Raw genomic sequence first — 162734 nt, forward strand, 5'->3', positions numbered from 1 at the left:
CCATCCGATACTGGTCTGGCTTTTCAGTTTATCAGCCACGGACTGACCCATGTTCATCTCGTTGCCGTCTGCGTCTGTGTAGCCCCTGTCCAGGTTGACGACGGCGATATTGATATTGCCGGTATTGGCATATGGATCCCAGTTTGCAAATATGTTGAACCATGCATACAGCGCAGGCAGTATGCACAGTCCAACGGCGAGAACTATTGTGAGTATACTTTTTTTGATACCGATCAGGTCGTTTTTGAATATTTTCAGTATTGTTTTCATTTTTATGTAATTCCTATTTATATAGTAAATGCATCAGCGAGGACTGATGTACATGAGAAAGTCCCCGCTGATGATCGTTCATTATTCTACAGGTCTTTGAAATGGAACTGCTTCTTTCCGGTTGCGTAGTCATCAACTATCTGTCCATGTCCGTAAAGCTTGTATTTGTAAGTTACAAGTCCCTCAAGTCCTACAGGGCCTCTTGCATGGATCTTGCTTGTGCTGATTCCGACCTCTGCGCCGAAACCGTATCTGAAGCCATCGGCAAATCTTGTGGAGCAGTTCTGGTATACTCCCGCCGAGTCGACAAGCTGCATGAAGAGGTCGGCAGTATCGGCATTTTCAGTCACGATACAGTCAGTATGGTGTGAACCGAAGTGGTTGATGTGTGAGATAGCCTCCTGGACATTGTTCACGATCTTGACTGAGAGTACTAGGTCAAGATACTCTGTATTGAAATCGTCGTCTCCCATGATCTCAAAAACGTTCTGGCTGTCAGTTGCGGCATTCGTATGTGAACCATTGGCCTGACCGTCAGCTGTGTATGCCCGTTTGATGATCTCCGCTGCCTCTGCGGTTCCGCGTAGCTTTACACCATTCTCCCTGAGAGCTTTAGCCATGACTGGAAGCATTTCATTTGCCACATCCCTGTGGATGAGAAGTGTCTCCGTTGCGTTGCAGGCAGCGGTGTACTGTGTTTTTGCATCTATGATGATAGGGATAGCCTTCTCTATATCTGCATCCTTGTCTATGTATGTGTGGCAGATTCCGTCTGCGTGTCCCATGACAGGAATCTTGGTGTTGTTCATTATATACTGCACAAATGCATTTGAGCCTCTAGGTATGAGCAGGTCAACGGACTTGTTGCATGACAGAAGCTCATCGATCTCGTTGTGCTGGCTTGCCTGGAGCATGCAGCCCTCTGGTGCTCCGTTTGCAACGGCTGTGCTGTAGATCACATCGAAGAGAGCCTTGTTGGTGTTGGCAGTTTCCTTGCCACCCTTGAGTACTGCGCAGTTGCCGCTCTTGATGCACAATGATGATATCTGGACCAGCGCATCCGGTCTTGCCTCGAATATGATTCCGATGACACCTATAGGGCAGGAGACTCTCTGAAGGACCAGCCCCTCGTCAAGCTCTCTCTTGAGCTGGATCTGTCCAACCGGGTCAGGGAGCTTTATGAGCTCATCGATTCCATTTGTCACGTCAGCGAGCTTGTGCTCGTCGAACTTCAGTCTCTTCTTGACTGATGCAGCGATCCCGTTCTCCTCGGCAGCAGCCATGTCCTTTGCATTTGCCGCAAATATCTCATCCTTATGTGCGATGAGTGCGTCCTTTACATGTACTAGTATATTGTTTCTTGTATCTTCTGAAAGTGCAGCCATTTTGTAGCTGTCAGCCTTCATGATGCTTGTAGCTTCCTGCATGTTCATAATATTGTTCTCCTTTATAATCCGGTATGTCATGTGCACTTATTCTGTCGTGGCACATGAGCATATAATCCATTAAATATTACCACAAGTTTGGGGAGATGACCACAGGGAAGAAGATAAAAAGAGGCCATCGCATAATATGAGCAACCCACATGGAAAATGGAATCTCCGTTGTGTATGATTGTCATATTATGTAATGACCTTTTTATATGGTTATTGAGTTGTTATATATTGCTCCAAATTAGCAGCTTATCACAACAAAGCTCTGTGCCGGAAGAGTGATAACTCCGTCAGCGATGCCTGGCTGTGTGCCGTTTATTGCTATAGAATAGATAACCTTTGCGTCACCAGTCAGCTCAGCAAGCTTCCTTGACTGGGTGTCTGTATTCTTAGGGTTCACTGCAAGGAGTAGATTCCCTCTCTTATATACAAGTGGCTTTCTGCTGATGATCTCAAGGTTACTCTTGTCTAGCAGATCCGCCTGTGAACGTCTGAGAGAAGTGAGGGCCTTCACTGTATTGAGCAGGGAGTTCTGATCTGCCTCGGAAGCCTCAACATTTGCGGCATTTTCTGCAGGATCAACCGGCAGATAGAGCTTGTCGGCAGGCGCTGATGAGAAGCCCATGTTGTCACCGCTTGTCCACTGCATAGGAGTTCTTGAGCCGGTTCTTGTAAATCCGCCCTCCTTGCTTGCCATGCTTCTGAATTTCATAGCAATCTCATCGCCATAGTAGATGAATGGATTGCCGGGCATTGTCAGGAAGAATGCGTAGGCAAGCTTTAACTCATCCTCCGAGAGTCCGTAGCTGATACGTGTAGTGTCGTGATTTCCTGTGATGAGGGCTATAGCACCCTTGTCCTTTATCTGCTCGTATCTTCCCATGTATTCATCAATGAAGTGGTCGCAGGTTCCCTTGCTGTCAGCCTTGAAGAAGCTGTTGTTCTCCGTGCTGTCGTCAAGTGACTCTGGAAGAGATGCAAATGCATTAAGGTGAGCTTCGTAATCTCTTACCAGAGAGTTATATCCGTTGCCCATCCAGTCGAGATAGAAATCCATATCGAAGCCGGCCTTGATTGACTGTTCAGCCTTTCCCCACTCAGATACAAATGCTGACTCAGGGTACTCAGCGTGTATATCGCCGAGAATGTCCTGCCATACGGCAACAGTTCCGCTCTTGTTCGCATCATCATGTTTTACAAGTGAATCTGCCATATCTACACGGAATCCGTCACAGCCCTTGTCGAGCCAGAAGCGGCATACGTCCTTCATAGCCTCTCTGGTTGCGATACATGCAGGATCGTACATGCTCTTGTGCCACTTTTCTGTTGGATTAAGCACTCCATAGTTGAGAGCCGGCTGGCACTTGAAGAAGTTGACGATGTAGGCACCGTTTCTTGGTGATTCTCCTGCGATATAGTTGAGACCTGCACCGCCACAGAGCCATCCGTCAGTCCACATATATCTATCTGAGTATTCATTTTGCTCAGCTTTTTTGCTCTCGGTAAACCATGTATGCTCCTCAGATGTGTGGCCTGGAACCAGGTCGAGGAGAATGTGCATGTCCCTCTTGTGAGCCTCAGCGAAGAGGTTCTCTATGTCCTCCATTGTTCCGTATCTCTCGGCAACCTTCTTGTAATCCCTTACATCGTAGCCTGCATCGGAAAATGGTGAATCAAAGCAAGGATTCATCCAGATAGCGTTGCATCCAAGAGACTTGATATAGTCAAGCTTTGCAGTGATTCCGTTGAAATCACCGATACCGTCGCCGTTGGTATCGTAGAAACTCTGTGGGTATATTTCATAAAAAATTGCGTCTTTAAGCCATGTAGCCATAATAAATGTCCTCCTTATAAAAATGCAGCATGCGCATATAAATGCTCTTCGCGCGGCGCATGCGTTACTATTCGTTCTTCCATAATATGAGCAGCGCACTTGCAGCTATGCGCTGGTGGTTTAAGGTATAAGGTATAAGGTACTGCAAACCCACACAGAAATCTGCCTCAAAATACGGAGAACGATCTTATTAGTATTAAGAACATTCTACTCATTATAATAAAATATAATATGGAAAAATGTAATCCTTTATATGTAAATTAATAGATTTATTTTGCAGGAAAATATACTTGTTGAAAACGCACAGCAAACATAAAAATATCTGTATTTTATCTGGTTCAAATATGTGATAAAATTTGCTTTAAACTGTAAAAGTTTAAACACACAAATGCAATGATATATGTTACAATCACAAGGTATGTGTCAGCATAAATGAAAAAATAATACAGAATGTAACAGCTTGAAGTAAACATCTGACGCAAATAATACTGATATCTGTGAAAGGAAAAGTGTATGAGTAAAGAAAATAACAACGGCGACAGAGAAAAGTTCGCCTCCAGACTTGGGTTCATCCTCGTGTCGGCGGGATGTGCTATTGGCCTTGGAAATGTATGGAAGTTCCCGTATATATGCGGGCAGAATGGCGGAGCGATATTTATCGTGATATATCTGCTGTGTCTGTTGCTTCTGGGATATCCTATCCTTACCTGTGAGTTTGCGATAGGCAGAGGGAGTGGCAAGAGCGTTGGTTCAGCGCTTAAGGAGCTTGCGCCGAAGGGCGGCAACTGGCATAAATTCAGCTGGTATGCCTATGCCGGCAACTATCTGCTGATGATGTTTTATACTATGGTAGCGGGCTGGATGGTATACTATGTGTACGTCATGGGATCAGGACAGCTTCATGGTGGGTCAGTAGAAGCAATAGAAGACAAATTTACAGGGATGCTTGCATCACCGGGACTTATGGTCGCGATCACACTTGCGGTCATCGTGTGTTGTATAGGTATATGTTCACTGGGACTTCAGAACGGAGTGGAGAGGGTGACAAAGATCATGATGTTTGCACTTATAGTTCTGATGATAGTCATGGCAGTGAATTCGCTCATGCTCTCGGGCAACGAAGAAGGACTTAAGTTCTATCTTGTTCCAAGTATCGAGCGTGCAAATGCCAGAGGCTGGGGCAATGTATTATTTGACGCCATGACCCAGGCATTTTTTACACTCAGTGTAGGTATGGGATCCATGGAGATATTTGGAAGTTATATAGGCAAGGAGAGAAAATTGTCTGGCGAGGCGAAGAGTGTTATGTACCTTGATACATTTGTGGCACTCATGGCCGGAGTCATCATATTGCCAGCATGCTTTGCGTACGGGATCAGCCCGGACAAGGGACCATCACTTCTGTTTATGACCCTGCCGAATGTGTTCAACCACATGCCGGGAGGAAGAGTGTGGGGAATTCTGTTCTTCATATTCATGTCATTTGCGGCGCTTTCCACGGTTATCGCGGTGTTTGAGAATATCATATCGATAAGTATAGATATGTTTGGATGGAAGAGAAAGAAGTCACTTATTATAAATCTGATCGGGATATCAGTGCTCTCCCTGCCGGCTGTGCTTGGATTCAATGTGCTCTCAGGAATCACTCCGATGGGAGCGGGTACAAATATCATGGATCTGGAAGATTTTCTCGTATCGGGAAATATCCTCCCACTCGGATCATTACTTTTTGTCCTGTTCTGTACAAGAAAGAATGGATGGGGATTTGAAAACTTTGTCGCTGAGGCAGACACCGGTATCGGTAAGCCGTTTCCGCAGTACCTAAGAAAATACATGTCATACGTGCTGCCGCTTATAATTGTGGTAATCTATTTCAAGGGATACTACGATACATTTGCCCCGAAGGGACCAAAACTGCTGTGTATCTGGATGGGAGTTGCAGCATTGTTTGTTCTTTTCATAGGCTATCTGGCGTTTGGACATGGACGGGAGAGCAGGACAGATAAAAAAGAGTGAAAATTTCAGTGAATTTAACACGGACTTATTGTCTTTTGAAGCAAAACATGATATTATATAAGTACCAACAGTAAGTCCTTCGATAGTGCGTTTATCTATGTAAGTGTTCTGTGTGAGCATCGCTCGGAGGCAATTGGTATTTTAAATATTTCAAAAAAGGGATTGAAACCGCGATATGGGTCGCAAGGTTCAATCCCTTTTTGATTATGTCAGCTCGTAAACACCCTTAAGTATTCCAAGTTCTCTCATAAGCTCAAGTTCCTCAGTGTAATGTCCAGTCTGCAGATGTGAATAGAACAGATTAGAAAATACATCCGCTATCTGCACAAATTTGTTACAGGCTGAATCGAAGTAGCTCACTGAGAAATTCCCCGCTACCTGACCTGACAGTGAAAGCTCGGTGTTCAGGTAATTTTCAAGGAATGATTTGTTCTCCACCCGCTCATTCCTCTCGTCAAGCTGCAGAAAGCAGTCCTCGTCAGGAAGATATCCATTCTGTATGAAGTAGAGCAGGGCAGATTTGATGGAGAAGTTGAATGTCCTGGAGATGTTGTCGAAAAAGCGGTTCGGCAGATTTTCATTCTTCATCATGATATAGTACACGTCAAAGTGATGCTTCCTGGAGAAGTAATCCACAAATATGTGCTTCATGTCTCTGTCAAACTGTGCACCTTTTAGTTCACGGAATTTGCCGTCCCGGAACATTCTCCCGCCGTGCTTGGTGATCTTGCCGGTCATGTCATCGACCTTGTCACTGTCCAGATCAAGAAGCATCTCATAGTTGGAAGAAATAAATCTCTTGTAAGCACGCTCAAGGGCGACGGGATCGAGGACATGGATCATAGACACCACGAAATACTGATCGTTTGTGGCATATTTATTGATAGAACCTGATTCGTCTATGTAAATGTTCACGATTCCTGCCCCCTTATATAATCGAATTCTTCGCCATGTCTAAGTGTTAATCCACTGATACAAGCTCTATCTTGAAGTTGAGCTCTTTGCCGGCCATCTCATGGTTTGCATCAAATGTGATGGATTCGTCATCTTTTTCAATGACCTTTACAAGGAACTGCTGTCCCATGGAATTGGCAAGGTATACCTGATTGCCGACCTCAAGATTCTCAGCGCCAGGCATATCTGCAAGAGGAGCCTTGATGATGGCCTCCGGGTCAGGCATTCCGTATGCGTCCTCAGGACGAAGATGTACATCGATGATATCGCCAACGTTCATGCCCTCAACTGCCTGATCAAATCCCGGAATCATCTGTCCTGCACCGCAAACGAACTCGATAGGCTCGCCTCTGTCATATGAAGAATCGAACTTTGTTCCGTCGTTGAATGTTCCTGTGTAGTGAACCTTACAGGTTCTTCCTGTGTTACTCATAAAAATTTGTCCTCCAATTGGGTAATATGTCATTAATTGTAACATGAAATAGAGGGAATGGATATAGGAAAAATTATGGCGTTCCGACCTCGATAAGATTGCCGTCAGGATCATAGAATCTGATGACTTTTTGTCCCCATGAATGAGTCATGAGACGATTGACATATTCAATGTTGTATGGCGACTCATCAAGTTTTTGTGCAAACTCCTCGATATTATTTTCTTCAAAATATAACTCCGAAGCATTGTTATGTGGAATTACAAGATTTTCAATGAATTCAGCCCAAATAGTTGCATCCTGAAGGACCAGCCCTCCCGTCAGGATCACATTTCCCTCGTTGTCCAAGATAACCTCAAGCCCGAAGATATCTTTGTAAAATTTTTTTGATCGTTCAATGTCATTTACGACGATTAGTACATTTTTTAATTGCATAGCGGTTTTCCCCCAAGTGTATAATATAAGTTGGTTTCTAGTGTTTAGTTTACCAAATGATTTGCAAACAGTCTACATAATATATGGTAAAATTAGAAAAAACTATTTATTGATTGCAGCGGCAGCGTATTGTGCAGTCGGCGAGGATAGAGTAAACTGAAAACAGTTTAGAATGAATGGAGATAAATTATGTTGAAATTAGGATGTCATGTAGGAATGTCTGGCAAGGATATGATGCTCGGCTCAGTGAAGGATGCTGTGGCATTTGGCGCAAATACATTTATGCTTTACACAGGCGCACCGCAGAATACGAGACGCAAGGATATATCGGAGCTTAAGATACAGGAGGCACATGAACTTATGGCACAGCACGGCATAGATGAGTTCGTGGTCCATGCGCCGTATATAATCAATCTTGCAAATACAGTAAATCCTGCGACTTATGAAATCGCAGTGGAATTCCTCGCAAAGGAGATTGACAGGGCGACAGCGATGGGATCACAGACCATAGTCCTTCATCCGGGCTCACATGTAGGAGAGGGCGTGGACAAGGGAATTGCAAGCATAGTAAAGGGTCTGAATGAAGTCCTGACCGCAGACACTACATGCCATATAGCGCTTGAGACCATGGCGGGAAAGGGCAGTGAGATTGGAAGAAACTTTGAGGAGCTTGCGCGAATTTATGATGGAGTGAGTCATAATGACAAGCTTCGTGTGTGCTTTGACACTTGTCACACCAGCGATGCGGGCTACGACATCATACATGATTTCGATGGAGTCGTGGAGAAGTTCGACAGACTCATCGGCAAAGATCAGATAGCGGTATTCCACATGAACGACAGCAAGAACGAGCCGGGAGCTGCAAAGGACAGACATGAGAACTTTGGATTTGGCAAGATCGGCTTTGAGCCACTCATGTACATCATGAACCATCCGGACTTCATGGAAGTCCCAAAGATCCTGGAATCCCCATACATCAAAGACCCGGAAAACAGCAAGAAAAGCTACGAGCCGTTCAAACGGGAGATAGCAATGATCCGAAATGGGAAATTCGATCCGAAGATGAGGGAGAAAGTGGTGGAAGATAACAGATAAAAAAGGAGTTCTACTTAGTAGAACTCCCTGAATGTTTTCTTTCGGCATCTCTGCCTATCCGGGTTTTGGTAAACAAACAACCCTTATAAAGCTCAGCCATGCACTGTTTCCCGGAACATCACACGCATCATCACTCTACAGCCTGCTACGACTATTAAGTTTACGTCAGTCTGATAGGCAACTCCTGTCACCTGCATAACAGCGCTTTCGCCCTGTTTCTACTATATAAGCTGAGCCGCAAGAAAGGCAATAAACCTGTGGTTTACCCCTTGCATATCTAATGATAAGTCAAAACACAGGTAATCAGCCATTCATCTGCTTCAAAAACTATAATAAAAGAGATGTATGTTGTGTATGGGCTATCGGTAGTGAAGACTGCCGAGCTTCAGGATTTTCCTGCCGAGCTGAAGACCGCAGCGCCCTTATCGCGGTCGTAAGCGAGTGCAAATGGAAAATTCTGAAGTGACAGCAGTCGAACGTGATAGCACATACACAACATACATCTCTTTTTTCATGAACTGAATACAGATGAAGGACTGATTACCGTCCGTCCCTTACTTCTCCGGATGCTCTGTCAGCCAGTGCTCGATGACCTGCGCATCAGAGTGGCACTGCACAAAAGTTCCGTTGATTCTCTGGGTACTCTCAATACCCTTTCCAGTCGTGATGACAAGCTCGCCAGGCTGAGCCTCATCGAGGGCTCTTGTGAGAGCCTGCTCCCTGTCAACGATTATATAGCAAGGCTTTGTGATGTACTGCTTGATCTCCTTACAGATCTCCTCACAGGACTCAAAGCCCGGATCCTCCATGGTGAGAACAACCTTGTCGGCATACTGCTCAGCAAGTCTTCCCATATCCTCACGGCGCTTCTTGTAACGCTCACCGCCACAGCCGAATACAACGGTTATAGACTTTGGCTTCATGGTCTTTTTAACCATCTCATACAGTCTGTACATGCTTATATAGTTGTGTGCGTAGTCGATCATAAATGTGCGATCCTTCCAGTGATATACCTGTAGTCTTCCCGGAACATATACATCTCTGATGCTGCTTCTGATCTGATCATTTGGAATGCCGATGAGAAGAGAGGAGATGATGGCGGCAACAATATTTTCAACATTGTAATCACCGATCAGGTTGGTGTTGTATGCTCTGTTCTCTCCTCCGTATATAAGCTCAAAGTAGCTGTTATGGTCTGTGAGATCTTCATTGTGGATGCTGGCGAATTCAGTATCCTTTTCAAAGAAATCGTCATCCCTTGACATGAGCTTTTCAATTGATTCCTTGCTTCCGTATACAACAACGTGCTTGTCCCTTACTTCATTATATATAGTTTCAAAATATCTTGTGTCACTGTACAGCACAACGTTGTCGCACTGCTTCAGGAAGGATACCTTGCATCCGAGATAGTCCTCCATGGAGGCGTGCTCTGTCGGGCTGATGTGATCGTAGTCGATATTGGTAAATACTCCGACCTTGTAGTGCTCTCCGTAGATGCGGTTCATCTTCATGGCCTGGGAAGAAACTTCCATTATACAGTGTGTACAGCCTTCATCTACAGCCATGTCGAAGTATGTCTGGAGTTCAATAGGCTCAGGTGTGGTGAGAGTGGTCTCAAAAACCTTTGTTCCAACATCAATCTCATGGGTTGAGAATGCTGAGCATCTGTTGTCGGTGTATTTGTCCAGTATATCCTTCATGACAAATGTAACTGTGGTCTTTCCCTTTGTTCCGGTGATTCCGACCTTGGTCATGTTATCGCCTGGATTGCCGAAGAACCATCTGGCAGCAAGAGCCATGGCCTTTCTTATATCATTTACAATAATATAAGGGATGTCCACGTCGTCGTACTTTTGCTGTGACAAATATACGATGGCGCCCTGTGCGATGGCTGATTTCAGGTAATCCTCCTTAAATGAGGCACCCTTGCACACGAAGAATGTACCTGGGACCACATCCTTGGAATTGATGGTTATATGGGAAGGAGTGATGTCTTTGCAATCCTCCGAATATTCAGTTATAAGATCCTGCCCGCTTAAAATATCCAATAAAGCTGTAAATTGTAAATTCTCTTTCATACTTTTCCCCTTGGAATGTGTCTTTTATTGTATTTGTACGGACTTATGATCCGTACGACTAAATGTATCACTTATTATGCTTTCTATAAATAATTATGTCAAATAAAAAATACTCAGATCATTAGTTCTGTTCTCTTCATATTTATCTCCATTTGCATACAAATATATCCAAGCTGGTATAACCATGCCTATTATAGCATAACATCAGGTATTATAGCACTTAAATTGTCGAAATGCGAAGCATTTTGACCCGGTATTGATAACTTCTATCATATGCAAAAACTTGTGTTGACAAAGTGCATCTGTTCAATTAAATTGTAGTCGCAATTTAAAAAAGAAAGATGAACTAGTGAAGAGGTTATATGAATATAGTATAGACAGAATACATATTATAAAGAGGTGATGAAATGTCAGAGTTCATAACATTATTTATACCATTTGCCGGAACAACACTGGGATCGGCCATGGTTTTCCTTATGAAAGATAAGATCTCTCCGCTTGTGGAGAAGGCTCTGCTCGGGTTTGCGGCGGGGGTCATGATCGCGGCGTCCATATGGTCACTGCTCATTCCGTCAATAGACATGGCGGAGGCACAGGGCAAGATAGCGTGGCTGCCGGCACTTATCGGATTTGCTCTTGGAATCATATTCCTGCTTGTTCTTGACACGGTGATACCGCACCTTCATCTGGAAAGTGACAAACCGGAGGGCGTCAGGTCAAAGCTTCAGAAGACGACCATGATGATATTTGCAGTCACGCTCCACAATATCCCCGAGGGCATGGCAGTGGGCGTTGTGTACGCCGGCGCAGCCATGGGCAATATGGGCGTGTCCATCACAGGTGCATTTGCACTTTCCATAGGAATCGCTATACAGAACTTCCCGGAGGGCGCAATTGTGTCCATGCCGCTTGTTGGCGAGGGCATGAGCAAGAAGAAGGCATTTCTGTATGGAACGCTGTCCGGAGCTGTGGAGCCGGTCGGAGGTTTCCTCACGGCACTGCTGGCTGTCCAGGTCACACCACTTCTTCCGTATTTCCTTGCATTTGCGGCGGGAGCCATGCTCTATGTGGTCATAGAAGAGCTGATACCTGAGTCTCAGGCGGGCGAGCATACCAATATAGGAACCATCGGTGCGGCGGTGGGCTTCGCTCTTATGATGGTGCTGGATGTGGCACTTGGATAATGACGAAAAATGCTAAATGATAAAATATGAGCAACTACTTATGTTGATTTTAAACATAAGTTAGCTTAAACTAACATCGTAGATCATGTGAGCTCCTGTACCCTCTGTAAACTGCTGAATCGGAGGGACAGCAGGGGTTATACTCGCGCGATACAAGAAAGAGGAGGTGCCATGTGCCCTGTGGGCACATATCGGAATGCACCGACGAACTGCCGCCGACCGTAAGGGAGGGGGCGATACAAGAAAGAGGAGGTGCCATGTGCCCTGTGGGCACATATCGGAATGCACCGACGAACTGCCGCCGACCGTAAGGGAGGGGGCGATACAAGAAAGGAGAAATATAAAAATGATGAATTATCTTGAGATCGAAAAGGTAATAGGAAGAGAGATACTTGATTCAAGAGGGAATCCAACAGTTGAGGCGGAGGTGTATCTGGCAGATGGAACAGTAGGCCGTGGTGCGGCGCCAAGTGGAGCTTCCACAGGTGAGTTTGAGGCACTTGAGCTTCGTGATGGAGACAAGTCAAGATACCTCGGCAAGGGTGTTCAGAAAGCAGTAGAGAATATAAATACTACTATAAATGACGTACTTACAGGAATGGATGCGTCTGATATATATGCAGTTGATGCAGCAATGATCAAGGCTGATGGAACAAAGGACAAGTCAAACCTTGGAGCAAATGCTGTCCTTGCAGTTTCAATCGCAGCAGCAAGAGCAGCTTCAATCTCACTTGACATTCCTCTTTATAGATTCCTCGGTGGAATCTCAGGAAACAAGCTTCCAGTTCCAATGATGAACATCGTAAACGGTGGATGTCATGCTCTGTCATCAGGACTTGACGTTCAGGAGTTCATGATCATGCCAGTTGGCGCTCCATCATTCAAGGAGTGTCTGAGATGGTGTGCAGAGGTATTCCACGCACTTGCAGGAATCCTCAAGGAGAGAGGCCTTGCTACATCAGTAGGTGATGAGGGTGGATTTGCCCCGGCACTTAAGTCTGACGAGGAGGCTATCGAGACAATTCTCGAGGCTGTAAAGAAGGCTGGGTATGAGCCAGGTAAGGACTTCAAGATCGCTATGGATGCTGCTTCATCAGAGTGGAAGAGCGAGAAGGGAAAGGGCTGGTACAAGCTTCCAAAGGCTGGAACAGAGTATACAGCAGAGCAGCTCATCGAGCACTGGGCAAAGCTTGTTGAGAAGTATCCTATCATCTCAATTGAGGATGGTCTCGACGAGGAGGATTGGGAAGGATGGCAGAAGCTCACAACAAGACTTGGCGACAAGGTACAGCTTGTCGGTGATGATCTGTTTGTTACAAATACAGAGAGACTTGCAAAGGGTATCGAGATGGGATGCGCAAACTGTATCCTTATCAAGCTCAACCAGATCGGCTCAGTATCAGAGACACTTGAGGCTATCAAGATGGCTCATAAGGCTGGATACACAGCAATATCATCACACAGATCAGGTGAGACAGCGGATACAACTATCGCAGATCTCGCAGTAGCACTCAACACATGCCAGATCAAGACAGGTGCTCCTTCAAGATCAGAGAGAGTTGCAAAGTACAACCAGCTCCTCAGAATCGAAGAGCAGCTTGGCGACTCAGCTGTATATCCTGGAATCAAAGCTTTCAACGTAAAGCAGTAGGATAATAGCATTAGCCATACGAATGCATCTCCACTGGTGGAATCATCGGTGGAGGTGCTTTTTTTATACTTTAATTAAATAAAAAAATGACTAAAAATTGCCAGATAATATGTGTGTATTTTAACATTAAAAATATGGAATCACTTGACAGATAGTGTTAAACTATACATAGGCTTATCGGGAGGTAGGAATCATGGCTTCAAAAAGAGATTATTATGAAGTTCTCGGCGTATCAAAGACAGCCACAGACGCTGAGATAAAAAGAGCATATAGAACCCTGGCGAAGAAATACCACCCGGACACGAATCCTGGCGATGCGACGGCTGCAGAGAAGTTTAAGGAGGCCTCTGAGGCCTACGCGGTACTGTCTGATGCCGAGAAGAGGAAGATGTATGATCAGTTTGGAATGGCTGCATTCGATGGCTCCGGTGGAGCCGCCGGTGGTGATCCATTCGGAGGCGGAGGCTTCCACTTTGAGGGTGGAGACTTCGGTGATATGTTTGGCGATATATTTGGCTCGTTCTTTGGCGGCGGTGGCCGCTCACAGAGAGGTGGATTTGGCGGATTCGGTCAGGGAAGCTTCAATGTGCGGGGCAGAGATATGGAGGCAAGTGTCACGGTAGATTTTGATGATGCAGTATATGGTTGCGACAAGACTCTGTCGTTCAATGATGGACGGGGAGGAAGTTCCCAGTTCACTGTACACATTCCGGCGGGTATAGACAACGGCGGTGTGATAAGACTGGCTGGCAAGGGATATCCCGGAACCGGCAAGGGTCAGCCTGGAGATATGCTGCTGAAGGTCAATGTAAGAGACAAGGCAGGTTATGAGAGAAAGGGTCTGGATATATACACCACGGCTCTTGTGCCATTTGACACGGCAGTTCTCGGTGGAGAGATATTGGTCCACACCATGTTCGGTGATGTGAAGTGCAAGATAGCACCGGGTACTCAGTCGGGAAGCAAGATAAGGCTTCGTGGCAAGGGTGTCCAGGCGAGGGGCGGCAATACCCATGGAGATCATTATGTTACCGTGAGAATTGCAGTTCCAAGGAACATTTCACCAGAGGCGAAGGATGCGCTTAAGAAGTTCACAGAGCTTGTGAACAAGGGCTGATAATATTATGTTCACATAGAAACCAGGGCGGAAAGCTCACTTTATGAGCGGTCTGCCCTGGTTTTCTCAGCTAAAGCGGGAGATTCTTGACTTTGCAGACAAAAATACATATAAAGATTACTTAAAACAATTGATTTCAGGAGGGAAAATGTTATTAGATAAAGATATACGAGAACCCCTGTTTGATTTCCTTGAGGAGCGATATGGCAAGGTGCGTATCCTTGAGGAGAAGACCGTCGGGAACTCCCGTGCGGATGTGGTAATGGTCATTCCAGACAAGATAGTGGGAATCGAGATAAAAAGTGATGCGGATACATACACGCGGCTGGAGAGTCAGGTAGCAGACTATGATCTATATTTTGACCAGAATATCGTGGTGGTGGGAAGTACACATGCAGGTCATGTGGCAGAGCATGTACCAGACTACTGGGGGATCATATCTGTTGAAGAATATGATACAGGCATCAAGTCAGATACAGGTGGTAAGCCAGATGCAGAAGGCCTGGAGGCTGGAGTGTCAGACAAGCTGACTCACAAGATCGATTTCTACGTGGTCAGGGAGATGCAGCCTAATCCACGGGCTGATCTGCTTCGTACCATACGTATATTGTGGAGACCGGAGCTTGCACATATCCAGGAGACCTACAGCCTTCCGATGTATAAGGGAAAGAGCAAGGATTTCGTCAGGACACTTATAGTTGACAGACTTCCGGCGGAGATCGTGCACCATGAGATAAGTGAGATCCTGTTCGAGAGGGATTATGCCGCCATGATCGAGCAGATACAGGAATTCAGAAAGGCACAGGCGGCAAAGCGCGGCAAGACGGTCAGGAGAAAGAAAAAGAGATACAGAAGAAAAAAGAGAGATGCATAGAGGTGACAGCATGATAAAGAAGTATACATACGGAAAGCCATTTCAGACAGAATCAGTAGTGGTAGATATCGCAGCAGAAAAAGGACAGCCAGATCACGGCAATATAGACTTAACAGCCGGATTTTCGTACACATTTGGTCTTGAGGACAGTGATATAGTGTATGGCCTTGGCGAGGCGAACAGAGGAATCAACAAGAGAGGCTACAAGTACATAAGCAACAATGCAGACAATCCGCATCATCACGAGGATGTATACTCACTGTATGCATCACACAACTTTATTATAGTTTCAGGAGCGCAGACATTTGGCCTGTATTTTGACTATCCATCCACGATCACATTTGACGTGGGATATACGAAGTGCGATGAGCTGCATATTTTCTGTGACAGCGCAGATCTGGATATCTATGTGATAACAGGTGACAGCCCATATGATATCACAAAGCAGTTCAGGAAGATGATCGGAAGGAGTTATATCCCGCCAAAGTTTGCATTTGGATTTGGACAGAGCCGCTGGGGATACAAGACACCGGAGGACTTTGAGACGGTGGCGAGAAAATACAGAGAGAACCACATCCCGATCGATATGGTCTACATGGATATAGATTACATGGACAGCTATAAGGATTTCACCATAAATGACGACTTTGGCGATTTTTCGGAGTATGTGGAGAATCTGAAAAAGGATAATATCCGTCTGATCCCGATCATAGATGCCGGTGTAAAGATCGAGGAAGGTTACGATGTGTATGAGGAGGGCGTGGCAAATAACTACTTCTGCAAGAGAGCAGATGGAAGTGATTTCGTTGCGGCAGTATGGCCGGGATATACGCATTTCCCTGATGTGCTGAACCCTGAGGCGAGACGCTGGTTCGGTGCAAAATATAAGATTCTGACAGATGCAGGTATAGAGGGCTTTTGGAATGACATGAATGAGCCGGCGATATTCTTCACACCGGAGGGCGTGAGCGAGCTGAAGGAAGCGATGAAGAAATTCATTGATAAGGACGAGACCGTGGATGATGTATGGGGAATCTCGGGAATGGCGGCAGGTGTTGCCAACAATCCGAAGGATTACGCATCTATGTATCACAATGTGGATGGGGAGATGGTGCGTCACGACAAGGTTCATAACCTCTTTGGATATAACATGACAAGGGCGGCAGGCGAGGCGCTTCGCGAGATCTCACCGGATGAGAGACGACTTTTGTTCTCCAGATCGTCTTATATAGGGATGCATCGTTATGGCGGCGTCTGGATGGGCGATAACAAATCGTGGTGGTCACACATCCTGCTCAACATCAAGATGCTTCCGTCCATGAATATGTGCGGTTTCCTGTATACGGGCGCGGACCTCGGTGGATTTGGATGCGACACATCCAGAGACCTTCTTCTCAGATGGCTTGCACTCGGTGTGTTCACTCCGCTCATGCGTGACCATTCTTGTGAGGGTACAAGAAATCAGGAGTGCTATCAGTTTGAGCATATAGAAGATTTCAGGAATGTGATCGGTGTCCGTTACCGATTGCTTCCATATATATACAGTGAGTACATGAAGGCGGCCTTGACGGACGACATGATGTTCAAGCCACTGGCATTTGAATATCCGAATGATAGGATCGCGGCTCATGTTGAGGATCAGCTCATGCTTGGAAATGAGATCATGATCGCACCGGTTTACACGCAGAATGCCATCGGAAGATATGTGTATCTGCCGGAGGATATGATGCTTGTAAGATTTACGGCAGACGGCAGCGCCACGCAGACGGAGATGCCTGCGGGACATCACTTTGTTGAGGTACCTTTGAATGAAGTTATCCTTTTTGTAAGAAGTGGCAAATGTATACCTGTCGTGGATGTGGCGGAGTGCGTTGCTGATATTGACAAGACTACAATGCAGCTGATCGGTTATAAGAACAGCAGTTATATGCTGTACGATGATGACGGTTATACAAGAGAGTATGACCTGGAGAAGAATTGTGCGCTCTTATTTAAATAAGATGCATGGCAAGGGATAAGCTGGCAGAGGCATGGTTAATATATAATATTACCTAATAGACATCAGAGAATATAACATTAGAGAATATACAAGGAAGAGAAGACATGAAGAACGTAAAATTAATAGCATCCGACATGGATCATACACTGCTTATGGAGAATGGAAAACTCCCGGATGGTTTCTTTGATTACATTGACAGGCTGGATGAGAAGGGGATTCGTTTTGTTGTAGCCAGCGGAAGACCCATGTACACCCTGAGGGACATGTTCGGAGACAAGATGGATAAGATGGTGGTCATCGGTGATAACGGTGCGGCTATTTCCAATTGCGGCAAGATCATATACAAGAGCCTGATGGATGTGGAAGAGTACCAGAGTATGATACGCTTTGTGGAGGACGAGACGGATGGTGTTGCTGTACTGTGTGCCCTATCCGGAGCATATGTCCTGAAAAAATACGAGAAGTATGCGAAGTTTTTCAAAGCATTTCTCAGTAATCTTGTGTTTGTTGATGATATGAGAAGCCTTGACGTCGAGTCCAATAAGTTTACGATATTTGCTCCGGATAAGGATGCCGCTGTGAAGTACAAAGAGATCTATACGCCACGTTTTGGAGATAACTTCTCAGTCACTGTGGGCGGAAGAGAATGGATCGACATCATGAATAAAGGTATCAATAAGGGAATGGCCATGAGAAAGATCGGAGAACTTCTTGGTATCGATACCAGTGAGATGATGGCATTCGGAGACAACTTCAACGATGCGGAGATGCTGAAGACGGTATACTACAGCTATATCGTGGCAAATGCGCAGCCTGGCATGGAGAAGTTTGCAAGGTTCCGCGCCCCATCCAATGAGGAGCGTGGAGTGCTCCAGGTTATGGAGCAGGTGCTGGCAGCCAACTTGTAGGCGAAGTATAGAAACAGACATAAATAACGGATAGAAATCAAAGGCTCAGTCTCTTATTAACAGTGGCTGGGCCTTTTATTGATAATGTAAGCAGTGACCACTAAATCTTAATATTAAACGTAATAAGATTGTAAGATGTGGATGTTAGAATAAAATCATCAGATAGAACAGACAAGAAAATGAAAAGGAAGAGGTATCATGAATATATTATCAACCCACAATCTTACAAAGACATACGGAACAGGAGACAATGTCGTGCATGCGCTTACAGATGTGTCACTTGATATTGAAGAGGGAAAATTTGTATCTATCATAGGCAGTTCGGGAAGTGGAAAGTCAACACTTCTAAATCTCTTAGGGGGTCTCGACAGGCCAACATCAGGAGATGTTATACTGGACGGCAAAGCTATTTTTGAAATGGACGATGAGGCACTTACGATATTCAGAAGACGAAAGATAGGATTTGTTTTCCAGAATTACAATCTGGTGCCAATATTAAATGTGTATGAGAATATAGTGCTTCCGATCGAGCTGGATGGAACGAAGATAGACACTGCGTATGTAGATAAAATTATGGATGTGCTCGGCTTGTCGGAAAAGAAACTTTCCATGCCGAACCAGCTGTCAGGAGGCCAGCAGCAGAGGGTTGCGATAGCCAGAGCGCTGGCAGCAAAACCTTCTATCATATTGGCTGATGAGCCGACAGGCAATCTGGACAGCAAGACCAGTATGGATGTCATTGCATTGTTAAAGCTGACTGGTAAAGAATTTGCACAGACGATAGTGATGATCACTCATAATGAAGAGATAGCAACCATGGCAGACCAGATGATACGGATCGAAGATGGCAGGATCTTCTCAGCAGGAGTACCAGATGGGGGTGAGAAGGATGCTTAGAAACAATAATCAGGCGGCGGTGAGCAGGATATATCACCGCATGTTAAAGCAGAACAAAGTGCGAAATGTAATTGTTATTCTGGCGATCGTTCTCACAACATTTATGTTCACGGCCGTATTTACATTGGGATTTTCAATAGCTAAAAATCTTAACCAGATGCAGCTCAGACTTCAGGGAACAAGATCTTCTATATATATGGAGCGTCCATCTGAAGGTCAGATAAATGATATAAAGGCCTGTCCGTCACTTCTTGCAGCGGGAATACAGATCGATGCACAGACAGTAAGCACGGGATCAGGCAAGTACAGTTATCTGCTTCAGTATGATGATGATACAGAATTTAATGAGAATCTGAAACCTGCCATAACCGATATAAATGGCAGTTATCCGAAGGATGAGAATGAGATAATGCTCACAAAGCAGATACTTGACAATATGGGTATCACGTCGCCAAAGGTAGGTCAGAATGTTACGTTTGTGATGGATGGTGAGAGAAAAAATTTTGTGCTCTCAGGCTGGTACACAGGATTTGCCAAGAGCAGCGTATGCCTGGTGTCAAAGAAATATGTGGATTCCCAGGGGATAGATATGCAGAAGGATGGACGTGTCAGTATCTCCGCAAAGGAGGGCAAGGGTGATAAACTCCAAGATGAACTTGAGAAGAATGTTACTTTGAGGCAGGACCAGAAGTTTGACGTGAAATATGATGTTCAGTCTGAAAATGGGTCAAACCGTGTGGCTATAGCTATAAGTATAGGCATTATTGCTCTTATGATACTCCTTAGTGGATATCTTCTTATATATAATGTAATGTATATATCTGTTACAAAGGATATAAGATTCTATGGAATGCTCAAAACCATCGGGGCTACGATGTCCCAGATACAGAAGATAGTGAAAAAACAGGCACTGTATCTGGCCTGTATAGGAATTCCGATAGGGGTACTCCTTGGAACGGCGGTGTCATTTGGCGTTGTTCCTCTTGCTATGAACATGCTGTCGATAGACAGGGAAGCTGCACTTTCATCGGCGGTCAGTTTCAATCCGGGAATATATGTATTCTCCGTGGTATTTGCATTTGCGACTGTATTTATAAGTGCAAGGAAACCGGCAAAATATGCCGGGAAGATATCTGCAATCGATGCTATGAAATATGCTGGAAATATATCTGGAACAAGATATAAGTCCACTGGTGGAGGAAGACCCCGGAAGATGGCATGGAGGAATGTGTTTCGTGAAAAGAAGAGAAGTATACTTGTGTTCGCATCGATATTCATGGGTTCAGTTACATTTCTGTGTGTGAATACATTTATATCCTGCATGGATGCGGACAGTTATATAGAGCACTATCTTCACAATGATTATGTGCTGTATGGCGGCGGAGAATCAGATAACTCTAAGCCTCAGGCGACCATGGCGGACATCGTGGATCAGATGCGGAGCATTCCGGGTATGGATACTGTAGAGGCGAACAGAAGTGCAGATGTAAGACTGCCATTTGACGCTGAACTTTATGCACCGTTTATTGAGAGCGAGGATGACCCTGAATCTCTTGCGACATTTTATGAGACAACGACCAACAGTGAGGCACAGTATGGGGCACCGCTGATATCGGTCAATTCAGATATGATAAAGCTCTACAACAAAACTGCCAGACAGAAGATTGATATAGATGCATTCGAAAAAGGAGAGGTATGTCTGATAGGTTATGTAGATTCCATATCAGCGTCGGAGCGGATGACGGATAAGACTCTGACACTTGTAAATGACCAGACGGGCAGGAAGAGACAGATCACAGTTGGCGCAGCCATGATGAGAGCAGAGCAGTCAGCAATCACCGCTGGGTATTATTGGACACTTGGTGGAGCTCCGGAGGCGATATTTGTGAGTGATGCGGTGATGGATGATCTGTTTCCGGATGCGGCGATCTCATGCATCATTGCGGATGCGGAGAAAGGAAAAGAATCAGAAGTGACACCATATGTACAGCGCATCGTAAAGGAAAATCCAGTCATAGCCGGGAGTGATATCAGGTCGGTGGAGGGCTCGGAATTTAAGAAGTCTATGCTGTCGCTTGAGGTGATAGGCGGTGGAATATCGATCATATTGATACTTATCGGAGTGGTGAATTATATCAATGTCATGATCACTGGTGTATATACGAGAAAACTGGAACTGGCAGTGCTTGAGAGTGTTGGAATGACAAAGAGGCAGATACGTAATATGCTTATGTACGAGGGCATGTTTTATGGTATTATAACAACAGTACTTATTGTGACGCTTGGAAGCCTTATGATGTATGGAACTGGTCGGCTATGTGTGAATATAGCTGATTATGCAGTATTTCATTATCCGTATGCACTTGTTGCCGGAGTCGTTGTTGTGCTGTTTGCTATATGCATTGTGGTTCCGGCGATGGTGTTCAGACTTGTGACAAAAGATACGGTGACAAGCCGGCTGAGAGAAGCATCATAGATATTTGGCAGACCGGGAGTCGTGAAAATGATATGGAATCAGCATGTAATTTGGCAGACCGGGAATCATGAAAATGATATGGAATCAACATGTAATTGATAGGAGAAAGTATGAAACGTATTTTGGTCGTGGAGGATGATGTGATCATATGTGGAGGTGTGAAGCTGTTCCTTGAAAAGAGGGGATACGAAGTTGAAACTGCGTACTCATGCAAGGAGGCGGATGGCTGTCTGGAACATGGATTCGATCTGATATTGCTTGACAGAAACCTTCCCGATGGAAGGGGTCTTGACTATTGCAGAGAACTGAGAAAAAGTACAAAGGTCCCGATCATCTTCCTCACGGCAAGAGATACGGAGGCTGATATGATAGAGGGTTTCCGGGCCGGCTGTGATGACTATATAGCAAAGCCGTTTTCCGTGGAACTTCTGTATCAGCGGATAGAGGCAGTCCTTCGAAGAAGTGAAAATGTACCGGATGGGGTAAAGCACGAACGTTTTCATTATGGGGATATGAGTGTTGACTTTGAGCGGATGCAGGTGTACATATCGGATGAACCGATAAAGCTGTCCGTTACGGAATACAGGATACTGGAACTGCTGATAAAAAATAAGGGGCGCGTTCTCACAAGAGATATGATCATACAGAAGATTTGGGATGACAATGAAAATTATGTGGATGAGAACACGCTGAATGTGCATATCAGAAGACTGCGTCAGAAGATAGAAAAGGATGCCGGCAATCCGGAGTACGTGATCACGGTGTTTGGAATTGGATATACATTTGGCGAGACATAGGCAGGGGTATATAACAGAGATAATATGGATAAATATATTGACAACTATGGTAAATATACGAAGAGAGTGAGGATGCTGTATGTATGCTCACTTCTTTTGTTTGTGTTTTTAGCAGTATTTGAGTATGTATGTTCAGGAAAAATACTTGCGGCCATAGGCGCACTGGCGTGTGGTGTAGTTATGTTTGTTGTCATAAGGTTGCTGCAGAAGGCGGATGATGACTTTATTTCGGAGGTCGTGGCAGCCATGTCGGATCTTCTGGACAATCTCTCTGAGCTGAAACGGCAGCAGGTATTTCCGGAAAATGAGGACTCGCTGGTATCAAGGCTGCAGAGCAAGGTTGACAAGATAATCGATGCGCTGAAGCTTCAGAATTCCAGAGAGAGGTTAGAGCGTGAGAATATTAAGGGACTGGTATCGGATCTTTCCCATCAACTGAAGACGCCAATATCGAACCTGAGGATGTACACGGATTTTCTAAAAAATCCGGATATAAGTGATGACGAGCGTGCCAAATACCTGCAAGTCCTTGAACTGGCGGTGGATCGCCTGACATTTCTCTCGGAGAGTATGATAAAGGTATCTAGACTGGAAAGCGGACTTATCAATCTCGATGTGAAAAGCCAGAGTATAAATGACACTGTGCTGCAGGCAGTGAAAGATGTATATGTGAGTGCAAAAAATGCCGGTATAACTATCAGGTATGATGAACAGGTGAAATGTGATATACAGCACGACAGAAGATGGACCGCGGAAGCGTGTTTCAATCTTTTGGATAATGCGATAAAATACGGAAAAGCCGGAAGTGAGATAGTCCTGTCGGTCAGAAAACTAGGGCTCACGGTTGAAATCAGTGTGACAGATGAGAATGAACCAATAGGAGAGGATGAGCGTACACATATATTTGAGAGGTTTTACCGTGGCAGAAATTCCGGTGACAAGGATGGTGTTGGAATAGGCCTTTATCTGTCAAGGGAGATCATAGAAAAACAGGGCGGAATGTTAAGTGTTATTCCCCAAAAGGGCGGTAACAAGTTCGTGATCGTGCTGCAGAGCCGATGAATGGAATAATGGCATGATTATATATAAAGGAGTACATATGATTTACACATACCCGGATTATTATAAGAAATTTAATTGTATAGCGGACAAATGCCCGGACACATGCTGCGGCAAATGGCAGATAGTGATAGATGACGATTCGTTGGAAAAATATGAGGATTATAATGGTGAGTACAGGGATGAGCTGCGCCGCAAGGTAAATTGGAAAGAAGGCGTTTTCAGACACGGCAGAAGTGGAAAGTGTGCATTTCTGCGGGATGACATGCTGTGTGATCTGTATATACACATGGGTAAGGAAAGCCTTTGTACCACCTGCAGGGAGTATCCGAGACATACGGAGGAATTCGAGAATGTGCGGGAGATATCACTTTCTCTTTCATGTCCGGAGGTGGCACGGATACTGATGAATATTACGGACAAGGTGACATTTGTGACCGAGGAGGATGACGAGGATGAGGTGTTCGACGATTTTGATTATTTCCTGTACTCCAATCTGGAGGATATCCGGGAGGCGATACTGAATGTCATTCAGGACAGAAGTGTGGACATCCGGATCAGAATCGAGCGGGTGCTTCAGATTGGCGCGTCGGCACAGAGACACTATGATGAGGGCGACCTTGTCATGTGGGATGAGTGTGAGGAGCAGGATAAGCCGGAGATTTGCAGAAAAATAGAATTTTGCCCAGAGCATTCTAATACAGAGATCAATAATGAAGTCTTTTTAGATGATGAATATGTCTTGTTACAGAGACAGTTTGGTTTTCTGCTTGACGAGCTGGAGCTTTTGTACGACGACTGGGAGGATGTGCTCATAGAGTCGCAGGAGCTTTTGTTTGGTGGGGGCGAGGAAACATTTACGGAGAATCGGAGAAGGTTTGAGGCATGGTGGCGCAGGCATTCTGCGTGTCAGGATATGGCAGATGAGCGGGCTGCGGACAGCAATGCTTCAGAAGAGAATGTAAATGCTGATGATCAAGGCATGCGCGATCTGAACTCTGATTTCTGCGATGCATCTGTCGGTGAAATACTGCCTTCTATGGAGATTGTGCTAGAGCAGATCGTAGTATACTTCATCTCGATATATCTTCTGGGAGCCGTGTACGACGACAACATCATCGGCAAAGTGGAGGCCTGCGTAGGACATGCTGTTGAGCTTTATATGCTGCTCATGGCCAGATGGCTGAAAAATGGAGAGCAGATTTCCATGGATGACCTCATAGAACTGGCATACAGATATTCAAGGGAGATAGAGCATTCTGACGAAAACCTGGAGAAGGTGGAAGTGCTGGATTGGTTTGGAAAGATAGATTAGTCTATTGGTTTGTGAGGAGATGATGAAAATTCTGGACAACACGATAGAAATGTATAAGTCTGAAATGGAAAAAGCTTTGGCGATGACTTCAACGACAGGGAGATGCTTGATACAGTGTATTACAGCTATATAGTTGCAAATACGCAGGCTGGCAGAAAGTAAAAACGATTTGCAAAATTAAGCCTTACACCGCTTGTAGAAATAAGTAACTTACAGCTTAAATGTTATAGTAAATATACTTCCGTGCGGAATATTGTCACTGACTGTTATGTCAGCACCGTGGAGCTCTGCTATGCTCCTGGCGATGCTGAGACCGAGTCCAAAGTGATTTTTATGGTCGTTGCGTCTGGAATAGAAGGTTTCGAAAATGTGCGGCTTATCTTCATCGCTTATTCCAGAACCTGTATCTGATACTGTATAGTATAGATTTGAAACATCCGCGGATACAGATATTGCTATCTGTCCATCGGCGGTGCATGATATGGCATTGTCCACCAGAATAGATAGGCATTGAAGCATTCTATCCCTGTCCATGTAGACAGGTGAAAGGGGATTGTCAGGTATGGATACTGCCAGGTCAAGACTTTTTTGCATGGCAATTGATTCAAAGCGATCGTATAATTCTATTATTATATCTTCCGGGTGAATGTCATCGAAGTTATCCCTGCCTGACTTCTTTATATCAGCAAATGTCAGGAGATTGTTCACCATATCGGTCATTCTGTCACATTCCCTCTGGGCTGTCAAAATATAATCATTGTCAGTCTTGTCAGGATTACTGCCAGACAGTCCGTTGAGACATGATTTTATGACGGTTACAGGAGTCTTCAGTTCATGGGATGCTACAGCTATGAACATATCCTGTTTCTTATAAGCCACATTTACAGGGATAAGTATCCTGCCTGTAAAAATGCATGAGAATATGGACAGAAGTATTATTGCTATGGTAGTAATGATCAGAAATAAAATCATCATTTTTGCTTTGTATGCAGACAGCGTAGCGTTGTTGAATATGGTGTGTATGGTATAGAAATTTCCACCTATATTTATGATGCTGTAGCTGTTCCAGTAGTCGGTATGATCATATCTGACAATATAAAATCTCCTGTTGTTTTCGCCCTGATTTATCGCATTGTAATAATCTTTCCAGTACATCGGCTGATTGTAAGGAGATGCAGCTTCAAAAATTGACGCGCTCTCTGCAAAGCTGTTCGTGGAGACGATTGTGTTGTTGTTTCGCAGCACGTCTATATTAAGATTTTTCTCACTATATTCATTGAGGATAGGCATGTCTATGATGCTCACCTGTTCAAGATATGAGAATAAAAGGTTTACATCCCTTGTGTACGATATGTACGTGCTGTTTGTGTACTCCTTTATCACAGTGTGGAGCAGAAGAATGGACATGGCAGTCAGAATAATTGCTATGACGGAGGAGAGAAATATGGAAAGTTTTCTTTTGAGCTGTTCTATCATATAGATGTGTCCTCCTTTCTGCAGACTAGCATGTAGCCACTGCCGTATACGACCTTTATCACAAGACTGCTATGGATGGTTTTTAATCTGTTTCTCAGAAAATAAATGTAATTCAGTATATTCCCATTTCCCACATTTGAGGTCAGTCCCCATATGGCTTCGATGATCTCGTCTTGACTTACCAGCTTACCAGCAGATCTCAGCAATAATTCAAATAGCTGGGATTCTCTGTTGGTGAGCCGCACCGACTGGGTACCACATTGAAGTGTCCGGCTGTCGAGCATATAAGTGACATCACCATATGAATAGTCAAATGTACCAATCTGTTGGGTTCTTCGGTAAAGTGCGTTTATACGAGCCAACAGCTCATCAAATTCAAAAGGCTTGACAATATAATCGTCGGCACCGTGGGAAAATGCTGCAGTTTTGTTCTCGAGTGTCCCAAGGGCTGTGAGCATAATCACGGGTATCGATATCCTGTCAAAGTATAACTGATTGAGAATGTCCAGACCGGACATGTCAGGGAGCATCCAGTCAAGCACCAGGATGTCGATATCCACCCCGGAATATATGAGCTCTGTGCTCTGCTTTCCAGTTGTACACAGCGTCACAGATATTCCGTGATCTTCCATTTGTCTTTTCAGTATTTTCCCAAGATTGAGGTCGTCCTCCACAAGCAGCAGGTTCATACATATCCCCTTTTCGTTATTGTAATCTGGAATGTAGTTCATTTCATTCTTACTTTATAGTAATTCATTTGGGGAGCGTTTGAAAGCGGTATACGCAATTTAGATGGTTTTTAGATAATCTGAGAGTCTGTAGATGCTACAATTTGTACATGAAAATATGTGAATAGAGGAAGTGCTAACTGGGGAAAAGGAGGTAATCATGGGGCGTATAAATATATTTTTACTGCTTGCCGCTGTCATGATAATATGCTGTGGCTGCGCTGGAACATCAGGAGATGAAGAGGTGGTGAAGGAACTGTCTGAATATCAGATGACACAATTGAATGTGGCGGAGGTGTATGGAATAGGAAAGACACAGGACGGTTATGTGTGTATAGGAGAAAATTCTGACGGCGAGGCTGTAAAGCTGACATTCACGTCACCTAATGGTGAGGTACAGGAGGAAAAGCTTGACTCAGCTTTCGTGATGTCAGTGGACGAGAAGATATCAGCGGCATATGTTGATGGGGATGGAAGTATATATATAGCTTTGAGCAGTGTCTTGGGAGATGGAGACATGGAGAGCAGGATAGCCGTCATAACAGGGAATGGAGAGGTCAGACAGCTATCTGATGAATTTGAGGGAAATGTGACAGCTATCAGAGTGCTTGCTGACGGATCCGGCTATATCTCGGGCTGCCCGGGCGGTGATATAAGGTGTTTTTCAATGGATGGTGAAGAGAGATTTGTCATCAAAAATATGAATTACACAGATATATGTGTGGCGAGCGACAGGATTATGGTTTTGACAGAGAGGAGCCTTCTGTCATATGACATATCCGATGGAAGTGAGACTGAAAACATCACAGCATTTGATAAGAGTATGGCGGACGACCTGGACGAGACCTTCAACGAAAAGGGGATGGATGCGGTGAGCTGCAGAAATATCATGAAATATGACGAAGATTCGGACTCACTGTATCTTATGCTGAGCACAGGTTTATATGAGTATAAGCTGAAGGATAGGCTGGGAATTAGACTTGCTACGTTCAGGGATTCAGATATTGAGTACGACTATGTGGTTGAAGGCGGTGATACATTTGTTGCGATAGCTGGTGGCAAGAGTGGAAGAAAGTATGTGGTGGTGTATTCATATGATTCAGGTTATGCTTCAGCAGAAGACAAAGAAGAGATGGGTGATAATGAAGTTACACTATATTCGTTATATTATGCAGAGAGCTATGAAACTCTCATCTCATGGTACGAGGAATACCATTCTGACATGACGGTGAAGTATACATGGGGAATAGATGATGATAATGGAATATCTGAGAGCGATGCAATAAGAGCGCTCAATACACAGCTTCTCGCTGGTGAGGGACCTGATGTTATCATAATGGACGGATTGAATGTGGGAAGCTATGAGGATACCGGAGTGCTCTTGGAATTGTCACAGGTGTATGACGATATACTGGAGGAAAATTCAGACTGTCTGGAAAATGTTCTCAACACATACAGGAAAGAGGATGGTTCGATATACGCAATTCCATCCATGGAGACGTTTACTGCAATTATCGGGCCGGAAAAAGAGGTAAAGAACATGATGGATGTACAGTCGCTTGCAGCATATATAAGCAGTCAAGACAGACCAAAATATGGAAATGACCTGTCATTCTATAATTGGGAGTGTTATTTTGATATATTGTATTCAGGATACGCATCGGAGATTGTGGATAGCAATGGAAATTATGACGAAGAGATGCTCAGAAAATTTCTAGAGGACTTAAAGCTTTTGTATGACACGGAGATGGAAAGGACGACTCAGGATCAGATTGATGAGTGGAGTGCAACGTGGGGCACCTACAGTGATCAGATAAAAAAAGCTATAAACAGTGAGTATATGAGCCCGCTGTTCAACAGCGCCTGGTCTGGAAGAAAAACAGCATTTGTGAACATGAAGACGATGGGAGAATCCTGGCGTTTTTACAGTATAAAAGAGGACTATGAGGTCGGAACAGGTGAGAGCGGCGAAAATACGGATTACGCATATGAAATATGGGGAAATGGTGGAGGAAAGGTGTTTGTGCCAAACACGGTTGTTGCGATAAATTCCAGATCAAAGAGTTTAGATCAGGCTATAAGTTTTATGAAGGATCTGTTCAGTACGGATGTACAGAAAATATATTACGGCGTTGAATGTGGAAATCCGGTCAATATGGAGGGCGTGCGGGAATGGAACAGAGAGGCACAGTCCATGGGAACTCCGGGAGGAAAGATCACCCTGGGGGGAAATGATTACATGGATTGGTCGTATTGGCGTAAGGATGAGTATCTTGAGGACTATATAGATAAATTGAGAGAGCTTGATACTCCGTCGAATACTGATGCGAGGGTGCGCAGTGTGATAAGGGATAACGTTGGAGACTATCTTGAAAATGGGGATAGTCTGGACAGCACAGTTAATTCCATAGATAAACTTTTAGGGGTGTATTTGAGTGAATAAATTAGTTAGCAGAAGGACAAAAGGAACAGTCGGATTTGTGATTCCGGGTTTTTTGGGGGTTATGATCTTTGTTGTTATTCCGCTGATGGATGTATTTATATCGTCATTTCAGAGTGTGGGGCATGGTGGCTTTTCAGGACTGCAAAATTACAAAGCGGTATGGGAAAATACGGCATTCAGACTAGCAGCAGGCAACTCCCTGCAGTTTGAGCTGGTGAGTGTTCCACTTCTCATGGTAATCTCGTTGATAGCTGCGGTAGAGGTATATGGAATGAAAAGCAGCGCAGTCAGGTTTGCATTTCTCGTGCCGCTTGTTATACCATCAAATTCACTTGCGGTGGTCTGGAGGCTATTGTTTGCTGATCTTCTTTCGGGAAAGGCGGTCTTCTGGCTGTTTGTGGGCACATTTATATTTAAGAACACAGGGTACAATATGCTTATATGGATGTCTGGGTTGTCGGCGATACCGGAGACTGTGTACGATGCTGCCAGAGTTGATGGAGCGGGAAGATATACCCAGCTATTCAGGATCACGCTTCCAAATATGAAAAGGTCATTTTTCATAGTTGCCATGTTGTCTGTGGTGAATTCCCTTAAGATATTTAGGGAGCAATATTTGATGGCAGGCAGCTATCCGGACATGAGCATATATCAGATACAGCATGTGTTTAACAACTGGTTTGAGAAGCTGGAAATCAGCAGGCTTACGGCGGGGGCAGTTATGACAGCCGTGGTATTTTTCGGAATCATACTTATAATTCGTTTAGTATGTCTCACTGATTGGCATGAGATATCAGTTAAATATAAAAGAAAGATTTTACTGAGAGGACGTGGAATCAAATGAGGTATGTAGCAGAGGGGATACATTTGTTATTGAAGATACTGGTCATAATGGGAGCGGCGCTGGCGGTAATCCCTTTATTGATTCTGTTAAGTGGAACATTTATGGGTGAGATGGAGCTGGATCAGTTGTTGTTTCAGGGGGCAGATAGTGGTGCGAGACATGTTGTGTGGCATATGATCCCGCTATATCCGACATTTAAAAATATTGTAGAACTGTTATTTGACACTCCGGAATACTATGTACTTTTCTGGAATTCCGTGAAGATAGTCGGGGTGGTGATAGCCGGACAGCTTGTGTTCGCTGTGCCAGCAGCGTGGGGGTTGTCGCGGAGCGGCAGCAGATGGGCAAATCTGATATTTGGTCTGTATATGTTCTGCATGATACTTCCATTTCAGGTGACAATGCTGTCGCAGTACATTGTGTTAAATAGGCTAAACATGATAAATACGCATTGGGCGATTATTCTGCCGTTGATGTTCTCAACCTTTCCGATATTTATTATGTATAGCGCATTTGAGCAGATCCCGGATTCAGTGGTAGAAGCGGCACGGCTGGATGGTGCGGGCAGTTTCACTATATTTTTACACATGGCCATACCCATAGCAAAGAGAGGAATCATAGCTGCAGTGATATTGGGATTTCTCGAATACTGGAATGTTGTGGAGCAGCCGGTCGTGTTTCTCAAGGACAAGTACCTGTGGCCATTGTCTGTTTATCTGCCAAATGTGACGGAGGGAAGTGCGGGAAGAGCGTTTGCATTTGCACTGTTCAGTTGTATTCCGTCACTGATCGTGTTCTATGTCGGTAGGGGAATTCTGGCTGATGGAATATCAATAGGTTCTGCCGAAGATTGATAAAGGCAGATTGTAGGAGAAAACAGGAGAAGTATTATGAGACGATTTGCAGGAAAGCGATGGACAGACTGCGGTATAAAGGCCGTTATGATCTTTATGGCGGTGGTTATTGTCGGCACATTTGTGTCGAGGTTTGCGAGCAGTGCTCTTACCCCGAGGGTTGAAACGGAGTATGCAGTGTCGGGGACGGTGTCTATGAAGGTTTTACAGGATGTGGTTATAGATGGGGATAAGAAGACGCCGGTGTATATCTATCCCGGACTCCCGACGCAGGAGATATTTGTCAGTGCAGGGGAAAAGATTAACCGGGGAGATCCGCTTATGAGGGTGGATGTGAACATGGCCAGATCTGTGTATCTTGAGAAGAAGCTTGAGCAGAAAAGCCTGAAGGAGCAATACTGGTATACATGGGGAGAAGAGATGGATGTTATGGATGACAAAATTGCAGTGGTAGATGAACAGCTCCAATCTCTGGAAAAACTTATGGATGATGATGGAATTGTTTATTCGGAGCTTGACGGAATCATATCGGAGTCCAGAGTCGATGTAGGAAATAAAACTGAGGAGAGTGCGGCTTTTGTGGTCACGGAGAAAGCAGATAAATACACTATTAAAATATCTGTGACAGAGGAACAGAAAAGGTATATAGAAAAAGGGGACAAGGTTATGGTTCAGCAGGACGGCAGCGGTGTGAATACGGAAATATCTGCGATATACAGTGATGCTGATAGTGGACAGGGATATATAGTGGAGGCAGTTATTCCAGGAGATATATTTGAAGTGGGTGACAGCGTGCTGGCAGAGATTTCACATCAGTCTGAGAGTTACAGCTCTGTGGTTCCTGTGGCCGCAATACGTGCTGATGTGTCTGGGTCATATGTGCTTGTCGAGAGACCGAAGGAAAACCTTCTTGGGACGGAATATGTTGCTGCGAAGGTATATGTGACAGTCGGGTATACAAATAATTATGACGTAGGTTTGAAGAAGAGCCCTTTGACCAGTGATGATAAGATTATTGTAAGCTCAGATAAGAGAGTGGAAGCCGGTGATACTGTACGTGAAAAATAGAAGGTTTTATAAGAGCGCTGTGATCGGCATAGTTTTCGGTATTGTATTGGTGTGGTTGTTTATATGGAATGTCATGAATGTAATAAATATAAGTATTAGGTATGATGGCGACAGAAACTATGCATTTGTCACCACAGGGCAGACTGTGTACACCAGAATGAAGGACGAGGACTATGTAAAGGGAACATATAGAATTTTCCCAGAGGAGACAGTTGCCGGGGACAGTGTATATAAAAAAGTCCAATCTGATATAGTTGTTGTTGATTTTACTGTAGAGGATATTTTAGGGGTAACCGGGGCTCTGCAAAGAGATGATACAGATGGATGCATAATAAGCGGGGAGCTTTCATATACGCTGTTTGGAAGCAGTCGCACCGTTGGCTCTATTATAAAAGTGTTTGAAAAAACTTATGTTGTCCGTTCTATCGTTGACTCTGAGGAAAGTTATATAATCGTTCAGGCAGGGCAGGAACGTGGAGGTGACTGGGAGTTTGTTGACAGTAAAACTATAAATGGCATAGTGCTCGACGTATCGGATGAGAATTATAGGAGTGAATATGCAGATGATGTAGCCTGTCATCATGGTTATGGCAACAGATTTTACTATGTTATAGATTATCTGGATATTTTACCGGACATAAATCTGCCGTCAAAGTGGTCAGATTTTGATTTCTGGAGGGATACCTGCGATGAGCTTAAGTCCATAAATGAGAGAAAGTTGTATTCTGACAAGGATGTTCTGGAGAAATCCTATTACAGGTGCAGCCAGAAGCTGAAGAGGTATAGATTGCGAAGTGGTATTTTTGTTTTCATATTATTTGTGTGGATGATTATGATATGCAGATTCATTAGGGAAAATATAAAAAAGTAAAACAAAAAAATGGTTTACAATGGCAATTTTGTGCATATAATTAGTGATAAAAGGTGGTGAAAAATATGATTATAAGATATATGTTTGACAATTTCTGCTCCTTTAATGCAGAGAGTGAGTTTTCCATGGAAGCCCCTGGGGGAAAAGTAAAGAAACGTTTTCCTGATAATTATACAACAACTCTGATTGGATATGATCTTTTAAAGACTGCTGTAATTGTCGGTGAAAATGCAGGTGGAAAATCTAATTTTATAAACAGCTTAAAGTATTTGAAATCGTTGTTTGATACTAACTTGAAAGTGCAGTCTGTAAATGCCTATATAAATACTGATACATTGGTAAATGAGAAAATACCAAAACAGAGATTTAATATCGTGTTTGTAGCTAGAAATCATTTTGTTTATGAATATGAAGTAGTAGTGGACAGTTTGGGAATATATAGTGAAAAACTCATAAGGAGTCAGCTCAGAAAAAGAGCTGCAAGTGAGGTATTTGAAATTAAGCGGGATTCAGACTCGAAATATATACAGAAAAGAGGAAAAGCAAAGGAAATCGCAACTGTACTGGAGAACAGCAACAATAGTTATGGCTTATTTGTAAGCAAGCTTGCGTTGTTGGGGAATGCAGATGCGGCTGAGACTGTTGACTGGATGGCAGATGTATTATATCCGGGAACTTTGCCTTCTGAACAGGTAGAAAACATAATAAGACAGGAGTCGGATATTGAAATTCTCAAAGATCCAAGATATGTGGAAATTTTCAGAATGGTGGATTATAGCATATGTGGGATAGAGGTAGATGAAGAGAAACCGTATTCAAAAACGATGATAATTCGTTCAAATGCAAATGGACAGACATTTAAACGAGAGCTTTCTCAGGATTCTACTGGTGTTCGTGAATTTTTTGCATGGGCAGTGCAGATCTTTCGGGTTGTATATGCAGATAAGGTTGTATTTGCAGATGAGATGGATAGGGTGCTTAATCCAATCTTATCAGAACGTGTAATTGCATATATAAATGGAATGGAGCATAAAGGACAATTTATCTTTTCAACGCATAATGTACTTCATTTGAACTTGAAGACATATATGAAAGAACAGATATATTTTATTACAAAGAACAGGGAGAATCTTGTTTCAGAGCTTTATTCTCTTGCGGATTTTCCTGAAGTTAGATACGAAAACACAAAAATATATGAGTTTTACATGAAGGGGATTTTGGGAGGTACAGCGTTTGAGTAGAAAAAAGCGAATCCTACAGAAAAGATTTGCAATATTTTGTGAAGGAGATACAGAATACAATTATATAGATAAGATGAGAAGAAATCAGGGCGTTGAACTGGTTTTGAAACCAATTAATATGCATGGTGGGGGCTATGCAAATTTCTTGCAGAAAATAAGAACAGAGTCGCAAAGTAACTATCTGGCAAAGTTTATTATTGTGGATGCGGATAGGCTTACTACTATACAGGGCGAGCTGGATGGGTTCAATAAGCTGCTTGAATATTGCATGATTCAAAATAAAAAAGGCAACACTCCACATTTCATTATAATGGACAATCCTAATTTTGAATATGTGGCTTGCCTGCACAGTCCTGCGTATAAAGGACAGGATGTTCATAAGTTTATTCAGTCATCATTTGGTACAAAAAGTATTGCCGCTTTCAAGGGAAATAAAGATATTTACAATTATCTCAATAGTGGGGAGTTATCATATGTAAATATGCTGTCTTCACTTACCGGAAAAGATAAGCTGCTATATAACAGATATGAGATAAAGAAGAAGAACTTTGAAATAGTGGTAAAAGATACTGTGGTGGATATGGATAATATCAATATAAAGAGCAGTAATATAGAAGAGTTTTTTGATGTGATCGACTGGTGATGTGCCATGAGTTGATGATGGAGATGCAGGAATATCAACAATGAAAATTTTGCATGGTTGGTGTTCAATAAGTATTATGAGGAGATTGAAGAAAAATAAAGATATATGGAGAAGACAATAAAAATAGTGGCAATTACACTTGGTGTATTGGCGCTGATTGTGTTTATTCCGTTTGTCTGTTTAAGATACACAACCAGATATAAAGAGAAACTCGTTGATAAAACAAGTTCTCCTGATAAACAATACATATTGTCGATGTATTCGGTTGGAGAGCCGTACTGGCCATTTGGCGGTGCGCCGGGAAGGCTGATACTGGAAATGGCAAATAGCAAGGTGGCAAGAGCAGAATTTGAAATAGCCAATGACGGAGCCAGATTTGATGAGTACAGTTGGGATGTGACATGGTGTTCCGACAGAGTGGAAGTTGTATTATCCGGAAACGAACAATACGATGAACTTGTTACCATGTATTTTGATGGCGGTGTAGAAAGAAAAAGGCTTACAACGATTCGAAAACAGGCAGCTGCCACAACCACTGAAACAGCGAGAACGGATACAGAAACAACAGGTGGCGAAATACCAGGGAATAACTCTGAAGAAATGCCTGATGACGTCAGCATAACAGCTGGATATAAGGCGGTATACGATTTGTATAACGATGACAATCGCACAGAATTCGACGTCACATATGGTGCCTCGGAGCGTTCGTCCAGATGTGTGCTGAATGAAAATACAGGTATGATTGATTACATTGTCTATAATGGAAAATCACCCAATGGCAAATGCTGCATATATGTACGGTATAAGGTGGATGCGTCTGCAGATGAAACTGTTTCATACGATGAAGGGCATATGGTTGACATATATGCATATGTACTTGAAACTAAAAAAGTGGTCAGCAGCGGCAAAAAGCAGTGGGAGGATACAGGCTCTGATGAGTTTATAGATGTTACGGAAAAATAAAAATATTACTAAAGGTGAGTCCTACCTTATAAGTGGAGGTTATAAAAGCGTAAGAGTCGCCTTTGGTGATTCTTCAAGGCGGCTGAAAAATGGAGAGCAGATTTTCGTAGACGATCTTATAGAACTTGCATACAGATATTTAAGAGAGATAGAGCATTCTGACGAAAACCTGGAGAAGGTGGAAGTGCTGGATTGGCTTGATTGTGCTGCTATCAAAATAGAATTACAAACATCTGAATATATGGGTAAAGCAGTCGAAAGGCTGTGACGTAAAGCTACAGGGTTTGTAAAAATAGTAGCCAGTTGCAGATACGAAACAGTTGGATCTATGCGTATGTCGCATAGATCATTTTTGGTGCATGGTAGGAGTAGTTGTTTTTGCCTTGACGGACAAGCTTCTCATCTGGTTAAAAAGAGTGTTTTTAATTGACAATATATAGAAAAACGAGTATATTGTGGTTGGGGATGAGTAAAATCTCCAATTAAATTGATAGTCTAGAAATAGAGGATAATATAGAATTATCCATTAAATGTACCAGAACGTAGAGAGAAATAGTTGGTAAGATTTTCAGCATTCAAATATTAAAATTATTTCTTGGATGCTTAGTTGCCAAGATACTTCGTTGCTTTGCCAATGTAACGTGAGTGTATATTTCGGTAATATTGATAGAACTGTGTCCAAGCATTTCCTGAATATAGCGGATATCTACATCAGCGTCCAGCAGGCTGGTGGCAAAAGTATGTCTGAACATATGTGGGGTGATGTGTAGATCAATAGCGGCAAGTGAAGTATATTTATTTATCATTCTGCGTACAGCCTGATCGGTCAGAGGTCGACCAGATTGATTTGCAAAAAAGTGATTGCAATTTACTATTTCCGAATGAAAATCAACTTTGTATTTATTCAGTATATTTATAACAGAAGGACTTCCTATCTGAATTCGTCGCTCCTTATCGCCCTTGCCATATATAAGGATACTTCCATCATATAGGTTGATATCATTGATTTTTAATGCACAAAGCTCAGAAATTCTCATGCCAGTTGCAAATAAAAGCTCGATAACAGCGGCGTCCCTCAGAGAATTTCTTCTTTGGTAGGTGGTTTTGGCACAATTAAGTTGTTCATAAATAGTAGACAAAAATATTTCAATGGTGCGAATTGGAATTGTTTTGGGCAATATTATGGGTTCGCGAAATTTAAGCTGCAATTTATTAAATGGATTGTTATTCAGAATTTCTTTGTATTCAAGATAATGAAAAAAAGCCTTAGTAGATGCGATTTTCCTTTTTACAGTCTTGGGTTTATATGTGTTATTAAGTATTCCGATGTATTCCTCCAATATATTTGTGGAAATGTCAGTGATGTCAGATGAGCAAATATAGCTTACGAATTGATTTAAATCAATCTTATATGCTTTCAAGGTCTTTTCATCTAGGCATTTCTGTTTGTCACAGTATTCCAAGTAGTTTTTTATAGATGTTTTCATGGTGTCCATAGTTAATCTCCTTTGTATGTATTTATCAGAAATATATGGTACAGGAAAAATGAAAGAAAGTAATTAAGACTGTTTAATTTGATGTGAATAACAAAAAAATATAGGGGCAGATGACTGTTTTTATGCCCATTTGCTGAGACATCGGGTGTATAATTATCATACGTTTACCCACAATTTACATCTGCGCGGTATCGACTTTTACATGAAGGTAATACCATAAGTCTGTTGTGAGTAAAGGTTTGTTTGTATAAAAGGAGACTGGAAATGAGTAGTTACGTTATATCGGACATCCACGGATGCTACGATGAGCTGCAGAAGATGCTCGAAAAGATACAATTCGGCGATGGGGATACGTTGATAAGTGCGGGAGATTATATAGATAAAGGATCGAAGAATGCTGATATGCTGGAGTGGATCATGCGTGCGCCGGCAAATGTCATTCTGATTCGGGGAAACCATGACGAGGATTTTGTTCAGAACATAGAGGCGATGAGAATTATCAGCTATAAAATGGATCTTGTTGCTGACAGCCGGAAGGATACGAAAATGCTGTATAATGCAATGAGCAGACTTGCATGCCGTGATGACAGTGTGAGATTTGACCGCTGCGGCACGGTATGCGAACTGATAGAATCCGGATATACATTTTCACAGCTTACTTCATGGACGGAGCGGATAAAGCGCATGCCATATTACTATGATATGGAGGTGAATGACAGGAAATGTATAGTTGTCCATGCCGGATATATAAGAAAGCTTGACACACCGGAGCTTAAAGCAAAGTACAGTTCAAGGGAAGAATTCTATATGAATGCTAGGGATGATGGGTATACCATCGGCGGTATATGCCATAGTACGATAATCGCCGGGCATACGCCAACGGTTAAGGAAGGGGAATTCGCCTGGAATGATGGACAGGTGTTTTGCATGTACGATAGGGATCGTGATATATTGTTCTACGATATAGACTGTGGATGCTGGATGAGAAGTACAAGAAAGAATGCCAGACTTGCGTGTATCAGGCTGGAGGATGAAGAAGTGTTCTATGTGTAAGTTCACAAATTCTTCACAAAAATTATTAGCACTCACTATTGCAGAGTGCTAATAAAAGTGGTATAACATAATCAGTCAAAGGAAAGAGCTTCTAAATAGAAATTAACGATAAGCCTTGAAGCGATCCTTTGAGAGACATCGAATTTATTAACATATATAAACCGGGTGTTAAGAGATATCCGGTATAGATATTGGAAGGAGAGATGACTTATGTTAATGCCTAGTATTATTGGAGATAGCTTTTTAGATGATTTCTTTGGATATCCGGAGAGGACTTACGCAGCACCAAAGCAGACACAGATGAATGGATTTATGCAGGCTGATGTAACTGAGAGTGAGAATGATTATACAGTAGAGATGAATCTTCCAGGAGTAAAGAAAGAGAATGTGAAGATCGAGCTCAAGGATGGTTACCTGATCGTGAACGCTACAACAAAGAGCGAGACAAAGGAAGAGGACAAGAAGAGCAGATACATCAGAAGAGAGCGTTACAGCGGCTCGGGCAGCAGAACCTTCTATGTAGGCAAGGATCTGACACAGGAGGATATCAAGGCTAAGTTTGAGGATGGTGTTCTTAAGCTCACAGTTCCAAAGGTCGAGAAGAAGCCGGAGGAGCCAAAGTCAAAGTATATAACAATTGAATAATCTTTCGTAAGGATACATTTTGTAGTGTTGATGACCGGCGCAGGAACCTCCCTCCTGCGCCGGTTTTTTTGCCACGGGGACGAAGGTGCCTGACCCCTCCGTCCCCACGTGGGGATTGTTGATTGACAACCTTAACTCACAGATTATAATGGGAATAAGCATAAATACAAATGTGACAAGGAGATGTACGACATGAAATACAAGGCAGCGATATTTGACATGGACGGAACAATACTTAACACTCTGGAGGATCTGACGGACAGTACCAATTATGCGCTTTCCTACCATGGATATCCGGAGAGGACTATAGATGAGGTCAGACGTTTTGTTGGAAATGGCATACGGAAGCTCATTGAGAGAGCTGTGCCGGCGGGAACTGATGTGGCAACGATAGATAAGGTGTTTGATACATTTGCTTCTTATTATAAGGAGCACAGTGCCATCAAGACCAGACCATATGACGGAATACATGATGCAATTGCAAAGCTCAGGGCAGCAGGAGTAAAGACCGCGGTTGTGTCCAACAAGGCAGATTTCGCAGTTCAGGATCTGTGCGTTGACTATTTCCCAGGAATGTTTGATTTCGCACTTGGTGAGAAGTCTGGCATAGCAAAGAAACCGGCACCTGACATGGTGGAGGAGTGCCTCAGAATGCTTGGTCTTGAGAAGAAGGATGTCGTGTATATAGGTGACTCTGACGTGGATCTTGCCACAGCAAGAAATTCTGGAACGGATGTCATCATGGTTGGCTGGGGATTCAGAGACGAGGAGTTCATCATGAGCCTTGGCGCACCGTTTGTCATACATGACACACAGAAGATCGTTGATATAGTATTGGGAGAGTAGTAGATGCTTACATATTCATTTGACGACAGAGGGATGGATTTCCTCTATGAGCATTTGTACAAAGAGATAAAAAATGACATATTGATAGGAAATCTTAAAGCCCATGAGAAGCTGCCGTCAAAGAGGGCGCTTGCAGCTCATCTGAATGTGAGCGTCGTCACAGTGGAAAACGCATACAGTCAGCTCTTGGCTGAGGGATATATTTATTCCAAGCCGAAGAGCGGGTTCTATGTGTGTGACGTGAAGGCTGAGGATGCGGATGTTGTGGGAGTGCGCAATGCCTACTATGCCAGTGAATATAAGGGCGGTACAGAAGGTTCCGTAATGAAAGATAATGCAAGGCAGAACATGACCTCAGATGAATCGGACGTTGCATACATGCGCGGAATACGACCGGAAGACCATGTGACAGAGCATTCTCATGTGATCAGGGAACACGCAGAATCTTCTGGCCAGAACAGGTTCTTTGCCGACTTTGTGAACAATTCCACCCTCAGTGAGAACTTCCCATTTTCGACATGGACGAAGCTCATGAGGGAGACGATGATGGATGACCGGGAAAAGCTTATGAAGAGATCACCGTCTGGTGGTATATTTGAACTCAGAAAGGCCATTGCGGATTATCTCTATCAGTTCAGGGGGATGTCTGTAAGCCCGAACCAGATCATAGTCGGCGCGGGAACGGAATATCTGTATGGTCTTATCATACAGCTCCTCGGCAGGGACAGCGTATACGGTGTGGAGAATCCGGGATATCAGAAGATACAGCACATATACGATGCATATCAAGTGAAATGCTGTTATATAGACATGGATGAGAGCGGTGTCAACATAGATTCGCTAGAGCGGTCCGGGGCTGATGTGGTGCATATATCACCGTCACACCATTTCCCTACGGGAACTGTCACTCCGGCGAGCAGGAGATATGAACTGCTGGGCTGGGCGGCAAAGCAGGAGGGCAGATATATCATAGAGGATGAATATGACAGTGAATTCCGTCTGGTTGGCAATCCAATCCCGGCGCTTCAGAGTATAGACGCATCTGATAAGGTCATATACATGAATACATTTTCAAAAAGTTTGTCATCAACCATACGAATAAGCTACATGGTATTGCCAATACCGCTCATGGTAAGGTATAATCATGTACTAAGCTTTTATGCGTGTACGGTGTCGAATTTTGATCAGTATACACTCACAAGGTTTATCCAGGAGGGGTATCTGGAAAAGCACATCAACAGGATGAGAAAGTTTTACAGGAACAGCAGGGACAGGATACTTGGTTGTATCAGGAGCCACAGGCTGTATCCGCAGGTAACGATAAAGGAAGAGAATGCAGGTCTTCATTTCCTTATGGAGATCGACACGTCATACACGGACAAAGAGATGGTGGACAGGGCTGCCGCGGCAGGTATCAACATATCCAGCCTCAGCCAGTACTGCCACGGAAAAGAGCAGGAGGACAGCCACACACTGGTTATCAATTATTCGGGCATAGAAGAGGATATAATAGAGGAAGCCTGTGACAGACTTCTGGAGAGTGTGGTAAGCTTGACGACATAGCATGCAGACGCTGCGCGGAGCGCATTTCACGCGTTTGCAGGAATTTTTCGTAAGGAGGACAACAGATGAAGATATCATTTGATTCACTTGAGGAGCAGAATATTCAGAACTTTAAGGGTGGCGAAGGCGTATTCAAGCCTCGTATGCACGTAGGCAATTACAACAAGATCATGAGGGCAGCACTTCCGGCCGGGAGTTCTATAGGTCTTCACACACATGATACTAACAGCGAGATCATATTTATCATCTCAGGAGTTGGAACCATGGAGTATGACGATACCATGGAGATACTCAATCCGGGCGACTGCCATTATTGCCCGCCGGGACACAGCCATAGTCTGAAGAACAACGGCGATGAGGATCTGGTGTTCTATGCTGTAGTGCCAGAGCACAACTAGTTGGAACAACAATATATTTAAAGAAACAAAGGGCGTTGATATGGAACTATCATCGTCCTTTTTCCATACCACTTTACTCTGGAGATGACAGTCCTTGGAACATCAGCTTTTTATGAATGACATGGATGGACTGCGCAAAAACAGCAAAGGCATTTGCTTTCTGCGGTCAGATATGTTAGAATCTGTAAAAATCAAAGATAAAAATAACGTGCAGATTACGGACCGAAAAGGATAACGACTGTGCATGCTTTGGCATGCCGGCTGTTATCCTTTTTGTGTTTTATAGTGATTGCGGATAAGGAGAAGTGCATGTATCTGATGATAGACAATTTTGATTCGTTTGTATATAACCTGAAGGCGTATTTCGAGGAAATGGGAAGATGTGTGACCGTAAAAAGGTGCGATCGGATATCTCTGCATGATGTGGAAGATCTGGAGCCGGAGGGTATAATACTTTCACCGGGACCTGGGCGGCCATGGGAGGCAAAAATGTGTGTGGATGTTGTGAACATGTATAAGGGGAAGATTCCGATACTTGGAGTCTGCCTTGGGCATCAGATACTTGGGTATTGTGCGGGCGCCATTGTTGAAAAAGGAAAGATGCCAATGCATGGAAAGGTGACAGAGATACATACCTGTGGAACAGGTCTGTTCGCGCGGCTGCCGGAAAGCTTTCATGTCACAAGGTACCACTCATTGGTAATAAATGGAAGTAGTCTGCCGGATGATTACCGGGTGGATGCTATATCCGAGGATGGTGCAGTTATGGGAATATCACACAGAAGGCTGCCGTTGTACGGGGTGCAGTTTCACCCGGAAGCGGTACTTACGGAGTATGGTCATGATATATTGTATAATTTTTGTATAGCGGCGGAGAAGTTTAATTGCAGATAAGGAGTCATATATGAGAAATATGAGACGAGTGGTAAAAAAACTTGACAGATACGTGTGTGCAGCTGATGTTTTTGAAATATATGAGGATGAGACAGGAATAGCATTTCTTGACTCATCCCTTGTGAATAATCTGGGACACTATTCGATCATTGGGAGATGCCCATATCTCAGGCTTGTTAAGAATGGGGATACATTTGAGGTTAATGGAGATTCTGAAAAGAATATAACATTTGAAGAATATATGAGACAGTATCTTGTACAGCATATGGATACGAGCCCGGAGGATTTGCCGATTGTATCAGGCGCGATAGGGTATGTATCCTACGATTATGGAATGGACAGGATAGGGATTGGCTCCATCAATGAAGACCTTGTGTCTGTTCCAGAGGCAGTCATGATCTTCTATGACTGTTTCGTTGTTGAAGATTGTCTAAAAAAAGAGACATGTCTTGTGGCAAATGGGATGACAGGTGATGCACAGTCAAATATTGATGTAATGGAGAATGATATAGAGAAGTATTGCGGCAGGGATGATCGGGAAAATGGCAATATAATTGACAGGACGAGTGAAGATGTACAAAAGAGGAAGAAGTATAACTTGAATGTGTACGAAGAATGCAGCAGGGAAGAGTATGAGCACTCTATAAGAAGACTGAAGGATTATATAACCGAGGGGGATGTATATGTTGCAAATATGACAAGGCATATAATTGTCGACAGCGATAAAAAGCCTCTGGACGTGTTCCATGACCTGAGAGTTAGCAATCCGTCGCCATTTGGTGGATATCTTGATCTGGGAGATTATCAGATAGTGAGCGCATCTCCTGAACGGTTCATGCAGATAAAGGATCGCCATGTGTATACCCGGCCGATAAAGGGGACGAGGAGACGGGGAGAGACTGACAGGGAGGATGAGGCACTCAGGAGGGAGCTTGAGAAATCACAGAAGGAAAAGAGTGAACTCCTGATGATTGTAGATCTTGAGAGGAATGACCTGAACCATGTGTGCAGACCGGGAAGCGTAAAAGTGACTGAACTGTTTTCGATAGAAGAGTATGCGACTGTTTTCCATCAGGTGGCAAATGTTGAAGGCATGCTGCAGGATGGTGAAGATGTGATGTCTCTTCTTACTGCGGCATTTCCGGGTGGTTCTGTTACGGGGGCGCCGAAACGCAGGGCTATGGAGATTACAGATGAACTTGAATGTGGGAAGAGAAATATTTACACCGGCTCCATTGGTTATATTACATTGGATGGAAAATGTGATTTTAATATAGTGATAAGAACTGTATTGTACAGAAATGGCAGGTATTATCTTGGCGTTGGAGGCGGTATTACTGCCGATTCAGATCCTGGTGCAGAGTATGAAGAGACATGGGATAAGGCAAAAGCAATACTCAGTGCATTGCAGTAGCATTTGAAAATGATGAAAATGGGAGAAATGTAAAATGAATGTAAAAATGGATGATTGCTTTCAATTTGGTCTTGGAGCATTTGAAACTATAAGTGTGGTTGACGGCAGGCCGATATTTCTTGACAGGCATCTGAGACGCCTGGAAGATGCTGCAAGATTCCTGGATCTTGGCATGCCAGCAGAACGGGGCATAGACAGGATGACTGTGCTGGAATATCTGAGAAAGTGGATGAGTGAGCATGATTACAGAGATCGATCAGGTCATATGAGGCGATGTGCGTTAAAGATCATGCTGACTCAGGAAAATGTGGTTTTTTCAATGAGAGATAATCCTTACACCCCGGATATATACGAAAGAGGGTTTGCAATGGACATAAGTAATGTTAGAAGAAATGAGACATCGCCGTTCGTATATCATAAAACCATGAATTACGGAGACTGCATTCTTGAAAAAAGGCGGTCTAGGAAAGCTGGAATGGATGAACGGATCTTCCTGAATACAAAGGGACAGATATGCGAGGGTACGGTGAGCAATATATTTTTTGTGAGAGATGGCAGGATATACACACCCGCGATAGACTCAGGTATTCTGCCTGGAACAGTAAGGGAGTATATCTGTGAATCAGAGGCGGTCACACAGACGGTGATATTCCCTGATGAACTGTCATCGTATCAGGAATGCTTTGTGACCAATTCTCTGATGGGGGTCATGCCGGTGAAACTGTTGGGAAATATCAGCTTTGATGAGAGGAACGTCACAGCCATGATAATGAGAAAATATCATAATTTTTCAGCTTTATGCCGGTAAAATGCCTTTTTGTATCATTGTGGTCCGGGCTCAGCCACTTCGCATATGGTAAGAGTGTCACCAGATATGGTAAACCTTATATCGTATCCGCCGTACAGCATTCCATAGCGTCTATTCGGTTCATCCTGATAGCCTGGTCTTGGATCCTGCGCAAGTATCTCTTTCAGGGCCTCGATCTGTGTACTTGAAAATATCGTTTCAAGTTTGGCAGAGATATCGTCAGAGAAACGTACTGACAGCTCCGGAATATCAAGGGAGTCTGTCCAGCCCCCGGTCGCATCCGGATGGCTGTCGGTGTATGGTAGATAAGGCTTGATGTCGTACACCGGTGTTCCGTCCAGTATATCGGCTCCTGACACCACAAGTCCGTGTACACAGCCGTTTTCTTCATTATATATAATGTCCAAAAGTCTCACCGATGACAGACCGATGTTGTTCGGCCTGAATGGTGATCTGGTGGCAAAAACCCCCATCCGCTGGTTACCACCCAGCTTTGGGGGTTTTACTGTTGCGGTAAAACCATTCTTGTGAGCCCTGGAGAAGTCCCACAGCAGCCATATGTGGGAGAATCCGTCAAGTCCTCTGAAAGCCTCTGCCTGATTGTACGGTGGAAGCACCTCTATAAAAGCGGCGGCGCAGTCTGTCAGACCGCTCTGCCTTGGAATCCCGAACTTCTCTTTGTAGTCACATCTCACATATCCTATTACTTCTAAACTGGTATTTATCATGTGTTTTTATCCCACTTTCTGGTTGTAATTTATAAGTCATGACAGATTATTTGCTGTACATTCAGCATGCATTGATTAACGCCGACTTTACATTCAATTTACATTGCGTTGGTTATGTATTTTACTTGTGCCATTTATCATAGTGCAAAGAAAAGAACGAAAGGCGCGCGAGTTCTTTTCCGGGAAATAAGCAAAGAATGATATGTCCCAATAATACAATATTTGCAAAGACCGGTTCAAGAGATAACCGGCACATGTAACAATTTTCGTAGAAAATTGTTATGCAGCATCAGCCATCGCCGATAGGCGATTTTGCATGGCTGATGTTCCAAGAAAGAATATGGACAAAGTAAGGAGAAAAAGAAAATGGTTAAATTAAAGAAAGTATTGGCAGTAACACTTGGAGCAGCACTTATGGTAGGAAGTCTTGCAGGCTGTGGAAATAATTCATCAAAGAGCGCAGATGGCGGATTCGATGCAGCACAGGATATATCAGTAGTATCAAGAGAGGAAGGCTCAGGAACAAGAGGAGCATTCGTAGAGCTCACAGGAGTTGAGGAGAAGGATGCAGATGGCAATAAGGTCGACAACACAACAACAAATGCCATCACATGCAACAGCACAGAGGTCGTACTCACAACAGTAGCAGGAGATGATTATGCAATCGGTTACATATCTCTCGGAGCACTCAACGATACAGTAAAGGCACTCAAGATCGGTGGAGTTGAGGCAAGTGAGGACAACATCAACAACGGTTCATACACCCTCTCAAGACCTTTCAATATCGTTACTAAGGATGGTATCAGTGATGTTGCACAGGATTTCATCAACTACATCATGAGCGAGGATGGACAGAAGATCATCTCAGCAAATAAGTACATCGAGGTTGCGAACAGCGGAGCATTTACTTCAACAAATCCAAAGGGCAAGATTGTTGTTGCAGGTTCATCGTCAGTAACACCTGTTATGGAAAAGCTTATCGAGGCATACAAGGCGATCAATACAAATGCTGACATCGAGCTTCAGGAGAGCGATTCAACAACAGGTATCACATCAACATCAGATGGAACATGCGATATAGGTATGGCATCACGTGAGCTTAAGGACACAGAGACAGCACTTGGTCTCAAGGCAACAGTAATAGCAATGGACGGAATCGCAGTTATAGTAAATAACAACAACCCTGCTGAGGACTACACAGTAGATCAGGTCAAGGACATATTCACAGGTTCAGCAGCAAAGTGGGAGGACGTAAAGTAATCAGCTTATGCATAAACTTAAAGAAACAATTATGCATGTAGTATTCCTGATAGCGGCACTGGTATCTATCGCGGCGGTAGCGCTCATATGTGTGTTCCTGTTTGTGAATGGAATACCGGCCATTAAAGAGATAGGCTTCGGGGATTTCACCCTTGGTGAGATCTGGAAGCCTACAAATGGATACTACGGCATTCTTCCTTTTATATTAGGAAGCATATATGTGACAGCCGGAGCGCTGATAATAGGAGTTCCGATAGGACTTCTCACGGCGATATATCTGGCAAAGTTTTGTCCCGACAGATTATATAAAGTTATAAAGCCATTTATCAATCTGATGGCTGGAATACCTTCGGTAGTATATGGATTCTTTGGAATGTGTGTGCTTGTACCGATGGTGAGAAGCATATTCGGAGTAAATGGTAATACGATGCTCACGGCATCAGTACTTCTTGGAATGATGATACTTCCAACTATCATCAGTGTATCAGAGACCTCAATAAGAGCGGTACCTGACAAGTATTATCAGGGAGCTTTGGCACTTGGAGCAACACATGAGCGAAGCGTGTTCAAGACTGTTGTTCCTGCGGCAAAGTCAGGAGTTATGGCAGCGATTATCCTTGGTGTTGGCCGTGCAGTTGGAGAGACTATGGCGGTCATCATGGTCGCTGGAAATCAGGTCCATATGCCTGACGGAATACTGAGAGGTGTCAGAACACTCACCACAAATATAGTAATGGAGATGGGATATGCGACGGACCTGCACAGGCAGGCCCTGATAGCGACGGGCGTTGTACTGTTCGTATTCATACTCATTATCAACCTCCTGTTCTCCATCATAAAGAGAAAGACGGTGGCATAGATGACAGAGAGAGTAGAAGGAATAAAGACAGTTGTCGCATGTGGCGATGACAGAACAAAAAATACAATAATCAGCACGAAAAAGACGGCACCTGAGGACGATCCTTCATCCATAGTTGATGTGGACAGCATAGAGGCTATAAACAAGAGCACATGGTCTGAGAAATGGGCTGAGTACAGAAAGAGACCGGGATCATTCATAATGTTTATCTTTGTACATCTGGCGACACTCATAACTGTGCTCTCCATAGGATTTCTGTTGGTGTATGTACTGGTAAAGGGAATCCCAAATCTAAATGCGGACATATTCAGCTGGGAATATACATCGGACAACTGTTCGCTGGTACCGGCACTTATAAATACGGTTTACATGACGCTGCTGTCCCTCCTGATAGCAGGTCCGATAGGAATATTTGCAGCAATATATCTTGTCGAATATGCAAAGACTGGCAATAAGCTGGTGGGGGTAGTGAGGATCACAGCGGAGACACTTACAGGAATACCTTCGATCGTATACGGACTATTTGGAATGCTGTTTTTCACAAATGCGTGTGGACTTAGATTGTCACTCGTATCCGGTGCACTAACTTTGGCGATAATGGTTCTTCCAGTCATAATGAGGACCACAGAGGAGGCACTTATGGCAGTGCCTAAGTCTTATAGAGAAGGAAGTTTTGGACTGGGAGCCGGAAAGCTCAGAACAGTATTCAAAGTAGTGCTTCCAAGTGCCGTTCCTGGAATACTGTCAGGAATCATACTTGCGACAGGACGTATCGTGGGCGAAACGGCAGCACTCATATACACAGCAGGATCGGTTGCAAAGATGGCGACAAAGCTTACCGATTCAACAAGAACTCTGGCGGTTCATATGTATCTCCTGTCAAAAGAAGGACTTCACACGGATCAGGGTTATGCAACAGCGGTAGTGCTTCTTGTACTTGTAGTGCTTATCAACTTTGCGTCCGACAAGATTGCAGGCAGGGTTGCAGCAGATAAAGCAAATTAAGTGATGTGTCAAGTTTTATATGAAAACTTGGCATGTAGCGCCAGCCATTTGCCGAAGGCAAATTTTGCATGGCTGGTGTTCAAAAAGAATGGAGAAAAATAGATGAATAATAACGTTAAGTTCAGCGTTAAAAATCTGAACCTCTATTATGGAAAGTTCCATGCCCTTAAGGGTATTGATATGGATATTCCGGCAAATGAGGTTACAGCGTTTATCGGACCATCAGGTTGTGGTAAGTCAACATTCCTTAAGTCGCTCAACAGAATGAATGATTTGGTAGAGGGATGCAAGATAACAGGTGATGTGAGGCTTGATGGAGAGGACATATACAGCGGAATGGATATTAACCTTTTGAGAAAAAGAGTTGGAATGGTATTCCAGCAGCCAAATCCATTTCCGATGAGCGTGTATGACAATATAGCATATGGCCCAAGAACCCATGGAATAAGAAACCGTGCAAAGCTTGATGAGATAGTTGAGAGATCTCTCAGACAGGCAGCCATATGGGATGAGCTCAAGGACAGACTGAAGAAATCAGCCCTGGGTCTTTCGGGTGGTCAGCAGCAGAGGCTCTGTATAGCCAGAGCACTGGCAGTGGAGCCTGAGGTACTTCTCATGGATGAGCCTACATCGGCCCTTGATCCTATATCGACATCCAAGATAGAGGACCTGGTACTTGAACTGAAGGACAATTACACCATTATCATGGTTACGCATAACATGCAGCAGGCAACCAGAGTTGCGGACAACACAGCGTTCTTCCTTCTCGGAGAGGTCGTTGAGTACGCAGAGACAGAAAAGATGTTCAGCAAGCCGGCTGATAAGCGTACAGAGGATTACATCACCGGTAGATTTGGTTAGGAGGGACACGATGAGAGACAAATATGAGATGCAGCTTAGAAAGCTTCACGCAGAGATGATAGAGATGGGAACTATGATCGAGCAGGCGATCGAGACAGCGATCAAGGCTCTCGTGGCCCAGGACACAGAGCTCGCAAAGAAGGCGATCGAGGCGGATGATGCCATTGACCATCAGGAGAGAGAGATTGAGAATCTGTGCCTCAAGCTGTTCCTTACCCAGCAGCCGGTTGCCGGGGATATGAGAAATATATCCGCAGCACTCAAGATGATAACGGATATGGAGAGGATCGGAGATCACGCATCAGACATATCTGAGCTCACACTCTGCATGGCAGGAACCCCATATATCAAGAAACTTGAGCATGTCCAGCAGATGGCAAAGGAGACAATCGTTATGCTGGTGGCAAGCATAGAGGCGTATGTGAATGCTGATGAGAAGAAGGCAAAAAGTGTAATTGCTCACGACGATATAGTTGATGGCCTTTTCGATACGATCAAGAATGAACTGATCGCTATGATACACGATAATCCTGACGATGGAGAGCAGGCTTGTGACCTTCTTATGGTTGCCAAGTATCTTGAGAGGATTGGCGATCACGCAACGAATATATCAGAGTGGGTCCTCTTCTCAATAACAGGAGAACATATAGACTGATGATTGAGTCATGGACGAAAAGAGGTGATTTGTATGAAGTGTGTATGTACGAAGATAAATAAACTGTCACACAGAACAGGTATAGGCAATATGAAACTTTTCATAACAGTCAGCATGGTGGTGTGCGGACTTGCGGGATGTGCTGCAGCATTGCTGCTCCACATGATCCCTGTGCTTGGAGATGCCTCATTAGCAAAGCTGATGTTCATATGTGGCGGCTACGGCATGTTCCTGGTAGGAATGCTTGGAAGTGCGGTGTATCTGCTCATAAATGAGCCACTGGGAAGCAAATAAACAGATGAAAACAGAAAAAAGGTCTATGTGATACCACAAAACTGTGCCAAATATTTTGCAGGATTTTACATAGATTTTAAATTTACACAGATTTTACATACACATATCTCACATTTTACATATCCCTTTTACAATAGACTCTGATAAAACAGACGCTGTAAAAGGGATATTGTATATACAAGTCCTTATACAGAAGTAATTGGAAATGTAATAAGGAGACAAAAGATATGGATATTTTCAATGTGTTATCCCTTCTGGGCGGACTTGCAATGTTCCTGTATGGAATGAACGTGATGGGAGATGGCCTTGCCAAGACGGCTGGCGGTAAGCTGGAGAAGATACTGGAAAAGCTCACATCCACACCTATAAAGGGTGTTCTGCTGGGCGCCGCGGTGACAGGAGTGATCCAGTCATCATCGGCGACCACAGTTATGGTGGTTGGACTTGTAAACTCAGGCATCATGAAGCTGAGACAGGCAGTGGGTATCATTATGGGTGCAAATATAGGAACAACAGTAACATCATGGATACTCAGCCTTACAGGAATACAGAGTGACAATATATTTATTAATATGTTGAAACCCTCATCCTTTTCACCTATACTCGCAGTAATAGGAATAATATTCCTCATGTTCACCAAGTCTGAGAAGAAGCACGATATAGGTGGAATCCTTCTTGGATTTACAGTGCTCATGTTTGGTATGGAGATGATGAGCGGTGCGGTTGCTCCGCTTAAGGATGTACCGGAATTTACGAATATACTCACCATGTTCTCCAATCCATTCCTTGGAATGCTTGTGGGAATGTTGATAACAGCTATTATACAGAGTTCTTCGGCATCTGTAGGTATACTCCAGGCGCTGTGTGCAACCGGGGCTGTGTCATTTGGGACGGCGATCCCAATCATCATGGGTCAGAACATAGGAACCTGTGTAACGGCACTGATATCATGTATAGGAACCAAGAAGAATGCCAAGAGAGCTGCGTTTGTGCATCTGTACTTCAACATCATAGGAACAGTCGTGTTCATGGTGGTGTTCTACACGGTCAATTCATTTGTACACTTCCAGTTCCTGAATGATTCAGCGAATGCAGCTGGTATAGCTGTTGTACACAGTGTGTTCAACGTTGCAGCGACACTTCTTCTGCTTCCGTTCTCAGGCGGACTTGAGAAGCTTGCAACGCTCACTGTCAGAGATAAGGATGAGGTGGAGAAAAATACTCCTGCAGAGCTGGAGATGCTCAAGCGTCTGGATGCCAGATTCCTTGAGAAACCAGCATTTGCTGTTGGACACTGTATAGAGGTCGTAAAATACATGGCTCAGCTTTCAAAGAACAGTGTTGATATGGCACTGTCACTGGTTGATAATTATGATGAAGCGGTCAGGGATAAGGTTGAGGATCTTGAGGGCATCATAGATACCTATGAGGATGAGGTCGGTTCTTATATGGTAAAGCTCAGCAGCAAGGAGCTCTCCCATGAGGATAGCCAGAAGGTATCGATCGGACTTCATGTCATAGGTGACCTTGAGAGAATGTCGGATCACGCCATAACCATAGCGGATATATGCAGGAAGATGAATGAGGCGGGCGCGTCCTTCTCAGAAAAGGCAAAGTCAGAGCTGGGTGTATACAAGGATGCAGTTCAGAACATAGTCAGCATGACTGTGGAGGCTTACGACAAAGAAGATCTTCAGGAGGCATCCCATGTGGAGCCGCTTGAGGAAGCCATCAATGAGCTCAACTGCGCGGTTAAGAAGCAGCATATCAAGAGACTTCAGAAGGGAAAATGTACCATTGAGCTCGGAATATCACTGGAGAATCTTATCAACAATTATGAGAGAGTTGCAGATCACTGTTCCAACGTGGCGGTGGCAATGCTTCAGTTAAAATCAGATAACTTTGATACACATGAATATCTGGATAACATGAAGAAGGATTCCAACATAGATTTCCAGAGCATGTACACATATTACAGAGAGATGTACAAGCTGAAGTGATATCTGGCATGTATAAATAAAAAAATAATGATAAAAATAAAATTGCAATACGCATGTAAATGAAAGTGGTATTACACAGGGAAAGGAGACAAAATGGCAGTACATATTTATATTGTAGAAGACGATAAGAATATAAGAGAGATAGAGATGTTTGCTTTGAAAAACAGCGGATATGCGGTGGAGGAGTTTGAGAATGCGAAATCCTTCTTCTCAAGGTCTGTGGAGAAGGTCCCTGATCTGGTACTCCTGGATATCATGCTCCCAGACATGGATGGTCTTGAGATTGTGAAGAAGCTCAGGAGCAGACCTGATACTGTCAGAGTTCCGATTATCCTTGTGACAGCCAAGACTACAGAGCTTGACAAGGTCAAGGGCTTGGATATAGGAGCGGATGATTACCTCACCAAGCCATTTGGCGTGATGGAGCTCATATCCAGAGTCAAGGCACTGCTCAGAAGAAGCAGGGCGCTGCAGGATGACAAGCAGATGGTACTCGGGGATATAACCCTTGATTCAGAGAGACGCGAGGTGCATGTGGGCGGTGAGTTGTGTGAGCTTACCTTCAAGGAGTTTGAACTCTTAAAGCTTCTCATGGTTAATGCAGGAATAGTCCTTCACAGAGACACGATCATGTCGGATGTGTGGGGAACGGATTACGAGGGCGAATCCAGAACCCTTGATATGCATATCAAGACTTTGAGACAGAAGCTTGGCGAAGCAGGTAATATGATAAAGACGGTTAGAAATGTAGGGTATAAGATGGAGTAGCATATGGGTAAGAGAGACGATAAAAGACTGAAAAAGGTTATCAATCTGGAGTTTATCATCTTTTCACTGGTGGCCATAGCGGTGACCATGGTCCTGTCGACGTTTATATTCTATGAGGTGTACAAGGCGGAGATCATAAGGGATCTGAAGGGGTATGCTGAGGTGTTTAAGAATACCGGAGATTTCGACGCGGATGACACCGGTGTGTATGCAAGCGTGGATACCAATGACCTCAGACTGACGCTTATAGCGCCTGACGGCAGTGTTCTGTATGACAATCAGGCCGATGAGACTTCCATGCAGAACCACCTTGACAGACCAGAGATAGCAGAGGCATTTGAAAATGGTGATGGACATGTTATAAGAAAGTCGGCAACCCTCAATAAGAGCACATATTACTATGCGATACTGCTCAAGTCTGGAAGGGTGCTGAGAATAGCGAGGGAGACCAACAATGTAATCAGTATGTTCCTTGCGGCTGTGCCGGTCATGCTGGTGGTGATGGCGATCCTTGTCTGTGTCACCATCATAGTGACACACTATCTGACCAGAAACATATTGAAACCAATAGAGCAGATGGCGAACAGTCTGGATGACGATACCCACATAGTTGCGTACAAGGAGATGCGCCCATTCATAGATATGATACAGAAGCAGCATGCGGATATAGTGAAGAGCTCACAGATGAGACAGGAGTTCACGGCAAATGTATCACATGAGCTCAAGACGCCACTCACATCTATATCGGGGTATTCGGAGCTCATCGAGACCGGTATGGCTACCGAGGCGGATGTGCATCATTTTGCAACTGAGATCCACAAGAACTCCAACAGACTTCTCACCCTCATCAATGATATAATCAGACTGTCAGAGCTGGATGTATCCGAGGATGCGCCACTGATGGAGAAGATCGATCTGGCGGTCATAGCCAGAACAGCCACGGATATGCTGGCGATAAACGCAGAGAAGAACAGTGTGACACTCAGCTATGATGGCAGTCACGGATATATATATGCGAACAAGATGATGATGGAGGAGCTTGTGTACAACCTCACAGACAATGCCATCAGATACAACAACAAGAACGGAAGCGTTGATGTAACCGTAAAGACTGTGGATGATAAGGTGATTCTTCGTGTGAAAGATACGGGAATAGGAATCCCGAAGGAGCATCAGGAGAGGATATTTGAAAGATTCTACAGAGTGGACAAGAGCAGATCGAAGTCCACAGGTGGCACAGGACTTGGCCTGGCCATAGTAAAGCATATAGTTGCCCGCAACAATGCACAGCTTGATATGGACAGTGAACCAGGTAAGGGAACTGACATAAAGGTTACATTTGACGCATACAGGGAAGATGAACAATGATGCAGTCGAAATCAATGAATTTTGATGGGGAATGCTGTAAAAGAACAGAATAGATGCTACAATAAAAAGGAGCCTGGTGGAAGTGTTTTAGCCAGACTCCTTAAGTATATTGATATTCACACACACCGACATTAAGTTCGAAAATATGTGAAATCTTCTGAATTTAATAATATAATACAGCATGTTACGGAAAAAATCAAGTGGTAATTATGCATAACATACAATGCGATTTATACATAATTCACAAAACATGCAGTTGAAAGGCAGATAATTTTGGCGGATCGGAAGGAAACAAATTCTTGATTATTGAATTTTATAGTATTACTATATGGTCTTGAATAAGGAGAGTGATAGTATGTCAGCAAACGAATATTTAAGGGCTCAGAAGCTTGGTGAGAAGAGATATCAGGCAGCCGTAGCAAAAAATGAATATCCATATCTTCCGGTTTTGGATGAGATAATATCACCATCTGACACTGTAGGTGAAGTGAATCTTGGTCTCCAGACTATATCGCTTGACCGCGTGGTTGGAACTGCTACCGCTGCAAGGACGACGGCGTTTGCTAGTAATTTTATGCCTATATTGGATTATCATACTGAATTTGGAATGAAATGGGCCGCATTGTGTGAGTCCCACATAGAGGAAGGTATACATGACCCGATAAAGGTATATGAGTATATGAACAAATTCTATGTAGTAGAAGGAAATAAGAGAGTGAGTGTGCTCAAATACTTTGGTGCGGACTCAGTTCCTGCCATGGTTACAAGAAAGATACCTAGAAGGACAGACTCACTTGAGAATAAGATATATTTTGAATTTATAGATTTCCACAAGCAGACGGGGATCAACTATGTATATTTCTCACAGCTCGGTGGATATGATAAGCTCAGGGAGTTCATAGGGATCACTAAGGATGCGGTTTTCACAGAGGATGAGAGACTGGATTTCAACTCGGCACATCTCGCATTTGAGAAGGCTTATCTTGCTAAGAAGGGCAATGAGGAGCTCACTATAACAGTGGACGATGCCATGCTTGTATTCCTCAATGTGTATGGCTATGAAGCTCTTAAGAACATGACTACATCCCAGGTGAAGGACAGTGTTGACAAGGTATGGAATGAGATAGTCCTCACAAATGAGAAGAAGGATAAGACGGTTCTTCCAAAGCTCGATCCTGTGGAGCCTAAGAAGTCCATACTCGACAGGGTTATAAAGCCATCAGGCCCTTCGAACCTGAAGGTGGCATTTGTGTATGATAAGTCGCCAGCCAACTCGGTCTGGACATACAGCCATGAACTGGGTAGAATGGACATGGAGAATAAACTCGGAGATTCTATCGACAGCAGAACCTTCTGTAATGTGGATACACCTGCCAAGCTGACAGAGTGCCTTGGAAGACTTGTGGATGAGAAGTATGATGTGATATTTACGACAGGGCCTGAGATGCTTCCTGAGGCTCTTAAGACTGCAGTGCTCCACCCGGAGATAAAGATACTTAACTGTTCCCTCAGCCTTGCGAACAGCCATGTGCGTACCTATTATGCAAGAATGTACGAAGTGAAGTTCCTCACCGGTATGATAGCGGGAAGCCTGTGTGCTGACGGACAGATAGGATATGTAGCTGATTATCCGATATTCGGAACAACAGCGAACATCAATGCATTTGCCATCGGAGCAAGGATGGTCAACCCTAGGGCAAAGATATATCTGCAGTGGACGAAGGTTAAGAATGCTGATCCACAGAAGTTCTTCGAGAGAAATGGAATAACATATATATCCGATAGAGACATGATCATGCCGGATGATGCGTCACGAAACTTCGGACTTTATCACTATGATCAGAATGGAGAGGTCGTCAACCTTGCCATGCCTTTCTACAACTGGGGTGCATTCTATGAGAGGATCCTTAGATCCATACTGGAGGGCAACTGGAAGCAGGAGGAGAAGAACGAGACCAGCAATGCGATAAGCTACTGGTGGGGTATGTCAGCGGGAATAGTTGACGTCATATGCTCAAAGCACCTTCCGGCCGGAACACAGAAGCTCATATCGGTTATGACAAACCTCATAAGAGAGGGCGCTATCACACCGTTCAGCGGAAAGCTTACATCCCAGAACGGAATAGTGAGAAATGAAGATGACGGAGCGATGCTCCATGAAGATATACTCAAGATGGATTGGCTTGCTGAGAATGTAGTGGGCATGCTCCCTACAGAGGACGATCTTGTCGATGAGGCAAAGACGGTAGTTGCACTTCAGGGTATAGACACACCGGAGAGTCTGGAGCTCAAGTCGGTTCCGGAAGTGAAATAAGATAAATCTCCTACGGAGAAGGTATACTGTAGTACAGGGGAATAGATACGTGAAGATTTTGTTGTTGGCGGATGAAGAATCCAAGTATTTGTGGGATTATTTTGATAAGAGTAAGGTCGAGGGAATAGACCTGATAATATCCTGTGGCGATTTATCGCCACAGTATTTGTCGTTCCTTGCGACATTCAGTCATGCGCCCGTTCTCTATGTCCATGGCAATCACGACGTGTGCTACAAGGATACACCGCCGGGGGGCTGCGAGTGCATAGACGACAAGCTTTATGTGTATAAGGGTGTCAGAATTCTGGGACTTGGCGGTTCGATGGAATACAAGTTTGGTGGTGCGGATCATCAGTATTCCGAGCGTGCGATGGCCAGAAGAGTACGGAAACTCAGGTTTAAGATCATGAGGAACAAGGGCTTTGACATACTTGTTGCCCATTCGCCTGCATACAGGATAAATGATTCCGAGGATCTCCCACATACAGGTTTTAAGTGTTTCAGAACGCTTATGGAGGAGTACAGACCTAAGTATTTTGTCCATGGCCATGTGCATATAAATTATGGAAGAGATTTTGTCCGCGAATCAAAATACGAGGACACGACGATCATAAATGCCTATGAGAGATATATTATTGAAATTTAGACAGAAATATTTTGAAATTAAATAATTTCGGCGAAAAGACAGGAATAAATCAAATTTATTGCTGTCTTTCTTGCGAAAATGGAGTTTTTTTGATAAACTGTGGTGAGTTGATATAGTTTATTGATAAGATCCGGAGAAGCTCCGGGATGATGAACAGGGATTGGATAAAGGAAGGAGACATGAGGTTTGGAAAGAAACAGCGAGGAATATAACAGAATACTGGATGAGCTTACAGGTTATTGTACAGAATCTGGCAAGATAGACCAGAACCTCTATGTCAATTATGATGTCAAGAGAGGCCTCAGAGATTCCACAGGAAAAGGTGTACTCACGGGACTCACAGAGATATCTGATGTCATAGGATATGATGTAATAGATGGAGAGAGAGTGCCGACTGATGGTCGTCTGTATTATCAGGGGTACAATGTTGAGGATCTTGAGAGAGGTTTTCACGGAAGTAAATTCGGATTTGAGGAGACTATGTATCTTCTGTTGTTTGGAAAGCTTCCAAATGAGCAGCAGTTTAAGAGATTTGTTGAGATGATGGAGTGCTACAGGGAGCTTCCTAGAAAGTTTACAAGAGATGTTATCCTCAAAGCGCCAAGCAAGAATATGATGAACGTTCTGCAGAGATGTGTTCTCACACTCTATTCATATGATGATAATCCGGATGATATAAGCATAGAGAATGTTCTCAGACAGTGTATGGAATTGATAGCACAGTTCCCTGTGATCGCCGCATATGGTTATCAGGGCTACAAGCACTATTTCCACGACATGAGTCTTGTAATACACAATCCGAAGCCGGGGCTTTCCACTGCGGAGAATTTCCTGAGGCTTATCAGATCAGATAAGAAATATACAGAGCTTGAGGCGCAGGTGCTTGACATATGTCTGGTTATACACGCTGAGCATGGTGGTGGTAATAACTCCACATTTACAACTCATGTAGTATCGTCGACAGGAACAGACACATATTCTGCAGTTGCAAGTTCACTTGGATCACTGAAGGGACCTAAGCATGGTGGTGCGAACCTCAAGGTTCAGCAGATGTTTGATGACCTCAAGAGCCATGTCAAGAACTGGGGTGATGAGGCTGCGCTGGAGAAATATCTCACAGGACTTCTTGACAAGAAGGGCTTTGACCATTCAGGCCTTATATATGGAATGGGTCATGCGGTATACACCAACTCAGATCCTAGAGCTAGGATACTCAAGGGATATGCAGAGAGACTTGCCCAGGAGAAGGGCAGGACAAAGGAATTTGAGCTGTACAAGAAGGTTGAGGAGATATCAGGAAGACTGCTTGCGGCCAGAAGACGCAGCGGCAAGCCTATATCGGCAAATGTAGATTTCTACAGTGGATTTGTATATACGATGCTCGGTATCCCTATCGAGCTGTTTACTCCTATATTTGCCATCGCACGTATTGCGGGATGGTCAGCGCATAGAATAGAGGAGCTTGTCAATGCCGGCAAGATCATCAGACCTGCATACAAGTATGTGGGAACACACAGAGAGTATCTGCCGATGGAAGACAGATAAAGAATAAATGGCACATATACAATAAAAGAAAAAGATAGAATAAAGCAGGAAGACGTACAGCGCCTCAATCGTCGGTTGACAGGTTGGAGCGCTGTGTGTATTTAAGGAGATGACTATTTACTCATGAAGGATAAGAATAAGAACTCAAAGACGGAAGAAAAGACGAATGTCATGCGCATACTTGACAGCAAGAAGATAAAGTATAACCACTATTGTTATGTTGAGACAGGGGAGACGAATGGCGAGAAGGTTGCTGCTATACTTGGACAGGATCCTGCGTATGTGTATAAGACCCTGGTGACCGTTGCGAAGTCTGGCGCAAATTACGTGTTTGTAATTCCTGTCAAGGAGGAACTTGATCTCAAGAAAGCTGCGAAGGCTGTGGGAGAGAAGTCGATAGATATGCTCAAGGCAAAGGAACTCCTCCCTCTTACCGGATATATACATGGCGGCTGCTCACCTATCGGTATGAAGAAGTTTTTCAGGACCACGATAGATGCAAGTGCTGAAGATCTTGATAAGATGTATGTGAGTGCGGGTAAGGTTGGGTATCAGATAGAGATAGCCCCTGCGGATCTGGAGAAGGTTATCCGTCTGGAGTATGCGGATGTGACGGTATAAAGGACTAAATTACGTGACAAAAAAAGCTGAAATTAAGAAGCTGAAAAATTAAAAAAAGCAGGAATATGAGCCCCTATAACGAAGTTTGCTGGGTTTCATATTCCTGCTTTTAGTTTATCTGCAAAATGTATCTGCCTCGACCGATCCGTTGTTATCTCTGCCATCTTCCGGCGGCACCGCAAGGAAGAACAAGACCTGTCTCTGTGACAGGAAGTCCGATCTCATCTGCCACAACATGTCCGCCAAATCTGCTCTTTACTTCTGTGGATATCATATATGTGAGCACCGCAGGCGCGAGACCTGTTGTATATGAATTTACAAGGAAGAAAAGCGGCTTGTCACAGAGAAGCTGGCTGCAGAGCTTGGTGAAAGGATGGATCTTCTCTTCGATCTTCCATATCTCACCCTTTGGTCCTCTGCCGTATGAAGGAGGATCCATGATGATCGCGTCATATTTGTTGCCTCGTCTGATCTCTCTTTCGACAAATTTCACACAGTCGTCAACTATCCATCTGATCGGTGCGTCGGCGAGCCCTGATGATGCTGCGTTTTCCTTTGCCCAGGTAACCATTCCCTTGGATGCATCAACATGGGTGACTGTAGCTCCGGCTTTGGCGGCTGCACATGTTGCGCCCCCTGTGTATGCGAACAGGTTCAACACCTTAATATCCTTTTTAGGTGAGTCCTTTATCAGTTCGCTGAACCAGTCCCAGTTGGCAGCCTGCTCAGGAAATAGACCAGTGTGCTTGAAGCTGAATGGCTTCAGATTGAAAGTCAGATCCCTGTAATTTATCGTCCACTGCTTAGGCAGGCTGAAAAACTCCCATTCTCCGCCGCCTTTGTTGCTTCTATGATAATGTCCGTTCAGTTTATTCCATGCAGGATTTTTCTTTGGAGTGCTCCATAGAACCTGGGGATCCGGTCTGAGCAGAGTGTATTTGCCCCAACGCTCAAGCTTTTCTCCGTCAGAGCAGTCAATAACTTCATAATCCTTCCATCCATCTGCTATCCACATATATGTAATCCTTCCTTATAAAAATAACTTCAAAAAATATATCCTATAGATTATACTTGTATCAAAGCACTGCGTCAAGGCTGCTGTGTGCATAGATTGATGACAGAGATTAATTACGATACAGATTGTTGGTAATGGAGAAGTTGGAATAATGGCAGATATAAGTATAAAAGAATTAATAGAAGAGATGGTACAGAGTGATCCCCACAAGATTATCCTCAGTGGCGGACGCGGTGAATACAGAAAAGTGGTATTTGAGAGAAAAATCATAGGCGGTAAAAGGTGCTTTCAGATAGAAAGGTATACGGAGAAGCAGGTGTTCCACCAGAATATAGATGAGGACGAGCTTGAAGAAGCACTGGCCGGAGATCTGCAGGATGGATTCAGACAGATAAACATGTTCTCGGCCCGGGAGGAGTGGGATGTGAAGATCTCAAAGAAGGGCAAAGTAGCTGTGAATAAGAGGCACACGGAGAATAAACTCATAACTGTTCAGGGGAACAACCGAAGAAAGAAATACATACTTGAAGAGGGAATGGATATCCCTGTATTTACCCATCTGGGCATATTTACAAAGGATGGCAAGGTTGTGCACTCCATGTATGACAAGTTTAAGCAGATCAACAGATTTGCGGAGATCGTGGACAATGTCATGAAGAGCTACAACAAACCTTCTATTAATATAGTAGATTTTGGATGCGGCAAATCGTATCTGACATTTATAGTTTATTATTATCTGCATGAGGTTAAGGGGCTTGATGTCCATATAACCGGCCTGGATCTCAAGGAGCAGGTGATAAAAGACTGCAATGCGCTGGCGGAACAGTTTGGATATACCGGACTAAAATTCGAACTTGGGGATATAAATGGGTATAAGACGGATGTGGATGTGGATATGGTCATGACGCTGCATGCGTGTGATGTTGCCACGGACTATGCGCTGTACAATGCCATTTGCTGGAACGCACAGTATATATTGTCCGTGCCTTGCTGCCAGCATGAGCTGAATAAACAGATGCATTCTGATGAACTGGCTGCGCTGACAAGATACGGTATCATCAAGGAGAGGATAGCTGCGCTGGCAACAGATTCCATCCGCGGACATATGCTTGAGGCGTGTGGATATAAGACTGATATAATGGAATTTATAGACATTGCACATTCGCCTAAAAATCTGCTCATAAGAGCTGTGAAGAAAAATGTATCTCCGGACAGGAGAAAGAAGGCTCTTAAGGATGCGGAAGCACTTTGTGAGGAGTTTGGATTCAGACAGACTCTGATGGAGATGATTAAGGCGGATGGCAGGATATAATTGGATTAAACCTGTGGTTTGTTGTGTGTGTGATGGTTGTGGAATATTATTAAGGAGGATATCATGAGGGCTGCGCTGTATATAGATTGTGATAGCATAGAGGCAAAGGCTGTGCCTGTTATATATGAGGATATAATCAGAACGGACAAACTTGTGATCTGCAAGATGTTTAATTCCGACAAAGACGATGACAGTTTTATGGAGAGTGCAGGGAGGTTCAGAATACAGGACTGCATGCACGGAGAGTATAAGGTGTCATCGGCGATGGTTGCGCTGGCCGTGGAGGTTATGGCGGATGCTGCGCTTTCAAAGCCAGAGCGCATATATATAGCAACGGGGGACAGTCTGACAGTACCGCTTCTCGACAAGCTGAGGCTCACGGATATAGAGGTTGTGGTTGCCGGTCCATGTGACGCAGACAAAATCCTTGTGAACAGCGCCCAGAGATATATGTATATAGATGTTCTTGCCGGAGGGAAATGCACTGCTGATATACCGGATATAGGTGATATAGCAAAGGAGATATATTCGGTTTCTTCCTATTATAAAGGACAGGGAAGAGATGCTGTCATGGAACAGGTGTATGAAGGCGTTGTGAGAAGATACCCGGATTTTGATGTCAGAAATTATGGCTATACTCATCTTGATACATTTGTGGAGAATAATGTGAGTGGAGTGAAGGTTTATACCGATGAGAATGGCGTGACAAAGCTGACGTTGGTCGATGACAGGGAGGAGATAGACACATTTGCATATGAGTATATGACGGGCAGGGGATATAAGATAGATGATATGGCAGAGCTGCTCGATGCGATTCGAAGCAGATTCCCTGGGTTTGCGATGGAGAATTATGGTTACCATACAGATTACGGGTTCATCTTAAGCTTTTCGAAGTTTGAGATATGGGAGAACAAGGGGATCAAAATGAAGAGGACATTCAAGCTGAGTGAATCTGGCGAGTGATACCCTGTAAATACCCGTTAAAAAATAATTCAAAAAAACATAAAAAAATTAAAAAAACCTCTTGATTTAAAGAAATCCCTAGTATATAATCAAACGTGCTGTGGCATGATAGCTGAGAAGCGGAGGTTGCTGCGTACATATATGACGCAGGTTTTTCGTGGAGCGAATGTCAATTTACAAAACTGGCGACAAGTCACTGTACAATATAACCGTCTGTCAAGAGGACAGAAACGACGTGATGGTTCTGGGTTTTAACTTAGGACACACACGGGAGAGTGTACAGTCACCGCTTGTTGTACTAAGATTAAGTGCGAAAAGGAGGCGGCTTTTTTTATGGCAAATCAGATTATGAGAATTACACTTAAGGCTTATGACCACAAACTTATCGACAAGGCAGCAGCACAGATTGTTGATACAGTTAAGAAGACTGGCGCAAAGGTAAGCGGACCAGTTCCAATGCCTACTAAGATTGAGAAGATCACAATCTTAAGAGCAGTTCATAAGTACAAGGACTCAAGAGAGCAGTTTGAGCAGAGAACTCATAAGAGACTTATCGATGTTGTAGCACCAACTCAGAAGACAATTGATGCATTACAGAAGATCGATCTGTCCGCTGGCGTGTTCATCGATGTTAAGATGAAATAATCAAAGTCAGACAGCAATTCAAAAGAAACCCAATTAGATGCGGACTAATTTAAAACAAACCGCAGAAACAATTAAATAACAGTACCTAATGCATTTTCGGATGTAATTTAGTATGATTGCAGATGCAATCCGCTGTGAATTAAATTAGGAGGAAACAGAAATGAAGAAGGCTATATTAGCTACAAAAGTCGGAATGACACAGATTTTCGACGAGAACGGTGTATTAACACCAGTTACAGTATTGCAGGCTGGTCCATGTGTTGTAACCCAGATCAAAACAGTTGAGAATGACGGTTACGATGCAATTCAGGTAGGATTCGGCGAGAAGAAGGAAAGAGTAACAACAAAGGACGTATCAGGAAAGAAAGTTATCAGAAATCCACATGGTGCTGGTAAGGCAGAGGTTGGTCATGCTAAGAAGGCAGGAACAACTCCAAAGGCTTTCTATAGAGAGTTCAGACTTGAGAACACTGCTGAGTACGAGCTTGGCGCAGAGATCAAGGCAGACGTATTTGCTGCTGGCGACAAGATTGATGTTACTGCTAAGTCAAAGGGTAAGGGATACGCAGGCGGTCTTAAGAGACACGGCCTTAAGTCAGGTCCTTCAGGACATGGTTCAAAGTATCACAGACATGCAGGTTCAAACGGTTCTGCAACTACTCCAGGTAGAGTATTCAAGGGCAAGAAGATGCCTGGACATATGGGTAGCGTAAGAGTTACAATCCAGAACCTTGAGGTAGTTAAAATAGATGTTGAGAACAATGTAATCTTGGTTAAGGGCGCTGTTCCAGGACCAAAGAAGTCATTGGTTATGATTAAAGATACAGTAAAGTCTGGTAAGTAGGGCTTTGGAAAGGAGAGACAACAATGGCATCAGTTAAGGTTTATGACATTGAAGGCAAAGAAGTTGAGACATTAGAGCTCAATGATGCAGTTTTCGGTGTAGAAATAAATGAGCATATAATGCATAAGGCTGTAGTTGGTCAGTTAGCCAACAACCGTCAGGGAACACAGAGCGCTAAGACACGTTCAGAAGTTTCTGGTGGTGGAAGAAAGCCTTGGAGACAGAAGGGAACTGGTCATGCTAGACAGGGTTCAACAAGATCTCCACAGTGGACAGGCGGCGGAGTTGTATTCGCACCAAAGCCAAGAGATTATTCAGTTAAGATGAATAAGAAAGAGAAGCAGCTTGCTATGAAGTCAGCACTTTCATCAAAGGTTGCTGAGAACAAGCTGGTAGTAGTTGACAAGCTTGATCTTCAGGAGGCTAAGACAAGCGTATTTGCAAAGATCCTTGCAAAGCTTTCAGCTCCTAAGGCTCTTGTAGTAACAAAGGATAAGAACAATAACGTTGTTCTTTCAGCAAACAACATTCCAACAGTTAAGACAACAGTAGCTAATTCACTTAGCGTATACGATATTCTCAAGTATGAGAAGCTTGTTCTTACTAAGGAAGCAGTTGCAACAATTGAGGAGGTGTACGCATAATGGCAGATATCAAATATTATGACGTTATACTTAAGCCAGTGATCACAGAGAAGAGCATGAACGCTATGGCTGAGAAGAAATATACATTCCTTGTTCATCCAGAAGCAAACAAGTCACAGGTTAAGGAAGCTGTAGAGAAGATGTTCGAGGGAACAAAGGTTGCAAAGGTCAACACAATGAACAATGACGGTAAGGTCAAGAGACGTGGTATGACACTTGGTAACACAGCAAAGTACAAGAAGGCTATCGTTCAGCTTACAGCTGACAGCAAGGACATCGAGATATTCGAGGGACTTTAAGATATAGCCGTGGGTGGCTGCACAGTATAGCCGCTCATCACATTAGTTGTATACGCAATCAAAGCGTGAGAATAAATTGAACCGAAAGGAGAACAACAATGGGAATTAAGACATATAACCCATATACACCTTCCAGAAGAAATATGACTGGCCTTGATTTCTCAGAGATCACAAAGACAACTCCAGAGAAGTCACTCGTTGTTTCAACAAGCAAGACAGCTGGTCGTAACAATCAGGGTAAAATAACAGTAAGACATCACGGTGGTGGTGCTAAGAGAAAGTATAGAATAATAGATTTCAAGAGAAATGACAAAGATGGTATTCCAGCAACAGTAGCTGCAATCGAGTATGATCCAAACAGATCAGCAAATATTGCACTTCTGTTCTATGCAGATGGAGAAAAGAGATACATCCTTGCTCCTTTCAAGCTTGCAGTTGGCGATGTGCTGATGAATGGCGCAGAGGCAGAGATCAAGGTTGGTAACTGTCTTCCACTTCAGAATATTCCAGTTGGTACTCAGGTACACAACATCGAGCTTTATCCAGGTAAGGGCGGACAGTTAGTTCGTTCAGCAGGAAACGCTGCACAGCTCATGGCTAAGGAAGGAAAGTATGCAACACTTAGACTTCCATCAGGCGAGATGAGAATGGTTCCGATTATCTGTAGAGCAACAGTTGGACAGGTAGGAAACATCGAGCATGGCCTTGTTAACATTGGTAAAGCCGGTCGTAAGCGTCATATGGGCGTTAGACCAACAGTTCGTGGTTCTGTCATGAACCCTAATGACCATCCACATGGTGGTGGAGAAGGTAGAGCACCTATCGGTCGTCCAGGTCCTTCTACTCCATGGGGCAAGCCAGCAATGGGTCTCAAGACAAGAAAGAAGAACAAGCAGTCTAATAAGTTGATCGTAAGACGTAGAGACGGTAAGAATGTTAAATAGTTAAGGAGGAAGAAATATGGCTCGTTCATTAAAAAAAGGACCATTCGCAGATGCACATCTGCTTAAGAAGGTAGATGCTTTAAACGCTGCTAATAAGACAGAAGTTATAAAGACCTGGTCAAGACGTTCAACAATCTTCCCATCATTCGTTGGCCACACATTTGCCGTTCATGATGGAAGAAAGCACGTACCAGTATATGTAACAGAAGATATGGTAGGACATAAGCTCGGTGAGTTCGTAGTTACCAGAACATACAGAGGTCATGGTAAGGACGAAAAGAAGGGTAGAAGATAATATTAGGAATATTTGAAAGGAGGACTTTTCAAAATGGCTAAAGGACATAGATCCCATGACAAGAGACTCAGAAATGAGAACAAAGATACAAGACCATCAGCTAAGGTTTCATACGCAAGAGTATCAGTAACCAAGGCATGTTTTGTGCTTGATGCTATCAGAGGTAAGGATGTTCAGACAGCACTTGCTATCGTAGAATACAACCCAAGATATGGCTCAAGCGTTATAGAGAAGCTTTTGAAGTCTGCTATTGCTAACGCTGAGAACAACAATGGCATGAAGAAGGAGGACCTTTACGTAGCAGAGTGTTACGCTAACAAGGGACCTACAATGAAGAGAGTTCATCCAAGAGCACAGGGTAGAGCATATAGAATCGAGAAGAGAACAAGCCACATCACAATCGTGCTTGACGAGAAATAGGAGGTAAAATATGGGACAGAAAGTTAATCCTCATGGTTTAAGAGTCGGCATTATCAAAGATTGGGATTCAAACTGGTATGCTGACAAGAGAAATGACGAGTTTGCTAAGAACTTAGCAGAAGATCAGATCCTTAGAAAATACTTAAAGACAACTCTTTACAAGTCAAACATCTCAAAGATCGAGATCGAGAGATCAGCAAAGAATGTAAAGATCGTATTATACACAGCTAAGCCTGGAGTAGTAATCGGAAAGGGTGGAGCCGGAATCGAGAAGATCAAGGCTGACGCTCAGAAGTTAACAGATAAGAAGCTCTTTATCGACGTTAAGGAGATCAAGAAGCCGGATGCTGACGCTCAGCTCGTTGCAGAGAACATCGCAGCACAGCTTGAGAATCGTATCGCATTCAGAAAGGCTATGAAGTCTTGCATGGGTAGAACAATGAAGTCAGGCGCACAGGGTATCAAGTGTGCATGTTCAGGTCGTCTTGGCGGTGCTGATATGGCTAGAACAGAGTTCTACAGCGAGGGAACAATTCCTCTTCAGACACTCCGTGCTGATATCGATTACGGATTTGCTGAAGCAGATACAACATATGGTAAGGTTGGCGTAAAGACATGGATCTACCATGGTGAAGTACTTCCAACAAAGACAGTAAAGGAAGGGGGAAATAAATAATGTTAATGCCAAAGAGAGTAAAGCGTCGTAAGCAGTTCAGAGGAACAATGGCTGGTAAGGCACTTAGAGGCAATAAGATTACAAACGGTGAGTATGGTCTCGTAGCATTAGAGCCAGCTTGGATCAAGTCAAACCAGATCGAGGCAGCCAGAATTGCAATGACAAGATATATGAAGCGTAGTGGTAAGGTATTTATCAAGATTTTCCCTGACAAGCCAGTTACAGCAAAGCCGGCTGAGACTCGAATGGGTTCAGGAAAGGGAGCACTTGAGTATTGGGTAGCAGTAGTTAAGCCAGGCAGAGTTATGTTTGAGGTTCAGGGCGTACCTGAGGAGGTAGCTAAAGAGGCTCTCAGACTCGCTATGCACAAGCTTCCACTTAAGTGTAAGATCGCATCAAAGGAAGAGTTAGAGGAGGTAGCAGGCAGTGAAAACTAAGGATTTTATGAACGAATTAAATAGCAAGTCCGTTGACGATCTCCAGAAAGATTTAGTAGCTGCAAAGAAGGAATTATTCAACCTGAGATTCCAGAATGCTACAAATCAGCTTGACAACACAAGCAGAATCAAGGACGTTAGAAAGAATATAGCAAGAATACAGACAGTTATAGCCCAGAAGGCTAATGCTTAATTATCTTGGAAGGAGGAATTATTGTGGAAAGAAATCTGAGAAAAACACGTGTTGGTATAGTTACAAGTGACAAGATGGATAAGACAATCGTTGTTTCTATCGTAGATAATGTTAAGCATCCTCTTTATGGTAAGATTGTAAAGAGAACAGTAAAGCTGAAGGCTCATGACGAGAATAACGAGTGCAAGATTGGCGATAGAGTAAAGGTTATGGAGACAAGACCATTATCAAAGGATAAGAGATGGAGACTTGTTGAGATCATCGAGAAGGCAAAGTAAGGAGGCAAATTAAATGGTTCAGCAGGAAACAAGACTTAAAGTTGCTGATAACACAGGTGCAAAAGAGTTACTTTGTATCAGAGTGTTAGGCGGATCAGTTAGAAGATATGCGAATATCGGCGATATCATCGTTGCCTCTGTTAAGGATGCAACACCAGGCGGAGTTGTAAAGAAGGGCGATGTAGTTAAGGCCGTTGTAGTTAGAACAAAGCATGGCGCTCGTCGTAAGGATGGTTCATACATCAAGTTTGACGAGAACGCTGCTGTAATTATAAAAGACGATATGAATCCAAGAGGTACACGTATCTTTGGACCAGTTGCAAGAGAGCTCCGTGATAAGAAATTCATGAAGATCGTATCACTTGCACCTGAAGTATTATAAGGAGGTGTGACTATGGCAACAATGAAGATTAAGAAAGATGATATGGTACAGGTTATCGCTGGTAAGGACAAGGGCAAGAGCGGAAAGGTCGTTTCAGTAGATAAGAAGAATGGTACCGTAGTAGTTGAAGGAATCAACAAAGTATTTAAGCATAGCAAGCCAAGCATGGCTAACCAGCAGGGCGGAATCATCGAGATGGAAGCCCCACTTGACATCTCTAATGTAATGTATCTTTACAAGGGCAAGCCAGTTAGAGTTGGTTTTGAAGGAACTGGTAAGGATAAGGTTCGTGTAGCCAAAGTTGATGGCAAGACAGAGAAGATAGATTAATTGGAAGGAGGTCGTCTTAGGTGAGTAGACTTAAAGAAAAGTATGACGCTGAAATTAAGAGCGCCATGGTTGAGAAATTTGGATATAAGAATGTAATGCAGATACCAAAGCTCGATAAGATCGTTATCAATATGGGCGTTGGTGAAGCTAGAGAGAACGCTAAGGTTCTCGACGCTGCTATCAAGGATCTTGAGACAATCACAGGTCAGAAGGCAGTTGTAACAAGAGCAAAGAAGTCAGTAGCTAACTTCAAGCTGAGAGAGGGAATGCCTATCGGATGTAAGGTAACTCTTCGTGGCGAGAAGATGTATGAGTTCCTTGATCGTCTTGTAAATCTTGCACTCCCACGTGTACGTGACTTCAGAGGTATCAATCCAAACGGATTTGATGGAAGAGGTAACTACGCATTCGGTATTAAGGAGCAGCTTATCTTCCCTGAGATCGAGTACGATAAGGTAGATAAGGTTAGAGGTATGGATATAATTTGCGTAACAACAGCACAGACTGACGAGGAAGCTCGTGAGTTACTTACACTGTTCGGCATGCCTTATAGCAAATAATAAAGGAGGAGATTCGAGAAATGGCTAAGACATCAATGAAAGTTAAGCAGCAGCGCAAGCAGAAGTTCTCAACAAGAGAGTACACACGTTGCAGCATTTGTGGACGTCCACACTCAGTTTTAAAGAAGTACGGAATTTGTAGAATCTGCTTCCGTGAGTTAGCATATAAGGGACAGATTCCTGGCGTTAAGAAATCAAGCTGGTAAGAGTAAGAAGGAGGAAATTTATTATGTCAATGAGCGATCCAATTGCAGATATGCTTACAAGAATTCGTAATGCTAATACAGCAAAGCATGATACAGTAGAAATCCCTGCTTCAAAGATGAAGAAAGCTATTGCCGACATACTTTTATCAGAAGGATATGTTAAGGCTGTAGATATCGTTGAGGACGGTAAGTTCGAGACAATCAAGATCACATTGAAGTATGGTGCAGATAAGAACGAGAAGATCATCACAGGTCTTAAGAGAATTTCAAAGCCTGGTCTTCGAGTATACGCAAGCAAGGATGAGCTTCCAAGAGTACTTGGTGGACTTGGAACTGCTATTATCTCCACAAACAAGGGTGTATTAACAGATAAGGAAGCTAGAAAACAGAACGTAGGTGGAGAAGTACTTGCGTTTATTTGGTAAAAGGAGGACGGCAAAATGTCACGTATCGGAAGAATGCCTATCGCTGTACCTGCAGGCGTAACTGTAGATATAGCAGAAAATAATAAAGTGACTGTTAAAGGACCAAAGGGAACTCTTGAGAGAGTTCTCCCTGCGGAAATGGATATAAAGTTAGACGGCGATACAATCACAGTATCAAGACCTAACGACTTAAAGAAGATGAAATCACTTCACGGACTCACAAGAACACTTATCCACAACATGGTAGTAGGTGTTACAGAGGGTTACAAGAAGGAGCTTGAGGTTAACGGTGTAGGTTACAGAGCTCAGAAGCAGGGTAATAAGCTTGTTCTTGCTCTTGGTTATTCACACCCAGTTGAGATGGTTGATCCAGATGGTATCGAAACATCAGTTGATGGAAACAAGATCATAGTAAGCGGAATCAGCAAGGAAAAGGTTGGTCAGTACGCTGCTGAGATTAGAGAGAAGAGAGCACCAGAGCCATACAAGGGCAAGGGTATCAAGTATGTGGATGAGACTATCAGACGTAAAGTTGGTAAGACTGGTAAGAAATAATAAAGGAGTGAGATAAGATGATTAATAAAGAATCAAGAAGCGCAATTCGTGTAAAGAAGCATATGCGTGTTCGTAATCGTTTAGCTGGAACAACAGAGAGACCACGTTTAGCTGTATTCAGAAGTAATAATCATATGTACGCTCAGATTATTGATGATTCAGTTGGTAAGACATTAGTAGCAGCATCTACAACAGAGAAGGCTATTAAGGATGAGCTTGAGAAGACAAATGATGTTGATGCAGCAGCTTACGTTGGTAAGGTTATTGCTGAGAGAGCACTTGAGAAGGGTATCAAGACTGTTATCTATGACAGAGGCGGTTTCGTATACCACGGTAAGGTTCAGGCATTAGCAGATGCAGCGAGAGAAGCTGGTCTGGAATTCTAGTAAGGAGGAAGAACAACGTATGAAGCGTGAAATAATTGATGCAAGTAAGTTAGAGTTAGAAGATAAAGTTGTTGCCATCAAGCGTGTAACAAAGGTTGTTAAGGGTGGACGTAATTCTAGAGTTGCAGCTCTCGTAGTTGTTGGTGATAGAAATGGCCACGTTGGCGTTGGTGTTGGCAAGGCAGTTGAGACTCCAGAAGCTATCCGTAAGGGTAAGGAGGATGCTGCAAAGCATTTAGTTACAGTTCCTGTAAATGAAGTTGGTAGTATCCCTTACGACTGGAATGGACAGTTCGGCAGTGCTTCAGTTCTTCTGAAGACAGCTCCAGAAGGTACTGGTATCATCGCTGGTGGTCCTGCTCGTAGCGTACTTGAGCTTGCAGGATATAAGAACATCCGTACAAAGTCCTTAGGATCAAACAACAAGCAGAACGTAGTTCTTGCAACAATCAAGGGCCTTACAGAGATCAAGAACCCAGAGGATATCGCAAGACTTCGTGGAAAATCTGTTGATGAGATACTTAACTAAGGAGGTATTAGAAGATGGCAGATAAGTTAAAGGTAACTTTGGTAAAGTCCCCTATCGGCGCTGTACCAAAGCATAGAAAGACAGTAGAGGCTCTTGGACTTAAGAAGGTTAATAAGTCAGTAGAGCTCCCAAATAACGCTGCAACACTTGGAATGGTTAAGCAGGTAAGTTATATGGTAAAGGTTGAGGAAGTATAAGAGAAGGAGGATACGCAGATCATGGATTTATCTACATTAAAGCCGGCTGAAGGCTCAAAGCACAGTGCTAATTTCCGTGTAGGCCGTGGACATGGTTCAGGAAATGGCAAGACTGCAGGTAAGGGACATAAGGGTCAGAAGGCACGTTCTGGATCACCTAGACCAGGTTTCGAAGGTGGACAGATGCCATTATATAGACGTCTTCCTAAGAGAGGCTTTAATTGCATCAATCACAAAGAGATCGTTGCAATCAATGTATCAGCTCTTGAGAGATTCGAGGATGGCTCAGACGTAACTGTTGAGACATTAGTAGAGGCAGGTATCATTAAGAATCCTCGTGATGGAGTTAAGATTCTTGGAAATGGAGAGTTAACTAAAAAGCTCAATGTTAAGGCTAATGCTTTTTCAAAGTCAGCAGCTGAGAAAATTGAAGCTCTTGGCGGAAAAGCAGAGGTGATGTAATATGTTCAAAACCTTAATCAATGCATTTAAGGTACAGGATATACGAAGAAGACTTTTATATACGTTCTTCATTCTCGTGGTAGTCAGACTTGGTAGTCTGATTACCGTTCCGGGAATAAGTGCGGATGCAATAAGAGAGTACATGCAGAATGCCCTCGGTGATTCACTGAACATCTTCAGTTCATTCACCGGAGGATCGTTCGAGCAGATGTCGATCTTTGCATTGTCGGTAACACCTTACATTACAGCTTCCATCATCATACAGCTTCTCACCATTGCTATACCGGCTTTGGAAGAACTGCAGAAAGACGGAGAAGATGGTAGAAAGAAGATCACCGCTATCACAAGATATATGACAGTAGGTCTTGCAATCCTTGAGAGTGCTGGTCTTGTAGTAGGATTTGGAAACAAGGGAGTCATTGAGAATTATAACTTCTGGACGGTTCTTTGCATCGTAGTCATTCTTACGGCAGGAAGTGCTATAGTAATGTGGCTTGGCGAGAGAGCAACAGAGAAGGGTGTTGGCAATGGTATATCAGTAATCCTTTTGATCAACATTGTTTCAACAATGCCAAATGACTTCAAGAATTTATACACACAGTTCATGAAGGGCAGAGACTTTGTAAGATTTACACTTGTAGGACTCATTATCCTTGCAGTTGTAGTTCTTACAGTAGTATTTGTATGTGCACTTCAGGGCGCAGAGAGAAAAATTCCTGTACAGTATGCCAAGACAGTAAGAGGAAGAAAGACGATGGGCGGACAGTCCTCTCATATTCCACTTAAGGTCAATACTGCAGGTGTTATTCCGGTCATCTTTGCATCATCCATACTGTCTGTTCCACAGATCGTAGTGAATCTGTTCAACATCAAGACATCTGGTGTAGGAGCAAAGATAATCCAGGGTATGAGTCAGGGCTACTGGTTTAACAGATCTTATCCTTGGGCATCGATCGGTTTGATCGTATATATTTTACTTGTGTTCTTCTTCGCATATTTCTACACAGCGATCACATTCAATCCAATGGAGATTGCCAACAATATGAAGAAGAGTGGCGGTTTTGTCCCTGGTATAAGACCTGGACAGTCAACACAGGATTACCTTAATAAGATTTTAAACTACATCATATTTATAGGTGCTGTAGGACTTATCATAGTAGCATGTATACCAATGTTCTTCAGTGGTTTCTTTGGAGCAAATGTTTCATTTGGAGGAACATCACTTATCATCGTTGTAGGTGTTGTTATAGAGACAATTAAGAATATTGAGTCACGTATGCTGGTAAGGAACTATCAGGGATTCCTTTTAGACTAAAATATGACGTGGCAATAAACACGAATGGGAGTGTGCCGTATAGTACACTTCCTATTCGTGTATTATAGAGAGAATAGTATTTGATAAGAATGGGAAACGTTCAAAAAAATGGAGGTTGAATATATGAAGATAATCATGTTAGGCGCACCGGGCGCAGGCAAGGGAACACAGGCAAAGATGATCGCTGCAAAGTACGGCGTACCACATATCTCAACAGGAGATATATTCAGAGCGAACATAAAGAACGGCACAGAGCTTGGTGCAAAGGCAAAGGAGTACATGGATAAGGGACTTCTTGTACCAGATGAGCTCGTTGTCGACTTGGTAATAGATAGATTCAAGGCTGATGACTGTGCAAAGGGATATATCCTTGACGGATTCCCAAGAACTATCCCACAGGCAGAGGCACTTGACAAGGCACTCTCAGCAATCGGCGATTCGGTTGATTACGCTATCAATGTTGAGGTACCTGATGAGAATATCATCGAGAGAATGTCAGGCAGACGTGCATGTGTAGGTTGTGGAGCAACATACCATATCGTATACAACCCAACAAAAGTTGAGGGCAAGTGTGATGCATGTGGAGCTGATCTCATCCTTAGAGACGATGATAAGCCAGAGACAGTAGAGAAGAGACTTAATGTATATCATGAGCAGACACAGCCTCTCATCGATTACTACAAGGCAAAGGGCATCCTGAAAGAGGTTGACGGAACTGTTGATATGAAGGATGTATTCGCTGCTATCACTGATATATTAGGTGAGTAAATATGAAGGGTATTTCCATAAAATCCCAGGAAGAGATTGAACTTATGAGAGAGGCTGGAAGAATTCTGGCGATAACTCATGAGGAGATGAGAAAAGCATTGAAGCCGGGAATGACCACATATGATATAGATAAGCTCGGTGAAGAGGTTATCAGAAGTTATCACTGTGAACCATCATTTCTGAACTATCAGGGATATCCGGCGTCGGTGTGTGTATCTGTAAATGATGAGGTGGTACACGGAATCCCATCAAAGAACAGAGTGCTTCAGGATGGAGATATAGTAAGTCTTGATGCCGGTGTTATCTATAAGGGTTACCATTCAGACTCAGCCAGAACATATGGAGTTGGCGAGATATCTGATATGGCAAAGTATCTCATAGAGGCAACGAAGCAAAGCTTCTTTGAAGGACTGTCAGCGGCCCGTGCGGGAAATCATGTGCGGGATATAGGAATAGCGGTCGAGTCCTATGCCGATGAGTGTGGACTTGGAGTTGTTGTCGATCTGGTGGGACATGGAGTCGGAAAAAATCTTCATGAAGAGCCGGAGGTCCCAAACTTCGCAACAAGAAGAAGAGGACCGAAGCTGAAAGCAGGAATGACGATAGCGATAGAACCGATGATCACACTTGGCGATTACGAAGTGAAGTGGATGCCGGATGGATGGACGGTCGTCACCGCAGACAAATCACTGGCGGCACATTATGAGAATACAATACTTATAACAGATGGAGAGCCTGAGATACTTTCAAGGGCCGATGGAATTGAGCTGTAGATGTGATATCATATGTCGTCGTTCGTAAGCACGATTACATATTCATTATATCATGGAGAACTCATAAGTTGATTTATATATATAGGAGGATTTTTGAAAATGTCAAAAGCAGATGTAATTGAAGTAGAAGGAACAGTAGTTGAGAAACTTCCAAATGCCATGTTTCAGGTAGAACTTGAGAATGGACACAAGGTTCTTGCTCATATAAGTGGAAAGCTGAGAATGAATTATATAAAGATTCTTCCTGGCGACAAAGTTACAATAGAGTTATCACCATACGATCTTACCAAGGGAAGAATCGTTTGGAGAGATAAATAATAAAAAAATGAATTTCCCTATTGCATTTTATCAATGAAAATGATAGAATGCTAATTCGTAGCGGACTTTTTTTGAAAGGAGAGTTTCTAATGAAGGTTAGAGCATCAGTAAAACCTATCTGCGATAAGTGCAAAGTTATCAAGAGAAAGGGAATCGTTAGAGTTATCTGCGAGAATCCAAAGCACAAGCAGCGTCAGGGTTAATCAAAAAAGGAAAAGAAGTATATGGATGATAGCCCATCCGGAAGTATACTTATTTTCGTGCGTCAGTACATATATCTAATGTACTGTATTATTTAAAAGCGGCTGTGGCATACGTAGATATGCCAATACAATTATAGAAATATACAACTTAGTTGAAGTTTGCGGTGTATGCATTTCACCCCATAGCGTGTGCTATGGGATACATTTGTGGATTCAGCTTAAAAGAAGATTTTACGGAGGTTATTATAATGGCTCGTATTTCAGGTGTTGATTTACCAAGAGAGAAACGTGTTGAAATTGGTCTTACTTATATCTATGGTATCGGACTTCCTTCATCACAGCGTATTCTTAAGGAAGCAAACGTTAATCCTGATACACGTTGCGCAGATCTGACTGACGATGAGGTTAGAAGACTCAGCGAGGTTATCAAGGCAACTCAGGTAGTAGAGGGAGATTTACGTAGAGAGATAGGCTTCAATATTAAGCGTTTACAGGAGATTGCTTGCTATCGTGGTAAGCGTCATAGACAGGGACTTCCTGTTCGTGGACAGAAGACTAAGACTAACGCTAGAACTCGTAAGGGTCCTAAGAAGACTGTTGCTAATAAGAAGAAGTAATATTTATAGAATATATTTGTAAAAAACCATAGGAGGTTTAGGCTAATGGCTAAGCAGGCAACTAAAAAAGTGGCTAAGAAGCGTGTCAGAAAGAGCGTACAGCACGGACAGGCTCATATTCAGTCATCTTTCAATAATACAATTGTTACATTAACAGACGCTGAAGGCAATGCGCTTTCATGGGCAAGCGCTGGTGGATTAGGATTTAAGGGTTCTAAGAAGTCAACTCCATATGCTGCTCAGATGGCTGCAGAGACAGCCGCAAAGGCTGCTGCACCTTACGGACTCAAGACAATCGACGTATTTGTCAAGGGACCAGGTTCAGGAAGAGAGGCTGCAATTCGTGCACTCTCAGCATGTGGTATAGATGTAGTTAGTATCAAGGATGTTACTCCGGTTCCACATAACGGATGTCGTCCACCAAAGAGAAGAAGAGTTTAATTAGAGGAGGTACAAACAAGATGGCAGTAGATAGAACCCCAGTTCTTAAGAGATGCAGATCTTTAGGCATGGAGCCAATGTATCTCGGAATAGACAAGAAGTCAAACAGAAGACCAAACAGATCAAATAGAAAGCAGAGCGAGTATGGACTTCAGCTCCGCGAGAAGCAGAAGGCTAAGTTCATTTATGGTGTACTTGAGAAGCCTTTCCGTAACCTTTATGCAAAGGCTGAGCAGCAGAAGGGATTAACAGGTCCTAACCTCATGACATTACTTGAGCTTAGACTTGACAACATCATCTTCAGATTAGGCTTTGCAAGAACAAGAAGAGAGGCTAGACAGATCGTAGATCACAAGCACGTACTTGTAAATGGCAAGTGTGTAAACATCCCTTCATACTCAGTTAAGCCAGGCGATAAGATCGAGATCAGAGAGAAGAGCAAGTCTCTTCAGAGATACAAGGATATCATGGCTGCAACAGAGGGTGTTCTCGTACCAGGTTGGTTAACAGCAGACAGAGATAACCTCGCAGGTGAAGTTGTAGAGAAGCCAAGCAGAGAGCAGATCGATGTTCCTGTAAATGAGACTCTCATCGTCGAGTTATATTCTAAGTAAGATTTGTTCTTTATTTATACATTTTGTAACTTGGAGTGTAGCATTTTAAAACCCGTAAAGGAGGGGCTTAGATGTTTGAGTTTGAAAAACCAAAAATCGAGATCGTTGAGACTTCAGATGACAACAAATATGGCAAGTTTGTAATCGAGCCTTTAGAGAGAGGTTACGGTATAACACTTGGTAACTCACTTAGAAGAATAATGCTTTCTTCATTACCAGGTACCGCTGTAAGCCACGTTAAGATAAAGGGTGTTTTACACGAGTTCAGCTCAATACCAGGTGTAAAAGAGGATGTTACTGAGATAATAATGAACATCAAGAATGTCGTTATCAAGAATAACTCAGATACATTTGAGCCAAAGCAGGCATACATCGATGTTGTTGGTGAGCGCGTTGTTAAGGCAGGAGATATCAAGGTTGACGGAGATATAGAGATCGTAAATCCTGATCTTGTAATCGCAAACCTTAGTGGTCCGGACGCAAAGCTTGAGATGGAGCTTACAATTGTCAACGGACGTGGATATGTAAGCCTTGACAAGAACAAGGAAGCAGATGCACCAATTGATGTCATCGCTATTGACTCAATCTTCACCCCTGTTGAAAGAGTAAACCTTACAGTTCAGAATACACGTGTTGGTCAGGTTACTGACTATGATAAGTTAACTCTTGATGTATATACAAACGGAGCTCTTGCTCCAGATGAGGCAGTAAGTCTTGCTGCAAATCTTCTGGTAGAGCACTTGAAGCTGTTCGTAGATTTATCAGAGAACGCACGTCTTGTAGATGTTATGGTTGAGAGCACAACAGACGAGAAGGAAAAGGTTCTTGAGATGAATATCGATGAGCTCGAGTTATCAGTTCGTTCATACAACTGTTTGAAGAGAGCTGGCATCAACACAGTTCAGGAACTTATAAACAAGACACCAGAGGATATGATGAAGGTTCGTAACCTTGGTCGTAAGTCACTGGATGAAGTATTAGCTAAGCTTAAGGAGTTAGGCTTATCACTTAATCAGAACGAGGACTAATAGCAGTTCCCGTATACCACTCAAGCTGAATAATAGTAAGCACAGTGAAGACCCGCAAAGGGTATAGGAGGATAATTAAAATGGCAAAGTATAGAAAGCTTGGAAAAGCAAGCGCACAGAGAAACGCATTACTTCGTAACCAGGTAACTCAGTTACTGTATCATGGAAAGATCAAGACAACAGAGGCAAGAGCTAAGGAAGTTGTTAAGATCGCAGAGAAGCTCATCACTTTAGCAGTTGCTGAGAAGGACAACTACGATGAGGTTACAGTTCAGGCTAAGGTTGCTAAGAAGGATAAAGATGGCAAGAGAATTAAGGAAGTTGTAGACGGTAAGAAGGTTACAGTATACGACACAGTTGAGAAGACAGTTAAGAAGGATCAGCCTTCAAGACTTCATGCCAGAAGAGAGATGCTCAAGGTTTTATATCCAGTTGTTGAAGTTCCTACAGATGCTGCTGGTAAGAAGGCCGGTACTAAGAAGATCGACTTAACACAGAAGTTATTCGATGAGTATGGTACAAAGTACGCAGGACGTAAGGGTGGTTACACAAGAATCATCAAGATCGGTCAGCGTAAGGGCGATCAGGCTCTTGAGGTTATTCTCGAGTTAGTATAATGGATTGATAGATTGATATTATACAGATAAATAAACAGGGCTGCAGTACATAGACGTATTAGTTTACGTTCGTGTACGGCGGCCCTGTTTTTTAATAAAATTTAGTGAAATATAGAGATTTCATTGATATAGATTGGAAAGATTATGAGCTTCATAAATGTAAAAGGACTATCTCATAAATTTAATATAAAGGATAAAGACGGCAATAAGATAGGGGAGAACTGGGCAATAAAGGATGTAGATTTTCTTGCCGACAAGGGGGAGATAATCGCGATCCTTGGCAGAAACGGTTCAGGGAAGTCTACGTTTGCAAGACATTTGAATGGACTGCTTGCACCGCATGAGGGTTCGATAGTCATAGGTGGAAAAGACATGGCGGAGATGGGAGAGCTTACATCAGTCAGACGACAGGTAGGAATGGTGTTTCAAAATCCCGATAACCAGATAGTCGGCAACACCCTCGCTGAGGATATAGGATTTGGGCTGGAGAATCTTGGCGTCTGCAGCGAAGATATATGGAAGAAGATAGATGAGATGCTGGAGCTCACAGGGCTCACAGCATATAAGTATGCCAATACGTCAAGAATAAGCGGTGGACAGAAACAGCGGCTTGCAATCGCATCGTCCATGGCGATGACTCCGGATTGTATAGTGCTAGACGAGGCGACATCCATGCTTGACCCGCAGGGAGCAAAGGATATGCTGGAGCTTGTGCAGAGATTGAACAAAGAAAAGAGAATAACCGTAATAATGGTGACTCACAGGATAGCTGAGGCACTTATGGCGGATAAAGTATACATATTGGATAATAGCAGGATCGTGGCAGAGGGTACACCTGGAGATGTATTCACAGATGTTGACCGGCTTAAGAGCTATGGACTGGAGATACCGGTTGATATGAAGCGTAGGGCCGGAATACCGATCGATATCTGCTATAAATATAAGAACAGGCATATGGATATAAGCAGCGATATGAACAATGCGCAGAGTAATCATGCTGAGGATGAGAAGACTGCAGATAATTCAGAAAAATGTATAGTTGAGCTTCAGAATGTATCATATTCGTATGTGAATGGAAATGAGTCATTTCAGGCGCTTTCTGATATAAACATCAAAATATATGAAGGACAGGTTGTCGCTGTAATAGGGCAGACCGGATCGGGAAAGAGTACACTGCTTCAAATGATAAATAAGCTGATAGTTCCACAGAGTGGCAAGGTATATCTGTATGATACGGATGTGCAGAGTGTAAGAAATATCAAGGATATCCGCAGGAGGATAGGGTATGTATTTCAGTCCCCTGAGTCCCAGTTGTTTGAGAATACGGTGCTCAAGGATGTAATGTATGGTCCGATAAACTTTGGAATGCCAAAGAAAGAGGCTGAGGATGCCGCCAGAAAGGCGCTTGAGTTGGTGGGAGTACCGGAGAAATATGCGGAGTATTCTCCATTTGAATTGTCCGGTGGTTTGAAAAAGAGGGCGGCAATAGCGGGAATACTGGCATATGAGCCAGACGTATTGATCCTTGATGAGCCTGCATGCGGACTTGACGGAGAGAGCCGGGAGCAGTTATGGAATCTCGTCAGAAAGCTCAACAGAGAGAAAAATGTGACGATCATACTGGTATCCCACGACATGGAGGATGTGTATGAGATGTCAGAGAGGATTCTTCTTATGGAGCATGGAAGGATAGTGTATGATGGAGGGACAGGTGAGTTTTTTGAGGACAGGAGCTTACTTGAGCAGTACGGTATAGATGTTCCCGGGTGCCCGGAATAGGAGATTTACTATGATACGAGATATTACAATAGGACAATATTACAGTGGCAGTTCTGTGATACATAGAATGGATCCGAGAACAAAGCTTGCAATAACATTTCTATATGCCATATCGCTGTTTCTTTGCAAGGACTGGATCATGATACTTGCCGCAACGGCATTCCTCTGTATATATGTGGCGGTGAGTAGGGTGCCGATAACATACATTTGCAGGGGACTGAAGGTCATATGGATGTTTATTCTGTTTACAGCAATATTCAGCGTGTTCAACGGGGACGGACGGGTACTTTGGAGCTGGCACAGACTTCGCATAACAGATAACAGTGTGATGACTACGGTGCTTGTGGTTATACGCCTTGTATACCTCATAATAGGCTCATCTGTCATGACGTACACTACAAGACCGATGAATCTGGCAAATGGACTGGAGAGCAGTCTGGGATTCTTGAAGAAAATAAAGGTTCCGGTGTCTGATATGGCCATGATGCTTATGATTGCATTGCGATTTATCCCGATATTTATGGAGGAGCTGGATAAGATCATGAAGGCACAGCTTTCCAGAGGTGCGGACTTCGAGAGTGGCAATATATTCAAGAGGATAAAGAGTTATGTACCTGTATTTGTACCATTATTTGTATCGGCGATAAGGAGGGCCACAGATCTTGCCCAGGCCATGGATGCCAGATGTTTTGACGGCAGCGAAGGCAGGAGCCGCATGAATCCGTTAAAATACAGTGGAACAGACTATGTAAGTTATGCTATAGTGTTGGTGTATCTGGGATGCATGATAGTATACAGATGTGTGATGTAGGAAATCCTGCAATCTTATTTCGGGATACATGCGCACTTCGGGATCAAAAGTCGTTTGTATATAGATTTGTTTTAAACATTACAGAGTCAATGACGATCGGGCTTGATTAAGAATTGCGCTGTATGTATATTTGCCTGAGAATGTATTAGAGGCAGGAGAGTAATTCAGATACATTGATAATTATAGAAAAGGATATGGATAATTCAGATACATCGATAATATAGAAAAGGATACGGATGTGTCAGATACATCCCTAGTATGAATATGAAGAGAGTAAAATTGATCGTAGCCTACGATGGAACAAATTATTGTGGATGGCAGGTTCAGATAAATGGAATAACGGTTGAGGAAGTCCTGAATAAGACACTCAGCGAGCTTTGTCATGAGGATATAAAGGTTATAGGAGCCAGCAGAACGGATTCCGGTGTACATGCACTGGGAAATGTGGCGGTGTTCGACACTGAATCAGGAATACCTGGAGAGAAGTTTTCATTTGCGCTTAATCAACGGCTCCCGGAAGACATAAGGATACAGGAGTCATGCCAGGTGGCTGACGATTTTCATCCGAGATACTGTGACACGATCAAGACATATGAATACAAGATATTAAACAGAAGATTTGATATGCCGACAGAGCGTCTTTACTCGACATTCGTCTATTATCCACTTGATATAGATAAGATGAAGCGGGCTGCGGCAGTGCTGGTTGGGGAGCATGATTTCAAGAGCTTCTGTTCATCAAGGTCTCAGGTGGAGAATACATTCCGTACAATAACAGATATAACCATAGATAAAGTTGGTGATATGATACATATAAGGATAAGCGGAAATGGTTTCCTGTACAATATGGTCCGTATCATAGTGGGAACTTTGATGAAGATAGGTCTTGGAATCTGGCCAGAGGACTGTATGGAGTCAATACTTGAGGCTAAGGATAGGACGAAAGCTGGTCCGAAAGCCGAGGCCAAGGGGCTTACTCTTGTGGAGATAAAATATCTGTAGACGTAAACGGCTGTAGACGTATAATATTTGTCGGGATAAGATAAAATTGCTAATAATATGTTGGCAGTTTATAAAATAGCGTGGTTATATTTTGTATATAATAACTTGGAAAAGTGGACTTGAAATAATCTAGAAATAAGAATGAAAAGTGGAAAACATCTAGCAAAACAGTGAAAAATAGATTAAAAACATTGTGTGAAATGCACAAAAAATAATGAAAACAAGAGCCAATCATGTTATAATTACATTGAAATGCTGCTACATGACGGATATGTCAGGAATTGTTTCGAAGTGTTCGGAATATTTCAAGGTGTTTCAGTGAAGATAACATGATTGGTTTTTTTTATTTTGATTTTAGGAGGGCAAACAATGGCAAGATTTACGTTACCAAGAGATCTGTATCACGGAAAAGGTGCTTTGGAGGCACTCAAGACATTCAAGGGTAAGAGAGCTATGGTCTGTGTCGGAGGCGGATCCATGAAGAGATTTGGATTCCTGGACAGGGCAGTACAGTACCTTGAGGAAGCTGGAATGGAAGTTAAGTTGTTTGAGGGAATTGAGCCAGATCCTTCGGTTGAGACAGTTATGAAGGGTGCAGCAGCCATGCTTGAATTTGAGCCTGACTGGATAGTGGCCATCGGCGGTGGTTCACCTATAGACGCAGCAAAGGCTATGTGGATAAAGTATGAGTATCCTGATGCGACATTTGAGGATATGTGTAAGGTATTTGGAATCCCTGAACTTAGAAAGAAAGCTCATTTCTGCGCTATTTCTTCAACATCAGGAACTGCAACAGAGGTTACCGCATTCTCAATCATCACAGATTACGAGAAGGGAATCAAGTATCCGATAGCTGATTTTGAGATTACACCTGATGTTGCGATCGTAGATCCTGAGCTGGCAGAGACCATGCCTCAGAAGCTGGTTGCTCACACAGGTATGGATGCCATGACACATGCAATCGAGGCTTATGTATCGACAGCAAACTGCGATTTTACTGATCCACTGGCACTTCATGCCATCAAGATGATCCAGAATGATCTGGTTGGATCATATAACGGAGACATGGAGAAGCGTGACGCAATGCACAATGCGCAGTGCCTGGCAGGTATGGCATTTTCAAATGCACTGCTTGGAATCGTACATTCAATGGCACACAAGACCGGAGCAGCATTTGCCGATTACGGTGCACATATCATCCACGGAGCAGCAAATGCGATGTATCTTCCAAAGGTTATCGCTTTCAATGCAAAGGATGAGACAGCAAAGATTCGTTACGGCGAGATAGCAGACTTCATGGGCCTTGGCGGAGAGACCCTCGACGAGAAGATAGCTCTTCTCATCGCATATCTGCGCAAGATGAATGATGAGCTGAACATACCTCACTGTATCAAGAATTATGGACCAGACAGCTATCCATGTGAGCAGGGCTTTGTTCCGGATGACGTATTCCTTGAGAGACTTCCTGAGATCGCTGCAAATGCGATACTTGATGCATGTACAGGCTCCAACCCAAGACAGCCAAGCCAGGAGGAGATGGAGAAGCTGCTGAAGTGCTGCTACTATGACACAGAGGTGGATTTCTAAATAAAAGATAGTATTTACAGACAGAAGAATGAATGATAATATGGTATCCGGCGGTGCACATGTATCGCCGGATATTTTTGTTGGAAAAAATAGTTGACAACAAAATGTAATTATAATATACTTGCAAAGTATGCGAAGTTTATAAGTGCGTTTCGAACCAATGCCCCGGTAAGGAATGTGCTGAATATACATTAGTAAAGAAGATTATAAAAGAATAATTTAGGAGGTACCACGATGAAGAGCTTTATGGCAAGCCCATCAACAATAGAGAGAAAGTGGTATGTAGTTGACGCTACAGGACATACTTTAGGTCGTCTTGCATCAGAGATCGCAAGCATTTTAAGAGGAAAGAACAAGCCAACATTTACACCACACATTGATACAGGTGATTATGTAATAGTAGTAAACGCTGACAAGATCCAGGTAACTGGTAAGAAGTTAGATCAGAAGGTATACTACAACCACTCAGATTATGTAGGTGGTATGAAAGAGACAACTCTTCGTGAGAAGATGGCTAAGAAGCCAGAGGATGTTATCTACCTTGCAGTTAAGGGAATGCTTCCAAAGGGACCACTTGGCAGAGAGATGATCACAAAGCTTCACGTATACGCTGGTGCAGATCACAAGCATCAGGCACAGAAGCCAGAAGTATTAGAGATTAAGTACTAAGAAGGAGGAGATTAACAGATGGCTAAGACAACAAAGTTCTATGGAACAGGAAGAAGAAAAAGCAGTATCGCCAGAGTTTACATCACTCCAGGTACTGGTAAGATCGTTATAAACAAGAAGGATATGGATGAGTACTTTGGCCTTGATACACTCAAGGTTATCGTAAAGCAGCCACTCGTTGCTACAGGCACAGAGGGCAAGTACGATGTACTCGTTAACGTATGTGGTGGTGGTTTCACAGGTCAGGCTGGAGCTATCAGACATGGTATTTCAAGAGCACTCCTTGAGGTTGATGCTGAGTACAGACCAATCCTTAAGAAGGCTGGATACCTTACAAGAGATCCAAGAATGAAGGAGAGAAAGAAGTACGGTCTCAAGGCCGCTCGTCGTGCTCCACAGTTCTCAAAGAGATAATTATATATCATTTCAGATATATCAAGAACCCGCAGAAGTCCAACGCTTTTGTGGGTTCTTTTTTTCAGAAGTTTTGGGATTCAGATTAGGAGGAACAAAAGATATGGTGACATTATTGTCGAAGCTGTGGATCAAATCAGATAATTATAAGGATAGCAAGGTGAGGGAGAAATATGGTGTTCTTTGCGGAGCTGTTGGTATATTTTTGAATGTATTATTGTTCCTGGGAAAATTCTTTGCTGGATTACTTTCGGGGGCTATCTCGATCACGGCGGATGCGTTCAACAATTTATCAGATGCAGGAAGCTCGTTTATATCTATGATAGGCTTTAAGTTATCTGGTAGAAAACCGGACCCGGATCATCCGTTTGGACATGGAAGAATAGAGTATATATCAGGCTTATTTGTAGCAGTCATGATTATATTGATGGCCTACGAGCTTATTAAAGATTCAATCGGAAAGATCCTACATCCGGATCTTCCAAAATTCAGCATTCTAGTTGCCGTTATACTCGTTGTTTCAATTGGAGTAAAGATATATATGTATTTCTACAACAGGAGTATAGGCAGAAAGATAGAGAGTGCGACCATGATAGCGACGGCGAAAGACAGTTTATCTGATACATTTTCCACAATGGTTGTTCTTGCATCTGCACTTGTTGCTCATTTCTGGAAAATACCTATAGATGGATATTGTGGGTTATTGGTGGGCGTAATGATACTCATAGCTGGCATTACTGCAATGAAGGATACGGTCAGCCCTTTGCTTGGCCAGGCACCGGAACCAGAGCTTGTGGACGAAATCAAGAAGATCGTGAGGTGTGATAAAAGGATCCTTGGTATTCATGATCTTGTGGTCCATGATTATGGACCTGGCAGACTTATGGTCAGTCTGCACGCAGAAGTTCCTTATAAGGAAGATATTCTTGAACTGCATGATCTGATCGATCAGATAGAATTCTCTCTCAGAAAAAAATTAAATTGTGAGCCTGTCATTCACATGGATCCGATAGTAGATGACGATGAGGAGACAAATGCTGCGAAAGCGCGGATCACTGAAATTATAGAATCACTTAATAAGGATAGCAGAAAAAATGAAAATGTTCAGTTTCACGACTTTAGAATGGTAAAGGGTTCAACACATTCCAATCTGATTTTTGATGTGGTTTTGCCACATGGATATCAAATGTCAGAAGAACAGATAATATCCTATATCAAGGAAAAAGTTAGTGAGTACAATAAAAATTACTATTGTGTGATACATATTGACAGAGCGTATGTAAAATAATTCCAGATGGTGAGCATCCTGACCACAGAAGAGTAAGATCTTCTGTGGTTTTTATTATTATTACATAATACATTTACAGGCATTTCCTCAATCTTAGGTTTGACTTTACTATGATAAACTGTTACTATGTTACCGTGTTGTGCCCTAATAGGGCTTATATATCGTGCAGATGCCCGGCGTAGTGTGTTTCATGCATCTGCCAAGTATATTTCAGGAGGAAAAAAGTATGAAAAAGTTATTATCACTGCTCTTAGTGGCAGCAATGGGGCTTTCACTGGTTGGATGCGGCGGATCTGATAACGGATCTAAGAGTGAGTCAAAGAGTGATCTGGAGTATGTAAAGGATAAGGGAACTCTCGTTGTCGGCGTTACAGACTTCGCACCGATGGATTACAAGGATGAGTCAGGCAACTGGATCGGATTTGACGCGGATATGGCATCAGCATTTGCAGAGAGTCTTGGCGTAAAGGCAGAGTTCGTAGAGATAGACTGGGACAACAAGATCATGGAGCTTGACGGCAAGACCATCGATTGTGTATGGAATGGTATGACACTTACAGATGAGGTTACAAGCTCAATGGCATGTTCAGATGCATACTGCAACAATGCTCAGGTAGTTATCGTGCCAAAAGATAAGGCAGACAAGTATCAGACTGTTGACAGCATCAAGGAGCTTACATTTGCAGTAGAGGCAGGAAGTGCAGGAGAGGATCAGGCCAAGGCGCTTGGTCTCAACTATACAGCGGTAAAGGCACAGGCAGATGCACTCATGGAGGTTGCAGCTGGAACATCGGATGCAGCGATCATTGATTCACTCATGGCAGCAGCTATGGTTGGCGAGGGAACAGGTTATGACAAGCTCACATATACCGTAGGTCTTAACAGTGAGGAGTATGGAGTTGGCTTCAGAAAGGACTCAGATCTTGTGGCTGAGCTCAACAAGTTCTTTGCAGACAGTAAGGCTGACGGTTCAATGGAGAAGTGTGCTGAGACATATAAGGTACAGGCTGCACTTGCAAAGTAATAGATAAGATATAATTAGTATTTTTACCATCACTTAGAGAGAAAAATTATTATGGATTTGTTTTTTGAACAGCTCCCGGTCGTACTTGGAGCTCTTAATACAGGATTTATACAGACATTAAAATTGTTCTTCGTGACATTGCTCGGTGCATTTCCGCTTGGACTTCTTATAGCACTTGGTTCCATGTCAAAGTTTAAACCACTCAGCTATCTTATGAAGTTCATCGTATGGATAGTGAGAGGTACACCACTTATGATACAGCTGCTCATCATATATTATTTCCCGGGACTTGTATTCCACAACCCGGTATGGGGCGGCGGCGAAGGCGGAAGATTTGTTGCGGCATCGGTGTCATTCATAGTGAACTATGCCTGCTATTTCTCAGAGATTTACCGTGGAGGTATCCAGGGGATTCCTGTAGGACAGGAGGAAGCCGGACTCGTGCTCGGCATGACTCCAAAGCAGATATTCTTCAAGGTCAAGCTTTTGCAGATGATAAAGAAGATAGTTCCGGCGATGTCCAACGAGATCATAACTCTGGTCAAGGATACGTCCCTTGCCCGTATCATCGCACTTCAGGAGATAATCTGGGCAGGCCAGGCATTCATGAAGGGTTCACAGGGCATCTCTGGTGCGATATGGCCACTCTTCTTCTGCGCATTCTACTATCTGATATGGAATGGTGTACTCACAGTTTTACTTGGCAAATTAGAGAAGAAACTTGATTTTTTTAGATAGGAGGAGCCGCTATGAACGCAGTTCATACTCGGAATCGGCTCCGACGACCTGCCCCGCTGCGGAGCAGAGGGGCGATACATATTAAATAGGAGGAGCCGCTATGGCTATATTAGAGGTTGAACATATAAAAAAGAAGTTTGGCAAGACAGATGTGCTCAAGGATATAAGCTTTTCTCTGGAGCAGGGAGAGGTCCTTTCTATCATAGGATCATCAGGAAGTGGAAAGACAACACTTCTTCGCTGTTTGAACTTTCTGGAGATGCCGGACAATGGAGTTATCCGTGTAAATGATGAGATCCTGCTTGACACTGACAAGCCGGAGACACTCAAGGAGTCGGAGGTGCGCAAGAAGAGACTGCATTTTGGACTTGTGTTCCAGTCATTTAATCTCTTTCCACAGTACACTGCGCTTCAGAACGTAATGCTTGCAAGAGAGCTTCTTGCAAAGGAGAGACCGGATTTCAAAGTAAATAAGAAGAATATACTCGACGAGATAAGAGTCCAGGCAGAGGAACTTCTACGCCAGATGGGACTTGAGGACAGAATGAACAACTATCCTCACCAGCTTTCAGGCGGACAGTGCCAGCGAGTTGCCATAGCAAGGGCGCTTGCGTTGCAGCCGGACATCCTGTGTTTCGATGAACCTACATCGGCTCTTGATCCGGAGCTCACAGGAGAGGTACTTAAGGTTCTCAGAAACCTTGCAGACAAAAAGACAACCATGATAATTGTTACCCATGAGATGGCATTTGCAAAGGATGTTGCAAGCCAGGTCATATTCATGGATGATGGATATATACTTGAGCAGGGAAGACCTGATCAGGTATTTGACAATCCGAAGATGGAGAGGACAAAACAGTTCCTTTCATCATATTCATAAAAGATGTATATGATCCCGGAGTATCGACAGGAGTCGATATTTCGGGATTTTTTTATGGAGTTGATGACATGGGGAAAAGTATAAAGTATAGTAGTAGATAAGTCAGTTCTGATGGACTGATGTTCAATAGACAGGAGGAGATGCTTATGAGCAAGATACTCGTCATAGAGGACGATAAAGAGATAAACCGGCTTATCTGCGAATATTTGACAGAAAGTGGCTATGAGCTGATATCAGCCACAAATGGCATAGCTGGGCTGTCTATTCTCGAAAGCACGCCGGATATCGATCTCTGTCTGCTGGATCTCATGCTGCCGATGAAGAGCGGCGACAGGATTATGCAGAGTCTCAGGGGATTTTCGGATGTTCCGGTCATTGTGCTTTCGGCGAAGGACACGGTCCAGACGAAGATAGATCTGTTCAGGCTTGGCGTTGATGACTATATCACAAAGCCGTTTGATCTGGATGAGCTGCTTGTCAGGGTGGAGGCGGTGTTAAACCGCTGTATATACAGAGAATCATCCGGACATCCATGCGGCATCAAAGGGATAGCTGGATATTCATATACTTACAAGCACCTCATCATGGACGACGAGGCAAAGAATGTCACGGTAAATGGCAATAAGCTGGACATCACTGCAAAGGAGTATGGGATATTGAGGCTGTTACTGACAAATCCTAACAAGCTCTTTTCAAAGGCAAATCTATTTGAGAGTGTGTGGAATGAGACATATTATCCGGAGGACAATGTCCTCAAAGTTCATATGAGCAATCTCAGAAATAAGATAAAAAAGTATGATGACCAGGAGTACATAGAGACCGTCTGGGGCATGGGATACAAGCTTGCGGAGTGATTCTTAACCTTTTCTTTATATTTGAATTTACCATTTCTTTATGCATAGAAGGTAATATATAAAATGTGAAGAGACAGCGTAGGTGATCGCGGGATCAAAAGAGCTGGATATGATTTTACATGCGCGATCATCAGATGTGTAAATCGGGGAAGGGAGCAGCATATGGCGAGCGTGATAAGCCTTAAGGGGATGACTAAAGTGTATGGCGATAAGCGTGTTGTGGACAACTTTTCGCTGGACGTTGAAAAGGGACACATATATGGTCTGATAGGACCAAATGGAGCGGGCAAGACCACCATAATGAAGATGATAGCGGGACTTACAGATCCTGCTGAGGGAGAGATAGAGCTGTTTGGCTCAGGCAAGGATCTGGATGCGAACAGGGAGAGAACGAGTTTTATGATCGAGGCACCGTATCTGGATAAGAGCTTTACCGCCAGGGAGAATATGGAGTACATAAGCCGGCTCAGGGGAGTGGCGGATTCATCAAAGATAGATGAGATACTTGAACTTGTGGGGCTGGCAAATACCGGGAAGAAGCGGGTGAAACATTTTTCACTTGGAATGAAGCAGAGACTTGGAATAGGCATGGCACTGCTGCCTGATCCGGAGGTCATGATACTCGATGAGCCTGTGAACGGACTTGACCCGGAGGGAATCGTGGAAGTCAGGAATCTTCTTAAGAGGCTGAAGGATGAGAGGGAGATAACGATACTTATCTCCAGCCATTTGCTTGCCGAACTTTCGGAGCTCTGTACGGATTTTGCCATAATCGATAGGGGTGTGCTGGTGGAATGCATTTCCAAGGAAGAACTGGATGAGAACTGCAGGAGCTACATAGAAGTGGCGACGGATGACACGGAAAGACTTGTGACAGTCATCGAGCAGGAGCTCGGAATATCAGGTTACAAAGTGATGGAAAACGGAGACATCCGTATCTATGATATGCTGTCAGAACTTAAGACCGTGTCAAGAGCGATAACGGCATCAGGACTTACTATACTCAAGTTTCATGTACAGGGGGAGAATCTGGAGGAGTATTTTCTGTCCAGAGTATCATCATCCGGTGATGATAGTAATGCTCCGAAGAGCTTTGTTGGCAAGATACTCAGAAAGGCAGGTAGATAGTATGAACAGACTTATGAGAGCGGAGTGGTACCGCGTGAGGAAAACCTATCATCTGTCAGTGTGGGCGGTTGCGCTGTGTGTATTTATGATTTATCTGGGGTACATGGATGTCGGTTTTGACAGTGCAAGCTCAGGAGTAGAGGCATTTGGAATGTTTCTTGAGAAGGACCTTCTGCTTATGACATATCTTCCGCTGATCATCGCGGGAATGTACGTGACATCATATGAGAACAAGGTGCTCTGTTACGAGGTAATGGCGGGCAACAGAACGTCAAGGCTGCTGCTTTCCAAGCTGTTTACAGTTGTGCCGCTCATGTCGATAATCAGTATAGCGTTGATGATCTCTCCTATACTGTATTTCGGAGCGAAGAACGGTTATGGAGATACGAAGTATCTTGCGCTCAGGATATTGATCGTTGCTGTGATATGTATCAGAGTGCTCAGCTGTTCAGTGCTCATCATGACAACTTTCAAATCAGCTGTAGGAATGTTTGTGGTGTTCCTCAGATTCCTGATACTAGAGGCATTTGGCAGCCTGATGATAGACACGGTAACTGAGGGCGGCGGCAGCGTCTCAAATGTAACTTACTGTCTTGTGGGAGGTGGTCTGACCTGTTCAGGTCTCCAGGATATAGCATCTCAGGACGTGATAATCTGTGTGGTGGCAGGAGTTGTTGAAATACTAATCTGGTATGTGTTATCCTACAATAGCTATGAAAAAAAGTGGTTCAACTAATGACATACAGCATATGACTATGGGAATGTGCGGGTGTCTGACAGATAAGGGCAGATAGGGTATGGATATCTATTATAAGATTGTGATCGGACTGTTGCTTATTATAGTGGCAGTCCTTTTTATACGGGTGATGCAGTACAAGAGGCAGATGCGGATATTTGCGGATAAGCTTAAGGCGCGCCTTGACGGCGGTGTGGATCAGGATATACATGTGGAGTATTTCGACAGGGATATCCTGAGGCTTGCAAATGCGTTAAATGACTATTCGGATCAGATAAAAGAGAAAAATCTGGCAGTGGAGAAGGACAGGGCAAGGCTGAAAAATGTCATAGCCGGTATATCCCACGACTTCAGAACACCGCTCACGGCGGCAAAGGGGTATATGCAGCTTATGAAAAAGGGCGGACATGTCACAGGTAAAGATCAGGAATATCTGGATATTGCCCTTGCAAAGACAGATTATCTCCGGGTGCTTTCAGATGCGTTCTTTGAGGTGTCGTCAGCGGAGGCGAAGGATGATGAGATAGAGACTGCAGATGTGGATGTGGCGGCACTTCTGACATCCCAGGCATTTGAGCAGTATGACTGGGTGAAGGAGTCTGGGGTAAATGTCACATTTGACATACCGGAGCAGTCGGTCACTGTGCGGAGCAACGAGACCATGCTCAGCCGGATATTTGCCAACTTCTTCTCGAATGCGCGGAAGTATGCCAAGAGCCGGATATCTGTGAGGCTGGTATGTGAGGACGGCCGGGTGGAAGTCATATTTGAAAATGACATAGATTCGGACGATGAGATAGATGTGGATATGATATTCGATGCGTTCTGCCGTGGAAAGTCCAGACAGAAGGAGGGCGCAGGGCTGGGACTTTACATAGTAAGGTGCCTTGCAGACAAGCTGGGACATGAGGTGAGCGCGGAGGTTGCCGGCGAGGTATTTACTATAAATATATCTATGTCGACTGACCGAGATTAAAAATAATTTGGTCATGGCAATGTATTATGGCATGTGTATGAAAAATTAATACAGAAATAGCAAAGACACTAAATGTCGCTTGCCCAATGTCAGACGGGCAGGCAGCATTTGGTGTCTTTTTTATTTGATTCTATAGTGGCATCTACTTCATGTCGCAGGAAAAGATACTAGCAATCCATTCCCATAGCCATGGCTTTGGTGGCCTGTGTATCTCCCCTGGGATGATGTGGTGGGGCATAGATGGATGAGAGTTTCAGTGGATTATTGCCAATGTTGATGATGTTGTGCCATGTGCCGGCTGGTATACAGACGCATTCTCCTGCACAAAGATTCTGACGGAAGCACAGTTCGTTTGGGCAGCAGCCCATCCTGACTGAACACTGTCCCTGTTCAATCCGGATGATCTGATCGGTATTATCATGGATTTCCAAACCTACGTCTGAGCAGGCAGGTATACACATGACTGTCATCTGCATGAAACAGCCGGTCCACACGGTTTCGCGGTAATTGTGGTTCTGTAACGCTTTATCCCGGAGGTCTATAGTGCAGATGTTGTCACGACAGTCAGGTCTGTTCGGAGAACAATGGTTGTTGCATTTCATAGGATAGTCCTTTCAGATTTAATAGTTCTATTTATAGTATTCAGAAAGGATAGAATATGACAAAAATTATACATTTTTATGTAGCCTGGATGGTGAGCTATGTGAAAAAATGCAAAAAGTGATAAAAAAATTGAAAATAGTATTGACATTTTGTACATAAACAACTAATATAAGATATATCAAATGGAAACGGTTCCAAAAACGTTTCCGTTAAAACTTAAGTAACCATTAAGCATCTCGTATAAGAGATGTCTGAAGGAAAAATTTTTATTATTATATGGGAGGAACCAATATGAACAAGAAAGGTATTGCGGCACTTGGACTGTCACTTATGATGGCAGGTACCATGTTGACAGGATGTGGCTCAGGAGATTCAGATGGAGCAGGAAAGAAGGCAGATGCAAAGGGCTCTGTATATTATCTGAACTTCAAGCCGGAGCAGGATGCACAGTGGCAGGAGCTTGCTAAGGTGTACACAGAAGAGACTGGCGTTGATGTGACGGTAGTTACAGCAGCTTCTGGTCAGTATGAGACTACTCTTAAGAGTGAGATGGGTAAGTCAGAATCACCTACCCTGTTCCAGGTAAATGGACCGGTTGGTCTTGCTTCCTGGAAGGACTATTGTTATGATCTTGGATCATCACAGGTATATAAAGAACTCACATCTGAGGACTTTGCACTTAAGGATGGCGACAAGGTCGCAGGAATCGGATATGTTATAGAGTCATACGGAATCATTTACAACAAAGAGCTTTTAAGCAAGGCTGGATACTCAGAGGATGACATCAATTCATTTGCTGACCTCAAGAAGGTGGCAGAGGATATAACAGCCAATTCAGACAAATTAGGATTCTCAGCATTCACATCAGCCGGAATGGATGGCTCATCAGACTGGAGATTCAAGACACATCTTGCAAATCTTCCAATCTACTATGAATACAAGGCTGATGGAATCGATACTACAGATGCGATCAAGGGTACATATCTTGATAATTACAAAAATGTATGGGATCTGTACATCAACAACTCAACAACCGATCCAAAGCAGCTCAGCACAAAGACTGGTGATGATGCGGTTGCAGAGTTTGTTTCAGGACAGGCAGTATTTTATCAGAATGGTACATGGGCATACGCAGATGTATCATCACTTGGCGATGACAACCTCGGAATGCTCCCTATCTATATAGGAGTAGATGGTGAGGAGAATCAGGGACTCTGTACAGGAAGTGAGAATTACTGGTGTGTAAATGCTAAGGCTTCAGAGGAAGATATCCAGGCAACTCTTGACTTCATGGAGTGGTGTGCTACAAATGACACCGCACTTAAGGCAATCTGTGGTTCAAAGGGCGCTATGCCATCAGGAGCCGATGGAATGGGATTTGTAACACCATTCAAGAAGAACCTTGAGTCAACAAACCTTCTTGTAAACATCGCAAATGAGTATGTAGCAGAGGGCAAGACACCTGTAAGCTGGAACTTCACAACAATGCCATCAGAGCAGTGGAAGAACGACCTCGGATCAGCACTTACAACATATGCGGCAGATCAGACAGATGCCAACTGGGATCTTGTAAAGAGCGCATTTGTAGATGGATGGGCTAAGGAGGCTGCTGCAGCAAAGTCAAAATAAAATATATAAACAAATAAACAATAGTACACAACCCAAAAATAAAAAAACATCACAAAATAAAACCAACTTAAAATATGAATAAAGTTCTGCAAGCTGCAGGACACCAGGAAGGCTAACAGCTTTGCAAAGACAGCTCATACCCAGAGGTGTCAGACTAGAGATGGATATGTATTCATATGCAAATATGTCTACATATCCATTTTTAGACTCAGAAGATATTGGAAAGAAAATTGATATGCAACAGAGTGGAGGTTATCAAAAAAATTATGGAGAAAACGATAAAAAGATATTGGCCGGTGTTTCTGATACCGACAATGGCTGCGTTTCTAATAGGATTTATCGTGCCATTTGCCGAGGGAATATATCTGTCCTTCTGTAAGTTCACGACCATAAGGGACGCTGAATTTGTAGGATTTCAGAATTATATAGACGCATTCAAGGACTCAACATTCCCGGATGCATTTAAGTTTACAACATTATTTGCGATTGTCACACTTGTGCTTATAAATGTTCTTGCATTTCTTGTGGCACTGGCACTTACACAGAAGATCAAAGGAACTAATATATTCAGAACGGTATTCTTTATGCCGAATCTTATAGGTGGTATCGTACTTGGATATGTATGGCAGCTTATATTCGATGCCATATTCTCAAAGTTTGATACAGCCCTGAAGCTCAATGAAGTCCTCGGTTTCTGGGGATTGGTTATACTGGTGTGCTGGCAGCAGATAGGATATATGATGATCGTTTATATTGCAGGACTTCAGGCAATACCTGAAGACATTCAGGAAGCGGCCATGATTGATGGTGCAAATAAAATACAGAGACTTTTCAGAGTTACGATCCCGAACATGATGCCATCCATAACTATATGTACATTCCTCACAATAACCAACTCGTTCAAACTGTTTGACCAGAACCTGGCACTCACAGGAGGCGAGCCTCTTCATAAGACAGAGATGCTTGCGCTCAATATATATGAGACATTTTATGGAAGAGTAGGATATGAGGGAGTAGGACAGGCTAAGGCAGTCATATTCTTTATACTGGTAGTAGCGATAGGACTCATACAGCTTAAGCTTACAAGATCAAAGGAGGTGCAGCAGTAATGGCGAAGATACAGAAAACAGCAAATACAGCGGATAAAAAGCCTGTATACAGAGTAAAACAAAAACCAACGTTGAAGGGAATTCTGGCTACTTTATTCTTTACCATTATTTCCATAATATTTGTTTCACCGATAATAATCGTAATTATAAACTCGCTGAAAGCCAAGACATTTATCAGTCTGGAGACATTTGAACTGCCAAATGAGCACAGCTACATAGGCCTGGACAATTATAAAACGGCTATAACACAGTATGATTTCATTAAGGCAGTGGGTTGGACAGTTGTGATAACGGTTCTCTCAGTAGCAGCAATTCTGCTGTTCTGCTCTATGACAGCCTGGTATATAACCAGAGTCAAGAATATAGCGACAAAGATCATATATCTGCTCTGCGTGTTCTCTATGGTAATACCTTTCCAGATGGTTATGTTTACTTTGGCTGGAACTGCGGATGCACTTCACCTTACTACTCCATGGGGAATCGTGATCGTGTATCTTGGATTTGGAACAGGTCTTGCAGTATTCATGTTCTGCGGATTTATCAAGTCCATTCCTTTGGAGGTCGAGGAGGCTGCGATGATAGATGGATGTACGCCGCTCAAGACATTTTTCAGGGTTGTTATCCCTATCATGAAACCTACTTACATATCTGTAGGAATACTTGAGGCTATGTGGATATGGAATGATTTCCTTCTGCCGTATCTGGTACTCGACATCAAGAAATACAAGACGATATCTATAGTTGTCCAGTATATGAAGGGCAGCTACGGAAGAGTAGATATGGGAGCGATCATGGCGTGCCTTGTTATGGCAATCATTCCGGTTGTTGTATTCTACCTCTGTGCACAGAAGTACATCATCAAGGGTGTTGCAGCTGGTGCTGTAAAGGGATAGTAATATAATATTATTATAAAAAACAGGCGGTTGTGAGATTCGCAGCCGCCTGAAAATGGTTAAAAGGAGAGATTTCAGATGGAAAGATCAGCAGGAATACTGCTTGCTATATCAAGCCTCCCGTCAAAGTATGGAATTGGCAGCTTCTCAAAAGAGGCATATCGTTTCGTTGACTGGCTTAGGTCTGCACACCAGAGTTACTGGCAGATACTTCCCATGGGGCCCACCGGGTATGGGGATTCGCCGTATCAGTCATTTTCGACATTTGCTGGAAATCCATATTTTATAGATCTTGATACACTTGTGGATCAGGGACTGCTCACAGACCGCGAGTGCAGAGAGATAGACTGGGGCGACGATGGCAGATATGTGGATTATAGAACAATATATGAAGGAAGATATCCAATCCTGAGAAAATCATATGAGAGATGGAAAATGACTGACAGCATGGAGTTTTCCATGTTCATGGATGAGAACAAAGAGTGGATATATGATTATTCACTATTTATGGCTGTAAAGGATTCGCTTGGTGGAATTTCGTGGACAGAGTGGCCGCAGGATATAAGAAACAGGCAGCCTGATGCGGTGCAGCAGATGCAGATTAAGCTTGCGGATGAGATACATTTTCAGCAGTACATGCAGTATTTGTTTTATACTCAGTGGAATGCGCTAAAGAGCTATGCCAACAAGAACCATATAAGGATCATAGGAGATATCCCAATCTATGTAGCTATGGACAGCGCAGATGTATGGGCACACCCGGAGCTTTTCAGGCTTGATGAGGACAGGCGACCATACGAGGTTGCCGGATGTCCGCCTGATGGGTTTTCGGAGACCGGACAGCTGTGGGGAAATCCAATATATGACTGGGAGCTGAACAGGCAGACCGGTTACAGCTGGTGGATAGCCAGAATGAGACATAGCTATAAGCTTTATGATGTAGTCCGGATTGATCATTTCAGAGGCTTTGATGAATATTATGCCATTCCATATGGTGAGGAAACAGCTGTGAATGGCAAGTGGAAAAAGGGCCCTGGGATGGATCTGTTCAGGAATATAGAAAAAGCTCTGGGTAAGAGAGATGTCATTGCCGAGGATCTTGGTTTTGTGACTGATTCGGTCAGAAAGCTTGTGCATGATTCCGGATTTCCGGGAATGAAGGTTGTGGAGTTTGCCTTTGATGTGAGAGACACCGGGGCGGCATCTGACTATCTTCCACATAATTATATACGAAATTGTGTTGTATATACGGGAACCCATGACAATGAGACCCTTATTGGCTGGTGGAGCAGTATAGATCAGAGATCCAGAGACATGGCAAGGGATTATATGGCAGCTCATTATACACCGGACCGTCTGATCAATGTCCCATTTATCACGCTTGCTATGAGAAGTATTGCAGATCTTTGTATTATACCGATGCAGGATTATTTGGGGCAAGACAATAAATCGAGGATGAATAAGCCATCCACAGTTGGCGATAACTGGAGGTGGCGAACTATATCTGATGATACGGATGATGATCTTGCAGAGGAAATAGGCAGCCTTACACTGATGACCGGGAGAAGCAAGATGTGAAAAAGTACTCTCTAAAAATATTTACCGGGAAATGATAAGTAGAGTATTTTCTTGACCTTCACATATTGGGATAATATAATTATTGGGAATAAAAGAGAAAAGTGGGATACAGCTTATGACAATAAAGGATATTGCACGTATATCAGGTTATGGTATCGGAACCGTGTCCAGGGTGATCAACAATCAGACCGGAGTCAGCGATGCAGCCAGAGAGAAGATACTCAGGGTTATAGAGGAAAACGGCTTTGAGCCGAACGTCAACGCAAAGCTCCTCAAAATGTCAGCGAAATCGGCGGTGGTTGTCATCATAAAAGGAAACCAGAATATGTTGTTTGCGGATATAGTAGAGCGGATACAGAACCTGCTTGCTGGATATGATGAGGATGTCATAGTGGAGTACATAGACGAGGATGGTGACGAGATCGAGTATGCCATCAAACTCACTCATAGCGTGAATCCGAAGGGAATCATGTTTTTGGGTGCCAATCTTGCACTTTTTGATGAGCGTGTGAAAGAGTTTGAGATCCCGGGAGTCATAATCACGACCGGCGGAGAGATTCTTGCAAATGACAACATATCCTCCATAACGATAGATGACACGGCAGCGACATACGATATGACAAGGTATCTTCTTGAAAAAGGCCACAGGCGCATCGGAGTCATAGGAGGGCAAGTGTCCGAGAAACAGATAAGTTTCAATAGATATGAAGGCTGCAAGAGGGCTATAGATGAGTGGCAGCATGATGACCGGGCGGAGTTTACATATATTCCGTGCAGGTATTCTATGAAGGCAGGTTATGAGGCCACGAAGCGTCTCTTGGAGGAACAGCCGGAGGTTACAGCAATCATGGCTCTCAGTGATACGATAGCGATCGGCGTCATGAGAGCGGCTGCTGATCTGGGCAAACATATTCCGGAGGAGCTGTCAGTTACTGGATTTGATGGAATAGAGCTGGCAGGATACTGTGTACCAAGACTTACAACAATAAAACAGAATACAGAGATCATGGCATCGAGAAGTGTTGACATCATGCTCAAGCATATAAATTATGCAGCAGCTGGTGAACATGAGATAGTGCCATATTCCCTGATAGAGGGAGAAAGCGTTAAGAGCATCGGCTAGGATTCAGGGAAAATCTTTTTAATTAAGTTTGAATTCGTCTTATACTGGTATATTATATATCAGTATAGGGCGAATTTTTTAATGAGATAAAAGTTTGGTAAGGCTCTGAGATTCGTATTCGGTAATAATTCAGAGATGAACTTTCTGGTATTCTAAATGTTATCGATGTCTTTGGGATGAATACAGATCTTTTTCATTAGCTGGTTAAATGATAGAATGTTTATATACAGTGAGAATGTGTTAAATGTAGGAAATAAGCGGGAAAATGAGGGAATCTATGGATTACATAATAGACAATGTAGAATTTATAATGGAGCTTGTGAAGTCTGGCTTTATCGGTATAGTGGGAATATTCTTTATCGGACTTGCAATATGGATAAAGATGAAGGAGGACCGTTGGAATTTTAAGAATATCGGAATAGGACTTCTGGCTGGTGGCATGGCACTTTTGCTAATCAGTGTATCTATGGTGGTAGATAGTCTGCAGGATGGAGGGGTAATAGCTATAGATAGGAATAATCCTGTATGGGTTATCCTGGATGTGATCAAGGTGTTGGCGTGTGTACTGATATTTGTGATAGCTGGGTATATTATGCGGTCAAAACGCATAAAAGAGAATGATATGTATGACATGGAGATAACCGGAAAGATCATAGGATACGATACCCTGACCGGCAGGACAAAATTGCCGGGATATGCACAACCCACAGTGGAATACATCGATCCATACAGCGGTGAGCCGGATTCTTATGTGGTGAATCAGGATATAAACAGAAAGAAACATCCGATCGGCAGTGAGTATAGACTGCTTTACTCCAGGGAAGAGCGAAAGGCATTTGAGAAAAAGTCAAACAAGGTGTACAGGGAGATGGAGGTATTCTTTTTCGGACTGGCGGGGCTGATTTTTGTCGCGGGGGTAGTGAAATTGATAATGAATGTGTTATAAAATTTATGTTAATATGGATGTTGTAACCAGAATTTATATATGTTATAATATCGGCAGATATAAAAGGTAATAAGAGTATATCATTGTGCTTTACACAATACAGGCGCAAGCGAAAACCCCAGAGGTGGCACCCTCTGGGGTTTTCTCCGTCTATCGTGTAGGACGACGTATTTCCTAGGCTGGTTGCCGATTACTTATCTTTGTCCAGCCATTTGCAAATATAGTAGGCAACAATACTTGCTATGACAGAGATAATAAAGGTAATAAGAAGTGTTATCATATGTACTTACCCCCTTTCTGAGCCAGTATAGGGGCGGCAACAGAAATAGCATATCATAATATTATGAAAGCTAAAATCACAAAATAGATGTGTAACAATGTCATGAAATAATATTGTAATCACCGCTAGTCCTATGCTAATATAGATATGTTTGCGAAAATGACAAATTTTTATCACTTCAGGAGGAAAACAATGGGTGGATTTTTTGGAGTAGCGGCAAAAGATGACTGTGTGTTTGATCTGTTCTTTGGAATAGACTATCATTCACATCTTGGAACAAGGCGCGGAGGCATGACAGTGTATGGAGATAAGGGATTTGACAGATCCATACACAATATCGAGAATGCTCCATTTAGAACAAAGTTCGACAAAGATATGCAGAACATGAAGGGCTATTTTGGAATAGGATGTATATCCGATTATGAGCCACAGCCACTCATAGTGCGTTCACATCACGGAACATATGCTCTGACAACTGTCAGCAAGATCAACAATGTTGACGAGATATCCAAGGAGATATTTGATCAGGGACATTCACATTTCCTTGAGATGAGCGGAGGGGATATCAACAGCACAGAGCTTGTGGCAGCCCTCATCAACCAGAAGGATAATCTGATAGATGGAATAAGATATGCGCTGGAGAAGATAGACGGTTCTCTGTCACTCCTGCTCATGAACCAGAATGGAATATATGCAGCCAGGGATATGCATGGAAGAACTCCTGTGGTTATAGGCAAGAAGGATGGTGCATTCTGTGCGTCATTTGAGAACTTTGCTTACAAGAACCTTGGATACCATGACTATAAAGAACTCGGTCCTGGTGAGGTTGTCGTACTCACGCCGTCCAACTGCGTGACGCTTGTGCAGCCGGGCAAGGACATGAAGATTTGTACCTTCCTATGGGTATACTATGGTTACCCTGCAAGTTCATACGAGGGTATGAGTGTAGAGCAGATGAGATACAACTGCGGAGCCAGCATGGCAAAGAGAGATAACGTTAAGCCTGATATCGTAGCCGGAGTTCCGGATTCAGGAACAGCGCATGCAGTCGGTTATGCCAATGAATCAGGAATACCTTTCTCAAGACCGTTCATCAAGTACACACCGACATGGCCGCGTTCATTTATGCCGACTATACAGAGTCAGCGAAACCTCATAGCCAAGATGAAGCTTCTGGCAGTTGAGGATCTTATCAAGGATAAGAGCCTTCTGCTCATAGATGATTCTATCGTGCGTGGAACACAGCTCAGAGAGACAACTGAGTACCTTTTTGACAGCGGTGCAAAGGAGGTACACATCAGACCTGCGTGTCCTCCACTTGTATACGGATGTAAATACCTTAACTTCTCAAGATCATCATCAGAGATGGATCTGATAACAAGAAGGGTTATCGAGAGACTTGAGAATGGCAATGTGACAGATGAGGTACTTCAGGAGTACACAGATCCTGATTCAGAAAAGTACGAAAAGATGGTTGACGAGATCTGCAAGGAGCTGCATTTCACATCACTCAGATTCAACAGACTTGATGATATGCTTGAGGCGTGCGGAGTTGAGAAGTGCAAGCTCTGTACATACTGCTGGGATGGTAAAGAGTAGAGCAGGAAAACAGCCGCATAACCTGGCATATATGGTTAGGACAGAACATTTTATGACAAATATTAAACGGTGGTAGAGATAAGGCATAGATAATATGGGTAATAGTGCAGAGAATATATCAGAGATCACAATAGAAGAGATACAGGAACTGGATAAGGATTCATATCTGATAGTTGACATCAGGGATGAAGTTGAGATATCCCACGGAGCCATCCCGGGAGCGATGGCAGTTCCTGCGGACAGTCTGATGCCGGAGCGTTTGGCAGAGACCGCAGGTGAACTGTTCCCGGCAGAGAAATATATATCCGGGGGTGGTTTAAATGGAAAGAAGCTCATCATCTGCTGCACCCACGGTACCAACAGCATCCCGCTGGCGGAGAGATTTGCAGAGCTCGGATATGATGCTGTGAGTCTCAAAGGCGGTTATATATCATGGCTGCTCTACACCATGGGAAAGCAGGAGCAGACTGACATATGTGCCGATGTGGAGAAGAGTCTCCGCAAGAAGTTCCACAAGAAGATATGGTGCAACTTCACAAAGGCTATTAACAGATACGAGCTGGTTAAGGAAGGCGACAGGATAGCCGTATGTATATCGGGTGGTAAAGATTCTTTCCTCATGGCGAAGTGCTTTCAGGAGCTGAAGAGGCATAATAAGTTTCCGTTTGAACTTAAGTTTATAGTCATGGATCCGGGGTACAGTCCGGCAAACCGCAAGGTCATAGAGGATAATGCCAGGATGCTGAACATCCCTATTCAGATATTCGAGTCAGATATATTTGATTCAGTATATAATGTTGAGAAGTCGCCGTGTTATCTCTGTGCAAGAATGAGACGAGGCCATCTGTACAGCTATGCGAAGGAGCTTGGCTGTAACAAGATAGCTCTCGGACACCACTACGATGATGTCATAGAGACCATACTCATGGGTATGCTCTACGGGGCGCAGATGCAGACCATGATGCCGAAGCTTCACAGCACCAACTTTGAGGGCATGGAGCTTATCAGACCTCTTTATATGGTAAGGGAGGACGACATCAAAGCGTGGAGGGATTATAATGAACTTCATTTTATACAGTGTGCATGTAAGTTCACGGATACATGTACCACCTGCAATAATGAGGAGACAAAGTCCAAGCGTCAGGAGATCAAGCAGCTCATAGCAACACTCAAGAAGACAAATCCGTTTGTGGAGGGCAACATATTCAAGAGTGTGGAGAATGTCAATATCGATACCCTTATAGAGTACAAGCAGGGAGGCGTGAGACACAGCTTTCTTGATACCTACGATGAGAAGAGCGGTAAGACAGAATAGATAAAAACAGCATTTGAGAGCCGTTATTTACATTTTGCAGATGTAAGTGACGGCTTTTAATGTTATTTTCATAAAAGCATGGCAATATATATCTGTTCAGCGATCGTGCAGCGATATACTGTAGTGGCCAACAGGTGAAAATGACAGGGAGGATGGAAGTATGCGTATACTTGTAGTTGAGGATGAGAAGGATCTGAACAGCATAATATGCAGTAAGCTGGTCAAAGAGGGCTATAATGTGGATGCCTGTTATGACGGACAGGCGGCACTTGATTATATGGAAGCGGAGAATTACGATGGGGCGATCATGGATATAATGATCCCGAACAAGGACGGAATAACAGTCCTGCGTGAGATGAGAAATGCGGGGATACAGGTTCCCGTGCTTTTCCTCACGGCCAAGACGGAGACACAGGATATAGTCAGGGGGCTGGATGCCGGAGCCAGCGATTATATGACAAAGCCATTTGAGTTCCCGGAGCTTATGGCAAGACTCAGGGTCATGCTGAGGACCCAGAATCAGGTAAATGAGAATGTGATAACCTGTGGTTCACTGGTGGTCGACATGAACAACAGACAGGCGATCAGGGATGGAAAGGTCATCGATCTCACGGTCAGGGAGTATGCTATCCTTGAGTACCTTGCCAGAAACAGAAATATGGTAGTCACCAGGGAACAGATACGGGTGAACATCTGGAACATAGATGACGATGTCAATTCAAATGTGATAGATGTGTACATCCGTTATCTGAGAAGAAAGATAGACGATAATTATGAGGAGAAGCTGATCCATACAATAAGAGGTGTCGGCTACAAACTGGAATGTTAAAGCAAAAAATATCATTTGTAACATATACTGTTATAATCACAGCACTTATTCTGGTGGTGGGAATATCTTGCCTGCTGGTCATCCAGAACAATCTTATGAATGATGATATGAACCTGATGGCTTATAAGAAGCTGACGCAGGAGGTAATGCAGATTAGACGATACATAGCGTATGATTCACAGAAGAAGCCACATATAGATGATGGATTTTACGACCGTGAGGACGAGCCGGATAGCAATGAACAGATATATGTGTTCCTTCAGGGAAATGACGGCGAGATCCTTGACGGCGAGGTGCCTGAGGGATATGCGGATAATCCGGATATAAGCAAAAGTCTTATGCATATAGATGCAGGGAAGGTCAAGTATTTTGCAGTCGTCAGGCGGGGAAGAACAGACAAAGAGCCGCTGAAGAAGACTTCTAAATACAAGATCTGTGTCATGGTATCCGTCAGGGATATAGAGAGCAATTACAGTGAGCTTTTATATAAATCATACTGTGTTATTGGAATCGTGCTGATAGCATTTGTGATATATGCATTTGCTTTGAGGAAACTGATAGCAGTTCCAATGGAAAGCCTGAACCGTTCGATAGATAAGAGTGTGGACAATCTTGATTTTACAGAGAATCTGGAGTATGACGGCCCGTTCAAGGAGCTTGATATGCTAACCGATGCGAATAACAACCTGTACAAAAAAGTCCATCAGGAGCTTGAGAGACAGACCGAGTTCAATGCAAATGTATCCCATGAGCTGAGAACACCTGTAGCAGTCATGCATGCCCAGTGTCAGCTTTCCAGGGAGATAGCTGAGAAGAATGGCGATGAAGAGATGCTTGAGAGCATAGAGGTATTCGAGAGGCAGACCTCACGTATGAAGGGGCTCATAGAGCAGCTTCTTCAGATGTCGGTCATGGACAACGAAAACGCAGTCATAGCGGTTGAGGATGTAGATCTGCTGGATGTGGTGGAGTCTGTGTGTGATGACGTGGAGTATATCTGTAAGAAGAATCTTAAGTTTACCTACGACCTGAAGCCGACGATGGTCAAAGCGAATATGAACCATATAGTTATCGTCGTGAACAATCTGATGTCAAATGCGGTGAAATACAGCAATGATGGAGGTAGTATCCATGTGTCATGCGGTGTGAAAAATGACAGCTATTTTATCTCGGTCAGGGATGAGGGCCGGGGAATGGATAATAGCACAAAGGAAAAGATATTTGAGAGTTTTTACAGAGGTGAGCCGGACAGAAGTGCGGAGGGTTTTGGCCTGGGTCTGTCACAGGTAATGCAGATCGCCAGATATTACGGAGGAACCGTGGATGTTGACAGTGGGCCCGGAAAAGGAAGCCTGTTTACATTTAAAATCCCGGTAAATGCAGAATAATGTCTGTGAATTTTAATATATATTAATTTTTTTAATGAAAGATTAATCTTAAATATTTATAATTTAAAATTAGTGTTTTATTGAAAATAGGAGATATATTTATGAAAGACCGAAAGAGAATAGTACATTTACTCATCGGCCCATTGTTATTCGGGCTGTTTACGGCACTTTTGCCACACGGAGTATTCACGACATTTGAGTCAAGAGCAGCGATAGGAACCATCATGTGGATGGCGTACTGGTGGGTAACAGGCCCTGTGGACTATGCGGTAACCGCATTCCTCCCGATAGCCTTAAATGCGATATTTCAGATGACTGACATGTCGGCGGTCATTTCCAACTATGCAGACGAGACGATACTGCTTCTTCTGGGAGCTTCCATCATAAGCGTGATGTGGGAGAATACCGGGCTTGACAAGAGGATAGCCATTACATTCCTGAGACTTATCGGCAGCAGTTTGAGGATACAGCTTGTGTTCTGGTTTGTGTTGTCAGCAGTTCTGTCAGCGGTGCTTCCAAATGCAGTGGTATGTGCGACGATCACACCTATAGCGATCGCCATGCTCAAGTACATAGGAATGGACGATATCAAGACAAACAAGACTGCATCAAAGATACTTCTCACGATAGCATATGCAACCGGACTCGGTGGTCTGGCATCGCCGCTTGGAGGTGCGATGAATCTTGTGACGGTCGAATATATACAGCAGATAACAGGCGAGGAGTACATGTACTCTTCATGGGTCGTAAGATTCCTGCCTATCATGCTCATACTTGTGCTTGTAAATATCCTGTTCATGATCCGTGATGTGAAGAAGACAGAGATGCTTGGCGGTTCAAGGGAATACTTTGTAGCAAAATACAAGGAGCTTCCTCCTATGAGCTACGAGGAGAAGACCGCGCTTGTGTTATTTGTTCTTGCCACGGTGCTTGCATTTACCAGACAGCTCTACCAGAGCATACTTCCGGGACTCAAGCCGGCATATGTATTTATCATATGCGCCATAGTATCATTCATTCTCACCAACAAGAACGGAGAGCGTATCATGGTGTGGAAGAATGTTCAGGGTAAGATCATCTGGGGACTTATGTATATATTTGCCGGTGGACTTGCTGCCGGAACACTCATCAACAAATCCGGTGCTGCAGAGGCGCTGGGCGAGTGTATATCAAAGCTTGATATGAAGGGCGGATTTATCACAGTGTTCGTGATACTTGCCGTTACACTTCTCATGTCAGATGTGACATCCAACACAGCCACTGCTGCGGTAGCCATGCCGCTGGTAATATCCATCACACAGGGCTGCGGACTCAATCCGATACCATACATATATGTGGCATCTGTGGGAGTAAACCTCTCGTACATGCTTCCGACATCCATCAGGGCGATCCCGGTTGGATACGGCCTGTCACCAAAGTATATGTTCAAAGAGGGCTGGAAGATAACGTTGCTGATTCTGGCGGTCATGTCAGTGGTATGTGCGCTGCTGCTAAAATACTGGCCGGCGTTTAGCAGTGTATAAATAATTTTTACTTGTAGAAGAGGGAGAGAACATGTCAGTAGTAACTTATACATTTATAGTTTTTTTATTGTGTACAGTATTGCTATACTACATAGTTCCAAAGAAGATACAGTGGGTGATACTGCTCCTTGCGAGTCTTGTGTTCTACGGATATGCCGGGATAGAGTATCTGCTTCTGGTCATTGCCACGGCTGTTGTCGTGTATCTGTTCTCACTGAGACTGCAGAAGAGTCTGGACGAGCAGGAAGAGCTGGCAAAGGATGCGGACAGAAGAACCGCACGAAAGATCAAGGCTGCTGAGAAGGCGAAGAGAAGGAAGTTCCTCGTGTGGGCACTTGTCATAGTTATCGGTGCCCTAGCAGCGTTCAAGGCGTTTGGCTTTGTGCTCGACAATATAAAGAGATTCATACCATACGACGGATTGCAGAGCATTCCTGACTGGAATCTCATAGCACCTTTGGGAATATCATTTTACTCATTCATGATGATCTCATATCTCGTGGATTTGTATAACGGACGAATATCAGCGCAGAAGAATTTCTTCAGATACCTGTCATATGTGCTTTATTTCCCACATGTTACCCAGGGACCTATAGCCAGATATGAGGAAGTAGGATATCAGCTCTGGGAGGAGCACCGCTTCAATATGGACACTATCATGAGAGGTGTCTGGCTCATGCTTTGGGGATTTGTGAAGAAGATCGTTATAGCTGACAGGATAGGAGCTTTTACAACAGAGATATTTGGGCATACATTTGATTATCATGGCGGAATATTCCTGGCAGTGGGGATCGCATATTCCATCCAGATATACTGCGACTTCTCAGGATGTATGGACATAGTAAGGGGCGCTTCAGAGTGCTTCGGCATCGTTCTGGGAGAGAACTTCAGAAGACCATACTTTTCACAGACACTTCCTGAGTTCTGGAGAAGATGGCATTTGTCACTGGGTGCATTCTTCAGAGAATATGTATTCTACCCGGTGTCAACATCAAAGCTGTTCCTTAAGCTCAATGTCAAGATAAGAGATCACCTCGGAAATGTGATAGGAAAGGTATTTGCAGCGAGCATACCTATCCTGTGCGTGTGGGTGCTGACCGGTCTCTGGCACGGCGCAAAGTGGAATTATATAGCATGGGGCTTGTATCACGGAGTGCTGATATGCATGTCGACACTTTTTGAGGAGCCGCTGGCAAAGCTTACAAAGGCGCTCAGGATAAAGACTGACTGCATAAGCTGGGAGATATTCAGAATGCTCAGGACATTCATCCTCTGTGTCATCGGACGTCTTATATTTATGGGACAGGGAATCCGAAGCTCGATCTGGATGATCCGTTCCATGGTTTTTGATCACTCAAGGGTGTATAATATTGTGGATGAATTTTCACTTTCAGGAAGAGAGTGGAGAGTTTTGATATTTGGATGCCTTCTCCTTCTTGCTGTGTCTATCGCGCAGGAGATCATGGAGAGAAGAGGCAGCACAGGCGATGTCAGAGAATGGCTTGCAAAGCAGAACATAGTATTCAAATGGCTGGTCATGGCAGCAGGTCTGGCATTCATTGCCATTTGCGGAGTATACGGCTCCGGTGCGGGCGCATCATTTATATATGAACAGTTCTAATGAGAAGGGAGAAAGATATGCCAGCGTGGATAAAATATACAATATCAGTATTTTCGATATGTACAGTGCTTTTCCTTGGCTTGAACAAGGCGGGAGAACTGGCGAGACCACAGGATTTTGACTCTGATGTGTGGACAAACTACTATGCGGAGGAGGATAACACCATCAATACGGTGCTCATCGGCTCCAGCTCGATGTACAGATACTGGATACCGACCCAGGCGTATGAGGAGCAGGGGTACACATCAATGCTCATAGGTACTGCGGCTCAGGATATAAGACTTGCGCCGTATCTCATGGAGGAGGCTGCCAAGACCCAGGATCTGGATCTGTTTGTGGTTGAGGTCAGAAGTATTATCATACGAGGCGATGTCACAAAGATAAAGGATGAGCATTACAATTATCGTATGGAAGTCATGACATCGGGCATGAGACCATCATCGACGAAGTTTGAGATGATACAGAAGTATTACAGAGCGGACGAGAAGTCCAAGTTCGAGCTCATGTTCCCTATTCTGAAGTATCACGATAATCTGCTGACATTTGACAGACAGGTGCTTATAGACAGACTCAATCAGGGAACGGACGAGTTCAAGACAGGCAGGCAGAGGGCGAAGATCACGAAGATCAAGGAGCCTGTGTTTGAGTCTGACGGACAGCTTCATCTGTCGGATGAGACACTCGGATATATAGATGACATAGAGGCAAAGGCAGAGGAGCTCGGAGTTAAGGTTCTGCTGGTTGCGACACCTTACTACCCATCAAAGGGTCAGGCGTCCAAGCAGCTTCAGCTTGACGAGTACATAGCCTCAAAGGGATATGATTATCTGAACATGAACAATGTTCTTGATGAACTGAATCTGGATTATTCAACAGATTTCTACAACAGCAAGCATGTAAATATTGCGGGTGCCAAGAAGGTTACCACATATCTTGCACAATATATAGAGGACAATTACGGCCTGCAGAGTAAGCTTACAGATGAGCAGAAGCAGAGCTGGACTGATGCCTGTGATGCCTGGGCAGATGAGGAAAGCAGTCTCATGGCAGAATGGGAGAAGTACAAGAAGGAGAACGAATAATGTATAAGCAGACGGTATTACATTATATTCAGGAGTATGCCCAGACGCAGCCGGACACTCTGGCGGTGTGTGAGCTAAGAAAGACAGTCACATACGCAGAGTATTGGAGCAATATAAGAAAGACTGCACACGCTTTGCAGGATATGGGCATATGCATGGGCGATCATGTAATGATCAGATGCACACAGAACATAGATTATCTGACAGTGTTCACTGCACTGCAGTACATGCAGGTGCTTGTCGTGCCGATAGAGAAATCCACATCCGCAGAGAGGGCAGTTGAGATAGGCCAGAGAGTTGATGCGGCATGTCTCATATCAGACAAGCCTGTGGATGGAATAAAGTGTATAAGCCAGAAGGAAATAATAACCAGGATGAAGGATGAGAGCGAGGCAGAGCTTGAGCTTCCGGGTGAGGAGGACAGATCGATGCTGCTCTTCACAACGGGAACTACTGGATCTTCAAAGGGCGTTGTCATGCACCACAGAGGTGATGTGGGAATAGCCGGCAATGTCATCGAGGGAACAGCCATGAAGAAGGGCAATGTGGAGATAATACCAATGCCTCTCAACCATTCATTTGGAATAAGAAGATACCAGTCAGACATGGTAAATGGCGGCACAGTATGTCTGATGGACGGAATGGTATTTATCGGAACGCTGTGGAAGCTCATAGAGAAATACGGAGTGACATCCATGGCGATATCACCGGCATCACTCGGAATGATATTCCATTTGTCGGATGACAGGATCGCGGATTATGCAGATCAGCTTGATTATATACAGATAGGCTCAGCACCTCTTGCCGAGTCAGACAAGGAGAAGCTGCTCAAATTGCTTCCACATACAAGACTGTATAATTTCTATGGTTCATCTGAAGCCGGATGCGCATGCATACTGGAGTTCAGTGGCAATGGCAACAAGACAGGATGTATAGGAAGACCTACCGTGAACTCGGTCGTAAGATTCTCTGACGACGAGGGTAACGTGGTTACAAATGGCAGCCCGGAGTCACCGGCACTTCTGTCCTGGGGCGGTTCTATAGTCATGGAAGGCTATTACAATGACCCCGAACTCACTGCTGAGACCATTGTGGATGGATATGTTAGGACAAAGGATCTGGCATATCTGGATGAGGATGGCGACTGCATACTTGTAGGCAGGGCCGATGATGTGATAAACTATGGTGGAAGCAAGATATCTCCTGCAGAGATAGAAGACCTTGCACTTGGATATGAGCATATAGATGATGTGGCTTACACTTCAATCAAAGACCCGATCACCGGAGAGCTTCCGGTCATACTGGTCGTGCAGAAGGATGGCTATGAGGAAGCTGATTTTGAAAGCTTTCTTGCTGACAGACTTGAGAGCTACAAGCTTCCAAGAAAGTATATCTATGTTGAAAGTATACCAAAGACGTTCAAGGGTTCAGTTCTGCGAAAGGAAGTAAGAAAGCTTGCAGAGCAGAACGTATAGATGGTTTGCAGAGAAGATCATACAAAGGAGAATTGAACAATGAAAGAATTTATTGAGATGCTCAAGAAGATCAAGCCAAATGTTGATTTTGAAAATGAGGAGGCACTCGTTGACGACGGAATCCTGGAGTCACTCGATATCATCTCTATCATTTCAGAGATAGCAGATAAGTACGGAGTTGTCATCCCAAGTGATGAGATCATACCTGATAACTTCAACTCAGCGATCGCTCTCTATGAGCTTGTGGAGGATCTGAAGTAGGAGCTGAAACATGATCTGAAATTGGAATCAGATATATCTGGAACAAAAACCTGTGTATATGTTATATACACAGGTTTTTTTAAAATGCACAGATGTTCATATAAATAAATTTTAAAAAGAATAGCATTTTACTGTTGACATATAATTAAATACATGTTTAAATGTTCATAGATTCAATGAGAACAATGAAAAGGAGATAACTATTATGAAGAAGTATAAGATTGAAGTTGATTGTGCAAACTGTGCAGCAAAGATGGAGGAGGCTACAAAGAAGGTAGCAGGTGTTAAGGATGCAACTGTAGCATTCATGGCACAGAAGATGAGCGTTGAGTTCGACGACGGAGCTGACGAGGCTGAGGTTATGAAGAACGTACTTAAGGCTTGTAAGAAGGTTGAGCCTGACTGCGAGATCTTTATGTAACCAAAGGCGGTTATGCATGTGCATGCTGACTGCCGGATTATGGTATAGCAGGTTGTTTAGTCACGGCTAACTGTGAAAGATCTGTGCTCTATCAGATAGGAGGATGTTATGACAAAGAAACAGAAAAAAGTGCTCAGAAGAATTATAATATCGGCGGTTCTTCTGGTTGCCATGGCTGTCACATTTACGGTGCTTGACAAGACCGGGATGGTGGATCTTGAGAATCCGTCAGTTATGTGGCGATGTATAGAGATCGTGGCGTACCTGATTCCATATCTCATCATCGGTTACGATATACTTAAGAAGGCGTTTCTCGGAATCATACACGGAGAAGTATTTGACGAGAATTTCCTCATGGCGATTGCCACTGTAGGTGCCATGGTGCTCGGTGAGTACAAGGAGGCATCAGCGGTTATGCTGTTCTACCAGGTAGGTGAGCTGTTCCAGAGCTACGCGGTGGGCAAGAGCAGAAAGAACATTACCGCACTTATGGATATCCGTCCGGATTATGCCAACATAGAGAAGGATGGCAAGCTGGAACAGGTTGATCCGGATGACGTTCAGATCGGAACAGTCATAGTTGTACAGCCTGGAGAGAAAGTACCTATCGATGGAAAGGTTGTTGAGGGAGTTTCATCACTCAACACCAGTGCCCTCACAGGTGAGAGCGTACCTAGAGAGGTTCATGTGGGTGATGAGATCATCAGTGGATGCGTCAACCTCAACGGACTTATAAAGATCGAGACAACCAAGGAGTTTGGAGAGTCGACCGTATCTAAGATCCTTGATCTCGTTGAGAACTCAAGCATGAAGAAGTCCAGATCAGAGAACTTCATCACAAGATTTGCAAAGTATTACACGCCGGCTGTATGTATAGCAGCACTTGCACTTGCAGTGCTTCCGCCATTGGTAAACATTATCATGGGTAATCCTGCAGCATGGTCCAAGTGGATCATCAGAGCACTGACAACACTTGTTATAAGCTGTCCATGTGCACTGGTAATATCCATTCCACTGAGCTTCTTTGGAGGAATCGGCGGAGCTTCGGCAAAGGGTATTCTGGTCAAGGGTTCCAACTATCTTGAGGCTCTCTCATACACAAAGTATGTCGTGTGCGATAAGACAGGAACACTCACAAAGGGTGTGTTCCAGGTTACAGAGATACATCCTGAGGGAGGAATGAGCGAAGCTGATCTTCTTGAAAAGGCAGCGCTGGTCGAGAGCTATTCCAACCATCCTATCAGCAAGAGCCTGAAGGAGGCATATGGCAAGGAAATCGACAACAACAGGGTCACAGACGCAAAGGAGATCAGCGGACACGGTGTGTCAGCGGTTGTTGATGGTCATGAGGTTGCCGCAGGAAATGTCAAGCTCATGAAGCAGATGAACATACAGGCAGCGGTTCCTACATCGGTTGGAACAGAGATACATGTTGCCGTGGATGGAAAGTATGCAGGATATATTCTCATATCAGATGTTGTCAAGCCAAATGCAAAGGAGGCTATAAGTGGTCTCAAGGCAGCAGGCGTGGAGAAGGTAGTCATGCTCACAGGTGATGCGAAGAAGGTTGCAGATGCAGTCGGAAGCGAGCTTGGCGTGGATGAGGTGAGAAGTGAACTTCTCCCTGGAGACAAGGTGGATGAGGTCGAGAAGCTCATCGCAGCCAAGGGAGAGAAGGAGAAGCTTGCATTTGTCGGAGATGGAATCAATGACGCCCCTGTACTTTCGAGAGCAGATATAGGAATCGCCATGGGAGCCCTTGGTTCCGATGCAGCTATCGAAGCTGCGGATATCGTCCTCATGGATGATGATCCTGCAAAGATAGCGACAGCCATGAAGATATCCAAGAAGACACTCAGGATCGTACACCAGAACATAGTATTTGCACTTGTGATCAAGTTTGCATGCCTTGCACTGGGCGCAGTTGGATTTGTCAACATGTGGTGGGCAATATTCGCAGATGTAGGAGTTATGATCCTTGCGGTATTAAATGCGACAAGAGCACTGAGCTTCAAAGAATAGGAGGAGACCGCATGGGAGAGATACATTTGCCGCATTGTCACTGCGACAATGAGAACAAGATCATAAAATGCATGCCGTCTGTGGAAGATTGCAGCAGCATGGCAGATATATTCAAACAGCTCAGCGATGGCACAAGGCTCAGGATACTCTGGATGCTGTGCCACCTCGAGGAATGTGTCAGCAACATAGCGGCGGCCATGGAGATGAGTGATCCGGCCGTATCGCACCACCTGAAGCAGCTCAAGGGCAGCGGCCTGATCGTGAGCCGCAGAGAGGGCAAGGAGGTATATTACAAGCTGGCAGACACAGAGACAGCCAGACTTGTACACAAGGTGTGTGAGGAGATGTTCCAGATAACATGCCCGCTTGAACAATAGAATAATATGACAGATAAATCCCCGCCGGTACCGAACAGATCAGTGCCGGCGGGGGTTTTTTGCGTGGACAAGGAGATGAAGATATTATTATTTTAGGGTTTAGAGTAAAAAGTTGTTGACACATATCCGTACATAGCGTATATATAACATATAAACAGTTGAGAACAGTTTAAGGAGGTGTACATATGAGACTTTCTCAGAACTCAGGAGTGCCTATATATCAGCAGATAGCAGACAGCTTCAAGTCGGACATTCTGGCGGGCAAATATGCCCAGGGCGAATATCTGCCGTCTATCAGAGGACTGGCGCGGGATCTGAAGATAAGTGTTATCACAACCATGAAAGCATATGAGCTGTTAGAACAGGAAGGGCTGGTCACGGCTGAACAGGGCAAGGGCTTTTATGTGAATGCACAGGACAGTGAGATGCTGATAGAGCAGCATCTTCGAAAGGTCGAGGCATCTTTGACGGAGGCCATAGCTGCGGCACGTATTGCGGGTTTGTCGGACGATGAACTAAAGAATATGCTTGATGCCTTGCTTATGGTACAGGATTGACAATCTGACAGGCAGGGAACAAAACAGACAGAGAACAAAGCAGGCAGAGAACAAAGCGTACAGAAAACAAAGCGGACAGTAAATAGGGTAAAAGAAAGACATGAAGAGAGTTTAAGGTTTAATGGAGGATTGGATGATGAATTATGACTGCGCTGTAAAAGGGGAGAATATTTCCAAAAAGTTTAAGACATTTACACTGGATATACCTGATTTGAGGGTGCCGAAGGGATTTGCGACAGCACTCATCGGTGAAAATGGAGCGGGAAAGACGACACTTCTCAATATGCTTTCAGGAATAAGGCTTGATTACAAAGGTGAGCTGACTTTCTTTGACAAGTATTCATCGGAGGAAAAGGAGAGAAGGGCGGATGTAAAGAACAGGATAGGCTATACGGGAACAGGCAGATATTACCTTCCACAGTGGACTGTATCTGATGTGGAGGAGATAAGCAGTCTGCTCTTTGACAATTTTGACAGGGACGAGTTCGAAAGATATTGCCGAGAACTTGCGATATTTCCTGATTCCCCGGACGGTGTTGCTCTGAAGAAAAAGTGTTCAGCACTCTCTGATGGAACCAGAACTAAGCTGATGCTTGCCGGGGTTATGGCGAGGGATACAGACCTGCTGCTGCTCGATGAGCCGGCATCGCCTCTTGATCCTCTTATGCGAGACAAGCTGTGTCAGATGATCGGCGATTATATAAGCGACGGAGCGGGGGAGAAGAGTGTATTGTTCTCAACACACAATATATCCGATATGGAGAGTATCACTGATTATGCGATCATCATGGAACATGGAAATGTGGTCGAGTGCGGATTTGTGGAGGACCTGAAGGAGAAATACATACTGATAAAGGGAGATGCCCAGGATGCGGAGGTGGCATCAAACATCCTTTATACCATGACTAAGAATCCATATGGTTTTGAGGGAATCTGTCTTGCAGAGAATCTGGACAAGCTTGCCGGAATGAATGTGAGCAAGGAGATACCATCGCTGTTTCAGATAAGTGTTGCGGTCATGAAGAATAATACAAAAATGGTATTAAAGTAAAAACAGCTTAGAGTGTTTCACGTATTTATAGGAGCGTAATTATGATGATGATAAAGGATTACAGAGCCATCACGAATGGAAAATACCGGCTAGTGTGTAATGTGTTGATACCGATCATACTGGGGGTGATACTGGCATTGATCGATATAGGAGTGAGAAAATATTATGTAACAGCGGTCATGCTCGGTGTGGGAGCGGCGCTCATGACTGCGATCGAGGTTATGGCTGATTATTGGGGATTCGGTGCAATATGTGTGAAGGGCTGCCTTGGAATGGATTATCTGAAGACGTCAACAAAGGGGAAAGCCATGTTACGGAATGCGCTTACGGCGGATCTGCTTGCCCGACCGGCGAGGATCGCGATATGCATGGTGATAGTGGCCGTACCATATGAAATTATGGTGGGTAACCCGGTAAGACTGCTTTGCCTGTCGATACTGCTCACAGCAGATATTTCCGTGTGGGCGCTGAACATTACGAGATATGTCCAGAATGTTCAGGTCATGAGTCTGCTGTCCATGCTGTCATCAGGAGCATCGGGAGCTGCGGTTATATATATAACGATATCTTCGGAATTGCAGAAGTTTACATGGCTCATAGTTACAGCACTGGCGGTATTGCTGCCGGTTGGAATATATGTGACGCGCAGACATATGTACTGCAAGGTTGAGGCGTCTTATCTGGATATGGATTAACAGATTGTTGTTCAAGGCCGGAAACGGCTTAGACTATCCGCCCCGCCTGCCGGCGGGAGAAATGATATATATTAGACAAGGAGGATTAAGGGATGAAAGATTTGATACTTGGTTTTAAACTTCTTAGATATGGATATAAGTTAAAGACAAATGTGATGATGTTGGGGTTATTCACTGCAATAGGTTTATTGATTGAAATATCATCACACGGAACGAATATTCTGGGCGGTTTCTATTTTATGCTGACTGGAATGTTTGCCTATCAGATGATAATATACATGAATGCATCGGACTATGTGCAGTCAAGCGTGATGAAGAGAAAACTGGAGGTGGGAATGCCAGTGATCGTCAGCACAGTTGTGTATCTTGTACTTTTCACAATACTTGTTGTGGAGAAATATATACTTATCAGAATGTATCCGGAGAATACAGAAAACTATCAGGATACATTGTTTATGATCATATTTATATTGTTCGGAGCTATGATATTCTGCGGTGTATGTTACAAATATTTTGTGGCAAGCTTTATTGTGTTTATGCTGGTGATAATGACCTGCATGTCAACAATCAGTCATATATCAGATGTTATAAGTCTTGGGCTTGTAAAGTTTGCTGTTCTTGGATATGCGGCCATCCTTTTGGGTGGTGTTATAGAGTATTTAATCAGTTCACTTCTCTACAGAAAACAGTTGTCAGAGATCGCAATGAGCGGACTCAGCAAGAGCATGAAGTAAATTGAAATACAAATAAACTTAATAAAATAGACGGAACAGAGCCGGTTGCGGATCGTGCGGGATTGCCGAAGAGAGGGCGGTCACAGCAGAAGATTTGTAACCGGCTCTATTGCTATTATCTGGTGAGTGGAATATAATATTTAAGAATGTGCGCACTGGAAAAATCCGGCAGCTGCGCATAAGAGTAATGTATAAAATGCAGAATCATAACGACAGACACTGATAAGTCAGCATATGAATTTGAAAAGAAAGATATAAGGAATTTATATGGTACAGAACATATTGTTTGATCTGGATGAGACACTGCTGGACTTCAAGCGCAGCGAGAGCAGAGCGCTCTCAAATATGCTCAGGCATATAGGGGTGGAGCCTACAGAAAAGGTCATATCCAGATACAGCGAGATCAACAAATCAAGATGGAAGCTGCTTGAACAGGGGCTGCTCACAAGGCAGCAGGTGAAGGAGAGCAGATACGAGATACTATTTGCAGAGCTGGGAGTTGACTACTCTGCTGCAGAGGCGACAGCCTACTATGAGGATCAGCTCAGCCAGAAGGGATTTGTATTCCCTGATACGATAAAGCTGCTTGATACTTTGTATGGACGATACAAGCTGTACATTGTGTCAAATAGCGGAGCATACGTACAGACTGGAAGAATGGCAGACTGCGGTATAGTAAAATATTTTGAGGATATATTCATATCTGAGGATGCCGGAGCGGAGAAACCGTCCAGAGAATTCTTTGACTATTGCTTTGGTAGGAGACCAGAGATAAAGGCAGATGAGACTGTGATCATAGGAGACAGTCTGACATCAGATATTCAGGGCGGAATAAATGCTGGGATAAGGACGATATGGTTCAACCCTGATGGTCAGCAGGCGGCGGATATACATCCGGACTATGAGGTGAAAAAACTTATGGATATTCCGGCGCTGCTTGAAGAGTTGTAAGCAAAAAAACAAAATTATTTATCGGGACCGGATACAAATGAGTCCGGATATAAATGAGTCCAGATTGAAATAAACAGTAATAGTCAAATATACAGAGGTAGTACATGAAGATAAGAGATTTGATAACACAGGACAAGGCGACACTCTCATTTGAGGTGTTCCCGCCAAAGAAGGATACAGACTTTGCGGATGTTGAGGCAGCGGCGCTTGGTATAGCGGCATTTAAGCCGGATTACATGAGCGTTACATATGGTGCCGGGGGAAGCACCAAGGGACATACGATCCAGCTTGCCCAGGAGATCCAGGAGAAGTACGACGTGCCGACCATAGCACATCTGACATGCGTGTGTGCCAGCAAAGAGGGAATCAGGACTGCGCTTGCTGACATGAAGAATGCCGGTATAGAGAATATACTTGCTCTCCGCGGCGATATACCGAAGAACTATGATGGACAGGTATTTGCAGAGTTCTCACATGCATCAGAGCTGGTGGAGCTCATCAAGGAGACAGGAGATTTCTGCGTGGGCGGAGCATGTTACCCTGAGGTACACCCAGACTCGGCAAATAAGCACGAAGACATAATTGGGCTTAAGAAAAAGGTCGATGCTGGATGTGATTATCTCACGACCCAGATGTTCTTCGACAACAACATATTCTTTAATTTCATGTACAGAATCAGAGAGGCGGGAATATCAGTGCCGATCATACCGGGTATTATGCCTATAACAAGAAGAGTACAGGTCAAGAATGCTGTCAAGCTCTCAGGCTGTAACGTGCCGGAGAGATTCAAGAGCATAGTCGATGCATTTGGCGATACAGAGGCTGCGATGAGGCAGGCGGGAATTGCATATGCCACAGACCAGATCATAGATCTCATGGCAAATGGAGTGAAGCATATACATGTGTATTCCATGAATAAGCCTGAGGTTGCGGCAGGAATACAGAAGAATCTATCGGAAATACTTAAGATATAAAATTTATTGACAGACCTAGAGTCGGGACATCATGACGGACAGCAGTAGGATGATGTTCAATGAAAGGAGTATCGGGTTATGAAGCCGGTTATATCATTGATTTTTACAGCCGGAGGCAGTGCGGATACATTCCATGAAAAGCTGGCTGGACAGACATTTAAGGAGTACGAGATAATAGAAGCGGACAGATTCGCGGGGATTGAGCGCGCGCATGGAGAATATATACTGTTCGTGGATGGCTCGGAGGTTTATCCGGAGAACATGCTGGAGAAGCTGCATGACGCCGCAGAGCAGAGCGGGTCGGACATGGTGATTTCGAACTGCGAGCTTATAGACAGTGACGGTGGGAAGACCTTCGGAAGAGGTGTACATTTTGAGTGGGTTCACGGCGGAAAGAAGGTGTTTAGCTGGAGGGACTGCCGTGGCAGGATAATGAATGTGGCACGTCCATTGGTTGGAAATAAGCTCTATAGAAAGCAGTTTATAATGGATGCGGGTCTGCACTGTGCAGGCTGTGACAGCGAGATATTATACTCGGCACTTGGAGCCGCAGCGGCGGCAAAGATAGTATATGTAAATGATCTGACATTTTCAAGGAATGTTGTTCCTGAGAGTGAGGATGAGAAGCTGCCGGATGTTCCGAAGACCGTTGACTGTGTGACGGAGCATGTGAAGGGCATGGCAGACAGGACTGATCTGTGGAATGCTGTTATGTACTTTGCCATACGTCAGTATGTGGACAATTATGAGAAGTATTGCAGAGAACTGGATTCTGCAGAGAGAATAGAGTTTTACGAGAAAGCGCACAGCGTATTTAACAGTGAGATATTTGACGGATTGACAGAGAAGGGACTCAATGATGACAAGTTATTCCGCAAATATTCCATCATGAAGAAACATGATTCATCGGAGCTGAAAAAGCTCAAAACAAGAAGGATAATAGTGTCACTCACATCCTATCCTGCGAGAATAGCAGGCATAGCACAGATGCTTGAGTCGATATATTCACAGACCAGAAAGGCAGATAAGATCGTTCTGTGGCTGGCGGAGGAGCAGTTCCCGAATAAGGATGACGATCTCCCGGATGATCTCAGAAAACTACAGTCTGAGGATAAGCTGGAGGTCAGATGGTGCGATGATCTGAAACCGCACAAGAAGTATTTCTATGCGCTGCAGGAGTTCACGGACGACGTGGTCGTGACGATAGATGACGATCTGCAATATTCCCCATACATGCTGGAGAATCTGTATATGTCATACCTGCAGTATCCGGATGCGGTGTCTGCGGTGAGGACACACTGGATGGTCATATCGGAGAAAGGAGAGCTGCTTCCATATAGATATTGGATGAAGGAGACTGATGCCTGTCTGTACAGGCCAAAGATGCAGTTGTTTGCAACCGGAGGCGCAGGAACCTTATACCCACCAGGAATTTATGATGATAAATGGTTCGACAAAGCCAAGATGGTGGATATGTGCCTGTGGGCGGATGACATCTGGCTCAAGCTTATAGAAATCATGTCAGAAGTTCCGGTTGTGGCGGCTATGCCATGTGAGGATCTCCGGTATTTACCGGGATCACAGGAAGTGGGACTTTACCATAAGAATGTGAATGCTGATCAGAATGACGTTCAGTTACAGAAGATAGAGAAATGGCTTAAACCTGAATATGGAGATAATGCACTTGCGAAGAAGATTCTTGAATATGATGGAGAGCCGGTAGAGGATGCACTGATCAGGGTATGTGAATGTCATGAAAAAGAACGCAGAGAATTGAGGGATGAGATTGGTAGAAATTCCAGACAATTAAAGAAACGCATTGAAGAAAATGAGCGTGCCCACAGGGAAAAGTCAGAGATAAATGCCAAGCTTCAAAGAACATACAAGGAAAAGTCGGAGATAAATGCAAAACTACAGCAGACATATAAGGAAAAGGCTGACAGGGGTATCCGGATAAAAGAACTTGAGAAGGAGAAATCTGATCTTCAGGCAAAACTTGGAGAACTTCAGGCAGAAAAAGCAGATATTCAGAAGAAATTGGAACAGCTTCAGGCAGAGAATGTTGTTTTGCAAAAGCAGCGTTCAATATGGTATAAAATAAAAAAGTGATAAAAATAAAGAAAGAAGGAAATAAAAATGACACTTGAGAAGTTACAGAAGGATATGATAGCAGCAATGAAGGCAAGGGATAAGGAGAGAAAGGACAGCATCTCATCCCTCGTATCAGCAGTTAAGAAGGTCGGAATCGATAACGGCTGCAGAGACAACATTCCTGAGGATATAGTTGACAGTGTTATCCTCAAGGAGATCAAGTCTGTAAAAGAGCAGATCGATACCTGCCCTGCAGACAGAACAGATCTTCTGGAGCAGTACAAGGCAAGATATGATGTGTTCAACGAGTATGCGCCAAAACTTCTGTCAGAGGATGAGGTGAGAGATATCCTCACAACAAAATTTGCAGATGTGATAGCAACAAAGAATAAAGGCCAGATCATGAAGGCTGTTATGGCTGAACTCAAGGGCAAGGCAGACGGCAAGGTCATCAATCAGGTTGTGGCAGAGCTTTGCAAGTAGAGGAGAAAGTGTTTTGAAATTTGTAGGAATTGAAAAGAAAGAACAGGGAAAGTTCATCACACGATACGATGTTCAGTACGAGACTGTAGACGGAATAGTTAAGAACTATGAGATGATAAGCAGGAATGGAGAAATCACCGATTTCGAGGGACTTCATGGCAAGGCAGCAGATGCGGTGGTCATCATCGCCACAGACGAGGCAGATGAGAGAATCCTTATAGATAAGGAGTTCAGACTTGCTCCGGGTGAATGGGTATATAATTTCCCTGCCGGACTCATAGATCCGGGGGAGACTCCTGAGGTCAGTGCCAGACGTGAGCTTATGGAGGAAACGGGACTTGAGCTGTACGAGATCAGTGACACAATAGGGACAAGCTACAGTGCTGTAGGATTTTCAAATGAGACAAATATGTGTGTTGTAGGCAAGGCGAGAGGCGAGTTCAAGCCGAGTACTTCAACTCTGGAGGAGATCACTCCGGGATGGTACACAAAGGCAGAGGTAAGAGAACTGCTCAAGACTGAGAAGTTTGCAGCCAGAACACAGGCCTTCTGTTATGTGTGGAGCAGACAGTGATATGAGAATGAAAAAGGAGAAATAATCTATGGAAAAATTACCTGGAAAGGGAATGGTGACGGCATCGTCGCTCATCATGCTCATATGGGGGCTTGTAAATGCCGGATATTATGACATTGCAAAGCTTGTGCTTGCAGATGAGCCATCGACAAAGGCTGTCGTATGTGGCGTTGTGGCCGGAATAGCATCGCTTGCGGCCATCATAGGCGGTATATTTGGAATAGCCGGAAGCAACAAGGTTGCAAAGGCGTCTGCCATAGTTGTATGGGCAGCATTTCTGGTGATACTTGCGATAATAAGCGGTATAGTGACACTGGTGTCCGGTGACAGCAAACTGATAGCAGTGATTATGATGATCGTTGGAATAGTGGTTCCGGTTATCATGTTTATGGGTGCTGCGAAAAACAGGGCAATCAGATAATTAATTGCTTTTTAGATATTGTCAAGCTATAGATAGTTGATAATAAAGATGTGGATTACAGGAGGAGATTGATGAGTAAGCAAAAAACTCTAAGACAAAAAATGATCATCATTGCATTGGCATTTTTCTTACCGGTTATTATAACGTTGATTGTTATGGCTGTGTGCGGAGTGGTACCATTTGGTAATAAGTCTACGATGATCTGGGATTCATTGCTACAGTATAAGGACTATTATGGATATTTATGGGATGTGTTTCATGGAAATGCAGGTATAGAATATTCTACAGGAAAAGCACTTGGCGGCAGGATGATAGGGATAGTAGCTTATTATTTGTCTAGTCCATTAAATTTGTTTATTGTGTTTTTTTCAAAGGCGCAGATACCACAGTTTATGGCATTTATGATTTTGCTCAGAATTGGTTTGTGTGGAATAACAGGATACATATATGTTGATAAAAGGTTCAAAATATCGGTGATACCAGGCCTTGTATTATCATCGTTATATGCACTTATGGAATATAATGTGTATAATTGTAGAAACGTTATGTGGCTTGATGGAGTTATTATTTTGCCATTGATAGCACTAGGAGTATGGAAGTGCGTTGATAAGAAGAAAACGGGACTGCTATTTACTTCTGTATTCGTTGCAATTTTCTGTAATTGGTACACTGGCTATATGGTATGTCTGATGTCAGGAATACTATTTATTGTTGAATATCTTAATGCAAATGACTTTAGTATAAAAAAAGCGTTGAAAACAGAATGGAAAAGTATATTTAGATATATAGTAACAATGTTATGTGGAGTGTTGGCGAGTCTGTGTATACTTCTTCCTGCGTGTATGGCGCTTGTTGGAGGAATTGCAACAAATAATACCGTTGGATTGAGCCGTATAGTTAATATGGATATAACACAGTTCCTTAGTGGATTTGATGTTGGTGCGAAAGTGAATGCGCAGGATGCACCCCCTATTTTTACGGGAACCATCGTTCTTATTGCTGTTGTTGCATTTTTCTTTAATTCTGCTGTGAAGAAAAAAGAAAAAATCTGTATGGCATGTCTGCTTGCTTTGTTGTGCAGCTGTTATTGTCTTAGAGATTTAGAACTTGTGTGGACAGCCTTTGTTAGAAGCACTTCATACTTCTTCAGATTTAGTTTTGTACTCTCTTTTGTAATGATAATGATCGCTGCAAGAGAGGTTCAATTATGGGAAAAAGACCAGGTATCAAAAAAAGAAGTAGCTTCTGCAATGGGGGTTGTTGCAGTAGGTTTGGCATTTTTATATTATATAAAGAAAATAAATTCACCGCGTAATATAGTCATTATTTATATGGCAATTTTTGGTATAGGGATAATAGTGCTGTTATGTGGTAACAATAGAAAAAATGTTTCCAAGGTAGTATGCTTTGGAGTGGCATGCCTGACTGCGATAGAAGCCGGTTATAATGTGTACATTGCTTTTTCTGAATACAATAATGATGCAAGGAGTTTTTCTGATTACACAGTTGCTGCCGAGAATATAGTCGATAGTCTTAATGATACTGAGAAGGGAAGCTTTTTCAGATATGAAAATGATTATAATTATCTAAAGACTATTGGAAGAGATATAGCGACGGGGGAGTCACTGCTGTATGGTTATAATAGCATAGAGCATTATAGTTCAGCTTATGATTTTAATGTTGACAGATTTCTAGCTTATATGGGATATTCTGATATCCCTGGGGAGAAGCTTTTTTTACGTGAGACATATTGGAATAGTCCTATGCTGCTGACAGATTCTTTGCTGTCAATAAAATATGTCCAATTAAAGAGTCCGGCATCAGGATACGAGAAAACGGATCTGAAGACTCAGTATGCACAGGTATATAAAAATAAATACGCTTTGCCCCTCGGCTATCCGGTGAATGACGATATAAAGAAGGTTTCATTTGGCAATGACCCATTTGAAAATCAGCAGAACCTGTTATCCGCTATGCTTGGTGAAGAAGTAGATGTATATGAGAATGTTGATTCAGAATATATACATACTGACAAGAATGGTAATGAAGAATGGAAATTGGATGTAAAAAAAGATGGACCGGTATACGTGTTTGTTGATGGAAGCAAAACACATAGTAGCTTATATGATAACAATTGTGAGGTATATGTAAATGGCGAGTTGATTCAGAATGCATGTCACAGGTTTGAAATCAACAGCATGTACATTGGTGAATATAAGGCTGGAGATCAAATAGATTTAGTTATAAAGAGAAAAACCAATAGGGACAAGAAGCATACATTGTATGTATCGCAGCTGAATACAGATGTGTTTGAAAAAGCGATCAATATTCTTAACACTGGATATAAAACAGATTTAAAAATTTCTAAAAATAGAATTACTGGTGAAGTAGATGTTGACGATGATACAGAAATACTGCTTTCAATACCTTATGAAGATGCATGGTCTGCTGTTGTGGATGGTAAAGAGGTTAAAATTGATGAGCTTGCAGATACTTTTATGGGAATAAAACTTGATAAGGGTAAGCATACAGTACAAATGGTTTATCATACGCCAGGTTTGAGGCTGGGGCTGATCATGTCACTTGCTGGATTCCTGATTTATGCAGGTGTAGAGATAGTTAAGAAAAAAATGAAAAAACAGAAAAATAAAACGGCATAATATATTATGGAAAATAGTTATAAATTTTTTCAGAATACACAATGTGAGTTTTTCCCGTGTCATAAAGTGGAGAAAGTAGAGAACTTTAATTGCATGTTCTGCTACTGCCCACTTTATCGCGAGGAACGGTGCCTAGGTAATCCTGAGTATGTGATCAGCCGGAAAGGGCAGCGGATAAAAGATTGCAGTAATTGTCTTTTAGTACATCAGCCAGAGATGTATGATATGGTTATTGGACGCCTTCAGAGGGAAGATGAGCTTTTGCATATAGATCTTCGAAAGCTCAAGACTCAGGTGAAAGAACGATTGATACAGATTACCCATATAAATGAAATAGATGCAGATATGAAGTATGAGCATCAGATCAATATTGACAGAATATTGGATGAGGTTATGAAAGATATGTCTGGATCTTGTGCGGTGGATGTTCTTTTACAGGAATTTGCTCCTGAGTGCATTTGCCCCGGCTATTTTACTTTTTGTGGGAAAAAGATAGAGTGCGGAATATTGACACAGCTTGACATCAGTCTTATTGATAAAGGTTACATTTATGCATTTCATGCACCGGTTGTAGATCTGGAAAACACTGGTTCTGTGCTTGACCAGTATTACATGGAGGCATTTCAGATGGCATGCATGGATGTCATAAGAGGGTGGCTGCAAGGATATCTTGAGAGAAAGAACAGTGTATATGAGAAGAAGTATTGCAGTCCGTCGTTCGGTCCAGGATACTATGGAATGGGCATGGAGGCAGTACCTGAGCTGCTGGGGCTTATGGATTCATCGCAGGCAGGCGTGTCATGGAACGGAGAACACATGTCACCGAAGATGAGTCTTGTAGGAACATATCTGATCGCGGGTGAAGATGTGTATGCAGTGGGCTCCGATTGCAAGAGCTGCATCGGACAAAAAGGTGGCTGCGAATTCTGTATAAAGCACTGAATTTATACCAAGTAGGAGCAGGAGTGTTCTGCTCCTACTTAGAATTATAGTTATTAGTCCAAATCGAAACTAAAGACCGCTTTGTCGAAATTGCGGTTCTTTAAATCTTCATCTGAAATGATCCAAAAGATATTCCATAGACAACCAATGTTGTAACCATATTGAAACAGCAGATGAGTTTTTGCGTTTACATCCGGAATATTACCCCCCGTAGGATAACCGAATAATTTGTTTCCGTCATACGAAAGATATTCGATATCATAATCTGGAGCAACTTCTTCAAGACGGTCAAATAGGTCACAGTCAAGCACATCTCCCAGTGGCTGATAATCTGTGGTGAGTCCAAACTCGACAGCCTTTTCCTCAAAAGTTTCTGTAAAATACTTTGAATAATATGGAACAGGCGGCTCAGTTCTCTTTAAATTTGACAGGTCGCCATTGTACCAGATCACCTTGTGATAAGCCGAATTTTCAGGGTCGTCAGCAACGCTTTCAACCCATTTGTTGGTCTGGTGAATTGAGTCGATTTCTCCGCTCCAGAAAAAATATAAAATACCCGTGTGCGGAAGCCTGTTTTCAATATCCAAGTCGGCAATGTCCGCAAGATTGATTTGAGCAACAAGCTGCATTGCTGATTTTTCGTACCGCTCAGTGTCATCTCCGCGCTTGCAGGAATAGCCCGACATTGTGGGATATGGAATTTCGGGCGGAAGATCGGGAAAGCCGCCGATTTTACTTGTGCCTTTTGCAATTACATTTTCCACATCCTTCACACACATTTTAATAGTATTTTTTCGGTAGTCTTTAATACTTTCTGCAATATCAGTGTGTCCTTCTTTAATAAGGAATTCAATCAAATCCATTTCGTGCATTTTCGCCTTATACCCCCTAATCCCTATTGTTAAAGTCAACATATCCATTATACCTCGTATCGCCTAATTTGCATACACATTTAATGGCTACCCTGCCTTTGGGATTCCTGCGCCAGAAATACCAGACTGACAGTAAGAGTCACAGCCTCGGTCACAGGTGCAGCAAACCACAAGCTGTTGCCACCGGTCAAAACTGGGAACGTCAGTATACACACGCTGCTGAGTATGATGTTTCGGAGCAGTGATATACACAGCGACTGCCCGGATTTCAGTATGGCCTGAAGATAGTAGGAGGTCATCAGGTTGATCCCAAATGGCACAAATGCAAAGAAGTACGCTCTGACACCAAGATCAGCAATGACACCAAGGCCTTCATTCATATCTATAAATACATTGCACAATGTTCGTGGAAAAAGTATTCCAATAAGTGAGAACAGCACGCCCATGATCAGGATGGTTGTGTAAGCCATTCTTTTTATGGTTTTTATTCTGCTTATGTTATCTGCTCCGTAGTTGGTCGAGATCACAGGCTGCACGGATTGACCAACTCCTGTGAACAGAGAGTTGAACAGGATGACGCAGTTGGAGATGACGCTGTATATGGACAGGGCATTCTCGCCGCAGTACTTCAATATCTGTATGTTAAACAGCAGCACTATAAATCCATTTGCAAATTCATTGAAAAAGCTCGGGATACCGGCTGTCACAATATTTTTCATGCTGTTCAGGATCCTGTGTGGCATTATGAAACGCAGCTCATTCTTCTTGCTGAGGAAATGCGATGAGGCGACAAGTACCTGGATCAGCATACCGATAACAGAGGCAAGTGCGGCTCCGCCGATTCCCTGCTTCAGCGGGAATACCAGTACGATGTCCATCACGATATTGAACACTCCGCCCAGCAGGACGCCTGCCATGGCTCGGTTCGGATCATTGTCAGCCCTCACAAATATAGCTATGAAGTTGGAAAATACTGCAACCGGCAGGAACATATTTATATAGTGCATGTATGACATGGCATATGGGTATAGAGTGGCATTTGCACCCATGAGCCTCAGCAGTGATGGCATGCATGTTATGTACAGTATCCACAGCAGCGCGGTGATGGCCGCGATCATCATGAATGACACGGTGAAGTAGCGGTTAGATTTGACTGTGTTGCCACTTCCTCTGTGCACGCTCATCTGCACTGATCCACCTACGCCAAAGAGAATTCCGGTTGACATAAGTATGCACAGCAGAGGCGTTGTGATGCTCAGAGCGGCCAGGGCATCAGCTCCAACACCTTTGCCGATGACGATGGCATCAGTTAGGGTGTATATGGACATGACCATGGCACTTCCAAGGGAAGGAATGAGGAATTTGAAGTAAAGCTTTTTCAGATCGTCTTTTAACAGATTCATTTGTAAATCTCCTTAATAAAAAAAGTTTATAATTGAAAATCGGAAAGGCACATGATTGCGGGGACACATTAACCTGCCAGCCGCAAAAAAAAGAGCCAGATAAGATAATCATCTTATCTGGCTCATGAAAATTCTGATATATTGTATCGCGATTCATGTTCCATCCGGGAATACTGCATCTGCAGAACACCTTGCAAGGTATATTAATATTCAACATACCGTCCGACTTGTGTTATTATAACAGGAGGTTAGCAAATGTCAAGGACTGATTAGGGGGATATTATGGAATATAGGATGGCGGACGCGAGCGATATAGATATGTTGATGAATGTCAGATTGTCCATGCTTAGGATAGTCAATGATCTTCCAGTTGATTATATATTTGACGATAAATTGGTGACAAACAGCAGGAGATATTTTCTTGAAGGTGATCAGACAACTGTTGTAGCTGTCGATGACGGAAGATGTGTGGCGTGTGCCAGTATGTCTTATATTGAAATTATGCCAACATTTTCTCATACTTCTGGAAAGAGAGCACATCTCATGAATGTATATACAGAAAAGGACTATCGGAGGAGAGGAATCGCCAGGCAGCTTGTGAATATGCTTATAGAGGATGCGCGTGTACATGGTGCCACGGAGATAAGTCTTGATGCCACGGAAAGCGGCAGACCGCTGTACGAATCAATGGGATTTAAGGCATCTGAGGAGTGCATGGTTATAGATATACAGCAATTATGATGCTTTGGATAATATACGGTTTACATACATATATTTACGGAGACAGACGGAGGCAGACATAGCTATGGAGGTAAGAGATAGCATAGAAAAAGACACAGTATTAGAAGGTTTAAAGATACCCCAGTGGAGCAGAAGGAGTAAAGACAAAATGAACAATCCAATAAAGAAACTGACTAAGCGGGAATGGCTTATCTGGCTGTGTTCCCTCATTATAGTGCTGGTATCGAATCTTCTCACTGCAGATTTGGACATCCTCACACTGGCGGCGGCACTCATAGGCGTGACATCGCTTATATTTGCTGCAAAAGGAAATGTGTGGGCGCAGATACTGATGGTGGTTTTTAGTATATTGTATGGAATCATATCTTTTAGATTTCGCTACTGGGGTGAGATGATAACCTATCTCGGGATGACGATGCCGATGGCGGTGTGGTCCGCCATAACGTGGTTCAAGAATCCGTCGGAGGGCAACAGCAGTGAGGTTGCCATACAGAAACTGACAAGAAGACATGTGATATGGCTCACTGTCAGCACGGTGCTTGTAATGGTTGTATTCTACTATATACTCATGATACTTGACACGCCGAATATAGTGTTCAGCACAATATCCATAGTCACAAGTTTCCTGGCGGCTGCGCTCACCATGCTGAGATCGTCATACTATGCGGTGGGATATGCAGCAAATGATGTGATTCTGATAGTTTTGTGGGTTCTCGCGTCACTTGAGAATCCGGCATATATTCCTGTAGTTGTAAACTTCGTCATATTCTTTGCGAATGATATGTATGGCTTTGTGAGCTGGAAAAAGAGGGAAGTGAGGCAGGCTGTGGATTTGTAGGAGATAATTGCAATATCACACTGAACTGCTTTATATGTTCACAGTGAGCAGGCAGACAGAATGATAAAAGAATAAATAGAATATAAGTGAAATATTATCATAATAGGAGGACGCACAGATGAATATCAACATAAGAGAGTACACGACAGAAGATGCGGTCGCTGCGTCAGAAATTTGGAACCAGGTTGTTGATGACGGAGTAGCATTTCCACAGGAGGAAGACCTGACACCGGAATCAGGCGGTGCATTTTTCAAAGAGCAGACATATACCGGTATCGCCGAGAACGCAGAGAGTGGTGAGGTGGTAGGACTCTACATACTTCATCCGAACAACGTGGGAAGATGCGGACATATATGTAACGCCAGCTATGCCGTGAGACGCGACGTCCGCGGTGAACACATAGGAGAAAAGCTTGTGCTTGACTGTATCTCCATGGCAAAGAAGAAAGGCTTTGGAGTGCTCCAGTTCAATGCCGTAGTAGCATCAAATGTACATGCACTCCATCTGTATAAAAGGATTGGTTTTACTCCGCTGGGCGTTATCCCGGGAGGCTTCAGAATGCCGGATGGACATTACGAGGATATCATTCCGCACTATTATGACCTTAGAAAAGATGCAGATCAGTAATGAGTTGCAGCATACGGTGTAACATCACAGAAAAATATGTTGATGTTACGATCTGACAGCGGTATACTTGTTGTCAGAGAATTGGATAGTATATGGGGAGCTGGCGAGTTAGCCGGCTGAGAGGAGGCTGAACGCTTCGACCCACAACCTGATGCGGATAATGCCGCCGTAGGGATACGTTTGATACATACATAATGATGTAAGAAAGAAGAGACGCATTCCTGTGTCTCTTTTTTCATAAGGAGGGACCCACGTAAGTGGGATATTCCCTAAAGTGGCTGATTGGGGGCACCACCTTCCGCCACTATAAAAGTGTAAGAGAAACAAATATTAGATCTGGAACAGATTTATAAAGCCGGATCAGATTGGAGGAACAGATGAGGAATTACACAACACAGATGGACGCAGCAAGAAAAGGCATAGTAACTCCTGAGATCGAGAAAGTTGCCGAGAAAGAGCATATGTCCACTGAGGCGCTGATGAAACTGGTAGGAGAGGGCAAGGTAGCGATACCAGCCAACAAGAAGCACACATGTTTAAACCCAGAGGGAGTTGGAAGCATGCTGAGGACCAAGATCAATGTCAACCTCGGTGTGTCAAGAGACTGCAAGGATTATGGTATCGAGATGCAGAAGGTTATGAGTGCTGTCGAGATGGGAGCAGAGGCGATCATGGATCTGTCAAGCCACGGCAACACACAGCCGTTCAGACAGAAGCTCACTTCAGAGTGTCCGGCTATGATAGGAACTGTGCCGGTATATGACAGCGTTATTCATTATCAGAGAGATCTCGCAACTCTTACTGCACAGGATTTCATCGATGTGGTACGTCTTCACGCGGAGGATGGAGTTGACTTCGTGACTCTCCACTGCGGAATAACAAGAAAGACGATCGAACAGATCAAGAAACACAAGAGAAAGATGAATATAGTCAGCCGTGGCGGCAGTCTTGTATTTGCATGGATGACCATGACAGGCAATGAGAATCCGTTCTACGAGTATTTTGACCAGATCCTTGATATATGCGAGGAATACGATGTGACAGTATCACTTGGAGATGCATGTCGTCCGGGATGTCTTGCGGACGCAACGGATGTATGTCAGATAGAGGAGCTTGTCAGACTTGGAGAGCTGACAAAGCGCGCGTGGGGTCATAATGTACAGGTTATGGTTGAGGGCCCTGGTCATGTGCCGCTCAATCAGATTGCAGCCAACATGGAAGTTCAGAAGACACTCTGTATGGGCGCACCATTCTACGTACTTGGACCTCTTGTCACAGATATAGCACCGGGATACGATCACATCACAAGTGCCATAGGCGGAGCGGTCGCAGCCATGAACGGAGCAGCATTCCTCTGTTACGTCACACCAGCAGAGCATCTTGCCCTGCCAAATGTAGACGATGTCAAGCAGGGAATCGTCGCATCCAAGATAGCAGCCCATGCAGCAGATATAGCAAAGGGGATACCTGGAGCAAGAGATATAGACGACAAGATGGCGGATGCGAGACGTGTCCTCGACTGGGATGCACAGTTTGCATGTGCCATAGATCCTGAGACTGCAAAGGAGATCAGGGACAGCAGAAAGCCTGATGACGAGTACAGCGACACGTGTAGTATGTGCGGTAAATTCTGTGCTGTCAGATCGATGAACAAGGCGCTGTCAGGGGAATACATAGATATACTGTAATTACCAAGAAACTTAAAATATAAAAAGATCCGGCAGTATATGTCCATCTCGGCATGTACTGTCGTTTTTATATGCATAAAAATATATGGAAATAAGTACAAAAAAACGGGTGTTCAGCCGAAGATGTTTACTATTTTGCCTATTGTAATGCCGGGTGAACGAGTTTAGAATAAAACTGAAAACAGGAGTAAATTATAGAAAAGAAGGGAAAAAAGTGAACAAAGATCTTACTGTGGGAAGGCCTGAATCCGTGCTTTGGAGATTCTGTCTGCCACTTTTCGGAAGTGTGATATTTCAGCAGCTCTATAACATAGCGGACAGCTTTGTGGCGGGGCAGTTCATAGGAGAAAATGCTCTGGCGGCGGTCGGCAACAGCTATGAGATAACACTTATCTTCATAGCATTTGCATTTGGATGCAATATAGGCTGTTCGGTCATAGTATCCCAGCTGTTCGGGGCAAAGAAATACAGCGAGATGAAGACTGCGGTCTGGACTACTCTCATAGCAAGCGCGGTACTTGTGGCGATTCTCATGCTGGTTGGATTCCTGCTTGGAGAGAGACTGCTGGCACTTATTGATACCCCGGATGAGCTGATGAGAGATTCGCTTACTTATCTGAACATATACATATTGGGCGTGCCATTTTTGTTCTTCTACAACATAGCGACAGGAATATTCTCCGCACTGGGCGATTCGAGAACACCATTCATATTCCTAGCCATCTCATCGGTGTCCAACATAGCCGTTGATATACTGTTTGTAAAGATATTTGAGATGGGGGTAAATGGAGTTGCGTGGGCTACATTCATCTGTCAGGGCGTGAGCGCTGTACTTGCGATAATAGTTGTGTTCAGACGTCTGGCGGCAGTTCGCACTGAGGGGAAGGTCTGTGTATTTTCAGGAAGCATGCTGGGCAAGATAGCAGTCATAGCCATACCGAGCATACTTCAGCAGAGCTTTATCTCAGTCGGAAATATAATTATTCAGAGCGTCATCAATGGATTTGGAGCCTCTGTCATAGCGGGATATGCGGCGGCTGTAAAGCTCAACAATCTCGTCATAACGTCATTTACAACACTTGGAAATGGAATATCCAACTATACCGCACAGAATCTTGGCGCGGGTAAGCTCGACAGGATAGGACAGGGACTTAAAGCTGGAATAAAACTCATATGGGGACTATGCATACCATTTGCGGTTTTGTACTTCTTCTTTGGCCGTTATGGCATGTATCCATTTATGGAGAACAGGACAGGACTTGCCCTTGACACGGGAGTCACGTATCTCAGGATACTGGCGCCGTTCTACTTTGTAGTATCGGCAAAACTTGTAGCGGATGGAATACTAAGGGGAACAGGCATGATGGGCAGATTCATGACATCGACATTTACAGATCTGATACTCAGGGTGGTGCTGGCGGTAGTGCTGTCAAGAGTTATAGGTTCCGCCACAGGAATATGGCTGGCCTGGCCGATAGGCTGGACTATAGCAACAGTCATGTCACTGTTATTCTGTGTGAATGGTATTAAGAAGCTGAAAAGAGAAAAAACAGTGAGGATAGAATAGATGACAGATAAAATGACTCAGAAGAGCCATGGAGATATGAGTAAAGAAATAAAAAAAGATGGTGTGGCGGTGCGTACACGGGGATATCATATATGGAGAGTTATATTCTGTATAATAGGCGTGCTGGGAATGCTGATGTTCATATATCCGGTGTTCAGAGGCTGTCATGTGAATATAGGAACCCTGCTGGGAACAGGCGTGTTTGCATTTCTCACATTGTATGGAGTATTCAGGGCAAAGATAGACAAATCTGTCAGAAAGCTTTGGGATAAAAAAGCAGGAAAGATATGCCTCAGTATCGTGCTTGCGCTTGTAACCATTGCTCTTGCCCTTGTTGTGGTCATCACGTATCACATGGTCTATGCGGCTCATGTAAAGCCTAAACAGGATGCCACAGTCGTGGTGCTCGGATGCGCGGTCAGAGGCGGCGGTCCAAGCCTTATGCTGAGAGAGAGACTTATAGCAGCACAGGATTATCTTGATGAGAACCCGGAGGCTGTATGTGTTGTGTCCGGTGGACAGGGCGCAGATGAGAGCATGTCGGAAGCTCAGTGCATGTATGAATACCTTACAGAGCACGGAATTGCTCCGGAGAGAATATATATGGAAGACAAGTCCACGTCCACAAGGGAGAACATAAAGTTTTCGGCTGAGATCATCAGACAGAACGGACTGCCGGACAAGATGAATATAGTGACAAATGAATTCCACGAGTACAGGGCAAAGCGTATAGCGGACAAACAGGGCATAGAGACGGGATCCATAGCCGGAAGCACTGCATGGTGGCTGCTTCCGACATACTATGTCAGGGAGATGGCAGGCATACTGTATGAGTGGATCAGTGGCTGATACGTGGACAGGTGCGCTGCGAGGCGGACAAAGTGAATACAATGATCCGCCGGACACCCATGCAGGTATATTTGGTCGAAATGCACAGATAACCTTGAAAAAACCTTGTAATATTTCTTGAAAAATGCATGTAAAAACGTACTTCTAAATAGAAGAAATTATGTTATAATGGCTCTGTATGATACAAATACAGTATCCAGTTAAAAGGAGAATGAGATGAACAAATTAGAACTTCAGAAAAAAGCTGTAGAAGTTCGCAAGGGCATTGTCACAGGTGTATACAATGCAAAGAGCGGACATCCAGGCGGCTCATTATCAGCAGCAGACCTGTTTACTTATCTTTATTTCGAGGAGATGAATGTGGATCCTAAGAATCCTGAGGACGAGAATCGTGACAGATTCGTGCTCTCAAAGGGACACACAGCTCCGGGCTACTACGCAGCACTTGCGTTAAAAGGCTTTTTCCCAATAGAAGACTTAAAGACACTCAGACATGTTGGATCTTACCTTCAGGGACATCCTGACAAGAAGCACACTCCAGGAGTGGATATGTCATCAGGATCACTGGGACAGGGACTTTCAGTTGCAGTAGGTATGGCACTTGCAGCCAAGATGCAGGGCAAGGATTACAGAACATACTGTCTCTGCGGTGATGGAGAGATCCAGGAGGGACAGATATGGGAGGCAGCTATGTTCGCAGGACATAGAAAGCTTGACAATCTGTGCGTTATAGTAGATAACAACAATCTTCAGATTGACGGAACGGTTGAGGATGTATGTTCACCATATCCTATAGATGAGAAGTTCAAAGCATTCAACTTCCATGTTATCAATATCAATGGCAATGACTTTGACGAGATCGACAGGGCATTTGCTGAGGCAAAGTCCCACAAGGGTGAGCCTACAGCGATCATCGCCCACACGATCAAGGGCAAGGGTGTATCATTCATGGAGGACAAGGCCGGCTGGCATGGAAAGGCTCCGAATGAAGAAGAGTACAAGATCGCCATGGAAGAACTTGAGAAGGAGGCTGCAGCATTATGATAGAGAATAAAGCAATCGCAACCAGAGAGAGCTATGGCAATGCCTTAGTAGAGATCGCAAAGGAGCATGATGATCTTGTTGTTTTAGATGCAGACCTTGCAGAGGCAACCAAGACAGTTATTTTTAAGAAAGCTTATCCTGAGCGACACGTTGACTGTGGCATCGCGGAGGCGAACATGGCAGGAATAGCTGCCGGAATGTCAACATGCGGATATGTTCCATTTATGAGTTCATTTGCAATGTTCGCTGCAGGACGTGCATTTGAGCAGGTGAGAAATACTATCGGATATCCACATCTGAATGTGAAGATCGGTGCAACCCACGCAGGAATCTCAGTAGGTGAGGATGGAGCAACACATCAGTGCTGTGAGGATATCGCACTCATGAGAGAGATCCCGGGCATGGTTGTCATTAACCCATGTGATGATGTAGAGGCAAGAGCAGCAGTGAAAGCTGCATACGAGTATGTTGGACCTGTATATCTCAGATTCGGAAGACTGGCAGTTCCAGTACTCAATGATGAGAGCACATACAAGTTTGAGATCGGCAAAGGGGTTAAGCTCAAGGACGGCAAGGACATATCTATCATAGCTACAGGACTTTGTGTATCTGAGGCTGTGAAGGCTGTGGATATGCTCACTGCTGACGGTATAGATGCTGAACTCATCAACATCCACACTATCAAGCCTATCGATGAGGATATCATCGCTGAGACAGCTCAGAAGACAGGAAGAGTGTTCACAGTTGAGGAGCACTCCATCATAGGTGGTCTCGGAAGTGCTGTTGCAGAGGTGCTTGCTGAGAAGTGTCCTACAAAGCTGACAAGGATCGGTGTGAGAGATACATTTGGTGAGTCAGGCCCTGCAAAGGAACTGCTTCACAAGTACGAGCTTGATGCAGAGGGTATCTACAAGCAGATCAAGGCTGCGCTGTAATCCTAATGTGATCATTTGGAGACATAACAGAGAACACAAGATAAATAGCTGATACTAAATATCTGTGAAAGATATAGAGAGTTATATACAGATGGGGGAGCCTGCCGGTGGCAGGCTCTTTCCATATATACGTATGGGTAGGCTGATGTCCGGTAAAACATACCATGAACATTCGGCTGATACCAGAAGTTACAATACACAAGGGCTGAAGACCAGATGAAACTGGGAACTTTACAGAAAAGAGGTAGGAATCATATGGGCAGAGAGTATGTAGAGGAGCTTAAGAACCGCGTGCTGAATGGTGGAGCGGAGATCACATATGATGAGGCTCTAAAGCTTGCACATGAGGATCTGGATATACTGGCGGCTTCAGCAAATGAGATAAGAGAGCATTTCTGCGGAGACCGGTGCGATGTGTGCTCGGTCATAAGCGTGAAGGAGGGCAGATGCACAGAGAACTGCAGATACTGTGCACAGTCCAGGATAGCGAAGAAGGATGTACCTGAGATAAATCTTCTGGGTGAAGAAGCGGTTACTGAGGGTGCATCGATTGACTGTGGCAAGGGAAGCTTCAGGTACTGCCTTGTGGCTGAGGGCAGGAGACTTTCAAAGCGGGAGGTCGAGCTTGCTGAGAAAACGGTCAAGGATATACACGACAATGTGGATATCAACATATGCGCGTCATTTGGTCTGCTGGATCAGGAGGACTTCACGAAGCTTAAGGGTGCGGGACTATCGATGATACATAACAACCTTGAAACCTCTCCGGCATATTTCCCGGAGGTGTGTACCAGTCACACACAGGAACAGAAGAAGGCGGCAATACGCGCTGCAAAGGCTGCGGGACTCATGGTGTGCAGTGGCAGTCTGTTCGGCATGGGCGAGACACTTGAGGACAGGGTGGCACTTGCATTTGAACTCAGAGAGCTTGGCGTGGATTCGGTTCCGATGAACCTCCTCAATCCGAGGGAGGGAACGCCGTTCTATGACAAGACACCTCTCACTGAGGAGGAGTACGTCAGAACGATAGCGGTATACAGATTTGTCATGCCAAAAGTCATGATAAGGCTTGCGGCCGGAAGAGGAAGATATGAGGACAACGGCGAGGCTGCACTTGCAGCCGGGGCAAATGCGGTCATAAGCGGTGACTTCCTGACCACCGATGGCACATCATTTGACCTTGACTTTGACATGATAAGAAGAAACGGATTTGTCACGGACAGAAAACATTCATAGACATTAGTGGGTGCTCCGTGCGCAAGGCAATTGGATGAGAAGGATTAAACGCACGCAAATAAGAGAATATAACAGGCAGAATAAGTTTTAGAAGGAGAATTATATGAAGATTTATGACAGGATCATGGGACTTGGAACAAAGATGACAGACATGGATGCATCCACATATCAGGGCGCATTCATAGGCAAGATATCCTACACAGTAGACAGAGAGAAGGCAGAGGCTGCCGATAGCATCACATATGAGTATGGTGATGTTAAGGAGAACGCATTCATGTACATACTCTCTATCCTTGGAAAGGTAGAGGGAGAAGAGACTCCTGTTGAGAAGATGACCATCACACTCGTAAAGGCATCAGACAAGGAGAAGGAGATTAAGAGAGTGGAGAAGACGGATTATGAGGACGAGAAGCCATTTCACACATTTACAAAGGAAGAGGTTTATGCATTCAGCAAGGAGACAGGAGACGAGAATAAGATCCACCTCACAGACCATCCTGTAGTTCAGGGAATGTTGCTTCTCCGCACAGCAGCATGTGCACACGAGGACCTGAAGAGACTTGACGTTAAGTTTGTAGAGCCTTCATACGCAGAGGAAGAGCTCATGTGGGGCAGCAATGGCAGAGAGCTTGTGCTTTATGCAGATGGCTATGTAAAGGCTTCATTCAAGGTTGTGAAATAGTTTCCGCTAACGGACGATCATGATGATAGATACAAAATAGGCGTCATACCTGATCAGGTATGATGCCTATTTTGTTGTTTGAATTAAGACTAGTTTATTCTTATGAAATCGGATCTTACATATCCGGTGTATTTCTTTGAGCCCTTGGTGTAAGTGATCTTATACCACGCATTCTTGCCGGAATATTTGCAGCCGCTGATTTTGACCTTTGATCCTCTGGCAAGTTCCCGGATGATACGTTTGTTGGTTCCTGCCCCTGCCCTGAGACGGACCTGGCTGTCAATGACTGTTCCGCTCAATGAGCTGGCTTTTGCGGGAGCTTTTGAAATGTCGCCATATACTATCGAACCATTGACATTCTTATATGCAAGAATCCTGTAGCCGAAGCCGCTCTTCAAAGCAGGAAGTATACAACTGGTTGTTTTGTAAGAGGATATTTTCTTTACTCTTGTGTATTTGTTATGGGCAATATCATATTTGTATATGATGTAGCCGGATACATTTGAAAGCTTCTGCCAGTGCAGACAGCGATACGAACCGAGAGGAGTATACTTAAATGAAGATGTAAAGGTTCGTGGCTTTGTACATTTGCTGAACTCCAGGCGGTTGCTGTACATGATCGCACCGTTGTATTCATAATACGCCCTCACGCCGAATTTGTATGTTGTGGCGGGAGAAAGTCCGGTAAAGTTATAACTTCTGGATTCGTCGCCTATGCATCTTGCAATTCTGTCATATTTACCAGTGGACGTGTTGTATTTGTACACGAAATAGCCTGTGACTCCGGAAATCTTGCTCCAGCGGACATTAATGGAACTGGAAGTCCTGTCTGCTATTGCGGCCTGGGTAGGCATGTCCGGGGCGGTATCGAAGATTGGAGGTTCAGGATCTGTCGATGCAGTTACAGCCTCTGCATAGGTGGCGGTGCAGCTATATTCTTGCGAGTAAGCTCCGAATACAGTGCCGGTATTTAATTTATGGTATCCGCGCACCATGTAGGTATATTTTTTACCGCTGGTGAGACCGTTATCAGTGTAGGTCAGAGTGCCGGCCCCCTTTGTTGTTCCGATCGACACATATTTTCCTTCGGCCTCATCGTAACGCACTATCTGATAACCATATACCTCATGAACCTTATTCCAGGTGAGGGTTATGGATGAGCTGGTCGATGACTTAAATGTGAGTTTTGTAGGTGCTGCCGGTGTATTTACATATTTGAAATCAAGATCCGTCGGATAGCTTATTCCGGCGACGGTTCCGTTGTCATCGTACTGCCAATATGAATGAGTGGCGGTCAGCGTGTCTGAATCGTTGTACTGCGCATTCCATATTGGGTATTTGTTGTTTATACTGGTGATGTTCATGTCATCGGTTATAACACTTTTGCTCGCATACAGCATGCCCACGTAGCCACTTGCTTCCACTGTACTGCAAAAAGTGTTGATGACCGTGGTGGCAGCGCTTTTGGACAGGTGCGCATTGTAGAGCCTGCCGGTCAGTCCACCCTCCCATGCGTATTCGTAGTCCATGACGATGGGAAGTGTAAGGTTGTAAGAGGATACGATGTTCAAGGTGTATGCCGCCTCCTGCCTGGCCTCGGTGGCGTTTATGGCCTGAGAGTAGAAGTACGCTCCGACATCAATCCCTGCCGCAGTTGCATTCTTGACATTCTCAGCAAATTTGGAGTCGACGAAATATGCACCTGAACCATAGTACCTTCCTCCAGCCCTGATAAAGGCAAATGTAACGCCGCTGGATTTTACCTTGCTCCAGTTGATGGAACCGTTCCACTCCGATACGTCTATCCCCTTCATGACAGTGGAGTTCTTGAACTGGGATGCGTGTGTATATGTTGTCGATGAGAGCGTGGCAACACCATAAGGATTAGCGCTGTCTGACTGCTTTTGCAACTGCCTTATCGTCTCAGGATCGTTGCCGTAAAGACTATATATGTGGTCGATCTCGGCATCACTCAACTGAGTGTAGTCAAAGTTACCTTCATCCACAACCTCTTGGACCTCAGATCTGGTCGATGATGTTGAGATGGTGGAGGTGTCAGCCGCGTATACTGTGGCAGAGTGGAAGATATTATCTGCCGCAGTCAGTATAAATATTCCAAGGGAAATAATAAAAAGTTGTTTAGATAATCGTTTTATTCTCATGTAAGCCTCCTAATATAAATGTTACAATTATATTACAAAAAAATTATTAAAATATTATTAATAAAAGGCCTGCGTGAGAAAAATATTGAGAAAAATATAAAAAAATAGGGGAAAGCAGGAGATACAAAGTATGTATGCTTTTCCCTATTTTAATTGTATAAGTATAAGAATTACTTGACACGTATGAGATCAGATCTTATATAGCCGGTATATTTTCTGGAGCCTCTGGTGTATGTGACCTTATACCAGATATATCTTCCAGACTTTGCATAGCCGGAGATCTTGACTTTTGAACCCCTTGCAAGCGTTCTGACTACTCTGCTGTTTGTTCCGGCTTTTGCACGGAGGTTTACGCTGCTGTCAGTGATTGTTCCGGTAAGAGATGTATTCTTGACCGGTGCATTTGACATTGCTCCGTAGTATATCTTGCCGTTGTACTTCATGTAAGCAAGAACACGGTAACCGTAGCCTCTTCTGAGGTTAGGAACAAAACAGAAATTTGTCTTGTTGGATGTTATCTTCTTAACTCTTGTGTATTTGTTTGCCTTCTGATCATACTTGTATACGATGTAGCCGTCAGCGTATGACAGCTTTGACCACTGGAGGAATCTCTGCGATCCAAGTGGTGTGTATTTGAAGGATGATGTAAAGGTTGCCGGGAGAGTGCAGGAGCTGAAATCCTTGCGGTCACTGAAGCCTGTGAATCCATTCCGATCTGTGTATGCTCTCACTCCAAATTTGTATTCTGTTCCGGCTTTAAGTCCTGTAAATGTGTATGTTCTGTTGCTGCTTCCGCTGATACGTGCCACCTGCTCAAATGACTTGCTGGACGTATTATATTTGTATACCGTGTAGCCCGTGGCATCAGAAATCTGTGTCCATCTTATGGTCACGGATTTGGCTGTCCTTGATGCGGTTGCGATCTGGGAAGGAACAGCAGGTCCGGTAAATCCGCTCACTGCGCTGGCTGTCTCTGTGTAGTGGTATGTTCCATTTTTCTTGTAATATGCACATACCGTGTAGCTGTACTCGGTTGAATGAGGAAGTCCCTTGTGTGTGTATGTGTCAGTAGACTTGGAAGAGATCTTTGCAAGCCTTGTCCAAGTAGCATTGGATGGCTCCCATACATATACGATATATCCGTCAACATTTTCCTGCTTATTCCACTTCAGTGTAAGTGAGCTTGTGTAGGCTGAAGTGATCTTGAGCCCTGTAACCTCGCCTGGGTCGGTGGTTATGGTCTTGGCATCTGACAGAACGTGCCAGATGGTGTTGGTATCAGTTGTTGTGTATGCGCGTACCTTGTAGTTATATTTTGTGCCAGGATTGAGCTGGCTGTCGGTAACGTCGCAGTCGTCAGGAGAATTGGTCGTGGCAATCGTCTCGTAGCTGCCTGATGAACCGTTGCTTCTGTATACTCTGTATCCTGTTGCTGCAGGGATAGGTGACCATGAAAGTTTTACAGATGTAGGCGCTGTAACTGTAGCCGCAAAGTTCTCTATGGTATCAGCTATTGTAATACCGGTACACTCTGCTGAGTAGGTTCCGTAGATGGCTCCTGAGCTCAATTTGTAATATCCGCGTACCTTGTATGTATACTTTTTACCGTCCTGAAGATTCTTATCTGTAAACGTAGTCGTTCCGGCACCCTTGGCAGTTCCCACGGAGACGTATTTATCTTCGGAGCTGTCGTAACGTACTATCTGGTAAGCATAGACCTCAGGGATCTTCGTCCATGTCAGTGTGATAGTGGAGTCTGTGCACGCTGACTGTGTCAGAGATGAAGGCGCGGCAGGAGATTTGACATATCTGAAATTCATATCAGTTGCATTGCTGATTCCTGACACCTTGCCGACGTCGCTGTACTGCCAGTATGAGTGTTTCACTGTGAGAGTGTCCGTGTCGTTGTACTGGGCATTCCATATAGGATATGACTGTGCGATCGAAGATGCGTTCATGTCGTCTGTGATGACAGTCTTGCTGGCGTAGATCATGCCTACGTAGCCCTTTGATTCAACTGCCGCACAGAATGCTTTTATGACATTTGTAGCTGCGCTCTTGGAAAGGTGGGCGTTGTACAGACGACCGCTCAGACCTCCATCTTCCCATGCGTATTCATAATCCATGACAACGGGATAAGTTATGTTGTAGCCTGAGATCAGGTCGGTAGTGTATTTAGCTTCTGTCTTGGCCTCCGATGTGCTGATGGCCTGTGAGTAGAAGTACACACCCACGTCAACACCTGCATTCAGTGCATTTTTGATATTATCCTTGTATGTAGAATCGATGAAATATTTTCCTGAACCGTAGTAGCGTCCGCCCACACGTATGAATGCATAGGATATTCCTGCGGCTTTAACCTTTTTCCAGTTGATGCTGTCGCCGTTCCACTCGGATACGTCTATGCCCTTGATGACTTTGTAGCCATCGAACATGGAAGAGTGGGTATATCCGGCACTCAGCGTAGCTATATCGCCGGTGGCGTTGTAATCGGATTGACGCTGGAGCTGTTTGATGGTTTCGGGATCGTTATTATACAACTCGTATATGTGATCGATCTCTGTACCGTCCAGCTCTGTGTAGTCGAAGTTTCCATCGTCCACTACCTGCTGTACATCCTCCCTCGTCGATGTAACGCTTATGTCGGACATGTCTGCGGCATAGGCTGTTTCGGGCACGTTGCCGGCAAATGCGAATACACTTATACCCAGAGCAGCGCCCAGAATTATCCTGGTAAATTTTCTGATAATCATGAATTCCTCCCGTTTTGTAAAAAGTTTTTAGCACAGTTTACATAATATAATGTACGCTATGAAAAGTCAATAAAACTACGCCGATTTGTTACGAATATATTACAAAATGCTTATTAAAATCCAGCTAAAACATAAAGCCTGAATGAAAAACAAGAAAAAAGTCGGTAAAGGTTGATGTTTTTCATATTAAATACATAAAGTCTATGTTATAATTAGCAGGCATATGAAATTTGGAGGACAATAACTGTTGGATGATAAAAAAAGAGTTGGATTTTTAGGCGCGCTGAAGAACATGTTCGTAGGTGTCGCAAAACCGGAAGCTTATTACAGAAATGGACGATTTGGACGGATGTCATCGGCGATGCTGATAACATTTATCATGAGCACACTGACTTATCTGGTGATATTCTTTATTCCATATAACCAGTTGTTTGGCGGCGGAAGGCTTGCGGACAGGATAGACCGGAATATGGAGGATTTTTCACTGTCCAGAGATGGTTTTTACTACGATGGGGCATTCGACTGGTCGGATGATGAGAACATGTCCTACATAAAGATCGACACATCGAAGACGAAAGTGGATGAAGCTGTTGCAAGAGACCTTGCTGCAGACGGCGGGTATCGTACCGTATTCATCATATCAGCGGATGAGATACTCACATATAACTCAGGAAGAACACAGATCATAAGATGTAAGGATATATATGAATCCCTGAATGAGACATATGGATTCAAGGCTGTTACAAAGCAGGATGTGATCGATCTCATAAATAAGCTTGACACACCAGTGCTTGTGCTTGCATGGGTATTGCAGATAATTGTTGGATTTGTGCTCACGTTGTTCTGGTCACTGCTCATAACGGTAGCGGGACTGATAGCGGCATCCATGAAGAAGATAGAGGTATCATTTGGCACTATTTACAAATCTGCCATATATATAAGGTTATTATGGTATTTCCTCATGATGGTCATTGCAACATACATATGGCCGGCGAAGAGAACGATGGGGATGCTGGCGCTTTTCATATCTGTGATATACATATTTGCCGCTGTATCGCAGTATCATAAGAATACCCCGGATGACGATCCACAGGAAGGTCCGGCACAGGTAGAACAGAATGATCTGGCGCAGGAATTTGCCCAGTATGAGCAAAGGTAAATAATTATAGAACACATTCAAATACAATATATAAAACAGTAGGAGGAGTATTCATATGAATTTGAGAAAGACAAAGATAATTTGTACATTGGGACCGGCGACGGACGATGATGAGGTGCTCAGAAAGCTCATGATCGAGGGTATGGATGTTGCCAGATTCAATTTTTCTCATGGTGATCATGCCCAGCACAGGAAGAACAAGGACAGAGTGGAGAAGCTTCGTGAGGAGCTTGGACTTCCGGTTGCAACACTGCTTGATACTAAGGGCCCGGAGATAAGGGTTGGGGACTTCAAGGAGGGCAAGGTTGAACTCGTAGAAGGACAGACATTTACACTGACGACAGAGGATGTGGTGGGCGACCAGGCAAAGGTATCCATTACATACAAGAATCTTGTGAACGATGTCAAGCCGGGAGATACCATACTCATCGATGACGGCCTTATAAATATGAAGATAGAGAAGGTTACTGATAAAGATATCGTGTGCCGCGTGGAGAATGGCGGACCTGTATCAAACCACAAGGGTGTAAATGTTCCAAGAGTTAACCTCACCATGCCATACATAAGCGATGTAGACAGGGCGGATATAATCTTTGGTATTGAGAATGATTTCGATTTCATCGCTGCATCATTTGTAAGATCAGCCGACGATATACTTGAGATCAGGAAGATCCTTGACGAGTATGAGTGTGACAATATCAATATCATCGCCAAGATTGAGAATATGCAGGGCGTTGACAATATAGACGACATAATCAGAGTGTCCGATGGAATCATGGTCGCAAGAGGAGATATGGGTGTTGAGATACCTCTTGAGGATGTGCCTATCATCCAGAAGATGATCATCAAGAAGGTATACAATGCGGACAAGCAGGTCATAACAGCTACACAGATGCTTGACTCTATGATGGTACATCCAAGACCTACCAGAGCAGAGGCGACAGATGTTGCAAATGCCATATATGACGGAACAAGTGCAATCATGCTCTCAGGAGAGACCGCAGCGGGCAAGTATCCGGTTGAGGCTCTTCACACCATGAAGACCATCGCAGAGAGAGCAGAGCGAGACATAGATTACAACAAGAGATTCTTCAACAGGGATGCGGTGCAGAATCCTGATATAACGAGTGCTATATCACATGCGACATGTACAACGGCCATAGACCTTGCAGCGGCAGCCATCATCACTGTTACAAAGTCAGGAAAGACAGCGAGAATGCTCTCAAAGTACAGACCCAAATGTCCGATCATCGGATGTACCCCTGTTAAGAAGGTTGCCAGACAGATCAATCTTTCATGGGGAGTTCAGCCTCTTCTTATAGGTGAGGAGAACAACACTGACGATCTCTTCGAGCATGCTGTTGATGCGGCAAAGAAGCACGGCTATGTTAAGGACGGTGAGGTGACTGTAATCACCGCTGGAGTCCCACTTGGTGTGACCGGCACGACAAACCTGATAAAGGTACACGTTGTAGGACATATCCTTGTAAAGGGCTTCTCTATAAATGAGAGATCTGCAACCGCACCGCTCTGTGTATGCGAGTCAGAGGATGAGCTCATCAAGAACTATAAGGATGGAGACATAATCGTCATAAATGAGACCAGCAACAGGATCATGGATCAGCTCAAGACTGCATCTGCGATCGTGTGTGAGAAGAACGGGGGCAATTCACATGCTGCCATAGTCGGACTCAGCCGTGACATACCTGTTATCCTGGGTGCACAGAACGCGACTAAGATCCTTAAGTCGGGCTCTATAGTTACTGTAAATGGCGAGGATGGAGTTGTAATTTCAAACTAGTACATGTAACAAATATGTAACAAAAAATAAATATAAATGTATAAAACAACGCCTCCTGTGTTGACAAATGTAATCATTATTGCTATACTACAATAGATTTGTAACAAAGATGTAATAATTGTTGCGTTAAGATCAGCACAGGAGGTTTTTTATAATGTCTAAAGCAAAGTCATTTAAGAAGACTATAGTTGTTGCTGCAGCGGCAGGAATGATGATCACCACTTCCATAGGAACGGTGAGCGCGGGACAGATATACAGCGATTCAACTGTAGGTATTTCATCTGCATTTGACAGATATGCTAACACCCTTGCGGGCAATGATAAAAACGCAGGCGATGCTGCAAAGGCGGCAACGTCCACAGATGCACAGAAGACTACAGCATCCGCAGGAAAGAATGCTGCGGAGACCAAGAAGGACAAGACAAGCGAAGAGAACAAGGTGAAATATCCTGATTTCAAGGATAAGTGTCTTGTTGCCACCGAGGATTATGTGAATATAAGATCGGGAGCCGGAACTGATTCAGATGTAGTTGGTATCATAGGGAACAATGGAATAGCAACCATAGAGAAGAAGGGCAAGGAGTGGACCAAGGTCACATCAGGTGACTGTACAGGATACATAAGGAATGACCTGCTTCTTTTTGGAGATGATGCGGGAGCCTATGCCGAGGCGAACTGTCCGAAGCAGGTAACTGTCAATACAGAGACACTCAACGTAAGAACAGAGGCTGATGTGAACTCCGACTGTATAACACAGGTTGGATCAGGCCAGAGCTTTGATGTCATATCACAGGATGACAAATGGGTGCAGATAGCACTTGACGACGAGACGAATGGTTATGTCAGCACTGAATTTGTAGATGATACATATGCATTTGCAACTGCCAAGTCCATGGAGCAGATCCAGGCAGAGCTTGATGCGAAGGCTGCGGAAGAAAAGGCGGCAGAGGAGCAGGCAAGACAGGAACAGGAGAGCGCAGACGAGGCAGAAGCTGAGGACGCATCAGATGACAGCCAGAGCACAGAGGATGATTCCTACACGCCAGATCAGCCGGATACAGATTCTGCAGATCAGTCATCGGATACATCAGACGACACATCATCTGACAGCAGCGATTCAGACGATTCACAGAACAATGTAGTGGCACCGAGCGGCCAGACAGGAATAGACCTTGCGAACTTTGCAACACAGTTTGTGGGTAATCCATATGTATATGGCGGATCGAGCCTTACGGATGGAGCTGACTGTTCAGGCTTTGTCATGGCTGTATACGCTCAGTTTGGATATTCACTTCCACACTCAGCGGGAGCACAGTCACAGTATGGAACAAGAGTAGACACTTCAAGTCTTGAGCCTGGAGACATACTTTTCTATGGAGACAGCTCTATAGAGCACTGCGCTATATATATCGGAGACGGAATGATAGTACATGCCAGCACAGAGGAGACCGGTATCAAGATATCCTCTGCATTCTACAGAGATCCGCTCTGTGCAGTCAGAATCATAGGACAGTAGACAAGCTGTATATAATAGGGTATAATGAATACATTGAAGCGCACATGGTATACATGTGCGCTTTTTGTGTAAAATGGCGAAAACATGACGGCGAAAACAAATAAAGTTGTCAATATGCACATAAAAATACGTCAAATATATTGAAAAAAAGACTCGTTGTGGTATAATAGTCATATCAATTTGGATTATATCCAAAAAAGAAGGAGTTGGGCATCATGAATTACATAATCAGCGGTAAGAACATTGAAGTTACAGAAGGACTTAGAAATGCAGTACAGGACAAGCTCTCAAAGCTTGAGAAGTACTTTGCAGCTGATACTGGCGCACAGGTCACATTCAGCGTTGAGAAAGATAGACAGAAGATAGAGGTAACGATTCCTATGAAGGGACATATTATCAGAGCCGAGCAGGTGAGCGATGACATGTATGTTTCGATCGATCTCGTTGTAGAGGTTATTGAGAGACAGGTTACCAAGCATCGTAAGAAGCTCATTGACAAGGAGCAGAATGTAGCATACCTGAACGATGCATTTGTCGACGAGGACGTTGAGGATGATGACGATATCAAGATCGTGAGAACTAAGAAGTTCGAAGTAAAACCTATGTATCCAGAGGATGCATGTATCCAGATGGATCTGCTTGGACATAATTTCTATGTATTCAGGAATGCAGAGTCAGATGAGGTCAATGTCGTATACAAGAGAAAGGGCGGCACATACGGAATCATCGAGCCTGAATATTAAGATCAGATATTGGCAAAGGCATAGTTAATATAAGTGCCGATGATAATTGAATATAGTATTTTAAAGGAGACTTTCGGTTATAGAAGGTCTCCTTTTTGCTTGATATAAATGTCATATGATGTTAGAATGTACCCTGAATAACGATAGCTAGGAGGTCAAAAACAACATGGGTTTGTTTGAGAAAATATTTGGAACGCACAGCGAGAAGGAATTGAAAAAGATCAATCCTATAGTTGATGCGATAGAGGCACTCGACGAGAAGATGCAGGCACTTTCAGATGAAGAGCTGAGGGGCAAGACACAGGAGTTTAAGGACAGACTTGCTGCCGGCGAGACGTTAGACGATATATTGGTAGAAGCATTTGCGGTTGTGAGAGAGGCTGCATACCGTGTACTTGGAATGAAGCATTACAGGGTACAGCTCATAGGAGGAATAGTTCTCCATCAGGGAAGAATCGCAGAGATGAGAACTGGAGAAGGAAAGACACTTGTATCAACACTTCCTGCTTATCTGAATGCCCTTGAAGGAAAGGGTGTCCATGTTGTAACAGTCAACGACTACCTGGCAAAGCGAGATGCTGAATGGATGGGGCAGGTGCATGAATTCCTCGGACTTAAGGTCGGAATCATACTCAACAGTTCCACAACAGATGAGAGGCGAGAGGCGTATAACTGCGATATTACATATGTTACCAACAACGAGCTCGGTTTCGATTACCTGAGAGATAACATGGTAATCTACAAGGAGAAGCTTGTTCTGAGAGATCTTCACTACTGTGTAATCGATGAGGTGGATTCAGTCCTTATCGATGAGGCACGTACTCCTCTTATCATATCCGGTCAGAGCGGCAAGTCCACAGAGCTCTACAAGATGTGTGATTACCTTGCGAGACAGATGAAGCGAGGTGAGGGTGATGGAGAGATATCCAAGATGGATATGCTCATGAAGACAGAGATAGAGGAGGATGGAGATTTCCTTGTAAATGAGAAGGACAAGTACGTCATGCTCACTGCAAATGGTGTGAAGATGGTAGAGCAGTTCTTCCATATTGACAACCTCTCAGACCCTGAGAACATGGAGATCCAGCACAATATCATCCTGGCACTCCGTGCACATAACCTCATGTTCAGAGACAGAGATTATGTGGTGAAGGATGATGAGGTACTCATCGTTGATGAGTTTACCGGACGTATCATGCCCGGACGTAGATTCTCAGATGGTCTGCATCAGGCTATAGAGGCAAAGGAGAATGTAAAGGTCAAGAGAGAGAGCAAGACTCTTGCAACGATCACATTCCAGAACTTCTTCAACATGTTTGACAAGAAGGCAGGTATGACAGGTACAGCCCAGACAGAGGAAGAGGAGTTCAGAGAGATCTATGGAATGGACGTTGTTGTCATTCCTACGAACAGACCTATACAGAGAATAGATCAGCCGGATTCTATATTTAAGACTAAGAAAGAAAAGCTCAATGCGATCGTTGAGCAGATTAATATAAGTTACAGAAAGGGACAGCCGGTGCTTGTCGGTACGATCAATATCGACGCATCAGAGGAACTCAGTCATATGCTGTCCAAGAGAAAGATACCTCACAAGGTGCTCAATGCCAAGTTCCACGAGCTTGAGGCTGAGATAGTTGCAGACGCTGGACAGAAGAATGCGGTAACCATCGCGACTAACATGGCAGGACGTGGTACTGATATCAAGCTCGGCGAGGGTGTTGCAGAGCTCGGAGGACTCAGGATCATCGGTACAGAGAGACACGAGAGCAGACGTATCGATAATCAGCTCCGTGGACGTTCAGGACGACAGGGAGATCCGGGAGAGTCAAAGTTCTATCTGTCACTGGAAGATGATCTGATGAGACTTTTCGGATCAGAGAGAGTTATGTCAGTGTACGATACCCTTAAGATACCTGAGGGCGAGGAGATAGAGCATAAGACTATTTCCAACTTCGTAGAGAAGGCACAGAAGAAGATCGAGGGTAACAACTTTGCCATAAGAAAGAATCTTCTTGAGTATGACCGTGTTAACAACGAGCAGAGAGAGATCATTTACAAGGAGCGTAGACGAGTTCTTGACGGCGAGAACATGCACGAGGTTATCCTTAAGATGATAAAGGATGATATAAATGCAGCAGTAGATCAGGTATGCTCATCAGAGACAGCACCTGAGGATTGGAATCAGGTAGAGCTGGATGACATGATAAGGGGCATAGTTCCATTTGCTGAGCCGGTTACACTTACCGAAGAGGAGATCAAAAAGGCAGATATCAGCGAGCTGAAGGACAGACTGTACAATGAAGCTCTTGAGCTCTATGCTGCCAAGGAGGAAGAGATCGGTGATCCTGATCAGATGAGAGAGATCGAGCGAGTTATACTCCTCAAGACTATAGATAGAAAGTGGACAGATCATATCGACGACATGGATAATCTGAGACAGGGAATCGGACTTAGATCACTTGGCCAGAGAGATCCTGTTGTAGAATACAAATTCGCAGGATATGACATGTTCAATGACATGACAGCAGCGATCCGTGAGGATACTGTAAAGCTTCTTCTCAGAATAAAGGTTGAGCAGAAGATTGAGCGTGAAGAGGTGAATAAGGTTACAGGAACCAATAAGGATGACACAGTGTCAAGGGGACCTGTAAAGAAAGCCAAGAAGATAGGCAGAAATGATCTCTGTCCATGCGGAAGCGGTCTGAAGTATAAGAACTGCTGCGGTAAGAACGCATAAATACGTGATACAGGAGAAACCAAGTGATAGAATTGGATGAGTTCAGGGCGACGATGGCCTCCTATAGGGATCCCTTGGGGGAGGTCAAGTCATCCCTTGACATTGAAAACAAGACAGACAGAATAGCAAAGCTTAATTATGAGATGGAACAGCCGGATTTCTGGGATGATATCGACAGATCCCGTGAGGTATCGAAGGAACTGAAGGGACTTCAGGATCTGGTTGACAACTATAAGAAGCTTGAGAATGACTATGTGGATATAGATACACTGATCCTGATGGCGGAGGAGGAGAATGATCCGAGTCTTGTGCCTGAGATAGGGGAGCAGATAGATATATTTACGAAGGAATTTGAGGAGTATAGGATAAATCTTCTCTTCACTGACGAGTTTGATGACTGTAATGCGGTACTCACACTCCATTCAGGAGAGGGCGGAACGGAGTCCTGCGACTGGGCGAGTATGTTGTACAGAATGTATACCAGATGGGCAGAAAAGCACGGCATGAGTGTTGAGGTGCTCGATTTCCTTGAGGGCGATGAGGCTGGTATAAAGTCTGTGACCATTCAGATAAATGGGCAGCATGCGTACGGATATCTCAAGTCAGAGAAGGGAGTGCACAGACTGGTAAGAATATCACCATTCAATTCGGCCGGCAAGAGAATGACTTCGTTTGCATCCTGTGATGTCATACCGGATATAGAGCAGGATTTGGAGATAGAGATCAGGGATGAAGATATAAGGGTAGATACCTACAGATCGAGTGGTGCAGGTGGCCAGCATATCAATAAGACATCATCGGCCATCAGAATCACACATTATCCTACCGGTATAGTTGTTCAGTGCCAGAATGAGAGATCACAGCTCATGAACAAGAATAAGGCTATGCAGATGCTGAAGTCCAAACTTTATCTTTTGAAGAAACAGGAGAATCTGGAGAAGATTTCGGACATCCGCGGAGAGGTAACTGACAATGGTTTTGGAAGTCAGATAAGATCGTATGTGCTCCAACCGTATACCATGGTCAAGGATAAACGTACAGCATACGAGAATTCCAATGTATCGGCGGTTCTCGATGGAGATCTTGATGGATTTATGACAGCCTATCTCAAATGGGTGAATAAGGTTGAGGTGTAGCAGCACATGAGAGTCATTTGATGATAAGAAATTAGCCTTTGACAATGACGCTTTATACTGATAAAGTAATGACGTACTAAACTTGCATTATTATGCAGAAAAAGGAGATAAGAAGGAGATAAAAACATGGTGAATATAGCAGTATTAGGTTATGGTACAGTGGGTTCAGGAGTTGTGGAAGTGATTAACACCAACCATGATATTGTTAACAAGAGAGCTGGACAGGAGATAAACGTTAAGAGAGTGCTTGATCTCAGGGAGTTTCCTGGGGATCCTGTCGAGAATATTCTCACCCATGATTTTGAAGATATACTTAACGATGATGATATAAGCGTCGTTGTGGAGGTTATGGGAGGTGTTGAGCCTGCATATACATTTGTCAAGAAGTGCCTGATTGCCGGCAAGAGTGTGGCAACCTCCAACAAGGAGCTTGTGGCCGTTCATGGACCTGAGCTTATAAAGATTGCCAGAGAGAGCAATATCAATTTCTTCTTTGAAGCATCAGCAGGCGGTGGAATTCCTGTTATAAGACCACTTAACACATCCATAACTGCGGATGATGTTACGGAGATCACAGGAATACTCAATGGTACAACGAATTACATCCTAACCAAGATGGATAAAGAGGGGGCTGACTATGCGACAGTGCTGAAGCAGGCACAGGAGCTCGGATATGCGGAGCGCAATCCTGAGGCTGATGTAGAGGGTGGCGATGCGTGTAGAAAGATAGCTATACTTACATCTCTCGTATATGGCAAGAACCTGGATTACAACAGGATACATATGGAGGGAATAACCAGGATAACAACAGATGATTTCAAGTATGCGGATAAGATGGGTTACTCTGTAAAACTTGTCGGAACAACCAGAAAAACAGACGGCAAGCTATATTCATATGTTGCCCCGGTCATGCTTCCACATGACAATCCGCTGGCAAAGATAGATGATGTATACAATGGCATACTTGTACATGGTAATGCACTTGACGACGTAATGTTCTACGGCAAGGGCGCCGGAAAGCTTCCAACAGCGTCTGCGGTTGTATCAGACGTTATTGATGCAGTGAAGAATGCGGGAAGACATGTTCCTATCATATGGGAGGACGAAGAACTTGAGATGGGTACATTTGCGGACTCAGAGAGCAGATTCTTTGTCAGAACAGATGAGAAGGATGAGGCTGCCATCAAGGCGGTATTTGGTGATGTTGAGTATGTCGATTCTGATCTCGATGAAAAGGCATTTGTTACAGCAGTGATCACAGAGGGTGAATTTGAGGCATGTTGCAATAAGATTGGTGTCAAGAGTGCTCTTAGAGTGCTGGATTAGTACAATATTATTCAATGACCTTGCAATCCTAGTCGAATTGCGGTATTTTACAAAAGGCTTATTTCTTTTTACCGGACCGCTCCGGTGAAGAGTTAAATATACAAATTTTCAAATGAGCGATCAGGAGGACAATATGTTAATAGTAAAGAAGTTTGGTGGTACTTCTGTTGGAAATACCGAAAGAATCTTTAACGTGGCCAAAAGATGTATTGAGGACTGGCAGAGGGGGAACGACGTAGTCGTAGTTCTGTCTGCGATGGGTAAATACACAGATGAGCTGATAGATATGGCTAAGCAGGTAAATGAGAATCCACCTAAGAGAGAGATGGATATGCTTTTTACAATAGGTGAACAGATGTCCGTATCGCTTATGGCTATGGCTATGAATTCTCTTAAAGTTCCTGCAATCTCTCTGAATGCATTCCAGGTGGCAATGCATACAACTTCAGTGTATGGCAATGCGCGTCTGAAGAGAATCGATGTTGAGAGAATAAGACATGAGCTGGAGCAGAGAAAGATAGTTATTGTCACAGGATTCCAGGGAATTAACAAGTATGACGATTACACAACTCTTGGTCGTGGTGGTTCAGATACAACGGCTGTTGCACTTGCAGCGGCACTTAACGCTGATGCGTGTGAGATATACACAGATGTGGATGGAGTATATACAGCAGATCCACGTAAGGTAAAGACCGCACGTAAGCTGGATACGATAACATACGATGAGATGCTTGAGCTTGCTACACTTGGAGCAGGCGTTCTGCACAACCGTTCAGTTGAGCTTGCAAAGAAGTTCGGCGTTCAGCTGGTTGTTCGTTCAAGTCTCAATTTTTCAGAGGGTACAATAGTTAAGGAGGATACTGGAATGGAGAAGATGTTAGTTAGTGGAGTTGCAGCGGATGCAGATTCAGCGAGAGTGGCAGTTGTAGGATTAGAGGACACACCGGGTGTTGCATTCAAGCTTTTCAACCTGCTTGCAAAGAATGACATCAATATAGATATGATACTGCAGTCAGTAGGAAGACATGGAACAAAGGATATTACATTCACATGTAGTGATGAGAATGCAGACAAAGCAGAGGAGATCATCAAGAACAACATAGGCAAGTTTGAGAGCATAGATGTCAACAAGAATGTTGCAAAGGTTTCTATCGTTGGTGCAGGAATGCAGTCAAATGCAGGTGTTGCAGCCAAGATGTTCGAGGCTCTTTATGATGAGAATATCAACATCAGAATGATCTCAACATCAGAGATCAGAGTTACAGTCCTCATCGACGAGCAGTATACAGAGCGCGCAATGAACGCGATCCATGACAAGTTCGCACTCGGCGATCGTTAATTCTAACAGAATCATATGAAGTTCTGTTCTGCAGGACCTTACAATATACGCCGGGGGAAACTCCGGCTTATATTATCATAAGGGGGATATAAAAGAAGTTGAAAGGAGTCAGGGTATGAAGAGAACAGATTACATATCGTGGGATCAGTATTTTATGGGCATTGCGATGATGTCGGCAGAGAGAAGCAAAGACCCGTCAACGCAGGTTGGCGCGTGTATAGTGGACAAGAACAACAGAATTCTGTCCATGGGATATAATGGTATGCCGGCAGGATGCGACGATGACACAATGCCGTGGGGAAAGTCTGGAGCCCCGCTTGACAACAAATATTTCTATGTATGCCACGCGGAGCTGAACTCTATTCTTAATTACAGAGGCGGCAATCTCAAGGATGCGATCATATATTCTACTCTGTTCCCGTGCAATGAATGTGCCAAAGCTATTATTCAGTGCGGTATAAAGGAAGTAGTGTATATGTCAGACAAGTATGCGATGACAGAGAGCACCATAGCCTCCAAGAAAATGTTTGACATGGCTGGTGTTGCATACAGACCATTTGAAGCAAAAGGCAGGAAGATCACGCTCAATCTTTAGAGTTAACAGAATAGTTCCGGAATACCGGAGAGAACACATATGTATGACAGACAGGAGAGAATATGGTCATAGAGAGTAATAGCAAGGAAGAAACCTACAATGCAGGAGTGCAGCTTGGACAGAATGCAGCTCCTGGCCAGGTGTACTGTATATATGGAGATCTGGGAGTTGGCAAGACGATAATATCCCAGGGGGTGGCAGCTGGACTTGGAATCACTGAAGTGGTGAACAGCCCTACTTTCACTATTGTGAAGGAGTATGACGAGGGCAGATTGCCTCTGTATCATTTTGACGTGTACAGGATCGGCGATGTGGACGAGATGGATGAGATAGGCTACAATGAGATGGTGTATGGAGATGGAGTATGTCTTATAGAGTGGGCTAACCTCATTGAGGAGATATTACCTGGCACATACACCAGAATCGATATAGAGAAGGACCTTTCAAAGGGCCTTGATTACAGGCGTATTACGATAGAAGAGAGGCATGATCAGATATGAAGATCTTAGCATTTGACAGCTCAGGACTTGTGGCGAGCGTTGCCATAGTCGAGAACAATAATTTGATAGCTGAATATACAACCAACTACAAGAAGACACATTCCCAGACACTGCTTCCTATGCTGGAAGAGATCGTGAAGATGACAGAGACGGACAAAGAGAGCTTTGATGCGTTGGCTGTTGCTGCAGGACCGGGATCATTTACAGGACTCAGGATAGGCTCAGCGACGGTCAAGGGACTTGCACTTGCATGGAATATACCGGTTATTGCGGTGCCGACACTTGAGGGGCTTGCATACAATGTGTGGGGAACTGACAGACTTATCTGCCCTATCATGGACGCGAGAAGAAAACAGGTGTATACGGGACTTTACAGTTTTAACAGTGATGACAGGCTTGAGACGATAATGAATCAGACTCCTATGGATATTGCCGACCTTATAGACCAGCTCAATGAGAGAGGGGAAAAGGTTATATTTGTGGGAGATGGAATAGATGTGTATGCTGATGTTTTGAAAGAGAAGATGACGGCAGACTATGCGTTTGCTCCGGCACACATGAATAAGCAGAGAGCTGGCTCGGTGGCAGCCGCAGCCCAGGTGAGATATGCAGCCGGACAGTATGAGGAGGGGGATACATTTGCTCCTGAATATCTCAGACAGTCACAGGCAGAGCGGGAGAGAGCTGAAAAGGCAAAACTGGAGAATGATGGACATGAATAGTTGCTTTTTTCATGTACGCCCGAGACTGGCAGATATGAAAGACCTGGCCGGGATAGCTGCACTTGAGATGGCGGTGTTTTCGCATCCGTGGAATGAGGAGATGGTGTCCTCATCTATACAGGGGACATACGATCATGTCAAGATCCTTGAGACTTCTGAAGGAGAAATCGCCGGCTATATCATATATTCGGCGGTGTGTGACAGTGCAGATCTGCTCAGGGTAGCAGTGAATGCCGGATCAAGACGTCGTGGCATCGGCTGTAAGCTGATGGAAGCCATGATCGATGACTGCAAGGACAGGAATGTGCAGAGCATATTTCTGGAAGTCAGGGAATCCAACGCTGCTGCGATAGCTATGTATGAGCAGTTTGGATTTATAAAAATTTCTACAAGAAAAAAATACTACGACTCACCGGTGGAGGATGGTCTGGTTATGCAAAAACAGTTGTAGTAATAGATATATGCAGAATATACAGTGCGTGGAGACCACATTTGCACGGCTGGAAAACATTGTCGGTATATTCTGTGAAGGATCTGGCTTATAATCAGACTCATAACAAGGCTGCATGCAGTCGGACAGGAGATAAATATGAGTGAGATCAGATGTAATAGGTGTGGAAGGATAATTGTATTTGGAGATATGCATAACAAGGAGGATTACGTCCTTATTCAGAAGGAGTGGGGGTATTTCTCACACAAGGATGGCAGAAAATACACACTCAGGATGTGTGAGGACTGTTACGACAGACTTGTAAATGAATGTGTCATACCTCCAGAAATAGATGATGTGACAGAGTATGCATAGAGTATGAATATAGACTCTGTCTTAGAAATGGAGATAGAAGATGATAGACGTATGTCTTTTGGGGACCGGAGGGATGATGCCGCTGCCATACAGGGCACTTACATCTCTCGTGGTCAGATATAATGGACATGAGATGCTGATAGACTGCGGGGAGGGAACCCAGACCTCTATGCGTCAGCAGGGCATGATAGGCTTTAAGCAGATAGATGTGATCTGCTTCACACATTTTCATGCAGATCATATAAGCGGATTGCCGGGGCTGCTGCTCACGATAGGCAATGCCGAGAGAACGGAGCCACTTCTTATGGTTGGCCCAAAGAGACTTGAGAAGGTAGTCAATTCCCTCAGGGTTATAGCACCTGAGCTTCCGTTTGAGATCAGGTTCCAGGAGCTCTCGGAGGCTGAGGAGAGCTTTATGTGGGAGGATCTCAGGGTGGATGCATTCAGGGTGAATCACAATGTGACATGTTATGGATATTCCCTTTCACTTCCAAGAACAGGAAAATTCAGCGTGGACAGAGCTAGAGAGAACGAGATTCCGATGAAATACTGGAATGGCCTGCAGAAGGGCAACACATACGAGGAGGATGGACACATATATACTCCTGATATGGTGCTTGGTCCTGACCGCAAGGGCCTGAAGCTCACATACTGCACAGATACCAGACCGACCCCCCTTATAGAGAAGTATGCAGCCGGATCAGATTTGTTCATATGCGAGGGCATGTACGGCGAAAAGGAGAAAGAGATAAAAGCCATAGAGCATAAGCATATGATGATGCAGGAGGCTGCGGCCATAGCGGCAAAGGCAGATGTGGGGGAGATGTGGCTTACACATTACAGTCCGTCGATGGCAAAACCGGCGGTGTTTATGGATGAGATAAGAGAGATATTCCCGAGAACTATTGCAGCAAAGGATAGGACGACAACAACGCTCAAGTTTTCGGAGGAGTAGAATAGATCGACAAAGGTGAGATGAATTATGGAGAAAGATGTAAAGATACTGGCTATAGAATCCTCATGTGATGAGACATCCGCAGCGGTTGTTGTGAATGGAAGAAACGTACTGTCAAATATAATATATTCACAGATAGATATCCATACACTTTATGGAGGCGTTGTGCCGGAGATAGCTTCGCGAAAGCACATAGAGAAGATTACACAGGTCATAAGACAGGCGCTCAAAGAGGCAGAGTGCACACTGGATGACATAGATGCGGTTGCAGTCACATATGGACCGGGGCTTGTTGGCGCTCTTCTCGTTGGTGTGGGAGCAGCCAAGGCCATAGCATTTGCAAAAGATATACCACTTGTTGGTGTGCATCATATAGAAGGTCATATAGCAGCGAATTATATAGAGAACAAGGAGCTTGAGCCTCCGTTCATGTGCCTTGTTGTGTCAGGAGGTCACACACATCTTGTAAAGGTAGTCGATTACGGCAAGTTTGAGATACTGGGAATAACCAGGGATGATGCGGCAGGAGAGGCATTTGACAAGGTAGCAAGGGCTATAGGACTGGGTTACCCGGGAGGACCGAAGATAGATCGTAAGGCGAAGGAGGGCAATCCTGACGCTATAGAATTTCCAAGGGCAAAGGTGGCAGAATCAGCCTATGACTTCAGCTTCAGTGGCCTGAAGTCCGCAGTGCTCAACTATATCAATCAGGCTCATATGAGAGACGAGCAGATCAATGAGGCCGATGTGGCAGCATCGTTCCAGAAAGCAGTAACGGAAGTGCTCACAGAGCATGCGGTTGCTGCGGCAAAGGAATACCATATGGATAAGATAGCCATAGCTGGCGGAGTTGCGTCCAATTCTGCTCTCAGAGCCAGCATGAAGGCGGCCTGTGAGAAGGCTGGGCTTACATTGTATCATCCATCGCCGATACTGTGCACGGACAATGCGGCCATGATAGGTGCGGCGGGATACTACGAATACATAAATGGAACAAGACATGGATGGGATCTGAATGCCATACCAAACCTCAAGCTGGGTGAGAGATAACCAGCCTGGTCAAGTGTGTGATGGTGTCAGACTACTACTAGGGAGAAGATGAACATGGGCGATGCGGATAATGCTGATTACAAGGAATCAAATATAGAAATCTTTGATACAGTGGATGAAGTAAAGGTCACGGCAATAGTCCTTGCAGCCGGAAAGGGCAGCAGGATGCACAGCGATATACCTAAGCAGTTTATGACGCTGGGGGATTATCCCGTACTGTATTATTCGCTCAAGGCCTTTCAGGACAGTCCGATTGATGACATAATCCTTGTCACAGGTGAGGATTATGTAGAATATTGCAGAAATGACATAGTAGACAGGTACAACATCACCAAAGTCAGGAAGATCGTGACCGGTGGGGCAGAGCGCTATGACTCCGTACATAATGGACTTATTGCGGCGGATGGTGCGAAGTATGTACTCATCCATGATGGTGCGAGACCATGCATAACCCAGAAAATCATCACAGATTCCATAGATGCAGTAAAGATATATTCTGCGTGTACAGTAGGTGTACCCGTGAAGGATACCATCAAGATAGTAGATGAGGATCAGATGGGAGTGGATACTCCTGATAGATCCAGGCTGTGGCAGGTTCAGACTCCACAGAGTTTTAACAGGGAACTTCTGCTTACCTGTTATGATGGACTGGCGCATGACAAATGTCAGGTTATAACGGATGACACAATGATAGTGGAGCGTTATAGCAGCGTCAGAACGAAGGTGATAATGGGGGCGTATGAGAACCTGAAAATCACCACTCCTGAGGATTTAAAAATTGCTTCGAATTTTTTGAAAAAAGATGTTGACACAAAGATGGTAAAGTGATAATATGTACAAGTCGCCGGTTGATGGCGACGAACAAAAACAACTTGGAGAGATATCGAAGCGGTCATAACGAGGCGGTCTTGAAAACCGTTTGTCCGAAAGGGCGCGAGGGTTCGAATCCCTCTCTCTCCGCTGGCTTTCATACATAATGAAAGTTCAAGCGCTTGATACTGGAGAAGTACCCAAGCGGTTGAAGGGGCTCCCCTGGAAAGGGAGTAGGCCGTTAATAGCGGCGCGAGGGTTCAAATCCCTCCTTCTCCGTTAGACATACTTAGTATCAGAGCTTTATAAGAACCTTGAAAAATTAACAACATGACAACCCTGAAATTCCAAACAAGAATT

The 162734-nt window shown here is 43.9% G+C and carries 163 protein-coding genes, 2 tRNA genes, 2 pseudogenes and 2 riboswitches (1 of these 169 running past the window's edge); of the genes and pseudogenes, 149 read left to right on the plus strand and 18 right to left on the minus strand.

The features are described from left to right. From DW025_RS01750 to DW025_RS01760, 3 genes are all read right to left on the minus strand, one after another. Window positions 1-270, minus strand: the beginning of a protein-coding gene (locus DW025_RS01750; RefSeq protein WP_119998458.1) for a YhgE/Pip domain-containing protein. Its footprint begins 1872 nt before the window's first position; 270 of the gene's 2142 nt are visible here — the first part of the coding sequence; its start codon is at window positions 268-270; the stop codon falls past the left edge of the window. 86 nt (window positions 271-356) lie between these two features. Further along, on the minus strand, window positions 357-1703 hold the full coding sequence (locus DW025_RS01755; RefSeq protein ID WP_117550794.1) for a glutamate-5-semialdehyde dehydrogenase: 1347 nt from the start codon (window positions 1701-1703) through the stop codon (window positions 357-359). Window positions 1704-1944: 241 nt separating this feature from the next. After that, a complete protein-coding gene (locus tag DW025_RS01760; RefSeq protein WP_119998460.1) occupies window positions 1945-3537 on the minus strand; it encodes an alpha-amylase family glycosyl hydrolase in 1593 nt (530 codons plus the stop codon). Window positions 3538-4050: 513 nt separating this feature from the next. Here DW025_RS01760 and DW025_RS01765 point away from each other — a divergent pair. Beyond that, a complete protein-coding gene (locus DW025_RS01765) occupies window positions 4051-5553 on the plus strand; it encodes a sodium-dependent transporter (protein WP_118017247.1) in 1503 nt (500 codons plus the stop codon). Between the two features lie 204 nt (window positions 5554-5757). On the opposite strand, the gene DW025_RS01770 is transcribed toward DW025_RS01765, so the two are convergent. From DW025_RS01770 to DW025_RS01780, 3 genes are all read right to left on the minus strand, one after another. Further along, window positions 5758-6468, minus strand: a complete 711-nt coding sequence (locus tag DW025_RS01770) for a DUF3800 domain-containing protein (protein ID WP_118649726.1) — start codon at window positions 6466-6468, stop codon at window positions 5758-5760. A gap of 46 nt (window positions 6469-6514) precedes the next feature. Further along, window positions 6515-6940, minus strand: coding sequence for an FKBP-type peptidyl-prolyl cis-trans isomerase (locus DW025_RS01775; protein ID WP_004850005.1), 426 nt, complete (start codon window positions 6938-6940; stop codon window positions 6515-6517). Between the two features lie 73 nt (window positions 6941-7013). Then, window positions 7014-7373 (minus strand): VOC family protein, encoded by a 360-nt coding sequence (locus DW025_RS01780; protein ID WP_117550788.1) that lies wholly within the window; start codon window positions 7371-7373, stop codon window positions 7014-7016. Window positions 7374-7565: 192 nt separating this feature from the next. On the opposite strand from DW025_RS01780, the gene DW025_RS01785 reads away from it, so the two are divergent. Continuing rightward, entirely contained in the window at window positions 7566-8468 is a 903-nt protein-coding gene (locus tag DW025_RS01785; protein ID WP_119998592.1) for a deoxyribonuclease IV, read from the plus strand. A gap of 554 nt (window positions 8469-9022) precedes the next feature. On the opposite strand, the gene DW025_RS01790 is transcribed toward DW025_RS01785, so the two are convergent. Further along, entirely contained in the window at window positions 9023-10546 is a 1524-nt protein-coding gene (locus DW025_RS01790) for a Mur ligase family protein (RefSeq protein ID WP_119998462.1), read from the minus strand. 407 nt (window positions 10547-10953) lie between these two features. Here DW025_RS01790 and DW025_RS01795 point away from each other — a divergent pair, with 407 nt between their 5' ends. From DW025_RS01795 to DW025_RS15430, 12 genes and pseudogenes are all read left to right on the plus strand, one after another. Further along, complete coding sequence (locus DW025_RS01795) at window positions 10954-11730, plus strand: ZIP family metal transporter (RefSeq protein ID WP_117550784.1); 777 nt, start codon at window positions 10954-10956, stop codon at window positions 11728-11730. A gap of 349 nt (window positions 11731-12079) precedes the next feature. Continuing rightward, on the plus strand, window positions 12080-13381 hold the full coding sequence (gene eno / locus DW025_RS01800; RefSeq protein ID WP_119998594.1) for a phosphopyruvate hydratase: 1302 nt from the start codon (window positions 12080-12082) through the stop codon (window positions 13379-13381). 193 nt (window positions 13382-13574) lie between these two features. Further along, complete coding sequence (locus tag DW025_RS01805) at window positions 13575-14498, plus strand: DnaJ C-terminal domain-containing protein (protein ID WP_119998464.1); 924 nt, start codon at window positions 13575-13577, stop codon at window positions 14496-14498. A 148-nt stretch (window positions 14499-14646) separates the two neighbouring features. Next, window positions 14647-15372, plus strand: a complete 726-nt coding sequence (locus DW025_RS01810; protein WP_119998466.1) for a sce7726 family protein — start codon at window positions 14647-14649, stop codon at window positions 15370-15372. Between the two features lie 10 nt (window positions 15373-15382). Next, complete coding sequence (locus tag DW025_RS01815; protein ID WP_119998596.1) at window positions 15383-17371, plus strand: glycoside hydrolase family 31 protein; 1989 nt, start codon at window positions 15383-15385, stop codon at window positions 17369-17371. 104 nt (window positions 17372-17475) lie between these two features. Next, a complete protein-coding gene (locus DW025_RS01820; RefSeq protein WP_004850024.1) occupies window positions 17476-18279 on the plus strand; it encodes an HAD family hydrolase in 804 nt (267 codons plus the stop codon). A 198-nt stretch (window positions 18280-18477) separates the two neighbouring features. After that, on the plus strand, window positions 18478-19176 hold the full coding sequence (locus tag DW025_RS01825; protein ID WP_118758066.1) for an ABC transporter ATP-binding protein: 699 nt from the start codon (window positions 18478-18480) through the stop codon (window positions 19174-19176). Continuing rightward, window positions 19169-21652: an ABC transporter permease gene (locus tag DW025_RS01830; protein ID WP_243104863.1), complete on the plus strand. Its 2484-nt coding sequence runs from the start codon at window positions 19169-19171 to the stop codon at window positions 21650-21652. Before DW025_RS01825 ends, DW025_RS01830 begins: the two co-directional genes overlap by 8 nt. Window positions 21653-21762: 110 nt before the next feature. Next, entirely contained in the window at window positions 21763-22449 is a 687-nt protein-coding gene (locus tag DW025_RS01835; protein ID WP_119998468.1) for a response regulator transcription factor, read from the plus strand. A 24-nt stretch (window positions 22450-22473) separates the two neighbouring features. Then, window positions 22474-23511: a sensor histidine kinase gene (locus DW025_RS01840; RefSeq protein WP_119998470.1), complete on the plus strand. Its 1038-nt coding sequence runs from the start codon at window positions 22474-22476 to the stop codon at window positions 23509-23511. Window positions 23512-23548: 37 nt separating this feature from the next. Beyond that, window positions 23549-24823, plus strand: a complete 1275-nt coding sequence (fliB, locus tag DW025_RS01845) for a flagellin lysine-N-methylase (RefSeq protein ID WP_207666790.1) — start codon at window positions 23549-23551, stop codon at window positions 24821-24823. Between the two features lie 84 nt (window positions 24824-24907). Further along, window positions 24908-24985, plus strand: a pseudogene (locus tag DW025_RS15430) (hypothetical protein); the annotation flags it as partial. 48 nt (window positions 24986-25033) lie between these two features. On the opposite strand, the gene DW025_RS01855 reads toward DW025_RS15430, so the two are convergent. The 3 genes and pseudogenes from DW025_RS01855 to DW025_RS15540 all read right to left on the minus strand — a co-directional run. Continuing rightward, window positions 25034-26299 carry a sensor histidine kinase gene (locus DW025_RS01855; protein ID WP_118017259.1) on the minus strand — a complete coding sequence of 422 codons (1266 nt, stop codon included), beginning with the start codon at window positions 26297-26299 and terminating at the stop codon, window positions 25034-25036. Continuing rightward, window positions 26296-26583, minus strand: coding sequence for a helix-turn-helix domain-containing protein (locus DW025_RS15535; RefSeq protein WP_442872010.1), 288 nt, complete (start codon window positions 26581-26583; stop codon window positions 26296-26298). The genes DW025_RS01855 and DW025_RS15535 overlap by 4 nt, the downstream gene beginning before the upstream one ends. 75 nt (window positions 26584-26658) lie before the next feature. Next, window positions 26659-27018: pseudogene (locus DW025_RS15540) on the minus strand (response regulator transcription factor); the annotation flags it as partial. A gap of 169 nt (window positions 27019-27187) precedes the next feature. On the opposite strand from DW025_RS15540, the gene DW025_RS01865 reads away from it, so the two are divergent. From DW025_RS01865 to DW025_RS14750, 9 genes are all read left to right on the plus strand, one after another. Next, complete coding sequence (locus DW025_RS01865) at window positions 27188-29470, plus strand: ABC transporter substrate-binding protein (protein WP_119998474.1); 2283 nt, start codon at window positions 27188-27190, stop codon at window positions 29468-29470. Further along, window positions 29463-30314, plus strand: coding sequence for a carbohydrate ABC transporter permease (locus DW025_RS01870; protein WP_118017263.1), 852 nt, complete (start codon window positions 29463-29465; stop codon window positions 30312-30314). The genes DW025_RS01865 and DW025_RS01870 overlap by 8 nt, the downstream gene beginning before the upstream one ends. After that, window positions 30311-31168, plus strand: coding sequence for a carbohydrate ABC transporter permease (locus tag DW025_RS01875; RefSeq protein ID WP_118017265.1), 858 nt, complete (start codon window positions 30311-30313; stop codon window positions 31166-31168). The genes DW025_RS01870 and DW025_RS01875 overlap by 4 nt, the downstream gene beginning before the upstream one ends. Window positions 31169-31204: 36 nt before the next feature. Next, window positions 31205-32236: an efflux RND transporter periplasmic adaptor subunit gene (locus DW025_RS01880; protein ID WP_117550757.1), complete on the plus strand. Its 1032-nt coding sequence runs from the start codon at window positions 31205-31207 to the stop codon at window positions 32234-32236. Continuing rightward, complete coding sequence (locus DW025_RS01885; RefSeq protein ID WP_133302867.1) at window positions 32226-33107, plus strand: ABC transporter permease; 882 nt, start codon at window positions 32226-32228, stop codon at window positions 33105-33107. Before DW025_RS01880 ends, DW025_RS01885 begins: the two co-directional genes overlap by 11 nt. A 65-nt stretch (window positions 33108-33172) precedes the next feature. Further along, window positions 33173-34348: an AAA family ATPase gene (locus DW025_RS01890; protein WP_119998478.1), complete on the plus strand. Its 1176-nt coding sequence runs from the start codon at window positions 33173-33175 to the stop codon at window positions 34346-34348. Then, window positions 34341-34991, plus strand: a complete 651-nt coding sequence (locus DW025_RS01895; RefSeq protein ID WP_117550751.1) for an RloB domain-containing protein — start codon at window positions 34341-34343, stop codon at window positions 34989-34991. The genes DW025_RS01890 and DW025_RS01895 overlap by 8 nt, the downstream gene beginning before the upstream one ends. Window positions 34992-35096: 105 nt before the next feature. Continuing rightward, window positions 35097-35954, plus strand: coding sequence for a hypothetical protein (locus tag DW025_RS01900; RefSeq protein WP_118017269.1), 858 nt, complete (start codon window positions 35097-35099; stop codon window positions 35952-35954). Continuing rightward, entirely contained in the window at window positions 35938-36222 is a 285-nt protein-coding gene (locus DW025_RS14750) for a hypothetical protein (RefSeq protein WP_147567732.1), read from the plus strand. The genes DW025_RS01900 and DW025_RS14750 overlap by 17 nt, the downstream gene beginning before the upstream one ends. Beyond that, window positions 36189-36265: riboswitch (cyclic di-GMP riboswitch) on the plus strand. It overlaps the preceding gene by 34 nt. A 264-nt stretch (window positions 36266-36529) precedes the next feature. Here DW025_RS14750 and DW025_RS01905 read toward each other — a convergent pair. Continuing rightward, the gene (locus DW025_RS01905) at window positions 36530-37450 is read right to left on the minus strand and encodes a tyrosine-type recombinase/integrase (RefSeq protein ID WP_118758072.1); all 921 of its coding nucleotides are present in this window, start codon (window positions 37448-37450) and stop codon (window positions 36530-36532) included. A 264-nt stretch (window positions 37451-37714) separates the two neighbouring features. Here DW025_RS01905 and DW025_RS01910 point away from each other — a divergent pair, with 264 nt between their 5' ends. The 8 genes from DW025_RS01910 (at window position 37715) to DW025_RS01945 (ending at window position 45071) form a co-directional block, all read left to right on the plus strand. After that, entirely contained in the window at window positions 37715-38503 is a 789-nt protein-coding gene (locus DW025_RS01910) for a metallophosphoesterase (RefSeq protein ID WP_118017273.1), read from the plus strand. 210 nt (window positions 38504-38713) lie between these two features. Further along, window positions 38714-39148: an Hsp20/alpha crystallin family protein gene (locus DW025_RS01915; protein ID WP_119998480.1), complete on the plus strand. Its 435-nt coding sequence runs from the start codon at window positions 38714-38716 to the stop codon at window positions 39146-39148. A 192-nt stretch (window positions 39149-39340) separates the two neighbouring features. Continuing rightward, on the plus strand, window positions 39341-39994 hold the full coding sequence (locus DW025_RS01920; protein WP_330521877.1) for an HAD family hydrolase: 654 nt from the start codon (window positions 39341-39343) through the stop codon (window positions 39992-39994). 3 nt (window positions 39995-39997) lie between these two features. Continuing rightward, window positions 39998-41557, plus strand: a complete 1560-nt coding sequence (gene pdxR, locus DW025_RS01925; protein WP_119998484.1) for a MocR-like pyridoxine biosynthesis transcription factor PdxR — start codon at window positions 39998-40000, stop codon at window positions 41555-41557. A gap of 65 nt (window positions 41558-41622) precedes the next feature. Continuing rightward, complete coding sequence (locus DW025_RS01930) at window positions 41623-41955, plus strand: cupin domain-containing protein (RefSeq protein WP_119998486.1); 333 nt, start codon at window positions 41623-41625, stop codon at window positions 41953-41955. 309 nt (window positions 41956-42264) lie between these two features. Beyond that, window positions 42265-42849 (plus strand): anthranilate synthase component II, encoded by a 585-nt coding sequence (locus DW025_RS01935; protein WP_022216626.1) that lies wholly within the window; start codon window positions 42265-42267, stop codon window positions 42847-42849. A 10-nt stretch (window positions 42850-42859) separates the two neighbouring features. Continuing rightward, window positions 42860-44263, plus strand: coding sequence for an aminodeoxychorismate synthase component I (gene pabB, locus DW025_RS01940; protein WP_119998488.1), 1404 nt, complete (start codon window positions 42860-42862; stop codon window positions 44261-44263). A 34-nt stretch (window positions 44264-44297) separates the two neighbouring features. After that, window positions 44298-45071 (plus strand): aminotransferase class IV, encoded by a 774-nt coding sequence (locus DW025_RS01945; protein WP_119998489.1) that lies wholly within the window; start codon window positions 44298-44300, stop codon window positions 45069-45071. Window positions 45072-45085: 14 nt separating this feature from the next. Here DW025_RS01945 and tsaA read toward each other — a convergent pair whose 3' ends face one another. Then, on the minus strand, window positions 45086-45799 hold the full coding sequence (gene tsaA / locus DW025_RS01950) for a tRNA (N6-threonylcarbamoyladenosine(37)-N6)-methyltransferase TrmO (protein ID WP_118017289.1): 714 nt from the start codon (window positions 45797-45799) through the stop codon (window positions 45086-45088). Window positions 45800-46165: 366 nt separating this feature from the next. Here tsaA and DW025_RS01955 point away from each other — a divergent pair, with 366 nt between their 5' ends. The 13 genes from DW025_RS01955 (at window position 46166) to ybaK (ending at window position 59995) form a co-directional block, all read left to right on the plus strand. Then, complete coding sequence (locus tag DW025_RS01955) at window positions 46166-47059, plus strand: substrate-binding domain-containing protein (protein WP_118017291.1); 894 nt, start codon at window positions 46166-46168, stop codon at window positions 47057-47059. 7 nt (window positions 47060-47066) lie between these two features. Then, the gene (gene pstC / locus DW025_RS01960) at window positions 47067-47918 is read left to right on the plus strand and encodes a phosphate ABC transporter permease subunit PstC (RefSeq protein ID WP_118017293.1); all 852 of its coding nucleotides are present in this window, start codon (window positions 47067-47069) and stop codon (window positions 47916-47918) included. Further along, the gene (gene pstA, locus DW025_RS01965; protein ID WP_243104864.1) at window positions 47919-48923 is read left to right on the plus strand and encodes a phosphate ABC transporter permease PstA; all 1005 of its coding nucleotides are present in this window, start codon (window positions 47919-47921) and stop codon (window positions 48921-48923) included. Window positions 48924-49025: 102 nt separating this feature from the next. Next, the gene (gene pstB / locus DW025_RS01970; protein ID WP_118649708.1) at window positions 49026-49784 is read left to right on the plus strand and encodes a phosphate ABC transporter ATP-binding protein PstB; all 759 of its coding nucleotides are present in this window, start codon (window positions 49026-49028) and stop codon (window positions 49782-49784) included. Between the two features lie 10 nt (window positions 49785-49794). Beyond that, window positions 49795-50439 carry a phosphate signaling complex protein PhoU gene (phoU, locus tag DW025_RS01975; protein WP_119998491.1) on the plus strand — a complete coding sequence of 215 codons (645 nt, stop codon included), beginning with the start codon at window positions 49795-49797 and terminating at the stop codon, window positions 50437-50439. Between the two features lie 33 nt (window positions 50440-50472). After that, window positions 50473-50733, plus strand: a complete 261-nt coding sequence (locus tag DW025_RS01980) for a hypothetical protein (RefSeq protein ID WP_119998493.1) — start codon at window positions 50473-50475, stop codon at window positions 50731-50733. A gap of 227 nt (window positions 50734-50960) precedes the next feature. Continuing rightward, window positions 50961-52733: a Na/Pi cotransporter family protein gene (locus tag DW025_RS01985; RefSeq protein WP_119998495.1), complete on the plus strand. Its 1773-nt coding sequence runs from the start codon at window positions 50961-50963 to the stop codon at window positions 52731-52733. A gap of 93 nt (window positions 52734-52826) precedes the next feature. Continuing rightward, window positions 52827-53501 (plus strand): response regulator transcription factor, encoded by a 675-nt coding sequence (locus tag DW025_RS01990; protein WP_055146522.1) that lies wholly within the window; start codon window positions 52827-52829, stop codon window positions 53499-53501. A 3-nt stretch (window positions 53502-53504) separates the two neighbouring features. Next, window positions 53505-54869 (plus strand): sensor histidine kinase, encoded by a 1365-nt coding sequence (locus DW025_RS01995; RefSeq protein ID WP_117550715.1) that lies wholly within the window; start codon window positions 53505-53507, stop codon window positions 54867-54869. Between the two features lie 355 nt (window positions 54870-55224). Then, complete coding sequence (locus DW025_RS02000; RefSeq protein WP_117550713.1) at window positions 55225-57183, plus strand: BMP family ABC transporter substrate-binding protein; 1959 nt, start codon at window positions 55225-55227, stop codon at window positions 57181-57183. A 49-nt stretch (window positions 57184-57232) separates the two neighbouring features. After that, complete coding sequence (locus tag DW025_RS02005; protein WP_055223143.1) at window positions 57233-57829, plus strand: metallophosphoesterase family protein; 597 nt, start codon at window positions 57233-57235, stop codon at window positions 57827-57829. 186 nt (window positions 57830-58015) lie between these two features. Beyond that, entirely contained in the window at window positions 58016-59374 is a 1359-nt protein-coding gene (locus DW025_RS02010) for a citrate/2-methylcitrate synthase (protein ID WP_117550712.1), read from the plus strand. Window positions 59375-59497: 123 nt separating this feature from the next. Then, entirely contained in the window at window positions 59498-59995 is a 498-nt protein-coding gene (gene ybaK, locus DW025_RS02015; RefSeq protein WP_119998497.1) for a Cys-tRNA(Pro) deacylase, read from the plus strand. Window positions 59996-60146: 151 nt separating this feature from the next. On the opposite strand, the gene DW025_RS02020 is transcribed toward ybaK, so the two are convergent. Next, on the minus strand, window positions 60147-61010 hold the full coding sequence (locus DW025_RS02020; RefSeq protein WP_119998499.1) for a class I SAM-dependent methyltransferase: 864 nt from the start codon (window positions 61008-61010) through the stop codon (window positions 60147-60149). Window positions 61011-61161: 151 nt separating this feature from the next. On the opposite strand from DW025_RS02020, the gene DW025_RS02025 reads away from it, so the two are divergent. The 47 genes from DW025_RS02025 to DW025_RS02255 all read left to right on the plus strand — a co-directional run bounded on the left by DW025_RS02025 (window position 61162) and on the right by DW025_RS02255 (window position 93572). Continuing rightward, window positions 61162-62322 (plus strand): class I SAM-dependent methyltransferase, encoded by a 1161-nt coding sequence (locus DW025_RS02025; RefSeq protein ID WP_118649701.1) that lies wholly within the window; start codon window positions 61162-61164, stop codon window positions 62320-62322. Window positions 62323-62385: 63 nt separating this feature from the next. Beyond that, window positions 62386-63285 (plus strand): OST-HTH/LOTUS domain-containing protein, encoded by a 900-nt coding sequence (locus tag DW025_RS02030; RefSeq protein WP_117550704.1) that lies wholly within the window; start codon window positions 62386-62388, stop codon window positions 63283-63285. A gap of 333 nt (window positions 63286-63618) precedes the next feature. After that, window positions 63619-63930: a 30S ribosomal protein S10 gene (rpsJ, locus tag DW025_RS02035; RefSeq protein WP_004850108.1), complete on the plus strand. Its 312-nt coding sequence runs from the start codon at window positions 63619-63621 to the stop codon at window positions 63928-63930. Between the two features lie 160 nt (window positions 63931-64090). Continuing rightward, window positions 64091-64774, plus strand: a complete 684-nt coding sequence (gene rplC, locus DW025_RS02040; RefSeq protein WP_015533789.1) for a 50S ribosomal protein L3 — start codon at window positions 64091-64093, stop codon at window positions 64772-64774. A gap of 23 nt (window positions 64775-64797) precedes the next feature. Beyond that, window positions 64798-65418, plus strand: a complete 621-nt coding sequence (rplD, locus tag DW025_RS02045) for a 50S ribosomal protein L4 (RefSeq protein ID WP_119998501.1) — start codon at window positions 64798-64800, stop codon at window positions 65416-65418. Next, a complete protein-coding gene (gene rplW / locus DW025_RS02050) occupies window positions 65418-65717 on the plus strand; it encodes a 50S ribosomal protein L23 (RefSeq protein ID WP_004850114.1) in 300 nt (99 codons plus the stop codon). The genes rplD and rplW overlap by 1 nt, the downstream gene beginning before the upstream one ends. A 98-nt stretch (window positions 65718-65815) precedes the next feature. Continuing rightward, window positions 65816-66661 (plus strand): 50S ribosomal protein L2, encoded by an 846-nt coding sequence (gene rplB / locus DW025_RS02055; RefSeq protein WP_022216644.1) that lies wholly within the window; start codon window positions 65816-65818, stop codon window positions 66659-66661. A 16-nt stretch (window positions 66662-66677) separates the two neighbouring features. Continuing rightward, window positions 66678-66956 carry a 30S ribosomal protein S19 gene (gene rpsS / locus DW025_RS02060; protein ID WP_022216645.1) on the plus strand — a complete coding sequence of 93 codons (279 nt, stop codon included), beginning with the start codon at window positions 66678-66680 and terminating at the stop codon, window positions 66954-66956. 33 nt (window positions 66957-66989) lie between these two features. After that, window positions 66990-67376 carry a 50S ribosomal protein L22 gene (gene rplV, locus DW025_RS02065; protein ID WP_004850120.1) on the plus strand — a complete coding sequence of 129 codons (387 nt, stop codon included), beginning with the start codon at window positions 66990-66992 and terminating at the stop codon, window positions 67374-67376. Between the two features lie 10 nt (window positions 67377-67386). Beyond that, window positions 67387-68052: a 30S ribosomal protein S3 gene (gene rpsC, locus DW025_RS02070; protein ID WP_022216646.1), complete on the plus strand. Its 666-nt coding sequence runs from the start codon at window positions 67387-67389 to the stop codon at window positions 68050-68052. Beyond that, window positions 68052-68489 (plus strand): 50S ribosomal protein L16, encoded by a 438-nt coding sequence (gene rplP, locus DW025_RS02075; RefSeq protein WP_022216647.1) that lies wholly within the window; start codon window positions 68052-68054, stop codon window positions 68487-68489. Before rpsC ends, rplP begins: the two co-directional genes overlap by 1 nt. Continuing rightward, window positions 68479-68682, plus strand: a complete 204-nt coding sequence (gene rpmC / locus DW025_RS02080; RefSeq protein WP_004850126.1) for a 50S ribosomal protein L29 — start codon at window positions 68479-68481, stop codon at window positions 68680-68682. Before rplP ends, rpmC begins: the two co-directional genes overlap by 11 nt. A gap of 23 nt (window positions 68683-68705) precedes the next feature. Further along, entirely contained in the window at window positions 68706-68960 is a 255-nt protein-coding gene (rpsQ, locus tag DW025_RS02085) for a 30S ribosomal protein S17 (protein WP_022058713.1), read from the plus strand. 13 nt (window positions 68961-68973) lie between these two features. Then, window positions 68974-69342 (plus strand): 50S ribosomal protein L14, encoded by a 369-nt coding sequence (gene rplN / locus DW025_RS02090; RefSeq protein ID WP_022216648.1) that lies wholly within the window; start codon window positions 68974-68976, stop codon window positions 69340-69342. 12 nt (window positions 69343-69354) lie between these two features. Beyond that, window positions 69355-69672, plus strand: coding sequence for a 50S ribosomal protein L24 (gene rplX / locus DW025_RS02095; RefSeq protein WP_004850132.1), 318 nt, complete (start codon window positions 69355-69357; stop codon window positions 69670-69672). A gap of 20 nt (window positions 69673-69692) precedes the next feature. Continuing rightward, window positions 69693-70232, plus strand: a complete 540-nt coding sequence (gene rplE, locus DW025_RS02100; RefSeq protein ID WP_004850134.1) for a 50S ribosomal protein L5 — start codon at window positions 69693-69695, stop codon at window positions 70230-70232. 20 nt (window positions 70233-70252) lie between these two features. Next, complete coding sequence (locus DW025_RS02105; RefSeq protein ID WP_004850137.1) at window positions 70253-70438, plus strand: type Z 30S ribosomal protein S14; 186 nt, start codon at window positions 70253-70255, stop codon at window positions 70436-70438. Window positions 70439-70461: 23 nt separating this feature from the next. After that, the gene (rpsH, locus tag DW025_RS02110; protein ID WP_022216649.1) at window positions 70462-70863 is read left to right on the plus strand and encodes a 30S ribosomal protein S8; all 402 of its coding nucleotides are present in this window, start codon (window positions 70462-70464) and stop codon (window positions 70861-70863) included. A 15-nt stretch (window positions 70864-70878) separates the two neighbouring features. After that, the gene (gene rplF, locus DW025_RS02115) at window positions 70879-71418 is read left to right on the plus strand and encodes a 50S ribosomal protein L6 (protein WP_022216650.1); all 540 of its coding nucleotides are present in this window, start codon (window positions 70879-70881) and stop codon (window positions 71416-71418) included. Window positions 71419-71435: 17 nt separating this feature from the next. Beyond that, window positions 71436-71804 (plus strand): 50S ribosomal protein L18, encoded by a 369-nt coding sequence (gene rplR / locus DW025_RS02120; RefSeq protein WP_022216651.1) that lies wholly within the window; start codon window positions 71436-71438, stop codon window positions 71802-71804. Between the two features lie 19 nt (window positions 71805-71823). Beyond that, window positions 71824-72333, plus strand: a complete 510-nt coding sequence (gene rpsE, locus DW025_RS02125) for a 30S ribosomal protein S5 (RefSeq protein ID WP_015533792.1) — start codon at window positions 71824-71826, stop codon at window positions 72331-72333. Between the two features lie 14 nt (window positions 72334-72347). Then, window positions 72348-72530: a 50S ribosomal protein L30 gene (rpmD, locus tag DW025_RS02130; protein WP_004850147.1), complete on the plus strand. Its 183-nt coding sequence runs from the start codon at window positions 72348-72350 to the stop codon at window positions 72528-72530. A gap of 21 nt (window positions 72531-72551) precedes the next feature. Continuing rightward, a complete protein-coding gene (rplO, locus tag DW025_RS02135) occupies window positions 72552-72992 on the plus strand; it encodes a 50S ribosomal protein L15 (protein WP_004850150.1) in 441 nt (146 codons plus the stop codon). Window position 72993: 1 nt separating this feature from the next. Continuing rightward, window positions 72994-74307 carry a preprotein translocase subunit SecY gene (gene secY / locus DW025_RS02140; RefSeq protein WP_118017307.1) on the plus strand — a complete coding sequence of 438 codons (1314 nt, stop codon included), beginning with the start codon at window positions 72994-72996 and terminating at the stop codon, window positions 74305-74307. Window positions 74308-74430: 123 nt separating this feature from the next. Then, on the plus strand, window positions 74431-75075 hold the full coding sequence (locus tag DW025_RS02145) for an adenylate kinase (protein WP_022216653.1): 645 nt from the start codon (window positions 74431-74433) through the stop codon (window positions 75073-75075). 2 nt (window positions 75076-75077) lie between these two features. Beyond that, the gene (gene map, locus DW025_RS02150) at window positions 75078-75848 is read left to right on the plus strand and encodes a type I methionyl aminopeptidase (protein ID WP_015533796.1); all 771 of its coding nucleotides are present in this window, start codon (window positions 75078-75080) and stop codon (window positions 75846-75848) included. Window positions 75849-75947: 99 nt separating this feature from the next. Continuing rightward, on the plus strand, window positions 75948-76166 hold the full coding sequence (infA, locus tag DW025_RS02155) for a translation initiation factor IF-1 (protein ID WP_004850160.1): 219 nt from the start codon (window positions 75948-75950) through the stop codon (window positions 76164-76166). Between the two features lie 89 nt (window positions 76167-76255). Next, a complete protein-coding gene (gene rpmJ / locus DW025_RS02160) occupies window positions 76256-76369 on the plus strand; it encodes a 50S ribosomal protein L36 (protein WP_015533797.1) in 114 nt (37 codons plus the stop codon). Window positions 76370-76617: 248 nt separating this feature from the next. Next, window positions 76618-76986, plus strand: a complete 369-nt coding sequence (gene rpsM, locus DW025_RS02165) for a 30S ribosomal protein S13 (protein ID WP_015533798.1) — start codon at window positions 76618-76620, stop codon at window positions 76984-76986. A gap of 45 nt (window positions 76987-77031) precedes the next feature. After that, window positions 77032-77427 (plus strand): 30S ribosomal protein S11, encoded by a 396-nt coding sequence (gene rpsK, locus DW025_RS02170; protein ID WP_004850165.1) that lies wholly within the window; start codon window positions 77032-77034, stop codon window positions 77425-77427. 20 nt (window positions 77428-77447) lie between these two features. Continuing rightward, window positions 77448-78041: a 30S ribosomal protein S4 gene (rpsD, locus tag DW025_RS02175; protein WP_015533799.1), complete on the plus strand. Its 594-nt coding sequence runs from the start codon at window positions 77448-77450 to the stop codon at window positions 78039-78041. A gap of 71 nt (window positions 78042-78112) precedes the next feature. After that, window positions 78113-79069, plus strand: a complete 957-nt coding sequence (locus DW025_RS02180; RefSeq protein ID WP_015533800.1) for a DNA-directed RNA polymerase subunit alpha — start codon at window positions 78113-78115, stop codon at window positions 79067-79069. An 80-nt stretch (window positions 79070-79149) separates the two neighbouring features. Further along, the gene (locus DW025_RS02185; RefSeq protein WP_015533801.1) at window positions 79150-79686 is read left to right on the plus strand and encodes a bL17 family ribosomal protein; all 537 of its coding nucleotides are present in this window, start codon (window positions 79150-79152) and stop codon (window positions 79684-79686) included. Between the two features lie 144 nt (window positions 79687-79830). Beyond that, window positions 79831-81465, plus strand: a complete 1635-nt coding sequence (locus DW025_RS02190) for an ABC transporter ATP-binding protein (RefSeq protein ID WP_119998503.1) — start codon at window positions 79831-79833, stop codon at window positions 81463-81465. Window positions 81466-81475: 10 nt separating this feature from the next. Further along, window positions 81476-82276 carry an energy-coupling factor transporter transmembrane component T family protein gene (locus DW025_RS02195; protein WP_117550696.1) on the plus strand — a complete coding sequence of 267 codons (801 nt, stop codon included), beginning with the start codon at window positions 81476-81478 and terminating at the stop codon, window positions 82274-82276. A gap of 264 nt (window positions 82277-82540) precedes the next feature. Then, on the plus strand, window positions 82541-83278 hold the full coding sequence (gene truA / locus DW025_RS02200; RefSeq protein ID WP_119998602.1) for a tRNA pseudouridine(38-40) synthase TruA: 738 nt from the start codon (window positions 82541-82543) through the stop codon (window positions 83276-83278). A 369-nt stretch (window positions 83279-83647) separates the two neighbouring features. Next, window positions 83648-84865 (plus strand): iron-containing alcohol dehydrogenase, encoded by a 1218-nt coding sequence (locus DW025_RS02205; RefSeq protein ID WP_119998505.1) that lies wholly within the window; start codon window positions 83648-83650, stop codon window positions 84863-84865. Between the two features lie 234 nt (window positions 84866-85099). Further along, a complete protein-coding gene (gene rplM / locus DW025_RS02210) occupies window positions 85100-85534 on the plus strand; it encodes a 50S ribosomal protein L13 (RefSeq protein WP_117550692.1) in 435 nt (144 codons plus the stop codon). 18 nt (window positions 85535-85552) lie between these two features. After that, on the plus strand, window positions 85553-85948 hold the full coding sequence (rpsI, locus tag DW025_RS02215) for a 30S ribosomal protein S9 (protein WP_004850181.1): 396 nt from the start codon (window positions 85553-85555) through the stop codon (window positions 85946-85948). 103 nt (window positions 85949-86051) lie between these two features. Continuing rightward, the gene (locus DW025_RS02220) at window positions 86052-87236 is read left to right on the plus strand and encodes a cation diffusion facilitator family transporter (protein WP_119998507.1); all 1185 of its coding nucleotides are present in this window, start codon (window positions 86052-86054) and stop codon (window positions 87234-87236) included. A 226-nt stretch (window positions 87237-87462) separates the two neighbouring features. Then, on the plus strand, window positions 87463-88260 hold the full coding sequence (locus tag DW025_RS02225) for a transporter substrate-binding domain-containing protein (RefSeq protein WP_022058703.1): 798 nt from the start codon (window positions 87463-87465) through the stop codon (window positions 88258-88260). Between the two features lie 51 nt (window positions 88261-88311). Next, window positions 88312-88998 (plus strand): amino acid ABC transporter permease, encoded by a 687-nt coding sequence (locus DW025_RS02230; protein WP_004850185.1) that lies wholly within the window; start codon window positions 88312-88314, stop codon window positions 88996-88998. 100 nt (window positions 88999-89098) lie between these two features. Beyond that, window positions 89099-89878, plus strand: a complete 780-nt coding sequence (locus DW025_RS02235) for an amino acid ABC transporter ATP-binding protein (RefSeq protein WP_004850188.1) — start codon at window positions 89099-89101, stop codon at window positions 89876-89878. Window positions 89879-90024: 146 nt separating this feature from the next. Beyond that, the gene (locus DW025_RS02240) at window positions 90025-90732 is read left to right on the plus strand and encodes a response regulator transcription factor (RefSeq protein ID WP_118017313.1); all 708 of its coding nucleotides are present in this window, start codon (window positions 90025-90027) and stop codon (window positions 90730-90732) included. A gap of 162 nt (window positions 90733-90894) precedes the next feature. Next, complete coding sequence (locus DW025_RS02245) at window positions 90895-91860, plus strand: ABC transporter ATP-binding protein (protein WP_119998509.1); 966 nt, start codon at window positions 90895-90897, stop codon at window positions 91858-91860. A gap of 1 nt (window position 91861) precedes the next feature. Further along, on the plus strand, window positions 91862-92596 hold the full coding sequence (locus DW025_RS02250; protein ID WP_119998511.1) for a hypothetical protein: 735 nt from the start codon (window positions 91862-91864) through the stop codon (window positions 92594-92596). Window positions 92597-92657: 61 nt separating this feature from the next. Beyond that, window positions 92658-93572 carry a sensor histidine kinase gene (locus DW025_RS02255; RefSeq protein ID WP_119998513.1) on the plus strand — a complete coding sequence of 305 codons (915 nt, stop codon included), beginning with the start codon at window positions 92658-92660 and terminating at the stop codon, window positions 93570-93572. 167 nt (window positions 93573-93739) lie between these two features. Here the strand turns inward: DW025_RS02255 and DW025_RS02260 are convergent, their stop codons facing one another. Then, a complete protein-coding gene (locus tag DW025_RS02260; protein WP_243104865.1) occupies window positions 93740-94174 on the minus strand; it encodes a cupin domain-containing protein in 435 nt (144 codons plus the stop codon). 292 nt (window positions 94175-94466) lie between these two features. On the opposite strand from DW025_RS02260, the gene DW025_RS02265 reads away from it, so the two are divergent. The 30 genes from DW025_RS02265 to DW025_RS02410 all read left to right on the plus strand — a co-directional run bounded on the left by DW025_RS02265 (window position 94467) and on the right by DW025_RS02410 (window position 127779). Continuing rightward, window positions 94467-95804, plus strand: a complete 1338-nt coding sequence (locus DW025_RS02265; RefSeq protein ID WP_119998517.1) for an ABC transporter substrate-binding protein — start codon at window positions 94467-94469, stop codon at window positions 95802-95804. A 266-nt stretch (window positions 95805-96070) separates the two neighbouring features. Beyond that, entirely contained in the window at window positions 96071-96913 is an 843-nt protein-coding gene (locus DW025_RS02270; RefSeq protein ID WP_119998519.1) for a carbohydrate ABC transporter permease, read from the plus strand. Then, window positions 96913-97806: a carbohydrate ABC transporter permease gene (locus DW025_RS02275; protein WP_119998521.1), complete on the plus strand. Its 894-nt coding sequence runs from the start codon at window positions 96913-96915 to the stop codon at window positions 97804-97806. Before DW025_RS02270 ends, DW025_RS02275 begins: the two co-directional genes overlap by 1 nt. A gap of 78 nt (window positions 97807-97884) precedes the next feature. Then, the gene (malQ, locus tag DW025_RS02280) at window positions 97885-99384 is read left to right on the plus strand and encodes a 4-alpha-glucanotransferase (RefSeq protein WP_119998523.1); all 1500 of its coding nucleotides are present in this window, start codon (window positions 97885-97887) and stop codon (window positions 99382-99384) included. A 115-nt stretch (window positions 99385-99499) separates the two neighbouring features. Then, complete coding sequence (locus DW025_RS02285) at window positions 99500-100507, plus strand: LacI family DNA-binding transcriptional regulator (RefSeq protein ID WP_243104866.1); 1008 nt, start codon at window positions 99500-99502, stop codon at window positions 100505-100507. 277 nt (window positions 100508-100784) lie between these two features. After that, the gene (locus DW025_RS02290; RefSeq protein WP_119998527.1) at window positions 100785-101453 is read left to right on the plus strand and encodes a hypothetical protein; all 669 of its coding nucleotides are present in this window, start codon (window positions 100785-100787) and stop codon (window positions 101451-101453) included. 472 nt (window positions 101454-101925) lie between these two features. Continuing rightward, the gene (locus DW025_RS02295; protein WP_015533815.1) at window positions 101926-103332 is read left to right on the plus strand and encodes an amidophosphoribosyltransferase; all 1407 of its coding nucleotides are present in this window, start codon (window positions 101926-101928) and stop codon (window positions 103330-103332) included. Between the two features lie 94 nt (window positions 103333-103426). Beyond that, the gene (locus tag DW025_RS02300; RefSeq protein WP_119998529.1) at window positions 103427-104647 is read left to right on the plus strand and encodes an ATP-binding protein; all 1221 of its coding nucleotides are present in this window, start codon (window positions 103427-103429) and stop codon (window positions 104645-104647) included. 160 nt (window positions 104648-104807) lie between these two features. Further along, window positions 104808-105476 (plus strand): response regulator transcription factor, encoded by a 669-nt coding sequence (locus DW025_RS02305; protein WP_119998531.1) that lies wholly within the window; start codon window positions 104808-104810, stop codon window positions 105474-105476. After that, window positions 105470-106864: a sensor histidine kinase gene (locus DW025_RS02310; protein WP_119998533.1), complete on the plus strand. Its 1395-nt coding sequence runs from the start codon at window positions 105470-105472 to the stop codon at window positions 106862-106864. Before DW025_RS02305 ends, DW025_RS02310 begins: the two co-directional genes overlap by 7 nt. Window positions 106865-106965: 101 nt before the next feature. Continuing rightward, on the plus strand, window positions 106966-108387 hold the full coding sequence (locus tag DW025_RS02315) for an SLC13 family permease (protein WP_119998535.1): 1422 nt from the start codon (window positions 106966-106968) through the stop codon (window positions 108385-108387). 31 nt (window positions 108388-108418) lie between these two features. After that, window positions 108419-110008 (plus strand): MBOAT family O-acyltransferase, encoded by a 1590-nt coding sequence (locus tag DW025_RS02320; RefSeq protein WP_119998537.1) that lies wholly within the window; start codon window positions 108419-108421, stop codon window positions 110006-110008. A 17-nt stretch (window positions 110009-110025) separates the two neighbouring features. Further along, window positions 110026-111090, plus strand: coding sequence for a hypothetical protein (locus DW025_RS02325; RefSeq protein WP_117551043.1), 1065 nt, complete (start codon window positions 110026-110028; stop codon window positions 111088-111090). Beyond that, on the plus strand, window positions 111090-112565 hold the full coding sequence (locus DW025_RS02330) for a class I adenylate-forming enzyme family protein (protein ID WP_119998539.1): 1476 nt from the start codon (window positions 111090-111092) through the stop codon (window positions 112563-112565). Before DW025_RS02325 ends, DW025_RS02330 begins: the two co-directional genes overlap by 1 nt. Before the next feature lie 39 nt (window positions 112566-112604). After that, a complete protein-coding gene (locus tag DW025_RS02335; protein ID WP_015533823.1) occupies window positions 112605-112826 on the plus strand; it encodes a phosphopantetheine attachment site in 222 nt (73 codons plus the stop codon). Between the two features lie 202 nt (window positions 112827-113028). Beyond that, window positions 113029-113247 (plus strand): cation transporter, encoded by a 219-nt coding sequence (locus tag DW025_RS02340; RefSeq protein WP_055146474.1) that lies wholly within the window; start codon window positions 113029-113031, stop codon window positions 113245-113247. A gap of 108 nt (window positions 113248-113355) precedes the next feature. After that, the gene (locus DW025_RS02345) at window positions 113356-115269 is read left to right on the plus strand and encodes a heavy metal translocating P-type ATPase (RefSeq protein WP_119998541.1); all 1914 of its coding nucleotides are present in this window, start codon (window positions 113356-113358) and stop codon (window positions 115267-115269) included. Between the two features lie 11 nt (window positions 115270-115280). After that, the gene (locus DW025_RS02350) at window positions 115281-115646 is read left to right on the plus strand and encodes an ArsR/SmtB family transcription factor (RefSeq protein WP_022216672.1); all 366 of its coding nucleotides are present in this window, start codon (window positions 115281-115283) and stop codon (window positions 115644-115646) included. A gap of 185 nt (window positions 115647-115831) precedes the next feature. Continuing rightward, on the plus strand, window positions 115832-116203 hold the full coding sequence (locus DW025_RS02355; protein ID WP_022058324.1) for a GntR family transcriptional regulator: 372 nt from the start codon (window positions 115832-115834) through the stop codon (window positions 116201-116203). A gap of 133 nt (window positions 116204-116336) precedes the next feature. Further along, a complete protein-coding gene (locus DW025_RS02360; RefSeq protein WP_243104867.1) occupies window positions 116337-117254 on the plus strand; it encodes an ATP-binding cassette domain-containing protein in 918 nt (305 codons plus the stop codon). A gap of 41 nt (window positions 117255-117295) precedes the next feature. After that, window positions 117296-117949, plus strand: coding sequence for a hypothetical protein (locus DW025_RS02365; RefSeq protein WP_117550653.1), 654 nt, complete (start codon window positions 117296-117298; stop codon window positions 117947-117949). 92 nt (window positions 117950-118041) lie between these two features. After that, the gene (locus DW025_RS02370) at window positions 118042-118683 is read left to right on the plus strand and encodes a hypothetical protein (RefSeq protein ID WP_119998545.1); all 642 of its coding nucleotides are present in this window, start codon (window positions 118042-118044) and stop codon (window positions 118681-118683) included. A gap of 267 nt (window positions 118684-118950) precedes the next feature. Then, window positions 118951-119634 (plus strand): YjjG family noncanonical pyrimidine nucleotidase, encoded by a 684-nt coding sequence (locus DW025_RS02375; RefSeq protein ID WP_117874589.1) that lies wholly within the window; start codon window positions 118951-118953, stop codon window positions 119632-119634. Window positions 119635-119738: 104 nt separating this feature from the next. Next, window positions 119739-120608 carry a methylenetetrahydrofolate reductase [NAD(P)H] gene (gene metF, locus DW025_RS02380; protein WP_119998547.1) on the plus strand — a complete coding sequence of 290 codons (870 nt, stop codon included), beginning with the start codon at window positions 119739-119741 and terminating at the stop codon, window positions 120606-120608. Window positions 120609-120686: 78 nt separating this feature from the next. Then, a complete protein-coding gene (locus DW025_RS02385) occupies window positions 120687-122717 on the plus strand; it encodes a glycosyltransferase (protein WP_119998549.1) in 2031 nt (676 codons plus the stop codon). A 27-nt stretch (window positions 122718-122744) separates the two neighbouring features. Then, window positions 122745-123182 (plus strand): GatB/YqeY domain-containing protein, encoded by a 438-nt coding sequence (locus DW025_RS02390; protein ID WP_015533834.1) that lies wholly within the window; start codon window positions 122745-122747, stop codon window positions 123180-123182. A gap of 13 nt (window positions 123183-123195) precedes the next feature. Next, window positions 123196-123756, plus strand: a complete 561-nt coding sequence (locus DW025_RS02395) for an NUDIX hydrolase (RefSeq protein WP_055146459.1) — start codon at window positions 123196-123198, stop codon at window positions 123754-123756. Between the two features lie 28 nt (window positions 123757-123784). Further along, entirely contained in the window at window positions 123785-124177 is a 393-nt protein-coding gene (locus DW025_RS02400) for a hypothetical protein (RefSeq protein WP_117874591.1), read from the plus strand. Window positions 124178-124248: 71 nt separating this feature from the next. Beyond that, window positions 124249-126837 (plus strand): YfhO family protein, encoded by a 2589-nt coding sequence (locus DW025_RS02405; RefSeq protein ID WP_117874592.1) that lies wholly within the window; start codon window positions 124249-124251, stop codon window positions 126835-126837. Between the two features lie 6 nt (window positions 126838-126843). After that, window positions 126844-127779, plus strand: a complete 936-nt coding sequence (locus tag DW025_RS02410) for a cysteine-rich small domain-containing protein (RefSeq protein WP_117874593.1) — start codon at window positions 126844-126846, stop codon at window positions 127777-127779. 53 nt (window positions 127780-127832) lie between these two features. Here the strand turns inward: DW025_RS02410 and DW025_RS02415 are convergent, their stop codons facing one another. Together DW025_RS02415 and DW025_RS02420 are read right to left on the minus strand one after the other, a co-directional pair. Then, window positions 127833-128642, minus strand: a complete 810-nt coding sequence (locus DW025_RS02415; RefSeq protein WP_243002924.1) for a DUF1963 domain-containing protein — start codon at window positions 128640-128642, stop codon at window positions 127833-127835. Between the two features lie 89 nt (window positions 128643-128731). Beyond that, window positions 128732-130054, minus strand: coding sequence for an MATE family efflux transporter (locus DW025_RS02420; protein WP_119998551.1), 1323 nt, complete (start codon window positions 130052-130054; stop codon window positions 128732-128734). Between the two features lie 282 nt (window positions 130055-130336). Here DW025_RS02420 and DW025_RS02425 point away from each other — a divergent pair, with 282 nt between their 5' ends. From DW025_RS02425 to DW025_RS02470, 10 genes are all read left to right on the plus strand, one after another. After that, complete coding sequence (locus tag DW025_RS02425) at window positions 130337-130795, plus strand: GNAT family N-acetyltransferase (protein WP_117874595.1); 459 nt, start codon at window positions 130337-130339, stop codon at window positions 130793-130795. Between the two features lie 148 nt (window positions 130796-130943). Further along, a complete protein-coding gene (gene pnuC / locus DW025_RS02430; RefSeq protein ID WP_119998553.1) occupies window positions 130944-131633 on the plus strand; it encodes a nicotinamide riboside transporter PnuC in 690 nt (229 codons plus the stop codon). Window positions 131634-131751: 118 nt separating this feature from the next. After that, window positions 131752-132261, plus strand: coding sequence for a GNAT family N-acetyltransferase (locus tag DW025_RS02435; protein WP_117874600.1), 510 nt, complete (start codon window positions 131752-131754; stop codon window positions 132259-132261). A gap of 83 nt (window positions 132262-132344) precedes the next feature. Beyond that, a riboswitch (TPP riboswitch) is annotated at window positions 132345-132453 on the plus strand. Window positions 132454-132638: 185 nt separating this feature from the next. After that, window positions 132639-133949 (plus strand): phosphomethylpyrimidine synthase ThiC, encoded by a 1311-nt coding sequence (gene thiC, locus DW025_RS02440; RefSeq protein WP_119998555.1) that lies wholly within the window; start codon window positions 132639-132641, stop codon window positions 133947-133949. 214 nt (window positions 133950-134163) lie between these two features. Then, window positions 134164-135516, plus strand: a complete 1353-nt coding sequence (locus DW025_RS02445; protein WP_119998557.1) for an MATE family efflux transporter — start codon at window positions 134164-134166, stop codon at window positions 135514-135516. After that, on the plus strand, window positions 135517-136365 hold the full coding sequence (locus tag DW025_RS02450; RefSeq protein WP_119998559.1) for a YdcF family protein: 849 nt from the start codon (window positions 135517-135519) through the stop codon (window positions 136363-136365). It abuts the gene before it with no gap. Window positions 136366-136581: 216 nt separating this feature from the next. Beyond that, a complete protein-coding gene (locus DW025_RS02455) occupies window positions 136582-137409 on the plus strand; it encodes a transketolase (protein WP_004850272.1) in 828 nt (275 codons plus the stop codon). Beyond that, window positions 137406-138344: a transketolase family protein gene (locus DW025_RS02460; protein WP_119998561.1), complete on the plus strand. Its 939-nt coding sequence runs from the start codon at window positions 137406-137408 to the stop codon at window positions 138342-138344. The genes DW025_RS02455 and DW025_RS02460 overlap by 4 nt, the downstream gene beginning before the upstream one ends. Before the next feature lie 255 nt (window positions 138345-138599). Next, window positions 138600-139580 carry a biotin synthase BioB gene (gene bioB, locus DW025_RS02465; protein ID WP_119998563.1) on the plus strand — a complete coding sequence of 327 codons (981 nt, stop codon included), beginning with the start codon at window positions 138600-138602 and terminating at the stop codon, window positions 139578-139580. Window positions 139581-139683: 103 nt separating this feature from the next. After that, window positions 139684-140262 carry a hypothetical protein gene (locus DW025_RS02470; RefSeq protein WP_022215816.1) on the plus strand — a complete coding sequence of 193 codons (579 nt, stop codon included), beginning with the start codon at window positions 139684-139686 and terminating at the stop codon, window positions 140260-140262. An 89-nt stretch (window positions 140263-140351) separates the two neighbouring features. On the opposite strand, the gene DW025_RS02475 is transcribed toward DW025_RS02470, so the two are convergent. Further along, window positions 140352-142424 carry a GH25 family lysozyme gene (locus DW025_RS02475; RefSeq protein ID WP_119998564.1) on the minus strand — a complete coding sequence of 691 codons (2073 nt, stop codon included), beginning with the start codon at window positions 142422-142424 and terminating at the stop codon, window positions 140352-140354. Window positions 142425-142594: 170 nt separating this feature from the next. After that, the gene (locus DW025_RS02480) at window positions 142595-145177 is read right to left on the minus strand and encodes a fibronectin type III domain-containing protein (protein ID WP_119998566.1); all 2583 of its coding nucleotides are present in this window, start codon (window positions 145175-145177) and stop codon (window positions 142595-142597) included. Between the two features lie 247 nt (window positions 145178-145424). On the opposite strand from DW025_RS02480, the gene DW025_RS02485 reads away from it, so the two are divergent. The 18 genes from DW025_RS02485 (at window position 145425) to DW025_RS02570 (ending at window position 162653) form a co-directional block, all read left to right on the plus strand. Continuing rightward, window positions 145425-146336, plus strand: coding sequence for a DUF1189 family protein (locus DW025_RS02485; RefSeq protein WP_119998567.1), 912 nt, complete (start codon window positions 145425-145427; stop codon window positions 146334-146336). 55 nt (window positions 146337-146391) lie between these two features. Continuing rightward, window positions 146392-148137: a pyruvate kinase gene (gene pyk, locus DW025_RS02490; protein WP_118758110.1), complete on the plus strand. Its 1746-nt coding sequence runs from the start codon at window positions 146392-146394 to the stop codon at window positions 148135-148137. A gap of 154 nt (window positions 148138-148291) precedes the next feature. After that, window positions 148292-149653, plus strand: coding sequence for a C40 family peptidase (locus DW025_RS02495; RefSeq protein WP_117874608.1), 1362 nt, complete (start codon window positions 148292-148294; stop codon window positions 149651-149653). 215 nt (window positions 149654-149868) lie between these two features. After that, a complete protein-coding gene (gene hpf / locus DW025_RS02500; protein WP_022215810.1) occupies window positions 149869-150396 on the plus strand; it encodes a ribosome hibernation-promoting factor, HPF/YfiA family in 528 nt (175 codons plus the stop codon). A 166-nt stretch (window positions 150397-150562) separates the two neighbouring features. Next, window positions 150563-153136 carry a preprotein translocase subunit SecA gene (secA, locus tag DW025_RS02505; protein WP_015533855.1) on the plus strand — a complete coding sequence of 858 codons (2574 nt, stop codon included), beginning with the start codon at window positions 150563-150565 and terminating at the stop codon, window positions 153134-153136. 23 nt (window positions 153137-153159) lie between these two features. Beyond that, on the plus strand, window positions 153160-154272 hold the full coding sequence (prfB, locus tag DW025_RS02510) for a peptide chain release factor 2 (RefSeq protein ID WP_117550607.1): 1113 nt from the start codon (window positions 153160-153162) through the stop codon (window positions 154270-154272). A gap of 126 nt (window positions 154273-154398) precedes the next feature. After that, complete coding sequence (locus DW025_RS02515; protein WP_055273684.1) at window positions 154399-155598, plus strand: homoserine dehydrogenase; 1200 nt, start codon at window positions 154399-154401, stop codon at window positions 155596-155598. Window positions 155599-155731: 133 nt separating this feature from the next. Then, entirely contained in the window at window positions 155732-156937 is a 1206-nt protein-coding gene (locus tag DW025_RS02520) for an aspartate kinase (RefSeq protein WP_022215807.1), read from the plus strand. Between the two features lie 115 nt (window positions 156938-157052). Next, on the plus strand, window positions 157053-157532 hold the full coding sequence (locus DW025_RS02525) for a deoxycytidylate deaminase (protein ID WP_015533858.1): 480 nt from the start codon (window positions 157053-157055) through the stop codon (window positions 157530-157532). 62 nt (window positions 157533-157594) lie between these two features. Continuing rightward, complete coding sequence (gene tsaE, locus DW025_RS02530) at window positions 157595-158032, plus strand: tRNA (adenosine(37)-N6)-threonylcarbamoyltransferase complex ATPase subunit type 1 TsaE (protein WP_055223209.1); 438 nt, start codon at window positions 157595-157597, stop codon at window positions 158030-158032. Continuing rightward, window positions 158029-158754: a tRNA (adenosine(37)-N6)-threonylcarbamoyltransferase complex dimerization subunit type 1 TsaB gene (gene tsaB, locus DW025_RS02535; RefSeq protein ID WP_119998569.1), complete on the plus strand. Its 726-nt coding sequence runs from the start codon at window positions 158029-158031 to the stop codon at window positions 158752-158754. Before tsaE ends, tsaB begins: the two co-directional genes overlap by 4 nt. Next, the gene (gene rimI / locus DW025_RS02540; RefSeq protein WP_118758114.1) at window positions 158747-159205 is read left to right on the plus strand and encodes a ribosomal protein S18-alanine N-acetyltransferase; all 459 of its coding nucleotides are present in this window, start codon (window positions 158747-158749) and stop codon (window positions 159203-159205) included. Before tsaB ends, rimI begins: the two co-directional genes overlap by 8 nt. A gap of 138 nt (window positions 159206-159343) precedes the next feature. Next, on the plus strand, window positions 159344-159559 hold the full coding sequence (locus DW025_RS02545) for a hypothetical protein (protein ID WP_119998571.1): 216 nt from the start codon (window positions 159344-159346) through the stop codon (window positions 159557-159559). 40 nt (window positions 159560-159599) lie between these two features. Then, complete coding sequence (locus DW025_RS02550) at window positions 159600-160514, plus strand: ribonuclease Z (protein WP_015533863.1); 915 nt, start codon at window positions 159600-159602, stop codon at window positions 160512-160514. A gap of 27 nt (window positions 160515-160541) precedes the next feature. Further along, entirely contained in the window at window positions 160542-161564 is a 1023-nt protein-coding gene (gene tsaD, locus DW025_RS02555; protein WP_022215803.1) for a tRNA (adenosine(37)-N6)-threonylcarbamoyltransferase complex transferase subunit TsaD, read from the plus strand. Between the two features lie 54 nt (window positions 161565-161618). Beyond that, entirely contained in the window at window positions 161619-162392 is a 774-nt protein-coding gene (gene ispD / locus DW025_RS02560; RefSeq protein WP_119998573.1) for a 2-C-methyl-D-erythritol 4-phosphate cytidylyltransferase, read from the plus strand. 46 nt (window positions 162393-162438) lie between these two features. Then, window positions 162439-162524 (plus strand) — tRNA-Ser (locus DW025_RS02565). A gap of 40 nt (window positions 162525-162564) precedes the next feature. Then, window positions 162565-162653: transfer RNA gene (locus DW025_RS02570), tRNA-Ser, on the plus strand. Window positions 162654-162734: the final 81 nt, after the last annotated feature.

The sequence above is a fragment of the Coprococcus sp. AF38-1 genome (assembly GCF_003603945.1).
Lineage (GTDB): Bacteria > Bacillota > Clostridia > Lachnospirales > Lachnospiraceae > Coprococcus > Coprococcus aceti.

Excerpts from the sequence above, each read along its gene's own strand:
- DW025_RS01755 (WP_117550794.1), bottom strand. The coding sequence starts at position 1,703 with ATGAACATGCAGGAAGCTACAAGCATCATGAAGGCTGACAGCTACAAA.
- DW025_RS01760 (WP_119998460.1), bottom strand. The coding sequence starts at position 3,537 with ATGGCTACATGGCTTAAAGACGCAATTTTTTATGAAATATACCCACAG.
- DW025_RS01765 (WP_118017247.1), top strand. The coding sequence starts at position 4,051 with ATGAGTAAAGAAAATAACAACGGCGACAGAGAAAAGTTCGCCTCCAGA.
- DW025_RS01775 (WP_004850005.1), bottom strand. The coding sequence starts at position 6,940 with ATGAGTAACACAGGAAGAACCTGTAAGGTTCACTACACAGGAACATTC.
- DW025_RS01780 (WP_117550788.1), bottom strand. The coding sequence starts at position 7,373 with ATGCAATTAAAAAATGTACTAATCGTCGTAAATGACATTGAACGATCA.
- DW025_RS01790 (WP_119998462.1), bottom strand. The coding sequence starts at position 10,546 with ATGAAAGAGAATTTACAATTTACAGCTTTATTGGATATTTTAAGCGGG.
- DW025_RS01795 (WP_117550784.1), top strand. The coding sequence starts at position 10,954 with ATGTCAGAGTTCATAACATTATTTATACCATTTGCCGGAACAACACTG.
- eno (WP_119998594.1), top strand. The coding sequence starts at position 12,080 with ATGAATTATCTTGAGATCGAAAAGGTAATAGGAAGAGAGATACTTGAT.
- DW025_RS01805 (WP_119998464.1), top strand. The coding sequence starts at position 13,575 with ATGGCTTCAAAAAGAGATTATTATGAAGTTCTCGGCGTATCAAAGACA.
- DW025_RS01810 (WP_119998466.1), top strand. The coding sequence starts at position 14,647 with ATGTTATTAGATAAAGATATACGAGAACCCCTGTTTGATTTCCTTGAG.
- DW025_RS01815 (WP_119998596.1), top strand. The coding sequence starts at position 15,383 with ATGATAAAGAAGTATACATACGGAAAGCCATTTCAGACAGAATCAGTA.
- DW025_RS01820 (WP_004850024.1), top strand. The coding sequence starts at position 17,476 with ATGAAGAACGTAAAATTAATAGCATCCGACATGGATCATACACTGCTT.
- DW025_RS01825 (WP_118758066.1), top strand. The coding sequence starts at position 18,478 with ATGAATATATTATCAACCCACAATCTTACAAAGACATACGGAACAGGA.
- DW025_RS01830 (WP_243104863.1), top strand. The coding sequence starts at position 19,169 with ATGCTTAGAAACAATAATCAGGCGGCGGTGAGCAGGATATATCACCGC.
- DW025_RS01835 (WP_119998468.1), top strand. The coding sequence starts at position 21,763 with ATGAAACGTATTTTGGTCGTGGAGGATGATGTGATCATATGTGGAGGT.
- DW025_RS01840 (WP_119998470.1), top strand. The coding sequence starts at position 22,474 with ATGGATAAATATATTGACAACTATGGTAAATATACGAAGAGAGTGAGG.
- fliB (WP_207666790.1), top strand. The coding sequence starts at position 23,549 with ATGATTTACACATACCCGGATTATTATAAGAAATTTAATTGTATAGCG.
- DW025_RS01855 (WP_118017259.1), bottom strand. The coding sequence starts at position 26,299 with ATGATAGAACAGCTCAAAAGAAAACTTTCCATATTTCTCTCCTCCGTC.
- DW025_RS15535 (WP_442872010.1), bottom strand. The coding sequence starts at position 26,583 with ATGCTCGACAGCCGGACACTTCAATGTGGTACCCAGTCGGTGCGGCTC.
- DW025_RS01865 (WP_119998474.1), top strand. The coding sequence starts at position 27,188 with ATGGGGCGTATAAATATATTTTTACTGCTTGCCGCTGTCATGATAATA.
- DW025_RS01875 (WP_118017265.1), top strand. The coding sequence starts at position 30,311 with ATGAGGTATGTAGCAGAGGGGATACATTTGTTATTGAAGATACTGGTC.
- DW025_RS01880 (WP_117550757.1), top strand. The coding sequence starts at position 31,205 with ATGAGACGATTTGCAGGAAAGCGATGGACAGACTGCGGTATAAAGGCC.
- DW025_RS01890 (WP_119998478.1), top strand. The coding sequence starts at position 33,173 with ATGATTATAAGATATATGTTTGACAATTTCTGCTCCTTTAATGCAGAG.
- DW025_RS01900 (WP_118017269.1), top strand. The coding sequence starts at position 35,097 with ATGGAGAAGACAATAAAAATAGTGGCAATTACACTTGGTGTATTGGCG.
- DW025_RS14750 (WP_147567732.1), top strand. The coding sequence starts at position 35,938 with ATGTTACGGAAAAATAAAAATATTACTAAAGGTGAGTCCTACCTTATA.
- DW025_RS01905 (WP_118758072.1), bottom strand. The coding sequence starts at position 37,450 with ATGGACACCATGAAAACATCTATAAAAAACTACTTGGAATACTGTGAC.
- DW025_RS01910 (WP_118017273.1), top strand. The coding sequence starts at position 37,715 with ATGAGTAGTTACGTTATATCGGACATCCACGGATGCTACGATGAGCTG.
- DW025_RS01915 (WP_119998480.1), top strand. The coding sequence starts at position 38,714 with ATGTTAATGCCTAGTATTATTGGAGATAGCTTTTTAGATGATTTCTTT.
- DW025_RS01920 (WP_330521877.1), top strand. The coding sequence starts at position 39,341 with ATGAAATACAAGGCAGCGATATTTGACATGGACGGAACAATACTTAAC.
- pdxR (WP_119998484.1), top strand. The coding sequence starts at position 39,998 with ATGCTTACATATTCATTTGACGACAGAGGGATGGATTTCCTCTATGAG.
- DW025_RS01930 (WP_119998486.1), top strand. The coding sequence starts at position 41,623 with ATGAAGATATCATTTGATTCACTTGAGGAGCAGAATATTCAGAACTTT.
- DW025_RS01935 (WP_022216626.1), top strand. The coding sequence starts at position 42,265 with ATGTATCTGATGATAGACAATTTTGATTCGTTTGTATATAACCTGAAG.
- pabB (WP_119998488.1), top strand. The coding sequence starts at position 42,860 with ATGAGAAATATGAGACGAGTGGTAAAAAAACTTGACAGATACGTGTGT.
- DW025_RS01945 (WP_119998489.1), top strand. The coding sequence starts at position 44,298 with ATGAATGTAAAAATGGATGATTGCTTTCAATTTGGTCTTGGAGCATTT.
- tsaA (WP_118017289.1), bottom strand. The coding sequence starts at position 45,799 with ATGATAAATACCAGTTTAGAAGTAATAGGATATGTGAGATGTGACTAC.
- DW025_RS01955 (WP_118017291.1), top strand. The coding sequence starts at position 46,166 with ATGGTTAAATTAAAGAAAGTATTGGCAGTAACACTTGGAGCAGCACTT.
- pstC (WP_118017293.1), top strand. The coding sequence starts at position 47,067 with ATGCATAAACTTAAAGAAACAATTATGCATGTAGTATTCCTGATAGCG.
- pstA (WP_243104864.1), top strand. The coding sequence starts at position 47,919 with ATGACAGAGAGAGTAGAAGGAATAAAGACAGTTGTCGCATGTGGCGAT.
- pstB (WP_118649708.1), top strand. The coding sequence starts at position 49,026 with ATGAATAATAACGTTAAGTTCAGCGTTAAAAATCTGAACCTCTATTAT.
- phoU (WP_119998491.1), top strand. The coding sequence starts at position 49,795 with ATGAGAGACAAATATGAGATGCAGCTTAGAAAGCTTCACGCAGAGATG.
- DW025_RS01980 (WP_119998493.1), top strand. The coding sequence starts at position 50,473 with ATGAAGTGTGTATGTACGAAGATAAATAAACTGTCACACAGAACAGGT.
- DW025_RS01985 (WP_119998495.1), top strand. The coding sequence starts at position 50,961 with ATGGATATTTTCAATGTGTTATCCCTTCTGGGCGGACTTGCAATGTTC.
- DW025_RS01990 (WP_055146522.1), top strand. The coding sequence starts at position 52,827 with ATGGCAGTACATATTTATATTGTAGAAGACGATAAGAATATAAGAGAG.
- DW025_RS01995 (WP_117550715.1), top strand. The coding sequence starts at position 53,505 with ATGGGTAAGAGAGACGATAAAAGACTGAAAAAGGTTATCAATCTGGAG.
- DW025_RS02000 (WP_117550713.1), top strand. The coding sequence starts at position 55,225 with ATGTCAGCAAACGAATATTTAAGGGCTCAGAAGCTTGGTGAGAAGAGA.
- ybaK (WP_119998497.1), top strand. The coding sequence starts at position 59,498 with ATGAAGGATAAGAATAAGAACTCAAAGACGGAAGAAAAGACGAATGTC.
- DW025_RS02020 (WP_119998499.1), bottom strand. The coding sequence starts at position 61,010 with ATGTGGATAGCAGATGGATGGAAGGATTATGAAGTTATTGACTGCTCT.
- DW025_RS02025 (WP_118649701.1), top strand. The coding sequence starts at position 61,162 with ATGGCAGATATAAGTATAAAAGAATTAATAGAAGAGATGGTACAGAGT.
- DW025_RS02030 (WP_117550704.1), top strand. The coding sequence starts at position 62,386 with ATGAGGGCTGCGCTGTATATAGATTGTGATAGCATAGAGGCAAAGGCT.
- rpsJ (WP_004850108.1), top strand. The coding sequence starts at position 63,619 with ATGGCAAATCAGATTATGAGAATTACACTTAAGGCTTATGACCACAAA.
- rplC (WP_015533789.1), top strand. The coding sequence starts at position 64,091 with ATGAAGAAGGCTATATTAGCTACAAAAGTCGGAATGACACAGATTTTC.
- rplD (WP_119998501.1), top strand. The coding sequence starts at position 64,798 with ATGGCATCAGTTAAGGTTTATGACATTGAAGGCAAAGAAGTTGAGACA.
- rplW (WP_004850114.1), top strand. The coding sequence starts at position 65,418 with ATGGCAGATATCAAATATTATGACGTTATACTTAAGCCAGTGATCACA.
- rplB (WP_022216644.1), top strand. The coding sequence starts at position 65,816 with ATGGGAATTAAGACATATAACCCATATACACCTTCCAGAAGAAATATG.
- rpsS (WP_022216645.1), top strand. The coding sequence starts at position 66,678 with ATGGCTCGTTCATTAAAAAAAGGACCATTCGCAGATGCACATCTGCTT.
- rplV (WP_004850120.1), top strand. The coding sequence starts at position 66,990 with ATGGCTAAAGGACATAGATCCCATGACAAGAGACTCAGAAATGAGAAC.
- rpsC (WP_022216646.1), top strand. The coding sequence starts at position 67,387 with ATGGGACAGAAAGTTAATCCTCATGGTTTAAGAGTCGGCATTATCAAA.
- rplP (WP_022216647.1), top strand. The coding sequence starts at position 68,052 with ATGTTAATGCCAAAGAGAGTAAAGCGTCGTAAGCAGTTCAGAGGAACA.
- rplN (WP_022216648.1), top strand. The coding sequence starts at position 68,974 with ATGGTTCAGCAGGAAACAAGACTTAAAGTTGCTGATAACACAGGTGCA.
- rplX (WP_004850132.1), top strand. The coding sequence starts at position 69,355 with ATGGCAACAATGAAGATTAAGAAAGATGATATGGTACAGGTTATCGCT.
- DW025_RS02105 (WP_004850137.1), top strand. The coding sequence starts at position 70,253 with ATGGCTAAGACATCAATGAAAGTTAAGCAGCAGCGCAAGCAGAAGTTC.
- rpsH (WP_022216649.1), top strand. The coding sequence starts at position 70,462 with ATGTCAATGAGCGATCCAATTGCAGATATGCTTACAAGAATTCGTAAT.
- rplF (WP_022216650.1), top strand. The coding sequence starts at position 70,879 with ATGTCACGTATCGGAAGAATGCCTATCGCTGTACCTGCAGGCGTAACT.
- rplR (WP_022216651.1), top strand. The coding sequence starts at position 71,436 with ATGATTAATAAAGAATCAAGAAGCGCAATTCGTGTAAAGAAGCATATG.
- rpsE (WP_015533792.1), top strand. The coding sequence starts at position 71,824 with ATGAAGCGTGAAATAATTGATGCAAGTAAGTTAGAGTTAGAAGATAAA.
- rpmD (WP_004850147.1), top strand. The coding sequence starts at position 72,348 with ATGGCAGATAAGTTAAAGGTAACTTTGGTAAAGTCCCCTATCGGCGCT.
- rplO (WP_004850150.1), top strand. The coding sequence starts at position 72,552 with ATGGATTTATCTACATTAAAGCCGGCTGAAGGCTCAAAGCACAGTGCT.
- secY (WP_118017307.1), top strand. The coding sequence starts at position 72,994 with ATGTTCAAAACCTTAATCAATGCATTTAAGGTACAGGATATACGAAGA.
- DW025_RS02145 (WP_022216653.1), top strand. The coding sequence starts at position 74,431 with ATGAAGATAATCATGTTAGGCGCACCGGGCGCAGGCAAGGGAACACAG.
- map (WP_015533796.1), top strand. The coding sequence starts at position 75,078 with ATGAAGGGTATTTCCATAAAATCCCAGGAAGAGATTGAACTTATGAGA.
- infA (WP_004850160.1), top strand. The coding sequence starts at position 75,948 with ATGTCAAAAGCAGATGTAATTGAAGTAGAAGGAACAGTAGTTGAGAAA.
- rpmJ (WP_015533797.1), top strand. The coding sequence starts at position 76,256 with ATGAAGGTTAGAGCATCAGTAAAACCTATCTGCGATAAGTGCAAAGTT.
- rpsM (WP_015533798.1), top strand. The coding sequence starts at position 76,618 with ATGGCTCGTATTTCAGGTGTTGATTTACCAAGAGAGAAACGTGTTGAA.
- rpsK (WP_004850165.1), top strand. The coding sequence starts at position 77,032 with ATGGCTAAGCAGGCAACTAAAAAAGTGGCTAAGAAGCGTGTCAGAAAG.
- rpsD (WP_015533799.1), top strand. The coding sequence starts at position 77,448 with ATGGCAGTAGATAGAACCCCAGTTCTTAAGAGATGCAGATCTTTAGGC.
- DW025_RS02180 (WP_015533800.1), top strand. The coding sequence starts at position 78,113 with ATGTTTGAGTTTGAAAAACCAAAAATCGAGATCGTTGAGACTTCAGAT.
- DW025_RS02185 (WP_015533801.1), top strand. The coding sequence starts at position 79,150 with ATGGCAAAGTATAGAAAGCTTGGAAAAGCAAGCGCACAGAGAAACGCA.
- DW025_RS02190 (WP_119998503.1), top strand. The coding sequence starts at position 79,831 with ATGAGCTTCATAAATGTAAAAGGACTATCTCATAAATTTAATATAAAG.
- DW025_RS02195 (WP_117550696.1), top strand. The coding sequence starts at position 81,476 with ATGATACGAGATATTACAATAGGACAATATTACAGTGGCAGTTCTGTG.
- truA (WP_119998602.1), top strand. The coding sequence starts at position 82,541 with ATGAAGAGAGTAAAATTGATCGTAGCCTACGATGGAACAAATTATTGT.
- DW025_RS02205 (WP_119998505.1), top strand. The coding sequence starts at position 83,648 with ATGGCAAGATTTACGTTACCAAGAGATCTGTATCACGGAAAAGGTGCT.
- rplM (WP_117550692.1), top strand. The coding sequence starts at position 85,100 with ATGAAGAGCTTTATGGCAAGCCCATCAACAATAGAGAGAAAGTGGTAT.
- rpsI (WP_004850181.1), top strand. The coding sequence starts at position 85,553 with ATGGCTAAGACAACAAAGTTCTATGGAACAGGAAGAAGAAAAAGCAGT.
- DW025_RS02220 (WP_119998507.1), top strand. The coding sequence starts at position 86,052 with ATGGTGACATTATTGTCGAAGCTGTGGATCAAATCAGATAATTATAAG.
- DW025_RS02225 (WP_022058703.1), top strand. The coding sequence starts at position 87,463 with ATGAAAAAGTTATTATCACTGCTCTTAGTGGCAGCAATGGGGCTTTCA.
- DW025_RS02230 (WP_004850185.1), top strand. The coding sequence starts at position 88,312 with ATGGATTTGTTTTTTGAACAGCTCCCGGTCGTACTTGGAGCTCTTAAT.
- DW025_RS02235 (WP_004850188.1), top strand. The coding sequence starts at position 89,099 with ATGGCTATATTAGAGGTTGAACATATAAAAAAGAAGTTTGGCAAGACA.
- DW025_RS02240 (WP_118017313.1), top strand. The coding sequence starts at position 90,025 with ATGAGCAAGATACTCGTCATAGAGGACGATAAAGAGATAAACCGGCTT.
- DW025_RS02245 (WP_119998509.1), top strand. The coding sequence starts at position 90,895 with ATGGCGAGCGTGATAAGCCTTAAGGGGATGACTAAAGTGTATGGCGAT.
- DW025_RS02250 (WP_119998511.1), top strand. The coding sequence starts at position 91,862 with ATGAACAGACTTATGAGAGCGGAGTGGTACCGCGTGAGGAAAACCTAT.
- DW025_RS02255 (WP_119998513.1), top strand. The coding sequence starts at position 92,658 with ATGGATATCTATTATAAGATTGTGATCGGACTGTTGCTTATTATAGTG.
- DW025_RS02260 (WP_243104865.1), bottom strand. The coding sequence starts at position 94,174 with ATGAAATGCAACAACCATTGTTCTCCGAACAGACCTGACTGTCGTGAC.
- DW025_RS02265 (WP_119998517.1), top strand. The coding sequence starts at position 94,467 with ATGAACAAGAAAGGTATTGCGGCACTTGGACTGTCACTTATGATGGCA.
- DW025_RS02270 (WP_119998519.1), top strand. The coding sequence starts at position 96,071 with ATGGAGAAAACGATAAAAAGATATTGGCCGGTGTTTCTGATACCGACA.
- DW025_RS02275 (WP_119998521.1), top strand. The coding sequence starts at position 96,913 with ATGGCGAAGATACAGAAAACAGCAAATACAGCGGATAAAAAGCCTGTA.
- malQ (WP_119998523.1), top strand. The coding sequence starts at position 97,885 with ATGGAAAGATCAGCAGGAATACTGCTTGCTATATCAAGCCTCCCGTCA.
- DW025_RS02285 (WP_243104866.1), top strand. The coding sequence starts at position 99,500 with ATGACAATAAAGGATATTGCACGTATATCAGGTTATGGTATCGGAACC.
- DW025_RS02290 (WP_119998527.1), top strand. The coding sequence starts at position 100,785 with ATGGATTACATAATAGACAATGTAGAATTTATAATGGAGCTTGTGAAG.
- DW025_RS02295 (WP_015533815.1), top strand. The coding sequence starts at position 101,926 with ATGGGTGGATTTTTTGGAGTAGCGGCAAAAGATGACTGTGTGTTTGAT.
- DW025_RS02300 (WP_119998529.1), top strand. The coding sequence starts at position 103,427 with ATGGGTAATAGTGCAGAGAATATATCAGAGATCACAATAGAAGAGATA.
- DW025_RS02305 (WP_119998531.1), top strand. The coding sequence starts at position 104,808 with ATGCGTATACTTGTAGTTGAGGATGAGAAGGATCTGAACAGCATAATA.
- DW025_RS02310 (WP_119998533.1), top strand. The coding sequence starts at position 105,470 with ATGTTAAAGCAAAAAATATCATTTGTAACATATACTGTTATAATCACA.
- DW025_RS02315 (WP_119998535.1), top strand. The coding sequence starts at position 106,966 with ATGAAAGACCGAAAGAGAATAGTACATTTACTCATCGGCCCATTGTTA.
- DW025_RS02320 (WP_119998537.1), top strand. The coding sequence starts at position 108,419 with ATGTCAGTAGTAACTTATACATTTATAGTTTTTTTATTGTGTACAGTA.
- DW025_RS02325 (WP_117551043.1), top strand. The coding sequence starts at position 110,026 with ATGCCAGCGTGGATAAAATATACAATATCAGTATTTTCGATATGTACA.
- DW025_RS02330 (WP_119998539.1), top strand. The coding sequence starts at position 111,090 with ATGTATAAGCAGACGGTATTACATTATATTCAGGAGTATGCCCAGACG.
- DW025_RS02335 (WP_015533823.1), top strand. The coding sequence starts at position 112,605 with ATGAAAGAATTTATTGAGATGCTCAAGAAGATCAAGCCAAATGTTGAT.
- DW025_RS02345 (WP_119998541.1), top strand. The coding sequence starts at position 113,356 with ATGACAAAGAAACAGAAAAAAGTGCTCAGAAGAATTATAATATCGGCG.
- DW025_RS02350 (WP_022216672.1), top strand. The coding sequence starts at position 115,281 with ATGGGAGAGATACATTTGCCGCATTGTCACTGCGACAATGAGAACAAG.
- DW025_RS02355 (WP_022058324.1), top strand. The coding sequence starts at position 115,832 with ATGAGACTTTCTCAGAACTCAGGAGTGCCTATATATCAGCAGATAGCA.
- DW025_RS02360 (WP_243104867.1), top strand. The coding sequence starts at position 116,337 with ATGATGAATTATGACTGCGCTGTAAAAGGGGAGAATATTTCCAAAAAG.
- DW025_RS02365 (WP_117550653.1), top strand. The coding sequence starts at position 117,296 with ATGATGATGATAAAGGATTACAGAGCCATCACGAATGGAAAATACCGG.
- DW025_RS02370 (WP_119998545.1), top strand. The coding sequence starts at position 118,042 with ATGAAAGATTTGATACTTGGTTTTAAACTTCTTAGATATGGATATAAG.
- DW025_RS02375 (WP_117874589.1), top strand. The coding sequence starts at position 118,951 with ATGGTACAGAACATATTGTTTGATCTGGATGAGACACTGCTGGACTTC.
- metF (WP_119998547.1), top strand. The coding sequence starts at position 119,739 with ATGAAGATAAGAGATTTGATAACACAGGACAAGGCGACACTCTCATTT.
- DW025_RS02385 (WP_119998549.1), top strand. The coding sequence starts at position 120,687 with ATGAAGCCGGTTATATCATTGATTTTTACAGCCGGAGGCAGTGCGGAT.
- DW025_RS02390 (WP_015533834.1), top strand. The coding sequence starts at position 122,745 with ATGACACTTGAGAAGTTACAGAAGGATATGATAGCAGCAATGAAGGCA.
- DW025_RS02400 (WP_117874591.1), top strand. The coding sequence starts at position 123,785 with ATGGAAAAATTACCTGGAAAGGGAATGGTGACGGCATCGTCGCTCATC.
- DW025_RS02405 (WP_117874592.1), top strand. The coding sequence starts at position 124,249 with ATGAGTAAGCAAAAAACTCTAAGACAAAAAATGATCATCATTGCATTG.
- DW025_RS02410 (WP_117874593.1), top strand. The coding sequence starts at position 126,844 with ATGGAAAATAGTTATAAATTTTTTCAGAATACACAATGTGAGTTTTTC.
- DW025_RS02415 (WP_243002924.1), bottom strand. The coding sequence starts at position 128,642 with ATGGATTTGATTGAATTCCTTATTAAAGAAGGACACACTGATATTGCA.
- DW025_RS02420 (WP_119998551.1), bottom strand. The coding sequence starts at position 130,054 with ATGAATCTGTTAAAAGACGATCTGAAAAAGCTTTACTTCAAATTCCTC.
- DW025_RS02425 (WP_117874595.1), top strand. The coding sequence starts at position 130,337 with ATGGAATATAGGATGGCGGACGCGAGCGATATAGATATGTTGATGAAT.
- pnuC (WP_119998553.1), top strand. The coding sequence starts at position 130,944 with ATGAACAATCCAATAAAGAAACTGACTAAGCGGGAATGGCTTATCTGG.
- DW025_RS02435 (WP_117874600.1), top strand. The coding sequence starts at position 131,752 with ATGAATATCAACATAAGAGAGTACACGACAGAAGATGCGGTCGCTGCG.
- thiC (WP_119998555.1), top strand. The coding sequence starts at position 132,639 with ATGAGGAATTACACAACACAGATGGACGCAGCAAGAAAAGGCATAGTA.
- DW025_RS02450 (WP_119998559.1), top strand. The coding sequence starts at position 135,517 with ATGACAGATAAAATGACTCAGAAGAGCCATGGAGATATGAGTAAAGAA.
- DW025_RS02455 (WP_004850272.1), top strand. The coding sequence starts at position 136,582 with ATGAACAAATTAGAACTTCAGAAAAAAGCTGTAGAAGTTCGCAAGGGC.
- DW025_RS02460 (WP_119998561.1), top strand. The coding sequence starts at position 137,406 with ATGATAGAGAATAAAGCAATCGCAACCAGAGAGAGCTATGGCAATGCC.
- bioB (WP_119998563.1), top strand. The coding sequence starts at position 138,600 with ATGGGCAGAGAGTATGTAGAGGAGCTTAAGAACCGCGTGCTGAATGGT.
- DW025_RS02470 (WP_022215816.1), top strand. The coding sequence starts at position 139,684 with ATGAAGATTTATGACAGGATCATGGGACTTGGAACAAAGATGACAGAC.
- DW025_RS02475 (WP_119998564.1), bottom strand. The coding sequence starts at position 142,424 with ATGAGAATAAAACGATTATCTAAACAACTTTTTATTATTTCCCTTGGA.
- DW025_RS02480 (WP_119998566.1), bottom strand. The coding sequence starts at position 145,177 with ATGATTATCAGAAAATTTACCAGGATAATTCTGGGCGCTGCTCTGGGT.
- pyk (WP_118758110.1), top strand. The coding sequence starts at position 146,392 with ATGAATTTGAGAAAGACAAAGATAATTTGTACATTGGGACCGGCGACG.
- DW025_RS02495 (WP_117874608.1), top strand. The coding sequence starts at position 148,292 with ATGTCTAAAGCAAAGTCATTTAAGAAGACTATAGTTGTTGCTGCAGCG.
- hpf (WP_022215810.1), top strand. The coding sequence starts at position 149,869 with ATGAATTACATAATCAGCGGTAAGAACATTGAAGTTACAGAAGGACTT.
- secA (WP_015533855.1), top strand. The coding sequence starts at position 150,563 with ATGGGTTTGTTTGAGAAAATATTTGGAACGCACAGCGAGAAGGAATTG.
- DW025_RS02515 (WP_055273684.1), top strand. The coding sequence starts at position 154,399 with ATGGTGAATATAGCAGTATTAGGTTATGGTACAGTGGGTTCAGGAGTT.
- DW025_RS02520 (WP_022215807.1), top strand. The coding sequence starts at position 155,732 with ATGTTAATAGTAAAGAAGTTTGGTGGTACTTCTGTTGGAAATACCGAA.
- DW025_RS02525 (WP_015533858.1), top strand. The coding sequence starts at position 157,053 with ATGAAGAGAACAGATTACATATCGTGGGATCAGTATTTTATGGGCATT.
- tsaE (WP_055223209.1), top strand. The coding sequence starts at position 157,595 with ATGGTCATAGAGAGTAATAGCAAGGAAGAAACCTACAATGCAGGAGTG.
- tsaB (WP_119998569.1), top strand. The coding sequence starts at position 158,029 with ATGAAGATCTTAGCATTTGACAGCTCAGGACTTGTGGCGAGCGTTGCC.
- rimI (WP_118758114.1), top strand. The coding sequence starts at position 158,747 with ATGAATAGTTGCTTTTTTCATGTACGCCCGAGACTGGCAGATATGAAA.
- DW025_RS02545 (WP_119998571.1), top strand. The coding sequence starts at position 159,344 with ATGAGTGAGATCAGATGTAATAGGTGTGGAAGGATAATTGTATTTGGA.
- DW025_RS02550 (WP_015533863.1), top strand. The coding sequence starts at position 159,600 with ATGATAGACGTATGTCTTTTGGGGACCGGAGGGATGATGCCGCTGCCA.
- tsaD (WP_022215803.1), top strand. The coding sequence starts at position 160,542 with ATGGAGAAAGATGTAAAGATACTGGCTATAGAATCCTCATGTGATGAG.
- ispD (WP_119998573.1), top strand. The coding sequence starts at position 161,619 with ATGGGCGATGCGGATAATGCTGATTACAAGGAATCAAATATAGAAATC.